The organism is Streptomyces sp. NPDC059743 (assembly GCF_042732975.1).
GTDB lineage: Bacteria > Actinomycetota > Actinomycetes > Streptomycetales > Streptomycetaceae > Streptomyces.
Genome location: NZ_JBHWGS010000006.1, coordinates 1 through 230,686, shown reverse-complemented (window position 1 = coordinate 230,686; position 230,686 = coordinate 1). Strand labels below are relative to the sequence as shown.

The 230,686-nt window shown below is 69.8% G+C and carries 198 protein-coding genes, 1 tRNA gene, 3 pseudogenes and 2 riboswitches (1 of these 204 cut by a window edge); of the genes and pseudogenes, 82 read left to right on the top strand and 120 right to left on the bottom strand.

Features of this window, described 5'->3' with window-relative positions; translation table 11 throughout:
* Window positions 1–768: the 5' end (the start) of a DNA polymerase I gene (gene polA / locus ACFV6H_RS13595; protein WP_385541310.1), read on the bottom strand. The gene continues 1,941 nt to the left of window position 1, outside the view; the window shows 768 of its 2,709 coding nt (coding positions 1–768); it begins with the start codon at window positions 766–768; its stop codon lies off the left edge, out of view.
* Window positions 769–980: 212 nt separating this feature from the next.
* Here polA and ACFV6H_RS13590 point away from each other — a divergent pair, with 212 nt between their 5' ends.
* The 7 genes from ACFV6H_RS13590 (at window position 981) to ACFV6H_RS13560 (ending at window position 10,546) form a co-directional block, all read left to right on the top strand.
* On the top strand, window positions 981–3,260 hold the full coding sequence (locus ACFV6H_RS13590) for an FdhF/YdeP family oxidoreductase (protein WP_385541308.1): 2,280 nt from the start codon (window positions 981–983) through the stop codon (window positions 3,258–3,260).
* Between the two features lie 254 nt (window positions 3,261–3,514).
* Entirely contained in the window at window positions 3,515–3,979 is a 465-nt protein-coding gene (locus tag ACFV6H_RS13585) for a hotdog fold thioesterase (protein WP_384979685.1), read from the top strand.
* A 784-nt stretch (window positions 3,980–4,763) separates the two neighbouring features.
* A complete protein-coding gene (locus tag ACFV6H_RS13580) occupies window positions 4,764–5,993 on the top strand; it encodes a branched-chain amino acid ABC transporter substrate-binding protein (RefSeq protein WP_385541306.1) in 1,230 nt (409 codons plus the stop codon).
* A gap of 94 nt (window positions 5,994–6,087) precedes the next feature.
* Window positions 6,088–7,017, top strand: coding sequence for a branched-chain amino acid ABC transporter permease (locus ACFV6H_RS13575; RefSeq protein WP_385541304.1), 930 nt, complete (start codon window positions 6,088–6,090; stop codon window positions 7,015–7,017).
* Between the two features lie 5 nt (window positions 7,018–7,022).
* Window positions 7,023–8,867 (top strand): branched-chain amino acid ABC transporter permease, encoded by a 1,845-nt coding sequence (locus ACFV6H_RS13570; RefSeq protein ID WP_385541302.1) that lies wholly within the window; start codon window positions 7,023–7,025, stop codon window positions 8,865–8,867.
* A gap of 3 nt (window positions 8,868–8,870) precedes the next feature.
* Window positions 8,871–9,833, top strand: a complete 963-nt coding sequence (locus ACFV6H_RS13565) for an ABC transporter ATP-binding protein (RefSeq protein ID WP_384979695.1) — start codon at window positions 8,871–8,873, stop codon at window positions 9,831–9,833.
* On the top strand, window positions 9,830–10,546 hold the full coding sequence (locus tag ACFV6H_RS13560; protein WP_384786149.1) for an ABC transporter ATP-binding protein: 717 nt from the start codon (window positions 9,830–9,832) through the stop codon (window positions 10,544–10,546). Before ACFV6H_RS13565 ends, ACFV6H_RS13560 begins: the two co-directional genes overlap by 4 nt.
* A gap of 112 nt (window positions 10,547–10,658) precedes the next feature.
* Here ACFV6H_RS13560 and ACFV6H_RS13555 read toward each other — a convergent pair whose 3' ends face one another.
* Window positions 10,659–11,312, bottom strand: a complete 654-nt coding sequence (locus tag ACFV6H_RS13555; protein WP_066954595.1) for an ANTAR domain-containing response regulator — start codon at window positions 11,310–11,312, stop codon at window positions 10,659–10,661.
* A gap of 97 nt (window positions 11,313–11,409) precedes the next feature.
* Here ACFV6H_RS13555 and ACFV6H_RS13550 point away from each other — a divergent pair.
* Together ACFV6H_RS13550 and ACFV6H_RS13545 are read left to right on the top strand one after the other, a co-directional pair.
* Window positions 11,410–11,485 (top strand) — tRNA-Leu (locus tag ACFV6H_RS13550).
* Window positions 11,486–11,590: 105 nt separating this feature from the next.
* Window positions 11,591–12,361, top strand: a complete 771-nt coding sequence (locus tag ACFV6H_RS13545) for a hypothetical protein (protein WP_385541299.1) — start codon at window positions 11,591–11,593, stop codon at window positions 12,359–12,361.
* On the opposite strand, the gene pyk is transcribed toward ACFV6H_RS13545, so the two are convergent.
* On the bottom strand, window positions 12,362–13,795 hold the full coding sequence (gene pyk, locus ACFV6H_RS13540; protein ID WP_385541297.1) for a pyruvate kinase: 1,434 nt from the start codon (window positions 13,793–13,795) through the stop codon (window positions 12,362–12,364).
* 174 nt (window positions 13,796–13,969) lie between these two features.
* Entirely contained in the window at window positions 13,970–14,686 is a 717-nt protein-coding gene (locus ACFV6H_RS13535) for an SIMPL domain-containing protein (RefSeq protein ID WP_384786140.1), read from the bottom strand.
* Between the two features lie 259 nt (window positions 14,687–14,945).
* On the opposite strand from ACFV6H_RS13535, the gene ACFV6H_RS13530 reads away from it, so the two are divergent.
* The gene (locus ACFV6H_RS13530) at window positions 14,946–16,739 is read left to right on the top strand and encodes a bifunctional metallophosphatase/5'-nucleotidase (RefSeq protein WP_385541294.1); all 1,794 of its coding nucleotides are present in this window, start codon (window positions 14,946–14,948) and stop codon (window positions 16,737–16,739) included.
* Window positions 16,740–16,818: 79 nt separating this feature from the next.
* Here the strand turns inward: ACFV6H_RS13530 and ACFV6H_RS13525 are convergent, their stop codons facing one another.
* From ACFV6H_RS13525 to ACFV6H_RS13500, 6 genes are all read right to left on the bottom strand, one after another.
* Window positions 16,819–18,228 (bottom strand): lysine N(6)-hydroxylase/L-ornithine N(5)-oxygenase family protein, encoded by a 1,410-nt coding sequence (locus tag ACFV6H_RS13525; protein ID WP_385541292.1) that lies wholly within the window; start codon window positions 18,226–18,228, stop codon window positions 16,819–16,821.
* Window positions 18,229–18,370: 142 nt separating this feature from the next.
* The gene (locus tag ACFV6H_RS13520; protein ID WP_385541290.1) at window positions 18,371–20,569 is read right to left on the bottom strand and encodes a hypothetical protein; all 2,199 of its coding nucleotides are present in this window, start codon (window positions 20,567–20,569) and stop codon (window positions 18,371–18,373) included.
* A 177-nt stretch (window positions 20,570–20,746) separates the two neighbouring features.
* Window positions 20,747–21,433 (bottom strand): DUF3800 domain-containing protein, encoded by a 687-nt coding sequence (locus tag ACFV6H_RS13515; protein ID WP_385541289.1) that lies wholly within the window; start codon window positions 21,431–21,433, stop codon window positions 20,747–20,749.
* Between the two features lie 350 nt (window positions 21,434–21,783).
* A complete protein-coding gene (gene pepN, locus ACFV6H_RS13510) occupies window positions 21,784–24,342 on the bottom strand; it encodes an aminopeptidase N (RefSeq protein ID WP_385541287.1) in 2,559 nt (852 codons plus the stop codon).
* 182 nt (window positions 24,343–24,524) lie between these two features.
* The gene (locus ACFV6H_RS13505; protein WP_385541285.1) at window positions 24,525–24,872 is read right to left on the bottom strand and encodes a chorismate mutase; all 348 of its coding nucleotides are present in this window, start codon (window positions 24,870–24,872) and stop codon (window positions 24,525–24,527) included.
* A gap of 166 nt (window positions 24,873–25,038) precedes the next feature.
* Window positions 25,039–25,854, bottom strand: a complete 816-nt coding sequence (locus ACFV6H_RS13500) for a S1 family peptidase (RefSeq protein WP_385541283.1) — start codon at window positions 25,852–25,854, stop codon at window positions 25,039–25,041.
* Window positions 25,855–26,346: 492 nt separating this feature from the next.
* On the opposite strand from ACFV6H_RS13500, the gene ACFV6H_RS13495 reads away from it, so the two are divergent.
* The gene (locus ACFV6H_RS13495; protein WP_384979719.1) at window positions 26,347–27,339 is read left to right on the top strand and encodes a hypothetical protein; all 993 of its coding nucleotides are present in this window, start codon (window positions 26,347–26,349) and stop codon (window positions 27,337–27,339) included.
* A gap of 26 nt (window positions 27,340–27,365) precedes the next feature.
* Window positions 27,366–28,865 carry an ankyrin repeat domain-containing protein gene (locus ACFV6H_RS13490; RefSeq protein WP_385541281.1) on the top strand — a complete coding sequence of 500 codons (1,500 nt, stop codon included), beginning with the start codon at window positions 27,366–27,368 and terminating at the stop codon, window positions 28,863–28,865.
* 109 nt (window positions 28,866–28,974) lie between these two features.
* Here the strand turns inward: ACFV6H_RS13490 and ACFV6H_RS13485 are convergent, their stop codons facing one another.
* From ACFV6H_RS13485 to ACFV6H_RS13445, 9 genes are all read right to left on the bottom strand, one after another.
* Window positions 28,975–29,361 carry a barstar family protein gene (locus ACFV6H_RS13485; protein WP_093598395.1) on the bottom strand — a complete coding sequence of 129 codons (387 nt, stop codon included), beginning with the start codon at window positions 29,359–29,361 and terminating at the stop codon, window positions 28,975–28,977.
* Between the two features lie 30 nt (window positions 29,362–29,391).
* Window positions 29,392–29,781, bottom strand: a complete 390-nt coding sequence (locus ACFV6H_RS13480) for a ribonuclease domain-containing protein (RefSeq protein WP_384979725.1) — start codon at window positions 29,779–29,781, stop codon at window positions 29,392–29,394.
* 278 nt (window positions 29,782–30,059) lie between these two features.
* Window positions 30,060–31,577, bottom strand: coding sequence for a DEAD/DEAH box helicase (locus ACFV6H_RS13475; protein ID WP_384979728.1), 1,518 nt, complete (start codon window positions 31,575–31,577; stop codon window positions 30,060–30,062).
* 91 nt (window positions 31,578–31,668) lie between these two features.
* Window positions 31,669–31,872, bottom strand: a complete 204-nt coding sequence (locus tag ACFV6H_RS13470) for a cold-shock protein (RefSeq protein ID WP_015607926.1) — start codon at window positions 31,870–31,872, stop codon at window positions 31,669–31,671.
* Between the two features lie 195 nt (window positions 31,873–32,067).
* Window positions 32,068–32,571: a pyridoxamine 5'-phosphate oxidase family protein gene (locus ACFV6H_RS13465; protein WP_385541278.1), complete on the bottom strand. Its 504-nt coding sequence runs from the start codon at window positions 32,569–32,571 to the stop codon at window positions 32,068–32,070.
* Between the two features lie 64 nt (window positions 32,572–32,635).
* On the bottom strand, window positions 32,636–33,361 hold the full coding sequence (locus ACFV6H_RS13460) for a vWA domain-containing protein (RefSeq protein ID WP_385541276.1): 726 nt from the start codon (window positions 33,359–33,361) through the stop codon (window positions 32,636–32,638).
* 287 nt (window positions 33,362–33,648) lie between these two features.
* On the bottom strand, window positions 33,649–35,109 hold the full coding sequence (locus ACFV6H_RS13455; RefSeq protein WP_385541274.1) for a glutamate synthase subunit beta: 1,461 nt from the start codon (window positions 35,107–35,109) through the stop codon (window positions 33,649–33,651).
* The gene (gene gltB / locus ACFV6H_RS13450; protein WP_385541272.1) at window positions 35,102–39,661 is read right to left on the bottom strand and encodes a glutamate synthase large subunit; all 4,560 of its coding nucleotides are present in this window, start codon (window positions 39,659–39,661) and stop codon (window positions 35,102–35,104) included. Before gltB ends, ACFV6H_RS13455 begins: the two co-directional genes overlap by 8 nt.
* Window positions 39,662–40,225: 564 nt before the next feature.
* Window positions 40,226–40,954: a VIT1/CCC1 transporter family protein gene (locus ACFV6H_RS13445; RefSeq protein ID WP_093599199.1), complete on the bottom strand. Its 729-nt coding sequence runs from the start codon at window positions 40,952–40,954 to the stop codon at window positions 40,226–40,228.
* Between the two features lie 267 nt (window positions 40,955–41,221).
* Between ACFV6H_RS13445 and ACFV6H_RS13440 the strand changes: the two genes are divergently transcribed.
* The 7 genes from ACFV6H_RS13440 to ACFV6H_RS13410 are packed head-to-tail and all read left to right on the top strand — an operon-like array spanning window position 41,222 to window position 49,360.
* Window positions 41,222–42,331 (top strand): ADP-ribosylglycohydrolase family protein, encoded by a 1,110-nt coding sequence (locus ACFV6H_RS13440; protein WP_385541612.1) that lies wholly within the window; start codon window positions 41,222–41,224, stop codon window positions 42,329–42,331.
* The gene (locus tag ACFV6H_RS13435; protein ID WP_385541270.1) at window positions 42,328–43,692 is read left to right on the top strand and encodes an ADP-ribosylglycohydrolase family protein; all 1,365 of its coding nucleotides are present in this window, start codon (window positions 42,328–42,330) and stop codon (window positions 43,690–43,692) included. The genes ACFV6H_RS13440 and ACFV6H_RS13435 overlap by 4 nt, the downstream gene beginning before the upstream one ends.
* The gene (locus ACFV6H_RS13430; protein WP_385541610.1) at window positions 43,658–44,884 is read left to right on the top strand and encodes an ADP-ribosylglycohydrolase family protein; all 1,227 of its coding nucleotides are present in this window, start codon (window positions 43,658–43,660) and stop codon (window positions 44,882–44,884) included. Before ACFV6H_RS13435 ends, ACFV6H_RS13430 begins: the two co-directional genes overlap by 35 nt.
* Window positions 44,881–46,455: an ADP-ribosylglycohydrolase family protein gene (locus ACFV6H_RS13425; RefSeq protein ID WP_385541268.1), complete on the top strand. Its 1,575-nt coding sequence runs from the start codon at window positions 44,881–44,883 to the stop codon at window positions 46,453–46,455. The genes ACFV6H_RS13430 and ACFV6H_RS13425 overlap by 4 nt, the downstream gene beginning before the upstream one ends.
* On the top strand, window positions 46,452–47,333 hold the full coding sequence (rbsK, locus tag ACFV6H_RS13420) for a ribokinase (protein ID WP_385541266.1): 882 nt from the start codon (window positions 46,452–46,454) through the stop codon (window positions 47,331–47,333). Before ACFV6H_RS13425 ends, rbsK begins: the two co-directional genes overlap by 4 nt.
* The gene (locus ACFV6H_RS13415; protein ID WP_385541264.1) at window positions 47,334–48,566 is read left to right on the top strand and encodes a CaiB/BaiF CoA transferase family protein; all 1,233 of its coding nucleotides are present in this window, start codon (window positions 47,334–47,336) and stop codon (window positions 48,564–48,566) included.
* A complete protein-coding gene (locus ACFV6H_RS13410; RefSeq protein WP_385541262.1) occupies window positions 48,563–49,360 on the top strand; it encodes an HpcH/HpaI aldolase/citrate lyase family protein in 798 nt (265 codons plus the stop codon). Before ACFV6H_RS13415 ends, ACFV6H_RS13410 begins: the two co-directional genes overlap by 4 nt.
* Before the next feature lie 506 nt (window positions 49,361–49,866).
* On the opposite strand, the gene lgt is transcribed toward ACFV6H_RS13410, so the two are convergent.
* The 11 genes and pseudogenes from lgt to hisI form a co-directional block, all read right to left on the bottom strand.
* Window positions 49,867–50,775 (bottom strand): prolipoprotein diacylglyceryl transferase, encoded by a 909-nt coding sequence (gene lgt, locus ACFV6H_RS13405; RefSeq protein ID WP_385541260.1) that lies wholly within the window; start codon window positions 50,773–50,775, stop codon window positions 49,867–49,869.
* Window positions 50,776–51,066: 291 nt separating this feature from the next.
* Window positions 51,067–51,891, bottom strand: a pseudogene (locus ACFV6H_RS13400) (thioredoxin domain-containing protein); the annotation flags it as partial.
* Window positions 51,892–51,966: 75 nt separating this feature from the next.
* Window positions 51,967–52,815 carry a tryptophan synthase subunit alpha gene (gene trpA, locus ACFV6H_RS13395; protein WP_385541258.1) on the bottom strand — a complete coding sequence of 283 codons (849 nt, stop codon included), beginning with the start codon at window positions 52,813–52,815 and terminating at the stop codon, window positions 51,967–51,969.
* Window positions 52,812–54,050: a tryptophan synthase subunit beta gene (gene trpB, locus ACFV6H_RS13390; RefSeq protein ID WP_384786079.1), complete on the bottom strand. Its 1,239-nt coding sequence runs from the start codon at window positions 54,048–54,050 to the stop codon at window positions 52,812–52,814. The genes trpA and trpB overlap by 4 nt, the downstream gene beginning before the upstream one ends.
* Window positions 54,051–54,181: 131 nt before the next feature.
* A complete protein-coding gene (gene trpM / locus ACFV6H_RS13385) occupies window positions 54,182–54,358 on the bottom strand; it encodes a tryptophan biosynthesis modulator TrpM (protein WP_385541256.1) in 177 nt (58 codons plus the stop codon).
* Window positions 54,359–54,364: 6 nt separating this feature from the next.
* Window positions 54,365–55,174, bottom strand: coding sequence for an indole-3-glycerol phosphate synthase TrpC (gene trpC, locus ACFV6H_RS13380; RefSeq protein ID WP_093603684.1), 810 nt, complete (start codon window positions 55,172–55,174; stop codon window positions 54,365–54,367).
* A 147-nt stretch (window positions 55,175–55,321) separates the two neighbouring features.
* Window positions 55,322–55,837, bottom strand: a complete 516-nt coding sequence (locus tag ACFV6H_RS13375) for a DUF2752 domain-containing protein (protein WP_385541254.1) — start codon at window positions 55,835–55,837, stop codon at window positions 55,322–55,324.
* A gap of 154 nt (window positions 55,838–55,991) precedes the next feature.
* A pseudogene (locus ACFV6H_RS13370) lies at window positions 55,992–56,240 on the bottom strand (HGxxPAAW family protein); the annotation flags it as partial.
* A 144-nt stretch (window positions 56,241–56,384) separates the two neighbouring features.
* Entirely contained in the window at window positions 56,385–57,092 is a 708-nt protein-coding gene (locus ACFV6H_RS13365) for a TIGR02234 family membrane protein (RefSeq protein ID WP_385541252.1), read from the bottom strand.
* Window positions 57,093–57,106: 14 nt separating this feature from the next.
* Complete coding sequence (locus ACFV6H_RS13360) at window positions 57,107–58,609, bottom strand: anthranilate synthase component I (RefSeq protein WP_384786067.1); 1,503 nt, start codon at window positions 58,607–58,609, stop codon at window positions 57,107–57,109.
* A 37-nt stretch (window positions 58,610–58,646) separates the two neighbouring features.
* A complete protein-coding gene (hisI, locus tag ACFV6H_RS13355) occupies window positions 58,647–59,099 on the bottom strand; it encodes a phosphoribosyl-AMP cyclohydrolase (RefSeq protein WP_385541249.1) in 453 nt (150 codons plus the stop codon).
* An 85-nt stretch (window positions 59,100–59,184) separates the two neighbouring features.
* On the opposite strand from hisI, the gene ACFV6H_RS13350 reads away from it, so the two are divergent.
* A complete protein-coding gene (locus ACFV6H_RS13350; RefSeq protein WP_384979777.1) occupies window positions 59,185–59,817 on the top strand; it encodes a TIGR03085 family metal-binding protein in 633 nt (210 codons plus the stop codon).
* Between the two features lie 33 nt (window positions 59,818–59,850).
* Here the strand turns inward: ACFV6H_RS13350 and ACFV6H_RS13345 are convergent, their stop codons facing one another.
* The 9 genes from ACFV6H_RS13345 to hisD form a co-directional block, all read right to left on the bottom strand.
* On the bottom strand, window positions 59,851–60,840 hold the full coding sequence (locus tag ACFV6H_RS13345) for an alpha/beta hydrolase (protein WP_385541247.1): 990 nt from the start codon (window positions 60,838–60,840) through the stop codon (window positions 59,851–59,853).
* Window positions 60,841–61,080: 240 nt separating this feature from the next.
* Window positions 61,081–61,836 carry an imidazole glycerol phosphate synthase subunit HisF gene (hisF, locus tag ACFV6H_RS13340; RefSeq protein WP_093599985.1) on the bottom strand — a complete coding sequence of 252 codons (756 nt, stop codon included), beginning with the start codon at window positions 61,834–61,836 and terminating at the stop codon, window positions 61,081–61,083.
* Window positions 61,833–62,237, bottom strand: a complete 405-nt coding sequence (locus ACFV6H_RS13335) for a RidA family protein (RefSeq protein ID WP_093599988.1) — start codon at window positions 62,235–62,237, stop codon at window positions 61,833–61,835. Before ACFV6H_RS13335 ends, hisF begins: the two co-directional genes overlap by 4 nt.
* Window positions 62,234–62,959 carry a bifunctional 1-(5-phosphoribosyl)-5-((5-phosphoribosylamino)methylideneamino)imidazole-4-carboxamide isomerase/phosphoribosylanthranilate isomerase PriA gene (gene priA / locus ACFV6H_RS13330; RefSeq protein ID WP_093600018.1) on the bottom strand — a complete coding sequence of 242 codons (726 nt, stop codon included), beginning with the start codon at window positions 62,957–62,959 and terminating at the stop codon, window positions 62,234–62,236. Before priA ends, ACFV6H_RS13335 begins: the two co-directional genes overlap by 4 nt.
* A gap of 18 nt (window positions 62,960–62,977) precedes the next feature.
* Window positions 62,978–63,622, bottom strand: coding sequence for an imidazole glycerol phosphate synthase subunit HisH (gene hisH / locus ACFV6H_RS13325; protein ID WP_384786046.1), 645 nt, complete (start codon window positions 63,620–63,622; stop codon window positions 62,978–62,980).
* The gene (locus tag ACFV6H_RS13320) at window positions 63,619–63,786 is read right to left on the bottom strand and encodes a hypothetical protein (RefSeq protein ID WP_169922667.1); all 168 of its coding nucleotides are present in this window, start codon (window positions 63,784–63,786) and stop codon (window positions 63,619–63,621) included. Before ACFV6H_RS13320 ends, hisH begins: the two co-directional genes overlap by 4 nt.
* Entirely contained in the window at window positions 63,783–64,376 is a 594-nt protein-coding gene (gene hisB, locus ACFV6H_RS13315; RefSeq protein WP_385541244.1) for an imidazoleglycerol-phosphate dehydratase HisB, read from the bottom strand. Before hisB ends, ACFV6H_RS13320 begins: the two co-directional genes overlap by 4 nt.
* Complete coding sequence (locus ACFV6H_RS13310; RefSeq protein ID WP_385541242.1) at window positions 64,373–65,503, bottom strand: histidinol-phosphate transaminase; 1,131 nt, start codon at window positions 65,501–65,503, stop codon at window positions 64,373–64,375. The genes hisB and ACFV6H_RS13310 overlap by 4 nt, the downstream gene beginning before the upstream one ends.
* The gene (gene hisD / locus ACFV6H_RS13305; RefSeq protein ID WP_385541240.1) at window positions 65,482–66,804 is read right to left on the bottom strand and encodes a histidinol dehydrogenase; all 1,323 of its coding nucleotides are present in this window, start codon (window positions 66,802–66,804) and stop codon (window positions 65,482–65,484) included. Before hisD ends, ACFV6H_RS13310 begins: the two co-directional genes overlap by 22 nt.
* Window positions 66,805–66,988: 184 nt before the next feature.
* On the opposite strand from hisD, the gene ACFV6H_RS13300 reads away from it, so the two are divergent.
* The 4 genes from ACFV6H_RS13300 to ybaK all read left to right on the top strand — a co-directional run bounded on the left by ACFV6H_RS13300 (window position 66,989) and on the right by ybaK (window position 71,674).
* Window positions 66,989–68,590 (top strand): oxidoreductase, encoded by a 1,602-nt coding sequence (locus ACFV6H_RS13300; protein ID WP_385541238.1) that lies wholly within the window; start codon window positions 66,989–66,991, stop codon window positions 68,588–68,590.
* Window positions 68,591–69,378: 788 nt separating this feature from the next.
* Window positions 69,379–70,407, top strand: a complete 1,029-nt coding sequence (locus ACFV6H_RS13295) for a hypothetical protein (RefSeq protein ID WP_385541236.1) — start codon at window positions 69,379–69,381, stop codon at window positions 70,405–70,407.
* Between the two features lie 5 nt (window positions 70,408–70,412).
* Entirely contained in the window at window positions 70,413–71,153 is a 741-nt protein-coding gene (locus tag ACFV6H_RS13290) for an LON peptidase substrate-binding domain-containing protein (RefSeq protein ID WP_384786032.1), read from the top strand.
* Between the two features lie 17 nt (window positions 71,154–71,170).
* On the top strand, window positions 71,171–71,674 hold the full coding sequence (ybaK, locus tag ACFV6H_RS13285; protein ID WP_385541233.1) for a Cys-tRNA(Pro) deacylase: 504 nt from the start codon (window positions 71,171–71,173) through the stop codon (window positions 71,672–71,674).
* Window positions 71,675–72,155: 481 nt separating this feature from the next.
* Here ybaK and ACFV6H_RS13280 read toward each other — a convergent pair whose 3' ends face one another.
* From ACFV6H_RS13280 to ACFV6H_RS13265, 4 genes are all read right to left on the bottom strand, one after another.
* Entirely contained in the window at window positions 72,156–72,785 is a 630-nt protein-coding gene (locus ACFV6H_RS13280) for a DUF2567 domain-containing protein (RefSeq protein ID WP_385541231.1), read from the bottom strand.
* 34 nt (window positions 72,786–72,819) lie between these two features.
* Complete coding sequence (locus ACFV6H_RS13275; RefSeq protein ID WP_385541608.1) at window positions 72,820–73,644, bottom strand: ABC transporter permease; 825 nt, start codon at window positions 73,642–73,644, stop codon at window positions 72,820–72,822.
* Between the two features lie 41 nt (window positions 73,645–73,685).
* Complete coding sequence (locus ACFV6H_RS13270) at window positions 73,686–74,657, bottom strand: ABC transporter ATP-binding protein (RefSeq protein WP_384980199.1); 972 nt, start codon at window positions 74,655–74,657, stop codon at window positions 73,686–73,688.
* A gap of 338 nt (window positions 74,658–74,995) precedes the next feature.
* The gene (locus ACFV6H_RS13265) at window positions 74,996–76,297 is read right to left on the bottom strand and encodes an NYN domain-containing protein (protein ID WP_385541229.1); all 1,302 of its coding nucleotides are present in this window, start codon (window positions 76,295–76,297) and stop codon (window positions 74,996–74,998) included.
* A gap of 236 nt (window positions 76,298–76,533) precedes the next feature.
* Between ACFV6H_RS13265 and ACFV6H_RS13260 the strand changes: the two genes are divergently transcribed.
* On the top strand, window positions 76,534–76,722 hold the full coding sequence (locus ACFV6H_RS13260; protein ID WP_093589642.1) for a hypothetical protein: 189 nt from the start codon (window positions 76,534–76,536) through the stop codon (window positions 76,720–76,722).
* A gap of 156 nt (window positions 76,723–76,878) precedes the next feature.
* Here ACFV6H_RS13260 and dnaE read toward each other — a convergent pair whose 3' ends face one another.
* Window positions 76,879–80,418 carry a DNA polymerase III subunit alpha gene (dnaE, locus tag ACFV6H_RS13255; RefSeq protein ID WP_384786020.1) on the bottom strand — a complete coding sequence of 1,180 codons (3,540 nt, stop codon included), beginning with the start codon at window positions 80,416–80,418 and terminating at the stop codon, window positions 76,879–76,881.
* Window positions 80,419–80,677: 259 nt separating this feature from the next.
* Here dnaE and ACFV6H_RS13250 point away from each other — a divergent pair, with 259 nt between their 5' ends.
* The 4 genes from ACFV6H_RS13250 (at window position 80,678) to ACFV6H_RS13235 (ending at window position 85,506) form a co-directional block, all read left to right on the top strand.
* Window positions 80,678–82,018, top strand: a complete 1,341-nt coding sequence (locus ACFV6H_RS13250) for a DUF2252 domain-containing protein (protein ID WP_093589636.1) — start codon at window positions 80,678–80,680, stop codon at window positions 82,016–82,018.
* 93 nt (window positions 82,019–82,111) lie between these two features.
* Window positions 82,112–82,795 (top strand): hypothetical protein, encoded by a 684-nt coding sequence (locus ACFV6H_RS13245; RefSeq protein WP_385541226.1) that lies wholly within the window; start codon window positions 82,112–82,114, stop codon window positions 82,793–82,795.
* A gap of 76 nt (window positions 82,796–82,871) precedes the next feature.
* Complete coding sequence (locus ACFV6H_RS13240) at window positions 82,872–83,687, top strand: DsbA family protein (RefSeq protein ID WP_384979802.1); 816 nt, start codon at window positions 82,872–82,874, stop codon at window positions 83,685–83,687.
* Between the two features lie 169 nt (window positions 83,688–83,856).
* Window positions 83,857–85,506 carry an alkaline phosphatase D family protein gene (locus ACFV6H_RS13235; RefSeq protein ID WP_385541224.1) on the top strand — a complete coding sequence of 550 codons (1,650 nt, stop codon included), beginning with the start codon at window positions 83,857–83,859 and terminating at the stop codon, window positions 85,504–85,506.
* A 46-nt stretch (window positions 85,507–85,552) separates the two neighbouring features.
* On the opposite strand, the gene ACFV6H_RS13230 is transcribed toward ACFV6H_RS13235, so the two are convergent.
* On the bottom strand, window positions 85,553–86,122 hold the full coding sequence (locus ACFV6H_RS13230; protein ID WP_384786287.1) for a dienelactone hydrolase family protein: 570 nt from the start codon (window positions 86,120–86,122) through the stop codon (window positions 85,553–85,555).
* A 43-nt stretch (window positions 86,123–86,165) separates the two neighbouring features.
* Here ACFV6H_RS13230 and ACFV6H_RS13225 point away from each other — a divergent pair, with 43 nt between their 5' ends.
* Window positions 86,166–87,326, top strand: coding sequence for a mechanosensitive ion channel family protein (locus ACFV6H_RS13225; RefSeq protein ID WP_385541605.1), 1,161 nt, complete (start codon window positions 86,166–86,168; stop codon window positions 87,324–87,326).
* Between the two features lie 63 nt (window positions 87,327–87,389).
* On the opposite strand, the gene ACFV6H_RS13220 is transcribed toward ACFV6H_RS13225, so the two are convergent.
* The 5 genes from ACFV6H_RS13220 to ACFV6H_RS13200 form a co-directional block, all read right to left on the bottom strand.
* Window positions 87,390–88,976 carry a Na+/H+ antiporter gene (locus ACFV6H_RS13220; RefSeq protein WP_384980208.1) on the bottom strand — a complete coding sequence of 529 codons (1,587 nt, stop codon included), beginning with the start codon at window positions 88,974–88,976 and terminating at the stop codon, window positions 87,390–87,392.
* A 98-nt stretch (window positions 88,977–89,074) separates the two neighbouring features.
* Window positions 89,075–89,590, bottom strand: a complete 516-nt coding sequence (locus tag ACFV6H_RS13215; RefSeq protein ID WP_385541222.1) for a GNAT family N-acetyltransferase — start codon at window positions 89,588–89,590, stop codon at window positions 89,075–89,077.
* Window positions 89,587–90,528, bottom strand: a complete 942-nt coding sequence (locus ACFV6H_RS13210) for an RluA family pseudouridine synthase (RefSeq protein ID WP_384979814.1) — start codon at window positions 90,526–90,528, stop codon at window positions 89,587–89,589. The genes ACFV6H_RS13215 and ACFV6H_RS13210 overlap by 4 nt, the downstream gene beginning before the upstream one ends.
* A gap of 118 nt (window positions 90,529–90,646) precedes the next feature.
* A complete protein-coding gene (gene lspA / locus ACFV6H_RS13205) occupies window positions 90,647–91,249 on the bottom strand; it encodes a signal peptidase II (RefSeq protein WP_385541219.1) in 603 nt (200 codons plus the stop codon).
* Between the two features lie 59 nt (window positions 91,250–91,308).
* Window positions 91,309–91,890: a TraR/DksA family transcriptional regulator gene (locus ACFV6H_RS13200; protein WP_384785993.1), complete on the bottom strand. Its 582-nt coding sequence runs from the start codon at window positions 91,888–91,890 to the stop codon at window positions 91,309–91,311.
* Between ACFV6H_RS13200 and ACFV6H_RS13195 the strand changes: the two genes are divergently transcribed.
* A complete protein-coding gene (locus tag ACFV6H_RS13195; protein WP_385541217.1) occupies window positions 91,883–92,377 on the top strand; it encodes a hypothetical protein in 495 nt (164 codons plus the stop codon). The genes ACFV6H_RS13200 and ACFV6H_RS13195 overlap by 8 nt on opposite strands.
* A gap of 419 nt (window positions 92,378–92,796) precedes the next feature.
* Window positions 92,797–95,946, top strand: coding sequence for an isoleucine--tRNA ligase (gene ileS, locus ACFV6H_RS13190; protein ID WP_385541603.1), 3,150 nt, complete (start codon window positions 92,797–92,799; stop codon window positions 95,944–95,946).
* A 626-nt stretch (window positions 95,947–96,572) separates the two neighbouring features.
* On the opposite strand, the gene ACFV6H_RS13185 is transcribed toward ileS, so the two are convergent.
* From ACFV6H_RS13185 to rsmH, 16 genes are all read right to left on the bottom strand, one after another.
* Entirely contained in the window at window positions 96,573–97,778 is a 1,206-nt protein-coding gene (locus ACFV6H_RS13185; RefSeq protein ID WP_093603185.1) for a DivIVA domain-containing protein, read from the bottom strand.
* A gap of 49 nt (window positions 97,779–97,827) precedes the next feature.
* Window positions 97,828–98,124: a YggT family protein gene (locus ACFV6H_RS13180; RefSeq protein ID WP_046507963.1), complete on the bottom strand. Its 297-nt coding sequence runs from the start codon at window positions 98,122–98,124 to the stop codon at window positions 97,828–97,830.
* Between the two features lie 92 nt (window positions 98,125–98,216).
* Window positions 98,217–98,852, bottom strand: a complete 636-nt coding sequence (locus ACFV6H_RS13175) for a cell division protein SepF (protein WP_066952252.1) — start codon at window positions 98,850–98,852, stop codon at window positions 98,217–98,219.
* 124 nt (window positions 98,853–98,976) lie between these two features.
* Window positions 98,977–99,696: a YggS family pyridoxal phosphate-dependent enzyme gene (locus tag ACFV6H_RS13170; RefSeq protein ID WP_385541214.1), complete on the bottom strand. Its 720-nt coding sequence runs from the start codon at window positions 99,694–99,696 to the stop codon at window positions 98,977–98,979.
* A 6-nt stretch (window positions 99,697–99,702) separates the two neighbouring features.
* Window positions 99,703–100,431 (bottom strand): peptidoglycan editing factor PgeF, encoded by a 729-nt coding sequence (gene pgeF, locus ACFV6H_RS13165; protein ID WP_385541212.1) that lies wholly within the window; start codon window positions 100,429–100,431, stop codon window positions 99,703–99,705.
* Window positions 100,428–101,639, bottom strand: coding sequence for a cell division protein FtsZ (gene ftsZ, locus ACFV6H_RS13160; RefSeq protein WP_384792630.1), 1,212 nt, complete (start codon window positions 101,637–101,639; stop codon window positions 100,428–100,430). Before ftsZ ends, pgeF begins: the two co-directional genes overlap by 4 nt.
* A gap of 276 nt (window positions 101,640–101,915) precedes the next feature.
* Window positions 101,916–102,707, bottom strand: a complete 792-nt coding sequence (locus ACFV6H_RS13155) for a cell division protein FtsQ/DivIB (RefSeq protein ID WP_385541209.1) — start codon at window positions 102,705–102,707, stop codon at window positions 101,916–101,918.
* Between the two features lie 14 nt (window positions 102,708–102,721).
* Window positions 102,722–103,816, bottom strand: a complete 1,095-nt coding sequence (gene murG, locus ACFV6H_RS13150; protein WP_384979829.1) for an undecaprenyldiphospho-muramoylpentapeptide beta-N-acetylglucosaminyltransferase — start codon at window positions 103,814–103,816, stop codon at window positions 102,722–102,724.
* 6 nt (window positions 103,817–103,822) lie between these two features.
* Window positions 103,823–105,448 carry a putative lipid II flippase FtsW gene (gene ftsW, locus ACFV6H_RS13145; RefSeq protein ID WP_385541208.1) on the bottom strand — a complete coding sequence of 542 codons (1,626 nt, stop codon included), beginning with the start codon at window positions 105,446–105,448 and terminating at the stop codon, window positions 103,823–103,825.
* 110 nt (window positions 105,449–105,558) lie between these two features.
* Entirely contained in the window at window positions 105,559–106,968 is a 1,410-nt protein-coding gene (gene murD / locus ACFV6H_RS13140; protein ID WP_385541206.1) for a UDP-N-acetylmuramoyl-L-alanine--D-glutamate ligase, read from the bottom strand.
* Entirely contained in the window at window positions 106,965–108,035 is a 1,071-nt protein-coding gene (mraY, locus tag ACFV6H_RS13135; protein ID WP_093602830.1) for a phospho-N-acetylmuramoyl-pentapeptide-transferase, read from the bottom strand. The genes murD and mraY overlap by 4 nt, the downstream gene beginning before the upstream one ends.
* Window positions 108,032–109,462 (bottom strand): UDP-N-acetylmuramoyl-tripeptide--D-alanyl-D-alanine ligase, encoded by a 1,431-nt coding sequence (gene murF / locus ACFV6H_RS13130; protein WP_384979837.1) that lies wholly within the window; start codon window positions 109,460–109,462, stop codon window positions 108,032–108,034. The genes mraY and murF overlap by 4 nt, the downstream gene beginning before the upstream one ends.
* 4 nt (window positions 109,463–109,466) lie before the next feature.
* A complete protein-coding gene (locus tag ACFV6H_RS13125; RefSeq protein WP_385541203.1) occupies window positions 109,467–111,353 on the bottom strand; it encodes a UDP-N-acetylmuramoyl-L-alanyl-D-glutamate--2,6-diaminopimelate ligase in 1,887 nt (628 codons plus the stop codon).
* A 17-nt stretch (window positions 111,354–111,370) separates the two neighbouring features.
* Complete coding sequence (locus ACFV6H_RS13120) at window positions 111,371–113,428, bottom strand: peptidoglycan D,D-transpeptidase FtsI family protein (protein ID WP_385541201.1); 2,058 nt, start codon at window positions 113,426–113,428, stop codon at window positions 111,371–111,373.
* 4 nt (window positions 113,429–113,432) lie between these two features.
* Window positions 113,433–114,101: a septum formation initiator family protein gene (locus tag ACFV6H_RS13115; protein WP_385541199.1), complete on the bottom strand. Its 669-nt coding sequence runs from the start codon at window positions 114,099–114,101 to the stop codon at window positions 113,433–113,435.
* Window positions 114,098–115,054, bottom strand: a complete 957-nt coding sequence (gene rsmH / locus ACFV6H_RS13110) for a 16S rRNA (cytosine(1402)-N(4))-methyltransferase RsmH (RefSeq protein ID WP_385541197.1) — start codon at window positions 115,052–115,054, stop codon at window positions 114,098–114,100. The genes ACFV6H_RS13115 and rsmH overlap by 4 nt, the downstream gene beginning before the upstream one ends.
* Before the next feature lie 519 nt (window positions 115,055–115,573).
* Between rsmH and ACFV6H_RS13105 the strand changes: the two genes are divergently transcribed.
* The 4 genes from ACFV6H_RS13105 to ACFV6H_RS13090 all read left to right on the top strand — a co-directional run bounded on the left by ACFV6H_RS13105 (window position 115,574) and on the right by ACFV6H_RS13090 (window position 121,237).
* A complete protein-coding gene (locus ACFV6H_RS13105; RefSeq protein WP_385541195.1) occupies window positions 115,574–116,137 on the top strand; it encodes a beta-class carbonic anhydrase in 564 nt (187 codons plus the stop codon).
* 251 nt (window positions 116,138–116,388) lie between these two features.
* Complete coding sequence (locus ACFV6H_RS13100; RefSeq protein ID WP_384792657.1) at window positions 116,389–117,462, top strand: AAA family ATPase; 1,074 nt, start codon at window positions 116,389–116,391, stop codon at window positions 117,460–117,462.
* Window positions 117,462–118,814, top strand: a complete 1,353-nt coding sequence (locus ACFV6H_RS13095) for a DUF58 domain-containing protein (RefSeq protein WP_385541192.1) — start codon at window positions 117,462–117,464, stop codon at window positions 118,812–118,814. Before ACFV6H_RS13100 ends, ACFV6H_RS13095 begins: the two co-directional genes overlap by 1 nt.
* Window positions 118,811–121,237 carry a DUF3488 and DUF4129 domain-containing transglutaminase family protein gene (locus tag ACFV6H_RS13090; RefSeq protein ID WP_385541190.1) on the top strand — a complete coding sequence of 809 codons (2,427 nt, stop codon included), beginning with the start codon at window positions 118,811–118,813 and terminating at the stop codon, window positions 121,235–121,237. The genes ACFV6H_RS13095 and ACFV6H_RS13090 overlap by 4 nt, the downstream gene beginning before the upstream one ends.
* Window positions 121,238–121,342: 105 nt before the next feature.
* Here ACFV6H_RS13090 and ACFV6H_RS13085 read toward each other — a convergent pair whose 3' ends face one another.
* From ACFV6H_RS13085 to ACFV6H_RS13075, 3 genes are all read right to left on the bottom strand, one after another.
* Window positions 121,343–121,738: a DUF3040 domain-containing protein gene (locus tag ACFV6H_RS13085; RefSeq protein WP_093592969.1), complete on the bottom strand. Its 396-nt coding sequence runs from the start codon at window positions 121,736–121,738 to the stop codon at window positions 121,343–121,345.
* Window positions 121,739–122,056: 318 nt separating this feature from the next.
* Complete coding sequence (locus tag ACFV6H_RS13080; RefSeq protein WP_384979865.1) at window positions 122,057–122,857, bottom strand: methyltransferase; 801 nt, start codon at window positions 122,855–122,857, stop codon at window positions 122,057–122,059.
* Window positions 122,858–122,951: 94 nt separating this feature from the next.
* Entirely contained in the window at window positions 122,952–123,491 is a 540-nt protein-coding gene (locus tag ACFV6H_RS13075) for an SAV_6107 family HEPN domain-containing protein (protein WP_385541187.1), read from the bottom strand.
* 459 nt (window positions 123,492–123,950) lie between these two features.
* Here ACFV6H_RS13075 and ACFV6H_RS13070 point away from each other — a divergent pair, with 459 nt between their 5' ends.
* Both ACFV6H_RS13070 and ACFV6H_RS13065 read left to right on the top strand, forming a co-directional pair.
* Entirely contained in the window at window positions 123,951–124,568 is a 618-nt protein-coding gene (locus ACFV6H_RS13070) for a DUF4126 domain-containing protein (RefSeq protein ID WP_384792672.1), read from the top strand.
* A 31-nt stretch (window positions 124,569–124,599) separates the two neighbouring features.
* Window positions 124,600–126,111: a phytoene desaturase family protein gene (locus tag ACFV6H_RS13065; protein ID WP_385541184.1), complete on the top strand. Its 1,512-nt coding sequence runs from the start codon at window positions 124,600–124,602 to the stop codon at window positions 126,109–126,111.
* 75 nt (window positions 126,112–126,186) lie between these two features.
* Here ACFV6H_RS13065 and ACFV6H_RS13060 read toward each other — a convergent pair whose 3' ends face one another.
* The 5 genes from ACFV6H_RS13060 to ACFV6H_RS13040 form a co-directional block, all read right to left on the bottom strand.
* A complete protein-coding gene (locus ACFV6H_RS13060; RefSeq protein ID WP_385541182.1) occupies window positions 126,187–127,221 on the bottom strand; it encodes a hypothetical protein in 1,035 nt (344 codons plus the stop codon).
* Between the two features lie 51 nt (window positions 127,222–127,272).
* A complete protein-coding gene (gene metF, locus ACFV6H_RS13055) occupies window positions 127,273–128,190 on the bottom strand; it encodes a methylenetetrahydrofolate reductase [NAD(P)H] (RefSeq protein ID WP_093605075.1) in 918 nt (305 codons plus the stop codon).
* A gap of 112 nt (window positions 128,191–128,302) precedes the next feature.
* Window positions 128,303–128,977, bottom strand: a complete 675-nt coding sequence (gene thiE / locus ACFV6H_RS13050; protein WP_385541601.1) for a thiamine phosphate synthase — start codon at window positions 128,975–128,977, stop codon at window positions 128,303–128,305.
* Window positions 128,978–129,107: 130 nt separating this feature from the next.
* Window positions 129,108–129,473, bottom strand: coding sequence for an Rv2175c family DNA-binding protein (locus ACFV6H_RS13045; protein ID WP_384979885.1), 366 nt, complete (start codon window positions 129,471–129,473; stop codon window positions 129,108–129,110).
* Window positions 129,474–129,615: 142 nt separating this feature from the next.
* On the bottom strand, window positions 129,616–130,779 hold the full coding sequence (locus ACFV6H_RS13040) for an NAD(P)/FAD-dependent oxidoreductase (RefSeq protein WP_385541599.1): 1,164 nt from the start codon (window positions 130,777–130,779) through the stop codon (window positions 129,616–129,618).
* 182 nt (window positions 130,780–130,961) lie between these two features.
* Window positions 130,962–131,075, top strand: a riboswitch (TPP riboswitch).
* Between ACFV6H_RS13040 and thiO the strand changes: the two genes are divergently transcribed.
* From thiO to ACFV6H_RS13015, 5 genes are all read left to right on the top strand, one after another.
* A complete protein-coding gene (gene thiO, locus ACFV6H_RS13035; protein ID WP_385541179.1) occupies window positions 131,073–132,266 on the top strand; it encodes a glycine oxidase ThiO in 1,194 nt (397 codons plus the stop codon). (Overlaps the previous riboswitch by 3 nt.)
* Complete coding sequence (gene thiS / locus ACFV6H_RS13030) at window positions 132,263–132,481, top strand: sulfur carrier protein ThiS (RefSeq protein ID WP_384792685.1); 219 nt, start codon at window positions 132,263–132,265, stop codon at window positions 132,479–132,481. The genes thiO and thiS overlap by 4 nt, the downstream gene beginning before the upstream one ends.
* Window positions 132,482–132,487: 6 nt before the next feature.
* The gene (locus ACFV6H_RS13025; RefSeq protein WP_385541177.1) at window positions 132,488–133,285 is read left to right on the top strand and encodes a thiazole synthase; all 798 of its coding nucleotides are present in this window, start codon (window positions 132,488–132,490) and stop codon (window positions 133,283–133,285) included.
* A 440-nt stretch (window positions 133,286–133,725) separates the two neighbouring features.
* The gene (gene pknB / locus ACFV6H_RS13020) at window positions 133,726–135,636 is read left to right on the top strand and encodes a Stk1 family PASTA domain-containing Ser/Thr kinase (protein WP_385541175.1); all 1,911 of its coding nucleotides are present in this window, start codon (window positions 133,726–133,728) and stop codon (window positions 135,634–135,636) included.
* A gap of 12 nt (window positions 135,637–135,648) precedes the next feature.
* The gene (locus tag ACFV6H_RS13015) at window positions 135,649–136,533 is read left to right on the top strand and encodes a deoxyribonuclease IV (RefSeq protein WP_385541173.1); all 885 of its coding nucleotides are present in this window, start codon (window positions 135,649–135,651) and stop codon (window positions 136,531–136,533) included.
* Window positions 136,534–136,594: 61 nt separating this feature from the next.
* On the opposite strand, the gene ACFV6H_RS13010 is transcribed toward ACFV6H_RS13015, so the two are convergent.
* Entirely contained in the window at window positions 136,595–137,227 is a 633-nt protein-coding gene (locus tag ACFV6H_RS13010; protein ID WP_385541171.1) for a sulfite oxidase-like oxidoreductase, read from the bottom strand.
* A 155-nt stretch (window positions 137,228–137,382) separates the two neighbouring features.
* Here ACFV6H_RS13010 and bfr point away from each other — a divergent pair, with 155 nt between their 5' ends.
* Window positions 137,383–137,916, top strand: coding sequence for a bacterioferritin (gene bfr, locus ACFV6H_RS13005; RefSeq protein WP_093602315.1), 534 nt, complete (start codon window positions 137,383–137,385; stop codon window positions 137,914–137,916).
* A gap of 22 nt (window positions 137,917–137,938) precedes the next feature.
* On the opposite strand, the gene ACFV6H_RS13000 is transcribed toward bfr, so the two are convergent.
* Window positions 137,939–138,238 carry a bacterioferritin-associated ferredoxin gene (locus ACFV6H_RS13000; protein WP_384792701.1) on the bottom strand — a complete coding sequence of 100 codons (300 nt, stop codon included), beginning with the start codon at window positions 138,236–138,238 and terminating at the stop codon, window positions 137,939–137,941.
* 186 nt (window positions 138,239–138,424) lie between these two features.
* Window positions 138,425–139,777, bottom strand: a complete 1,353-nt coding sequence (locus tag ACFV6H_RS12995; RefSeq protein WP_384979908.1) for a class II 3-deoxy-7-phosphoheptulonate synthase — start codon at window positions 139,775–139,777, stop codon at window positions 138,425–138,427.
* Between the two features lie 88 nt (window positions 139,778–139,865).
* Between ACFV6H_RS12995 and ACFV6H_RS12990 the strand changes: the two genes are divergently transcribed.
* Window positions 139,866–139,964, top strand: coding sequence for a trp operon leader peptide (locus ACFV6H_RS12990; protein ID WP_107469211.1), 99 nt, complete (start codon window positions 139,866–139,868; stop codon window positions 139,962–139,964).
* Between the two features lie 117 nt (window positions 139,965–140,081).
* On the top strand, window positions 140,082–142,031 hold the full coding sequence (locus ACFV6H_RS12985; RefSeq protein ID WP_385541168.1) for an anthranilate synthase family protein: 1,950 nt from the start codon (window positions 140,082–140,084) through the stop codon (window positions 142,029–142,031).
* Window positions 142,032–142,633: 602 nt separating this feature from the next.
* Here ACFV6H_RS12985 and ACFV6H_RS12980 read toward each other — a convergent pair.
* From ACFV6H_RS12980 to ACFV6H_RS12965, 4 genes are all read right to left on the bottom strand, one after another.
* Window positions 142,634–143,662 (bottom strand): 6-phosphofructokinase, encoded by a 1,029-nt coding sequence (locus tag ACFV6H_RS12980; protein ID WP_385541166.1) that lies wholly within the window; start codon window positions 143,660–143,662, stop codon window positions 142,634–142,636.
* Window positions 143,663–143,807: 145 nt separating this feature from the next.
* Window positions 143,808–144,488 carry a response regulator gene (locus ACFV6H_RS12975; RefSeq protein WP_385541164.1) on the bottom strand — a complete coding sequence of 227 codons (681 nt, stop codon included), beginning with the start codon at window positions 144,486–144,488 and terminating at the stop codon, window positions 143,808–143,810.
* Window positions 144,485–145,639, bottom strand: a complete 1,155-nt coding sequence (gene macS, locus ACFV6H_RS12970; protein WP_385541162.1) for a MacS family sensor histidine kinase — start codon at window positions 145,637–145,639, stop codon at window positions 144,485–144,487. The genes ACFV6H_RS12975 and macS overlap by 4 nt, the downstream gene beginning before the upstream one ends.
* A gap of 112 nt (window positions 145,640–145,751) precedes the next feature.
* Window positions 145,752–146,465 (bottom strand): 1-acyl-sn-glycerol-3-phosphate acyltransferase, encoded by a 714-nt coding sequence (locus ACFV6H_RS12965; RefSeq protein WP_093593646.1) that lies wholly within the window; start codon window positions 146,463–146,465, stop codon window positions 145,752–145,754.
* 149 nt (window positions 146,466–146,614) lie between these two features.
* Between ACFV6H_RS12965 and ACFV6H_RS12960 the strand changes: the two genes are divergently transcribed.
* Together ACFV6H_RS12960 and ACFV6H_RS12955 are read left to right on the top strand one after the other, a co-directional pair.
* A complete protein-coding gene (locus ACFV6H_RS12960) occupies window positions 146,615–147,394 on the top strand; it encodes an alpha/beta hydrolase (protein WP_385541159.1) in 780 nt (259 codons plus the stop codon).
* Entirely contained in the window at window positions 147,387–147,995 is a 609-nt protein-coding gene (locus ACFV6H_RS12955) for a hypothetical protein (RefSeq protein ID WP_385541157.1), read from the top strand. Before ACFV6H_RS12960 ends, ACFV6H_RS12955 begins: the two co-directional genes overlap by 8 nt.
* 583 nt (window positions 147,996–148,578) lie before the next feature.
* On the opposite strand, the gene ACFV6H_RS12950 is transcribed toward ACFV6H_RS12955, so the two are convergent.
* The 6 genes from ACFV6H_RS12950 to ACFV6H_RS12925 all read right to left on the bottom strand — a co-directional run bounded on the left by ACFV6H_RS12950 (window position 148,579) and on the right by ACFV6H_RS12925 (window position 153,574).
* On the bottom strand, window positions 148,579–149,328 hold the full coding sequence (locus ACFV6H_RS12950) for an endonuclease/exonuclease/phosphatase family protein (RefSeq protein WP_385541155.1): 750 nt from the start codon (window positions 149,326–149,328) through the stop codon (window positions 148,579–148,581).
* 122 nt (window positions 149,329–149,450) lie between these two features.
* Window positions 149,451–150,392 (bottom strand): ROK family glucokinase, encoded by a 942-nt coding sequence (locus ACFV6H_RS12945; RefSeq protein ID WP_066953974.1) that lies wholly within the window; start codon window positions 150,390–150,392, stop codon window positions 149,451–149,453.
* Between the two features lie 65 nt (window positions 150,393–150,457).
* Complete coding sequence (locus tag ACFV6H_RS12940) at window positions 150,458–150,958, bottom strand: DUF5304 domain-containing protein (RefSeq protein ID WP_093602529.1); 501 nt, start codon at window positions 150,956–150,958, stop codon at window positions 150,458–150,460.
* 89 nt (window positions 150,959–151,047) lie between these two features.
* Window positions 151,048–152,295 carry an ArsA family ATPase gene (locus tag ACFV6H_RS12935; protein ID WP_385541152.1) on the bottom strand — a complete coding sequence of 416 codons (1,248 nt, stop codon included), beginning with the start codon at window positions 152,293–152,295 and terminating at the stop codon, window positions 151,048–151,050.
* 5 nt (window positions 152,296–152,300) lie between these two features.
* Window positions 152,301–152,750 carry an SRPBCC family protein gene (locus ACFV6H_RS12930; RefSeq protein WP_093602533.1) on the bottom strand — a complete coding sequence of 150 codons (450 nt, stop codon included), beginning with the start codon at window positions 152,748–152,750 and terminating at the stop codon, window positions 152,301–152,303.
* A gap of 56 nt (window positions 152,751–152,806) precedes the next feature.
* Entirely contained in the window at window positions 152,807–153,574 is a 768-nt protein-coding gene (locus tag ACFV6H_RS12925) for a metallophosphoesterase (protein WP_385541597.1), read from the bottom strand.
* Between the two features lie 291 nt (window positions 153,575–153,865).
* Between ACFV6H_RS12925 and ACFV6H_RS12920 the strand changes: the two genes are divergently transcribed.
* On the top strand, window positions 153,866–155,662 hold the full coding sequence (locus ACFV6H_RS12920) for an AMP-dependent synthetase/ligase (RefSeq protein ID WP_385541150.1): 1,797 nt from the start codon (window positions 153,866–153,868) through the stop codon (window positions 155,660–155,662).
* Between the two features lie 37 nt (window positions 155,663–155,699).
* On the opposite strand, the gene ACFV6H_RS12915 is transcribed toward ACFV6H_RS12920, so the two are convergent.
* On the bottom strand, window positions 155,700–156,854 hold the full coding sequence (locus ACFV6H_RS12915) for a glycosyltransferase family 4 protein (RefSeq protein ID WP_385541148.1): 1,155 nt from the start codon (window positions 156,852–156,854) through the stop codon (window positions 155,700–155,702).
* A gap of 155 nt (window positions 156,855–157,009) precedes the next feature.
* On the opposite strand from ACFV6H_RS12915, the gene ACFV6H_RS12910 reads away from it, so the two are divergent.
* Entirely contained in the window at window positions 157,010–158,269 is a 1,260-nt protein-coding gene (locus tag ACFV6H_RS12910; protein WP_385541146.1) for a glycosyltransferase 87 family protein, read from the top strand.
* Here the strand turns inward: ACFV6H_RS12910 and ACFV6H_RS12905 are convergent.
* The 5 genes from ACFV6H_RS12905 to ACFV6H_RS12885 all read right to left on the bottom strand — a co-directional run bounded on the left by ACFV6H_RS12905 (window position 158,226) and on the right by ACFV6H_RS12885 (window position 163,879).
* Window positions 158,226–159,506: a hypothetical protein gene (locus tag ACFV6H_RS12905; protein WP_385541144.1), complete on the bottom strand. Its 1,281-nt coding sequence runs from the start codon at window positions 159,504–159,506 to the stop codon at window positions 158,226–158,228. The genes ACFV6H_RS12910 and ACFV6H_RS12905 overlap by 44 nt on opposite strands.
* 72 nt (window positions 159,507–159,578) lie before the next feature.
* Window positions 159,579–160,616 (bottom strand): NlpC/P60 family protein, encoded by a 1,038-nt coding sequence (locus ACFV6H_RS12900; protein ID WP_385541142.1) that lies wholly within the window; start codon window positions 160,614–160,616, stop codon window positions 159,579–159,581.
* 278 nt (window positions 160,617–160,894) lie between these two features.
* Window positions 160,895–161,917 (bottom strand): NlpC/P60 family protein, encoded by a 1,023-nt coding sequence (locus ACFV6H_RS12895; RefSeq protein WP_384979943.1) that lies wholly within the window; start codon window positions 161,915–161,917, stop codon window positions 160,895–160,897.
* Window positions 161,918–162,238: 321 nt separating this feature from the next.
* Window positions 162,239–163,603, bottom strand: coding sequence for an NYN domain-containing protein (locus tag ACFV6H_RS12890; protein ID WP_385541595.1), 1,365 nt, complete (start codon window positions 163,601–163,603; stop codon window positions 162,239–162,241).
* Window positions 163,604–163,636: 33 nt separating this feature from the next.
* The gene (locus ACFV6H_RS12885; RefSeq protein ID WP_093594168.1) at window positions 163,637–163,879 is read right to left on the bottom strand and encodes a hypothetical protein; all 243 of its coding nucleotides are present in this window, start codon (window positions 163,877–163,879) and stop codon (window positions 163,637–163,639) included.
* Between the two features lie 161 nt (window positions 163,880–164,040).
* Between ACFV6H_RS12885 and ACFV6H_RS12880 the strand changes: the two genes are divergently transcribed.
* Complete coding sequence (locus tag ACFV6H_RS12880; RefSeq protein WP_385541140.1) at window positions 164,041–164,751, top strand: rhomboid family intramembrane serine protease; 711 nt, start codon at window positions 164,041–164,043, stop codon at window positions 164,749–164,751.
* A complete protein-coding gene (locus ACFV6H_RS12875) occupies window positions 164,748–165,029 on the top strand; it encodes an Lrp/AsnC family transcriptional regulator (RefSeq protein ID WP_093594162.1) in 282 nt (93 codons plus the stop codon). The genes ACFV6H_RS12880 and ACFV6H_RS12875 overlap by 4 nt, the downstream gene beginning before the upstream one ends.
* Before the next feature lie 21 nt (window positions 165,030–165,050).
* Here the strand turns inward: ACFV6H_RS12875 and ACFV6H_RS12870 are convergent, their stop codons facing one another.
* From ACFV6H_RS12870 to ACFV6H_RS12845, 6 genes are all read right to left on the bottom strand, one after another.
* Entirely contained in the window at window positions 165,051–166,421 is a 1,371-nt protein-coding gene (locus tag ACFV6H_RS12870) for an aminotransferase class V-fold PLP-dependent enzyme (protein ID WP_385541138.1), read from the bottom strand.
* 33 nt (window positions 166,422–166,454) lie between these two features.
* Window positions 166,455–166,572, bottom strand: a riboswitch (SAM riboswitch).
* A 433-nt stretch (window positions 166,573–167,005) separates the two neighbouring features.
* A complete protein-coding gene (trpD, locus tag ACFV6H_RS12865; RefSeq protein ID WP_385541136.1) occupies window positions 167,006–168,076 on the bottom strand; it encodes an anthranilate phosphoribosyltransferase in 1,071 nt (356 codons plus the stop codon).
* 204 nt (window positions 168,077–168,280) lie between these two features.
* Window positions 168,281–169,942, bottom strand: coding sequence for a cytochrome bc complex cytochrome b subunit (locus tag ACFV6H_RS12860; protein WP_385541134.1), 1,662 nt, complete (start codon window positions 169,940–169,942; stop codon window positions 168,281–168,283).
* Window positions 169,939–170,994, bottom strand: a complete 1,056-nt coding sequence (locus tag ACFV6H_RS12855) for a Rieske 2Fe-2S domain-containing protein (protein ID WP_384979960.1) — start codon at window positions 170,992–170,994, stop codon at window positions 169,939–169,941. The genes ACFV6H_RS12860 and ACFV6H_RS12855 overlap by 4 nt, the downstream gene beginning before the upstream one ends.
* Window positions 170,991–171,800, bottom strand: a complete 810-nt coding sequence (locus tag ACFV6H_RS12850) for a c-type cytochrome (RefSeq protein WP_384792157.1) — start codon at window positions 171,798–171,800, stop codon at window positions 170,991–170,993. Before ACFV6H_RS12850 ends, ACFV6H_RS12855 begins: the two co-directional genes overlap by 4 nt.
* A 70-nt stretch (window positions 171,801–171,870) precedes the next feature.
* A complete protein-coding gene (locus ACFV6H_RS12845) occupies window positions 171,871–172,491 on the bottom strand; it encodes a heme-copper oxidase subunit III (RefSeq protein ID WP_385541131.1) in 621 nt (206 codons plus the stop codon).
* 195 nt (window positions 172,492–172,686) lie between these two features.
* Here ACFV6H_RS12845 and ACFV6H_RS12840 point away from each other — a divergent pair, with 195 nt between their 5' ends.
* Complete coding sequence (locus ACFV6H_RS12840; protein ID WP_093603501.1) at window positions 172,687–173,088, top strand: hypothetical protein; 402 nt, start codon at window positions 172,687–172,689, stop codon at window positions 173,086–173,088.
* Between the two features lie 91 nt (window positions 173,089–173,179).
* Here ACFV6H_RS12840 and ACFV6H_RS12835 read toward each other — a convergent pair whose 3' ends face one another.
* The 4 genes from ACFV6H_RS12835 to coxB form a co-directional block, all read right to left on the bottom strand.
* Window positions 173,180–174,430 (bottom strand): Ig-like domain-containing protein, encoded by a 1,251-nt coding sequence (locus tag ACFV6H_RS12835; RefSeq protein WP_093603503.1) that lies wholly within the window; start codon window positions 174,428–174,430, stop codon window positions 173,180–173,182.
* A 109-nt stretch (window positions 174,431–174,539) separates the two neighbouring features.
* Window positions 174,540–174,938, bottom strand: coding sequence for a cytochrome c oxidase subunit 4 (locus tag ACFV6H_RS12830; protein WP_093603505.1), 399 nt, complete (start codon window positions 174,936–174,938; stop codon window positions 174,540–174,542).
* Entirely contained in the window at window positions 174,935–176,677 is a 1,743-nt protein-coding gene (gene ctaD, locus ACFV6H_RS12825) for a cytochrome c oxidase subunit I (protein ID WP_384979969.1), read from the bottom strand. Before ctaD ends, ACFV6H_RS12830 begins: the two co-directional genes overlap by 4 nt.
* A complete protein-coding gene (gene coxB, locus ACFV6H_RS12820) occupies window positions 176,674–177,636 on the bottom strand; it encodes a cytochrome c oxidase subunit II (RefSeq protein ID WP_093593008.1) in 963 nt (320 codons plus the stop codon). The genes ctaD and coxB overlap by 4 nt, the downstream gene beginning before the upstream one ends.
* Window positions 177,637–177,940: 304 nt before the next feature.
* Between coxB and ACFV6H_RS12815 the strand changes: the two genes are divergently transcribed.
* A complete protein-coding gene (locus tag ACFV6H_RS12815) occupies window positions 177,941–179,323 on the top strand; it encodes a cysteine desulfurase/sulfurtransferase TusA family protein (protein WP_385541127.1) in 1,383 nt (460 codons plus the stop codon).
* Between the two features lie 33 nt (window positions 179,324–179,356).
* Here the strand turns inward: ACFV6H_RS12815 and ACFV6H_RS12810 are convergent, their stop codons facing one another.
* On the bottom strand, window positions 179,357–180,361 hold the full coding sequence (locus ACFV6H_RS12810) for a carbohydrate kinase family protein (protein WP_384979975.1): 1,005 nt from the start codon (window positions 180,359–180,361) through the stop codon (window positions 179,357–179,359).
* Window positions 180,362–180,622: 261 nt separating this feature from the next.
* Here ACFV6H_RS12810 and ACFV6H_RS12805 point away from each other — a divergent pair, with 261 nt between their 5' ends.
* Window positions 180,623–182,059 (top strand): hypothetical protein, encoded by a 1,437-nt coding sequence (locus ACFV6H_RS12805; RefSeq protein WP_385541125.1) that lies wholly within the window; start codon window positions 180,623–180,625, stop codon window positions 182,057–182,059.
* 127 nt (window positions 182,060–182,186) lie between these two features.
* On the opposite strand, the gene ACFV6H_RS12800 is transcribed toward ACFV6H_RS12805, so the two are convergent.
* Entirely contained in the window at window positions 182,187–182,543 is a 357-nt protein-coding gene (locus tag ACFV6H_RS12800; protein ID WP_093593015.1) for an iron-sulfur cluster assembly accessory protein, read from the bottom strand.
* Window positions 182,544–182,837: 294 nt separating this feature from the next.
* On the opposite strand from ACFV6H_RS12800, the gene nadA reads away from it, so the two are divergent.
* Complete coding sequence (nadA, locus tag ACFV6H_RS12795; RefSeq protein WP_384979981.1) at window positions 182,838–184,025, top strand: quinolinate synthase NadA; 1,188 nt, start codon at window positions 182,838–182,840, stop codon at window positions 184,023–184,025.
* Window positions 184,026–184,113: 88 nt separating this feature from the next.
* Here the strand turns inward: nadA and ACFV6H_RS12790 are convergent, their stop codons facing one another.
* The gene (locus ACFV6H_RS12790) at window positions 184,114–184,368 is read right to left on the bottom strand and encodes a type II toxin-antitoxin system prevent-host-death family antitoxin (RefSeq protein WP_385541122.1); all 255 of its coding nucleotides are present in this window, start codon (window positions 184,366–184,368) and stop codon (window positions 184,114–184,116) included.
* A gap of 29 nt (window positions 184,369–184,397) precedes the next feature.
* Window positions 184,398–184,805, bottom strand: a complete 408-nt coding sequence (locus ACFV6H_RS12785; protein WP_385541120.1) for a hypothetical protein — start codon at window positions 184,803–184,805, stop codon at window positions 184,398–184,400.
* A gap of 222 nt (window positions 184,806–185,027) precedes the next feature.
* On the opposite strand from ACFV6H_RS12785, the gene ACFV6H_RS12780 reads away from it, so the two are divergent.
* The 3 genes from ACFV6H_RS12780 (at window position 185,028) to ACFV6H_RS12770 (ending at window position 186,377) form a co-directional block, all read left to right on the top strand.
* Window positions 185,028–185,873 (top strand): Scr1 family TA system antitoxin-like transcriptional regulator, encoded by an 846-nt coding sequence (locus tag ACFV6H_RS12780; RefSeq protein ID WP_385541593.1) that lies wholly within the window; start codon window positions 185,028–185,030, stop codon window positions 185,871–185,873.
* Window positions 185,852–186,055 (top strand): DUF397 domain-containing protein, encoded by a 204-nt coding sequence (locus tag ACFV6H_RS12775; protein ID WP_385541118.1) that lies wholly within the window; start codon window positions 185,852–185,854, stop codon window positions 186,053–186,055. The genes ACFV6H_RS12780 and ACFV6H_RS12775 overlap by 22 nt, the downstream gene beginning before the upstream one ends.
* 118 nt (window positions 186,056–186,173) lie before the next feature.
* Window positions 186,174–186,377, top strand: coding sequence for a DUF397 domain-containing protein (locus tag ACFV6H_RS12770; RefSeq protein ID WP_385541116.1), 204 nt, complete (start codon window positions 186,174–186,176; stop codon window positions 186,375–186,377).
* 2,040 nt (window positions 186,378–188,417) lie between these two features.
* Here the strand turns inward: ACFV6H_RS12770 and ACFV6H_RS12765 are convergent.
* Window positions 188,418–188,996, bottom strand: coding sequence for a TetR/AcrR family transcriptional regulator (locus ACFV6H_RS12765; RefSeq protein ID WP_093601078.1), 579 nt, complete (start codon window positions 188,994–188,996; stop codon window positions 188,418–188,420).
* A gap of 97 nt (window positions 188,997–189,093) precedes the next feature.
* Here ACFV6H_RS12765 and ACFV6H_RS12760 point away from each other — a divergent pair, with 97 nt between their 5' ends.
* Window positions 189,094–189,975, top strand: coding sequence for an SDR family oxidoreductase (locus ACFV6H_RS12760; RefSeq protein ID WP_385541114.1), 882 nt, complete (start codon window positions 189,094–189,096; stop codon window positions 189,973–189,975).
* Window positions 189,976–190,072: 97 nt separating this feature from the next.
* Here the strand turns inward: ACFV6H_RS12760 and ACFV6H_RS12755 are convergent, their stop codons facing one another.
* From ACFV6H_RS12755 to ACFV6H_RS12730, 6 genes are all read right to left on the bottom strand, one after another.
* A complete protein-coding gene (locus tag ACFV6H_RS12755) occupies window positions 190,073–191,152 on the bottom strand; it encodes a glycerophosphodiester phosphodiesterase family protein (protein WP_385541112.1) in 1,080 nt (359 codons plus the stop codon).
* A 208-nt stretch (window positions 191,153–191,360) separates the two neighbouring features.
* Complete coding sequence (locus tag ACFV6H_RS12750) at window positions 191,361–194,525, bottom strand: efflux RND transporter permease subunit (RefSeq protein ID WP_385541110.1); 3,165 nt, start codon at window positions 194,523–194,525, stop codon at window positions 191,361–191,363.
* A gap of 287 nt (window positions 194,526–194,812) precedes the next feature.
* Window positions 194,813–195,499, bottom strand: coding sequence for a response regulator (locus tag ACFV6H_RS12745; RefSeq protein WP_384980006.1), 687 nt, complete (start codon window positions 195,497–195,499; stop codon window positions 194,813–194,815).
* Window positions 195,496–196,752: a sensor histidine kinase gene (locus ACFV6H_RS12740; RefSeq protein ID WP_385541107.1), complete on the bottom strand. Its 1,257-nt coding sequence runs from the start codon at window positions 196,750–196,752 to the stop codon at window positions 195,496–195,498. The genes ACFV6H_RS12745 and ACFV6H_RS12740 overlap by 4 nt, the downstream gene beginning before the upstream one ends.
* A gap of 184 nt (window positions 196,753–196,936) precedes the next feature.
* The gene (locus tag ACFV6H_RS12735) at window positions 196,937–197,224 is read right to left on the bottom strand and encodes a hypothetical protein (protein ID WP_384980011.1); all 288 of its coding nucleotides are present in this window, start codon (window positions 197,222–197,224) and stop codon (window positions 196,937–196,939) included.
* Window positions 197,225–197,297: 73 nt separating this feature from the next.
* A complete protein-coding gene (locus tag ACFV6H_RS12730) occupies window positions 197,298–198,086 on the bottom strand; it encodes a PspA/IM30 family protein (protein ID WP_384792088.1) in 789 nt (262 codons plus the stop codon).
* 293 nt (window positions 198,087–198,379) lie between these two features.
* On the opposite strand from ACFV6H_RS12730, the gene ACFV6H_RS12725 reads away from it, so the two are divergent.
* The 4 genes from ACFV6H_RS12725 (at window position 198,380) to ACFV6H_RS12710 (ending at window position 203,038) form a co-directional block, all read left to right on the top strand.
* Window positions 198,380–198,976 carry a DUF3043 domain-containing protein gene (locus tag ACFV6H_RS12725; RefSeq protein WP_384792085.1) on the top strand — a complete coding sequence of 199 codons (597 nt, stop codon included), beginning with the start codon at window positions 198,380–198,382 and terminating at the stop codon, window positions 198,974–198,976.
* A 50-nt stretch (window positions 198,977–199,026) separates the two neighbouring features.
* Window positions 199,027–199,770, top strand: a complete 744-nt coding sequence (locus ACFV6H_RS12720; protein ID WP_385541591.1) for a class I SAM-dependent methyltransferase — start codon at window positions 199,027–199,029, stop codon at window positions 199,768–199,770.
* A 305-nt stretch (window positions 199,771–200,075) separates the two neighbouring features.
* Window positions 200,076–201,806, top strand: coding sequence for an ABC transporter ATP-binding protein (locus tag ACFV6H_RS12715; RefSeq protein WP_385541589.1), 1,731 nt, complete (start codon window positions 200,076–200,078; stop codon window positions 201,804–201,806).
* A 125-nt stretch (window positions 201,807–201,931) separates the two neighbouring features.
* Entirely contained in the window at window positions 201,932–203,038 is a 1,107-nt protein-coding gene (locus tag ACFV6H_RS12710; protein ID WP_385541104.1) for a S1C family serine protease, read from the top strand.
* Window positions 203,039–203,332: 294 nt separating this feature from the next.
* On the opposite strand, the gene ACFV6H_RS12705 is transcribed toward ACFV6H_RS12710, so the two are convergent.
* Entirely contained in the window at window positions 203,333–203,536 is a 204-nt protein-coding gene (locus ACFV6H_RS12705) for a hypothetical protein (RefSeq protein ID WP_093592692.1), read from the bottom strand.
* Window positions 203,537–203,629: 93 nt separating this feature from the next.
* On the opposite strand from ACFV6H_RS12705, the gene ACFV6H_RS12700 reads away from it, so the two are divergent.
* Both ACFV6H_RS12700 and cobT read left to right on the top strand, forming a co-directional pair.
* Window positions 203,630–204,844 (top strand): bifunctional adenosylcobinamide kinase/adenosylcobinamide-phosphate guanylyltransferase, encoded by a 1,215-nt coding sequence (locus ACFV6H_RS12700; protein WP_385541101.1) that lies wholly within the window; start codon window positions 203,630–203,632, stop codon window positions 204,842–204,844.
* 673 nt (window positions 204,845–205,517) lie between these two features.
* Complete coding sequence (cobT, locus tag ACFV6H_RS12695; protein WP_385541587.1) at window positions 205,518–206,573, top strand: nicotinate-nucleotide--dimethylbenzimidazole phosphoribosyltransferase; 1,056 nt, start codon at window positions 205,518–205,520, stop codon at window positions 206,571–206,573.
* 95 nt (window positions 206,574–206,668) lie between these two features.
* Here the strand turns inward: cobT and ACFV6H_RS12690 are convergent, their stop codons facing one another.
* On the bottom strand, window positions 206,669–206,941 hold the full coding sequence (locus tag ACFV6H_RS12690; RefSeq protein ID WP_385541099.1) for a hypothetical protein: 273 nt from the start codon (window positions 206,939–206,941) through the stop codon (window positions 206,669–206,671).
* A gap of 73 nt (window positions 206,942–207,014) precedes the next feature.
* Between ACFV6H_RS12690 and ACFV6H_RS12685 the strand changes: the two genes are divergently transcribed.
* Complete coding sequence (locus ACFV6H_RS12685) at window positions 207,015–207,596, top strand: hypothetical protein (RefSeq protein ID WP_385541097.1); 582 nt, start codon at window positions 207,015–207,017, stop codon at window positions 207,594–207,596.
* A 391-nt stretch (window positions 207,597–207,987) separates the two neighbouring features.
* On the opposite strand, the gene ACFV6H_RS12680 is transcribed toward ACFV6H_RS12685, so the two are convergent.
* Window positions 207,988–208,899, bottom strand: a complete 912-nt coding sequence (locus ACFV6H_RS12680; RefSeq protein ID WP_385541095.1) for a LysR family transcriptional regulator — start codon at window positions 208,897–208,899, stop codon at window positions 207,988–207,990.
* A gap of 269 nt (window positions 208,900–209,168) precedes the next feature.
* Here ACFV6H_RS12680 and ACFV6H_RS12675 point away from each other — a divergent pair, with 269 nt between their 5' ends.
* From ACFV6H_RS12675 to aceE, 10 genes are all read left to right on the top strand, one after another.
* The gene (locus ACFV6H_RS12675) at window positions 209,169–209,801 is read left to right on the top strand and encodes an NADPH-dependent F420 reductase (protein WP_385541093.1); all 633 of its coding nucleotides are present in this window, start codon (window positions 209,169–209,171) and stop codon (window positions 209,799–209,801) included.
* A 92-nt stretch (window positions 209,802–209,893) separates the two neighbouring features.
* Window positions 209,894–210,832, top strand: a complete 939-nt coding sequence (locus ACFV6H_RS12670; protein WP_385541091.1) for an SDR family oxidoreductase — start codon at window positions 209,894–209,896, stop codon at window positions 210,830–210,832.
* A 78-nt stretch (window positions 210,833–210,910) separates the two neighbouring features.
* Entirely contained in the window at window positions 210,911–211,570 is a 660-nt protein-coding gene (locus ACFV6H_RS12665) for an NADPH-dependent F420 reductase (RefSeq protein WP_385541585.1), read from the top strand.
* Window positions 211,571–212,038: 468 nt separating this feature from the next.
* Complete coding sequence (locus ACFV6H_RS12660) at window positions 212,039–213,814, top strand: phosphatidylglycerol lysyltransferase domain-containing protein (protein WP_384980032.1); 1,776 nt, start codon at window positions 212,039–212,041, stop codon at window positions 213,812–213,814.
* A 60-nt stretch (window positions 213,815–213,874) separates the two neighbouring features.
* Window positions 213,875–214,783 (top strand): adenosylcobinamide-GDP ribazoletransferase, encoded by a 909-nt coding sequence (locus ACFV6H_RS12655; RefSeq protein WP_385541088.1) that lies wholly within the window; start codon window positions 213,875–213,877, stop codon window positions 214,781–214,783.
* A gap of 158 nt (window positions 214,784–214,941) precedes the next feature.
* On the top strand, window positions 214,942–216,456 hold the full coding sequence (locus tag ACFV6H_RS12650; protein WP_385541086.1) for a leucyl aminopeptidase: 1,515 nt from the start codon (window positions 214,942–214,944) through the stop codon (window positions 216,454–216,456).
* Between the two features lie 445 nt (window positions 216,457–216,901).
* Complete coding sequence (lpdA, locus tag ACFV6H_RS12645) at window positions 216,902–218,290, top strand: dihydrolipoyl dehydrogenase (RefSeq protein ID WP_384980041.1); 1,389 nt, start codon at window positions 216,902–216,904, stop codon at window positions 218,288–218,290.
* Window positions 218,291–218,345: 55 nt separating this feature from the next.
* Window positions 218,346–220,244 carry a 2-oxoglutarate dehydrogenase, E2 component, dihydrolipoamide succinyltransferase gene (gene sucB, locus ACFV6H_RS12640; protein ID WP_385541084.1) on the top strand — a complete coding sequence of 633 codons (1,899 nt, stop codon included), beginning with the start codon at window positions 218,346–218,348 and terminating at the stop codon, window positions 220,242–220,244.
* 288 nt (window positions 220,245–220,532) lie between these two features.
* Window positions 220,533–221,156 carry a GntR family transcriptional regulator gene (locus tag ACFV6H_RS12635; RefSeq protein WP_093591889.1) on the top strand — a complete coding sequence of 208 codons (624 nt, stop codon included), beginning with the start codon at window positions 220,533–220,535 and terminating at the stop codon, window positions 221,154–221,156.
* Between the two features lie 234 nt (window positions 221,157–221,390).
* The gene (gene aceE / locus ACFV6H_RS12630; RefSeq protein WP_385541082.1) at window positions 221,391–224,069 is read left to right on the top strand and encodes a pyruvate dehydrogenase (acetyl-transferring), homodimeric type; all 2,679 of its coding nucleotides are present in this window, start codon (window positions 221,391–221,393) and stop codon (window positions 224,067–224,069) included.
* A gap of 88 nt (window positions 224,070–224,157) precedes the next feature.
* Here the strand turns inward: aceE and ACFV6H_RS12625 are convergent, their stop codons facing one another.
* Window positions 224,158–224,559 carry a DUF6221 family protein gene (locus tag ACFV6H_RS12625; RefSeq protein WP_384980049.1) on the bottom strand — a complete coding sequence of 134 codons (402 nt, stop codon included), beginning with the start codon at window positions 224,557–224,559 and terminating at the stop codon, window positions 224,158–224,160.
* 181 nt (window positions 224,560–224,740) lie between these two features.
* On the opposite strand from ACFV6H_RS12625, the gene ACFV6H_RS12620 reads away from it, so the two are divergent.
* Window positions 224,741–225,706: a helix-turn-helix transcriptional regulator gene (locus tag ACFV6H_RS12620; protein WP_385541080.1), complete on the top strand. Its 966-nt coding sequence runs from the start codon at window positions 224,741–224,743 to the stop codon at window positions 225,704–225,706.
* Between the two features lie 203 nt (window positions 225,707–225,909).
* Complete coding sequence (locus tag ACFV6H_RS12615) at window positions 225,910–226,851, top strand: winged helix-turn-helix domain-containing protein (RefSeq protein WP_385541078.1); 942 nt, start codon at window positions 225,910–225,912, stop codon at window positions 226,849–226,851.
* Between the two features lie 70 nt (window positions 226,852–226,921).
* On the opposite strand, the gene ACFV6H_RS12610 is transcribed toward ACFV6H_RS12615, so the two are convergent.
* Window positions 226,922–227,128, bottom strand: a complete 207-nt coding sequence (locus tag ACFV6H_RS12610) for a hypothetical protein (protein WP_093591904.1) — start codon at window positions 227,126–227,128, stop codon at window positions 226,922–226,924.
* Between the two features lie 264 nt (window positions 227,129–227,392).
* On the opposite strand from ACFV6H_RS12610, the gene ACFV6H_RS12605 reads away from it, so the two are divergent.
* A complete protein-coding gene (locus tag ACFV6H_RS12605) occupies window positions 227,393–228,274 on the top strand; it encodes a winged helix-turn-helix domain-containing protein (RefSeq protein WP_385541076.1) in 882 nt (293 codons plus the stop codon).
* 115 nt (window positions 228,275–228,389) lie between these two features.
* Window positions 228,390–228,908: pseudogene (locus ACFV6H_RS12600) on the top strand (DUF4240 domain-containing protein); the annotation flags it as partial.
* A 190-nt stretch (window positions 228,909–229,098) separates the two neighbouring features.
* Here the strand turns inward: ACFV6H_RS12600 and ACFV6H_RS12595 are convergent.
* Window positions 229,099–229,635, bottom strand: a complete 537-nt coding sequence (locus ACFV6H_RS12595; RefSeq protein ID WP_385541074.1) for a GNAT family N-acetyltransferase — start codon at window positions 229,633–229,635, stop codon at window positions 229,099–229,101.
* A 35-nt stretch (window positions 229,636–229,670) separates the two neighbouring features.
* On the opposite strand from ACFV6H_RS12595, the gene ACFV6H_RS12590 reads away from it, so the two are divergent.
* Window positions 229,671–230,564: a TIGR01777 family oxidoreductase gene (locus tag ACFV6H_RS12590; RefSeq protein WP_385541072.1), complete on the top strand. Its 894-nt coding sequence runs from the start codon at window positions 229,671–229,673 to the stop codon at window positions 230,562–230,564.
* Window positions 230,565–230,686: the final 122 nt, after the last annotated feature.

Here is a 230,686-nt window from a genome sequence, read left to right as displayed (position 1 = left end):
CGTGAGCCGGCGGTTGAGCTTGACCGACTCCAGATGGTCGCGGAAGTTCTGTCCGGCCTTGCCCTTGATCTCGTCGGCGCGCGTGGCCAGTTCATCGAAGGAGCCGAACTGGTTGATCCACTTCGCCGCGGTCTTCTCACCGACGCCCGGGATACCGGGCAGATTGTCGGACGGATCACCGCGCAGGGCCGCGAAGTCCGGATACTGCGCGGGTGTGAGCCCGTACTTCTCCTGGACCTTCTCCGGAGTGAAACGGGTCAGCTCGGAGACGCCCTTGGTCGGATACAGCACCGTCGTGTGCTCGCTGATGAGCTGGAACGAGTCCCGGTCACCGGTGACGATCAGCACCTCGAAGCCCGCGGCCTCGGCCTGCGTGGCGAGCGTGGCGATCACGTCGTCCGCCTCGAAGCCGTCGATCGCGAAGCGGTCCGCGCTCATCGCGTCCAGCAGCTCCCCGATCAGCTCGACCTGTCCCTTGAACTCGTCAGGCGTCTTCGAGCGGTTCGCCTTGTATTCAGGGAACTCCTCGGAGCGCCATGTCTTGCGCGAGACGTCGAAGGCGACGGCGAAATGCGTGGGCGACTCATCACGCAAGGTGTTGGCCAGCATGGACGCGAAGCCGTAGATGGCATTGGTCGGCTGACCGGTCGCGGTCGTGAAATTCTCCGCGGGCAGCGCGAAGAACGCCCGGTACGCCAGGGAGTGCCCGTCCATGAGGAGCAGGCGTGGACGGTTGTCTGCGGTCTTCTTCGATGCTGTCTCAGCCACAGACCCGATCCTGCCACGTCGCACTGACAACGCCGCGCCGTCGCAGCGACAACCCCGTACGGTCCCCGCACCGTCGGACCGCCGGCCCGCGCCGTCGCACCGGCAACCCCGCCCCGCAACGATCCCGACACCGGCCGGACGTAACGTTGCCACAGAGGCGTGGGAGAATTGAATACTGTAGACAGTCGACACTTAGGCTCAAGGAGAGCGTGATGGCCAGCAAGCCGCCAGCAGGTGATCCGGCACAGGACTCGCCGCGGGTAACGGCCCCCAAACATGCCGCGGCGGGAATCCCCGCCGTCGCGCATTCACTCCTCATCTCACACCAGCAGATGGGCGTGCGCAGGACCGCACGGACGCTTCTCAAGGTCAACCAGAAGAACGGCTTCGACTGCCCGGGCTGTGCCTGGCCCGAGGGCGACCACCGGCACACCGCGGAGTTCTGCGAGAACGGCGCCAAGGCGGTCGCGGAAGAGGCCACCGTACGCCGCGTCACCCCCGACTTCTTCTCCGCACACCCGCTGTCCGACCTCGCCGCCCGCAGCGGCTACTGGCTCGGACAGCAGGGCCGTATCACCCAGCCGATGCTGCTGGACACCGCCGAGGATCCCGAGCACTACAGACCGGTGAGCTGGGAACGGGCCTTCGCGATCATCGCCGAGGAGCTGACCGCGCTCGGCTCGCCCGACGAGGCACTCTTCTACACCTCGGGCCGCACCAGCAACGAGGCCGCGTTCCTGCTCCAGCTCTTCGCCCGCGAGTACGGTACGAACAATCTGCCGGACTGCTCCAACATGTGCCACGAGTCCTCCGGCTCGGCGCTCGTGGAGACCATCGGCATCGGAAAGGGCAGCGTCTCCCTGGAGGATCTGCACCAGGCGGATCTGATCATCGTGGCCGGCCAGAACCCGGGCACCAACCATCCGCGGATGCTCTCCGCGCTGGAGAAGGCCAAAGCGGCCGGCGCGAAGATCATCTCGGTCAATCCGCTGCCCGAGGCCGGTCTTGAGCGGTTCAAGAACCCGCAGACGCCGCTGGGCATGGTCAAGGGCGCCGCGCTCACCGATCTTTTCCTCAAGATCAGGATCGGCGGCGACCAGGCCCTCTTCCGGCTGCTGAACAAGCTGATCCTCCGGACGCCCGGCGCGGTCGACGAAGCCTTCATCCGTGAACACACCCACGGGTACGAGGAGTTCACGGCCGCCGCCGACGCCGCCGACTGGGACGAGACGCTGACCGCCACCGGTCTGGAGCGCGCCGAGATCGAGGAGGCGCTCGCCCTCGTCCTCGCCTCGCAGCGCACCATCGTCTGCTGGGCGATGGGCCTGACGCAGCACAAGCACTCCGTGCCGACCATCCGCGAAGTCGTCAACTTCCTGCTGCTGCGCGGCAACATCGGCCGTCCCGGCGCCGGCGTCTGCCCGGTGCGCGGCCACTCCAACGTCCAGGGCGACCGCACCATGGGCATCTTCGAGCGCCCGGACGACGCCTTCCTCGACGCCCTGGACCGCGAGTTCGCCATCACCTCGCCGCGCCACCACGGCTACGACGTCGTACGGTCCATCGAGGCGCTGCGCGACGGCAAGGCCAAGGTGTTCTTCGCGATGGGCGGCAACTTCGTCGCCGCGACTCCTGACACCGATGTCACCGAAGCCGCGATACGCCGCGCCCGGCTCACCGTCCATGTGTCGACCAAGCTCAACCGCTCGCACGTGGTCACCGGCGCCCGCGCGCTGATCCTGCCCACCCTGGGCCGTACCGACAAGGACATCCAGGCGGGCGTCCGGCAGACCGTGACCGTCGAGGACTCCATGGGCATGGTGCACGCTTCCCGTGGCAACCTCCCGCCCGCCAGCGCCCATCTGCTCTCCGAGCCCGCCATCGTCACACGGATGGCGCGCGCCACTCTCGGCCCGGCGTCCCTGACTCCGTGGGAGGACTTCGAGAAGGACTACGGGCACATCCGCGACCGGATCGCCCGTGTGATCCCCGGCTTCGAGGACTTCAACGCGCGCGTGGCCCTCCCCGGCGGCTTCGCCCTCCCGCACGCGCCGCGCGACGAGCGCCGCTTCCCCACCGCCACCGGCAAGGCGAACTTCACCGCGGCGCCCGTGGAGTACCCGAAGCTCCCCGAAGGCCGGCTGCTGCTCCAGACGCTGCGCTCGCACGACCAGTACAACACCACGATCTACGGGCTGGACGACCGCTACCGCGGCATCAAGGGAGGCCGCAGGATCGTCCTGGTCAATCCCGAGGACGCGGCGGCGCTCGGCCTCGCGGACGGCTCGTACACCGATCTGGTCAGCGAGTGGAAGGACGGCGTGGAGCGGCGCGCGCCCGGCTTCCGGATCGTCCACTACCCGACCGCGCGCGGCTGCGCCGCCGCCTACTACCCGGAGACCAATGTGCTGGTCCCGCTGGGCGCCACGGCCGATACGAGCAACACCCCGACGAGCAAGTCCGTGATCGTACGGTTCGAGCCGTCGAGCTGAGAGCACAAGCTGAGAGCGGCAGGGCGGCCGACGCCGACGACCTCGCGCCGGCCGCCCGTTCCGTACAGCCGCGCCGTACAGCCGTGCCGTACGCGCGTGCCGAGCCGTACGCCCCGCCCTGTCCCGTTTCCGTCTCCGCATGCCCGGTGCTGCTGTGATGCCCGCCCTAAGCGTTCGCTCAGTCATCTGATAAGCAGGACCGTGCACACAGCGCACGCCGAACGACCGCAGACGATCCGATCGGAGCCGGGCCCATGGGTGAGCAGTCCACCGCGAAGCTGCCGCAGGACATCATCGACGAGTACTCCGCGCTCGGCGTCGATCTGCCCGCGCTCTTCTCCGCCGGGCATCTCGGCACCCGGATGGGCGTGGAGATCGTCGAGGCGTCCGCCGAGCGCGTCGTCGGCACCATGCCCGTCGAGGGCAACACCCAGCCGTACGGACTGCTGCACGGCGGTGCGTCGGCCGTACTCGCCGAGACGCTCGGCTCCGTCGGCGCGATGCTGCACGGCCGCAGCTCCAAGATCGCCGTGGGCGTGGACCTCAACTGCACCCACCACCGCGGTGTCCGCAGCGGGACCGTCACCGGTGTCGCGACGCCCGTCCATCTCGGGCGCACCACCACGACGTACGAGATCGTCATCACGGACGAGCAGGGCAAGCGGGTCTGCACGGCCCGGCTGACCTGCCTCCTGCGCGACGCCGCCCCGAAGTCCTGACCACGGCGGACCCGGCCACCGAGCAGCGGCGCACCCGGAAGCGGGCAGCGCCGCTCCCCGAAGCGGGCACTGCGACCGCACACTCGGGCACCGCGGGCGCCCGATCCGGGCATCGGGCATCCCGTACCCGCCGCGAACCCCAGACCTCGTCACCTTCCGTAGCACCTCTCCCCAACGGTTCACGGCGACTCCGCGCCTCACGGACCGAGCCCCGCCGAAGCGGTCAGGAGCGATCGGGATCGGTCGGAAGCGATCGAGACCGGTTGGGAGCGGGCAACCGCACCACGGCATCCGGCCACCCTTCGCCGTAAGAGCCTGGCCCGCACAGAAAACGATTGTTACGGCACATATCCGGGATTGCGGAAAAGTCCCGCGGAATGCCGGATTCCCTTTCCTGGACGTAACACTCGGTAATAAACCCGCAATACAACAGCGGAGTCCCGCACTCGGCTCCGGCCGCCCTGACGATCCCGCCGCCGCCCTCCGGCGGACACGCGCCGGCCACAAGCCCTCGTCAGCGCCGCTCCGCGCCGTCCTGCTGGTTCTCACCATCCGGACTGCCGAACGGTGTTAAACCGCCCTTTCCACCCCGTGTTTCCGATCTTCGATTCTCTCCTGTCATAACAAGAGAGTCACAGCATGGCCTGGACCTCTGCACCATTCAGACCGGCGCGCTTAGAGTCACGGCCAGTCACCGCGCCACCGGATTACCTTCAGTTCGGTTCCCGCGCTCGACTCGGTACGTCCCAGGGGGGGCGGCCGTGCCAGGTGAAAGGACTGAATCGTGCGTCAACGTTCACTCATGGCCATGACGGCCGCGCTCACCGCGGGGACCCTCGCGCTGACCGCCTGTGGCTCGCGGGACGAGGGCAAGGGCGGTACCACCGACGGTGGCGACACGACCGTCGTCATCGGCATCGACGCCCCGCTGACCGGCGACCTCTCCGCGCTGGGCCTCGGCATCAAGAACTCCGTCGACCTGGCCGTCCGCCAGGCCAACGAGAAGAAGTACGTCCCGGGCGTCACCTTCAAGTTCGAAGCCCTCGACGACCAGGCGCAGCCGTCCTCCGGCCAGCAGAACGCCACCAAGTTCGTCTCCGACAAGGACGTCCTCGGCGTCGTCGGCCCGCTCAACTCGTCCGTCGCCGAGTCCATGCAGAAGGTCTTCGACGACGCCAAGCTGGTCGAGGTCTCGCCGGCCAACACCAACCCGGCCCTCACCCAGGGCCCGGAGTGGAACAGCGGCACCAAGACGCGCACCTACAAGTCGTACTTCCGTACGGCCACCACGGACGCTATCCAGGGCCCCTTCGCCGCCCAGTACATCTACAACAAGGCCAAGAAGACCAAGGCCTTCATCATCGACGACAAGAAGACCTACGGCGCCGGTCTCGCCGGCACCTTCACCGCCGAGTTCGAGAAGCTCGGCGGCAAGGTCGTCGGGACCGACCACGTCAACCCCGACACCAAGGACTTCAGCGCCGTCGTCACCAAGGTCAAGAACTCCGGCGCCGACATCGTCTACTACGGCGGCGAGTACCCCGCCGGCGGTCCGCTGAGCAAGCAGATCAAGGACTCCGGCGCCAAGATCCCCGTCGCCGGTGGTGACGCCCTCTACAGCGCCGAGTACATCAAGCTCGCCGGCGCCGCCTCCAACGGCGACATCGCCACCTCCGTCGGCGCGCCCATCGAGACGCTCGACTCCGCCAAGGAGTTCATCGCCAACTACGAGAAGGCCGGCTTCAAGGAGGCCTACGAGGCCTACGGCGGCTACTCCTACGACTCCGCCTGGGCGATCATCGAAGGCGTGAAGAAGGTCGTCGAGGACAACGGCGGCAAGCTCCCCGAGGACGCCCGCGCCAAGGTCGTCGACGCCGTGCAGACCGTCTCCTTCGACGGCGTCTCCGGGAAGGTCTCCTTCGACGAGTTCGGTGACACCACCAACAAGCAGCTCACGGTCTACTCCGTCGAGAACGGCGCCCACAAGCCCGTCGAATCCGGCACGTTCAGCTGATCCGCCGCTGACTCCGTAACTCCCACAGCCGCGCGGGGCGCCACACAATGCGCCCCGCGCGGTGCCACATCCGAAGAAAATCGGAGGACCCGCGGTGCACGAACTGCCGCAACAGCTGGTCAACGGCGTGCTATTGGGCTCCATGTACGGGCTCGTCGCCATCGGCTACACGATGGTCTATGGCATCGTCCAGCTCATCAACTTCGCCCACGGCGAGATCTTCATGACCGGCGGCTTCGGCGCCCTCACGGTCTGGCTCATACTGCCCACCGGCACCACCATGTGGCTGGCCCTGCCGCTCATGCTCGTCGGAGCCGTCGTCGTCGCCACCACCATCGCCATCGGCGCGGAACGCTTCGCCTACCGCCCCCTGCGCGGCGCCCCCAGACTCGCCCCGCTGATCACCGCGATCGGCCTCTCCCTGGCGCTCCAGCAGGCCGTCTGGGCCTGGTACCCCGAAGCGAAGTCCGCCCGCACCTTCCCGCAGATCCCCGGCGGCCCCTTCCACATCGGCTCCGTCACCATCCAGACCGGTGACATCTTCCTCATCGCCGCCGCCCCGCTCTGCATGGCGATCCTCGCGTTCTTCGTGATGCGCACCCGCACCGGACGAGGCATGCAGGCCACCGCGCAGGACCGCGACACCGCCAAGCTCATGGGCGTCAACACCGACCGCATCATCGTCGTCGCCTTCGCCCTCGGCGCGGCCTTCGCCGCCGTCGGCGCCGTCGCCTACGGCCTCAAGTACGGCGTCGTCGAATACAAGATGGGCTTCCTCCTCGGACTCAAGGCGTTCACCGCCGCGGTCCTCGGCGGCATCGGCAACATCTACGGCGCCATGCTCGGCGGACTCGTCCTCGGCATCGCGGAAACCATGGCCACCGCATACATCGCGGACATCCCCGGTATGCAACAGCTCGGCGGCCAGTCCTGGGCCGACGTCTGGGCTTTCGTACTCCTCATCGTCGTACTCCTCGTCAGGCCACAAGGCCTCCTCGGCGAGCGCGTCGCGGACAGGGCGTGAGAACCATGACCACACAGACCCCCCTCGCGGACTCCCCCGACACACCGGACACCCCGCTCGCCGCAGCCGAACCGCCACGCCGCGGACTCGTCCCGCTGCCCGCCACCACCGCACGGGCCCTCGCGGCCGGCGGCGGCGCCCTGACGGTCATCAGCGCCTTCCTGGCCTGGACCTGGACCCCCGCCTTCCCCGGAGACCTCACCGTCTACGGATACCCCGGCGGCCTCCAGTGGCAGGTCCTCATCGCCGGAGCGCTCACCGTCCTCTTCGCGCTGGCCTCCTACGGCGTCAAAGGCACCCGCTGGCTCGCACCCGCCGGCGCCGACGCGGCCGTCAAACTCGCCGCCCTCGCCGCCTTCGCCACCGCCTGGTACACGCTCATCGCCATCACCGTGAAACTCGGCGGGCTCGCCAACCTCGAACCCGGCGGATACGTCACCGCCCTGGCCACCCTCGCAGCCCTCCTCGGAGCCCTCGGACTTCCCTTCGAGCGCCCGGCGACCGACCCCGCCGACCCCGAAGACACCGGCTGGGACCAGTACAAGCACAACGCCGGCAACCGCTGGACCGTCTTCAAGGCCGCCTTCGCCACCGGGCCCGTCAGCGCCTCACGCGCCCTGCCGAGCTATGTCGAGATCCTGATCATCACAGCCATCCTCGCGCTCGGCCTCGGCATCTTCACCTACGGCATCGGCACCGAGTACGACGAACTGTTCATCGGCTTCATGCTCGTCGCAGGCCTCGGATTCGCCGCGCTCAACAAAGCCGGCCTCATCAGCCGCGCCTCCGAAATCACCGGCCGCCACCAGAACATCACCATCGCCGGCGCCTTCATCGCCGCCGCCCTGTTCCCCTTCACCCAGACCAACGACCAGTTCGCGACCATCGGCGTCTACATCCTGATCTTCGCGACCGTCGCCCTCGGCCTCAACATCGTCGTCGGCCTCGCCGGACTCCTCGACCTCGGATACGTCGCCTTCCTCGGCGTCGGCGCCTACGCCGCGGCCCTCGTCTCCGGCTCGCCCACCTCACCGCTCGGAGTGCACTTCCCCTTCTGGGCCGCCATCCTCGTCGGCGCCGGAGCATCCCTCGTCTTCGGCGTCCTCATCGGCGCACCCACACTCCGCCTCCGCGGCGACTACCTCGCCATCGTCACCCTCGGCTTCGGAGAAATCTTCCGCATCACCGTCAACAACACCGACGGCACCTCCGGACCCGACATCACCAACGGCTCCAACGGCATCGCCTCCATCCCGAACCTCAACATCCTCGGGTTCGACCTCGGAGCCGAACACGCCATCGCCGGCATCACCATCGGCCGGTTCGCCAACTACTTCTTCCTCATGCTGCTCATCACGGCCGTCGTCGTCCTCGTCTTCCGACGCAGCGGCGACTCCCGCATCGGCCGCGCCTGGGTCGCCATCCGCGAAGACGAAACCGCCGCACTCGCCATGGGCATCAACGGCTTCCGCGTCAAACTCATCGCCTTCGCCCTCGGAGCGTCCCTCGCCGGACTCGCCGGCACCGTACAAGCACACGTCACCTACACCGTGACACCCGAGCAGTACCTCTTCGCCTGGCCCGTCCCGCCCAACTCCGCGTTCCTCCTCGCGGCCGTCGTCCTCGGCGGAATGGGCACCATGAGCGGCCCCCTCGTCGGAGCCGCCCTGCTCTACCTCATCCCCAACAAACTCCAGTTCCTCGGCGACTACCAGCTCCTCGCCTTCGGACTCGCGCTCATCCTCCTGATGCGCTTCCGTCCCGAAGGACTCATCCCCAACCGCCGCCGCCAACTGGAATTCCACGAAACCGCGGAAGCGCCCACAGTCCTCAGCAAGACAGGGGCCTGACCCATGACCACCGACACCACCACCAAGGACACCGCCCCGGCCACCACGCCCGGCGAAACCGTCCTCGACGCCCGAGGCGTCACCATGCGCTTCGGCGGCCTCACCGCCGTACGCTCCGTCGACCTCACCGTCGGCAGCGGCGAAATCGTCGGACTCATCGGCCCCAACGGCGCCGGCAAAACCACCTTCTTCAACTGCCTCACCGGGCTCTACATCCCCACCGAAGGCGAAGTCCGCTACAAGGGCACCGTTCTGCCCGCCAAATCCTTCAAAGTCACCGCCGCCGGCATCGCCCGCACCTTCCAGAACATCCGCCTCTTCGGCAACATGACCGTTCTCGAAAACGTGCTCGTCGGCCGGCACACCCGCACCAAAGAAGGACTCTGGTCCGCCCTCGTCCGCGGCCCCGGATTCCACCGCGCAGAAGCCGCCTCCCGCGCCCGCGCCATGGAACTCCTCGAATTCATCGGCCTCGCCGACAAAGCCGAACACCTCTCCCGCAACCTGCCCTACGGCGAACAGCGCAAGCTCGAAATCGCCCGCGCCCTCGCCAGCGAACCGGGACTGCTGCTCCTCGACGAGCCCACCGCCGGCATGAACCCGCAGGAAACCCGGGCCACCGAAGAACTCGTCTTCGCCATCCGGGACATGGGCATCGCCATCCTCGTCATCGAGCACGACATGCGCTTCATCTTCAACCTCTGCGACCGCGTCGCCGTCCTCGTCCAGGGCGAGAAACTCGTCGAAGGCGACAGCCAGACCGTCCAGCAGGACGAACGCGTCATCGCCGCCTACCTCGGCGAACCCTTCGAAGGCGCGCCGGGCGCCGAAGAAGCGGCGGAAATCGGGGTCACAGGAGCGGCGGAAACCGGGGCCGGGGCCACGGGAGCGGCCGAAACCGGGTCCGCGGGAGCCACCGGGTCCGCCGAGGCCACCGGGTCCGCAGGCAAGGAGAACGACCGATGACCGCACTGCTCGACGTCGAGGACCTGCGCGTCGCCTACGGCAAGATCGAGGCCGTCAAAGGCATCTCGTTCAGCGTCCAGGCCGGCGAAATCGTCACCCTCATCGGCACCAACGGCGCCGGCAAAACCACCACCCTGCGCACCCTCTCCGGACTGATCAGACCGCTCGGCGGCCAGATCAAATTCAACGGCAAATCCCTCAAGAAAACCCAAGCACACGACATCGTCGCCCTCGGCCTCGCACACTCCCCCGAAGGCCGGCACATCTTCCCCCGCATGACCATCGAGGACAACCTGCTCCTCGGCGCGTTCCTGCGGAAGGACAACGACGGCATCGCCAGAGACGTCCAGCGCGCCTACGACCTCTTCCCCATCCTCGGAGAACGACGGAAACAGGCAGCAGGCACACTCTCCGGCGGCGAACAGCAAATGCTCGCCATGGGCCGCGCCCTGATGTCCCAGCCCAAACTGCTCATGCTCGACGAACCCTCCATGGGACTCTCGCCGATCATGATGCAGAAGATCATGGCCACCATCAGCGAACTGAAGTCCCAGGGCACCACCATCCTGCTGGTCGAACAGAACGCACAGGCGGCGCTCTCACTCGCCGACCATGGCCATGTCATGGAAGTCGGCAAGATCGTCCTCTCCGGCACCGGACAGAACCTCCTGCACGACGAATCCGTACGCAAGGCATACCTCGGCGAGGACTGACCCGAGCGGTACGACTCGTACATACGGCAGCACGGCAGGAGGCCCGCCCCAAAGCGATCGGGACGGGCCTCCTGCGTTGCCGCGAGACGCGATACGGGCTACTCGGTACGAGCTACTCCCCCTTGGACGCCTTCTTCTCCTTCGCATCCTCGATAACCGCCTCAGCCACCTGCTGCATCGACAACCGCCGGTCCATCGACGTCTTCTGAATCCACCGGAACGCCGCCGGCTCCGTCAGCCCGTACTGCGTCTGAAGAATCGACTTCGCCCGGTCCACCAGCTTCCGCGTCTCCAACCGCTGCGTCAGATCCGCGACCTCACGCTCCAGCGTCCGCAGCTCCGTGAACCGCGACACCGCCATCTCGATCGCCGGCACCACATCACTCTTGCTGAACGGCTTCACCAGATACGCCATCGCCCCGGCGTCCCGCGCCCGCTCCACCAGATCCCGCTGCGAGAACGCCGTCAGCATCAGAACCGGCGCGATGGACTCCTCCGCGATCTTCTCCGCCGCGGAGATCCCGTCCAGCACCGGCATCTTCACATCCAGAATCACCAGATCCGGCCGGTGCTCCCGAGCCAGCTCCACGGCCCGCTCACCGTCACCGGCCTCACCGACGACCGCGTAGCCCTCTTCCTCAAGCATCTCTTTCAGATCGAGACGGATCAGAGCCTCGTCCTCGGCGATGACGACACGCGTCGTCAGCGGCGGAACGTGCGACTTGTCGTCATCGTCGACGGGCTGGGGCGACTCGGGGGCGGTCACGGGGGCTCCTCGTTCAGACAGGATGCTGCTCCCTTGAGCCTACCGAGCTGCGGTAAAGTGGGCCCGAGCGGGGGACCCAGGTCCCTTGCATTCGGAGGCCCCAGTACTCCAACTTGGTCAGAGAGGCCGCTCTCAAACAGCGGACAGTGTGGGTTCGAATCCCACCTGGGGCACTTTCCTTGGATTGCAAGGTCACGCGGGGGCGCGTGGCACCCACGTTCAGGTGATGCTGAGGCGTTCTACGCCCATCGGCCGGTTCAGCGGCCAGGATCGGGCCCATGTACGACCTCAAAACACGCCGACGGGCGTTGGCCCTGGTTGACCAGGGCCGCAGTCTCAACTCCGTGAGCAAGCAGACCGGCATATCACGCGCCGCGATCCGTTCATGGCGGACCCGTATCGATCCGCTGCCCCGCGCGAGCGCACAGAGCCTCCCGTGCCCAAGGTGTCAGCCCGTGCCGGGCCCGCCGGCCGATCCCGCTGCGTACGCCTATCTCCTGGGCCTCTACCTCGGCGACGGTTGCATCAGTCCGCACCCGCGTACCGGCTACTACCTGCGCATCGCCTGCGCGGATGCCTGGCCCGGCCTGATCGCCCGGTGTCAGGCCGCCATCGCCGCTGTCCGGCCCGAGGACCGGATCTACATCCTCCAGAAACAGGGGTGCGTCGCGGTGACCTCCTACGGACAGCACTGGCCATGCATGTTCCCTCAGCACGGACCGGGCAAGAAACACCATCGCCGCATCATCCTCGAACCCTGGCAACAGCGGATCGTGGACGCGCATCCGTGGGAGCTGCTGCGCGGGCTCATCCATTCCGACGGATGCCGGGTCATCAACTGGACCACCCGGGTCGTGGCAGGCGAGAAGAAGCGGTACGAGTACGTCCGGTACTTCTTCACCAATCTGTCCGCCGACATTCTGCGCCTGTTCACGGACACCCTCGATGCCGTCGGCGTCGCATGGCGGCGGGCAAACGCAAAGAACATCTCCGTCGCCAAGCGCGCGTCCGTCGCTCTTATGGACGCGCACGTCGGGGCCAAGCACTGATTACCTCGGGCTGTCGTCCTCGCCGATGTGGTGCACGCGGACCAGGTTCGTGGAGCCGGAGATTCCCGGTGGGGAGCCCGCCGTGATCACTACGGTGTCGCCCTTCGCGCAGCGGCCGATCCTGAGGAGTTCCTCGTCCACCTGGGCGACCATCGCGTCCGTGGAGTCCACGTGCGGGCCGAGGAACGCTTCCACGCCCCAGGTGAGATTGAGCTGCGCGCGCGTCGCCGGGTCGGGTGTGAAGGCCAGCAGTGGGATCGGCGAGCGGTAGCGGGAGAGGCGGCGGACGGTGTCGCCGGACTGGGTGAAGGCGACGAGGAACTTCGCGCCGAGGAAGTCGCCGATTTCCGCCGCCGCGCGGGCGACCGCGCCGGCCTGGGTGCGGGGCTTGCTGCTTTCGGTGATCGCCGGGAGGCCCTTGGCAAGGATGTCTTCCTCGGCGGCTTCCACGATGCGGCTCATCGTCTTGACGGTCTCGACGGGATATTTGCCGACGCTGGTCTCGCCGGAGAGCATCACGGCGTCGGTGCCGTCGATGACGGCGTTGGCGACGTCGGAGGCTTCGGCGCGCGTGGGCCGGGAGTTCTCGATCATCGAGTCGAGCATCTGTGTGGCGACGATGACGGGCTTGGCGTTGCGCTTGGCCAGTTTGATGGCGCGCTTCTGCACGATCGGGACTTGTTCGAGAGGCATTTCGACGCCGAGGTCGCCGCGGGCGACCATGATGCCGTCGAACGCGGCGACGATGCCGTCGATGTTCTCGACGGCCTGCGGCTTTTCGATCTTGGCGATGACGGGGAGCCGGTGGCCTTCTTCGTCCATGACGCGGTGGACGTCGTTGATGTCGGCTCCGCTGCGTACGAAGGAGAGCGCGATGGCGTCGGCGCCGGTGCGCAGGGCCCAGCGGAGGTCGTCGACGTCTTTTTCGGAGAGTGCGGGTACGGAGACGGCGACGCCGGGGAGGTTGAGGCCTTTGTGGTCGGAGACCATGCCGCCCTCGATGACGAGGGTGTGGACGCGGGGTCCGTCGACGGAGGTGACTTCGAGGGTGACTTTGCCGTCGTCCACGAGGATGCGTTCGCCGGTGGTGACGTCGGTGGCGAGTCCTTCGTAGGTGGTGGCGCAGAGGTGCCGGTCGCCTTCGGCGGGTTCGACGGTGATGGTGAATTCGTCGCCGCGTTCAAGGAGTACGGGTCCTTCGCGGAAGCGGCCGAGGCGGATCTTCGGGCCTTGAAGGTCGGCGAGGATTCCGATGCTGCGGCCGGTCTCTTCGGCGGCTTTCCTTACGCGCTGGTAGCGCTCCTCGTGGTCGGCGTAGGTGCCGTGGCTGAGGTTGAGGCGGGCGACGTCCATTCCGGCTTCTACCAGTGCTTTGATCTGGTCGTATGAGTCGGTGGCGGGCCCCAGGGTGCAGACGATTTTCGCTCGGCGCATATATCGAGCGTAGGCCTTACCGGTGGGTAGCGAATTGGCCGCGCATGACCACTCAACAACCTTTGCGTTAAGGGCTGTTGACAAGTGTTGAATTGTGCAGAGGTCCGCTCCGATGAGCATGAACATGTATTCAGGCGCTGAGGTATTCAGACACACCGAGGTATACCGAGGTATTCAGGCGCTGAGGTCGGGCGGTGTCATCGTGAAGCGCGCGTTCACCTGTGCGTAGACCGTCTGGCGTTGTGGTTCGAGATCGAGCGCGGGCGCGGCGTCGGCCGCTTCGGTGGATCCGAAGGACCGGCTGCGCAGGGCGCCGGCGGGAGCCATCCCGTAGTCGACGGGAGTCTCGGCGCCGAGGTCGGCGAGCTCGACCAGCGCGGCGAGCCGGGCGCCGAGCGCTTCGGCGTATTCGCGGGCGCGCTGGACGGCTTCGCGTACGGCTTGGCGGCGGGCTTCGCCGTGGGCCGGGGAGTCTGGGCGCAGGGCCCACCAGGGGCCGCCGACCTGGGTGAGGTCGAGGTCGGCGAGGCGGGTGGTGAGTTCGCCGAGGGCGGTGAAGTCGGTGAGTTCGACGGTGAGATGGACCCGGCCGTGGTAGGCGCGGATGCGTTCGCCCCGGCCGTGTTTGGTGAGTTCGGGGCTGATGGAGAAGGCGCCGGTCTCGAGTTTTTCGACGGCGTCGCCGTAGGACTTGATGAGGGCGAGGGCTTCGGCGTTGCGCCGGGTGAGGTCGTCGAGCGCGGTGCGCCGGTCGGTGCCGCGGGCGCCGATGGTGACGCCGATCCTGGCGATCTCCGGGTCGACTTCGAGCCGTGCCTCGCCGCGGACGGCGACGCGTGGCGTGTCGGGCGTGCCGTAGGGCGGGGCGGGTGTCGGTGCGTCGGTGGTCATGTGCGGCTCGCTCCCTCGTGCGGCGATGTGCGGCGGGTACGGCAGGTACAGCGGGTACGGCGACGTGCGGTGGGTACGTCGGGCTGCTCACGGAACGGCGGGCCATCCCGTACGCACACCGTCCCGTACGCCCACTCTCGCACTCGGGTACGACAGTCGGCAGTCATCTGATCGAAACCTTGCGGGGGTGTTGCGGTCCGGTGTCCGTGGGCCAGAATCTACGCGCGTTGTTGACTGCTTCGAGGGAGAAGAGAACGAAATGCCGCTGAACCGTAGGACGTTCCTGGGCAGCACCGCTGCCGCCGGTGCGGGTGTGGCCCTGGCGGGAGGGGCGACGGTGCCGGCCGTGGCCGACAGCCGCGACCGGGATCCGGAGCGGTACTCGTTCACCGTGATGGGGACGACGGACCTGCACGGCAATGTCTTCAACTGGGACTACTTCACGGACAAGGAGTACGACGACTCCGCCCACAACGACATCGGTCTTGCGAAGATCTCCACGCTGGTCAACCAGATCCGTGAGGCGAAGGGCCGTCGGAACACGCTGCTGATCGACGCGGGTGACACCATTCAGGGCACCCAGCTCTCGTACTACTACGCGAAGGTCGACCCGATCACCGCCAAGCGCGGTCCGGTGCACCCGATGGCGCAGGCCATGAACGCGATGGAGTACGACGCGGCGGCGCTGGGCAACCACGAGTTCAACTACGGTATTCCGCTGCTGCGGAAGTTCGAGAAGCAGTGTGACTTCCCGCTGCTGGGTGCGAACGCGCTGGACGCGAAGACGCTCCAGCCGGCCTTCCCTCCGTATGTGATCAAGAAGATGCGTGTGACGCACGCCCAGGATGTGCGGGTGGCGATCCTCGGTCTGACGAACCCGGGTATCGCGATCTGGGACAAGGCGAATGTCCAGGGGCAGATGACGTTCCCGGGCCTGGAGGAGCAGGCGGCGAAGTGGGTGCCGAAGCTGCGTTCGATGGGCGCAGATGTGGTCATCGTGTCGGCGCACTCGGGTACGAGCGGTACGTCGTCGTACGGCGACCAGGTGCCGTATGTGGAGAACGCGGCGACGCTGGTGGCCCAGCAGGTGCCGGGTATCGACGCGATTCTGGTGGGCCACGCGCACTCGGAGATCGCGGAGCGCCGGGTGGTCAACAAGGAGACCGGCAAGGAGGTTGTGCTGTCGGAGCCGTCCCGCTGGGGTATGCGGCTGACGACGTTCGACTTCGACCTGGTGGAGGAGCGGGGCTCCTGGAGGGTCGAGAGGGTCTCCGCGAAGGTCCTGAACTCCAATCTTGTGGAGGAGGACCCGAAGATCGCCAACCTGCTCATCGATGAGCACCGCAAGGCCATTGAGTACGTCAATCAGGTCATCGGTACGTCGACGGCGACGATCACCACGGTCGACGCGCCGTGGAAGGACGAGCCGATCATCGATCTGATCAACCATGTCCAGTCGGAGACGGTGAAGGCGGCTCTGGCGGGCACCCAGTGGGCGGCGCTGCCGGTGCTGTCGCAGGCGTCGTGCTTCTCGCGTACGGCGGCGATCCCGGCGGGTCAGGTGACCATCAAGGACGCGGCGGGTCTGTACCCGTTCGAGAACACGATGGAGGCGCGGCTGCTGACGGGCGCGCAGATCAAGGAGTATCTGGAGTTCTCGGCGAGGTACTACGTGCAGACGCCGGCGGGCGGTCCTGTGGACACCTCGAGGCTGACGAACGCGCAGGGCACGCCGGACTACAACTATGACGTGGTATCGGGTCTGACGTACGACATCGACATCGCGAAGCCGGTGGGCTCGCGGATCGTCAATCTCCAGTTCGAGGGCGCTCCGCTGGACCCGGCGGCGAAGTTCGTGTTCGCGGTGAACAACTACCGGGCGAGCGGTGGCGGCAACTTCCCGCATGTGGCGACGGCTCAGCAGCTCTGGTCGAACTCGGACGAGATCCGTAACACGATCATCACCTGGGTGAAGGCGGCGGGCACGATCGACCCGGCGCAGTTCGCCTCGGTGGACTGGAAGCTGACGCGGGACGGCGTGCCGGTCTTCTGACCTGTATGAGCTGACCTGTACGAGCCGTACGGCCGGCACGGGCCGGCACAGGCCTCGCGCCCGACGCGGGCCCCGCGTGTCAGCGGACTTCGGTGAGCGGGACCAGATCCCTCGGTGCGGGCACCGGGCGGGTCCGGTCCCGTCCGTCGAGTCCGAAGCTGGTGAACGCGGTGCGCCTGGGCAGCGGATAGGGCTCGGTGCCGGTGAGGTGGTTGAGGATGGTGGCGCTGCGCCATGCGGCGAGCCCGAGGTCGGGCGCGCCGACTCCATGGGTGTGCCGTTCGGCGTTCTGTACGTAGACGGAGCCGGTGACGGCGGGCGCGAGCGCGATGCGGTGGTGCTCGTCGATCCGGAGGCGTTCCGAGTCGTCCCTGCGCAGATACGGGTCGAGTCCGGCGAGGAGCCCGTCGAGCGGGCGTTCGCGGTAGCCGGTGGCGAGGACGACGGCGTCGGTGGTGATACGGCTTCTGGTGCCCTGCTGGGCGTGTTCCAGATGGAGTTCGACCTTGGTGGTGGCGACGCGTCCGGCGGTGCGGACGGAGACTCCGGGTGTGAGGACGGCGTCGGGCCAGCCGCCGTGGAGGGTGCGCCGGTAGAGCTCGTCGTGGATGGCGGCGATGGTGTCGGTGTCGATGCCTTTGTGGAGCTGCCACTGCCGTGGGACGAGTTCGTCGCGTACGTGTTCGGGCAGGGCGTGGAAGTAGCGGGTGTAGTCGGGTGTGAAGTGTTCCAGGCCGAGCTTGGAGTACTCCATGGGCGCGAAGGCTTCCGTGCGGGCGAGCCAGTGGATCCGTTCCAGGCCGGTGGGGCGGGAGCGCAGCAGGTCGAGGAAGATCTCCGCGCCGGACTGTCCTGATCCGACGACGGTGATGTGTCCGGCGGAGAGCAGCCGGTCGCGGTGGCAGAGATAGTCGGCGGAGTGGATGACGGGGACCGTGGGTGCTTCGGCGAGCGGTCTGAGCGGTTCGGGGATGTACGGCTCGGTGCCGATGGCGACGGCGACATGGCGGGCGTGGGCGCGGCCGAGTGCCTGGGCTTCGCCGTCGTGGTCGAGCTGGGTGAAGTCGATCTCGAACAGGGCGCGTTCGGGGTTCCAGCGGACGGCGTCGACCTGGTGGCCGAAGTGGAGTCCGGGGAGCTGGCCGCTGACCCAGCGGCAGTACGCGTCGTATTCGGCGCGCAGGATGTGGAAGCGTTCGGCGAGGTAGAACGGGAAGAGCCGGTCGCGGGCCTTGAGGTAGCTGAGGAAGGTCCAGCGGCTGGCGGGATCGGCGAGGGTGACCAGGTCGGCGAGGAAGGGCACTTGCAGTGTGGCGTCCTCGATGAGCAGTCCGGGATGCCAGCGGAAGGCGGTGCTCTGGTCGTAGAAGGCGGTGTCGAGGCCTCCGTGCACACCGTCGGCGAGGGCGGCGAGGGAGAGGTTGAACGGCCCGATGCCGATGCCCACGAGGTCGTGGGGGTGGTCGAGGCGGGCGGGGTGCGCGGTCATCGGCGGGGCTGCCTTCCACGGTTCGGGCACCCGGGTGTCCGGGGCCGGTGGCGGTGTCCACGAAGCACAACGAGCCGGTCCCGCGCGGGGTATCGCCGTCGCCGAAGGACGGCTGGATAATGCCGGTGCCGCGCTGCTCCCGTCAGATGCCGAACTCGTCCTCCGTCTCTTCTTCCGGGGCCGGATCCGGAGCCCGCCGATGAACGATGATCTCTCCACCGAGCTCTTGTACGTTCTTGATGAGCTTGGCCAGTTCCTCGTTGGATCCGAAGGGGTGCAGTGTGGTGGCCCGTGCTTCCGGTGTGTCCGCGAGGCTGAGGAGGCGCTCCACTGCCTGTCTGGCCTCGTCCACAGCACGGCGCAGAGCGCGGCGTTCGTTGGCGAAGCGGTCGCCGAGTGACAGTACTTCTGTGCTCTGGCTGATCTGCTGGCTGTTCTTGAGATCGGCTTCACGTGCCCGATCGGGGTCGGATACCGCGACGGCCTGCCATGGATCGAGCGGTTCGACAGCGACGCCTCCGCCATCCCTGCGCACTTTGTCGGCCGCGGCGAGGTCGACGGCGGGGATCGTGTACATGCGCGAGGTGTTGCGCCCTGCCAACTGACCTTTGGTGGCGGAGTTCAGACATTCGCGTGTGGCATCGAAGGCCTGGGCGGCAAAGGCGAGAAGCCAGAGTCCTTCCTCTGATTCCGCCAGTCCCGCGATGACCTGGTTCACATTGGCACGGAACGGCACTGTCCTGCCTACGGCGGAACCGACATTGCGTGTCACCAGTTTGTCTGCGATGAGTGCTGTCCCGCCGGCGACCGCGAGGGTCTGGCGGGAGTCGTTGTTCCCGTTCAGAGCCGGTCCGACGAGCGATGTGAAGTCGGTGCAGGCGACTGGGCTCCAGTCGGCCATGACGCCTTTGGTGAGGACTCCACCGTTGATCCACGCGTTGCGGGCCTGCTTGAGTGACGCAGCTTTGGCACCTCGCCAGGGAAGGTCGATAATCGGCCCGAGAATCTCCGCGTAGCCGGCGGTCGTCATACGGCTGACGCCCTTGATGTCTTTGGCGTATCGCTTGACCTGCTCGAAGATATCTGAGCGAGTGAGGAAATGGATGAGATAAATGGCCCGCCACAGCGGAGTTCCAGGAATCCCGTCTCCAAAGATCTCCGGCACTTCTTCGGGCTTTCGGCGTCCGAGTGCGAGACCGATGATGCCTTCGAGGAGATTATTCTCGGGCAATCCGGGAAGTCGCACACGACTGATTGCGCGTGCACCGACTTCAACATTCTGTGCGGCTGGTTCCCAGGCACGAAATTCCACATGGACGGAGGCGAGGATGGAACGTACTGCGTCGTCGAACACCTCACGTGGGGAGAGCTCTGCAGAGTCGTGCCGATGAATTCCAACCGTGATCTGGGCGGGGACGATCAGGGTCTGTCCCAGGCGTACCGACCGATCGGCGGGCTGAGCCTCGGCCACACCTTTGAGGAATTCTTCGTGCAGCTGGGCAAGCACCTCCTGGCGGCCGATGGCCATGAGCTGACTGAGTGGCTTCTTGACGGAGCCGCGCCGCTGGACCTTCTCTGCGAGCAAGACCTCTACAGCTGTTTCGGCGATGTCTTCCGCGAACGGTGACTCTTGGTTGGTGAGTACTGCCCAGGCGCTGGTCAGCCGGGTGATGCCGTCACGCACGGCAAGTACATCGAGTGGTTCGGTGCCGTCCGAGAATTCGAGTCGGCAGGGGTGGGCGATAACGGCACGCGTGATGCGACGGGCGAGGATGGACCGGTCGTAGGGCTCCGGGTTGGCGCGCCGAGTGGCTTCGATTGTCTGCTTGAGGTAGTCACGGAGATGGGCGAAGTCCCGGTAGCGATAAACGACCCGGGCGTATGGCCTTCCCTGATCGTCGATATCTCCGTGGACTTCGGGATCCGTGACGGGAAGGGATTCCTGGCTGGTGCGTGGCTGGTGCCCGGGAAAGAGTTCACTGAGCCAGACACGTGCGTGGATCGAGCGGAGGGTCGCGCCCTCCACGTGTTCTTCGATGAGGGCAGGCGGCCGGCCTTTCTCCGAGCGAAGCTGGGCCGCTGCCGCCTCGGGCGCCACTATCGCCCGTGCCACCGCGTGCCATCCGTCCTCGTCCAATGAGGTGGCCTCAGATACGAGACCTGCCTTCACCAGATGGGCGCGTTCACTCACTGAGGAGAGACCTGGAAGCGTGCGTTCAAACCCCGAGACAGTGAATTCCTCGCCTGCGAGGTAGAAGGAGATGGTCTCAGGTCCGTTCTCCGTCGGCACCGTCTCTTCCTGAAGTGCGGTCGGCTCCCGAAATCCATGGGGAATGCTCATGCTCTCCCTTTCATTGAGCGATTGACTAAGTTTCCAACGTGGGCTTGCAACGCTGGCCTTATGCCTGACCTGTCGCTACACTGGGTCTCGTAGTCCGGGCCGCGCGGCTGCGCGTGCCAGGTCTGCTTTCACGAACCCCGGCCCCTGGCCGGGGTTTCGTCATGTGTACGCCGCTGGTCAGTAGCGTTCAGGGGCCCGGGCCTTCGGCAGATACCTGGTGTACCAGCCCCACATGAAGGCCCTCGATTCGAGCTGGGCAATGACCTGGCACGCGCTGTAGGCGACCAGGTCAGCCATCTGGAGCCACTCCGATGTGTGTGCGGGGACCTCAGCTGCCGGCGCCTTGATACGAGCGGGGCGGATCTGCCGGTGGACGTCCTCGTACAGTTCCTCGGAACCGTCTCCGTCGACGATGAGTGCGGCGTACTCACCCGCCTCGTCGAGCTGCCGGTCGAGCCGACGGATCAATCCCGTATAGGCGGCCCTCTTCGCTTCTCGCCAGTGTGCCGTGTGCACGGCATAGACGGTGGTGACGGTGAGGTCCGACTGGGCGCCGATCACTTCCAGGGCGTTCTGCGCCATACGGTAGCGCTCGATCTTGAGCGGGTTCCGGCCGCCAGGGCGGCCCCGGCCGGCCAGGAAGGCACTGGCATGCAGTTCGAAATCCGCAGGCACGGCGTGTGTGACGTACCAGCTGCGACGCAGCTCCCGCCAGGCACGCAGAACATCCCCGGCGTTCACGGCGGAAACGCCCAGAGCGCTGTACAGGGCGAGACCTGTCTTCGGAATCCCGGAGTCGTCGATGTAGTAAACACGATCGACGGGCGGATATGTGTCGATGGCTGGACCCACTTCTTCGCTCAAATCCGAACAGTCGTCAGAACGTCATGCGGCTGCACCGCTGCGAACTGACTGCTCAACACCGAAAGGCGTCCATGAGCACACGGATTCGTGCGATACGCGCTGCGTCAATCCGTGAAACGCTGACCGGGCTCTCACTCGTCCGACTCTCTGAAGTGGGATTCACTTCCGAGTCGCCAGTTCAAGGCTCCGGGTAGGGAATCCGGCCTGATGCTGGACTCCTGGTTGCGCTCCACCGAAGGGCTCGTAACGCTTCGAGGTTAGACCCATATCTTTTGGGCCGTCAACTTTGGTTTATCCAGGCCAGCTCTGCCCCACAGGGAACGTAAGCCCCATGGGGCGGTGGCTGCCGCTTACCTGCTGCGGACCTTCAGCGCGCGGTGCAGGTCGTCCAGTTGGTCGGCGAGTTTGCGGCGGAGGGCCGGGATCATGTCCGTGCTGTCCAGGCAGTCCTGGGCGAGGCGCAGTGATTCGTCGTCGACGGCGTGGACGGGGAAGGCGTAGCGGCCGGCGGCTTCGGCGATGGCGGGGCCGCGGCGGGCGGCGAGGGCGACGGCTTCGGGGTAGTAGCGGGGCACGTACTCCTGGACGAGTTCGGCCTGTTCGGGCTGCCAGAAGCCCTTGGCGGTGGCGGTGAACAGGTAGTTGGAGAGGTCGTCGGAGCCGAAGAGCCGCCTCCAGGCGTCGGCTTTGGAGGCAGGGTCGGGCAGTGCGGCGCGGCAGCGGGCGGCGCCTTCCTGGCCGGTGGCGCTGGGGTCGCGGGCGAGTTCGGCGTCGATGGCGGCGGTGTCGACGGCGCCGAGGACGGCGAGCCGGGTGAGGATGCGCCAGCGCAGTTCCGGGTCGAGTTCGGGTCCGCCGGGGACGCTGTCGGAGCCGAGCCAGTCCTGGATGGTGTCGGGCTGGGTGGCGGCGTCGATGCGGTGGCGTACGGCGATGAGGCGCAGCCCTGGGTGGTTGCCGTCCTCGGTGCGGCGGATGAGGTCGCGGCAGAGCGCGGTGAGGGTGGCGAGTGCGGCGGGCCGGTCGTCGGCGCCGAGGTAGCGGTCGGTGATCTGGTCGGCGGCGAAGGCGAGGACGCCTTCGACGAGGGCCAGGTCGGTCTCGTACGGGAGGTGGGCGCGGGCGGCGTCGAGGTAGGCGGCGGGCGCGAGTTCGCCGTCGCGGACCATGTCACGTGCGGCGTTCCAGATGACGGCGCGGGTGAGCGGGTCGGGGATGCCGGAGAGGGCGCGCAGCGCGGTGTCCCAGGACGCGGCGTCTAGGCGGACCTTGGCGTAGGTGAGGTCGCCGTCGTTGAGGACGACGAGGGCCGGGCGGCGGCCGGGACGGGCGGTGGGCGCCTCGGTCAGCGGCAGGTCGAGTTCGATGAGGTCGCGTACGACGAGCCGGTCCTGGTCGGCGACGTCGAGGTCGTAGGTGCCGACGGTGATGCGGTGCGGGCGGCTGCCGTCGCGTACGACATCGAGGGTCCAGCCGGTCTCGGTGCCGCCGACGACGGGTGTGAGGGTGTCGACGCCGGTGGTGCGCAGCCATTGGGCGGCCCAGGCGTGTACGTCGCGGTCGGTGGCCTGGGCGAGGGAGTCGATGAAGTCGGCGAGGGTGGCGTTGGCGAACTTGTGCCGGGCGAAGTGGATGTTGATGCCGGCTAGGAAGTCCTTCTCGCCGAGCCAGGCGACGAGCTGGCGCAGCGCGGAGGCGCCCTTGGCGTAGGAGATGCCGTCGAAGTTGAGCATCGCGGAGGCGGTGTCGGGGACGGCGGCCGGGTCGGGCGCGACGGGATGGGTGGAGGGCCGCTGGTCGGCGTCGTATCCCCAGGCCTTCCGGCCGATGCCGAAGTCGACCCAGGTGTCGGTGAAGCGGGTGGCTTCGGTGAGCGTCTGGTAGCCCATGTACTCGGCGAAGGACTCGTTGAGCCAGATGTCGTCCCACCAGGTGAGGGTGACGAGGTCGCCGAACCACATATGGGCCATCTCGTGGGAGATGACCATGGCGCGGGTCTGCCGCTCGGTGTCGGTGACGGCGGAGCGGTAGACGAATTCGTCGCGGAAGGTGACGAGGCCGGGGTTCTCCATGGCGCCCGAGTTGAACTCGGGGACGAAGGCCTGGTCGTAGGAGTCGAAGGGATACGGCTCCTGGAACTTCTCGTGGTAGCGGTCGTAGCAGGCGCGGGTGATGCCGAGGATCTCGTCGGCGTCGGCGTCGAGATACGGCGCGAGGGAGCGCCGGCAGTGGATGCCGAAGGGCAGTCCGGCGTGTTCGGTGCGTACGGAGTGCCAGGGGCCGGCGGCGACGGCGACGAGGTAGGTGGAGATGAGAGGCGTCGGCGCGATGGTCCAGTGCCGTCCGCGGCTCTTCCCGGATCCACCGGCCTGCTGAGGCTCGGCGGCCTGCTGAGGTTCGGCGGTGGGCCCGTCGGTCGGCCGGGCGATTCCGTTGCCGAGGACGGTCCAGCCGTCGGGCGCGGTGACGCTCAGCTCGAAGACGGCCTTCAGGTCGGGCTGGTCGAAGGCGGCGAAGACGCGCTGGACGTCTTCCAGGAAGAGCTGGGTGTAGACGTAGGTCTCGCCGTCGGTCGGGTCGGTGAAGCGGTGCATGCCCTCACCGGTACGGGAGTACCGCATGTCGGCCTCGATACGCAGCTCGTGCTCGCCCGCGTCGAGTGCGGTGAGCGCGAGCCGGTTGCCGCTGAGACCGGCCGGGTCGAGTGTCCGTCCGTCGAGGGTGACGGAGCGCAGCGCGGCGGGCTTGAGTTCGACGAAGGTGTCTCCGGCGGCCCGTGTGGTGAACTGGATGACGGTACGGGAGTCGAAGGTGTCCTCGCCGGTGGTCAGATCGAGGGCGATCGTGTACCGGTGGACATCGAGGAGCTGGGCTCGGATCTGCGCTTCGTCGCGCGTCAGTACGGACATGGGGGACATGCTGCCCGATGGCGCGCGGGCCGCACAGTAGGGATCTTTCCGCTCTCAGCGCACGCGCCGCGCGCCCCCTTGGTGACTGGTGCTCCGGAGCTCCGGAGCTCCGCGTGAGCCATGCGCGACCGGAGTTACGCGTGAGCTGTGCCCGAGTGAGCTGTGCCCGGGCTACGCGTGAGCTACGCGTGCTCGGTGGCCTCGGCGCCGCTGTCCCGTGTCTCGCCCGCGATCGTCTCGTGGTGGCGGATCACCTCGGCGATGATGAAGGTGAGGAGCTTCTCCGCGAAGGCCGGGTCCAGCCGGGCGCTCTCCGCGAGCTGGCGCAGCCGGGTGATCTGGCGGGCCTCACGGGCCGGGTCGGCCGGCGGGAGATGGTGCGCGGCCTTGAGGAGGCCGACCTGCTGGGTGCATTTGAAGCGCTCGGCGAGCATATGGACGACAGCGGCGTCGATGTTGTCGATGCTCTCGCGCAGGCGGTTCAGTTCGGCACGTACGAAGTCGTCGGTGCCGGGGTCGCTCGTGGTCATGGTCCGGCAGCTTAGACGGGCCGGGCCGTACGGGCCGGTCGGTGATCAGGATGCGGGATCCCACTGCTTCGCAAGGGCGGGTACGGGACGCTCTCGCATCCCGTACCCGCCCTCCTCAGAGCTCTACCTCAGTGCCCTACCGGTTCACGTCGAAGATCGTCGGAGATCAGAGAGTCGACGCGGCCGAGGCGATGGCGGAGGCGAAGGTCGAGACCTCGGTGTAGACACCGGGGTAGTTGGGCCGGGCGCAGCCGTTGCCCCAGCTCACGATGCCGACCTGGACCCAGGCGTTGGCGCTGTCCCGGCGGAACATCGGGCCGCCCGAGTCGCCCTGGCAGGTGTCCGTGCCGCCCTGCGCGTAGCCGGCGCAGATCTCCTCGTTGGCTATGATGTCGCCGCCGTACGAGGCGTTGCAGCTCGCGTCGGAGACGAACGGGACGGTCGCCTTGAGCAGGTAGCGCTGCTGGCCGCCGCCCTCGGTGGCCGCGCCCCAGCCGGCGACGGTGAAGGTGCCGGTGTTGTACTGCGTGGTGGTGGCGATCTTCAGCGTCGGCAGGTTGATGGGCTGCGCGAGCTTGATCAGCGCCCAGTCCTTGCCGTAACCGTTGTAGCCGGGGGCCTGGTACACCTTGGTGGACCGGACCTTGATGGCGCTGGTGCTGTTGAGGTCGACGACACCGGCGGTGGCGGTGATGCTGGTGTTGTTGCCGGATCCGCTCACACAGTGGGCGGCGGTCAGGACGACGGTGGGCGAGTACAGCGCGCCACCACAGCCCATCGAGAGCCGGACCATGAAGGGGAATTCGCCCTGCGCGGCGCGGGTGCCGCCGACGACGGGCGGCGCGACCGGCGCGGCGGCCTGGGTCTTGGCGACCGGCGCGGGCGTGGGCGCGGCGGACGCGGTGGACAGGTTGAGGCTGGCGGCGGCGAGGATGACCGCGCCGGCGGCGGCAGATCTCTTGAGGGCGCTCAGAAGCTTCATCGGGCTGCCTTTCGTGGGGGGCTGGTTGTGGGCGTGGTGCTCGATGGCTGTACGTGAGTCGGCTGTGCGTGAGGTCGGCTGTCACGCCGGTGCCGGATCAACGCGCGTTGCGTTGGCCTGACATGGGCCCGACAAGAAAGCGTGATCCGGATTATGGGGAGGAGTTCAGCCACGCCACAAGAACCTGTTTTCGGCCAGGACGGAGGCGCATATGCCGGTCGGCGTCCGGTCATCGGACATCGGCGGGAGATACGGCGGGCTTTGTGCCGGATCCTCCGCCCGCGTCGCGCCCACAATGCGGTCCGTGTGCCACCCGTACACCGCGCGTGTGGCCTCTGTGTGCACTCCGTGTACCACCCGCGAACGCCACTACCCGAGTCCGCCCGGGTCCGCTGCGAGTCCGCCCCGAGCCGCCTCCACGGATCGTCGCGACCGCCCCGTAGAGTGGATTCCGGTTGACCGGGTTGACCGTCCTCGCAGGGGGTTACGGACGTGACGAACGGCGGCGAGGTCGCGCACGGGTATCCGCATCTCGGCACGGTGCGGGCGGCGATCACCGCGCTCTACCGGCGGCTCTCGCCCGAGGGCATCCGCTCGTACGCGCCCAGTGTCGCTCCGGCCGATGTCGCCTTCTCCGATCTGGACGATCTCCATCTCGGCACCCAGCGCGTCGCGCACGCCCTGGTCCAGCAGCTCCGGCTGCCCGACGCGCGCATGATCGTGAGCTTCCGCGAGATGGACCAGGCGGCGAGCGTCGAGCTGGCCGCGGGCCCGGAGTACTTCATCGAGCTGAACAACCGCTTCCGGACCCACCGCCGTGACATCGGCGCCGCCCTCGCCCACGAGATCACCCATGTCCTGCTGCACCGGCTCGGGCTGGGCTTTCCCGGCACCCACGACAACGAGATCCTCACCGACACGGCGACCACCTATCTGGGCGCGGGCTGGCTGCTGCTCGACGCCTACCGCGAGGACCGCGACTCCAGCCAGAAGCTCGGCTATCTCACGCCGGAGGAGTTCGGCTATGTGCTCGCCAAGCGGGCGATGGTCTTCGACGAGGATCCCCGCATCTGGTTCACCAGTCCGCAGGGATACACCTCGTACACGAAGGGCAGGGCGCAGGCGCTGCGCGACGAGCAGCAGCCGCCGCTGACGACCGCCGGCTGGACGGGCCGCCACCGGTATGCGAAGGACCGCCGTTACGCACTCGATCACCTGGGCGGCGGGCAGACCGGCAGCGGGCACACAGGCGGCGGTCACACGGGCGGTCGTGCGGGCGGCGGGCACACCGCAGGCCATCCGGGCGGGCCGGCCGCGGATCCGCCGGGAGACCTCTCCGCGCCGTACGCCTTCGAACGGCAGCCGGACGGACCGCGCGTCTCGTTCCCGTGTCCCACCTGCCTTCAGCGCATCCGCGTCCCGGTCCGCGGCCGGGTGCGGGCGCGGTGCGGACTGTGCCGTACGGTCCTGGACTGCGACACCTGACCGAGGGCGGAACGTAGAGTCGAAGCATGACGAAAGAGCCGACGGCGGGCATCGCTGACCTGTTCGAGGCGGTGGGTGACGGTGCGGACGACACCGTCGTACGGCTGCTCAGAGCGGGCGTGCCCGCCGAGGCCGCCGACGAGGACGGCGAAACGATTCTCTACCGTGCGGCGGTCAGCGACCGGCCCGGCGCGGTGCGGCTGCTGCTCACGGCGGGCGCCGATCCGAACCGGCCGAGCGGACAGGAGGGCTGGGACCTGCCGCTGTGCGGAGCCGCGTGCGGCGGGCACACCGAGGTGGTACGGGCCCTGCTCACCGCCGGTGCCCGGCCCGACAGCCGGGAGGCGTTCGATCTCACGGCGGTCGTCTGGGCGGTCCGCCAGGGCTTCGCGGACACGGTGGAAGCCCTGCTGGAGTACGGCGCCGATCCCGATCTGCCGGGCCCGGGAGATGAATCGCCCTTGCTGCTGGCCGCCCGCCACGGCTCTCCGTCGACCGTACGGGTCCTGCTGCGGTACGGCGCGAGCGCGCACACGGAGGCGCTCGCCGAGGCACGGCGCTGGATGGCGCTCGATGTGGAGCAGGAGCTGCGGGACGGGCTGGCACGCGCATACGGCGACGGATACGAGACGGTGGTGCGCCGGATCGAGGAGGACGGCTCGGTGACCGTGGTCGTCGAACTGCTGAGGGACGGCGCGCCGGTGGCCGGGCAGGAGCAGCGGACCGGGCACGCGGCCGTCGCGACGATCCTCGAAGCGGAGCTGGGTCTGGTCACACCGTACGAGGAGCTGGCGGAGCGCGCCCTGAGCTGTGGTGATCCCGGCCGGGACGACTGGGTCGAGTCGGTGTCCGCGCTGTGGCTGCGCGGCGACGAGGAGACGTTCGAGGCGGCGGCGGCCTGGTGTGCGAGCGAGGAGCCGCTGCGGCAGGCCCTCGGCGCGGACGTACTGGCGCGGCTGGGCGCGGTGGACGGCGCGAGCCCGTTCACCGAGCGCGCGGTGCCGCTGCTGCGGGAGCTGTCCCGGCAGGCCGTGGAACCGGAGCTGGTGCGCGCGGTGGTGGTGGGGCTGGGCCAGCACGCCGATCCGGCGTCGCTGCCGGAGATCCTGCGGCACACCGGCCATCCGGACACGGGCGTCAGACGGCGGACCGCGCTGGCCCTGACCGGGCTGGTACCGGGCGATCACCGCGACGGCGTCTGGGCGCTGATCCTGCTGAGCCGGGACGCGGACGCGTCGGTCAGGGACCGCGCGGTGCTGGCCCTGGCGGATGTGGACGCGGACACGCGCGAGATCCGTGAGGCGCTGGCGGCGCGGCTGAACGACCCGGACGCCGAGACGGCCGCGAGGGCGGCCAGAGGTCTGGCGGTACGTCAGGATCCGCGCGCGGTCGACGCGCTGGCCCGTATCCTCACCGACGAGGACCCGGACGGCTATGCCCGGGAAACGGCGGTGGACGCGGTGCGGTACGTACGCGAGGGCCCGGAGCGCCGCCGTCTGGAACGTACGCTGCCTCGCCACCGCTGACGCTCCGCGGTCCCGTTCATGAGCGGACCGGCCGGGCGCGACGCCGCCAGGCCGGTCCTTGGTGCTCAGTCCTTGGTGCTCAGTCGGCCGGTGTCCGGTCGATCGGCGCTCAGTCGAGTCGCAGTACTCCGGGAGCCTCTTCCTCGATGAGCCGGACCAGCTCGTCGAAGACGGTGGTGCCCCGGCCGGCCAGGACGTCGTCCAACTCCGCCTGGATGGCGGCCTTGTTGTCCGGGTGCGCGCGCTCCAGCCGCCGCTGGAGCGTACGCGCGGTCTCTTCCTGGCCGAGTGCCCGGCGCGAGAGTTCGTGCCGGCGCCATTCGATGACGAAGTCGCCGTCGTCCGGCGTTCCGTACCCACCGCGCAGGCAGTCCGCGAGCGCGTCGAGATTGCGCCCGAAGTATCCGCCGGGCCCGTTCACCGCGGCCCCGATCACCTGCCAGAAGCGATCGAGGTCGGTGACCTCCGCCCCGTCGATCACATACGTCACCGTCATGGGACGGAGGTTACCTTCCGGTCCGCCGTCTCAGCAGCCGTAGTTGACGAGGGAGAACGACGCGTAGTGGTTGGAGGTGTAGTAGTCCTCGTTGTTCCTGTTGCCGGTCACGATGCGGCGAGCGCCGCGGTCCGAGGAGCCGGGCGTGACGACGGTGTACTCGTGGTAGTAGCCGTTCGACTGGCTCGGCAGGATGCCTTCCCGGTTCTGGAAGACGGCGCCGTCCTGCCGGTACGGGAAGGGCCCGCCGGCGTCGATGAGACGGAGGGTGGTGTGGGCCTGGGAGGGCAGCCGGGAGTAGCAGATGCTGCCGACGGCCGAGGGGGCGGCGGTGGCGGTGGCGGTGACTCCGCCGACGAGGAGCGCGGACGCGAGTGCGGCGACACCACCGAGGGTGGCCATACGTGGGGGAATTCGCATGGCTTCATGATGACGCGCGTAGACCTGTACACGTCAATCCCAAGGCCCGGGAATTTCCGGGAAGTTAACCCCTCGAACCGCCCCGGTAGCCCGCCGTACACCGCCCGGGCAAACACACCCACGCCACCGGGACCGGCCCCTCGGGAGGCCCCAACGCCGTTGCCCGGCGGCACATTTCGCACTGCCCGGCGCCGACCGACCGCAGGCCGGGCGCTGTCATGACCGTGCCCGGCAGCGGGAAGCGCTGCCGGGCATCGGGCGGATACGGGTGGTGCGGGTCAGGCTGCTGTGCGACGGCCGCCTTCGGCGCCACGGCCCGGGCGGCCCCGGCGGCCACGGCTGCCGCGCGCGGCACCGCCGATACGGGCCGTACCGCCACCGCTGCCCGCGCCCGGCCGCGACGTCCGCGTCTTCTGCTTCGCCTGGACGACCGGCTGCGGTACCTCGATGGTGACGGCGACCCCGGAAGGCTCCCGCGCACCCGTGAGCCGCGTCAGCTCCTCGTCCGTCGACTTGATCCGCGCCGACCTCGGCGCGATCCCGGCGTCGGACATCAGCCGCGTCATCTCCCGCCGCTGCTCGGGCAGCACCAGCGTCACCACACTGCCGGACTCCCCCGCCCTGGCGGTGCGCCCGCCGCGGTGGAGGTAGTCCTTGTGGTCGACGGGCGGATCTACGTTGACGACGAGGTCGAGATCGTCCACATGAATGCCGCGCGCCGCGACATTCGTCGCGACGAGACAGGTGACCAGGCCGTTCTTGAACTGTTCGAGCGTCCGGTTGCGCTGCGGCTGCGAACGGCCGCCGTGCAGCCCCGAGGCCCGTACACCGCTCGCCAGCAGCCGCTTGACCAGCCGGTCCACCGACCGCTTGGTGTCCAGGAAGAGCAGCACCCGCCCGTCACGCGCGGCGATCCGCGTCGTGATCTCCTTCTTGTCCGTCTCGTCCAGGACATAGAGCACATGGTGTTCCATCGTGGTGACCGCGCCCTGGGACGGGTCGACCGAGTGGACCACGGGATCGGTCAGATACTGCCGTACGAGCCGGTCGATGTTGCGGTCGAGCGTCGCCGAGAACAGCATCCGCTGCCCGTTCGGCTCGACCTGCTTGAGCAGCGCCGTGACCTGCGGCATAAAGCCCATGTCGGCCATCTGGTCGGCCTCGTCGAGCACGGTGATCGCGACCTGGTCCAGTCGGCAGTCGCCGCGCTCGATGAGGTCCTTGAGCCGTCCCGGCGTCGCGACCAGCACCTCCGCGCCGCGCCGCAGCGCGCCCGCCTGCTTGCCGATCGAGAGCCCGCCGACGACCGTGGTCAGCTTCAGATTGACGGCGGTGGCGTACGGGGTCAGCGCGTCGGTCACCTGCTGCGCCAGCTCACGCGTGGGTACGAGCACCAGCGCGAGAGGCGCGCGCGGCTCGGCGCGCCGGCCCGCCGTACGGGCGAGGAGCGCCAGCCCGAAGGCGAGAGTCTTGCCGGAGCCGGTGCGCCCCCGGCCGAGGATGTCGCGTCCCGCGAGGGAGTTCGGCAGCGTCGCACCCTGAATGGGGAACGGCTGGGTCACTCCCTGCGCGGTGAGAGTCTTGAGCAGGCCCGCGGGCATGTCCAGCTCGTCGAACGCCTCGACGGCGGGCAGCGCGGGGGTGATGGTTTCCGGCAGCGTGAATTCCTGCGGACGGGCGGCGGCGCGCCGGGCGGGTGCCTTGGCCGTGCCTTTCGCGGGTCCCTTGGCGCGGGAGTTCACCGGGCGCTTGCCGGCAGGGCGGGCAGCACGCTCGTGCCGCTCGGATCGAGTCATTCGGAAAAGCCTTCCTGGGCCTGAGGACAGCGCGAGCCGGGGCCCGCACCTGCGTGGTGCGGGCCCCGGCTGCGAGGTACGCGTCCGGGAATTAGGCCGGGACGATGTTCTCCGCCTGCGGGCCCTTCTGGCCCTGCGTGACGTCGAACGAGACCTTCTGGCCCTCCTGGAGCTCACGGAAGCCCTGGGTGGCGATGTTGGAGTAGTGGGCGAAGACGTCGGCGCCGCCGCCGTCCTGCTCGATGAAGCCGAAGCCCTTTTCCGAGTTGAACCACTTCACGGTGCCAGTAGCCATGTCATTCTCCTAAAACAGGTGCAGAGCCGGAAATCCGCACTTTACGAATTCCTCGTCGCCGCATTGAGCCCCATCCGGAGAAGCCGGCAAAAACAATAATGCGCCTGAGGAACATTCCCGTCAGGCGCACATAAAGTTCATGGGTACCAAAACTGCAACGCTGTAAGCCTAGCACGCCCCGGCACCGGACAGCGATCAGGTGTCCTCCTCCCTCGGCGGGCCTTCACCGGCTCCCCGCCGTACGGTGCGCAGCGGCTGCCCGGGGCGCCAGATCCGTACGACCATGTCCTCGCCGTCCATCCCGGTCCGTACGACCTCGGAGAGTTCCACCCGGAAGAGATGGAACGGGAGCGGCACCCCGACCTTGGCCGAGACCCGCGTGAGCAGGCTCTCGTCGGTGACGGCCAGGGCCCGGCCGCCGATCCTGACGTCCCCGTCGGCCAGCGCGTTGCCGGAGCCGGGATTCGCCTGCACATTGAGCCGGGGGTCGCGCAGCAGATCGAGCGCCTTGAGGGAATTCGGCATCATGCCGAGCCACAACTCCCCGAAGAGAAAGGGAACTTCGAGGCCCGACACACGCGGCGAGCCGTCCTTGCGGAGAGTCGCGAGGACATGGTGGGGATACATCTGGAATCGCTGCCGCACGGTGTCGGCGAAGTCCGGTTCCGCGGACCGGAAATCCGCCCAGGTGAATGTCATGGACCCAGCCAATCGTCCATACCCGACACCTTCTGTCAGGTTTCACCGCGGGTTTCCCGAATTTTCATCGGCGGACGATGCCCAGCTCGCGCGCCCGGCGCAGCCAGCCCGGGAACTCGCCGACCAGCCGGTCGTACAGCTCCGCGTCCGTAACCTTCCTCGGGTCCTCGCCCGCGTGGAAGAAACCGGCGTTGTCGACGGGCCGTTTCGCCGGGACGGCGAGTTCGTCCAGCTTGCGGAGGAAGTCGAACTGTCTGCTGCCCGGATCGCCGAAGCCGATGAACTGCCAGAACAGCGGCAGTCTCGCCGCCTTGCAGAGATACCGCTCCGCCGCGGGCTTGCTGATCGGGCCGCCGTCGGTCTGGAAAACCACCAGCGCGGGCGCCGTGGACCCGCTGTCCAAATAGTGGTCGATCACCGCGTCCATCGCCAGGTGATAGCTGGTCTTGCCCATATGTCCAAGTCCGGCGACGATCGCGTCGATCCGGCCCTGGTGTCCGGCCAGCGAGATGTCCGTCTCGGCGTCGATGTCCGTGGAGAAGATGACGACGGGGACGGTGCCGTCGTCGTCGAGATGGGCGGAGAGACCGAGGACCCGGTCGGCGAGCGCCTGGACGCTGCCGTCCTTGTAGTAGTCCCTCATCGAGCCCGAGTAGTCGAGGACGAGGTAGACGGCCGCCCGCTGTCCGTCCAGTCCGTTCTTCACCAGCGAGACGCCGGCGCTCTTGTAGAGGCTGACGAGCGCGGGCGCCGTCTCCTCGATCTTGCGCAGGCTGATGGCAGATCCCACGGCGTTCCCCCAGGTCACTCGGTACGCGGATCCGCCGAGCCTAGTCGAGCCTGCGCGAGGCGACCGGCCGTACCGGTACGTCGTGACCGGCCGTACCGACAGGTCCGCCATGGCACGGCGCCTGCCATCGGTCCGGTCGGGGACAGGGGGCAGGCGCCGCGTTTTGCGGGACGGCCCGGGAGACGCTCCCCGGGCCGGCACCGCCCGTACGCCGTTGTACGGGAGTCTTCTGGGAGGGACGGAACTGGCGGATCAGGTGGACCAAGGCCGAGTCGGCGGACGGAGTGTCAGGCCGTCAGTGCCCGGTCGGTCGGGCGGATCGGCGCCGGCAGATCGCTGGCACCGGTGAGATAGCGGTCCACACCGCGGGCCGCCGAGCGGCCCTCGGCGATCGCCCACACGATCAGCGACTGCCCGCGGCCCGCGTCACCGGCGACATACACGCCGGGAACATTGGTCGCGAAGTCCGCGTCCCGCGCGATGTTGCCGCGCTCGTCCAGCTCCAGACCGAACTGCTCGACCAGGCCGTTCGCCTGGTCCGTACCGGTGAAGCCCATCGCGAGCGTGACGAGCTGCGCCGGGATCCGCCGCTCGGTGCCGGGCCTCTGCGCCGGCTTGCCGTCCTTGAACTCCACCTCCACCAGGTGCAGGAACTGGACGTTGCCGTTCTCGTCACCCTCGAAGTGGGTGGTGGAGACGGAGTAAACGCGCTCGCCGCCCTCCTCGTGTGCGGAGGTGACCTTGTAAAGCATCGGGAACGTCGGCCACGGCTGGTGCGGCGCGCGCTCGTCACCGGGCCTCGGCATGATCTCCAGCTGGGTGACGGAGGCGGCGCCCTGGCGGTGGGCCGTACCGACACAGTCCGCGCCGGTGTCGCCGCCGCCGATGACCACGACGTGCTTGCCCTCGGCGGTGATCGGGGAGACCGTCAGATCGCCCTCCTGCACCTTGTTGGCGAGCGGCAGATACTCCATCGCGGCATGGATGCCCTTGAGCTCACGGCCCGGGACGGGCAGATCGCGCGAGACGGTGGCGCCCGCGGCGATGACCACGGCGTCGTACCGCTTGCGCAGCTTGGCCGCATCCAGGTCCCGGCCGATCTCGATCTCGGTGCGGAACTTGGTGCCCTCGGCGCGCATCTGCTCGATACGCCGGTTGATGTGCACCTTCTCCATCTTGAACGCGGGGATGCCGTACCGCAGGAGTCCGCCGATCCGGTCGGCGCGCTCGTACACGGCGACGGTGTGGCCCGCGCGGGTGAGCTGCTGGGCGGCGGCCAGTCCGGCCGGTCCTGAGCCGATGACGGCGACGGTCTTGCCGGAGAGGCGCTCGGGCGGCTGCGGAGTGACATCGCCGCTGTCCCACGCCTTGTCGATGATGGAGACCTCGACGTTCTTGATGGTCACGGCCGGCTGGTTGATGGCGAGCACGCACGCGGACTCACAGGGCGCGGGACAGAGCCGCCCGGTGAACTCCGGGAAGTTGTTGGTCGCGTGCAGGCGCTCGCTCGCCGCCGTCCAGTCCTCGCGGTAGGCGTAGTCGTTCCACTCGGGGATCAGATTTCCGAGCGGGCAGCCGTTGTGGCAGAACGGGATGCCGCAGTCCATGCAGCGGCCGGCCTGCTTGCTGATGATCGGGAGCAGCGAGCCGGGTACGTAGACCTCGTTCCAGTCCTTGACGCGCTCCTCGGCGGGACGGGTTTCGGCGACCTCGCGGCCGGTGGTGAGAAAGCCCTTCGGGTCAGCCATTGGTCGCCGCCTCCATCATCTTCTCGGTGGTCTCGGTCTCCGAGAGACCGGCCAGCTCGGCGGCGTCCTTGGCGGCGAGCACTGCCTTGTACGTGGTCGGGATGATCTTGCTGAAGCGGTCCACGGCGGTGTCCCACTCGGCCAGCAGCTTCTCGGCGACGGTGGAGCCCGTCTCCTCCTGGTGGCGGCGCACCACATCGTGCAGCCACTGCTTGTCGGTGTCGTCGAGCGGGCCCACGGCGGCGAGGTTCCCGGCGTTGACATGGTCCGGGTCCAGGTCGACGACGTAGGCGATACCGCCGGACATGCCGGCCGCGAAGTTGCGTCCGGTCTCGCCGAGGACGACGGCGTGGCCGCCGGTCATGTACTCGCAGCCGTGGTCCCCCACGCCCTCGGAGACGACCGTGGCGCCGGAGTTGCGGACGCAGAAGCGCTCGCCGGTGCGTCCGCGCAGGAACAGTTCGCCGCCGGTGGCGCCGTAGGCGATGGTGTTGCCCGCGATGGTGGAGTACTCGGCGAGATGGTCGGCGCCGCGGTCGGGCCGTACGACGATCCGGCCGCCGGACAGGCCCTTGCCGACATAGTCGTTGGCGTCGCCCTCCAGCCGCAGCGTGACACCGCGCGGCAGGAACGCGCCGAAGGACTGGCCCGCGGAGCCGGTGAAGGTGATGTCGATGGTGTCGTCCGGCAGGCCGGCGCCGCCGAACTTCTTGGTCACCTGGTGGCCCAGCATGGTGCCCACGGTGCGGTTGATGTTCCGGATGCCGATCTGGGCGCGTACGGGCTGGGCGGCCTCGGCGCTGTCGGCGTTCAGTGCGTCGGCGGCGAGCTTGATCAGCTCGTTGTCGAGGGCCTTCGCCAGTCCGTGGTCCTGCTCGACCGTGCGGTGGCGTACGGCGTTGCCGGGCAGCGCGGGCACATGGAAGAGCGGCTTGAGGTCGAGGCCCTGGGCCTTCCAGTGGGTCACGGCGCGCTCGGTGTCGAGCAGTTCGGCGTGGCCGACGGCCTCTTCAAGGGTACGGAAGCCCAGCTCGGCGAGGATCTCCCGGACCTCCCGCGCGATGAACTCGAAGAAGTTGACGATGTACTCGGCCTTGCCGGAGAACCGCTCGCGCAGCACCGGATTCTGGGTGGCGATGCCGACCGGGCAGGTGTCGAGATGGCAGACGCGCATCATGACGCAGCCGGAGACGACGAGCGGCGCGGTGGCGAAGCCGAACTCCTCGGCGCCGAGCAGCGCGGCGATAACGACATCGCGGCCGGTCTTGAGCTGTCCGTCGGTCTGTACGACGATCCGGTCGCGCAGACCGTTGAGCAGCAGCGTCTGCTGGGTCTCGGCGAGGCCCAGCTCCCAGGGGCCGCCCGCATGCTTGAGCGAGGTGAGCGGCGAGGCGCCCGTACCGCCGTCGTGGCCGGAGATCAGTACGACGTCGGCGTGGGCCTTGGAGACACCGGCGGCGACCGTGCCGACACCGACCTCGGAGACCAGCTTCACATGGATACGGGCCTGCGGGTTGGCGTTCTTGAGGTCGTGGATGAGCTGGGCGAGATCCTCGATGGAGTAGATGTCGTGGTGCGGCGGCGGCGAGATCAGCCCGACTCCGGGAGTGGAGTGCCGGGTCCTGGCGACCCATGGGTAGACCTTGTGGCCGGGAAGCTGGCCGCCCTCGCCGGGCTTGGCGCCCTGCGCCATCTTGATCTGGATGTCGTCGGCGTTGACCAGATACTCGCTGGTGACACCGAAGCGCCCGGAGGCGACCTGCTTGATGGAGGAGCGGCGCGCCGGGTCGTACAGCCGGTCCGCGTCCTCGCCGCCCTCGCCGGTGTTGGACTTGCCGCCGAGCTGGTTCATGGCGATGGCGAGCGTCTCGTGCGCCTCGCGGGAGATCGAGCCGTACGACATGGCGCCGGTGGAGAAGCGCTTGACGATCTCGGAGACCGGCTCGACCTCGTCGACGGAGACGGGCGCGCGGTCGGAGGCGAAGCCGAACAGACCGCGCAGTGTCATCAGCCGCTCGGACTGCTCGTTCACCCGATCGGTGTACTTCTTGAAGATGTCATAGCGGCGTGAGCGCGTGGCGTGCTGGAGGCGGAAGACGGTCTCCGGGTCGAAGAGATGCGGCTCGCCCTCGCGGCGCCACTGGTACTCGCCGCCGATCTCCAGCTTGCGGTGGCTGGCGGAGATCCCGGAGGCCGGATAGCCCCTGGCATGGCGGGCGGCGACCTCCTCGGCGACGACATCGAGACCGGCACCGCCGATCTTGGTGGCGGTGCCGTTGAAGTACTTGTCGACAAAGGCCTGGTCGAGACCGACGGCCTCGAAGACCTGCGCGCCTCGGTAGGAGGCGACCGTCGAGATGCCCATCTTGGACATCACCTTGAGGACGCCCTTGCCCAGGGCGTAGATCAGATTGCGGATGGCCCGCTCGGGCGCCAAGCCCTCGATGAACGTACCGGCGCGCACCAGGTCCTCGACGGACTCCATGGCGAGATACGGATTGACCGCGGCGGCTCCGTATCCGATGAGCAGCGCGACATGGTGCACCTCGCGGACATCGCCGGCCTCGACCAGCAGCCCGACCTGGGTGCGCCGCTTGGTGCGGATGAGGTGGTGGTGCACGGCGGCGGTGAGCAGCAGCGAAGGGATCGGGGCGTGCTCGGCGTCGGAGTGCCGGTCGGAGAGCACGATGATCCGGGCGCCGCTCTCCAGGGCGGCGTCGGTCTCGCCGCAGATCTCCTCGATACGCGCGGCGAGGGCCTCTCCGCCGCCGCTGACCCGGTAGAGACCGGAGAGCGTCGCGGCCTTCATGCCCGGCATGTCGCCGTCGGCGTTTATGTGGACGAGCTTGGCCAGCTCGTCGTTGTCGATCACCGGAAAGGGCAGGGTGACACTGCGGCAGGACGCGGCGGTCGGCTCCAGCAGATTGCCCTGCGGGCCGAGCGTGGAGCGCAGCGAGGTGACCAGCTCCTCGCGGATGGCGTCCAGCGGCGGGTTGGTGACCTGTGCGAAGAGCTGCGTGAAGTAGTCGAAGAGCAGCCGGGGCCGGGCGGAGAGCGCGGCGATCGGTGAGTCGGTGCCCATGGAGCCGATCGGCTCGGCGCCGGCCCGTGCCATCGGCGCGAGCAGGACGCGCAGCTCCTCCTCGGTGTAACCGAAGGTCTGCTGGCGGCGGGTGACCGAGGCATGGGTGTGCACGATGTGCTCGCGCTCGGGGAGGTCCGACAGCTCGATCTCGCCGGTCTCCAGCCAGTCCTGGTACGGCTTCTCGGCGGCGAGGTCCGCCTTGATCTCGTCGTCCTCGATGATGCGGTGCTCGGCGGTGTCGACCAGGAACATCCGGCCGGGCTGGAGCCGGCCCTTGCGGACGACCTTGGCCGGGTCGATGTCGAGGACGCCGACCTCGGAGGAGAGCACGACGAGGCCGTCGTCGGTCACCCAGTAGCGGCCGGGACGCAGTCCGTTGCGGTCGAGGACCGCGCCGACCTGGGTGCCGTCGGTGAAGGTGACACAGGCCGGGCCGTCCCAGGGCTCCATCATCGTGGCATGGAACTGGTAGAAGGCGCGCCGGGCGGGATCCATGGAGTCATGGTTCTCCCAGGCCTCGGGGACCATCATCAGCACGGAGTGCGGCAGTGACCGGCCGCCGAGGTGGAGCAGTTCGAGGACCTCGTCGAAGGTCGCGGAGTCGGAGGCGTCCGGCGTACAGACCGGGAAGATCCGCTCCAGCCCGCCGGGACCGAAGAGGCCGGAGCCGAGCTGGGACTCACGGGCGCGCATCCAGTTGCGATTGCCCTTGACGGTGTTGATCTCGCCGTTGTGCGCGACGAAGCGGTACGGGTGGGCCAGCGGCCAGCTCGGGAAGGTGTTGGTGGAGAACCGCGAGTGGACCAGCGAGATCGCGGTCGCGAGCCGGCGGTCGGAGAGGTCCGGGAAGAACGGTTCGAGCTGGCCGGTGGTGAGCATGCCCTTGTAGACGAGCGTGCGGGCGGAGAGGGAAGGGAAGTAGGTCCCGGCCTCGCGCTCGGCGCGCTTGCGCAGCAGGAACGCCTTGCGGTCGAGGGCGATGCCCGTGCTCGTACCGTCCGCGACGAAGAGCTGGCGGAAGGCCGGCATCGTGGCGCGCGCGGTGGCGCCGAGCAGCTCGGGCGCGACGGGTACGGCACGCCAGCCGAGGACGGTCAGGCCCTCCTCCGCGGCGATGGTCTCGATCCGTGAGACGGCCTCGGTGGAGTCGTCGGCGGGCAGGAAGGCGATGCCCACGGCGTACGCGCCGGCCTCGGGCAGCGGGAAACCGGCGACCTCGCGCAGAAAGACGTCCGGCACCTGGAGCAGGATTCCGGCGCCGTCGCCGGAGTCGGGCTCGGATCCGGTGGCGCCGCGGTGCTCAAGATTGCGCAGTACGGTCAGCGCCTGCTCCACCAGCGCGTGGCTGGCTACACCGGTGAGGGTGGCCACGAACCCGACACCACAGGCGTCGTGCTCGTTACGGGGGTCGTACATGCCCTGAGGGGCAGGGCGACCGTCCATGGGCGACCAGGCGTCGGAACGCATCGGCTCTCCCGTCGTCGTGTGTTCGGCGTGGCATTCGCGATTACCGAGGGACGACGCTGGCCCTCCAAGAAATTTCGTGCAGGTTACATGATGGGCAGCTTCTCGGGAAGCGGATAGCGCATTCCAACATGTGGACACCGCTCATGGCGGTGGATATGGGGATCGGACGGACAGATCGTCGCCCGCCCGGCGGGGCGGAGCAGGGCTTCATTGCCCGCGGCGCCTACGGCTCATGCCCGGCCATTAACGACCTGAAACCGCCGGGTAACGGCTCACTATGTGGCGCCTCGCATAGTGTCTCAGCCCCGTGCCGCGGACACCCGGGGACGTACGTCACAGGGTGGGGGTTTTGTGCCCGTACCGCAAGGCCGGAGGCAGGGCGTGCGGGCCGTCCGGGGACGCGTGCGAATTCCCGGTACTCACGGTGTTACGGAGACATGGCGTACGGGCGACAGGGCCGCCCATACGACAAGGGTCTCAGAGGTCGGACGGGTACCAGAGATCGGGCGGGTCTCGGAGGTCAGGCGATCCCAGAGGCCGGGCGGCGGAAAGGTCGGACCGAGGTCAGACCGCCGCGCCGAACAGAGCACCGAGGCCATAGGTGAGCGCCGCGGCCGTGCCGCCCAGGACGAGCTGCCGCAACCCGCTGTACCACCAGCTCCGCGCGGTCACCCGGGCCACCAGCGCGCCGCAGGCGAACAGCCCGCTCAGCGCCAGCGCCACCGCGGGCCACAGCGCCGTGGCACCGAGCAGATACGGCAGTACGGGCAGCAGCGCGCCCAGCGCGAACGAGCCGAACGACGACACCGCGGCGACCGTCGGCGAGGGCAGATCGTCCGGATCGATCCCCAGCTCCTCGCGCGCGTGTATCTCCAGCGCCTGTTCCGGATCCGTCGAGAGCTGACGGGCCACCTCGCGCGCGAGCGCGGGCTCCACGCCTCGCGACTCGTACAGCGCGGCCAGCTCCTCCATCTCGTCCGCGGGATGCCTGCGCAGCTCCCCGCGCTCCACGTCCAGCTCCGCCTGGACCAGCTCACGCTGGGAGGCCACCGAGGTGTACTCGCCCGCGGCCATGGAGAAGGCACCGGCCGCGAGGCCCGCGAGCCCGGTGATCACGATCGTCTGCTGGGAGACCGCGCCACCGGCGACACCGGTCATCAGCGCCAGGTTCGAGACCAGCCCGTCCATCGCGCCGAAGACCGCGGGACGCAGCCAGCCGCCGTTCACATCGCGGTGCGTGTGGTTGTCACGGTGCGCCTCGTGGAGCGTGGCCTCGGTCTCGATGATGGACATGGTTCTCCCCTTCCCGGAGGCGGATCCGGGCCCTCACGCGGACCGGTCCCGATCTCCCGACGCTTCGAAAGTACGCACGAAAAAGCGCTCCCGCCAGCAAGGAAGGCCGTACTTACCAGGCATGACAGGCCATCGGAACGGAAGAGCGCCGCCCGTGTCACCCGGGTGACAGCGGCGTTTGCCGGACTCCTCGGGCGCCCGGCGTGGCACAGATCCAGGAACACAGATCCAGGAACACCGCACAGGCTCGCGCGAAAGGGCCACATGATGGAGTCCACCGCGTGCGATCCCGCCGCCTCTGCCGCCGCTGTCCCTGACGCCGCCTCTTCCGTCGCATCCCCCGCCGCCGTTCCTGCCGCCTCTCCCGCCGCCGACGGGCGCGACGAGCTCGCCGTACTCCGCGACCGGGCCCGTGGCGCGCTGCTGGGACTCGCCGTCGGTGACGCGCTCGGCGCTCCGGCGGAGAACATGCGGCCCTCCGAGATCCGCCGCCGCTGGGGCCGTATCGAGGGCTTCGTGTCCGACAATCCGGCGGGTACGGACGACACGGAGTACGCCATCTTCTCCGGGCTGCTGCTGGCCAGACACGGCTCGGCGCTGACCGTCGCCCATGTCGAGAAGGCCTGGCACCACTGGCTCGCCGATCTGGACGAGGGCCCGTTCCGCGGTGCGGGCTTCAGTGAGCGCGGCACGCTGGAGAACCTGCGGCGCGGACTCGCGGCGCCGATCACGGCCCAGCACCGGCACGCCTGGAGCGACGGTCTCGCGATGCGCGCGGCGCCCTTCGGAGTCTTCGCGGCGGGCCGCCCGCGCGAGGCGGCGCGGCTGGTCGCCGTCGACGGCAGTGTCAGCCACGAAGGCGAGGGCATCTACGGCGGGCGTGCGGTGGCGGCCGGTGTCGCCGCCGCGATGACCGGCGCCGGACCGGACTCGGTGATCGCGGCGGCGCTCTCCGTCGTCCCCATGGACTCCTGGACGGCCCGTACTCTGCGCCGGGGAGTCGTCGCCGCGCGGCGCGCGTACCCGGACACGCTCGCGCTGGAGCGCGCGATCCGCTCCTCGGTGGTCATCGGCGGCTATCCCTGGACCGATCTGGCCCCGGAGGCGGTGGGCCTGGCCTTCGGCGCGTTCGCCGCGGCCCGCGGCGACTTCCGGCTGTCGGTGCTGACCGCCGTCAACATGGGCCGTGACGCGGACACCACGGCGGCGGTGGCGGGCGCCCTGGCCGGAGCGGTGTCGGGCGCCCGCGCGATTCCACCGGAATGGTCCTCGGTCATCGGGCCCGCGCGGGGGAGCTGTCTGCCCTCGATGCGCGGCTACCACGTCCTGGACATCGCGGACCTGCTGACGCCCGACGAGGACGAGGTGACTCCATGACCCGGGCGGCCGACGGCACCTCGCCGGTACGGGCCGGTACGGACGGGGCTGCTCTGCCCAGCGCAGACTGCGCCGAGCCGCGCGACCCGCTGCGGCGGATCGAAGGGCTGCTGCTCGGGCTGGCCGCCGGGGACGCCGCCGGGTGGCCCGCCGCCCGGCACCGGGCCGCCCGGATGCCCGAGTGGACGCGTCGCCTCACCCGTGAACTGGACACCTTCGCCGAGCAGAACGCGACCACCACCCTGCCCGTTCCCATCGCCCTCAACCAGCCTCCCGAGCCGCTCCGGCTCGGCCCTTCCGACGACGCCGAATGGGCCGCCTTCACCGCCGAGTCCGTACTCACCGCCGCCGGCGACCACTTCCACGGTCTCGGCGCCGGCCGCCGGATGCGCGCCGCGATCGCCCTCTCCTGGAACTCCCTCGCCAGTGAGATCGCCGCCGCCGCCAACCGCGCGCCCGAGGTCGAGTCCGCCGTACCGCCGCTACGGGCCCGGATCTCCGTACGCGCGGGCCTCGGCAATCTCGCCACCGGGCTGCGCCCGCCCGCCACCGGCCATGACAATCCGCACTTCTTCGACGACGCGGCCTGCGTAAGGGCCGCCGTACTCGCCGTCGTCCATCCCGGCGATCCGTCCGCCGCCGCCGAACTCGCCGAGTTCGACGCCCGGTACACCCAGGACGGGGACGGAGTGCACGGCGCCCGCGCCATGGCCGCCGCCGTCGCGGGCGCGCTCGGCGGCGCGGACGCCGAGACGGCCGTCGACGCCGCCCTCGCCCAGCTGCCCGGCACCACGGAGATCGGCCGGAACGCCCGTCATGCCCTCAAGCTGGCCCGGGACTTCACCGGCGAGCCGGCCGGTGCCTTCGCGCTCGTGCCGCTGCTGGAGCATCAGATCGTGGACCATGTCTACAGCTACGGCATCGCCGCCGCCGAGACCGTTCCCGTCGCCCTCGCCCTCACGCTCGCCGCCCGTGGCGAGGTCAGCGGCGCGGTGCCGGCCGCCGCCTGTCTCTCCCGGGTCGCCGACTCCGCTCCCGCGCTCGCCGGCGCGCTGACCGGCGCGCTCGGCGGCGGCGACTCCGTACCCGCCACCTGGCGGGACGCCTGCCGCACCCTCGCGGGCTGCGCCCTGCCCAGGCTCGCCAGAACCGATCTGGTGGAACTCGCCGGGCTGCTGACAGCCACGGAACTGACCGCTCCGGGTGGACAATTCCGGCATGACGACGCTGAGCACTCCCCCGAAACCGGCCCCGAAACCGGCCGCCACCGCAACCGGCACGCGCACGACGAGTACGCACACGGCGACACGCACCCTCGCCGACCGGATCACCGGCTGTCTGATCGGAGCGGCGGTCGGTGACGCGCTCGGCGGTCCGGTCGAGGGCTACTCCCCCGAACAGATCGTCGAACGCCACGGCGGCCGGGTCTCCGGCATCGTCGGTCCCTGGAACGAGAACTGGCGCACCGCCCGTCCCATCGCGCCGTACCACAAGGGCGACGGCCATGTCACCGACGACACCCTGATGACCCATGCGCTGATCCGCGTGTACGAGACCGTACGCGACCATCTCGACGCGTACGCGGTCGCCGACCATCTCGTTCCCGATCTGATGGCCACTCCTCGCTGGATCCCCGAGCTGGAGACCGAGGCGCCGCTCCTCCAGCGGATCTTCCTCGCCGAGAAGTGGATGGTCGCCCGGCTGCACTACGGGCATGTCGATCCGCGCGAGGCGGGCACCGGGAACATCGTCAACTGCGGCGCGGCGATGTACATGGCACCGGTGGGACTGGTCAACGCGGCGCATCCGGCCGCCGCGTACGCCGAGGCGATCGATGTCGCGGGCGCGCACCAGTCCTCGTACGGGCGGGAGGCGGCGGGCGTGTTCGCCGCCGCGGTCGCCGCCGCGTGTCTCCCGGACGCCACGCCCGCGACCGTCGTGGACACCTGTCTCGCACTCGCGAAGGACGGCACGCGCGCCGCGATCCGGGCGGTACGCGATGTCGCCTCGCGGCACCGCGACACGGAGTCCGCGCTGCGCGGACTGCGCGAGGCCGTCGCGCCCTTCGACACGGTCGGCCCGCACTACCGCAGCCCGGCGCTGGGCGCCCGCCGCCCGTCCCGGGTGCACTCCATCGAGGAACTTCCCATCGCGCTCGGGATGTTGCTGATCGGCGGCGGCGACTACCACCGTACGGTGCTGGGCTCGGTCAACTACGGACGGGACTGCGACTCGATCGCCACCATGAGCGGAGCGCTCGCCGGAGCGCTGGGCGGCGAGTCCGCCGTCCCTGCGGACTGGGCGAGGCGCGTGGCCGACGCGAGCCGGCTCGATCTGCACGCTCCGGCGCGGGTGCTGACGGAGGTGGCGTACGAGGTCTTCACGCGCGACACGGAACGGCGGCGCGCGCACGAGAGCGCGTTCGCGCGGATGACGGACGCCCGGCTGATCGACGCGCCGGCCGACGCGGCCGACGGCGGCCCGTACGAGGCGCCGCACGGCGCGCCGCGCGAGGCACTGCGTACGGAGACACGGCCGGCGGCGGCGCGATGACGGACCTCCGCGTCACCTGGGTGCAGCCCGAGGATCTGATCGGTCATGAGCTGCGCCAGGCCTCGGAGGACGGCCGCGACGCGACGGCCGTCGCCCACCGCTGGCACACGGCGGGCGGCGCCCCGGCCCCGCCTCGCGCGGGCGCCTCCCAGACTCCTCCGGACCCGCGTCTGCGCGCCCTGGCCGAGGAACTGTTGGACGAACTGGCACGGCTGCCGTCGACGCGGGAACGGTACGAGCCGACGGACCTCGCCGCGATCAGATCGGCGTGCCCCGACTGGCCGGCCGCCCGGGACGCGCGGGAGGCGCCCGACTCCCGTACAGCCGGTGCGCGGACGGCGGACACCATGCCTCGCCCTCAGTCCGGTGCCACCGCGTCCGTCCCGCCGGACCTGCCGACGTCAGGGCGGGCCCCCGTAAGCCTCACCGTCTCCCGGCTCCATGCCGCCTGGCTCGGCCGGGCGGCCGGCTGTCTGCTGGGCAAGCCCGTCGAGAAGCTGCCGCTCCGTGGCATCCGGGCCATCGCGCGCGCCACCGGAAACTGGCCGCTGCACACCTGGTTCACCGCCGAGGGACTGCCTCCGGATCTCGCCGACGCGTATCCCTGGAACCGCCGTTCCGCGCCGACCTCGCTCGCCGAGAACATCGACGGGATGCCCGAGGACGACGATCTCAACTACTCCGTGCTCAATCTGCTGCTGCTCCAGCGCCACGGCCGGGACTTCACCACCTCGGACGTCGCGCGGCTCTGGCTGGACGAGCTGCCGGCCGGATGTACGTTCACCGCCGAGCGCGTCGCGTACCGCAATCTGCTCTGCGGGATCGAGCCGCCGCACACCGCCCGGTACCGCAATCCGTTCCGGGAGTGGATCGGCGCGGCGATCCGGGCCGATCCGCACGGCTGGACACATCCGGGCGATCCCGGGGCCGCCGCCGCGCAGGCGCACCGGGAGGCGACGCTCACGCACACCGCGAACGGCGTCTACAGCGCGATGTTCGTCGCGGCCACCATCGCCGCCGCGGCCGGGCCCACGGACACGAGGACCAGCGCGGCCACTCCCGCGGACACCGGGACCGGGCCCACCGACACCGGGACCGGCGCGGCCGGTGCCCGTACCGCCGGGCCACCTGATGTGCACGCCTGCCTCCGGGCCGGACTGTCCGTCGTACCGCCCGGCTCCCGGCTCGCCGAGGCCGTACGCTTCGGGATCGAATCCGCCCGCGCCCAGGCCGACTTCGCGGCCGTCGTCGATCTGCTGCACACCGCCTACGGCCACTACCACTGGGTCCACGCCGTGCCCAACGCCGCCCTGCTCGCCGCGGCGCTCACCCATGCCGACGGCGACTTCGGCGGCTCCATCTGCCGTGCCGTGTCCGGCGGCTGGGACACCGACTCGAACGGCGCCACGGCCGGTTCCGTCGCCGGGCTGCTCGCCGGTCATCCGGCCGAGCTGCCCGAGCGGTGGACGGCCCCGCTCAAGAACCGGCTGACCACCTCTGTCGCCGGTCTCGACGGCATCGGCTTCGACACGCTCGCAGAACTCACCCACAGGGAGGCGCTCCGCCCATGACCGGCATCGTGGTCCTCGGCAGCACCAATATGGATCTGGTCGCGTTCGTCACGCGCGCACCGAAGCTCGGCGAGACCGTCACGGGACGTGAGTTCCGTACGATTCCCGGCGGCAAGGGCGCCAACCAGGCGATCGCCGCCGCCCGCGTGGGCGGCGAGGTGGCGATGATCGGCGCGGTCGGTGAGGACGAGTACGGCGAGCGGCTGCGGCACACGCTCGCCGCGTCCGCCGTCGACACGGACCTGCTGCGCACCGTGGAGGGCCCTTCCGGCACGGCCCATGTCGTCGTCGACGACGAGGGCGGCAACGCGATCGTGGTGATCCCCGGCGCGAACGGCACCGTCACCCATCTCGTTCCCGGCGACGAGACCGTCATCGCCGCCGCCGACTCGCTGCTCCTCCAGCTCGAACTGCCGCTCGCCGCCGTACTGGCCGGAGCCGAGGCGGCCCGCCGCCATGGCGTACGGACCGTCCTCACGCCGGCTCCCGCGCAGCCTCTGCCGCCCGGACTGCTCACGGCGGTCGATCTGCTGGTCCCGAACGAGCACGAAGCGGCCACGCTCACCGGGATCGCCGACGCCCACGCCGCGGCGGAGGCCCTGCTCCGGCAGGTCCCCGAGGTCGTGATCACTCTCGGTGCCGCGGGCAGTCTGTACGCGGCCCGGGGCGCCGGCACCGTCGCCGTGCCCGCGCCCAGGGTCGAGGCCGTGGACACCACCGGCGCCGGTGACACCTATGTGGGCGCGCTCACCGTCGCGCTCGGCGAGGGCCGTCCGATGCCCGAGGCGATGCACTGGGCCTCGGCCGCCGCCGCGCTCTGCGTCCAGCGCCACGGAGCGTCCACCTCCATGCCGTACCGCACCGAGATCGAGGCCTGAATGACCACGTCAGCCACCGCTCCGAACGCCCCGACCGACGCCCCCGCGCCCGCTCCTCTCTCCGGCCTTCGGGTGCTCGATCTCGCGACGCTCTTCGCCGGTCCGCTCGCCGCCACGCTGCTCGGCGACTTCGGCGCCGATGTCATCAAGGTCGAGCACCCGATCCGTCCCGATCCCTCGCGCGGCCACGGCCCGGCCAAGGACGGTGTGGGCCTGTGGTGGAAGCTGCTCGGCCGCAACAAGCGCGCCATCACGCTCGATCTCTCCACTCCGGGCGGACGTGACGTCCTGCTGCGGCTCGCCGCCGACGCGGATGTGGTCATCGAGAACTTCCGGCCCGGCACCCTGGAGAAATGGGGCCTCGGCTGGACCGAGCTCTCCCTGGCCAATCCACGGCTCGTACTGACCCGGGTGACGGGCTTCGGCCAGTTCGGCCCGTACGCCCGCCGCCCGGGATTCGGCACCCTCGCCGAGGCGATGAGCGGCTTCGCGGCCGTCACGGGCGAGCCCGACGGGCCGCCCACGCTGCCGCCCTTCGGTCTCGCCGACTCCATCGCCGCGCTGGCCACGGCGTACGCGGTGATGACCGCGCTCGGCGGCCGGGCGCTGACCGGCCGTGGCCAGGTGGTCGATCTGGCGATCATCGAGCCGATCCTGACCGTGCTGGGACCGCAGCCGCTCTGGTACGACCAGCTCGGCCTGGTCCAGCCCCGTACCGGCAACCGCTCCACCAACAACGCGCCGCGCAACACCTACCGCGCCGCCGACGGCTCCTGGCTGGCGGTCTCCACCTCGGCGCAGTCGGTCGCGGAACGCGTGATGCGGCTGGTGGGCAGGCCCGAGCTGATCGCCGAGCCGTGGTTCACCACCGGCAGCGGCCGGGCCCGGCACGCGGACGTCCTGGACGAGGCGGTCGGCGGCTGGATCGCCCGGCACACGCGCGCCGAGGCGATGGCCGCGTTCGAGGAGGCGGAGGCGGCGATCGCGCCCGTCTACGACATCCGGGATGTCATGGCCGATCCGCAGTACCGGGCGCTGGACAGCGTCACCGAGGTCCCCGATCCGGAGCTGGGCCCGCTGCGGATGCAGAACGTCCTCTTCCGGCTCTCCGAGACGCCGGGCGCCATCCGCTGGGCGGGCCGGCCTCATGGCGCGGACACCGACGCGGTCCTGGCCGAGCTGGGCCTCACCGCGTCCGAGATCGGCGCGCTCCGGGCGGACGGAGCGCTATGACCATCCCGCTCACCTGGCTGTATGTCCCCGGGGACCGACCGGAGGTGATGGCGAAGGCGCTGTCCTGCGGTGCGGATGTCGTGATCATGGACCTGGAGGACGCGGTGGCTCCCGACCGCAAGGAGTACGCGCGCGACGCCATCGCGGACCTGCTGTCCTCGCCGCATCCGGTCCCGGTCCATGTCCGGATCGCCGACGAGCACGACCTGCCGTCGCTGGTCGGTCTGCCGGGACTGTCCGGGCTCCGTCTCCCCAAGGTGACCCATGCCTCCGACATCCACCGCGTCGCGGCACGGGCTCCGGACATCGCGCTGTACGCCCTGCTCGAATCGGCGCTGGCCCTGGAGAACGCCTACGCCGTCGCGGGCGCGCATCCGGCGGTACGCGGCATCTCCCTTGGTGAGGCGGACCTCCGCGCCGATCTGGGGGTACGGGAGGACTCCGGCCTGGACTGGGCCCGCAGCCGGGCCGTGGTGGCGGCCCGCGCGGCGGGCCTGTCGCCACCGGTCCAGTCGGTGTTCCCGGACGTCCGTGACCTGGACGGGCTGGCGGCCTCCTGCCGCCATGGCCGGGCCCTGGGCCTGCTGGGCCGCGCGGCCATCCATCCGCGCCAGCTCCCGGTCATCGAACACGCCTATCTGCCCACGCCGCGAGAGGTCGCCGAGGCCGAGGAGATCATCGAGGCGGCGGCGACCGACGCGGGCGCGCACGCCCTCCCCGACGGCCGCTTTGTCGACGCGGCGATCGTGGCGGCGGCGAGGAGAACGCTGGCGCTGGGTGCGCGCTGCGGCTGACGCGCATACGCGCCTGGCGGCGAGGGGCCGGTGCGGTGGGTGGTGCGGGGGCCGGGGCCTCCGGAGGTACATGTCCGGACGGCATGCTGTGTTTTCCCGGGGGACACCCCCGGACCCCCGTACGCCGCGTGCGGACCGGCTGTCGGGCGCGGGCTTCGCGTGCGGCACAAATCACGCTTCAGTGTCCGGACACGCACCTCCTACGGCCCCGACCCCCTCCCGCCGCACGCCCCCTGCGGGCCGCGAAACCCAGCCCGTCCGGCGATTGAGGACGGAACGGCCAACCCCGGCGCCGGGTGCCCGCTCGGTAGAGGCCAGCCCTTCGCCGTACTCCGGCCGCGAAATCCAGCCCGTCCGGCGTTTGAGGACGGAACGGCCCGCCCCGGTGCCGGGTGCCCGCTCGGTAGGGGCCAGCTCCTCGCCGTACTTCGGCCGAAGGCCGGAAAATCAAGCCCGTCCGGCGATTGAGGGCGGAACCGCCGACCCCGGCACCGGGAGGCGGAGCGTCAGGTTTTGTCGGCCGGTTCAGCCGGCACGGCGGAATCGGCGGCGTCCGCGTCCGCGTCAGACGCGTCCGTGGGCTTCGGCGGCGTCGCCGCCTCGCGCTCCGGCTCCACGATCTCCTCGCGTCCGGGACGTACCCGCGCCGACACCAGGAAGTAGACGACCGCCAGGACGAAGACGACGGCCGCCGTCCAGACGTTCAGCCGGACGCCGAGGATATGGTGCGCCTCGTCCACCCGCATGTACTCGATCCAGGCGCGGCCCGCGCAGTACGCCGCGACATAGAGGGCGAACACCCGCCCGTGTCCCAGCTTGAAGCGGCGGTCGGCCCAGACGATCACCAGCGCGACGGCCAGGCACCACAGCGACTCGTACAGGAACGTCGGGTGGTAGAGACCGGCCTCGCGGTTCGTGCCCGAGGAGATCTCCAGCGCCCACGGCAGATCCGTCGGCTTTCCGTACAGCTCCTGGTTGAACCAGTTGCCCCAGCGCCCGATGGCCTGGGCGATGACGATGCCGGGCGCGATGGCGTCCGCGTACGCCGGCAGCGGGATCCCACGGCGGCGGCAGCCGATCCAGGCGCCGACCGCGCCCAGCGCGATCGCGCCCCAGATACCGAGCCCGCCCTCCCAGATCTTGAAGGCGTCGACCCAGTTCTCACCGTCGCTGAAGTACAGCTGATAGTCGGTGATCACATGGTAGAGCCGCCCGCCGACCAGGCCGAAGGGCACCGCCCAGACGGCGATGTCGGCCACGGTGCCGGGTTTGCCGCCCCGGGCGACCCAGCGTTTGCCGCCGTACCAGACGGCGACGAAGACACCGATGATGATGCAGAACGCATAGCCGCGCAGCGGAAGCGGTCCGAGATGGAGCACTCCGGTCGACGGGCTGGGAATGTAGGCAAGGTCCATGGCAGAACCGACCGTACAGTGCCGGGCGGGATCTGAGGCAACCCGCCCGGCAACTTCTGGATAACGAGGTCAGACGGCAGGGGACGGAGCGACGGCCGTGGCGGGATCCGAGCCGGAGGATACGGCGGGCCCCGAAGCGGGAGCCGAAACCGGACCGGAAGGCGGAGCCGAAGCGGGAGCCGGGCCGGCGCCCGGGACGTCGGCCCCTGAGCCCGCGCCGGACCCGGCGCCCGGTTCCGCGTCCGCGCCCGGTCCCGCAGCCGGTCCCGAGGCTCCTCCCGTATCCGAAGCCGACGCAGGCGCCGAAGGCGTCTGCATCCCCGGCTTCTTGCCCTTGTTCGCCGCCGCGACCCACTTCTTCAGATTGTCCGGAGTGAGGTTCTCGCTGCCCTTCTTCGGGAACACCGGCTCCCCGTTGAGCAGCACCGTCGGCGTCCCGGAGAAACCGCCCGTCCTGAACTTCTCCGCGGATTTCTTCACCCAGTCGTCGTGCTTGCCCCCGTCCACGCACTGGCGGAATCCCGGCGCCGACTTCAGCCCTTCGACCTTGCCCGCCAGATCCAGCAGATGGCTGTTCTTGGCGAAGGCGTCGTTCGTCTCCGGCGGCTGATGCTGATACAGCACGTCGTGGTACGGCGAGAACTTGCCGGCGTCCTGGGCGCACGCCGCGGCATTGGCCGCGTGCAGCGAGCCGCTGCCGCCCATGTTGCCGTCGATGATCGTGGCGAGGTGATACTCGACCTTGAGCTGCCCGGCTCTCTCCAGCTCATGGATCGTGTCCCGGAAGGCGTTCTCGAACTGGGCGCACGCCGGACAGCGGAAGTCCTCCCACACCGTGAGCGTGGACGGCGCGTCCGGTGCTCCGACCGGGATCGCCAGATCGTCCGTGCCCTTGACGCCGGACGGCGCGCTCACCGATCCCGCCGCGTTGTCGCTCTTGTCCTTGCCGACCTCGGAGGCGACCACACCGATCACCCCGACGGCGCCGAGCACGCCGACGACCGCCACGGACATGACCACGGTGCGCCTGCGCCTCTCCCGCACCTTGTCCGCTTCACGTGCCTGCTGGAGCCGCTCTCTCGCGGTCCGTTTTCCCTCACGGTTCTTCTCGCTCACGCCACAGCAACGAACCGGGAAGGTGCCTGCGCACCTCCCCGGTCCCAGGTCCACCCGTACGTGTGAGATGAACCGTCAGCGCTTGCGAACGCCCTCGGCCAGCTCGGCCGCCAGCTCCCGTACCGCCACCAGTCCGGCCGCCGCGTCGGGCGCGTCCAGCATCCGCTTCACGAAGGCCGAGCCCACGATGACACCGTCCGCGAAGCCGGCGACCTCGGCCGCCTGCTCCGCGTTGGACACGCCGAGCCCGACGCACACCGGCATCGCGGTGGTGGCCCGGGTGCGCAGCACCAGGTCCCGGGCCTCCAGGCCCACCGACTCACGCGTACCGGTGACTCCCATCAGCGAGGCCGCGTAGACGAAGCCGCTGCCCGCCGAGGTGATCCTGGCGAGCCGCTCGTCCTTGCTGCTCGGCGCCACCACGAAGACCGTCGCCAGCCCGTGCTTCCCGGCGTGCTCGCGCCACAGCGCCGACTCCTGCACCGGCAGATCCGGCAGGATGCATCCGGCGCCGCCCGCCTCGGCCAGCTCGGCGGTGAAGCGCTCGATTCCGTACCGGTCGATCGGATTCCAGTACGTCATCACGAGGACCGGCTTACCGGTCGCCTCGTACGCCTCACGGACCGTACGCATCACATCGGCGATCTTCACACCGCCGCGCAGCGCGATGTCGTCGGCGGTCTGGATGACCGGCCCGTCGAGCACCGGGTCGCTGTGCGGCAGTCCCACCTCGACCACGTCCGCACCGCCGTCGAGGACCGCCTTCACGGCCTCGATCCCGCCGTCCACGGTCGGGAATCCGGCGGGCAGATAGGCGATCAGCGCGGCCCGGTCCTCGGCCTTCGCCGTCGCGAGCGTCTCGCTCAGCAGCGCGATGTTTCCGGTGTGTCCGCTGTGTCCGCCGTTTCCGCTGTTCCCGCTCACTTGGCGCTCTCCCCGTCGTACAGCCCGAAGTAGCGGGCGGCCGTGTCCATGTCCTTGTCACCGCGCCCGGAGAGATTGACGACGATCAGCCCGTCCTTCCCGAGCTCCCGGCCCAGTTCCAGCGCGCCGGCGAGCGCGTGCGCGCTCTCGATCGCCGGGATGATGCCCTCGCTGCGCGACAGCAGCAGCAGCGCCCGCATCGCGTCGTCGTCGGTCACCGCGCGGTACTCCCCGCGCCCGCTGTCCTTGAGATACGCGTGCTCGGGGCCGATGCCCGGATAGTCGAGTCCGGCCGAGATCGAGTACGGCTCGGTGATCTGGCCCTCCTCGTCCTGGAGTACGTACGACCGCGAGCCGTGCAGGATGCCCGGCTCGCCCGCGGTCAGTGTCGCGGCGTGCTCGCCGCTCTCGATCCCGTGCCCGGCGGGCTCGCAGCCCACCAGCCGTACGCCCTCGTCGGGGATGAACGCGTGGAAGAGCCCGATCGCGTTGGAGCCGCCGCCCACACACGCGACGGCGGCGTCGGGCAGCCGTCCGGCGCGCTCCAGGATCTGCCGTCTGGCCTCCACTCCGATGATCCGGTGGAAGTCGCGCACCATCGCGGGGAAGGGATGCGGTCCGGCGACCGTGCCGAAGAGATAGTGCGTACGGTCCACATTGGCGACCCAGTCGCGGAACGCCTCGTTGATGGCGTCCTTGAGCGTCCTGCTCCCGGAGGAGACCGGTACGACCTCGGCGCCGAGCATCCGCATCCTGGCGACGTTCAGGGCCTGGCGCCGGGTGTCGATCTCGCCCATGTAGATGGTGCATTCGAGCCCGAACAGCGCGCACGCGGTGGCGGTGGCGACACCGTGCTGTCCGGCGCCGGTCTCGGCGATGACACGGGTCTTGCCCATGCGCCTGGTCAGCAGCGCCTGCCCGAGCACATTGTTGATCTTGTGGGATCCGGTGTGGTTGAGATCCTCGCGCTTGAGGAACATCCGGACACCGCCGGCATGCTCGGCGAAGCGCGGCACCTCGGTCAGGGCGCTGGGCCGGCCGGTGTAGTTGACCAGCAGTTCGTTCAGCTCGGCGGCGAAGGCGGGATCGCCCTTGGCCTTCTCGTACTCGACGGCGACCTCGTCGACGGCGGCGACGAGCGCCTCGGGGATGAACTTGCCGCCGAAGGCGCCGAAGTATCCCTCGGCGCTGGGGACATGACCGTCGGGGTCGGGAACAAAGAACTCGGATGACACGCGAGAACTCCTCAGAAGCTCAGAGGCAACGGAGACGGAAAGAGAGCACCGTTTCGCGCCGAGGCGAGGCAGCCCGCGGCACGGCACCGTACGTACCACGTACGGTCACCGCGCCCTTGGTCCGGCCACGTCTAGCGCGCGGCCTCGCGCCATCGCATGCCGTTGACCTGGCCGGGCTCGTCGCCGATCACATAGCGCACGCGCCGGCCGTGCACCCGTCGCGCCGGCGCGCGGCAGCCACGCGGGCGGCAGCCACGCGCCAGCGCCGCGTGCGGCGTGTGCGATACGGGAACGGCGACGGCGTTCACAGCGAGTCAGTCCCTCCCGTGCCGCAGCGCCGGGTGGGCGCCCGCGGCGACAAGGTCGGCGACCGCGGACTTCGGGTCACGCCCGGTCACCAGCGACTCACCGACCAGTACGGCGTCGGCGCCGGCATTGGCGTACGCGATCAGATCGTGCGGTCCGCGCACGCCGGATTCGGCGATCTTCACGATGCCGGCCGGAATCTCGGGAGCGACGCGCTCGAAGGTGCCGCGGTCGACCGCCAGTGTCTTCAGATCGCGCGCGTTGACACCGATGATCCGCGCGCCCGCGTCCACGGCCCGCTCGACCTCCTCCTCGTCATGCACCTCGACCAGCGGTGTGAGCCCGATCGACTCAGCCCGCTCGATCAGCGAGACCAGCGCCGGCTGGTCGAGTGCGGAGACGATCAGCAGCACCAGATCGGCGCCGTACGCACGCGCCTCCCAGAGCTGGTAGGAGGTGACGATGAAGTCCTTGCGCAGGACCGGGATGTCGACCTTGGCCCGTACGGCCTCCAGATCGGCCAGCGAGCCGCCGAAGCGCCGCTGCTCGGTCAGTACGGAGATGACGGCCGCGCCGCCCGCCTCGTAATCGGCGGCGAGCCCCGCCGGATCCGCGATCGCGGCCAGCGCGCCCTTGGACGGGCTGGAGCGCTTGACCTCGCAGATCACCTGGACGGATTCGCCGCGCAGCGCGGCCACTCCGTCCTTGGCCTCGGGTGCCCTGGCCGCGCGCTGTTTCAGCTCATCGAGGCCGACGCGCGCCTGCCGCTCTGCGAGGTCGGCGCGGACGCCTTCGATGATCTCGTCGAGCACACTCACGCGAGGGGCCCCCTTTCCTGGACGGGTCTGGATCGGTCTGGGCCGGTACTGGTCCGGTAATGGGATCAGGATCAGCCATATCGATGCTATCCGGAAGTGACCGAAGGCTTCGCATCCGGTTGGCCGAGCATGCCACTGCCTGGGCATTCATGGTGCGAGCGACGAGCCGAAGGGCAGATTTCTGATGACTGTGAAGACCAGGATCACCGCGCCAAGCGTCCACCACCAGACAGGCCCGAGAGTGATCCGTACCGGCATGCCTCTCCCGGCCCGTACCACCCAGACCGTCCACACGACGGCGAAAACCGCGTAGCCGAGGACCGCGAGGGCATTGGCGCCGAGGGCGGTGACGGGATCGCCGTGGGCGACGGCGTAGGCACTGCGCAGTCCGCCGCAGGCCGGGCAGTAGAGCCCGGTCAGCCAGTAGAGCGGGCAGACCGGGTAGTGGCCGGTTTCATTCGGGTCGACCAGACCGACATAGGTCCAGGCCGAGGCGATCCCGGCGAGGACGCCGAGCGGCGGAAGAACGCGCCGTACGAACGAGCGCCGTACGAACGGGCCCGGGGCCTGTCGCGGCGGGAAGGCGGGCACGCCGGAGGGCGCCCGGGACGGGTCGTGTGCGGAGGTCGGCATCGCGTCCACCCGGTGATTGTCGCCGCTCATACGGAAGGACGCAGCCCGGCCGTGCCGGACTGCGTCGGGGTGCGGAGCGCCGGCCCGGTCAGGCGGTCTGCGTCTGGGGCTCGCTCGTCGTCTCGGCCTTCGCCTCGGTCTTCACGGTCGCGCTCGCCACCTGGACCGGCGCCTGCGCCTGGACCTGCGGCTTTCCGGCGAGCTGCCGGGCCCGCACCAGCTCCTCGGACTCCTTGGGCGTGCCCAGGCCCGCGGCCTTCATCGCCAGACCGACGACACCGCCGAGCAGGATGAGACCCATACCGGCCCAGAAACCGGGCGAGTTCGCCGCCACCATGAAGACTCCGGCGACACAGAAGCCGACGAAGGAGATGATGGAACCGGTCCAGGCCGCCGGGGTGTGTCCGTGTCCGTGCTGGCTGCTGCCCGCCATAAGTTGCTCCTCGTTCCTGTTGCCCTGTCGCGCGCCGCGTGGGTCCGCGCCGACGGTGTGGGTCTGCGCTGGGTGAGCCGGACGCTCATCGGCCATTGTCCCGCATCGGATTCCCGTTCGGCCCCGGGGGTCGGGCGGTGTGGTTCAGCTCTCGCGCCCGGTGTCCTCGCGCGTCGGGTCCTCGCCGCGGTCCAGCGCCTTCCACAGGTCCTCGGGACGGTCCGGGTCCACGACGGGCGTACGCCGGGCACCGCGCCCGGAGGCCGCGCCCGCGCCGGAGCCACCTGAGCTCGTCGGGCCGGACCGTTCGTACCGTCCGGACATCGCGGGCCACTGGCTGCCGTACAGCACCGCGAGCGCTCCGGCGAGCAGGATCAGCACACCGCCGGCCGTGGTCACATAAGGCCAGGCGGTGTGGCTCAGCGCGTCCACCGTCGCGGCGGTGTCACCGGTGGTCCTGGCGGCCAGTTCGTCCAGTGCCGAGCTGTCCGACGCGCCGAGGAAGGCCGCGAGGGCCGCTCCGGCGCCGCTCAGCGCCAGCAGGGCGGAGACCAGCAGCCGTCCGGCCCTGCGGACGGCGAAGACGGCGACGAGCGCCGCGAGACCGACGACGGCGAGGGCGGCGGGCACGCCTGTCACATCACGGCCGTCGGCGTCGAGCGGTATGGAACCGCCGCCGACGGCCGCCGTGCCCTCGGCCCAGGTCTGGCCGGAGGCGATCAGCGCCACGGCGGCGCCCGCGGCGCCGAGGAACAGGGCCGCCGCGAGACCACGGCGACCGCCGCTCGACGCGGTGGCCGCCGGGCGGGCGGCATGGGGCTGGGGTACGGGTACGGCGCTCACGTACCCCACTATCCCCTACCGTGTCATCCGCCGTTCAGGCGGTTGGCGGTATGCACGGCGCGGAGCACGGCCGCCGCCTTGTTGCGGCACTCGATGTCCTCGGAGACCGGGTCGGAGTCGGCGACGACGCCCGCTCCCGCCTGGACGTACGCCGTGCCGTCGCGCAGCAGCGCGGTACGGATGGCGATGGCCGTGTCGGAGTCCCCGGCGAAGTCGAGATAGCCGACGCAGCCGCCGTACAGCCCGCGCCGGGTGGGCTCCAGCTCGTCGATGATCTGCATGGCGCGCGGCTTGGGCGCTCCGGAGAGCGTGCCCGCCGGAAAACAGGCGGTCAGCACGTCGAAGGCGGTCCGGCCCTCGGCGACGCGCCCGGTCACCGTGGACACGATGTGCATGACATGCGAGTAGCGCTCGACCGACATGAAGTCCACGACCTCCACGCTGCCCGGCGCGCAGACGCGGCCCAGATCGTTGCGGCCGAGGTCCACGAGCATGAGGTGCTCGGCGCGCTCCTTGGGATCGGCGAGCAGTTCCTCGGCGAGGGCCTGGTCCTCCCGCGGTGTGGCGCCGCGGTGCCTGGTCCCGGCGATCGGATGCACCATCGCGCGTCCGTCCTCGACCTTGACCAGGGCCTCGGGGCTGGAGCCCACGACGTCGAAGGCCTTGCCGTCCTGGTGCGGGAAGCGGAAGAGATACATGTACGGCGACGGATTGGTGGCCCGCAGCACCCGGTAGACATCGAGGGCGCTCGCGGTGACGGGCGTCTCGAAGCGCTGCGAGGGAACGACCTGGAAGGCCTCGCCCGCCCTGATCCGTTCCTTGATGTCCTCGACGGCGGCCCGGTAGTCCGGTCCGCCCCAGAGCGCGGTGTACTCGGGCAGCTCGGAGGCGGGCAGCGCGGCCGGCGCGGAGTGCAGCGGCTCGGCGAGATCGGCGGCCATGGCGTCGAGCCGGGCGACGGCGTCCGCGTACGCCTCGTCCACACCGGTGTCCAGGTCGTTGTGGTTGATCGCGTTGGCGATCAGCAGGACCGTGCCGTCCCAGTGGTCGAGTACGGCGAGGTCCGAGGTGAGCAGCATGGTCAGCTCGGGGATGCGCAGATCGTCGCGCGCGTGCTCGCCGATCCGCTCCAGCCTGCGGACGATGTCGTAGCCGAGATAGCCGACCATGCCGCCGGTGAAGGGCGGCATGCCGGAGGAGAGGTCGCGCGGGGTGTGCAGGGCCTCCACGGTGGCGCGCAGGGCGGCCAGCGGATCGCCGTCCACGGGGACTCCGACCGGCGGAGTGCCGAGCCAGTGGGTGCGGCCGTCGCGCTCGGTGAGCGTGGCGGCGGACCGTACGCCGATGAAGGAGTAGCGGGACCAGGAGCGGCCGTTCTCCGCGGACTCCAGCAGGAAGGTCCCGGGACGCTCGGCGGCGAGCTTGCGATACAGGCCGACCGGGGTGTCGCCGTCCGCGAGGAGGCGCCTGCTGACGGGGATGACACGGCGGTCCACCGCCAGCTTGCGGAAGGTCTCAAGGTCCATGGCGGCTGACCCTACTCGGTGGAACGGACCGGTCCGTTCACCGTCCGAGCGGCAGGACATCCGCGTCGAAGCAGGTGCGCGCGCCGGTGTGGCAGGCGGCCCCGACCTGGTCGACCTGGACCAGAACGGTGTCGGCGTCGCAGTCCAGGGCGACGGACTTGACGTGCTGGACATGGCCGGAGGTGTCGCCCTTGACCCAGTACTCGCGGCGGCTGCGGGACCAGTAGGTGCAGCGGCCTGTGGTCAGGGTGCGGTGCAGGGCCTCGTCGTCCATCCAGCCCAGCATCAGCACCTCGCCGGTGTCGTACTGCTGGGCGATGGCCGGGAGCAGTCCGTCGGGCGTGCGCTTGAGCCGGTCCGCGATGGCGGGATCGAGTCCGCGGCTCGGGCCGGGGGCTCCGGTGTCGCCGGGAGCGGCTGCGTCGCCGGGTGTGCCGGTGGTTCCGGTGGTGCCGGACGGCGTACTGGGCGTGCTGGACGTACTGCTCATGCGTCCCATTGTGCCGCGCCCGCGCCGTTGACCGGGCCCGCCGTCCACTGGGCGGACGGGGCCGGGCAGCCGTACGCTGGGAGCCATGTCAACCCATGCCAAGCGTGAACGGCTTCTGCTCGCCGACCTGTTGGAAGCCGCGGGCCCGGAGGCGCCGACGCTCTGCGACGGCTGGCTGACGCGGGATCTCGCGGCCCATGCCGTGGTGCGCGAGCGCCGCCCGGACGCGGCGGGCGGTGTGCTGGTGCCCGCGCTCAGGAACCGGCTGGAGCGGGTGCAGGCCGAGTATGCCGCGAAGCCGTACGAGGAGCTGATCCAGCTCATCCGTACGGGACCGCCGCGGCTGTCGCCGTACGGCATCAAGCAGATCGACGAGGCGGCGAACGCGATCGAGTTCTATGTGCACGCCGAGGATGTGCGGCGGGCGCAGCCCGACTGGACGCCGCGCGAGATCGACCGTGTCTTCGCGGACACGCTCTGGTCGCGGCTGGAGAAGGGCGGCCGGATGCTGGGCCGCAAGTCGCCGGTGGGTCTGGTGCTGCGCCGCCCGGACGGCCAGACGGCCGTGGCCCACCGCGGCACACCGGTGGTGACGGTCACCGGTGAGCCGGGTGAGCTGGTGCTCTTCGTGTTCGGACGGCAGAGCGTCACGGATGTGGAGCTGGAGGGCGACAAGGACGCGATCGCCCGGCTCCAGGAGGCGAAGCTCGGTATCTGAGCGGTCCCGTCGAAGGGCGTCAGGAGAAGGGCGTCAGGAGTGCGGGCAGTTCCCTCGGTACTCCGCGATCGTCGGGCCCGGCACCGGCAGCGGGCAGAGGAACTGCTCGTAGCGGGTGTCGTTGTCGATGAACCGCTTCAGCCAGGACACGCTGTACTTGGCGATCGTGGTGTTCGCCGTGATCGGTGTCCGGTGGACGGCGCCCTTCAGCTCCAGATACGCCTTGTCGAGCGTGCCGGGCAGTGACGCGTAGAACGGCTCGGAGTGCGTGGCGACCGGCGCGACCGTATCGCCGTCGGCGCCGACCACCAGGGTGGGCGTACGGACCTCGGGCCAGGTGGTGTCCAGGTTCCAGCCGGTCAGCGGGATGGCCGCCTTCAGGGACGTACGGCTCTTGGCGGCCTCCAGGGAGCCGCCGCCGCCCATCGAGTGGCCCATGACGCCGAGCCGCGTGCGGTCGATCCGGTCACTCACCGCCGAATCACCCGTCAGATAGTCCAGTGCGGCAAGGAGTTGACGGCCGCGCCCGGCGGGCTGGTCGAGCACGGTGATGGTGTCGATGGTGAAGACGACAAAGCCCTGCGAGGCGAGGCGCGGTCCGTACCAGGCGATGCTGGACTGGGTGCCGGTGAAGCCGGGCGAGATGGCCACCGCGCCGAAGGTGCCGTCCGCGGTGGAGGTCGGATAGTAGACCGTGCCGCCGCCGAAGCCGCTGACGCTCGACCGCGCGACGGTGAGCTGTGAGACGGCGTACGGGCCGAGAGGCGCCTCGATGGCGGCCACGGTCGGCGCGGGCCCGCGCTCGTACGGATTGGCTGCGGCCTCGGCGGACCGGGCGGCCGTGGCAGCCGGCGCGGCCGAAGCCGTGCCGGAGATCAGCGCGGCGAGGAGCCCGGCGGTCGCGGCAGCCGTGGCGGCCGGGCTCCAGATGGTTCGCGTACGTCGTGTACGTCGGGCACTTCGTGTCCTTCGTGCACTTCGGGTACGAGCGGGGGTACGCGGCTGGGCGTGCTGTGGCTGCACGGTGGGGGCCTCTCGGTCGTGACGGAGCCACACCGGAAGCCGTCGGACGCACCGGAGTGGAACCGCGATTGTCACTGGCGGTTCCACTCTCGCGGTGCATTCGCCCGGAAAGCACCGGCGAGTTCACCGGTCTTCACCAGTTCTCGTCAGTCTTCCCCGGATTTCACCGGATTCCACCATCTTCCATAAACGGACCTGCGTGCTCCGGGTGTTGGCCCGGCTCCGGGCCACCAGCCGTACTCAGCGCACCGGATGGCCCGCTTCCCGCAGCGCGTGCTTGACCTCCGAGATCCGCAGATCGCCGAAGTGGAAGACGGAGGCGGCCAGCACGGCGTCCGCGCCCGCGTCGATGGCGGGCGCGAAGTCCGCGAGCCGGCCCGCGCCGCCGGACGCGATCACCGGCACGGTCACATGCCGGCGCACGGCCGCGATCATCTCGGTGTCGTAGCCGTCCTTCGTGCCGTCCGCGTCCATCGAGTTCAGCAGGATCTCCCCGGCGCCCAACTCGGCCGCCCGGCGCGCCCATTCGACGGCGTCGATACCGGTGCCCTGCCGTCCGCCGTGCGTGGTGACCTCGAACGAGCCGGACGGAGTGCGCCGCGCGTCGACCGACAGCACCAGCACCTGCCGTCCGAAGCGCTCGGCGATCTCCCGGATCAGCTCGGGCCGCGCGATGGCCGCGGTGTTGACACCGACCTTGTCCGCGCCGGCCCGCAACAGCTTGTCGACATCCTCGGTGGTACGGACGCCGCCGCCGACGGTGAGCGGGATGAAGACCTGCTCGGCGGTGCGGCGCACCACGTCGTAGGTCGTCTCCCGGTCGCCGGACGACGCGGTGATGTCGAGGAACGTCAACTCGTCGGCGCCCTCCGCGTCATACAGCTTGGCCATCTCCACGGGATCGCCGGCGTCGCGCAGATTCTGGAAGTTGACGCCCTTCACGACGCGTCCGTTGTCCACGTCCAGACAGGGAATGACCCGTACGGCGAGGCTCATCCGGCACCTCCTCGGTAGGCCTCGACCTCGACCTCGACAAAGAGACTCGGATCGATCAGCCCGGCGACGACGATCATCGAGGCGGCCGGGCGCACGGTGTCGAAGAGCTCCTTGTGGGCACGGCCGACCTCCTCGGCGTCCCGGACATGGGTGAGGTACATCCGTGTACGGACCACATGCCCGGCGCCGAGGCCCAGTTCCGCCAGCGCCTTGACGGCGACACCGAAGGCGGTCTTGGTCTGCTCGTACGGACCGCCCTCCGCGATCCTGCCGTCGACCACCGAGGTGCAGCCGGACACCAGCACCAGGCCGTTGGGCAGTTCGACCGCGCGGGAGTAGCCGAAGGACTCCTCCCAGGGCCCGCCCGAGGAGATCCTCCGCACGCCCGCGGTGTCGGTCATCCGCGCACCGCCGTCAGCGCCTCTTCCAGCGTGAACGCCTTGGCGTAGAGCGCCTTGCCGACGATCGCGCCCTCGACTCCCACGGGCACGAGCGAGGCGATGGCGCGCAGATCGTCCAGCGAGGAGACACCGCCGGAGGCGACGACCGGCTTGTCGGTGGCGGCGCAGACATTCTTCAGCAGCTCCAGATTGGGGCCCTGGAGAGTGCCGTCCTTGGCGATGTCGGTGACGACGTAGCGGGCGCAGCCCTCGGAGTCCAGCCGGGCCAGCGTCTCGTAGAGGTCGCCGCCGTCGCGGGTCCACCCACGGCCGCGCAGTGTGGTGCCGCGTACATCGAGGCCGACCGCGATCCGCTCGCCGTGCTCGGCGATGATCCGGGCGACCCACTCGGGGCTCTCCAGCGCGGCCGTACCGAGGTTGACCCGGGTGCAGCCGGTGGCGAGGGCCGCGGCGAGCGAGGCGTCGTCGCGGATACCGCCGGAGAGTTCGACCTTGATGTCCATGGCCGCGGTGACCTCGGCGATCAGCTCACGGTTGTCGCCGGTGCCGAACGCGGCGTCGAGGTCGACAAGATGCAGCCACTCGGCGCCGGAGCGCTGCCAGGCGAGGGCGGCTTCGAGAGGAGAGCCGTAGGACGTCTCCGTACCGGACTCGCCGTGGACGAGCCGTACGGCCTGGCCGTCACGGACGTCGACGGCGGGAAGGAGTTCGAGCTTCGGCACAAGAGCCTCGGGTGACATTCAGAGGGTTCCGATCCAGTTGGTCAGCAGCGTGGCGCCGGCGTCGCCGGACTTCTCGGGGTGGAACTGGGTCGCCCACAGTGCCCCGTTCTCCACGGCGGCCACGAACGGCTCGCCGTGCGTGGACCAGGTGACCTTGGGGGCCCGGATCTTGGGGTTGGTGACTTCCAGATTCCAGTCGTGGACCGCGTACGAGTGGACGAAGTAGAACCGGGCATCGGCGTCGAGACCGGCGAACAGCTCACTGTCCTGCGGCGCCTGGACCGTGTTCCATCCCATGTGGGGCACGATCGGCGCGGTCAGCGGCGCGACCGTACCGGGCCACTCGTCAAGTCCCTCGGTCTCCACACCGTGCTCGATGCCTCGCTCGAAGAGGATCTGCATACCGACGCAGATGCCCATGACGGGACGGCCGCCGGCGAGTCTGCGTCCGATGATCCAGTCGCCGCGCGCGGCGGTGAGTCCTTGCATACAGGCGGAGAAGGCACCGACACCGGGCACGAGCAGTCCGTCGGCGTTCATCGCGCGGTCGAAGTCACGGGTGATCTCGACCTCGGCGCCGGCGCGGGCGAGGGCCCGTTCCGCGGAACGGACATTGCCGAATCCGTAGTCGAAGACCACCACGCTCTTACCGCTCCTGGTCATTCCCAGATCCCTTGGATACGCAGTACACCGGCGATCAGACAGAGCGCGGAGCAGAGCGCGAGCAGCACGATCACGCCCTTGGGCAGCTTCTGCTTGGCGAAGGAGTAGACGCCTCCGGCCAGAAAGAGCCCCACGACGATCAGAATGGTCGACAGGCCGGTCATAGCGCGCCCTTGGTCGAAGGAAGGATGCCGACCGCGCGCGGATCGCGCTCGGAGGCGTACCGCAGGGCGCGCGCGAGGGCCTTGAACTGGCACTCCACGATGTGGTGGGCGTTGCGCCCGTACGGGACATGGACATGCAGCGCGATCTGGGCCTGGGCCACGAAGGACTCCAGGATGTGCCGCGTCATGGTCGTGTCGTACTCACCGATCATCGGCGCCATGTTCTCGGGCTCGGCGTGCACCAGATACGGACGGCCCGAGAGGTCCACCGTCACCTGGGCGAGCGCCTCGTCCAGCGGGACCGTGCAGTTGCCGAAGCGGTAGATGCCGACCTTGTCGCCGAGGGCCTGCTTGAAGGCGGCGCCGAGGGCGAGCGAGGTGTCCTCGATGGTGTGGTGCGAGTCGATGTGCAGATCGCCCTCGGTCTTCACCGTGAGATCGAACAGACCGTGCCGGCCGAGCTGGTCGAGCATATGGTCGTAGAAACCGACGCCCGTCGAGACATCGACCTCGCCTCTGCCGTCGAGATCGATCTCTACGACCACGGAGGTTTCCTTCGTACTGCGTTCCACACGGCCGATGCGGCTCATGCGCTCTGCTCCTTCTTCAGATCACGTACCGCGTCGAGGAACGCGTCGTTCTCGGCGGGAGTGCCCGCGGTGACCCGCAGCCGGCCCGGTACGCCGTTGTCACGGATCAGGACACCGCGGTCGAGAATCCGCTGCCACGCCGTGTGGGAGTCCTCGAAACGGCCGAACTGGACGAAGTTCGCGTCCGACTCGGTGACCTCGTAACCGATCGCCCGCAACTCCCCGACCAGCCGGTCCCGCTCGGCCTTCAGCGTCTCGACGTACCCGAGCAGCGTATCGGTGTGCTCCAGCGCCGCGAGCGCGGTGGCCTGGGTGACGGCGGAGAGGTGGTACGGCAGCCGTACCAACTGGACGGCGTCGACCACGGCGGGATGCGCCGCGAGATAGCCGAGGCGCAGTCCGGCCGCGCCGAAGGCCTTGGACATCGTGCGGCACACGACGAGATACGGCCGGTCCGCCAGCAGCGGCAGCAGGGAGGCCCGGTGGCTGAACTCGACATAGGCCTCGTCCACCACGACGAGCGACTTCCACGCCGACTGGGCGGCCTCGTACAGCGCGAGAACCGTCTCGGCGCCGACGGCCGTGCCCGTGGGGTTGTTGGGCGAGGTGATGAAAACGACATCGGGCCGGTGCCCGGCGAGCGCCTCGCGCGCCGCGTCCACATCGATGGTGAAGTCCTCGTTGCGCGGTCCGGAGATCCAGCCGGTGCCGGTGCCGCGCGCGATGAGCGCGTGCATCGAGTACGAGGGCTCGAAGCCGATCGCGGTGCGGCCCGGGCCGCCGAAAGTCTGGAGCAGCTGCTGGATGACCTCGTTGGAGCCGTTGGCGGCCCAGACGTTCGCGGCCGTCAGCGGGTGCTTGCCGGTACGGGTGAGATACGCGGCCAGCTCGGTGCGCAGCTCGACCGCGTCCCGGTCGGGATACCGGTTGAGCCCGCGCGCGGCCTCACGGACGCGCTCGGCGATCCGCTCGACCAGCGGCTCGGGCAACGGGTAGGGGTTCTCATTGGTGTTGAGCTGTACGGGGACATCGAGCTGAGGCGCGCCGTACGGGAACTTCCCGCGCAGCTCGTCCCGTACGGGCAGATCATCGATACCGAAGTCGCTCACTGACCGGGCACCTGCCATCCGAACCGTGCCTGCACGGCGGCGCCGTGCGCGGGCAGGTCCTCCGCCTCCGCGAGCGTCACCACATGGTGCGCGACCTCGGCGAGCGCGTGCTCGCTGTAGTCCACGATGTGGATACCGCGCAGGAACGACTGGACGGAGAGCCCGGAGGAGTGACAGGCGCAACCGCCGGTCGGCAGAACGTGGTTGGAGCCCGCGCAGTAGTCGCCGAGCGAGACCGGGGAGTAGGGACCGACGAAGATCGCACCGGCGTTGCGGACCCGTCCGGCCACCTCGGCGGCGGCGGCGGTCTGGATCTCCAGGTGCTCGGCACCGTACGCGTCCACGACCCGCAGACCGTCCTCGACGGAGTCGACCAGCACGACCGCCGACTGCCGGCCGGAGAGCGCGGGCACCACCCGGTCCTCGATGTGTCTGGTGGCCGCGACCTGTGGCGCCAGCTCCTTGTCCACCGCGTCGGCCAGCTCCACCGAGTCGGTGACGAGGACGGCGGCGGCGAGCGGATCGTGCTCGGCCTGGCTGATCAGATCGGCGGCGACATGGACGGGATCGGCGGTCGCGTCGGCGAGGATCGCGATCTCGGTGGGACCGGCCTCGGCGTCGATACCGATCCGGCCGGTGAAGTAGCGCTTGGCGGCGGCGACCCAGATATTGCCGGGGCCGGTGACCATGTTCACGGGAGCGCACTCGTCGGTCCCGTACGCGAACATCGCGACGGCCGTGGCGCCGCCCGCCGCGTACACCTCGTCGATCCCGAGCAGCGCGCAGGCGGCCAGGATGGTCGGGTGCGGCAGACCGCCGAACTCCCGCTGGGCGGGCGAGGCCAGTGCGATGGACTCGACGCCCGCCACCTGCGCGGGCACCACATTCATGACCACGGAGGACGGATAGACGGACCGGCCGCCCGGTGCGTAGAGGCCCACGCGCCCGACGGGCACCCACTTCTCGGTGACCGTGCCACCGGGGACGACCTGGGTGGTGTGCGAGCCGCGCCGCTGGGCACGGTGGACCAGCTCGGCGCGCCGGATCGACTCCTCCAGAGCGGCCCGTACGGCAGGATCGAGCGCCTCCAGAGCGGCGCCGAGAGCGGCCACCGGCACCCGGATCCGCTCCAGCGTCACACCGTCGAATCTCTCGGCGTACTCGATCAGCGCCGCGGTGCCCCGATGATGCACGTCCTCGCAGATGGGCCGCACCTTCTCCAGGGCGGCTTCCACATCGAACTCGGCTCGGGGCAGCAGGTCACGCAGGGCTCCACCCTCGGGGAGGGCGTCGCCACGCAGATCGATTCGTGAGATCACGGGGTCAATTCTCGCAGACCGGATCAGGCCGTCGGACGCGCGTATCACTGGCTGATACATGTCCCGGAAGGCGTGCCTCACCACTAGCGTTCAGCAGGTCACTCAGCGGGCACAACCGTTGTACGGACCAGCCAAGTACACCGTCCGTGACCATCCGTACACATCAGGGGAAGCGGAGGCGGCAGTGACCGAGCCGCAGGACGACGAATCTCCCGACTGGCTCAGCGCGGCGGAACTGGGCATGTGGCAGTCGTTCCGCAACGGCAGTACCTACGATCTGAGCACCTCGGACCCGCTGCTGAACGATCCCTTCTCACCGCTTCCCTGGGGCACCGAGCGCAGTGTGCGCGCCCGTGTCATCGCCCTGCTGCTGCTCAGCGGGCCGGCGGCACTGCCGGGCCGGGTCGCGTCGCTGAAGCTGCGCGGAGTCCAGATCACCGGGACGCTCAATCTCGCGGGCGGCACGATCGCGCCGTACGTCGAGCTGAACCACTGCCGCTTCGAGAACGAGGTGGTGCTGCCCGAGTCGCACTTCACCACTTTGCGGATGGTGGGCTGTGCGATTCCACGCCTGGAGGCGGCCCGGCTGCACACGGAGGGCGATCTGCATCTGCCGCGCTGCCGGGTCGACCGCGGCATCCGGCTGACCGACGCGCAGATCGGTACGGATCTGCTGATCAGCCAGATCGATGTACGGCCCGACCGGCTGGGCCGGGCGATCACCGCCGACGGGATGTCCGTCGCCCAGGACTTCCAGGCCGATCAGATCGAGACATACGGCGAGGTCAGTCTGCGGGGCGCGAAGATCGGTGTGTCACTGAGCCTGCGAGGCAGCCGGCTGCGCGCGGCGGCGGAGCGGCGCGCGCTCAACGCGCCGCAGCTCACGGTGGAGCGGTCGCTCTATATGACGGGCGCATGGGTGAGCGAGGAGACCGGCGCGCCCGGCACCACTCCGCCGCACGGCATCGGACGCGTCTCCACACCGCTGCACGGCACCCGGTTGCAGCCCTTCGAATGCCGAGGCGGAGTACGGCTGGACGACGGCCGGTTCGGCGACGCGGTCGATGTGGACCAGGCGCGCTTCTTCCTGGCGGCCACGGACGAGTTCTCGCTGCGCAGGATCGTCACTCCCGAGCTGCGCTTCAAGTGCGAGCGCCCGGAGGAGGGCCGCGTCGTCCTGAGCGGCGCGAAGATCGTCACACTGGTCGACATGTCGACGAGCTGGCCGGGGCCCGGCGGTCTGGCGATGGGCGGCTTCGTCTACGAGAACCTCGTCCCGTTCGGCCACTTCCCGCTGCCGCGCCGGCTGGAGTGGGTCGCGGCGGCGACGCCCGAGTACTCCCCGGAGCCGTACGAACGGCTGGCCCAGGTCCTGCGCAACAGCGGCGAGGACGCGGACGCGCGCGAGGTGCTGCTCGCCAAACAGCGCCGCCGCCGCGAGACGCTGCCGCTCGCCGCGAAGCTCTGGGGCTACCTCCAGGACTGGACGGTCGCCTACGGCTACCGCCCGGGCCGCGCGGCCCTCTGGATGGCGGTGCTGTGGGGCGCGGGCACGCTCGGCTTCGCACACCACGCACCACCGTCGATCAAGGCCACGGAACACCCGGAGTGGAACCCGGCGCTCTACGCACTGGACCTGCTGGTCCCGGTGATCAACCTGGGCCAGGACGGCTACTGGCTGCTGACGGGCGGCTGGCAATGGGCGGCGGCGACGCTGGTAATACTGGGCTGGATCCTGGCCACAACGGTGGCAACGGGCGCGTCGCGCCTACTCCGGCGGGGTTAGTTTTGAGGGCTCGGTTCGCCTCCGGGGCGCTCTTTTTAGAGGCTCGGTTCGCCTCCGGGCGCTTGCTGTATCCATCAGCGGCCTCCGGCCGCGGGCACTGTCGACGGTCGACCGTGCTCGGGTCCCTCCGCCCGCGCGGCGGAGCCGCATATCGAGCACAGCCTCCCTTTCGACAGCGGCGCCCCCTTCGGCTCACTCGCCGGCGGCCGTGCGCAACCAGAACGTCTCCGCAACCCGGACCCGTCCGGGCTGGCCGGTTCGTCCTCAATCGCCGGACGGGCTGGATTTCCCGGCCTACGGCCGGAGCACGGCGAGGGGCTGGCCCCTGCCGAGTGTGAACCCGGCACCGGGGTCGGCCGTTCCGTCCTCAAACGCCGGACGGGCTGGATATGCGGCCCGCAGCCGGGGTTCGGGCGGGAGGGGGGCGGGGTCGGAGGAGGTGCGTGTCCGGACACTAAAGCGTGATTTGTGCCGCACGCCGGCCCGCACCCAACAACGCGACCCGCACGCGGCGTACGGGGGTCCGGGGGTGTCCCCCGGGAAAACACAGCATGCCGTCCGGACATGTACCTCCGGAGGCCCCGACACCCGGCACCACCCACCGCACCGGCCCCCGCCGGGAGGCGGCACCGCGCCGGGAGGCGGCACCGCGCCGCCAGGCGCGCACCGTCCCACCGGGACGCCGTCCCCGTTTCTTTACCGTCCCTTGACCGCCCGCAGGACAACCTTCCACCCGCCACCAAAGCTTCACAGCCGCCCCCTGGCGCCGCCGCCACCTGCGGTTTTCAATGGTCCGCACCATGTCATTGCTTCGCGCCCTGATCAGCACCGCGCGTATGGTCCGGCACACCCCGCAGCTCAGCGCCGGGCTGCCGCCGGACGACGCGGTGCTGCTCGACGCGCCGGACGACCGCCTCGGCCCCGCGCTCGTGGCCGCCGCGCTCGGCGAGTACGAGCCGGCCGCGAAGCTGCTGGCGACCACCCGGGAGTCCGCCGAGTGGGAGAACCGCGACCGCTATGTGATGCGGCTGGCGGCCTTCGCCCACGGCCGCGACGCCTGGCTCACCACCTGGCTGCGCGCCGCGCCGCGCGATCCCGACGCCCTGCTCGTCAAGGCCGAACTCGCCATCCGCAGAGCGTGGGAGTCACCGGCCCGCGCCGAACGGCTACGTGAGACGGGCCCGCTGATCGACGCCGCGGCCGACGGTGATCCGCGCGATCCGGTGCCCTGGCGCGTCGCGCTGGACCACGCCCGCGGCACCCACGCCACGCACTCGGCCTTCGAGGCGCTGTGGGAACAGGCCGTACGCCGCTCCTCGCACCACTACGGCTGCCATGTCGCGGCGCTCCAGTACCTCTCGGCCCAGTGGTACGGCTCGCACCGCGAGTGCTTCGACTTCGCCGAGCAGGCGGCGTACGACGCGCTGCCGGGCTCACTGGTGCGCGCGCTGCCGGTACGGGCCGCCTTCACGCAACTGCTCGGCGGGCGGCTCACCTCCGTACAGACGGACCGTATCGACGCCGCCGCCGATCTCGCGATCACGGTCTCCGCCGAGTACGCGGCATGCGATCCCTGGCCGGCCGAGGTACGCAATCTGCTGGTGTACGTGCTGGTGGAGCGCGGACGCTGGGACGCGGCGCTGGAGCAGTTCCGGCTGATCGGACCGTACGCGACGTCCTTCCCGTGGACCTGTTTCACCGACGATCCGCTGGGCCAGTTCCTGGAAACACGTGACCGCGCGCGGATCCAGGTGGCCTCGGCGACGCCTTTGCGGAACAGAGCAGAACGGAGACCGCCCCGCGGCCATTACGCTTGACCGTTGTGACCACCGCACGCCTCCCTCTCTTCCCGCTGAACGCGGTGCTGTTCCCGGGCCTCGTCCTGCCTTTGAACGTCTTCGAGGAGCGCTATCGCGCGATGATGCGTGAGCTGCTCAAGACGGACGAGTCCGAGCCGCGCCGCTTCGCCGTGGTCGCCATCCGCGACGGGCACCAGGTCGCGCCGACCGCGCCGGGCATGCCGGACGCGACGTCCGTGCCTCAGCTCGGCCCGGCCGCCGACTTCGGCCCCGAACCTCTCGACGCCTTCCACCCGGTGGGATGCGTCGCGGACGCGGCAACGATCCGTGAACGCCCTGACGGCAGCTTCGAGGTGGTGGCCACCGGCACCACCCGGGTCCGGCTGCTCTCGGTCGACGCGAGCGGCCCGTTCCTGACGGCCGAACTGGAGGAGCTCACCGAAGAGGCGGGCGACGGCGCACGCGCGCTCGCCGAAGGTGTGCTGCGGGCGTTCCGCGGCTACCAGAAGCGGCTGGCGGGCGCGCGCGAACGTTCACTCTCCACGAGCGACGAACTCCCGGACGAACCCTCGGTGGTGTCCTATCTGGTCGCCGCGGCGGCCGTACTCGACACCCCGGCGAAGCAGCGGCTGCTGGAGGCACCGGACATCGCGGCACGGCTGCGCGATGAGCTGAAACTGCTGCGGTCCGAGACGGCGGTGATCCGCCATCTGCCCTCCCTGCCCGCGGTGACGCTGACGCACACTCCGCCCAGCCCCAACTGACCTGAGGAATGGACGCCTTGGCGAAGAAGTCCAAGAAGCAGCAGTCCGGCGGCACTCCGGCGACGGTCGCCCTGACCACGGCGGGCACGGCGTACACCTTGCACGCGTACGAGCACGACCCGGCGTCCGCGTCCTACGGCGAGGAGGCGGCCGAGGCGCTGGGCGTCTCTCCGGACCGCGTCTTCAAGACCCTGGTCGCGGACGTCGACGGCGAACTGACCGTGGCCGTCGTCCCGGTCGCCGGTTCACTGGACCTCAAGGCCCTCGCGGCGGCGGTAGGCGGCAAACGCGCGGCGATGGCGGACCCGGCGGCGGCGGAACGTACGACGGGCTACGTACGCGGCGGCATCTCCCCACTGGGCCAGCGCAAACGCCTCCGCACGGTCCTGGACGCCTCGGCCGAGTCCCACCCCACCATCTGCGTCTCGGCGGGCCGCCGCGGCCTGGAGGTAGAACTGTCCCCGAAGGACCTGGCCACACTCACCACAGCCACGCTCGCCCCCATCGGACGTGTTTTTTAGAGGCGGCGGCCGGGCGCAACCAGAACGTCTCCGGGACCCGGACCCGTCCGGGCGGCCGGTTCGTCCTCAATCGCCGGACGGGCTGGTTTTTCCGGCCTGCGGCCGGGGGCGGCATGGGGCGGGCCCCTACCGTCCGGGAGCCCGGTGCCGGGGTTGGCCGTTCCGTCCTCAAACGCCGGACGGGCTGGGTGGGTGCCCGGCATCGGGCGGAAACCCGGCGTGCGGCGGGAGGGTGGCGGGGTCGGAGGAGGTGCGTGTCCGGACACTAAAGCGTGATTTGTGCCGCACACGAAACCCGCACCCAACAACCCGCCCGCACGCGGCGTAAATCATGCCGTCCGGACATGTACCTCCGGAGTGCCCCGGCACCCGCACCACCCACAACCGCACCCCGCGCCGCAGGCGCATCCTGAACGGCAGCGACCGACACCCCGCACCCGAAAACCGGCCCCCGCCGAAACGGACCCCGCACCACGGCCCCCTAGCCGGGAGGCCCCCAGTCCCACTCCGGTTCCGGATCGCGCGGCCCGAACAGGGCCGTCAGTGCCAGATGCACCACCATCGCCGCCACCGGCCACGCCAGCAACGCGCCCTTCGCGTTCAGTTCGAGCGGCGCGTCGAACGTGACGCCCGTACCGGCCGCCTTCGCGTGCGCCACCACGTCCGACGTGGGGCCGAGCGAGGTGCCGAGCTGCCAGGCCAGCACCGCGCCCAGCAGTCCGCCCAGCGCAAGGCCCACCACCAGCGGGATACCGCCGCGCCTGCGGAAGAGGAACACCAGCGCCGCGCTGAGGGCGCCGAAGCCGAGGGCGAGCAGCAGGAACGTACCGTCCGCGGCGATCGCCTCCTCGCCCTCGGTGTCCTTGAGGAAGACCGCCGTGGCGTCCGAGATCAGCGGAACGCGCGGGGCCAGCCACAGCCACAGCAGCCCGAGCGCCAGCCCCGAGACCGCGACCGCCATCAGTACCACGGCGGCCTGGCGGACCTCGGTCTTCATCTCGGAGGCCTCCTTCTCCGCGTCGTCCCCGAGGAAGGGCGAGGCCCCGGCGGGCGGTGACTGCCAGGGATCGTCGTGCGGCGGCTGGTGAGGCGGCGTCAGAGGTGCGGTCACTGTGCCATCGTGCCAGGCCCGGCCCCGTGATGCCTCATCGGACCGCCGCGCGCCGGTACGCCCAGGTCGCCACGGCCAGCGAGACGACACCGACGGCCGCGCACACCGCGAGATCGAGACCGACGGCCGCCCAGTCGGGATGCGCGTCGAACGTACGGGCGAGCGCCTCGACGCCATAGGTGGAAGGCAGCAGGTCACGGGCGTAGACGACCGGCCCGGGCAGCCGGTCCGCGGGCAGTACGCCCAGCAGCAGCGCCGCGGACATACCGAGCTGGCCCAGCAGAGTGGCCAGCTCCTGGCGCGGCGCGAGCAGCCCGAGAGCCGCGCCGAGCCCGGCGAGGGCCGCGCCGGAGAGCGGAATCACCGCCACCAGCACCCAGAGATGGGTGAGCGGCAGATCGAAGAGAACGCTGCCGGTGACGGCCGTGACCGCCGTGCCGGGCACCGTGAACGAGGCGTACGCGCCCGCCGCGCCCAGCACCACCGCCGCCGGCGGCACCGGCAGCGTGGCGTAGTGGTCCAGACCGCCGCTCGCCCGGAGCTGGCCGAAGTACTGGGCGAGCAGATTCAGCGCCACGAACGCCACGACCAGCACACTCGACCCGGCGACGACCGCCCGTGCCTCGTCGCCGCCGTCGACGACACCGCGCATCAGGACCATGATCCCGACGGACTGGAATGTCGCCACGAAGAGCAGCGGAATCCGCGCGACCCGGGCCCGGGAGAGCTGGGCGCGATAGACGGCGGCGAGCGAGGGCAGCAGCCGCGCCCGGGGCGCGAGCGGCGCGGGGCCGCCGTCCACCGGCTCCACGGTGTCCGCCGGTCTCCCGGACACGGCCTCCACGGGCACGATGCTCACCTGGCGCTGCTCCTGTTCGCTCCGTACGTACGGGCGGGCGCTCATGCCTTCACCAGCCCCTTGGTGCTCCCGCCGAGCGCCAGATAGACATCCTCCAGGCTCGGCGTGGCGAGCGTGAAGTCGTCCAGCGCGGCGAAGGCCGCGCCACCGGTCACGGCGGCGACGGCCGCGCGCGCCTCGTCCGGGGCGAGCCGTAGCACCCACCGACGGCCGGACTCCTGTGCGGAACCGCGCAGCGCGGCGACCTCGGGAACATCCAACGGCGCGCGCTCGCGCCACACCAGCTCCACCCGTACCTCGCCCGCGACCTGTTCCTTCAGCCCCGAGGGAGTGTCACAGGCGATGACCTTGCCTCGCTCCAGCACCGCGACGCGGTCGAGCACGGTCTCGGCCTCGATCACATTGTGGGTGACGAGCAGTACGGTCGCGCCGTGCTCGGCCCGCCGCCGGTCCACCGCGGCCCACACCGCGCGCCGCGCGACGGGATCCATCCCGGTGGTGGGCTCGTCCAGTACGAGTACGGGCCGCTCCCCCACCAGCGTGGCGGCGAAACAGGCGAGCCTGCGCTGCCCGCCGGAGAGCTTCTTCAGCGGGCGTCCCGCGATCCCGGTGAGCCCCAGCTCCTCCAGCACCAGATCCCGCTCGACCCGCGCCGCCCGCAGCGCGAGCCCGCGCAGCCGGCCGGTGGTCTCGGCGGCGAGCGCGACGGTCAGCTCGTCGAGCGCGGTTGATTCCTGCCCGAGATAACCGATGAGCCGCGAGGCCCGCTCGGGATGACGCACCAGATCGTGCCCGAGAACCTCGACCTCGCCGGAATCGGGCCGCATCAGCCCGGTGAGCTGCCGTACGAGCGTGGACTTGCCGGCTCCGTTGGGCCCGAGCAGACCGAAGATCTCACCGCGCCGCACATCGAGCGAGATCCCATCGGTGGCACGCACCGCCGGTGTCCCAGGAGCCCCACGCCTACCGCGCGCGGCGGGGTACGTCTTGACCAGATCGCGCACCACGCACACCGTACTCACGAGCAACGACCATACGGGGTCCCGCCACCCATCCACCTCTTGGGTCACAATTCCACCGCCCCGCGGCAGCCGGAACTCCGGCGGGAGGGGTCGGGGTCGTAGGAGGTGCGTGTCCGGACACTAAAGCGTGATTTGTGCCGCACACGAAACCCGCACCCAACAACCCACCCGCACGCGGCGTAAATCATGCCGTCCGGACATGCACCTCCGGAGGCCCCGGCACCCGCACCACCCACCAGCCCGCGCCGCAAGGCGCGTATGAAGGGCAGCGGGCGACAACCCGCACACACCCACCGGCCCGAGCCGAAACGAACCCAGAACCACGACCCCTAGCCGGGAGGCGCTTCCGCCGCACGCACATCGATCTCCCGCCAGAACCCCGCCCTGATCGCATACCGGTCGTGCTCGTCGATCTGGTCGTCCTTGTGCGCCAGCAGCCCGAACCGCGCCGCGTACCGCAGCAGCTCCCCGTCGATCCGGTGCGGCACCCGCGGATACATCACCGACAGCTTCTGGACATGGCTCGCGTCCGGCAGCCGTTCCATCCAGCGGCGCGCGAAGACCTGTCCCACCTCGAACGGATCCCCGCCCACCGTGGTGATGTCCTCCTCACGGTCCGCCCAGCGCTGCTCCGCGCTGGTGAGCTGCGCCAGCGTCGGCAGCGACGCCGTCTCCGGCGGCTCGCCCGCCGTACCGCCGCCCGGCCGCTCCACCCATCCCTTGTCGGAGGACCACCGGAGCGTCGCACTCGTCGCGGGCGGCTGCGCCGACTGCCCACCAGGACCACCCGCACCGCCCGGACCGCCCGGACCACCAGGGCCGCCCGGCCCGCGCAGGCTCGCCAGGTCCTTGGGCGTGGGGACGCTCTTCGCGCCGGCGGCCGGCGGATGCGTCTCGGCGGTGCCGTGCTCCACGGCGGGCGGCGCGGAGCCGTTCCGCCGCGCCGCCGTCGCGTCCTCCGCCTCCGCCGCGCGCTCGGCCGACGCGGCGAGCGCCGACTCCGGCAGCGGCGCGGAGAGGATCGCCGCGATCTCGGGCCGCGGAGCGGGCGGCGGCGCGCAGATGCCGCCCAGATCCTTGGCGCGTACGGCCTTGGTGATCCAGGACCGGTCGAGCACCCGCCGCTCGTCGGCCTCGGCGACCAGATCCTCGGACTGGTTGTAGTCGCCGTCGGCGGCCTGCACCGCCCAGAGATGTACGGCGACGCCGTGCTCCTTGGCCGACATCAGTCCCGGTAGCAGATCTCCGTCCCCGGTCACGAGCACAACGTCCGAGCAGGCGCGATTTCTGGCCAGCTCGGTCAGCTCCGCGTGCATCGCGGCGTCGACGCCCTTCTGTGCCCAGCGCCCGTCACTGCGGGTCAGCGCGCCCAGCCGTACGGTGACACGGGACATGACCCGTAGCCGTCGGTGCTCGGGCTGCGGGACCCGGTCGGGCGCGCCGTCGAACCAGTAGATACGGAGCAGCGGCTGTTCCGTATCGGCCTCGGCGCGTTCGCGCAGGCCCTGGATGAGGGCGGCATGGTCGACGGTGATACGGGAACGTGCCGGTTCTCCGGCGAGAAGACTCGCGGCGGCGCCCAGCAGATAGCCGGCGTCCACCAGGACGACGCAGCGGTCCACGTGTTCCACCCTCTTTCGGGAACCTCGGGATCGGGAGATCGGGAGTTACTGCGGGTTTGCTTCGAGTCTGCCCGACGGCAAGAGGGTTAACGTCCGGAACTCGATCATCGGCGTGGCGGATCACCGGTCACGCCCGTGACAAGGCACCACTACATACGGCAATGATCCAGAATGCGGCCGTTCGTGGCCTATGTGACGCTGAATGCGGCCCTGGACCCGACTCATCCCCCGCAGGAGGCAGCACCATGGCCAAGAACAAGAACCGCGACCGTCGGGACCGAAGTACCAAGCAGCCGCACCGCACCGAGCCCCAGCGTGGCAACGAGGAGACGGGATCCTCGTCCATGGAGGACCGGTCCGGGGAGAGGCTGTCGAACATCTCGCCGACGGATGTCGCGCACAAGGGCCGGCAGAAGCGCTTCGGCCACAACTGACACTCCGCGGCCCGGCGCCGGACAGGCCCGGGATGACGCACAAGGGGCACGCCCGCCACCGGGCGTGCCCCTTCTCTGTGCATGGGCTCTGTACGGGTAACCAGGGCTTACCCGTACAGAACTACCTGTGCGGAACGAAAACCGACCGGACAGGACCTAGCCCGCCAGGCAGGCCGGGCCCAGCAGCACCTTCAGATCGCCGAAGAGCGCCGGATCGGGCTGCACCCGGTGCCGGTCGAGCCGGAGCACCGTCGTCTTACGGGCGCCCTGGAGCTTGATCCTCACCTCCGAGTTCCCACGGTGGTGGCTGAGGATCTCGCCGAGCCTGCTGATCATCGGCGGAGTGACCTTGACCGTGGGAATGGTGATGGTGACCGGCGCATTGGTCCCCGCGGACGACAGATCCGGGACGGACAGCTCCATCGCGACCAGCCGTGGGATGTCCTCGCGCTTGTCGAGACGGCCCTTGACGAAGACCACGGTGTCCTCGACCAACTGGGTTGAGACCAGCTGGTAGGTGGCCGGGAAGAACATGCACTCGATGGAGCCGGCCAGATCCTCGACCGTGGCGATCGCCCAGGCGTTGCCCTGCTTGGTCATCTTGCGCTGGAGGCCGGAGATGATGCCGCCGACGGTCACGACCGCGCCGTCCGCGTGCTCACCGCCGGTGAGCTGGGCGATCGCCGCGTCGGCCTTGTCGGACAGCACATGCTCCAGGCCGAAGAGCGGATGGTCGGAGACATACAGCCCGAGCATCTCGCGCTCCTGCGCGAGCAGATACGACTTGTCCCACTCGACATCGGAGAACTCGACGTCGAGACCGAAGCCCGGCTCCTCGTTCTGCTCGTCGCCCATGCCGCCGAAGAGGTCGAACTGCCCTTCGGCCTCCTTGCGCTTGACCTGCACCACATTGTCGATCATCGGCTCGTGGTGGGCGACCAGGCCCTTACGGGTGTGGCCCATCTCGTCGAAGGCACCGGCCTTGATCAGCGATTCGACCGTGCGCTTGTTGCAGACCACCGCCTCGACCTTGTCGAGGAAGTCCGGGAAGCTGCTGTACTTTCCCTTCGACTTGCGGCACCGGATGATCGAGTCCACCACGTTCTGACCGACGTTCCGCACCGCCGTCAGACCGAACAGGATCACATCGTCACCCTGCGCGGCGAAGTTCGACTGCGACTCGTTGACATTGGGCGGCAGCACCTTGATGCCCATACGACGGCACTCGTTCAGATAGACCGCCGACTTGTCCTTGTCGTCCTTGACCGAGGTCAGCAGCGCCGCCATGTACTCGGCCGGGTGGTTGGCCTTGAGATACGCGGTCCAGTAGGTGACCAGTCCGTACGCGGAGGAGTGGGCCTTGTTGAACGCGTATCCGGCGAACGGGACCAGTACGTCCCACAGGGCCTGGATCGCCTCGTCCGAGTAGCCGTTCTTCTTGGCGCCGGCCTGGAAGAGGACAAAGTTCTTCGCGAGCTCGTCGGCCTTCTTCTTGCCCATCACGCGGCGCAGGATGTCGGCCTCGCCCAGGGAGTATCCGGCGATGATCTGGGCGGCCTTCTGCACCTGCTCCTGGTACACGATCAGACCGTGGGTGAGGCCGAGGACCTCCTTGAGAGGCTCCTCCAGCTCCGGGTGGATCGGGGTGATCTCCTGCTGGCCGTTCTTGCGCAGCGCGTAGTTCGTATGCGAGTTCATGCCCATCGGGCCCGGCCGGTACAGGGCCGAGACGGCGGAAATGTCCTCGAAGTTGTCGGGCTTCATCAGCCGCAGCAGCGAACGCATCGGGCCGCCGTCGAACTGGAAGACTCCGAGCGTGTCACCGCGCCCGAGCAGTTCGAAGGTCTTCGGGTCGTCCAGCGGCAGGGCGAGCAGATCGAGGTCGATGCCCTTGTTCGCCTTCACCATCTTGACGGCGTCGTCCATGATGGTCAGGTTCCGCAGGCCCAGGAAGTCCATCTTCAGCAGGCCGAGCGACTCACAGCTCGGATAGTCCCACTGTGTGATGGTCACTCCGTCGGTGTGCCGCACCCAGACCGGCACATGGTCGGTGATCGTCTCGCTGGACATGATCACACCGGCCGCGTGCACACCCATCTGCCGGACCAGGCCCTCCACACCCTTCGCGGTGTCGATGACCTTCTTCACATCCGGCTCGTTCTCGTACATCCCGCGGATCTCGCCCGCCTCGCTGTAGCGCGGGTGCTTGGGATCGGTGATGCCGTTGAGATCGATGCCCTTGCCGAGCACATCGGCGGGCATGGCCTTGGTGAGCCGGTCGCCCATCGCATACGGGTAACCCAGCACCCGCGCCGAGTCCTTGATGGCGTTCTTCGCCTTGATCTTGCCGTAGGTGCCGATCATGGCGACCTTGTCGGCGCCGTACTTCTCCGTCACATACCGGATGACCTCACCGCGCCGGCGCTCGTCGAAGTCGATGTCGACATCGGGCATCGAGATGCGCTCGGGATTGAGGAACCGCTCGAAGATCAGACCGTGTTCGATCGGGTCGAGGTCGGTGATGCCCATCGCGTACGCCACGATCGAACCGGCGGCCGAACCACGCCCGGGGCCGACCGCGATGCCGTTGTTCTTGGCCCACATGATGAAGTCGGCCACCACGAGGAAGTATCCCGGGAAGCCCATCTCGATGATGATGCCCATCTCGTACTCGACCTGCTTGAGCCGGTCGTCCGGGATGCCGTTCGGATAGCGGCGGGCCATGCCGCGCATGGTCTCCTCACGGAACCAGGTGACCTCCGTGAAGCCTTCCGGCACATCGAACTTGGGCATCAGGTTCCGCTCCTGGAACCAGCCCTCCGTATCGATCTGCTGCGCCACCAGGAGCGTGTTGGCGCAGCCTTCCTGCCAGGCGTCGGAGGAGTCCACCGCGTACATCTCGTCGGTCGACTTGAGGTAGTAGCCGGTGCCGTCGAAGCGGAAACGGTCCGGATCGGAGAGGTTCTTGCCGGTCTGGATGCACAGCAGCGCGTCATGCGCGGTGGCCTCGCCGGCATAGGTGTAGTGCGAGTCGTTGGTGACGATCGGCGGGATGCCGAGCTTCTTCCCGATCTCCAGCAGCCCGTCACGCACCCGGTGCTCGATCTCGATGCCGTGGTCCATCAGCTCCAGGAAATACCGGTCCTTGCCGAAGATGTCCTGGTACTCGGAGGCCGCCTTCAGCGCCTCGTCGAACTGCCCGAGCCGCAGCCGCGTCTGGAGCTCACCCGACGGACATCCGGTGGACGCGATCAGCCCTTCCGACCACTGGGCGATCGTCTCCTTGTCCATCCGCGGCCACTTCTGGAGCCAGCCCTCCGCATACGCGTCGGACGACAGCCGGAAGAGATTGTGCAGCCCTGTCCTGTTCGCCGCCCAGATCGTCTTGTGCGTATAACCACCCGAACCGGAGACGTCGTCACGCTTCTGGTGCGGCTGGCCCCACTGGATCTTCCGCTTGTTGCGCCGTGACTCCGGCGCCACATACGCCTCGATCCCGATGATCGGTGTCACACCCGCCTTCTTCGCCTGATGGAAGAAGTCATAGGCCCCATGGAGATTGCCATGGTCCGTCATCGCGATATGGGACATGCCCATCTCGTTGCACGCCTTGAACATGTCTCCCAGCCGCGCGGCACCATCCAACAGCGAGTACTGGGTGTGGACATGCAGGTGCGTGAACGGCGGCTTGGTCACGGTGAAGGCCTCCAGCGAACGTACGACACTGTGTGTTTTCCCGGACGCAATCCCCGGGCCCCCGGCTGTGGACAGTCTCGGGGGGACAGCGTCGAAGTCTACGTCCCGGGACTGACAGAGGACGGGCACTCGCGAGTAACGTCATGCGTTGCCCGGGAGAGGGCTCCGACTCCGTCGGAGCCCTGCACCACGCCCCGCACCACCTCATCACCTCATGCACCCACACCCTCGATTGTCCTGCGCCAGGAGGCACACAGCGATGTCGGTCCCGCGACCTGTTGAGGCAGCTGACGAACAGCGCGGCGAGGAGATCCTCGCCGTCTTCGACACCGCGTTCGGTGCGCTGCTCGCGGCCGATCCTGCGGCCTTCCGGGTGAAGTTCCGGAAGATGGCCGCCTCCGCCTTCGCCTTCTACCGGGGCACGGCGAGCCTGTTCTACAGCGATCTGGAGCGGGAGCGCTCCGGCGGGACCACAGGTCCGTTCCTCGACGAGCGCACCGGCCGGGTCTGGATCCACGGCGATCTGCACGCCGAGAACTTCGGCACGTACATGGACGCCAACGGCCGGCTGATCTTCAACGTCAATGACTTCGACGAGGCGTACATCGGCCCCTTCACCTGGGATCTGAAGCGCTTCGCGGCCTCCCTCGCGCTGATCGGCTACACCAAGGCGCTCAGCGACGCGCAGATCACCGAGCTGGTGGAGATCTACGCGGGTGCCTACCGCGAGCGGATCCACGCGCTGGCCACCGGCGCCAAGAACGACGAGGTGCCGCCCTTCACCCTGGACACCGCCCAGGGCCCGCTGCTCGGCGCGTTGCGTTCGGCCCGTTCGCTGACGCGCTTCGGACTGCTCGACTCGATGACCGAGATCCGGGAGTACGAGCGGCGCTTCGCACCGGGCGGCGGCTCCATCGAGCTGGACGCGGCCACCCGTTACAAGATCCTCGCCGCGTTCGACGGCTATCTGGAGACGCTCCCCGAGTCCAGCCTCACGCGGCCCGACTCGTACCGCGTGAAGGATGTCGTCGGGCGCCGGGGCGTGGGCATCGGCTCCGCGGGCCTGCCCTCGTACAACATCCTGCTGGAGGGCAACAGCGACGCCCTGGAGAACGACGTCGTGATCTATATGAAGCAGGCGCAGACTCCGGCGGTCTCGCGGCACATCACCGACAGGACCGTCCGGGAGTACTTCCAGCACGAGGGCCACCGCACGGTGATCTCGCAGCGGGCGCTCCAGGCCCATGCCGATCCGTGGCTGGGCTGGACCGAGCTGGACGGCGCCGGCCAGCTCGTGGCGGAGGTCTCGCCGTACGCCGTGGATCTCGACTGGTCGGATCTGGACGATCTGGAGGAGATCGCGGCGGTCGTCGCCGATCTGGGCAGGGCCACGGCCACGATGCACTCGGCGGCGGACGACGAGAGCGGCCATTCACTGGTGCCGTTCTCCACGGAGCGTGCCATCGACGCGGCGATCGCGGCCGACGAGGACGGCTTCGGCCGGCTGCTGGTGGACTTCGCGCACAGCTACGGGGCACGGGCCAGGGCGGACCACCAGATCTTCGTGGATCTGTTCCGCAACGGCCGACTGGCGCCGTAAGGCCCGCAGTGGCCCTGAGGCCCCACAGCCCCGCAGTACTCATAGCCGGGCTTTAAGGGCCGCTTACAGGGACGCATGGCACACTCGGCGGCGATGGACATATCCGGGACGCGGCTCAGGGCCACGCGGGCAGCACTGTTCACGGCACTGGTCGTGACGCTGTCCGCGGGCTCGCATGTGCTGCTCTCCCGGGCCCCGGTACCGCTCTCCCTGGTCGTCGCGCTCAGCGCCGTGGTCTTTCTGCTCGCCTACGCGGCGGCGGGCCGCGAGCGTGGCTACTGGCGGATAGCCGCCCTGCTCGTCCCGCTCGAACTGGCCGCGGACACCGTCTTCACCAGCGGCCAGCATGTCTGTTACGGACCGGCGGGCGGCCCGGTGGCCGGGTCGCTCCGCTCGGTCGGCTTCGACGTCCTGTGCGGCGGCGCCTTCGGTGCGCCGCTGCCGGCCGTGGTCTCGCCGGACTCCACCGCGGCCTCTCTGCTGAACTCTCCGGACCCGGCCCTGCCCTGGCTGCTGCTGGCCGCCCATGTCTCGATCGGGCTGCTCGCCGCGTACTGGCTGCGGCACGGCGAGTCCGCGCTGTCGGGTCTGGTACGGGCCGTGGCCGCGTTCGCGTTCCGGCCGCTGCTGATCGCGGTCACCGTGGTGGGCACGGCCGTCGGTGCCGTACGCCGGAGGATCCGCCCGGCGGACCGCCCGCGCTCCGCCCGTACCCGGCTCCTTGTGCACTCCGTAGGACGGCGAGGGCCGCCGCTTCTCGCGCTCAGCTCTGTCTGAGCGTCCGAGCAGGCTGCCCTTCTCCCTTCCCCGCTCCGCTTCGGCGGAAGCATGTCATCACACGGAGTCATTCATCATGAGCGCACGGAACAGCAAGACGAACAAGGCGGCGGCCCGCGAGCGGCTGCGCGAGGAGCGCGAGCGCCAGGCGCGGAAGGACAAGGTCCGCCGCCAGTTCATCGTCGCGGGATCGGCCGTCGTGGTCCTCGCGATAGCCGGCGGCGTGGGCTTCGCCGTCGTCCAGGCGAACAAGCCCTCGCACTGGGAGGCGATGAAGGACGAGACGAGCGTCGTCGCACCCAAGAACACCGAGGGCACGGACGGTACAACCGTCGTCATCGGCAAGGCCGACGCCAAGAAGACGCTCGAACTGTACGAGGACTCCCGCTGCCCGGTCTGCGCGAGCTTCGAGCAGACGGTCGGCGAGACGGTCCAGAACGATGTCGACGCCGGCAAGTTCAAGGTCAAGTACATCGGCGCGACCTTCATCGACAACTCCGACAACGGCACGGGCTCGAAGAACGCCCTCTCCGCGCTGGGCGCGGCGCTCAATGTGAGCCCCGAGGCCTTCATGCAGTACAAGGCCGCGCTCTACTCGGCGAAGTACCACCCCGAGGAGACCCAGGACAAGTTCGCCAAGGACAGCTATCTGATCGAGGTGGCCGACTCGGTGAACGCGCTCAAGGGCAACAAGGCGTTCCAGCAGGACGTCAAGGACGGGACGTACGACGCCTGGGCGATGAAGATGTCCGCCGTCTTCGACAAGAGCGGTGTGGGCGGCACCCCGACACTCAAGATGGACGGCAAGAAGCTCACCGCGGAGGGCAGCGAGAACGCGCCCATGACGGTGGCGGAATTCAACACGGCGATCACCAAGGCGCTCGCCGCGTAAGGGCCTCGCCTCGTAAAGGCGTTGAGGCGCTCACGGACGGCGACGGTCGGCGGAGTCGGGCGGTGCAAGCCCCCAGCCGGTGACCGTCGCGCGGCCGACGTCCGACGGGCAGGCGAACATTCCCGATTCGTCTGCCCTGCCGTCCTACTGGTCAGTAATCTGCTCGTCCGTGACCAGTCTTCCGCCTTCTTCGCCGCGTCGCCGCACGGTCGTCAAGGCCGCTGCCGCCACTGCCGCCGCCACCGCTGTCGCCGCTCCGGTCGTCCTCGGCGGCTCCGCCTCCGCCGCCGAGGCTCCCGCCTTCCTCCACGGTGTCGCCTCCGGGGATCCGCTCCCGGACGGCGTGCTGCTCTGGACCCGGGTCACTCCTTCCTCCGACGCCGTGCCGGGCTCCGGCAAGGGAGCCGAGACCGAGGTGGGCTGGGAGGTCGCCGAGGACAGGGAGTTCGCGTCCGTCGTCACCCGGGGCACCACCACCGCACGGGCCGCCTCGGACCATACGGTCAAGGCCGATGTAAGGGGCCTGCGCCAGGCGACCGCCTATTACTTCCGGTTCACCGCGGGCGGGACCGTCTCGCCCGTCGGCCGTACGCGCACCGCCCCGGCATCCGACGCCGCAGCCCCGGGTGTGCGCTTCGGAGTGGTCTCCTGCTCCAACTGGGAGGCCGGCTACTTCTCCGCGTACCGCCATCTCGCCGCCCGCGCCGACCTGGACGCAGTCCTCCATCTTGGCGACTACATCTACGAGTACGCGACCGGTGACTTCCCGGCTGCGGAGTACGCCGTACGGCAGCACGAGCCGACGCACGAGATCATCAGCCTCGCCGACTACCGCACCCGCCACGGCCGTTACAAATCAGACGCTGATCTGCGGGCCCTGCACGCGGCCCATCCCGTGATCGCCATCTGGGACGACCACGAGTTCGCGAACGACGCCTGGTCGGGCGGCGCGGAGAACCATACGCCCGGCACGGAAGGCGCCTGGGCCGACCGGGCCGCGGCGGCCCGGCAGGCGTACTTCGAGTGGATGCCCGTCCGCGCCTCCACCGAGGGCACGGTCTACCGCCGACTGCGCTTCGGCTCGCTCGCCGATCTCCATCTGCTGGATCTGCGTACCTTCCGCTCGCAGCAGACGACCGCCGGCAACAGCGCGGTGGACGACCCGGAGCGTACGATCACCGGCCGCGCCCAGCTCGACTGGCTCAAGGCGGGTCTGGCGGGCTCGGACGCCGTCTGGAAGCTGGTCGGCACCTCGGTGATGATCTCACCGGTCGCCTTCGGCTCCCTTCCCGTCCATCTGCTGGGCCCGATAGCCGAGTTGCTGGGCCTGCCCAAGGAAGGGTTCGCGGTCAATGTCGACCAGTGGGACGGCTATACGGACGACCGCAAGGAACTGCTCGGGCATCTCACCCAGCGAGGCATCAAGAACACCGTCTTCCTGACCGGTGACATCCATATGGCCTGGGCCAACGACGTACCGGTCACCGCCGCCACCTATCCGCTCTCCCGCTCCGCCGCCACGGAGTTCGTGGTCACCTCGGTCACCTCCGACAATCTGGACGACATCCTCCATGTACCGGCGGGCACGCTCTCCGTGGTCGCGACGGCGGCGGTGCAGCTCGCCAACCGCCATGTGAAGTGGGTGGACATGGACCACCACGGCTACGGCGTGCTCGATGTCACCGCCGAGCGGACGCAGATGGACTACTACACGATCTCCGACCGGACCGATCCCGGAGCGACCGCCTCCTGGGCCCGCTCCTACCGCACCGCGTCCGGCTCACAGCGGATCGAGAGGGCGGACCGGCCCGTACGCTGACCTACGACGACCGCGAGAGCTGTGCTGGGCCCGCCGGGCCAGACGCTCAGAGCGACGCGATGAACGCCCGAGCGATCCGCCAGGTCTCCTCGGCGGCCGGCTCGTCGTAGTCCGGCAGACCGGGATCCGTGTAGAGATGCCCTGCCCCTGGGTAGCGGTAGATCTCCACATCGGCCCCGGTCTGCCGCATCCGCAGATACCAGGCGGTCAGCCAGTCGTGCGACTCGAAAGGGTCCGGGTCCGCGACATGGAGCTGTACGGGCAGCTCGTCCACGGACGCGTTCTCCGCGATGTCGGACGTGCCGTGCAGCAGCAGCAAGCCGCGCGCCTTGGTGTCGCCCAGCGCCAGAGTCTGGGCGATCGAGCCGCCCAGCGAGAATCCCGCGTACAGCAGACCGCGCTCGGAGTACGGCGCGGCGGCCAGGACCGCACGCCTCAGCAGCTCTTCCTTGCCGATCTTGTCCTTGAGGGCCCTGCCCTCCTCCACGGTCTCCGCGGTCTGTCCGTCGAAGAGATCGGGCACGTGCACCTGGTGCCCGTCCGCCCGCAGCCGGTCGGCCGCATCATGTACGGCGGGGCGCAGACCGTGGACGGAATGGAAGAGCATGATGTCCATCCGGCCATCCTGCCAGCCCGTGCCGTCAACCAGCGAGGGAGCCATGGAGAACGTACTGCGCCCACTGACCGTGCTCGGGGGCTCGGTCCTGCTCACCCTGGCCGTCGGCTGGGCGGCCGACCTGCTGCTGCGCCGCGCGGATCTGCGCCATCCCGAGATCCCGCTCTGGGGACTGCTGCGCCGCTGCCGGCTGCCGTTGCAGGTGGTCCTGCTCACCACCATGCTGCGCGGCTCGTTCCGGGAGACGGGCTGGCGGATCTTCGAGACGTACCACACGACGATCGGCCGGGCCCTGTCGCTGGTGCTGACCGGCGCGGGCGCCTGGCTGGTCGTACGGATCGTGTCCGCCGTGGTGGAGTCGGCGTACGCGCGCTATGCCACCTCCACGCGCGATCCGGCCCGGGTCCGCCGGGTCCGTACGCAGGTGACGCTGATCATGCGGATCGTGACCGCGGTCGTCGTGGTGGTGGCCGTGGCGGCGATCCTGCTCACCTTCCCGGACATGCGGGCCGTCGGCACCTCCATGCTGGCCTCGGCGGGCATCATCGGCATCGTCGCCGGTGTCGCCGCGCAGTCCACGCTCGGCAATCTCTTCGCGGGCTTCCAGATCGCGTTCGGCGACATGGTGCGGATCGGCGACACGGTGGTGGTGGACGGCGAGTGGGGCGTGGTCGAGGAGGTCACGCTCACCTTCCTCACGGTACGGACCTGGGACGAGCGGCGGATCACGATGCCCGTCTCGTACTTCACCAGCAAGCCCTTCGAGAACTGGTCGCGCGGCGGGATCCAGATGACCGGCACGGTCTTCTTTCAGCTCGACCACTCCGCGCCGGTGCCGCTGATGCGTGAGAAGCTGCACGCGATCCTGCTGGAGTGCCCGGCCTGGGACGGCCGCGACTGGAATCTGGCGGTCACCGACACCACGCCGAGCACGATGGAGGTGCGCGCGGTGGTGACGGCCAAGGACGCGAACGACATCTGGACGGTGCGGTGCGCCGTACGGGAGGCGATGCTGGCCTGGCTGGCCGAGCACCACGCCTACGCCCTGCCGAGGATCGGTGCGGCGCCCGCGGCGATCCTGCCGGCGCAGAGCCGCGGAGAGCCGGAGCCGGAGTCCGCACCGGAGCCGGAGCGCTCCGACAGACATCCCTCCGGCGCGGGCACTCGCGAGGACACCGGTCGGCCGGGCATCGACCGGGACTGACGGCCCAGGCGCGGGCGGCTCGTAACGCCTCAACAGGAGACGCGTCCGGTCGTCGGCTCGCGGTCAGCGCATGCTGCGGACGTCGAGATGACGCAGGACGCGGTCCACCACCTCGGGATCGGTGCCCGGTTCGCTGCGGGCCGCGAGGACCTCGTGCCGGGCCGCCGACATCATCTCGCGCTGGATGCGCTGCATGGTCCTGAGCCGGGCCACCCGGCCCGCGACCCATTCGCGCCGCTCGTCGTCGACGATGTCGGGACTGATCCGTACGCCGACGTCGAACGCCGCCCGCAGGAGCCGCTCGCTGATGTCCTCGGGCAGCTCCTCGACCTCCTCGATCTCCTTGAGCCTGCGCCTGGCCGCCTTGGCCGCGCGGACGGCGAGCGAGTGCTCCAGCTCCCGCTCGGCGTCCGTGTCGGCCCGTACGCCGAGCTTCCTGACCAGCCAGGGCAGTGTGAGCCCCTGGAAGACCAGGGTGGTCACGATGACCGCGAAGGCGATGAAGATGATCTCGTTCCGGCCGGGGAACGGCTGCCCGTCGTCGGTCTTCAGCGGGATCGCCAGCGCCAGGGCCACCGAGGCCACTCCGCGCATCCCGGCCCACCACATCACCACGGTCTCGCGCCAGCCGACCGGGATGTCCTCGTCGTAGTCGCGGAGCTTGTGCATCCGCTTGGCCAGCCAGGTCGCGGGAAGCAGCCAGAGCAGCCGTACGACCACGACGACTCCGACGATCGCCGCGCCCCAGCCGAGCATCCGGCCCTCCCGGCCGCCGGCCGCGCCGAAGGCGTTGTGGAGCTCCAGTCCGATGAGACCGAAGGCGACACCGGTCACCAGGACATCGACGACCTGCCAGAAGGAGTTCCCGGCGAGCCGTCCCATCACATCGTCGGCGTCCGCGGTGTGCTCGGCGAGGAAGAGGGCGGTGGTGAGAACGGCGAGGACGCCGGAGCCGTACAGCTCCTCGGCGAGTACGTAGCTGACGAACGGCACCAGGAGCGTCAGCCCGATCTGCAGCGTCGCGTCCCCGAGCAGCGACATCAGCTTGTTGGAGATCCAGCCGAGCGCGAGTCCCACCAGCACGGCCACCACGGCGGAGAGCACGAACGATCCGACCGCGCCCGGCCAGGAGAACGTTCCGCTGACGGCCGCGGCGATCGCCACGTGGTAGAGCACGATCGCGGTGACATCGTTGAAGAGTCCCTCGCCCTCCAGGATCGAGACCAGCCGCCGCGGCAGTCCGAGCGAGCCCGCGACGGCGGTCGCGGCGACCGGGTCGGGCGGCGCCACGAGCGCGCCCAGCGCGACCGCGGCGGCGACCGGAAGGCCGGGCACGACGGAGTTGGCGACGACCGCCACCGCCGCGGTCGTCACAAAGACCAGCGCGACCGCGAGCAGGAAGATGGGACGCTTGTTGGCGGCGAACTGCCGCCAGGAGGTGCGCTGTACGGCGGCGTAGAGCAGAGGCGGCAGCAGCAGCGGCAGGATGAAGTCCGGCGGCACCTGGACGTTCGGTACGAACGGCAGCAGCGCCAGGGCGATCCCGACGAGCGTCATCAGCACCGGCGCGGGCAGCCTGAGCCGTTCACCGAGCGGCACCGTGACCACCGCGCCGAGCAACAGCACGAGCAGCAGCGCCAGTTGGTCCACAGTGCGCCCTCCGATGGTCGCGAGCCCGATGGCGGCCATCGGTGATCAGGGACCTCAAGCCTGCCACGCGCCGCCGTACGGTCGCGGCGCCGCTGCGGTCAGGCCGTCGCGGCGCCTCTGCGGATCGTACGGCGCATCGACCGGTGCGGAATGTCCGCGTCCAGGAACTCGGGCCCGTACGCCTCGTATCCGAGCCGCTCGTAGAAGCCCAGAGCGTGCGACTGCGCGTGCAGATCCACCACCGTGAGACCACGCTCACGCGCCGCGTCCTCGATGGCCCGTACCAGCGCGGCGCCGATGCCCCGGCCACGGGCCGCCGCGGTGACCGCCAGCCGTCCCAGCGAGCCCACGGCCGGGTCTCCACCGGTCCGGTCGGCGGCGCCGGGCCCGTACAGCAGCCGTCCGGTGCCCAGCGGCACTCCGTCGTCGCGGATGGCGAGCACCTGGAGCGCCTGATCGTCACGGCCGTCGTACTCGATGTCCTCGGCGACGCGCTGCTCGACCACGAAGACCTCCTTGCGGACCGCGAAGCACGCCTCGACGTCCGCGGGATCCGTCGCGAGCCGGATCACAAAGCCGGTGTCTCCGCCGGCCCCGGCCTCGGCCCCGCTCATATGTTGCTCTCCGCCCTGACCCGGTCCAGTGCCTGCTGAAGATCCTCCGGGTAGGTGCTGGAGAACTCCACCCACTGCCCGTCCGACGGATGCTCGAAGCCCAGCCGCACCGCGTGCAGCCACTGCCGGGTCAGCCCGAGCCGCTTGGCCAGCGTCGGATCGGCGCCATAGGTCAGATCGCCCACACAGGGATGGCGGTGGGCCGCCATATGCACCCGGATCTGGTGCGTACGGCCCGTCTCCAGCTTGATGTCCAGCAGGGACGCCGACCGGAAGGCCTCGATCAGGTCGTAGTGCGTGACCGACGGCTTGCCCTCCGCGGTCACCGCCCACTTGTAGTCGTGCTGCGGATGGCGCCCGATCGGAGCGTCGATGGTCCCGCTCATCGGGTCCGGGTGCCCTTGCACCAGCGCGTGGTAACGCTTGTCCACGATCCGGTCCCGGAACTGCGCCTTGAGCAGGGTGTACGCCCGCTCCGACTTGGCCACGACCATCAGTCCCGAGGTCCCGACATCGAGCCGGTGCACGATGCCCTGCCGCTCGGCGGCGCCCGAGGTCGAGATCCGGTAGCCGGCCGCGGCGAGACCGCCGATGACCGTCGTACCGGTCCAGCCCGGGCTCGGATGCGCGGCCACGCCGACGGGCTTGACGATCACGACGATGTCGTCGTCGTCATGCACGATCTCCATGCCCTCGACGGGCTCCGCCACGATCTCCACGGGCGCCGCCGCCGGAGGCATCTCCACTTCGAGCCAGGCGCCGCCGTTGACCCGCTCGGACTTCCCGACGACGGAGCCGTCGACCTGGACCTTCCCGGAGGCGGCCAGCTCCGCCGCCTTCGTACGGGAGAACCCGAACATACGGGCTATGGCGGCGTCGACTCGCTCGCCCTCCAGGCCATCGGGTACGGGCAGCGTTCTGATCTCGGGAAAGCTCACGCGTCGAGTATGCCTTGTCGGGCCTGACAGCTGGTCCGCCTGTGGATAACCCTGACCGCTTGTGGATAAGTCCCTGGGCAAGTCCCGGACGGCCTTGGTAGGCCCTGGTAGGCCCTGGTCAGTCCTTGTGGACAGTCCCGTCCGGGTCGAGGCCCCGGAACGACAGCAGCACGATCAGGATTCCACCGCAGACGATCGCCGAGTCGGCGAGATTGAAGACCGCGAAGTGCGCCGGAGCGATGAAGTCCACCACGGCGCCCCGGAAGACGCCCGGCGAGCGGAAGATCCGGTCGGTGAGATTGCCGAGCGCGCCGCCGAGCAGCAGTCCGAGCGCGATCGCCCAGGGCAGGCTGTAGAGCTTGCGCGCCAGCCGGGCGATCACCACGATCACGGTCGCCGCGATGATCGTGAAGATCACCGTGAACGCCTCGCCGACGCCGAACGCGGCGCCGGGATTCCTGATCGCCTCGAACTTCAGCAGATCACCGATGACCTCGATCGACTCGTGGTGCTCCAGCTTGGCCACCACGAGCATCTTGGAACCGAGGTCGAGCAGGTAGGCCAGGACGGCGACGATGAAGAGCGCGGCGATCTTGCGCTTCCCTTTGGACTGCTCGGGGGCCTGCTCGGGCTTCCCCTTGGACTGCTCGGCGGAAGCCGCAGTCTCGTCGTCAACATCCGGAACATCCGGCGTACCGATAACGCGCTCCGCCTCTGCCACGTGAGTCCCTCAACCTAGACGCCTGACTGAGGACGAGCGTACGGCACACCTGTACGCGTTCAGCCTCGACGTTCCTGCTTTTGCTTGTCCTCCACGCACAGCGTGGCCCGCGGGAACGCCTGCATCCGGGCCTTGCCGATCGGCCTGCCGCAGATCTCGCAGAGACCGTAGGTGCCGGAGTCCAGCCGCTGGAGCGCGCGCTCGGTCTGCTCCAGCATCTCGCGGGCGTTGGCGGCGAGCGCCATCTCGTGCTCGCGCGTGATGTTCTTGGTGCCGGTGTCCGCGTCGTCGTCACCGGCGCCGTCACCGGAGTCCCGCATCAGCCCGACAAGGGCGGTCTCGGACGAGGTGATCTCGGCGGTCAGCCGCGCGATCTCGCCCTCCAGCTCGTCCCGGGCCGCGGCGACCTCCTCCTCGGTCCAGGGATCCTCGCCGGGCCGTACGGCCAGCTCCTCAGGAGGTGTCGCGGCGGCGCTCGCCGTGGAGACCGCTGTCGCGACCACCGAGGCGGGCTCGCCGGCCGCCGTGCTCCTGCCACCCGCAGTCTTCTTGGCTCCCACCGTTTTGGCTCCCGTCTGTTCCGCGGCCTTGGCCGCCCCCTTGGCCGCGGACGCGGCCTTCTTCGCAGGTGCCTTGGTCACCGGCGCCTTTTTCGCTGCCTTCTTCGTGGCCGTCTTCCGCGCGGCCGTCTTCTCCGCGACCGGCTTCTCCGCCTTCTCCGCGGCCGACTTCTTCGCGACGGCCTTCTGGGCCGGTGCCTTCCGGGCCGGTGCCTTCTTCGCCGGGGCCTTCTTCGCCGCCGGCTTCTTCGTTGCGGTCTTCCTCATGGAGGTCTTCTTCGCGGTGGTCTTCTCGGCTGTGCTGTTCGGGGTGGTCTTCGCGATGGTGGACTTCTTCGCCGGCGCCTTTTTCGCCGGCGCCCGCTTGGCCGTGGCCGACTTCTTCGCGGCGGTCTTCTTCGCCACCATGGCCGCGGCCCCTTCACATATTGTGATCTTGCTCGCGAATCGTGCTGGGACGATAAATCGACACCAGCCCCGCGGCAACGGGGCACGCCGCCGGTCCGGCCCTCCCCATGGCGTGACAAGACGAGCCTCCATCCGTTGTGCCCAGCTCGCCGCCCGGTAATCCGCCGCCGGCCGGCCACAAAGTCCGAAAGGGCCGGTATAACCATTCGGGTCATACGTTCGGCCGTACGGCACCTCCGGCCAAAACCGGTCGGCCGCGCCATCCGCCGCCCCGTACACTTGGCTCCAGCGAAAGGCGTGGATGGGGACGAGTAGCGTCGTACGCGGCCATGAGCGACCCGGGGACGGTGCGAGCCCGGGGGCAGAGCGCGATGTGAAGCATCACCCCGGAGCCGCCGGAAGAAAGCCCTGGTCGGATCTTTGGATCCAGGGCGAGTAGAACCGGCAGCGCGACCCCAATGAGGGGGCCGCGGGCGGAGCGCGCCCGGGGCCAAGGAGGGTGGTACCGCGGGAGCGCAGGCTCTCGTCCCTCCGACGGAGATGTCGCAGTTCCGCCGGAGGAAGCGCCCCATGACACCAGTGACGCCACCGCAGTACCGCCAGGTCCCCGCCCAGGTCGACCTGCCCGCGCTGGAGCACGCCGTGCTCGATTTCTGGCGTGAGAGCAAGGTCTTCGACAAGAGCCTCGAACGCTCCGAGGGCCGTCCGGAGTGGGTCTTCTACGAGGGCCCGCCGACCGCCAACGGTATGCCGGGCGCGCACCACATCGAGGCCCGCGTCTTCAAGGACGTCTTCCCGCGCTTCCGCACCATGCGCGGCTACCACGTCGCCCGCAAGGCCGGCTGGGACTGCCACGGTCTGCCCGTGGAGCTTGCGGTGGAGAAGGAGCTGGGCTTCAACGGCAAGAAGGACATCGAGGCGTACGGCATCGCCGAGTTCAACGCCAGGTGCCGTGAGTCCGTGACCCGGCACACCGACGCCTTCACCGAGCTGACCACGCGCATGGGGTACTGGGTCGATCTGGACGACGCGTACCGCACCATGGACCCGGAGTACATCGACTCCGTCTGGTGGTCGCTGAAGGAGATCTTCGACAAGGGCCTGCTGGTCCAGGACTACCGGGTGGCGCCCTGGTGCCCGCGCGACCAGACCGGTCTCTCCGACCACGAGCTGGCGCAGGGATACGAGACGATCGTCGATCCCTCGGTCTTCGTCCGCTTCCCGCTCACCTCGGGACCGCTCGCGGGCGAGGCGTCACTGCTGGTCTGGACGACCACACCGTGGACCCTGGTCTCGAACACCGCCGTGGCCGCGCATCCCGAGGTCACCTATGTGGTCGCGACCGACGGCGAGGAGAAGCTCGTCGTGGCCCGGCCGCTGCTGGAGAAGGCGCTGGGCGAGGGCTGGGAGCCCACCGGTGAGTCCTTCACCGGCCGCGAGATGGAGCGCTGGACGTACGACCGTCCCTTCACGCTGATCGACTTCCCGGACGGGACCGAGGCGCACTACGTCGTCAACGCCGAGTACGTGACGACGGAGGACGGCACCGGTCTGGTCCACCAGTCCCCGGCCTTCGGTGAGGACGACCTGAAGGTCTGCCGCGCGTACGGCCTTCCCGTCGTCAACCCGGTGCGTCCCGACGGCACCTTCGAGGAGGACCTGCCGCTGGTCGGCGGTGTCTTCTTCAAGAAGGCCGACGAGGCGCTGACCGAGGATCTGCGCGAGCGCGGGCTGCTGTTCCGGCATGTGCCGTACGAGCACAGCTATCCGCACTGCTGGCGCTGCCACACCGCGCTCCTCTACTACGCGCAGCCGTCCTGGTACATCCGTACGACCGTGATCAAGGACCGGCTGCTCGACGAGAACGAGAAGACCAACTGGTTCCCGGACTCGGTCAAGCACGGCCGGTACGGCGACTGGCTGAACAACAATGTCGACTGGGCACTCTCCCGGAACCGCTACTGGGGCACGCCGCTGCCCATCTGGCGCTGCGCGGAGAACCACCTCACCTGTGTGGGTTCACGCACCGAGCTGACGGAACTGACGGGCAGCGACCAGTCGGGGCTGGATCCGCACCGTCCCTTCATCGACGCCGTCACCTTCACCTGTCCCGCCGAGGGCTGCGCGCTGGAGGCCGTCCGGGTCCCCGAGGTCATCGACGCCTGGTACGACTCGGGCTCGATGCCGTTCGCGCAGTGGGGCTACCCGTACAAGAACAAGGATCTCTTCGAGCAGCGCTATCCGGCGCAGTTCATCTCGGAGGCGATCGACCAGACGCGCGGCTGGTTCTACACGCTGATGGCCGTCGGCACGCTGGTGTTCGACAAGTCGTCGTACGAGAACGTCGTCTGCCTCGGCCATATCCTCGCCGAGGACGGCCGGAAGATGTCCAAGCACCTGGGCAACATCCTCCAGCCGATCCCGCTGATGGACCAGCACGGCGCGGACGCGGTCCGCTGGTTCATGGCGGCCGGCGGCTCGCCGTGGGCGGCACGGCGGGTCGGGCACGGCACGATCCAGGAGGTCGTGCGCAAGACGCTGCTGACGTACTGGAACACCGTGGCCTTCCAGGCCCTGTACGCCCGTACGTCGGGATGGGCGCCCAGCGAGGCCGACCCGGCGCCGGCCGACCGGCCGCTGCTGGACCGCTGGCTGCTGAGCGAGCTGCACGCGCTGGTCGACCAGACCACCCAGGCCATGGAGACATACGACACGCAACGCACCGGCAAGCTGCTCTCGGCGTTCGTGGACGATCTCTCCAACTGGTACGTCCGCCGCTCGCGCCGCCGCTTCTGGCAGGGCGACAAGGCGGCGCTGCGCACACTGCACGACGTGGTGGAGACGGTCACGCGGCTGATGGCGCCGCTGACGCCGTTCATCACCGAGCGGGTCTGGCAGGACATGGTCGTGCCGGTGACTCCGGACGCGGTGGAGTCGGTGCATCTCGCGAGCTGGCCGGAGCCCGATCTCGCGGCAATCGACCCGGCGCTCTCGCAGCAGATGGCGCTGGTGCGCAGGCTGGTGGAGCTGGGCCGGGCGACGCGGGCGGAGTCCGGCGTGAAAACACGCCAGCCGCTCTCGCGCGCGCTGATCGCGGCGGCGGGCTTCGAGACGCTCTCTCCCGAACTGCGGGCCCAGATCACGGAGGAGCTCAATGTCTCCTCCCTGGCGACGCTCTCCGAGGTGGGCGGCTCGCTGGTCGACACGACGGCGAAGGCCAACTTCCGTGCGCTGGGCAAGCGTTTCGGCAAGGGCGTCCAGGCGGTGGCGAAGGCGATCGCGGACACGGACGCGGCGGCGCTGTCGCTGGCCCTGCGCGAGGGCGACGCGGCGGTGACGGTCGACGGCGCCCCGGTCTCCCTCTCGCCGGAGGAGGTCATCATCACGGAGACTCCGCGCGAGGGCTGGTCGGTCGCCTCCGACTCGGGTGCGACGGTCGCGCTGGACCTGGAGATCACTCCGGAGCTACGGCTCGCGGGCCTGGCGCGTGACGCGATCCGACTGATCCAGGAGGCACGCAAGAACAGCGGCCTGGACGTCGCGGACCGCATCGCCGTCCGCTGGACGGCCACGTCCCCGTCCACAACGGAAGCCCTCACCGCCCACACTCCTCTGATCTCGGACGAGGTCCTGGCCACGTCCTTCACTCCCGGCACCCCGGACGCCTCCTACGGCCCTCCGTTCACGGACGAGTCCCTGGAACTCACCTTCCACCTCCGCAAGTCCTGACCGTCGGCGGGGTGCGGGCCCAAGTCCTCTCCCCCACCCCGCCCCTTCCCGAAACCAGGGGCAGGCCCCTGGACCCCGACCGCAACGGAGCGCCGTTCGCGGCCCGTAGGCGGCACACCGGATCGGTGGGCCCACCGATCAACGCCGCGAACCCAGCGCAACGGCTGGGAGACCAGCGCACGGCGGCCGCGAAGCCGACGCCAAGGGGTCCGGGCCCCACCCGCCCCACCCGCCGGCGCCGCGAAGCCGGCGCTCCGGGAGCGGAGCCTGCCCGCGCAGCGGCCGGCGGCCGCGAAGCCAGCGCCCAAAGGGGCCCGGGGGCCTGCCCCCGGGGCCCTAACCGCCCGCCCATCAGGCCGGCGCCGCGAAGCCAGCGCTCCGGGAGCGGAGCCTGTCCGCGCAGCGGTCGGCGCCGCGAAGCTGGCGCCCGGGGTCCCGGGGGCCCGCCCCCGAACACCCTGGGGGTCCGGGGGCTTGCCCCCGGTTTCGGGAAGGGGCGGGGAGGGGACAGCCCCGCGCAGCGGCCCCACACCGCGCCGCGTACGCACAAGGGCCGGGCCCGGGGAGATCCCCGGGCCCGGCCCTTGTGCCTGCCGACGGCTACGCGTTACCCGCGCGCACCCCCGTCAGTTGTCGTCCTCGTCGATCAGGAATCCCCGCATCGGCGACGGCGCCTGCTGCATCGGCTGCGGCGCCTGCGGCCGTACCGGTGCCATCGGCTGCGTCATCGCCGGGGACATCTGCTGCTGGCCGCCGTACGACGGGCCCGAGGGGCCGCCGTGGCCCATGGAGGGCCCGCCCATACCGCCATGTCCCATCGCACCCGCTCCGGCCGGAGCCATCGACGGGGACGGCGGCAGCGAAGCGGTCGCCGGAGTACGCGGCGGCGCCAGCGAGTCGTCCGCCTGGGTCTCCAACTGACGCAGCTGGCTCTCCAGATAGGACTTCAGACGCGTCCGGTACTCACGCTCGAAGCCACGCAGATCCTCGACCTTGCGCTCCAGCGTCGCGCGCGCGGACTCCAGCGAGCCCATCGCCACACGGTGCTTCTCCTGCGCGTCCCGCTCCAGCGCGTCCGCCTTGGCGCGCGCGTCGCGCTCCAGGCCCTCGGCGCGGCTGCGCGCCTCACCGACGATCTTGTTCGCCTCGGAGCGCGCCTCGGCGATCGCCTGGTCGGCGGTCTGCTGGGCGAGCGAGAGCACCCGCGCGGCGCTGTCGCCACCGGGACCCTGACCGGGCTGCTGCATCTGCGGGCCGTGGCCGCCCATGGGGCCGCCCATCGGTCCACCCATGGGACCGCCCTGCATCGGGCCGCCCTGCATGGGACCGCCCTGGCCCATCGGACCGCCCTGCTGCATGGGCCCGCCCTGCATGGGACCACCCTGCATCGGTCCGCCCTGACCCATCGGACCGCCCTGCATGGGGCCGCCCTGCATCGGTCCCGGGCCGTGCTGGCCACGCGGGTCATGACCCTGCGGACCGTGGCCACTCGGTCCCGCGGGGAGCTGCGGAGCGCCACCGGGCAGCTGGGGCGGGCCCATCTGCGGCGGCTGCTGCTGGACCGGCGGTCCGGATATGGCGGCGGGGACAGGCGCACCGGGACGGTCCTGCTGTTCCGGAGGCTTACGCATGCCCTGCTGCTGTTGGTTCTGCGCGGCGGCACGCGTCGCGGCGGCCAGCTTCGCGCGCAGATCCTCGTTCTCGCGGAGCAGGCGCGTCAGTTCGGCCTCGACCTCGTCGAGAAAGGCATCGACCTCGTCCTCGTCGTAGCCTTCTCGGAGGCGGACGGTCGTGAACTGCTTGTTCCGCACGTCCTCAGGGGTCAATGGCATCTCTTCTTCACCTCTACGTAGTCGTCGGCAGTCGGCAAGACCGTATCGTTCACATCCCCCTCGCAAGAGTGCTCACCAGCGAGATCAGGATGTAGACGATGATCATCAGAACGAAGAAGGACAGGTCGAGTGCCACGCCCCCGAGACGCAACGGCGGAATGAACCGCCGAAGAAGCTTGAGCGGTGGATCGGTGACAGTGTAGGTGGCCTCCAGAACGACCACCATCGCCTTGCCGGGCTGCCATGAGCGGGCGAACTGGAAGACGTAGTCCATGACCAACCGGAAAATAAGCACGATGAGGAAGCACATCAGCGCGATGTAGACCACCTGTAGTGCGACGCCCATCCCGCTGCTTCCCTCTCCCCTGGCTCACTCTGGTCCGGTCCCGCGCCGGGCCGTTCCCGCCGCGCGACCGGGTCGTTCCCGGTGCTGTGTTCCTAGCTCTGGTTGAAGAACCCGCCCTCTGCGATGCGGGCCTTGTCCTCCGCCGTGACATCGACGTTAGCAGGAGACAGCAGGAACACCTTCTGCGTCACCCGCTCAATGCTGCCATGGAGGCCGAAGACCAGTCCCGCGGCAAAGTCGACAAGTCGCTTCGCATCGGTGTCGTCCATCTCCGTGAGATTCATGATCACCGGAGTGCCCTCACGGAAGTGTTCCCCGATGGTACGGGCCTCGTTGTAGGTCCTCGGGTGCAATGTGGTGATGCGGTAGGGCTCCCGCTCGGACACAACCTTGGGCATGATCACCGGTGCGTTCTTCTCCAGACTCGGACGTTCAGGTGTGATGGATGCCACGGGGGCGATTCGTGCCGGACGCCCGATTTCCGCCCCCAGCGACACCGGTTCGCGCTCGCGTTCACGTTGGGCGGGAGGCTGAACCACCCGCATCGGCTCTTCCCGCTCCCGTTCCCGCTCACGCTCCTGCTGGTGCACGGGCTGGTGGCGCCGGTGCTCCCGCTCGGGTTCGGGCTCGGGTTCGAAATCGTCGTCGGGGTCGAAACCCCGGCCGTCGTACCCATCGTCCTCCACGAGGCCGAGGTAGACCGCCATCTTGCGCATCGCGCCGGCCATGCTCTGAGTCCTCCGCTCTGTGGTGGATCGGCCTCGTCACCAAGTGCCCGCGATCCACTAGGCCTGCCCGCCTTTCGGCGGAAATGACCATATTTTCTGCTGTGGTCCGACTTGCTTCGCGACGTTACCCGAGCCGGGGTCGGACTCCGAGTACCGCCGTACCGACGCGAACATGTGTCGCTCCGGCCGCTACGGCGTCCTCAAGGTCCGAGCTCATCCCTGCTGAGACCATGTTCGCAGCCGGATGGTCCGCGCGCAGGCGGGATGAGAATTCCAGCAGCCGCTCGAACGCCGCCTGTTGCCGGCCCGCGTACGGACCGGCGAGCGGCGCCACGGTCATCAGACCGCCGAGCCGCAGTCCCGGCGACTCGGCCACCGCCGTGGCCAACTCCTCGATCCCGTCGGGCGCCACACCGCCGCGCGCCCCGCGTGCGCCGGACTCCGCGTCGAGCGCGACCTGGATCAGACAGACCGGTTCGCGCCCCGCGCGGACGGCCGCCGCGGAGAGCGCCGAGACCAGCCTGATCCGGTCGATCGACTGCACGACATCGGCGTAAGTGACGACGGAGCGGACCTTGTTCGTCTGCAACTGGCCCACGAAATGCCACATAAGAGACAAATCCGTACAAGCGGCAGCTTTGGGGGCAGCGTCCTGATCACGGTTCTCGGCCACGTGCCGTACGCCGAGTTCATGGAGCAGCCGTACATCGCTCGCCGGGTAGGTCTTGGTGACCACGATCAGGGTCACCTCCTCCCGCTTGCGGCCCGCCGCCGCGCAGGCGGAGACGATACGTTCCTCCACCATGGCGAGATTCGCCGCGAGTTCGGTTCTGCGGTCGTTCATGCGCTATCAGTCCAGCCAGACATATCCGGCGAGCCGCCCGGTCGTGCGGTCGCGGCGGTACGAGTAGTGGTCGTCCGACTCCAGTGTGCAGACCTCGGTCTGCCGCCGGTCCGCGACCCCCAGGGCCGCGAGTTGCGCGTGGACTCCGGCGGTGACATCGACGGCCGGAGTGGACCAGCTTGTCTCGGACCAGGCTTCCGGTACCGCGGCGGCCACCTCGTCCCGCATCGCCGCCGGGACTTCGTAGCAGCGTCCGCAGACGGCGGGACCGGTACGGGCGGTGATCCTGGACGGTTCGGCGCCGAGCGCGATCATGGCCTCGACGGCGGCCGGTACAACTCCGGCGACCATGCCGGGACGACCCGCGTGGGCGGCGGCGACGATCCCGGCGGCCGGATCGGCCAGCAGTACGGGAACGCAGTCCGCGGTGAGTACGGCGAGTGCCAGCCCGCGCCGTACGGTGACGAGCGCGTCGACGGCGGGGATCTCCTCGCTCGTCCACGGTCCTTCGACGACGGCCACATCGCGGCCGTGCACCTGGTTCATCCAGACGACCCGCGCCGGGTCGAGCTCCAGCGACTTCGCGGCGAGTTCGCGGTTGGCCCGCACGGCCTCGGGATCGTCACCGACCGCGCCGCCGAGATTGAGCCGCTCATACGGAGCGGCGCTCACCCCGCCCCACCGGTCGGTGAAGGCGAAGTGCGCGCCGCTCAGTGTCTCGTGCTGTCGTATCACTTCAAGAAGTCCGGAACGTCCAGCTCCTCGGCCTGGCTGTCCTGCTGGTACGGACGGGCCGGGGGAACGTGCGGCGGGTGTACCGGCGAGAGGGACTTCTCGTTGGACACCGGGGAGGGATCGTGCTTGGACGGGCGGTCCTCGCGCGGCGGTACGGTGCCCAGTCCGCTCGTGGACCGGCCGCTGTCCGCGCGGGACGGGACCGGCTGGTCGTCGCGCTTGCCCGAAGCGCCGAGCACGGTCTCGCGCCGGGTCGGCGGCTGTCCGCCGTCGAAGCCGGCCGCGATGACGGTGACCCGTACCTCGTCACCGAGGGCGTCGTCGATGACGGCGCCGAAAATGATGTTGGCCTCGGGATGGGCCGCCTCGCTCACCAGCTGGGCCGCCTCGTTGATCTCGAAGAGACCGAGGTCGGAGCCGCCGGAGATGGAGAGCAGCACACCGCGCGCGCCGTCGATGGACGCTTCGAGGAGCGGCGAGGAGATCGCCATCTCGGCTGCGGCCACCGCGCGGTCGTCGCCGCGGGCCGAGCCGATGCCCATGAGAGCCGAGCCCGCCTCGGACATCACGGACTTGACATCGGCGAAGTCGAGGTTGATCAAACCGGGCGTGGTGATGAGGTCGGTGATGCCCTGGACACCGGAGAGCAGGACCTGGTCGGCCGACTTGAACGCGTCGAGCACACTGACCTGGCGGTCCGAGATGGAGAGCAGCCGGTCGTTGGGAATGACGATGAGGGTGTCGACCTCTTCGCGGAGTTCGGCGATGCCGTCCTCGGCCTGGTTCGCGCGGCGGCGGCCCTCGAAGGTGAACGGGCGGGTGACCACACCGATCGTGAGAGCCCCGAGCGAGCGGGCGATATTGGCCACGACGGGCGCGCCGCCGGTGCCGGTGCCGCCGCCCTCCCCGGCGGTGACGAAGACCATGTCGGCCCCCTTGAGGACCTCCTCGATCTCCTCACGGTGGTCCTCTGCCGCCTTGCGGCCGACGGCCGGGTTGGCTCCGGCCCCGAGGCCGCGGGTGAGTTCCCGGCCGACGTCGAGCTTGACGTCGGCGTCGCTCATCAACAGGGCTTGCGCGTCAGTGTTGATCGCGATGAACTCGACACCCTTGAGACCGACCTCGATCATTCGGTTGATGGCATTGACACCACCGCCGCCGACACCGATGACCTTGATGACTGCGAGGTAGTTCTGCGGTGCTGCCACGTCGAAGGCCTCTCGCCTCGAGTTACGTGTCGCCGCTCCGCCGATGTGGCGCCGCGACGACTGATGCCGATGGGACGGTCCGAAACGCCGACCCAAACCCTGACGTTGAAGTTCAGGGTTACCAGTGTGTCCGCTTCTTGGACTCTTCCGAACAGGACACTAAGTCGACAAGTGGCGCACGTTCAACGAACACGCCGAACCTCCCGTTTTTCTTTTCACCCTATGTGATCACCCATAGCGCTGACCAACCAGGGTGCTGGCCAGCGCATATGTCCGTCAACTCCCCGACGCGGCAGGCGCGGTGGGAGCACTCACATCGAAGTACGCGGCCTCGGGAGCCGCTTTCATCAGAGCGGTGAGCGCACGTGCCTTGGCCGTGCCGTCCTCGACGCTTCCCCACATCACCGTACGGCCGCCGGTCAGCTCCAGGGAGATCGAGTCGTACGAACGGACCCTGACCTTCCTGGTGTCCGCGGCCACTTTCCTGGGGAGTTCACTTCTGGCACGTACCGCTTCGAGGATCAGCCGGTCGGTTCCGAAGCGCCGCGGAACCGCTGACTGATCCACCGTCAATTCGAGGCCGGGGACGCCGGCCGGCGCCTTCTCGACCTCGGCGAAACGTACACCGTCCCCGTCCACTTCGATGAACTTTGCGCCCTTTTCGATAAGCAGGACGGGCTTTCGTTCGATCACTTTCAGACTGATTCCATGAGGCCAGGAACGAGCCACCTCGACCGAATCGATACGTGGCAGCTTCCGCCGGAGCCTGGCCTCAATCGCGTCCGTGTCCACGGAAATCAGCGGCGCCCCGACCGGTACGGCCGCGGCGGACTCCACCTCGGCGCGTGTGAGCACCTCCGTGCCCGAGGTGCTGACCCGTTCGACCCGCAGCCAGTTCGAGCCGTACAGCGCCCAGGTACCGCCCGCGAGCAGCACGCTCGCCGTGATCAGTACGATCATCAGCCGCCGGCCCGGCAGTCGGAACCGACGGGCCACGGGTTCCTCAGGAGAGCGGCCGGACTTCGAACGCGGTCGTGCGCCGCGCTCGGCGGTCGTCGGTCCGGCCACTCTCCCCTGCCTCCCTACGCCTGACGGCGTGCGGCGATCGCCTCGTACACCATGCCGACCAGCAGATCGTCGGCGTCCCTGCGGCCGAACTCGGCGGCGGCGCGGGACATCTCGTACAACCGGTGCGGATCGGAGAGCACCGGAAGGACCTGGCTCTGCACCCACTCGGGCGTGAGTTCGGCGTCGTCGACCAGCAGGCCGCCGCCGGCCTTCACCACCGGCTGGGCGTTGAGCCGCTGTTCGCCGTTGCCGATCGGCAACGGGACATAGGCGGCGGGCAGCCCGACGGCGGAGAGTTCGGCGACGGTCATCGCGCCCGCGCGGCAGAGCATCATGTCGGCCGCGGCGTACGCGAGATCCATCCGGTCCACATACGGTACCGGGACATAGGGTGGCATTCCGGGCATGTTGTCCACACGCGGCATTTCATTCTTGGGACCGACCGCGTGCAGGATCTGGATACCGGAGCGCTGGAGCACCGGAGCGATCTGCTGGATCACCTCGTTGAGCCGGCGCGCGCCCTGTGAGCCGCCGGAGACGAGCAGCGTCGGCAGGTTCGGGTCGAGCCCGAAGGCGGCACGCGCCTCGGGACGCACCCGCGCGCGGTCGAGGGTGGCGATCGTACGGCGCAGCGGGATGCCGATGTACCGGGCACCCCGGAGCTTGCTGTCCGGCGTGGAGACGGCCACTCCGGCCGCGTAGCGCGAACCGATCTTGTTGGCCAGTCCCGGCCTGGCGTTGGCCTCATGGACGATGATCGGCACTCCGAGCCGTTTCGCCGCGAGATAGCCGGGCAGGGCGACATAGCCGCCGAAGCCCACCACACAGTCGGCCTTGGTCCGCTCCAGGATCTGCTCGGCCGCCTTGATGGTGCCGCGCAGCCGCCCGGGGACGGTGATCAGCTCCGGTGTGGGCCTGCGCGGGAGCGGTACGGCCGGGATCAGTCCCAGCTCGTAGCCCCGCTCGGGAACGAGCCTGGTCTCCAGTCCGCGTTCCGTGCCGAGGGCCGTGATCCCCACGGTGGGGTCCTGCCTGCGCAGGGCGTCCGCGAGGGCGAGCGCGGGCTCGATGTGGCCGGCGGTCCCCCCACCGGCGAGTACGACATGCACCGAAATTCACCGCTCTCCGGACGGACGCTTCTTGACGCGCCGTCTCATCGTCTTCCATCTCACCCGGGGCCGCCGCATGGCCAGGGCCGCCTTCGCGGCGGGATCCTCTCGCGCGAACGCGATCAGCAGCCCGACGGCGAACATGGTCGGCAGCAGGGCCGATCCTCCGTAGGAGAACAGCGGGAGCGGGACTCCGGCGATCGGCAGCAGACCGAGCACCGCACCGATATTGACCACGGCCTGCGCCGCGATCCAGGTGGTCACACCTCCCGCGGCATACCTCACGAAGGGATCCTCCGTGCGTCCGGCCACGCGGATACCCGCATAGCCTAGAGCCGCGAAGAGGGCGAGTACCGACAGCGTCCCCGCCAGCCCCAGTTCCTCCCCAGTGATGGCGAAAATGAAGTCGGTGTGCGGTTCGGGCAGTTGGCCCCACTTTTCCACACTCGCGCCGAGGCCGGAACCGAACCATCCTCCGGAGGCGAGGGCGTAGATTCCGTGGACCGCCTGCCAGCACTCACCGTTCGGGCCGAGATCGGTCGCGCCGATGCACGCGAACCGGGAGAGCCGGTTCTCGCTGGTCTTGATCAGTACGAAGCCGACCAGGCCCGCGACGGCGAGCACTCCGGCGAAGAGCCTGGTGGGAGCGCCCGCGAGCCAGAGCAGACCGAAGAGGATGGCGGTCAGGATGATCGCCGTACCCATGTCGCCGCCGAGCATGATCAGCCCGAGCAGCATGAACGCGACGGGCACGAGCGGCACCAGCAGATGCTTCCACTGGGACAGCAGTCTCTTGTCCTGTTTGCGGGCGAGCAGATCGGCGCCCCACAGGATCAGCGCGAGCTTGGCGAACTCGCTGGGCTGGAGCTGGAACGGGCCGCCCAGATAGATCCAGTTCTGATTGCCCTTGACGGACCGCCCTATCCCGGGGACCTGCACGAGCACCATCAGGAAGACCGCGCCGACCAGCAGCGGATAGGACAGCGCCCGGTGGAGTTTGGTCGGCATCCTGGAGGCGAGCAGCAGCAGTCCGGTGCCGAGGATCACCGCGAGGAACTGTTTGCGGAAGAAATAGGTGGACGGCAGCGAGAGCTGGAGCGCGTAGATCATCGACGCGGAGTACACCATCACCAGACCGAGCACGGTGATCAGCAGTCCGCTGCCGAGGATCAGGTAGTACGCGGTCAGCGGCCGGTCCCAGGCCCTGCGTGCCCGCTCGTACAGCCGTCTGGGCCCGCCGCTCCTGGGCGGGCGTGGGGCGCCCGTCCTGCCGCCCGGGCGGCGCGCGGCGGGCGGACGGCGTACGGCGGCTCCCGCCGCTCTGCCGCGCAGTGCGAGGCCCTGTCCGAGCCCGGCCAGGGCCTCTGGGCGGGCCGCTGCCGGGCTCCGGGCGGTGCCGCCGACGGGCGGGCCCGCGAGCGCGGGCCCGCCCGTCAGACCCCAGCGGTGGAGCGCGGGACGCGGCCCGGGAGGCCGTCCCGACGGCCGTGGCGGATCGGACCTGGAGGTGCGGTGGCGCGCGTCATGGGACGGGACACCGTCCTCGAAGCCGCCGGGTCCCGTGCCCTCCCGGCGCGGGTCCGTGAAGATCCGCCGGACGGGCCTTCGGTCCGCGGTGTCGTCGGCCGGCATCGTCGCTGTCCCCTCCAGTCGTGCCTGGCGCGGCTGCCGGGGATCCGGGGCCCGCGGAACCACCACGGGTGTCGCGGCCCCGGGACGGCCCGGCACAAGGGCCGGGCCGGTCAGGCGTGCTCGGCGGCGAGTGCGTGTACCGCGTCCGCGAACGCCTCGCCTCGCTTGTTGTAGTTGGCGAACATGTCCATCGAGGCGCAGGCCGGGGCCATCAGTACCGTGTCCCCCGGCTGTGCGAGCCGTGCCGCTTCGCGGACCGCCGCCGACATCGCCCCAGTGTCGGTCCGGTCGAGGTCCACGACCGGGACTTCGGGCGCGTGTCGCGCGAGGGCTTCCCCGATCAGCGCGCGGTCGGCGCCGATCAGGACGACTCCGCGCAGCCGCTTCGCCGACGCCGTGACGAGTTCGTCGAAGGCCGCGCCCTTGGCGAGACCGCCCGCGATCCAGACGATCGGGTCGTATGCCGCCAGAGAGGCTTCGGCGGCATGGGTGTTGGTGGCCTTGGAGTCGTCGACGTAGGTGATTCCGGCGACTTCCGCGACCAGTTCGATGCGGTGCGGATCGGGACGGAAGGAGCGCAGTCCGTCACGTACGGCGGCCGGTCCGACACCGAAGGCGCGGGCCAGGGCCGCCGCGGCGAGGGCGTTGGCGATGTTGTGCGGTGCCGGCGGCTGGACGTCGGAGACCTGGGCCAGCTCCTGGGCGCGCTCCCGGCGGTTCTCGACAAAGGCGCGGTCGACCAGGATGCCGTCCACGACGCCGAGTTGGGAGGGCCCGGGAGTGCCGAGAGTGAAGCCGATCGCCCGGCAGCCCTCCTCGACATCGGCCGCCCGCACGAGCTCCTCGGTGGCCGGATCGGCCGCGTTGTAGACACAGGCGACGGTATTGCCCTCGTAGATACGGCCCTTGTCGGTGGCGTACGCCTCCATCGAGCCGTGCCAGTCGAGATGGTCGGGCGCGAGATTGAGCACGGCGGCGGAGTGGGCGCGCAGACTCGGCGCCCAGTGGAGCTGGTAGCTGGACAGTTCGACGGCGAGGACGTCGTACGTCTCCTCGCCGGTGACGGCGTCCAGCAGCGAGACTCCGATATTGCCGACGGCCGCCGTGCGCAGTCCCGCCGCCGTCAGGATCGAGGCGAGCATCCTGACGGTCGTGGTCTTGCCGTTGGTGCCGGTGACCGCGAGCCAGGGAGCCGCGTCCGGGCCGCGCAGCCGCCAGGCCAGCTCCACATCGCCCCAGATCTCCACACCGGCCGCGGCGGCGGCCGTGAAGAGAGGTTTGTCCGGCCGCCAGCCGGGCGCGGTGACGACCAGCTCGGTGGCCTCGGGCAGCGTCTCCCCGTCCCCGAGGCGCACCGTGATCCCGAGCTTCTCCAGCTCGGCCGCCTGAGCGCGGGCGCGCTCGTCGTCCCCGTCGTTGACGACGGTGACCTCGGCGCCGAGACCGCGCAGGACCCGGGCCGCCGGGACCCCGGAGACCCCGAGACCCGCGACGGTGACCCGCTTGCCGTGCCAGTTCACTTCTCGGCCGCCCAGCCCGCGTAGAAGAGCCCCAGACCCACGATCACACACATGCCCTGGATGATCCAGAACCGGACCACCACAAGGACTTCGGACCACCCCTTGAGTTCGAAGTGGTGCTGGAGCGGCGCCATCCGGAAGACCCGCTTGCCGGTCATCTTGAAGGAGCCGACCTGGATGACCACGGACATCGTGATCATCACGAACAGACCGCCGAGGATGGCCATCAGGAACTCCGTACGGGAGCAGATCGCGAGACCGGCGAGCGCGCCGCCGAGCGCGAGCGAGCCGGTGTCCCCCATGAAGATCTTGGCGGGCGAGGTGTTCCACCACAGGAAGCCGAAGCAGGAGCCCATCAGGGCCGAGGCGACGACGGCGAGGTCGAGTGGATCCCGTACCTCGAAACACGCGTTGGGATTGGTCAGTGTCACCGCGTTCGCACAGGACTCCTGGAACTGCCAGAGCCCGATGAAGGTGTACGCGCCGAAGACCATCACCGAGGCGCCGGTGGCCAGACCGTCCAGACCGTCGGTGAGATTCACGCCGTTGGACATCGCGAGAATCATGAAGAGCGCCCAGACCACGAACAGCACCGGGCCGATCGACCAGCCGAAGTCCATGATGAACGACAGCCTGGTGGAGGCAGGCGTGTTGCCGCGGTAGTCGGCGAACTGGAGCGACAGCACCGCGAAGGCGATACCGACGATGAGCTGGCCCGCCATCTTCGCCTTGGCCCGCAGACCCAGCGAACGCTGTTTCACGATCTTGATGTAGTCGTCCAGGAACCCGACGAGTCCCATGCCGGCCATCAGGAAGAGGACGAGCACACCCGAGAACCTCGGGTCCTCGCCGGTGATCACCTTCGCCAGGGCGTAGGCGATCAGTGTGGCGAGGATGAAGGAGATACCGCCCATGGTGGGCGTGCCCTTCTTGCTGCCATGCGTACGCGGGCCGTCGTCCCGGATGAACTGCCCGTATCCCTTGCGGGCCAGGAGCTTGATCAGCAGCGGTGTGCCGATCAGGGTCAGGAAGAGCCCGATGGCTCCCGCGAAGAGGATCTGCCTCATCGGTCGGCGACCTCGCCCTCGCTGGCGCTTTCGAGCAGTGCCAGGGCGACCCGTTCAAGACCGGCCGACCTGGAAGCCTTCACCAGCACGACGTCTCCCGGACGCAGCTCACTGCGCAACAGGTCGACCGCCGCCCGCGCGTCGGACACGTGCACCGACTCCTCACCCCACGAACCCTCGTTGTAAGCGCCCAATTGCAGCCAGGACGCTTCCCTGCCCCCGACTGCCACGAGCTTGCTGACGTTGAGCCGGACGGCGAGCCGTCCGACCGCGTCGTGCTCGGCGAGCGAGTCGTCCCCCAGCTCGGCCATCGGGCCGAGCACCGCCCACGTACGGCCCCCGGCGGCCCGTGAGGCACCGCCCATGGCGACCAGCGCGCGAAGCGCCGCTCTCATGGATTCGGGATTCGCGTTGTAGGCGTCGTTGACGATCGTCACGCCGTCCGCGCGCTCGGTGACCTCCATACGCCAGCGGGAGAGGGTTCCCGCCTCGGAGAGCGCCACGGCGATCTCGTCGACGGACATGCCCAACTCATGGGCGACGGCGGCCGCGGCGAGCGCGTTCGACACGTGGTGCTCACCGTACAGCCGCAGTGTCACGTCCCTGCACCCGGAGGGTGTTCGAAGCAGGAAAGAGGGCTGTCCGGTCTCGGTGAGACGGACGTTCTCTGCCCGTACGTCTGCTTCGCCCGCCTCTCCGAAGAGCAGGACGCGGGCCTTGGTGCGCGAGGTCATGGCGCGTACGAGCGGATCGTCGGCGTTGAGCACGGCCACTCCGCCCTCGGCCGCGGACGGCAGGGACTCCACCATCTCGCCCTTGGCCTCGGCGATCCGCTCACGGCCGCCGAACTCGCCGATGTGGGCGGTGCCGACGTTCAGTACGAGGCCGATCCTGGGCGGCACGAGCCCGGTGAGATAGCGGATGTCGCCGACGTACCGGGCGCCCATCTCCAGCACGAGATAGCGGGTGTCCTCGACGGCCCGCAGAGCCGTCACCGGGAGACCGATCTCGTTGTTGAGATTGCCCTCCGGCCAGACGGTCGGCCCGAGGCGGCGCAGAAGCTGTGCGATCAGATCCTTGGTGCTGGTCTTGCCGGCGGAGCCGGTGAGGGCGACGGTGGTGGCGCCGAGGCGTTCGACCACGGCGCGGGCGAGGGCGCCGAGCGCCTGGACGACATCGTCGACGACCAGGGCGGGCACACCGACGGGACGGGTGGCCAGGACGGCCACCGCGCCCGCGGCGACGGCGCGCTCCGCGTAGTCGTGACCGTCGACGCGCTCGCCGGCGAAGGCGGCGAAGAGGCTGCCGGGCTCCACCGCGCGGGAGTCGTACACGACGGATCCGGTGACCCGGACGGACTGATCCGGTATGTCGTGCGGCTGCCCGCCGACGATTGCGGCGATCTCGGCGAGGGAGAGGGCGATCACTGGGTCATCCCTGACTGTTGTTCTCGTGGCGGTGCTCGTGGCGCTGCTCATGACATGGCTCGGCGCGGTGCTCATGGCCGGGCTCGTGTCCTGTCCCGTGTGCCGTCTCGTATCCCGGCTCGTGTCCCGGCTCGTGCCGCAGCGAGCGCTCGATGGCCTCGCGCAGGACCTGGCGGTCGTCGAAGGCGCGTACCACTCCGGCGATGTCCTGGCCCTGCTCATGGCCCTTGCCCGCGACCAGTACGGTGTCGTCGGCGTGCGCGCGGGAGACGACGGCGGCGATCGCGGAGGCGCGGTCGGCGTCGACCAGCACATCGCCGCGCTCATGGACCGGCACCTCGGCGGCGCCGGCCAGCATCGCGGCGAGGATCGCGAGCGGATCCTCCGAGCGCGGATTGTCGGAGGTCAGTACGGCGGTGTCGGCGAGCCGGGCGGCGGCGGCGCCCATGGGTCCGCGTTTGGTCTCGTCGCGGTCGCCGCCGCAGCCGAGGACGATATGCACCTTGCCCTTGGTGACCTTGCGCAGGGAGCGCAGGACCGATTCGACGGCGTCCGTCTTGTGGGCGTAGTCGACCACGGCGAGATAGGGCTGGCCCGCGTCCACCCGCTCCAGCCGGCCCGGCACTCCGGGCACCGCGGCGATACCGTCCGCGGCGGTGTGCGGATCGATCCCGGCGACGGCCAGGGTGACGACCGCGGCCAGGGTGTTGGCGACGTTGAACGGGCCGGGCAGCGGCGCCTCGGCCCGTACGCGCTCGCCCTTGGGACCGACGGCGGTGAAGGTGGAGCCGTGCGAACCGACCTCGACGTCCTCGGCGCGCCAGTCGGCGTCCGGATGGCCCTCGGCGGAGAACGTGGTGACCGGGACGGTGGCCTCGACCGCGAGCCTGCGGCCGTAGGCGTCGTCGTAGTTCACGACACCGGCCCTGCTGCGCTCGGGCGTGAACAGCCGTGCCTTCGCCTGGAAGTAGTCCTCCATCCCGGAATGGAACTCCATGTGCTCCGGGCTGAGGTTGTTGAAGACGGCGACATCGAAGACACAGCCGTCGACCCGGCCGAGCACCAGGGCATGGCTGGAGACCTCCATGGCGACGGAGTCGACTCCGCGCTCCCGCATGACGGCGAAGAGCGCCTGGAGATCGGTGGCCTCCGGAGTGGTGCGCTCCGACTTGATGCGCTCGTCGCCGATCCGCATCTCGACGGTGCCGATCAGGCCCGTACGGTGGCCCGCGCCGCGCAGTCCGCCCTCGACCAGATACGCGGTGGTGGTCTTGCCCGAGGTGCCGGTGATACCGATCTGGAGCAGATCGGGGCCGGGATGGCCGTAGATCTCGGCGGCGAGTTCGCCCATGCTGCCGCGTGGATCCGGGACGACCAGGACGGGCAGTCCGGTGGCCCTGGCCCGCTCGGCGCCCGCCGGATCGGTGAGGATGACGGAGGCGCCGAGGTCGGCGGCCTGGGCGGCGAAGTCGGCGCCGTGGAAGCGGGCGCCGGGCAGGGCGGCGTAGACGTCTCCCGGGCGTACCGCCCGCGAGTCATGGGTGATGCCGGTCGCCTCGCCGCGGGCCGCGGGCCTCCCGGGGCCCTCTCCCGCAGCTGGGCCCGCCGCCGGTCCCGCCGCCGGTTCCGTGCCCTCCGGGCCTCCCTCCCCCGGGCCCGGTGCCTCGGCTCCCAGCCGGGCCGCCAGCTCCGCGAGGGAGGTCGGGCGGACGCGTTCCGGGCGGGGCGTCCCCGGCTGGTTCACAGGGGCGTCCTTCGGGGTGGTTCGGTACTGATCAGCTTGTGGCACGGCGGTGAGCGTACCGGGCTCCGCGGGCCGCGGGCCAAGTGAGGGCGGCTCCTGCGCGGCGCGTTCCGGGTGGTTCCCCGAATCGGGGGTGATCGTTGTCACTGGCGCTTTCCCTGGGGTCACTCGCCGGGTTTGAAGGTCACCGGCAGACTGGCGGGTTTACTGCCGGTCGGTTCGACCTGCAGGGTCTTGAGAGCGAACTCCATGACCTTCTTGTAGATGGGTCCGCAGATCTGGCCGCCGAAGTAGCTGCCCTTGGTCGGGTTCTGGATGGCGCAGTAGACCGTGATCTGCGGATCGTCGGCGGGCGCGAAGCCCGCGAAGGAGGCGGTGTAGCCCTTGTAGCGGCCGAGGTCCGGGTCGACCCGGTTGGCCGTACCGGTCTTGCCTGCGACGCGATAGCCGGGGATACGGGCCTTGGTGCCCGTGCCCTCCTCGTTGCCGACGACCGACTCCAGCATGGTGGCGACGGTCTTCGCGGTCCTCTCGCTGACCACCCGGGTCTTCTTGGGCGCGGGCGCGGGTGTGAAGCGTCCGTCGGGTCCTGTCGTACCGCGGATGAGTGTCGGTTCGATCCGTACGCCGCCGTTGGCGATGGTCGAGTAGACCGAGGCGGCCTGCATGGCGTTGAGCGAGAGGCCCTGGCCGAACGGGATCGTGTACTGCTGCGAGGTGGACCAGTCCTCGGGCTTGGCGAGGATGCCCTGGGTCTCGCCCGGGTAGTCCAGTCCGGTGGGCCGGCCGATGCCGAACTTGGTCAGATACGAGTGGAGGACCTTGTTGGCCTCGGGCTGGGTCCTGCCGAGCTGGCCGGTCGCCAGGATGGTGCCGATGTTGGAGGACTTGGCGAGGACGCCGTTGAGCGTCAGATACCAGGTCGGATGGTCGATGTCGTCCTTGAAGAGCCGGTCGCCGCGGTGCAGCCGGTTGGGGACGACGACATGGGTGTCGGGTGTGGCGGCCTTCTCCTCCAGTACGGCGGCCATGGACATGACCTTGCTGGTGGAGCCGGGCTCGTAGACGTCCTGGAGGGCCGCGTTGCCCATGGCGGCGGTGTCGGCCTGGGAGAGGTCGTTGGGATCGAAGCCGGGAGCGTTGGCCATGGCGAGGACCTCACCGGTCCTGGTGTTCTGGACCATCACATAGCCGCGGTCCGCCTTGGAGTCGCGCACCTGCTCCGAGATGGCCTGCTGGGCCGCCCACTGGATGTCGCGGTCGATGGTCAGCTCGATGTCGGAGCCGGGCACCGCGGGCTTCTCACGGGAGCTGGCGGTGGGCACGCGACGGCCGCCGGACTGGGCGTAGGTGACCTCGCCGTCCTCGCCGGCCAGCGCCTTGTCGAGCATGGACTCGACGCCGCCCGCGCCATGGCCCGCAGCGTTGACATATCCCAGTATCCCGGCGGCGAGATCACCGTTGGGGTACACGCGCTTGCTGCTGGTCTCCTGGAAGACACCGGCCAGCACACTGACGCCGGTGCCGCCGCTGCTTGTGGCGCCCGCGCCGCCCTTCGTGCTGTCCTTCTTGGCCGCCGTCTTCTCGCTGTCCTCCTGCTCCTTGCTCGCCTTCTGCGCGAGAACGCTCTTGAGGTCCTTGATCTGGTTCCAGACCTGGGGAGTCTGGCGGTGGGCCAGGACGGCGTAGCGGGACTTGGGAGTCCTGAGCTTCTTGACCAGAGTGCCGGTCTCGGCGCCGAGGATCGGCGCGAGCAGCGCCGCCGCCTTCTCGGGAGCGTCGGAGATCTTGCTGAACTCGCGGGTGAACATATACGGGTCGGCGGTGATGTCGTACGCGTCGACGCTGGTGGCGAGGGCGATCCCGGAGCGGTCGGTGATCTCGCCGCGCTCCGCGTCGATCGTATGGCTGAGATAGCGGCTCTTCTCCGCCTTGGCGGCGTACGCGCTCGCGTCGACGGCCTGTACCTGGAGCAGCCGGACGACGAACACCAGCATGACCAGCGTCAGGGCGAGACTGACCAGACGCAGCCGGGGACGTGGACTGCCCAGCCGGATCCGCTGCGGCGCGGCAGCTCCGGCGCGTGGTCTGCGGGCCGGAGGCCGGCCGGCCGGCCGGTTCCGGCCCGCGCCGCCCGAGCGCGCCGGACTGCCGGAGCGGGCGGAACTGCCCGAGCGCGCGGGACCGGGCACCCGGCGGCGCGGTGGTTCCTTGGAGGGCACTGGGTCACCTGCCGGAGGTTGTCGGGGCCGGAGTGCCTGGGGCCGGCGCGGGAGCCTGCCGTACACCCGTGGAGGCGTACGGAGAGACCTGAGGCACCGGCAGGGACGGCCCGGCCGCGGCCGGCGCCGTGGCCGAGGGCAGGACCGGTACGGGAGGTGCGGGGACCGGCTGGACGGCCGGTGCCGAGGTGGCCGAGGCCGCGGGGACGACGGGCGTCGGCACAGGAGCCGCCGGCGGTACCTGCTCCATGGCGGACGGCTGCACGGAGGGCTGTGTGAGCTGCGCGGAAGGCTCCGCCGAGCTCTTCGCGTCACTCCCGGCGACTCCCCGGACCGTACCGTCGGGATTGAGGAAGGCCGGGCTGCCGCCGGGCACCATGCCCAGCTCACGGGCCCGCCGCTCCAGGGCGTACGGCGCGGAGTAGGCGTCCACGTCCTTCTGGAGGGCCTGCTGTTCGTCGGTGAGGTCGGTGGTCCGCTTCTTGAGTTCGCTCAGCCGGAACGAGCCCTCGTTGAGGGAGGAGTTCAGCAGCAGCAGAGTGATCAGTCCGCCGCCGAGGAGCAGCACGACCAGCAGGACGAAGGGAGTGCGGGCCGCCGAGCTGGATCCGGCGGGCATGAGCTGGGCGAGCCGGGCCGCCCGCCCCTTCAGCTGCTTGGCCGGTCCGCTCACCGGACGTCCTCCCGGATCCGCTGCGCTCCTCGCAGCCGGGCCGGAGCCGCCCGGCGGTTCTCGGCGACCTCTTCCTCCGTAGGAAGTTCGGCGCCGCGCGTGAGCAGTTTCAGCCGGGGCTGGTAGCGCTCGGGTACGACGGGCAGTCCGGGCGGCGCGGTGGTGGCCGCGCCCGCCGCGAAGACCTGCTTGACGAGGCGGTCCTCCAGCGAGTGGTAGGAAAGGACGGCGATCCGGCCGCCGACGGCGAGGCTTCCCACTGCTGCCGGGATGGCTCGCTCCAGGACGGCCAGCTCTCCGTTGACCTCGATGCGCAGGGCCTGGAAGGTGCGTTTGGCCGGGTTGCCGCCGGTGCGCTTGGCAGCCTGCGGCAGGGCGTCACGGATCAGTTCGACCAGCCGGGCGCTGTGGGTGAAGGGCTCCTTCTCGCGCTCCCTGACGACCGCCGAGACGATCCGCTTGGCCTGCTTCTCCTCGCCGTACGCGCGCAGGATCCGCACCAGCTCGCCGGGCGGATAGGTGTTGAGGACCTCGGCCGCGCTGACTCCCGCCGTCTGGTCCATCCGCATGTCGAGCGGGGAGTCCTGGGCGTAGGCGAAGCCGCGCTCCGCCTCGTCGAGCTGCATGGAGGAGACACCGAGGTCGAAGAGGACACCCTGGACGCGGGAGATGCCCAGCTTGTCGAGCACCTCGGGCAGTTCGTCGTAGACGGCGTGTACGAGAGTGGCGCGGTCCGCGTACGGGGCGAGCCGCTCGCTGGAGAGCCGCAGCGCCTCCTGGTCGCGGTCGAGCGCGATCAGCCGTACGCCGGGGAAGGCGCTGAGCAGCGCCTCGCTGTGACCGCCGAGGCCGAGCGTGCAGTCCACGACGACCGCGCCGGGCCCGTCGAGCGCGGGTGCCAGCAGATCGAGGCACCGCCGGAGCATCACCGGGACATGCCGGACCTGGTTCATACCCGCTCCTCGCGGGGGCCGTCCTCGCGGGGGCCGACGGGTGTTCCCAATGCTCCCGGCCGGTGTTCCGCGGGCGCGCGGCCTTCCGTGACTCGCTCGCTGCGCTCGCTCATGCGCCCTCTCAGGTCCGGCGCGGCGGTACGTACTGCCTGGTCCCCGCCCGCTCAGAAAGGGAGGTGGTCCGCCGGCGCCGGAAAGGGCGTCGGCCGACCGTCGAGCGGGAGGAGGCCGAGCCGCACGTACGCCGCACTCGCGGGGAATTCGGAATGTGTCCGGGACGTGCCCGGGACTTCCGCCACTTTAGTCCACCGGTACTCGGGGTTTCCGGTCAAGCGGGCGGCCAGCGCGTCGCCGCGTCGGCTCTCCACAAGACCATAAACGCCACAATCCACCTGTTCGGATCCACCGCACTCACCCTTGTGGGGTAGGTCACACAGCGTCGAGTTGACGCTCTTTGTCCCTATCTCACCCTGGACCCACCTCGGGCCTTACCGGCGCCGGGCCATTACCGTCGTAGGTATGTCGACTTCCGCACATCTCCCCGCAGAGCCCGCCGCGGCTCCCGCCGGTGCGGCACGCACCGGAGGAACGGTCACCGACCGTCTCGTAGAGGCGAACCACCGCTACGCCGCCGGGTTCGACGACCCGGGGATGGACGCGCGGCCCGTACTCCGGGTCGCCGTGGTGGCGTGCATGGACGCCAGGCTCGATCTGCACGACGCCCTCGGACTCTCCCTGGGCGACTGCCACACCATCCGCAACGCGGGCGGCGTGGTCACCGACGACGTCATCCGCTCCCTCACCATCAGCCAGCGCGCGCTCGGCACCCGCAGCGTGGTACTGATCCACCACACCGGCTGCGGCCTGGAGAGCCTCACCGAGGACTTCCGGCACGAGCTGGAGATGGAGGTGGGCCAGCGGCCGTCCTGGGCCGTGGAGGCGTTCCGCGATGTCGACCAGGACGTACGGCAGTCGATGCGGCGCATCAGGACGTCGCCCTTCCTGCCGTACACCGACGACGTAAGGGGCTTTGTCTTCGACGTGAAGTCGGGCCTGCTGAGAGAGATCGATCCGGTGGTGTGAGCGTCGGCGGAACCGGCGCGTGAGCGCGCCGGTTCCGAACGAGCGCGTGCGTGCCGCCGAAACCAGATAGACGGCAAAGCTGACATATCCCACCCACTTATCCACAGGCGAGTGACACGAAGCGGTAACGGCAACAAGAATGCGTCTGTGACAACGTTCCGGAACTTTCCGGGGACGGTGTCCGTGTTTCGGGGTGGGCCGGGCCGTCCGATGAGCATCGGCCCGTTGTAAAAAGGGCCGAGGAGGGCCGGGTGACGACCTATGACGATCGAGCGAGCCTCACTGATCTGACCACCACAGCGGAGCGTGTCCGCACATCGGTGGAGGGTGTGATCGAGGGCAAGCCTGAGGTCGTACGGCTTTCGCTGACCGTGCTCCTCGCCGAGGGACATCTTCTGATCGAGGATGTCCCCGGCGTGGGCAAGACCATGCTGGCCAAAGCGCTCGCGCGCTCCATCGACTGTTCGGTGCGGCGTATTCAGTTCACTCCCGACCTGCTGCCGTCGGACATCACCGGGGTGTCCATATACGACCAGCAGCGGCGGGAGTTCGAGTTCAAACCGGGCGCGATCTTCGCCCAGATCGTGATCGGCGACGAGATCAACCGCGCCTCGCCCAAGACCCAGTCGGCGCTGCTGGAGTCGATGGAGGAGCGTCAGGTCACCATCGACGGGCAGAGTTATGAACTGCCCAGCCCCTTCATGGTGGTGGCCACGCAGAACCCGGTGGAGATGGAGGGCACCTATCCACTGCCCGAGGCGCAGCGCGACCGTTTCATGGCCCGGGTGTCGATCGGATATCCCAGCCCCGAGGCCGAGTTGCAGATGCTGGACGTGCACGGCGGGATCTCTCCGCTGGACGACCTCCAGCCGGTGGCCCACGCGCATGACATCGTGAAGCTGATCGACGCGGTGCGTACGGTCCATGTCGCCGAATCCGTACGGCGGTACGCCGTGGAGCTGGTCGGGGCGACACGTAACCACGCGGATCTCAGACTCGGCGCCTCACCGCGCGCCACGCTCCATCTTCTGCGTGCGGCCAAGGCGGCTGCCGCGCTGAGCGGGCGGGAGTACGCGCTGCCGGACGACGTCCAGGCGCTGGCGGTCGCGGTGCTCGCACACCGGCTGCTGCCCACGGCTCAGGCGCAGTTGAACCGCCGTACCGCCGAGCAGGTCGTGCTGGAGATCCTCCAGCGCATTCCCGTGCCCACCGCGGACGGCGGCCGTGCCCAGGGCCACCTGCCGGGCGGACCCGGTGGTCCCGGCGGACCTGGCGGACCGGCCGGGCCGCTCTACGGCCGGCAGGCCGGCGTACGGCGGCTGTGATGGCATCCGGGGGGCCGGCCGCGGTGGACGGCGAGGACAAGGGCGGGCTGCGGCCCGCGCTGTCCGGACTGACCACGCGTGGCCGGTCGTTCCTCGCCGCCGGTGTCGCGGCGGCCGTCTGCGCCTTCGTCCTGGGCCAGTCGAATCTGCTCCAGGTGGGATTCCTGCTGATCGCGCTGCCACTGGTCTGTGTGGCGGTCCTCTACCACACGCGTTACCGGGTGGCGGGCAGCCGGCGGCTCTCGCCGGCCCGGGTGCCCGCCGGTTCCGAGGCACGGGTGCATCTGCGGATGGACAATGTCACGCGGATGCCCACCGGACTGCTGATGCTCCAGGACCATGTGCCGTATGTACTGGGCCCGCGGCCCCGGTTCGTGCTCGACCGGGTCGAGCCGGGCGGCCGGCGCGAGGTGTCCTACCGGGTCCGTTCCGATCTGCGCGGACGGTATCCGCTCGGTCCTCTCCAGCTACGGCTGAGCGATCCCTTCGGCATGTGCGAACTGACACGCTCGTTCAGCGCGTTCGACACCCTGACCGTCGTCCCGCGCACCGAACCGCTGCCGCCGGTGCGGCTCGCGGGCGAGTCACCGGCGTACGGCGACGGACGGCAGCGCTCGCAGGCGCTGGCCGGCGAGGACGATGTGATTCCGCGCGGCTACCGGCACGGTGACGATCTGCGCCGGGTGCACTGGCGCTCCACCGCGCGGTACGGCGAGCTGATGGTGCGTCGCGAGGAGCAGCCGCAGCGGGCGAAATGCACGGTGCTGCTGGACACCAGACGGAGCGCCTATCACGGCGCGGGTCCCGACTCGGCCTTCGAGTGGGCGGTGTCGGGCGCGGCCTCCGCGCTGGTCCATATGCTGGAACGCGGCTTCGCGGTCAGGCTGTTGACGGACACGGGCAGCTCGGTGCCGGGCGAGGGCGCCGACGGCTATGCCGGGGCGACCCAGGGTCCGGCCGACTCGGCCGGACTGCTGATGGACACCCTCGCGGTCGTCGACCACTCCGACACCGACGAGCTCTCCGGCGCGTATGAAGTGCTGCGCGGCGGCGAAGGGCTGCTGGTGGCCTTCTTCGGTGATCTGGACGAGGAACAGACCGCGGTGGTGGCCCGGATGCGGCAGCGCAGCGGTGTCGCCGTCGCCTTCGTGCTCGACAGCACCGGCTGGGCCCAGGGCATGGGACCCGACAACCACATCGAGGAGCGGCTGCGCCAGCTCCGCGAGGCGGGCTGGACGGCCCTGGCGGTGCCTCCGGGCGCGGCACTGCCCGAGCTGTGGCGGCAGGCCGCGCGACAGCGCTCCGAATCGGCCGTCACGGGCGGTCCAGGCTCCACCGGAGGATGGTCATGAGCGGTAGTGCACGGCTGGCGCTCTGTTCGTTCGCCGCCACACTGATGGCGGCGGGCGCCCTGGTGCCGCTGGTCCGGCCGACCACCTGGCTGCTGCACACCGCGATCATGGTGGCGGTGCTGGGCGCGGTGGGCGCGCTGGCCCGGCGGGTGCCGCTGGCCCGGACGCTGACCGTGGCGCTCCAGGCCGTGGTCGCCCTGCTGATGCTCACGGTGGTCTTCGCCGGCGACCGGGCGCTGCTCGGTGTCCTGCCGACGCCCGGTGTCTTCCAGGAGTTCGGGCAGCTGCTGACGGTGGGCGGCGAGGATGTCGGACGGTATGCCATACCGGCGCCGGCCACCGAGGGCATCCGGCTGATGCTGGTGGGCGGTGTGCTGCTGATCGGGCTCGCGGTGGACGCCCTCGCGGTGACGTTCCGCAGCGCGGCCCCGGCCGGGCTGCCGCTGCTCGCGCTCTACTCGGTCGCCGCGGGGCTCTCCGGCGGTGACGGCGGCTCCTGGTGGTTCCTGCTCGCAGCGGCCGGTTATCTGCTGCTGCTTCTGGCCGAGGGCCGGGACCGGCTGTCGCAGTGGGGCCGGGTGTTCGGCGGTGCGTCACGCGCGCAGGGCCGGCTCACGGCCGGTCTGGAGGCGGCGGGCCGCGCGCCCGCCCCGGTCCGTACCGGCCGCAGGATCGGAGTGGTGGCGCTGGGCATAGCCCTGGCTGTCCCGGCTGCCCTGCCGACTCTGGACGGCGGACTGCTGGCGGGCGCGGGCCGGGGAAACGGCTCGGGACTGGGCGGCGGAGGCACCATCTCCGCGGTGAATCCGCTGGTCTCGCTCCAGGACAATCTGAACCAGCCCGAGGACCGCGAGGCGCTGCGCTACAAGACGAACGCGCCGAACACCCAGAGCATGTATCTGCGGATCATGGCGCTGGACAAGTTCGACGGGACGTCCTGGAGGTTCTCGCAGCGCAGGGTCGAGGACGTACCGGACCGGCTGCCCGGGCCTCAGGGCCTGAGCCCGGGCGTGAGCGCGACCGAGATCACGACCAGTATCACGACCGCCGGGTGGTACCGGCAGAACTATCTGCCGATGCCCTATCCCGCGACCAGGGTGAACATCGACGGCCGCTGGCGCTTCGAGCCCGAGGGCCGGACGCTGGTGGGCGACCGCGGGCAGTCGACCCGTGGCGCCCGGTACGAGGTGGGCAGCCTCCAGGTGAATCCGACCAGCGAGCAGCTCGCCGCCGCGCCTCCGGCGCCGGAGTCCCTGCGCCGTGAGTACACCCAGGTCCCGTCCGTCCTGCCGGATGTGGTCAAGAAGACCGCACTCGATGTCACCGAGGGCGCGGCGAACAACTACGAGAAGGCCGTCAGGCTTCAGGACTGGTTCGCGCTGGACGGCGGCTTCTCCTACGACACCCAGGTGGACTCCGGCACCGGTGCCACGGCGATCACGCGCTTCCTGAAGAACAAGGAAGGCTTCTGCGTCCACTTCTCGTTCACGATGGCCGCCATGGCCCGCACGCTGGGCATACCGGCGCGGGTGGCGGTGGGCTTCACACCGGGCTCTCCGCAGTCGGACGGCAGCATGTCGGTGGGACTGCGGGACGCGCACGCCTGGCCCGAGCTGTATTTCGAAGGTGTCGGATGGACCCGTTTCGAGCCGACTCCGAGCCGCGGCAGCGCTCCTGACTACACCCGCCCGGACACTCCGACCGGCAATGCGAGCGACCCGAGCGCGCCCGAAGCCAGCGCCTCGGCCGCGCCGCCCGTGGCGCCGTCTCCCTCGCGGAGCTGCCAGGACCCGGCGGCGCCGGCGTCCGACTGTGCCACGGTCGCGCCCAGTGCGGCCACGCCGACCGACGGTGGCGGATGGCCGGGAGGGTTCATCGCGCTGCTGATCGGTCTGGGCGTGCTGCTGGTGGTGGGAGTGCCGCTGCTGCCGATGCTCTGGCGGAGCGAGATCCGGTCCCGGCGGCTGGGCTCCCGTGGGCGCCGGGAGACCGACGCCGTGGCGCGGACACTCGCCGTCTGGCGGGAGATAACCGACACGGCCTGGGATCACGGCATCCCGCCGGACGAATCCCAGACACCGCGGAAGACAGCGGCCAGGCTGGTGCGGCTGGGCAAGCTGGAGGGCCCGGCGGCCGAGGCAGTGCACCGTGTGGCCGATTCGGTGGAGCAGGTGCTGTACGCGCCATGGCCACGGCCCGGTACAGGTCTCGCCGACGACGCCCGGCTGATCCACGCGGGACTGCGTGCTCCGGTGAGCCGCTGGACCCGGCTGCGGGCACTGCTGGCGCCGCGCTCGTCCGTACGAGTGGTCTGGGCCGCCTCGGCGGGCCTACGGGCGTTCACGGCCGGTCTGCGGACGCGCCGCACGGATACCGCCGGTACGGGCCCGGCCGGCTGGCGCCCTTCCCGTCAGCGCGGCTGACAGTACAGGCTACGGGCGAGACGGCTGCCTGGATACGGCTGAGGGGCGGACGCTTTCCGCGTCCGCCCCTCAGCCGTACCGTCAAGCCTGAGAACCTTCAGGGACTCACTGGCCCTGTTCGTCACGGCGGCGCTGCCACCGCTGCTCGATCCGGTTCATCATCGAGCGACGCTGTCTGGGTTGTTGTCGGGCGGCCGGGCCTGCGCCCGCCGCCGGTTGCTCACCTGGTTTGGGCGCCTTGCGCCACCCGGTGACCGCCAGGACCGCACAGCCCAGCATGACGAGGAATCCCACCACGCTGATCCAGATCTGCTGGGCGACCATTCCGGCCATGAGGAGCGCGATACCCACCAGGAAGCCGGCTACTGCCTGGTAGACCCGTCGCCGGGTGTATGTACGCAGCCCGCTTCCCTCAAGCGCTGTCGCGAACTTGGGATCTTCGGCGTACAGCGCTCGCTCCATTTGCTCGAGCATTCGCTGCTCGTGCTCCGAGAGCGGCACGGAGTCCTCCTAGTCGTCGGTCGCGGGGGGCGACCGGTATGCGGCTCCTTCAAGGATAGGCAGGGAATCGCCCCCGTGAAACCCGCCCTCAACGCCATTTCGCCATTCCGGGCCGCCATGTCGACTCGGCCGCTGAGGCGTTGATTCCCCAACCATCGATCCGTCATGCCGGATGGTGTACCCCGATCATACGGCGCCGGGCGGCCCATCGGGGGGCCTGTGGCGCACTCCATGTACGGCTGCGCGCCTGATCAGCCAGGCGATCAGCGTCCGGCCCGCTCTCCAGGGAGACTCAAGGAGACTTCCAGGGGTTTTGGGTCAGTCCCGCTTCTCTCCCGGAGCCTTCTCACCCAGGACATGGAGCTGGGTGGCCACGGAGTGGAACGCGGGCAGCTCGGCGGCGGCGGCCTCCAGCTTCAGCAGGGCCTCCAGGGCCCCGGGCTGGGTGTCCACCAGTCCGCCGGGAACCAGGTCCGCGAAGACCCGTACGCCATGGACGGCGCCGATCCGCAGACCGGCGGCCCCGACCAGCTCCGTGAGCTGCTCGGCGGTGAAGCGCCTGGGCACGGGATCGCCCTCGCCCCAGCGCCCGGCCGGGTCGGTGAGGGCCCGCCGGGCCTCGTTGAAGTGCCCGGCGAGCGCCCTGGCCAGCACGGCGCCGCCCAGGCCCGCGGCGAGCAGGCTGAGCGCACCGGCCGGGCGGAGGGCGTCGACCGCGTTCCGTACGCCCTCGGCCGGATCGTCCACGTACTCCAGGACGCCGTGGCACAGCACCGCGTCGAAGCCATCGCGTCCGACCACGTCGAAGAGCCCGTGGATATCGCCCTGCACACCGCGGACACGCTCGGCGACGCCCGCTTCGGCCGCCCGGCGCTCCAGAGCGAAGAGCGCGTTCGGACTCGGGTCGACCACCGTCACCCGATGCCCGAGACGGGCCACGGGCACCGCGAAGCTGCCCGTGCCGCCGCCGGTGTCGAGCACATCCAGGATGTCCGTCCCCGCCGCCTTGACCCGGCGGTCGAGAGCATCCCTGAGGACCTCCCAGACCACGGCGGTACGGAGGGAGCCCCGGGAGCGCGATGGCGTCTCCCCACCGGCGACAGGGGAACGGTCCGACACGGCAGTTGACTCCTCGGCGCGGTGCCGCCCCGGACGGCGGGGCGTGGAACAGTGCGGGCTCCGCCCACCCTATTGCCTCGGCCGTCCCGTCAGCTCACCCAGCGGCGCCGCCCTGCCGCGGCTGCTCGTCCCGAGGCTGGGGCAGCACCGGCTCCAGCACCAGCAACCGCTCCACCAGGCGCAGGAACATGGCCACGTCGCGCAGCAGATCGTCGGCGTCACGGCTGCTCGCCGCGCCTCGTATGCCCGCCTCGGCGCGCGCCCTGCGCTCGGCGCCCGAGGCGAAGAGGCTGCTCCATTCGGTCAGCTCGGGCGCGATCTCCGGGAGGACCTCCCAGGCGCTCCTGATCCGGCGGCGCTTACGCACGGTGGTCTCGGGGCGGCCCCGGGCCGCGAGGACCGCGGCGGCGGTGCGCAGGGCGGCGAGATGGGCGGTGGCATAGCGCTCGTTCGGAGTGTCCAGCTCGGCGGCCTCGTCAAGTCCCGTACGGGCCTGGGCGAGCAGATCCAGGGCCGCGGGCGGGGCCGTGGCCCTGCGCAGCACCGGGTGGACATCGGTCGGCGGTCCGGTCAGTGAGGGGGCAGGGCCGTCTGTGCGGCGCCGGCGTGCGGCACCGGCGTAGGAGCTGGCCATGACGAACCTCCTGTCGTCGTGTGACGGCGCTGTGGCCGTATGTGTCCATCCTGAAGGACACCACTGACAATCGGCTCTGACCTGCGGTTTTGCTTCGCTCACACGTTCGGAGTGCCCGCGCGGCACACGGCGCTCTCGCGGCTGCTGCACGGCCGGGTCGCCGGGCGCTGACATACGACCGGTCCGGCGCGGCTCGGTCCCCCTGAGCCGCACCGGACCGGTGCGTTCCCCGTGGTGTCGTACACCCCCGTTCCGTCAGGGGAGCCGCGCCGTTCCGCCGCCCCGTGCCGGCGGTGCCGGCGCCGCGCCCCTTCCGTGGTCCCCACTCTTCCGTCCGGGCAGGTGACGTCCCATCCGCGTGCCTACTCAACTCGCCTTCTGAGTACCTGTACTCAGAGCTCCGTACTCCGGCCCACTGTTCTCCTGCGCACCGCGCGGCGGCTGGATACGATCGCGTCCGTGTCCGTACTCCCTCTGATCTTCACCAGCGGCTGGGCCAGCGGCATCAACGCCTATGCGGTGGTCCTGCTGTTCGGAGTCTTCGGCGCGACCGGGCTGAGCGACGAGGTTCCCGAGTCGTTGCAGCGCACCGATGTCCTGATCGCCGCCGCCGTGCTCTTCCTCTGTGACACGGTCGCGGACAAGATCCCGTACATCGATACGGTCTGGGACGCCGTGCACACGGTCATCAGGCCGCTCTCCGGTGCGGTGGTCGGTGCGCTGCTGGCCGGGCAGAGCGGTTCGCTGCCGGAGATCGCGGCCGGTGCGGTCGGAGGATCGACGGCCCTGCTGAGCCATCTCGTCAAGGCCGGGACCAGGATGGCGGTCAACACCTCTCCCGAACCGTTCAGCAATATCGCCGTGAGCACGGCCGAGGATCTGGGCGTAGCCGGGATCATCACCTTCGCGGTCTTCCATCCGGTAGCCGCCGCCGTCGTCGCGGGCGCGCTGCTGGTGCTCGGTCTCGCGACGGTGGCCTTCCTCGCCACCAGAATCCGCCGCTTCCTGCGCCGCAGGGCTCAGCGCCGGGCGGAGAAACGCCTGGTCAGAGGCGGGATGGCGGCACCGCCGGGCTGAAGTGTCAGTGGGTCCCGTTACAGTCACTGGCATGGCACGGATTGTGGTGATCGGCGCCGGGATGGGCGCCATGGCGGCGGCTGCCCGGCTGGCCGTGGCGGGACACCGGGTGACGGTGTACGAACGCTCGGCGACGTACGGCGGTTCGCTGGGCCGGTTCGAGCGGGACGGTTTCACCTTCGACACCGGTCCCGGTCTGCTCCATCTTCCTGCCGTCTACCGCGATCTGTTCGTCAAGACCGGCAAGGAGCCGCTGGAGCGGTGCGTCCAGCTCGACCAGGTCGATCCGGCGAGCCGGCATGTCTTCGCCGACGGCACCGACGTACGGCTGCCGAACGCGTCACGCGCGGGTGCGGTCTCCGCTCTGGACGATGCGCTGGGCGCGGGCGCCGGGCAGCGGTGGGGAGAGTTTCTCGGGCGGGCCCGTGACGCCTGGGACCGCTCACGCCGACCACTGCTCGAAGAGCCGCTGTGGTCCGACTGGCAAGTGCTCGGACGCGATCCGTATCCGGCGGTGCGGCAGCGGCGGCTGCTGCTGCGCGGCGCGCGCCGGGCCGCCACGGTCGCGGAGATCGGCGCCTGGGAGCTGGCCGATCCCCGGCTGGTGGCTCTGCTGGACGGCTACGCCCTGTCGTACGGACTCGATCCGCGCCATGCTCCGGCGGGCGCCGCGCTGCTCCCTTATTTGGAGCAGACCTTCGGGAGCTGGTATGTGCGCGGCGGGATACGGGAGTTGGCCCGCGCGGTGTACGAACGGTGTCTGGCCCGCAAGGTGGAGTTCGTCTTCGGTGCCGAGGTGATCCGGATCGCCGAGAAGGACGGCGGAGCCACCGGGATCGAACTGGCGGACGGCACGGTCGTGGCGGCCGACCGGGTGGTGGCGGGCATCGCGCCGGAGCGGCTGGTGGAGCGGGAGCTATGGGCTGACGGCGAGATACGGCCATGGGAGGCGGGCGGCTCTCCAGTGCCCGGCCGGTTCACGGTGCTGCTGGCGCTGCGCGGCGCCCGGGACAAGGACGCCGTACACCGGACGGTGGTGCACTCCCCCGACGGAAGCGCCGAGGCGGCCGATGTGTTCGCGGGCCGTACGGCCCAGCGGCCCACGGTGACGGTGCTGCGGCCCGATGACGCGGCGACGCGGCCCGACGGTGACCATGAGGCGGTCACGGTCACCGCGACCGTCGCGCCGCAGGGCCCGGTGGACTGGACGGACGGAGCGCTGCGCGAGCGGTATGCCGATGTGCTGATGGCTGCGGCGGAAGCGGCCGTTCCGCAGATCACGGAGCGGCTGATCCGCCGCGAGATACGGACGCCCGCCGACACCGCGGCGCAGACGGGTGCGGCCGGTGGCTCGGTGCCGGCGCCCGCGCTGGCCGGAGCGGCCGGACGCCTGCTCCATCCAGCGAATACCACCGGGCTGTACGGGCTGTATCTCGCGGGCGGCTGGGCGCATCCGGGCGGCGGGCTCCCGCATGCCGGGATGTCGGGAGCGCTGGTGGCGGGACTGATCGTCGAGGGCGCCGGTTTCCGGGGCTCGCAGTGAGCGGCCTGGCCCCCCGATTGCCTGACGGGTCGTCGGATCTGACCGTCAGATCTGACCTTCAGATCCGATGGGCCCTCAGTAGCGGTACTGCTGCTCGTTGTAGTCGGGATCGTAGCCCTGCTGCTGAGGCTGCTGCTGCGGTATCGGCGGAGCCTGCTGCTCGCCCTCGCGCTGCTGCGGAACCCAGACACCGCCGGGCGGAGTCTCGGCGCCGTACTGCTGCTGGCCGCCGTACGGGTCGGCGTACTGCTGCTGGCCGCCGAAGCTGTCGTACGAGCCGTACTGCTGACCGCCGTTGGCCGGATCGGCGTACGGGTCGGAGTAGCCGGTGTACTGCTGCTGGCCGTTTCCGTAGTCGTACTGCTGCCCGTAGACGTCCTGGCCGACGTAGCTCTCCTGGCTCGCGTAGGTGTGTTCGCCCGAGTGGCCCGGGTGGTAGGCGTCCTGGCCGGTGTAGGCGTCCTGGTTCGCATAGGCGCCGTGGGCCGCGTAACCGCCCTGCCCCTGATAGCCGCCCTGGTCGGCCGTCGGCTGGTAGCCGGGATACGCCTCGTATCCGCCGCTGCCCCATCCGCTCGCGTCGGACTGCTGCGGATGGGCCTGCTGCTGTGCGTCATGGGCCGGCGCGTCGTAGTCGTTGTAGACGCCGTACTGCCCGGTGTCGTCGGGCATCGGCTCCGGTTCGTAGACCGGCTTGGGATCGTAGAGCGCGGTGGTCTCCGCGGGCCCGGCCACCGACTGGTACGCCAGATCCGGCACCTCCAGATCGGAAACTTCGAGATCCGAGACCTCCAGCGACGGTTCGCGCTCGGCGTCCGGGCCGCCGGTGTCCTTCCGGCGGCGGCTGGCCCCCGGACTGCCGCCTATCGCCCAGCCGGTGGAGAAGCCACGGCGGAAGGAGAGCGTCACATAGGTCTGACCGACCGCGAACGCGACCGCGCCCAGTGCGATGACCAGGACGGAGGGCAGCAGCACACCGAGAACCACACCCATGAACCCGCTGAAGGCGAGCAGTCGCCAGCGCAGTCGCGCCTTGTACTGGAGCAGCACCTCGCCCAGCAGCCACAACGCCACGATGCCGAATGCGATGTAGAGGACCGTCCAGCCCATGCCCGCCCCTCTCCTGCGGCCACCAGCCCGGGACAGGGCGGGTACGACCGGTCACGACTGCTCGTGCAGTCCGAGATTCTCGTAGATTTCGAGCGTTGCGGTGGAGTTGTTGAGGGTGATGAAGTGCAAGCCGGGAACACCCTCGGAGAGCAGCTCCGCGCAGAACTCCGTCGCGAACTCGATGCCAATGGAGCGTACAGCGGCGGGATCGTCCTTGACGGAGAGGATCCGCTCTTTCAGTTCGGCCGGGAAGACCGCGGTGCTGAGCTGCGGCAGCCGCTCCAGCATCCGGACGCTGGTGACCGGCATGATCTCGGGAATGATCGGTGTCGCGCAACCGGCTGCGCCGACCCGGTCGCGCAGCCGCAGATATCCGTCCGGTTCGAAGAACATCTGCGTGATCGCGTAGTCGGCGCCCGCGCGGCACTTGTCCACGAAGTGTCTGGTGTCGGTCTCCCAGTCGGACGAGCGCGGATGCATCTCCGGGAAGGCCGCCACTCCGACACAGAAGTCGCCGGACTCCTTGATGAGCCTGACCAGTTCGGCGGCGTAGCGGACACCGTCCGGGTGCTTGACCCACTCGCCCATGGGATCGCCGGGCGGATCGCCCCGTACGGCGAGGATGTTGCGGATCCCGGCGTCGGCGTACTGCCCGACCATATTGCGCAGTTCGGCGACGGACTGGCCGACGGCCGTGAGATGCGCGACCGGCGTGAGTGTGGTGTCGGAGGCGATGCGCTCCGTGGCCTTGACCGTGCCCGCCCGGGTGGAGCCGCCCGCGCCATAGGTCACGGAGACAAAGCTGGGCGCCACCGCTTCGACCCGGCGCAGCGCGTTCCAGAGATTGCGCTCGCCCTTCTCGGTCTTGGGCGCCCAGAACTCGAACGAGAACGATGTCTTGCCGGTCGCGAGCAGATCACGCACGGTCAGTGCGTGATCTGATCTGGTCGAAGCTGTGCCGGAGGCCATAGGGGCAGGTTATCGAGGGCGTGGCGGTCCCCCAACCGGACGGGGGTATTTGCCCGGATTTACGGTTGCGTCACACGGCCCGTCCGTCGCGTCACACGGCCCGTCGATCGCGTCACACGGCCCGTTCCCGTACGCGCTTGGCCAGGCCGGCCGTCGCCGCGGCCGGATCGTCGGCCTCGGTGATCGCCCGTACGACGACGATCCGGCGGGCACCGGCGTCCAGCACCTGGTCGAGATTGGCCGCGTCGATACCGCCGATCGCGAACCACGGCCGGTCCGTGCCCAGCGCGGCGGCATGGCGCACCAGAGCGAGCCCGGGCGCATGACGGCCCGGTTTGGTCGGAGTGGGCCAGCACGGGCCCGTACAGAAGTAGTCCACGCCCGGCTCGACGGCGGCGGCGTCCACCTCGGCCTCGGCATGGGTGGAACGGCCGATCAGCGGGATGTCCCCGAGGATCGCGCGGGCCGCGGGAACGGGCAGATCGCCCTGTCCCAGATGCAGTACGTCGGAGCCGACGGCATGCGCCACATCCGCGCGGTCGTTCACGGCGAGCAGCGCGCCATGACGGCGGCAGGCGTCCGCGAAGACCTGGAGGTGCTCCAGCTCCTCGGCCGCCTCCATGCCCTTGTCCCGCAGCTGCACGATGTCCACACCGGACGCGAGCACGGCGTCCAGGAACTCGGGAAGATCTCCCTGCCGCCTGCGTGCGTCCGTGCAGAGATAGAGCCGGGCGTCGGAGAGCGACGCACGGGCCCCGGGCACGGCAGACACACAGGCCCCTGGCATGGTCCCTGACATGGCATCGGGCATGGCCTCGGGCATGGGAAGTCCCCCCGTCGGGTCGGCGGTGTGCGGAGGTGCCGGGACCGCCACGCGGTCATGAAGGCACCGCCGCACACCGCGAATGGTGAGTGGATCAGACGGCGAGCGCCTGGGCCCGGCGCTTCACCTCCGTGCCGCGATTCTCGCTGAGCGCCTGTGCGGGCGTGCCCGGCAGGGTCGGGTCGGAAGTGAAGAGCCATTCGAGCATCTCTTCGTCGGTGAAGCCGTCGTCCCTCAGCAGCGTCAGGGTCCCGGCGAGGCCCTTGACGACCTTGCCGCCGTCGAGGAAGGCGGCGGGCACCTGGAGTGTCCTGTTCTCACCGCGGCGCACGGCGATGAGCTGCCCTTCCTTCACCAGCTGCCGCACGCGCGTCACCTCGACATCGAGGGCTTCCGCGATGTCGGGCAGGTGAAGCCAGGCGGGGACGAGAGCATCGATCTTTGCGTCAATCTCGGTCACACGACAAGCGTGCCATCCCGGACTGACAGACGCCACGAACCAAGTCCGCCCGGAGCAGCCCCGAGCAGCCACCACGCACGGCACGGAGCGCGTCACGGAGCACGGCACGGAGCGCGTCGCGATACCTCAGAGACACGAAACCTCAGAGAACGGCCTTGCGCAGCGGTACCGCGGGATCGGCGGCCCGCGCCCGGTCCAGCCGCGCGCCCGCCTCCATCAGCTTGCGGCCCTGCGCCAGATCGCGCGGCCTGCCGACGGCGAGCAGGGCCCTCAGCGCGCCGTCCCGCAGCCACACCACCGACCAGGCGGCGTCCGCCGGATCGCCGCGCCACACCAGGGTGTCCTCCGCCGTGTGATGGCCCGCGTACTGGACGAACCGGCCGAACTGCTCCGACCAGAAGTACGGCACGGGATCGTAGAGCTGCTCGCTCTCGCCGACGGCCTGGGCGGCGACCGTACGAGGGCCCTGGAGCGCGTTGTCCCAGTGGTGCACGAGCAGCCGCTCGCCGTAACGGGCGGACGGGAAGGACGCGCAGTCGCCGACCGCGTAGACATCGGGCAGGGACGTCGCCAGCCGCTCGTCCGCGACGATCGCGCCGTCCGGGCCCAGCGCGATACCGGAGCCGGTCAGCCAGTCCGTCGAGGGTCGCGCGCCTATGCCCACGACCACCGCGTCGGCGGACAGCCGCCGGCCGTCCGCGAGGAGCACCGCGCCCGGCTCGACACCGGCCACCCGTACACCGGTCAGCAGCGCGGCGCCGCTCTCCGCGTACCACCGCGCCATCGGTGCGGCGACCTCGGCCGGCAGGGCGCCCGGCAGCGGCCGGTCCGCCGCCTCCACGACCGTCACGGCACACCCGGCCTCGCGCGCGGCGGTGGTGAACTCCGCGCCGATCCATCCGGCGCCGACGACCACGATCCGGTCCCGCCGGCCGAGCACGGGCCGCAGCGCCTCGGCGTCGTCCAGGGTGCGCAGCAGATGGACGCCCGGCACGGCCACGGCGCCGGGCAGTCCGACCGGCTCCGCGCCGGTCGCGAGGACCAGTACGCCGTACGGGACGGGCCCGGCCGCGGTGTCGACCTCCCGCGCGTCCGGGCGCAGTCCGGTGACCTCGACGCCGAGTCTCAGCCGGACGGAGAGTGCCTCGAAGTCGATGTCGAAGGCCGAGCCGTCCGCCGTGCCCAGCAGGACCGCCTTGGAGAGCGGAGGCCGGTCGTACGGCGGATGAGGTTCCGCGCCGATCAGGGTGACCGGGCCCTCGTAGCCCTTCTCCCGCAGGGCCACGGCGGTCTGCACGCCCGCCATGCCCGCACCGACGATGACGACGCCCGGCCGTTCCCGCTGTCTCTGCGACTGCTCGTGTCTGCGCTGCTCGCTCACCCGATCACCTTAAGCAGCGGACGGACCGCAGGCGGAGGACCGTTCCGGCTCCCGCCCCGCCAGGACGGCCTTACCGCACGGCGGGCCGCGCGTTACGCTGGCCGTCGACACTACCTCGCGGGAGTCCGGACGCACCGGGCTGAGAGGGAGGCTGAAGCGGCCTCCGACCGTACGAACCTGATCCGGGTCATGCCGGCGAAGGGAGGGGCTGGACGCCCATGCAGTCGTCCCAGGAGAAGACCGCTTCCGATGTCCTGGTCATCGGCGGCGGAATCATCGGACTGGTCACGGCCTGGCGGGCCGCGCAGCACGGGCTGCGTACCGCCGTCGTCGATCCCGGTCCCGGCGGAGGCGCCGCGCGGGTCGCGGCGGGCATGCTCGCCGCCGTCACCGAACTCCACCACGGCGAACAGCTTCTGCTCGGGCTCAATCTCGCCTCGGCGGAGCGCTATCCGGAGTTCGTGGCCGAGCTGGAGGAGGCGAGCGGCCAGGAGACCGGCTACCGCGCCTGCGGCACGCTCGCCGTCGCCCTCGACACCGACGACCGCGCCGAGCTGCGCGAACTGCACGCCCTTCAGCAGCGCTCGGGCCTGACGTCCGAGTGGCTCACAGGACGCGAGTGCCGGCGTCTCGAACCGATGCTCGCGCCGGGCGTACGCGGCGGTCTGCGCGTGGACGGCGACCACCAGATCGATCCACGCCGGCTCGCCTCCGCCCTGCTCACCGCCTGTGAACGGGCCGGAGTGGTCTTCCACCGCGCCTGGGCCGAGCGGCTCTCCGTCGTACGGGACCGGGCCGCCGGTGCCGTACTGGACGACGGGCGCGCGCTCACCGCGGACCAGGTGGTACTGGCGGCCGGCAGTCTGAGCGGACGGCTGGCGGGCGTCCCTGACGAAGTCCTGCCGCCGGTACGGCCCGTCAAGGGCCAGGTCCTGCGGCTGACGGTGCCTCGTCCGTACGCGCCGTTCCTGTCCAGGACGGTACGGGCCGTGGTGCGCGGCAGCCAGGTGTATCTGGTGCCGCGCGAGAACGGCGAGCTGGTCGTCGGCGCCACCAGCGAGGAGCTGGGCTGGGACACCACGGTCACGGCGGGCGGAGTGTACGAGCTGCTGCGGGACGCGCACGAACTGGTTCCCGGCATCACCGAACTGCCGCTCACCGAGACCCGCGCGGGACTGCGTCCGGGCTCGCCTGACAACGCGCCGCTGCTGGGACCGACCGCGCTGCCGGGGCTGAGTCTCGCGACCGGGCACTACCGCAACGGCGTGCTGCTCACACCGGTCACCGGCGACGCGCTGGCCGCGGTGCTGACCACCGGCGAACTCCCGGACGTGGCGCGCCCGTTCACTCCGCGCCGCTTCACCTCCGTACCGCAGGACCTCACCTCCGTACCGCGGGAGCTGACCGTATGAGCACCTCTGTCCGTGTGACCGTCTCCGTGAACGGCGAGGCCCGCGATCTCGCCTCCGGCACCACCCTCGACATCCTGGTCGCCTCCCTCACTCCCGCGCCCTCGGGTGTCGCCGCCGCCGTCAACGAGACGGTGGTGCCGCGCGGCCACTGGTCCGGCACGGTGCTCGGCGACGGCGACCGGGTGGAAGTCCTCACCGCGGTCCAGGGAGGCTGAGCCGCCATGGCCGACGACCGGCTCACCATCGGCTCCACCGTCCTCAACTCACGGCTGATCATGGGCACGGGCGGAGCGCCCAGCCTGGACGTACTGGAACGCTGTCTGCGCGCCTCGGGCACGGAACTCACCACCGTCGCGATGCGTCGCCTCGATCCCACGGTCCAGGGCTCGGTCCTCTCCGTACTCGACTCCCTGGGCATCCGCGCCCTGCCCAACACGGCGGGCTGCTTCACGGCGGGCGAGGCGGTCCTGACCGCCAGGCTGGCGCGCGAGGCGCTCGGTACGGAGTGGATCAAGCTGGAGGTGGTCGCGGACGAGCGGACGCTGCTGCCCGACCCGATCGAACTGCTGGACGCGGCCGAGATCTTGGTCGACGACGGCTTCACGGTGCTGCCGTACACCAACGACGATCCCGTGCTCGCCAGAAAGCTGGAGGACGTGGGCTGCGCCGCGATCATGCCGCTGGGCTCGCCGATCGGCTCCGGCCTCGGGATCCGCAACCCGCACAACTTCGAGCTCATCGTGGAGCGGGCGGGCGTACCGGTGATCCTGGACGCGGGCGCGGGCACCGCGTCGGACGCGGCGCTGGCGATGGAGCTGGGGTGCGCGGCGGTGATGCTGGCGTCGGCGGTGACGCGGGCGCGGGAGCCGGTGCTGATGGCGGAGGCGATGCGGCACGCGGTGGAGGCGGGCCGGCTGGCGCGCCGGGCGGGCCGAATCCCTCGCCGCCACTTCGCGACGGCGTCGTCGCCAACGGACGGGTTGCCGTCCCTGGACCCGGAACGCCCGGCGTTCACGTAGCGGGCGCGCGCCGGGTCCGTCCGGCCGGCCGTTTCGTCCTCAATCGCCGGACGGGCTTGATTTTCCGGCCTGCGGCCGGGGCGCGATGGGGCGGGCCCCTACCGTCTGGGAACCCGGCACGGGGGTCGCCGGTTCCGTCCTCAAACGCCGGACGGGCTGGATATGCGGGCCCGGACAGAGTGGAAACCCGGCGTGCGGCGGGAGGGGGTCGGGGTCGCAGGAGGTGCGTGTCCGGACACTAAAGCGTGATTTGTGCCGCACACCGGCCCGCACGCGGCGTACGGGGGTCCGGGGGTGTCCCCCGGGAAAACACAGCATGCCGTCCGGACATGTACCTCCGGAGGCCCCGACACCCGCACCCACCACCCACCGCACCCCGCGCCGCAGGCGCGCAAGGCGCACACCGCGCCCGCCAGAACCCGCACCGTAGACTCAGGTTCGTGGATACGACCCTTCACGATCCCATCGTCGGGCAGGTGCTCGACGGGCGTTATCGCGTTGACGCGCGGATCGCCGTCGGTGGCATGGCCACGGTGTACCGGGCCGTCGACACCCGGCTGGACCGGGTTCTGGCGCTCAAGGTGATGCATCCGGCGCTCGCCGCCGACGTCGCCTTCGTGGAGCGGTTCATCCGTGAGGCCAAGTCGGTGGCCCGGCTGGCGCATCCCAATGTGGTCGCGGTCTTCGACCAGGGCGCGCAGGGCGCGTATGTCTATCTGGCGATGGAGTACGTCGCGGGCTGCACACTGCGCGATGTGCTGCGTGAGCGCGGCGCGCTTCAGCCGCGGGCCGCGCTGGACATCCTGGAGCCCGTGCTCGCCGCGCTCGGCGCGGCCCACCGGGCCGGGTTCGTCCACCGGGACATGAAGCCGGAGAACGTGCTGATCGGGGAGGACGGCCGGGTCAAGGTCGCGGACTTCGGGCTCGTACGGGCCGTAGGAGATGTCACCAATACGACCGGGACCGTGCTCGGCACCGTGTCGTATCTCGCGCCCGAACAGATCGAGTACGGCACGTCCGACACCCGGGTCGATGTGTACGCCTGCGGCGTCGTCCTCCACGAGATGCTGACCGGTGCCAAGCCGCACGGCGGGGTCACTCCCGCGCAGGTGCTCTACCGGCATCTGAACGAGGACGTGCCCGCGCCGTCGGCCGCCGTTCCCGGGCTCGCCGCCGAGCTGGACGAGCTGGTCGCGGCGGCCACCGCCCGGGATCCGGAGCGGCGGCCCGACGACGCGGTGGCGCTGCTCGCCAGGGCCCGTGTGGCGCGCGCCGCGCTCAGTGACGCGCAGCTCGACGCCGTACCACCCAGGGCCAGGGCCACCGCGGTGACGGGCGCCGAGAACCGTACGGCGGTGATTCCGCGCCGTGTCCTTCCCGCCGAGGAGCAGATCCATCACACCAGCCGGCTGGAGATGCCTCCCCCCGGCCCGCCGCCGACCGGCCCGCGCCGGCGCGTGGCCGTGCCGCGCAGAGGCATCGTGGCGGCGGTCGTCGCCGTACTGCTGGTGCTCGGTGTCGGCGCGGGTGTCTGGTACATCAATTCCGGTCAGTTCACCCGCGTTCCCTCGCTGCTCGGCCAGAGCGAGCAGGAGGCCAGGAAGCGGCTCGCCGACGCGGGACTCGACGCGAAGGTCACCAAGGACTTCAGCGAGACCGTCGAGCGCGGCACGGTCATCAGCAGCGATCCCGGGCCTCGTACGCGTATCCGCGGTGACGGCCCGGTGACGCTCGTCATCTCGCGCGGCCCGGAGATCGTGCAGGTTCCCGATGTGACGGGCGTGCCGTTGGCCGAGGCGAGGCGCGCGCTGAAGCAGGCCGGTCTGGCCGCCGGGATCGTCACCCGGGAGTTCGACGAGCAGACCGCCCAGGGCGCCGTGGTGAGTTCGTCGCCCGTGGCCGGGACCGATGTACGGCCCGATTCCGGCGTCGCGCTCGTCGTGAGCAAGGGCATTCCGGTCGATATGCCCGATGTGACCGGCGAGTCCGTGTCCGAGGCCACCACCGAGCTGGAGCAGGCGGGACTCAAGGTCAGGATCGCCGCCGTACAGGTGAACTCTCCCGAGGACGAGGGCACCGTCGCCCGGCAGTCCGCGGCGGAGGGCTCACAGCTCGCTCGTGGTGACACCGTCACACTGACGGTGTCCAAGGGCCCGCGGCTGGTCTCCGTACCGGATGTCGTCGGCGAGACGACGGACAGGGCCAGAAGCCTGCTGGAGGCGGCGGGATTCGTGGTCGAGATCGACCGCGGCTTCCCGTTCCTGGGCAACACCGTGGCCGAGCAGTCCGTCGACGGCGGCGACGAGGCTCCCGAGGGCAGCACCATCACCATCAAGACCGAAGGGCTCTAGCCCCTGTCCACCATGCGCCTGCCCACCCTGCGCCTGCCCACCCTGCGCAACCCTGTCGGCAGCCATGTCCCCGTGGCCGGCGGCCTCGCCGCGACCGGTCTGACGTACGCGCGTGAGCTGGACGCCGAGACCGTTCAGGTCTTTGTCGCCAATCCGCGCGGCTGGGCGACGCCCATCGGGAATCCGGCGCAGGACGAGCGGTTCCGCGCGGAGTGCGCGGCCGAGGGAATCACGGCGTATGTGCACGCTCCGTATCTGATCAACTTCGGCTCGCACACCGAGGCGACCGCCGAGCAGTCGGTGGCGTCCCTGCGGCACAGCCTGCGCAGAGGCCGGGAGATCGGCGCGCTGGGCGTCGTGGTGCATACGGGCTCGGCGACCGGCGGCCGTACCCGCGAGGTGGCGCTCGCGCAGGTACGGGAGCGGATGCTGCCGCTGCTGGACGAGCTGACCCATGACGACGATCCGTTCCTGCTGCTGGAGTCCACGGCCGGGCAGGGCTTCTCGATCTGTTCGCGGACCTGGGACTTCGGCCCGTACTTCGAGGCGCTCGACTCGCATCCCAAGCTGGGCATCTGTCTGGACACCTGCCATGTCTTCGCGGCCGGGCACGATCTCGCGGGACCGCACGGTATGCGGCAGACACTGGATCTGCTGGTGGACACGGTCGGCGAGGGCCGGCTCAAGCTGATCCACGCCAATGACTCCAAGGATGTCGTCGGCGCGCACAAGGACCGGCACGTCAATATCGGCGCAGGGCAGATCGGCGAGGAGCCGTTCGGTGAGCTGTTCTCGCATCCGGCGACCGAGAACGTACCGCTGGTGATCGAGACACCGGGCGGCAAGGAAGGGCAGGCGGCGGACATACGGCTGCTGAAGAAGCTGCGCGACCGCTGATCCGAAGCCGGACGGACCGGACCGGACGGGCCAGCCGGCCAGACCTGCCGACCCGGACCGGCTACAGCTCCGGACCGTCGCCCGGCAGCTCCTGGTAGGAGTAGCGCTGTTCGCCCCACGGATCGCCGACATTGTGATAGCCGCGCTCCTCCCAGAAGCCACGGCGGTCGGCGGTCATGTACTCCACGCCCCGGACCCACTTGGGTCCCTTCCAGGCGTACAGATGCGGAACGACGAGCCGGACCGGAAAACCGTGTTCGGCGGTGAGCAGCTCACCGTCCTTGTGGGTGGCGAAGATCGTACGGTCGGACACGAAGTCGGCGAGCCGCAGATTGGAGCTGTAGCCGTACTCCGCCCAGACCATCACATGGGTCACGGCCGACGCGGGCGGCGCCAGATCCAGGAGCGTACGGGCGGGCACACCGCCCCATTCGGCTCCCACCATGCTGAACTTCGTCACACAGTGCAGATCCGCGACGACGGTGGAGAACGGCAGCGCCGAGAACTCGTCGTGGTTCCAGCAGCGCTTGTCACCGTCCGCGGTGGCGCCGAAGACCCGGAATTCCCAGCGGTCCGGCTTGAACCGCGGTACGGGTCCGTAATGGGTCACCGGCCAGCCGCGCTGCAAGCGCTGCCCCGGTGGTAGCTCGGCCTGCTCCGGCTCTCGATACTCCCGGCTCTCCGGCTGACCCATGCCTTCCATGGTGACAGACGGGGAAGGGTGGTCATGACCAGGTCGGGACCGATTCGGGCAATTCCTGCTAAGCATGTACTTACTGGACGGATCCTGGCCTCGGTGTCAGGATGCGCGCATTCTGCCCCGTCACCCGCCAGGAAGGAGTCTCTGCGATGCAGGGCGATCCCGAGGTCATCGAGTTCCTCAATGAGCAGCTCACCGGCGAACTGACCGCGATCAACCAGTACTTTCTGCACGCGAAGATGCAGGAGAACTTCGGCTGGACGAAGCTCGCGAAGTACACCCGGGCCGAGTCGTTCGACGAGATGAGGCATGCCGAACTGCTCACCGACCGGATTCTCTTCCTGGAGGCCCTGCCCAACTACCAGCGGCTCTTCCATGTACGGGTGGGCCAGACCGTGACGGAGATGTTCCGGGCCGACCGCGAGGTCGAGGTGGAGGCGATCGACCGGCTCAAGCGCGGGATCGAGGTCATGCGGGCCAAGGGGGACCACACATCGAAGAGGATCTTCGAATCGATCCTGGCGGACGAGGAGCACCACATCGACTATCTCGACACCCAGCTCGATCTGGTCGAGAAGCTGGGCGAGGCGCTCTATATCGCGCAGGTGATCGAGCAGCCGGACGGCGACCAGGACAGCCGATGGGACCACACGGACAGCTCAGGCTCGGGCGATCGGCACTAGGCTCAGCCCTGAGCAGCCTTGCCTAGGCGGCCTTGCGCAAGGCCGCCGGGACCGGGACAGAGGCCATGGATACGGGCGTGGCCTCCAGGGCCTCCAGGGCCGCCGGTTCGGCGAGCGCGGGAGCACGTCCGTCGAGCAGTTCACGGCGCGGGCAGCCGCCGCGTCCGAGGATCGACTGGATACGGCGTACGCAGGAGCCGCAGTCGGTGCCCGCCTTGCTGGCCGACGCGATCTGGCGAGGAGTGCACGCACCGGCGTCCGCGTGTGCCTTCACCTCTGTCTCGGTGATGCCGAAGCAGGAGCAGACGTACACGCGGTTCACCTCCCGGGCGGGTTCATCGATCGGGCCACCCCGCCAGTCGGTGAGGTGAACCTAACCTTAGCTGTCGCCCTCGGCCCGCAAAAGCCCGAAAAGCACCGATGGGGCGCGGATCACATCGATCCACGCCCCACCGTGTCGTACGCCTCACTGAAAGTGCCCGGCCGGCCCTACTGGTCGCGGTCGGCCCTACTGGTCGCGGTACATCTCGGCGACGAGGAAGGCCAGGTCGAGGGACTGGCTGCGGTTGAGGCGCGGGTCGCAGGCCGTCTCGTAGCGCTGATGCAGATCGTCCACGAAGATCTCGTCGCCGCCGCCGACGCACTCGGTGACATCGTCACCGGTCAGCTCGACATGGATACCGCCCGGATGCGTGCCCAGGCCCTTGTGGACCTCGAAGAAGCCCTTCACCTCGTCCAGCACATCATCAAAACGCCGGGTCTTGTGTCCGGAGGCCGCCTCGAAGGTGTTGCCGTGCATCGGATCCGTCACCCACGCCACCACCGCACCCGACGCGGTCACCTTCTCCACCAGCTCGGGCAGCTTGTCCCTCACCTTGTCCGCACCCATCCGCACGATGAAGGTCAGCCGGCCCGGCTCACGCTCGGGATCCAGCCGGTCGACATAGGTGAGCGCCTCGTCCACCGTCGTCGTCGGACCGAGCTTGATCCCGATGGGATTGTTGATCCTCGACGCGAACTCGATATGCGCACCGTCCAGTTGACGCGTCCGCTCACCGATCCACACCATGTGCCCGGACACGTCGTACAGCCCGCCCGTACGCGAGTCGACCCGCGTCAGCGCCGACTCGTAGTCCAGCAGCAGCGCCTCGTGCGAGGAGTAGAACTCGACCGTACGGAACTCCGCCGGATCGGTGCCCGCCGCCTTCATGAAGTTCAGCGCGTTGTCGATCTCCCGCGCCAGCTGCTCGTAACGCTGCCCCGACGGCGACGACTTGACGAAGTCCTGATTCCAGGCATGCACCTGACGCAGATCCGCGTAACCGCCCGTGGTGAAGGCGCGTACGAGATTGAGCGTCGCCGCCGACGCGTGGTACATCCGCTTCAGCCGCTCCGGATCCGGGATCCGGGCCTTCTCGTCGAAGTCGAAGCCGTTCACCGAGTCACCACGGTACGTCGGCAGCGTCACACCGTCCCGCGTCTCGGTGCTCTTGGAACGCGGCTTCGAGTACTGCCCGGCGATCCGGCCGACCTTCACCACCGGCACCGAAGCGGCGTAGGTGAGGACGGCGCCCATCTGAAGCAGCGTCTTCAGCTTGTTACGGATCTGATCCGCCGAGACCGCGTCGAAGGCCTCCGCACAGTCACCGCCCTGAAGCAGAAACGCCTCGCCCTTGGCGACGGCGCCCAGCCGCGCACGCAACTGGTCGCACTCGCCCGCGAAGACCAGCGGCGGATAGCTCTCCAGCTCCGCCACGACCCCACGCAGGGCGTCCCGGTCCGGATACTCCGGCTGCTGCGCAGCGGGAAGGTCTCTCCAGGACGGCTCATAGGTCGCGGGATTCTCAGCGTTCACTGTCACGCGCCCAAGATTACGTGGTCGGGCGCTGTCGCACGGGCGGCTCTCAGAGTATGGAACATGAACCTTGCGCTCCCGGCGCCCGCGGCGGATGCGTCCCGGCGCTCTCGGCGGATGCGCTATGGTGCCGGTCATGTTCGCGCTTTCGAATCAGACCTGGTGGTGGACCGCTCGTCCGGCGGCCCACTGATTCAGCGCGCACCACGAATCGCGAAGGCCGCCCGAGGGGCGGCCTTCAGTCTTGTCCGGGCCGACGGCGGGCCCGGGAAGAAGCGGCCGTTCCTCCTCTCCGGAAGGAACACCGCAGATGCCCCGCACTCCGCTCGACCGTCCTCACCGTCCGCTCGACCGTCCCGGTCATCCACTTGACCGTCCCGGTCATCCGCTCGACCGGCTGTCGCACGACGACGGCCCGCCCTTCGCCCTGCTGCGCCGCCGCACTCCGGGCCGCGACCACGACACCGTGGAGCTGCTGATCGGATCCGTGCACGAGGCCGCCCGGCTCGCGGATCTCCCGGCCGGTGACGGGATCTCGCTGGCCCTGGTGCCGTTCCGGCAGATCAGGGAGCGCGGCTTCGACGTACGGGACGACGGGACGCCACTGTCCGTGCTGGTGGCGGACGAAACGTACGAACTGCCGCTCGCCGAGGTGCTCGACCGGCTGCCCGCCCATGAGGTACGCGTCGAGGACGGCGCGTTCGATCTTGACGACGAGCGGTACGCGGAGATCGTCCGGCAGGTGATCGAGGACGAGATCGGCCGTGGCGAGGGAGCGAACTCCGTCGTCCGGCGCACCTTCGAGGGCCGGATCCCGGGCTTCTCCAGGGCCGACGCGCTCGCCCTCTTCCGGCGGCTGCTCGCCGGTGAGCGAGGCGCGTACTGGACCTTTGCCGTCCACACCGGCGAGCGCACGCTCGTCGGGGCCAGTCCCGAGGTCCATGTCCGGATGAGCGGCGGGACGGTCGTGATGAATCCGATCAGCGGGACCTTCCGCTATCCGCCCGAGGGCCCGTCGCCGGAGGCACTGCTGGACTTCCTCGCCGACCGCAAGGAGACCGAGGAGCTCTCCATGGTCGTGGACGAGGAGCTGAAGATGATGTGCACCGTCGGCGACCGTGGCGGTGTCGTGATCGGTCCTCGGCTCAAGGAGATGGCGCATCTCGCGCACACCGAGTACGAACTGCGCGGGCGGTCCTCGCTCGATGTGCGCGAGGTGCTCAGGGAGACGATGTTCGCGGCGACGGTCACCGGCTCGCCGGTGCAGAACGCCTGCCGTGTCATCGAACGCCATGAGTCCGGCGGGCGCGGCTACTACGGCGGCGCGCTCGCGCTCATCGGGCGGGACGCGGGCGGCGCGCAGACTCTCGACTCGCCCATCGTGATCCGTACCGCCGACATCGACCGCGACGGCGGGCTGCGGGTGCCGGTCGGCGCGACGCTCGTACGGCACTCCCGTCCGGAGGGCGAGGTCGCCGAGACGCACGCCAAGGCGGCGGCTGTGCTGGCGGCCCTCGGCGTACGTCCGGGCCGGCCGCGCGCCGAGTCCGGGCGGCCACAGCTCGCCGACGACCCGCGAGTACGGGCGGCGCTGGACGCGCGGCGCGCGGATCTCGCGCCGTTCTGGCTGCGGATGCGGACCGGTCCGGCGACGCTCAGCGGGCACGCGCTGGTCGTGGACGGCGAGGACACATTCACGGCGATGCTCGCGTATCTGCTGCGGTCGGCGGGCCTGGAGGTGACGGTACGGCGCTACGACGAGCCGGACCTGCGGAAGGCCGCGCTCGCACACGGCGGCCCGGTCGTACTGGGCCCCGGCCCCGGCGACCCGTCGGACCTCGCCGACCCGAAGATGCGGCTGCTGCGCGGACTTGCGGCGCAACTCCTCCGCGAGCGGCGGCACGGGCTGCTCGGCGTCTGCCTCGGGCATGAGCTGATCGCGTCGGAACTGGGCCTGGAGACGGTACGCAAGCGCGTCCCGTACCAGGGCGCGCAGACCCGGATCGATCTCTTCGGGCGCCCGGAGACGGTCGGCTTCTACAACAGCTTCACGGCGCACTGCGACGACGAGACGGCGGAGGAACTGGGCGCCCACGGCGTGGAGGTGAGCCGCGACGCGAGCGGAGAGGTGCACGCGCTGAGAGGCGCCGGGTTCGCGTCGGTGCAGTTCCACCCGGAGTCGGTGCTGACGTTGAATGGGCGGGCGGTTGTGGGGGAGCTGCTGGGGCACGCGATGCGGGTGGGGGTGCGGGGGGTGTAAGCCTCCCGGCGGGGGGCCGGTGCCGTTGTCCTCAATCGCCGGACGGGCTTGTTTTTCCGGCCTGCGGCCGGTGGCGCGGCTGGGCCGGCCCTTGCCGGACGGGCATCCGATGACGGGGTTGGCGGTTCCGTCCTCAATCGCCGGACGGGCTGGGTTTTGCCGGCCGGGGTGCGGTGCGCGCCTGCGGCGCGGGGGCCGGTGCGGTGGTGGGTGCGGGTGTCGGGGCACTCCGGAGGTACATGTCCGGACGGCATGATTTACGCCGCGTGCGGACCGGCTGTCGGGTACAGGCTTCGTGTGCGGCACAAATCACGCTTTAGTGTCCGGACACGCACCTCCTCCGACCCCGCCCCCCTCCCGCCGCACGCCCTCCGCAGCTCGTGCCGGGCACCCACCCAGCCCGTCCGGCGATTGAGGACGGAACGGCCGGCCCCGGCTCCGGGTGCCCGCTCGGTAGGGTCCAGCTCCTTGCCGTACTCCGGCCGCAGGCCGCATATCCAGCCCGTCCGGCGATTGAGGACGGAACGGCCAGCCCCGGCTCCGGGCTCCCACTCGGTAGGGGCCCGCCCCATCGCGCCCCGGCCGCAGGCCGGAAAAATCAGCTAGCCGAAGAAGACCCCCGCCTCCGCGTACAACGCCGGCTCCACCGTTTTGAGTTGCGCCGTCGCCTCCGACATCGGGACCCGTATGATGTCCGTCCCCCGCAGCGCCACCATTCGGCCGAAGTCTCCGTCCCGCACCGCCTCGATCGCGTGCAGGCCGAAGCGCGTGGCCAGCCAGCGGTCGAAGGCGCTCGGGGTGCCGCCGCGCTGGACGTGGCCGAGGACCGTGGTTCGGGCCTCCTTGCCCGTGCGGCGTTCGATCTCCTTGGCCAGCCATTCGCCGACGCCCGACAGCCGGACATGGCCGAAGGAGTCCAGCGTGCCGTCCTTGAGGACGAGGTCGCCGTCCTTGGGCATCGCGCCCTCCGCGACCACCACGATCGGCGCGTACGAGGCCTTGAAGCGCGAGGTCACCCAGGCGCAGACCTGGTCGACGTCGAAGCGCTGCTCGGGGATCAGTATGACGTTCGCGCCGCCGGCGAGGCCCGAGTGCAGGGCTATCCAGCCCGCGTGACGGCCCATCACCTCGCAGACCAGGACGCGCATATGGGATTCGGCGGTGGTGTGCAGCCGGTCGATGGCCTCGGTGGCGATACCGACCGCGGTGTCGAAGCCGAAGGTGTAGTCGGTGGCGGAGAGGTCGTTGTCGATCGTCTTGGGCACTCCGACGCAGGAGACGCCGAACTCGTCGGAGAGCCGTGCCGCGACGCCGAGCGTGTCCTCGCCGCCGATCACGATGAGCGCGTCGACCTGGTGCGCGGCGAGGTTCTCCCTGATCCGGCGGACACCGTCCTCGGCCTTGAGCGGATTGGTGCGCGAGGAGCCGAGGATGGTGCCGCCGCGCGGCAGGATGCCGCGTACCGCGGGGATGTCGAGCCGTACGGTGTCGCCCTCGAGCGGCCCGCGCCAGCCGTCCCTGAATCCGGTGAACTCATAGCCGTACTCCTGAACGCCCTTGCGCACGATGGCGCGGATGACCGCGTTCAGCCCGGGGCAGTCGCCGCCCCCGGTCAGCACTCCGACTCGCATGGAAAACACTTCCCTTCGCCGTCGGTGGGGCACCCGGGCCACAGGCAGAGTGACTCAGGTCACTCCGGCATGGTGCGCAGGAGGGATTGGGTTCCACCAGAGGGCGGACGGAGATGGTTGTACGGATCTGTCCCGGACGGAGCGGTCAGGCGTCGTCGAGGCCGCGCTCGATCGCGTAACGGACCAGCTCGACGCGGTTGTGCAGCTGGAGCTTGCCGAGGGTGTTCTGCACATGGTTCTGGACGGTGCGGTGCGAGATGACGAGGCGTTCGGCGATCTGTTTGTACGAGAGTCCCTTGGCGACCAGCCGCAGTACCTCGGTCTCGCGCTCGGTCAGCCTGGGCGCTCCCTGCTCGTCCGAGGCGGCGGGCGCGGGCTCCGAGGCGAGTCTGCGGTATTCGCCCAGCACCAGGCCCGCGAGTCCGGGAGTGAAGACCGGATCGCCCGCGGCCGTGCGGCGTACGGCGCCGATCAGCTCTTCCGTACTGGCCGACTTGAGCAGATAGCCGGTGGCGCCGGACTTCACCGCCTCCAGGACATCGGCGTGCTCGCCGCTCGCGGAGAGCACCAGCACGCGGAGTCCGGGAAGGGAGCCGACCAGCTCCTTGCAGACCTGAACTCCCGGCATACCAGGGAGATTGAGGTCCAGGACGAGCACGCGCGGAGTGGTCGCCGTGGCGCGGCGTACCGCCTGCGGGCCGTCGCCGGCGGTCGCGACCACCTCGAAGCCGGCCGCCTCCAGATCGCGGGCGACGGCGTCCCGCCACATCGGATGGTCGTCGACGACCATCACCCTGACCGTCTCCGCCTCGTGCCGCTCGCTCATCGCTCCGCCTTCCCCCGTACCCGTGGAACTCTCAACTCGACTTCCGTGCCCTGTCCCGGCATCGAGACCAGCTCGGCGCTGCCGCCCAACTCCCGTAGCCGGCCGCGGATCGAGAGGGCCACACCGAGCCGTCCCTCGACCTCGGCCTGGGCGAGTCTGCCGTCCGGGATGCCCGGGCCGTCGTCCCTGACGGTCACGATCACCTCGTCCGGCCAGTCCTCGACCAGGATCCAGGCGCGGGCGTCCGGGCCCGCGTGCTCGCGGACATTGTCCAGGGCCGCGCCGACCGCCGCCGCCAGTTCGCCGGCCGCCGTGGGCTCCAGCAGGACGGGCGCGCCCGGCTCGGCGAAGGTGACCTTCGGGCCGGTGTACGGCGCGAGCAGCGAGCGCAGATCACAAGGGCCGGAATCGGCGGGCGCCGGCGTGGATTCCGTGGAGGTACGGACGGTGGGCACGAGTCCGCTGGAGACCAGCGTGCGCAGGGCGATCTCCTGCTCGCCCGCCAGCCGGCCCAGCTCCGCGGCCTCGCCGCCGATCGCCGTACCGCGCCGCTGCACCATCGCCAGCACCTGGAGCACGCTGTCATGGATGTCCCGGGCCAGCCGTTCGCGTTCACGGGTCGCGGCCTCGATCTCCAGGGCGCGGGCGAGAGTGCGTTCGGAGGCGCGGGCGACCTCCACGACATATCCGATGGCGATGGAGGCGACCCAGACGAGCAGCACATTGTGGAGGGTGTCCCGGCTGGGATGGGCGCGTTCCACGAGGTTGGCCGCGGCGACGAAGGAGGAGGCGACGGCGGCCCAGCGCCAGCCGCCCTTGATCGCGAAGGCGAGGACCGAGCCCGCGGTCCATATCGACGGCAGCGTAGGGCCGTCGACGCTCTGGGCGTGTACGTCGGCGAGCGGCGTGAGCAGGATGCCGGTGAGGGCGACGGTGAGATCGGCGACCAGGAAGCGCTTGGTGCAGTTCACCGCGTTCGCCACTCTGGGCAGCGTGACGATCGTCCAGACGGCCAGGAACGCGAGGAACGCCTCGGCCACCCAAGGGCGTTCGAACCGGTCGCGTTCGAAGAAGAAGATCAGTACCGCGTAGACCATGGTGAGCGGCCGGTAGGCGGTCAGCGCCCGCCAGAGCGGCTGCTCGACCGACATACGTCTGTCCTTCTGCGGTCCGCCGCGCCTCCAGGGCGCCGTGAACCCGTACCGACGGTCGATCGGTCCCTCCCCCATCGTGGATCCGGTCGTGGATCCCGCTCCTCGTGGATCACTCGCCGCCGGTTCCCGCCGCCTTTGCCTCTTCGGCGAGTTGGCGCTTGGCCGCCGTCGCGTAGATGTCGACATACTCCTGGCCGGACAGCTTCATGATCTCGTACATGACCTCGTCGGTCACCGAGCGCAGGATGAAGCGGTCGCCCTCCATGCCCTGGTAGCGGCTGAAGTCCAGCGGCTTGCCGATCCTTATGCCCGGGCGCATCAGCTTGGGCACCACCTTGCCGGGCGGCTGGATCTTCTCGGTGTCGATCATGGCGACCGGGATGACGGGCGCGCCGGACGCCAGTGCCACGCGCGCCAGACCACCGGGCTTGCCACGGTAGAGCCGGCCGTCGGGCGAGCGGGTGCCCTCCGGGTAGATACCGAAGAGTTCACCGCGCTCCAGGACCTTGATCCCGCTCTGGATCGCGGCCTCGCCCGCGCCGCGTCCGCCCGAGCGGTCCACCGGGAGCTGTCCGACGCCCTTGAAGAAGGCGGCGGTCAGCCTGCCCTTGAGACCGGGCGAGTTGAAGTACTCGGCCTTGGCGATAAAAGTCACCTTGCGGTCGAGCACGGCCGGCAGGAAGAACGAGTCGGAGAAGGAGAGATGGTTGCTGGCGAGGATCGCGGGGCCCTCGGCGGGAACGTTCTCAAGACCCTCCACCCAGGGCCTGAAGGCAAGCTTCAGGGAGCCTCCGATGGAGAACTTCATCGCACCGTAGATCAACTCGAATGCCTCCTGTGTGCTGTCGGACAGACCATAACGCGTGGGCGGCGCGTGCTCTCCTTCATGGAGGGCGGGCGGATCTGGTCGGTGTCGGTCCGGTCGCGTACGGTGAAGTACACCTTCCCGAGCCTCACGAACAGGAGACCCCGGTGCCGGTCCTTCCTGGAGCCGAGCCGTACCGCCATGAGGGCGGCGAGGTCGGCGTCCTTCTCTGTCACGGATTCACCGGTTCCCCGCAGTCGTTGCGTCCCTGGGCCGAGTATCTGGCCGAGCGCGGTCTCACCGTGTCCCTGCCGCTGCTCCCGGGACACGGCACCCGCTGGCAGGACATGCAGCTCACCGGCTGGCAGGACTGGTACGCGGAGGTGGACCGGGCGCTGGGCGAGCTGCTCCAGCGGTGCCGCCAGGTCTTCGTCCTCGGACTGTCGATGGGCGGGACGCTGGCGCTGCGGCTCGCGGCCAAGCACGGCCCGGCGGTCGACGGGATCGTCGTGGTCAACCCGGCGATCAAGATGCATGGAGCGGCTGCCCATGTCCTGCCGGTCGTCCGCCATCTCGTGCCGACGGCCAAGGGACTGACGAGCGATATCGCCAAGGAGGGTGTGAAGGAGCTGGGTTACGACCGGGTGCCGCTGCACGCCGCGTACTCGCTGCGGAAGTTCTTCGGTCTGGTGGACGGCGCGCTGCCTCAGGTGACGCAGCCGTTGCTGCTGCTGCACAGTCCGCAGGACCATGTCGTACCACCGGCCGACTCGGCCAGGATCCTCGGCCGGGTCTCTTCACGGGATGTCCGTGAGGTCCTGCTGGAACAGAGCTACCACGTGGCGACGTTGGACCATGACGCGGAGCGGATTTTCGAGGAGAGTCTCGCGTTCATCGGCCGCCTCGCTCCGATTGCCGGGCAGAAGGGGAGCACCAGCGGTGGCTGAGCATGACGCGGACCGGGAGCCGCAGCCGATCGACGAGGACGCGGCCTGGGCGGCGATCGTCGCCGGGTACGGGGAGGAGCCGGCGGATCCGCCGGGCGCCAAGCCGTTCAAGTCGGTGGACGATCTGGCGGTGCTGGAGGGCGAGAAGAACAGCCTCGGGCCGGGCGCGGGCGCGGGCCCAGGCTCGGGAGCCGAGCCGGAGGCGGTGCCTTCTCCGGCGCCGGAGAAGGACGGCGACGAGAGCAAGCCCACGCTGGGCGGCTCGGTCGTCTTCGCGCCCGGCGTCGGCGGTTCCGGACCGCGCGACTACGAGGTGCCGGAGGCCCGCGAGGAGGACTTCGACGACGGCGACGAGGGCCACTTCGTACCGCCGGAGCCACCACCGCTGCCCGAGGCCGACGTAACGGCCAAGTTCGCCTGGCTGGCGGTGATCGGCGGCCCGGTGCTGATGCTGGTCGCGGTCCTGCTCCAGTGGGACATGACCTGGTGGCTGACGACGCTCTGCATCGGCGGCTTCCTGGGCGGCTTCGCGACGCTGGTGGCACGGATGAAACACGACGACGAAGAAAACGACGACCCGGGCCGCGGAGCGGTGGTCTAACGTTCCGCCTCGCCGCCTCCCGGCGTGGGCGGTGCGCGCCTGTCGGCGCGGAAGCCCGGCGCCGGGCGGGCGGTTCCGTCCTCAAACGCCGGACGGGCTGGGTTTTCCGGCCTGCGGCCGACGCACGGCAAGGAGCCAGCCCCTACCGAGCGGGCACCCAGCACCGGGGCGGGCTGTTCCGTCCTCAAACGCCGGACGGGCTGGATTTTGGCCCCACCGTCTGGGAGCCCGGCACCGGGGCGGGCCGTTCCGTCCTCAAACGCCGGACGGGCTTGGTAGGTGCCCGGCACGAGCCGCAGCCGGGCAACCGGCGGGAGGGGGTCGGGGTCGGAGGAGGTGCGTGTCCGGACACTAAAGCGTGATTTGTGCCGCACACCGACCCGCACACAACAACACAACCCGCACGCGGCGTAAATCATGCCGTCCGGACATGTACCTCCGGAGGCCCCGACACCCGCACCACCCACCGCACCGGCCCCCGCGCCGGGAGGCGAACCGCGCCACAGGCGCGCATGAACGGCAGCGGGCACGACCCGCACACAACACGCGGCCCGAGCCGAAACGGCCCCCGCACCACGGCCCCCTAAGCCGGCAGGCGCACCGCGGCGAGGACCGGGAGGTGGTCCGTGGCCGTCCTCAGGTCCGTCTCGGTCACGCCCGGCAGGCCCCGTGGCACCCCGCACCCCAGAATCTCGACGCCCTCGGTCGCGAAGATCGCGTCGATGCGCTGATGCGGGCGCTCCGGAGTGGAGGTGTACTCGTCGCCCCATGGCTTCGCAGTCCAGCAGTCCTGGAGCTCCCCGGCCAGCAGCCGGAAACTCCGGCCGTCGGGCGGGTCGTTGAGGTCACCGGCGGCGATCACGTTCGGTACGTCCATGGTCTCGACGCGGTCGAGCAGCATCCGCGCCTGTGCGTACCGCTCGCCCGGCTCCAGGCTGAGGTGGCAGCTCAGCAGCCCGACTCGGGCGCGGCCGATCCGTACGACGGCCGTGGCGAAGCCGCGCCGGTGCAGGCCGGGAGTGAGCGGCAGCAGGATGTCCTCGGTCCGCTCGACCGTGGCGCGCAGCGAGCAGAGCAGTAGTGGCCCGGCCGCGGTGGCGCCGCCGCTCAGCACCACGAGACCGGTCCGCGCGGCCAGCCAGGCGGCGCGCTTGCGCCAGCGGAAGAATCTCGGCGCTTCCTGGATGAAGACCAGATCGGGCGCACAGGCCCGGATCACCCGGACCAGCGCCTCACGGTCGTCACGCATCGACCGGACGTTGTAACTGAGCACCCGGACCACGGCCGAACCGTCCGGCTCGGTAAGGGAGTCGGGCAACGGGGACATCGCCATGCCCACAAGATACGGGAGTCCGTCCGACGGCTCTTGGTCGGCACCGCGCCCGCCGTACCCACGTCGGGTGCGGCGGGCGCGTAGGTCCATGCGCGGAAGCGCGAAAGCGCGTAAGCCGCGCGTCAGCCCTGGCGGGCCAGGTCCGCGGCGCCCACCAGGCCCGCCTCGCCGCCCAGTTGGGCCGCGAGCACCTGGGCGTGCGGACGCCACTCGCCGCCGATCAGCCAGCGCCGGAAGGACTTCCGGATCGGGTCGAGGACCAGCTCGCCCTCGTCGGAGACACCGCCGCCGACGATGAACGCGGACGGATCGAAGAGCGAGGCCAGATCGGCGAGACCGGCGCCGGCCCAACGGGCCAGTTCACGGAAGGAGTCGATGGCCACCGGGTCGCCGGCGCGGGCCGCGGAGCTGATGTGCCGGCCTTCTATGCCGTCCGCGGTGCCGTCGCCGAGACCGAGCAGGATCTCCGCGTTCTCGGGCGTCGCGTTGGCGCGCTGGCGGGCGTACCGGACGAGGGCGCGCCCGGACGCGTACTGCTCCCAGCATCCCTGGCTGCCGCAGCCGCAGAGCAGACCGTCCGGCACCACCCGGATATGACCGAACTCGGCCGCCACACCGAAGCGGCCACGGCGCAGCTTGTTGCCGATGATGATGCCGCCGCCGAGCCCGGTGCCGAGCGTGATGCAGATGACGTCGTCATGGCCCTGTCCGGCGCCGAACTTGTACTCGCCCCACGCGGCGGCGTTGGCGTCGTTCTCCACGACGACCGGCAGGCCGACCCGCTGCTCGACCTTGTCCTTGAGCGGTTCATGGCGCCAGTTGATATTGGGCGCGAAGAGGACGGTGGCGCGCTTGTCGTCCACGTATCCGGCGGCACCGATACCGACCGCCTCGATCTGGTGTCCCTCGCCGGCGCCGGAGACCGCGGCGCAGATCGCGTCCACGATGCCCTCGGCGGTCGGCGGGGTGGGCACCTTGTGCGTCTCCAGGATGGTGCCCTCTTCGTCGACCACGCCCGCCGCGATCTTCGTGCCGCCGATGTCGACGCCGATGGTGAGTCCCATGTGTCCCTCAGTTTTCGGTCGAGCCCCGCTGTGGTCAACCGTACCCGAGGGCGGGCGCCCGAAGGTCAGTCCAGGTCGATATGACCGCTCGGACCAGGTCCTTCGTCCCTGGGGTCCGTGGGGTCGTCGGACTTCTTCGTGTCGTACGGGACGTCTGTGCCGAGCGACGACGGGTCCGGGGCGGACGGCGCGGAGGAGGAGTCCCGGGTCCAGCGGCCCTCCTGGCTCTCGACCGCCGAGCGGTACGCGGCGAGCAGTTCGTTGCCCGCCGCGGCGAGATGGTCGAAGACTCCGGGATTGCGCTCGATGACCGGCTCGACGACCGCCTTGGCCTGGTTGATGAACTGCTGTACGGCGCCCTGCGCGGCCATGCCGAACAGCGGTCCCGGCAGCGACGAGACCTTGTCCGCGACGGCGTCGACCAGCTTGCGCAGCTCTTCGGAGGCGGAGACGGGCGGCGGGCCGTAGGTCTCGCGGCGGCGGGCCTTCTCCGCCTCCAGATCCTCGGCGCAAGCCGCCGCCCAGGCGTCCGAGTCGGTGGCGGGGCGCTCGGTGGCATCGCTCATGGAGACTCCTGCGTCAGAGGCAGAGGCCTTCCGCCATGGACAGCGGAAGGAGTGCTTACCTTCGACGGTACCCGAACGGCCACGGGCCTTCAGTGCCCGCGCGGCCACAGCGCGGGGTCCGGCGTGAATCTCACCCGGAGCACACCGTCGGTGAGGGCCGCGCCGGTCACCGTGCAGCGGCGCAGCGCGGACGGCAGCGGCACGATACGGCGGAACGGGCCGACGGTGAGCAGAAGTTCGTCGTCCCTGCGGACCAGGGACACCTCGCTCTTGACCGCTCCGGGCAGCGGCACACACCAGACGAGCAGATTGTCCTCCGCGAGCCGGTCCTCGACCGGCCAGCGCTCGGCCACCGCCGCCGGGCCCGGCTCGTCCAGTCCGTCCGCGAGCCCGGTGGCCAGGCCCGCTCCCCCGGCCTCGCCCTCGTCGGAGCCCGGGCCCGAGCCCGCGCCCGCGCCCAGAAACGCCAGATCGTCCGGGCCCTGCGGATCCCGCCCGAGATGTCCCACCGGATACAGCGGCGCCTCGGGCGCCCACTCCTCGTACCACTCGTCCAGGCACTTGCGCTGCTGCGCCACGAGCGTCGCGAGCCAGGGTCCCGCCGCGTCGCCGGGCAGGATCCGGTTCGGTACGAGCGTGTCGACGCGCAGCCCGTACAGGGCCAGTCCGGTACGGGCGGTGCGCAGGGCCTCCGCCGCCGCGGGCCCCGGCTCCGCGACCAGCCGTACGGTCGTCCCCGGGTCCTGGACGACGGACTGGACGACGGCCAGCTCCGCGTCCCGCCGGTCGGCCATCTCGTACAGCCACTGCGCGGGCATCGGTACGCCGGCGAGCTGGGCCATCATCGGGCGCAGCGCGCGGGCGGCCTGGCGCTCGCGCGGCAGCAGCCGGCGCAGATAGCGGCGGAGCTGCTCGGGCAGGGCCAGTACGGCCAGTGCCTGCCGCAGCGGCGGCAGATCCACGACCAGGACGTCCCAGTCGCCCTCGGCGGCCCGGCGCACCGCGTGGAGCAGGGCGAACTGCTCGCTGCCGGGCAGCTCGGTGAGTTCCTCGCCGGCCAGTCTGCGGGCGCCGAGCAGATCGAGTGCGGTGGCGGCCCGCTCCTGGAGAGCGAGCAGTTCCGTACGGAAGTGTTCACCGGAGTCGATACGGGCGGCCCACAGACCGTCACCCGTCCCGGTGGGCGCGGCGCCCACCGGTATGCCGAGCAGATCATCGAGCGGATCGGCGGAGAGCAGCAGAACGCGTCCGCCGCGCCGGGCGGCGGCGCGCGCGGTGGCCGCGGCGATGGTGGTACGGCCCGCCCCGCCGGGGCCGGTGACCAGGACCGTACGCATCGGGGTCAGGCTCCGGGTGCGGATTCGACGCGCTTCTTCAGGCCGGCGAGCGCGCGGTCGATGATGACCTTCTCCGCCTTGCGCTTGATCATGCCGAGCATCGGGATCTTGACGTCGACGGTCAGCCGGTAGGTGACCTCGGTACGGTCGCCGCCGCCGAGAGGAACCAGCAGATACGAGCCGTCCAGGGCGCGCAGCATCTGGGACTTCACCAGCGTCCAGCTCACCTCGTTGCCACCGGTCCAGGTGTAGGCGAGCGTGTGGTCGTCCTTGATCGCTCCGGCGTCCAGCACCAGCCTGACCTGCTGGGCGCGCCCGCGGTCGTCGGTGGCCAGCACCTCGGCCTCCTTCACCTCACCGGTCCACTCCGGATAGCGGGCGAAGTCGGCGATCACGCCCATGACATCGGCCGGTGCCGCCTCGATCGTGATGCTCGAACTGGTGTGTTCCGCCATCGCCGTGCTCCTCCGGTACTGGGTACGCGGTGTGCAGGCTATCGCGAGTGCGCCGGTCACCATTCCAGGGCCCAGGGCCGTCCTGTCGCGGCGAAGTGACCGACATTCACACACTCCGTGGAGCCGATCCGCATCCGCCGGGCGAGCGGCTGATGGACATGGCCGAACAGGGCGTACCGGGGCTTCGTACGGCGGATGGCCTCCAGCAGGGCGCGGCTGCCGCGTTCGAACCGGCGCGGGACGGTGTCATAGGTCAACTCGGGCACATCGGGCGGGATGTGCGAGCACAGGACGTCCACCTCGCCGAGCGCCTCGACCTTGGCGGCGTACTCCTCGTCGGAGACCTCGTACGGAGTGCGCATGGGAGTACGCAGCCCGCCGCCGACGAAACCGAAGACCCGGCCGCCCAGTTCCACCCGCTCCCCGTCGAGAACGGTGGTGCCGGGACGCGCGTACTCGGGCCAGAGTGTCGGGATGTCGACATTGCCGTAAGTGGCGTACGTCGGCGTGGGCAGGGCGGCGAACATCTCGGCGTACTGACGGCGCACCGCTCCCTCGATGGCGGCGGCGGGATCGATGTCCAGCCGGGACCAGAGCTCCCGTCCCAGGTCACGGGCCTCGTCGAAGCGGCGGGCGGTACGCAGCGCCACGATCCGGTCGGCGTACTCGACACCGAAGAGATCGGGAAAGATACCGCGCGAGTGGTCCGCGTAGTCCAGGAAGAGCACGAGGTCACCGAGGCAGATCAGGGCATCGGCGCCGTCGCCGGCCGTCCGCAGGCCCTGGGTGTTCCCATGCACATCACTGATCACATTGACTCGCATACCTGCCATGCCGATCACCCTAGAACGGGCTTCTCCCACCCGATAGAGGGGGCCGGACCTGCGGTTCCTTCCGCCGTGTCAGAGGTGTGGACTACTGTGCGCGCAGTACCGTCCATCACGTGTGACGCAGGGAACATCTGGCCGGGACCCTCTATGCGTACGCCAGTACCGATGGGTAACGTCCGGGCAGTCCAGTCGTGCTCGCCCCACCGAGCATCTGCCCCGGTCTTGGACCGCGACCGGCGCGTCGCACGGAGCCGTGGCTTCGGCGCCCGATGAGGAGCAGCAGTCTTGCGCGAGTTCAGCCTTCCGGCCCTGTACGAGGTCCCCGCGGACGGCAATCTGACGGATCTCATCCGCCGCAATGCCGCACAGCATCCCGATGTCGCGGTCCTGGGCCGCAAGGTGGCGGGCGCCTGGACCGATGTCACCGCCACCCAGTTCCTGGCCGAGGTACGGGCCGCCGCCAAGGGCCTGATCGCCGCCGGCATCCGGCCGGGCGACCGCGTCGCGCTGATGTCCCGTACGCGCTTCGAGTGGGTGCAGCTCGACTTCGCGATCTGGACCGCCGGCGCGGTGACCGTACCGGTGTACGAGACCAGCTCGGCGGAGCAGGTCCAGTGGATCCTCGGCGACTCGGGCGCGGTCGCGGTGATCGTGGAGAGCGACGCGCACTACACGGCGGTGGAGTCGGTCCAGCACACGCTGCCGGACCTCCGGGCGATCTGGCAGATCGACCGCGGCGGCGTCGAAGAGCTGACCACAGCAGGCGCGGACGTCCCAGAGGCAGTGGTCGACGAACGCGCGTCGGCCGCGAAGGCCGACGATCCGGCCACCATCGTCTACACCTCGGGCACCACCGGCCGGCCCAAGGGCTGTGTCCTCACCCACCGCGCCTTCTTCGCGGAGTGCGGAAACGCGGTGGAGCGGCTCAGGCCTCTCTTCCGTACGGGCGAGTGCTCCGTCCTGCTCTTCCTCCCGGCCGCGCATGTCTTCGGACGGCTGGTCGAGGTGGCGGCCGTGATGGCGCCGATCAAACTCGGCTGCGTACCGGACATCAAGAATCTCACGGAGGAACTGGCCACCTTCCGGCCGACGCTGATCCTCGGCGTACCGCGAGTCTTCGAGAAGGTCTACAACTCGGCACGCGCCACGGCGCAGGCGGCGGGCAAGGGCGCGATCTTCGACCGGGCAGCGCACACGGCGATCGCCTACAGCCGAGCCCTGTCCACCCCGCGCGGCCCGTCCCTCGGCCTGCGGATCCGCCACAAGCTCTTCGACCGGCTCGTCTACCGCAAGCTACGCGCGGTGCTCGGCGGACGCGGCGAGTACGCCATCTCCGGCGGCGCACCTCTGGGCGAACGCCTGGGCCACTTCTACCGAGGCATCGGCTTCACCGTCCTGGAAGGCTACGGACTCACCGAATCCTGCGCGGCCACCGCCTTCAACCCGTGGGACCGCCAGAAGATCGGCACCGTAGGACAGCCTCTGCCCGGCTCGGTGATCCGTATCGCCGACGACGGCGAGGTCCTCCTCCACGGCGAACACCTCTTCACCGGCTACTGGAACAACCCACAGGCAACAGCCGAAGCGCTGGCCGACGGCTGGTTCCACACCGGTGACATCGGCACCCTGGACGAGGACGGCTACCTCACCATCACGGGCCGCAAGAAGGAAATCCTCATCACCGCAGGCGGCAAAAACGTCGCACCTGCGGTCATCGAGGACCGCATCCGCGCCCACGCGCTCATCTCCGAATGCATGGTCGTCGGCGACGGCCGCCCGTTCGTGGGCGCGCTGATCACCTTGGACGAGGAATTCCTGACCCGCTGGGCTGCAGAACACAACAAACCGTCCAACTCAACAGCGGCAACACTCCGCCTGGACCCAGAACTACTGGCCGAGGTACAGCGAGCGGTGGACGAGGGCAACGCGGCCGTCTCCAAGGCCGAATCGGTCCGCAAATTCCGCATCCTCACAACCCAGTTCACAGAAGAGGGCGGCCACATCACGCCGTCGCTCAAGCTCAAGCGGAATGTGGTGGCGAAGGACTTCGCGGACGACATCGAGGCGCTGTACCAGACCTGACACGGACTCAAAACCACGGCCCCCTGCCGGGGGGGCGTCAGAGCAACGCCCGCAGCTCAGACGCCAGTTCGTCCCATCGCCACCGCTCCTCCACCCACTCCCGTCCCCGCTCCCCCATCCGCCCCCGCAGCTCCGCGTCCAGCAGCAGCGCCACGATCCGCTCCGCCGACTCCTCCGCCGCCACCGCCGGCGGCCCGCCCCGGACCACCCAGCCCGTCTCGCCGTCCAGCACCGCGTCCGGCGCGCCTCCCGAGTCGCCCGCGACCACCGGGAGCCCCGTGGCCGAGGCCTCCAGATAGACGATGCCGAGGCCCTCGACGTCCAGACCGCCGCGCCGCGTACGGCAGGGCATCGCGAAGACATCGCCCGCGCCGAAGTGGGCGGGCAGTTCGGCCCAGGGAACGGCGCCTGTGAAGCGTACGGAACCGGCGACGCCGGTCCGGTCCGCCAGCTTGCGCAGCTCGCCCTCGTACGGTCCGCCGCCCACGATCAGCAGCACCGCGTCCGGCACCCGCGCCAGGATCGCGGGCAGCGCGAGGATCAGCGTGTCCTGGCCCTTGCGCGGCACCAGCCGCGAGACACAGACGACGACGGGCCGGTCCGTGAGCCCGAGCCGCTCGCGCACGGCCGCGCCGCCCGAGCCCGGGTGGAAGGTCTTCTCGTCCACGCCCGGCGGCAGCCGCACCATGCGCGCCGCGGCCTCGGGAGTGAGCGCGCCGGCGATACGCGAGCGCGTGTACTCACCGAGATAGGTGATCGTGTCCGTGGACTCGCCGATCCGCCGCAGAAGCCGCCGTGAGGCGGGAAGCTGCGCCCAGCCCGCCTCATGGCCGTGCGTCGTGGCCACCAGCCGCCGCGCACCGGCCTTCCGCAGCGCCGGAGCCATCAGCCCGAGCGGCGCCGCCGCGCCGAACCACACCGACTCACAGCCGTGTTCACGCAGCAGCCCGACCGCTCTGCGCGTGACGCGCGGTGTCGGCAGCAGCATCGTCGTACGGTCCCGTACGACGGTGAACGGCTGCTCGGCGTCGAAGGCGACGGTCGCCTCCGCGCCCTCCTTGCCGCGCTTCCAGGTCGAGGCGTAGACCACGAGCCGCTCGGGATCCAGCCGCAGCGCCATGTTGTGCAGAAACGCCTGGATACCGCCCGGCCTGGGCGGGAAGTCGTTGGTCACGATCAGTGTCTTGTGCATCGCCGCCGACAGTACCCAACGGCCCTGCCTGATGGCTCGGGCGCGGTCCCGCCCGGCATCATGACTCCCGCGATCAGGAACGAAGCGCACGAAGCATACGAAGCGCATGAAGAAGCGCATGAAGCGCCGAAGCACATGAAGCGGACGAGGTGGTCATGGCGGGCACGCACGGCACACGGCCCCCGGTCGCGGTGTGGATCCTCACCAGGGCTGTTCTGCTGCTCTGTGTCTTCAAGGTCGTCTCCGTGCCGGGGCCCGACGTCACCGGCGATGTCTCGGTGATCTACCAGGGCTGGTACGAGGTGCTGAGGACCGGCACCTATCCGCTGGACGATGTGACCTGGCAGTATCCGCCCGCCGCGGCCCTGCCGATCCTGGCGCCCGCCGTCCTGCCGTTCCTCGGCTATGCCGCCGCCTTCTTCGTGCTGGCGCTCCTCTGTGACGCGGTGGCCTTCGCGCTGCTGCTGCGGGCCGCCCGGGATACGGGCCGGTCGTACCGGGGCGCGTGGATCTGGGTCGCGGGAGTGCCGCTGCTGGGGCCGACCTCGTACGCGCGGTACGACCTGATGGTGACGGCGGTGGCGGTCGCCGCGCTGCTCGCGGGAGTGCGCAGACCTCGGTTGATGGGCGCGCTCGCCGGATTCGGCGCGCTGCTGAAGGTCTGGCCGGTGCTGCTGCTGGTGGGCACACCGCGCGGCCGGGCCACGCGCAGGACATGGACCGCCGCGGCCGTCACGGCGGTCGCGCTGACCGTGGTCTGCTGTGTCGCGATGCCCGGCGCGCTGGCCTTTCTCACCTTCCAGCGCGACCGCGGCACCGAGATCGAGTCGCTGGGCGCCCTGGTCTTCCAGGTGGCGCGGCACTTCGGCTGGAGCGGCGGAGCGCTGCTCAACTACGGCTCCGTGGAGTTCGTCGGACCGTATGTCCCGCTGGTCAGCACGGCCGCGCTGGGCCTGACCGCCCTGGCCGTCGGCTGGCTGCTCGTATGGCGGCTCAAGGCGCGCGAGTTCGGTGCGAGCACTCCGTACGACGCTGCCTTCGCGGCGGTGCTGCTGTTCACCACCACGAGCCGGGTGATCAGCCCGCAGTACATGCTCTGGCTGGTCGGTCTGGCCGCCGCCTGTCTGACGCTGCGGAGCAGCCGGATGGCGCTGCCCGCGTGGCTGGTGCTGGCCGCGACGGCGGTCACCCTGCTGGAGTTCCCGGTGCTGTTCTCGCATGTGGTGGGAGGCGATCCGCTCGGGGTCGCGCTGCTCTTCGTACGCAACGGTCTGCTGGTCGCCGCGACTCTCACCGCGTGCCACCGGCTCTGGCGGGCGACGGTCCCGCGCTCGCGCGAGCGGGCGGCGGAGCGCGCGGAGCCGGCCGCTGTCAGCCCAGCCGCTGCCGGGCGTACGCGCGCCAGCGGGCGGTGAAGTCCTCCGGCGTCGTGGCCAGGACGTCGTGCAGGGCCTTCTCGACCGCGCCCTCGCGCCCGGCGTGCGCGCCCACCGCGCGGTAGAAGTCGGTCAGCCGCCGCTCGCCCCAGCGCTCGGCGATCAGCTCACAGGCCAGCCAGCCGCTCTCGTACGCCCTGGCCAGCCGGTCGGCGCCGGCGCCGAAGGCGAAGTCCTCGTCGGCCGGGAGTGCGGCCGGAGCGTCGCCGGAGCGCACGGCGCCCTGGAGTTCGGGCGCGATCTGTCCGGGCGCCCGGTCCGTGCGCCGGTACGCGGCCCAGTCGGCGAAGCCCTCCGAGAGCCAGGTGGGAGTGGCGGCCGAGGTGGCCGTACGCGTCGCCACATGGGTGGTCTCGTGGGCGAGGACGATCTCCTGGCCGAAGCCGGAGAGATCGCCGTACGCCTCGGGATTCACGACGACACGGTCGGCCGGCACGGTGCCGGCGGCGGTATTTCCGGCGGTGTTCCCGGTGACGATGCCGGTGGTGACCGCCGCGATGCCCCGGTAACCGTCCGCGGAGGCCCCCAGGAGCCGCGCCATGGCCTCCAGTGAGCCCGGTACGAGCAGAACGGCCCGGCGGGCCCACGGGCGCGGCCAGGCGGCGTCGACGGCCGGGACGGCCCGGTCGGCCGTGGCGGCGACCGCCCGCAGCCGCGCGTCGTCCTGCCCGACGCCGAGGACCAGGCTGTGGGCGCCTCGTACGGTCCGTACCGCGCCCTGCTCCCAGAGCTGCTGCGCGCCGCCCTCGCCGGGCCGGTCGGCGCTCACGTACCAGCGCCCGGCGCGCTCCGTCAGCTCCAGCGTGCGCGGCGCGGACACCGGAGCGCGGTCATAGCCCGCGAGCCCGTAACGCAGCTCGGCGTGGACGGTGGCCCGGCCGCCGGAGCGCTCGACATCGGTGAGCCGGTACTCCCAGGAGCCGAGCGGCACCTCGGCGAGGTTACGGAACTCACGACGGCCGGTGGCGCGCAGCGCGGCCACCGAGGGATCGAGGACGGCGAGATACGCGCGCTCGTCGCGGTCCAGGACGGCGGCGGCCCTGCGGTCCAAGGTCCGCCCGATCTCCCTGGCTGCCTCCCTGGCGGCGCTGTCGGGCGCCTTCGCCGGCGCCGTACAGCCCCAGACCGGCACCAGCAGGAGCGCGGTCAGCCACAGCACGGCCGCGCGCCGACGCGTACCGTGCCGTCCCGCCGCCGTACGCGCCCGACCTGCCACGCCGCCGATCGTACGGCGTGCCCGCGAGCCGGACCGGGCGCGTGTGACCGGGCAGCCGTACAGCGCCCGGCGTCAGACGCGGGTGACCGAGGAGACCGGCATCATGCCGACCGGGTCGTAGCGCACCGAGGCGCCCGGATACGGAGCGTGGATCACCTGGCCGTTGCCCGCGTACATCGCGATATGGCTCGCGTCGTCGCGGTAGGCCACGAGATCTCCCGGCCGCGCCTCCGAGAGCGGGACCTGACGGCCCGCGTACCGCTGCGCCTGGGAGGTGCGCGGCAGCCCGACGCCCGCCTGCGCGTACGACCACTGTGTGAGTCCCGAACAGTCGAAGCCCGAGGGCCCGTTGGCGCCCCAGACATACGGCCGGCCCACCGCGCGCCGGGCGGCGAGCACCGCCTCGGAGGCCCGCGCGGAGGCCGGTCCGCTGCCGAAGAGCATGTCCGGTCCGCCGCGGCCGGAGCGGGAGGCCCGGCCGTAGGACTCCCGGTCGGCGGCGGGAAGGGAGTTCAGCAGCCGCCGTGCCTGCGCGAGTTTCCCTTCGACGGCGCGCTTGTGGCGGGCGACGACGGCCCGGCTGCGCTCCAGCTCGGTGAGATCGCGGGCGGCTTCCATACGCACCTGTCCCAGCCTCCGCTGGGCCTGCTTGAGTTCTCTCAGCGCACCGGACTGGCGTTCGCCGACCCGGTCCAGTACGGAGGCCTTGTCGAGATAGCTGTCGGGATCGGAGGAGAGCAGCAGGGCGAGGGCCGGATCGAGCCCGCCGGAGCGGTACTGGGCGCCGGCGACCGAACCGAGCGCTCCGCGCATCCGGTTGACGCTCTCCTGGCCGCGCGCCGCGCTGTCCTGCGCCTGGTCCACCAGCGCGCGGAGCCGGTCCACCCGCTCGGTCGCCTTGTTGTACTGCTCGGTCGCCTTCTCCGCCTGTTCGTAGAGGCGGTCGACCTCGGCCCGGGTCGCCTCGGGCGACCGCCGCGGGTCGGCGCCCGCCGGAGCCGCTCCGAGCGCCGCCGCGGCCGTGGCCGCCGCGGCGGACAGGGCCACTGCCGCGCTGCCGCGGGAACCGAGTCCGGAGCCGGAGTGTGAGGGACGGCGATGGGACACCACAGGAGGCCGCACTTCCTTCCGCTGAACGCACTGACGCGGCCCCCGGCCGCCCGACGGGCGGACCACTGGCCGGAGCCGCGGGAGCAGACAGTAGCCGGGCGACCACGGAGCGACCAACGACCGCGCCGCGCACACAAAGTGACGCCCCGCCGTAGACCACAGGTCATCGGCGGGGCACGGTGTCAGCTGGAGGTACGGGAATTCGCCCGAATGGGCGGGCATGGTGTCCCGGATCCGGAGCCTGGACTCGAAGTCTCAGAAGCCTCGGGCTCGAAGTCTCAGATACGTACGCCGAACTGGAACGGCATGTTGTTGATCGACTCGTAGCGCACGCTGGCACCGGGCTTGGGCGCGTGCAGCACCTGGCCGTTGCCCGCGTAGAAGCCGACATGGTGCTGGTCGCCGTAGAAGATGACCAGATCGCCCTGCTGGAGCTGGCTCATGCCCAGCCGCGTACCGGCGTTGGCCTGGGCCTGGGAGGTACGGGGTATGGAGACACCGGCCTGGGCGTACGCCCATGAGGTGAGCCCGGAGCAGTCGAAGGAGCTGGGGCCCGAGGCGCCGTAGACGTACGGCGTACCGATCTTGCTCTGCGCGGCGGCGAACGCGGCGGACGCGCGCTGCGAGGCGGGCACCGAAGTGCCGAGGTCCGCGCGGGAGCTGGCGCGGTTGGCGCGGGAGTCCTCGGCGGCGAGCGAGGCCTTCTCCTGCGCGGTGAGCGTGTTGAGAACCTTCTGCGTGGCGGCGAGCTTCTCCTGGACCTCGGCCTTCTTCGCGCCGAGTTCCTTGCGGGTCTCGGCCAGGTCCTGGACCTTGGCCTGGGCCTCCTTGCGCTGCTGCGCGAGGGACCGCTGCTTCTCCTGGATCTGCTGGAGCGACTCGGCCTGCTTGGCGCTGACCTGGTCGAGCGTGGACGCGCCCTCCAGGTAGCTGTCCGGGTCGGAGGAGAGGAAGAGCTGTACGGAAGGGTCGATGCCGCCGGTGCGGTACTGGGCACTGGCCATCGAACCGAGGCTGTCGCGCAGGTCGTTCAGCTCGTCCTGGCCGCGGGCGACCTTGTCCTGGAGGGCGTCGACCTCTTTTTCGAGCTTGCCCTGCGCTTCCTTGGCCGCCGTGTACTTCTCGGTAGCCTTCTCGGCGTCCTCGTAGAGCTTGTCGACCTTCTCCTTGACGTCGCTCTTGCTCGGCTGGGGAGCGGCCTGAGCGGCCTGGGAGGTCAGGGCGACAGCGGCGGCAGCGGTCGCGGTGAGCACGGTCACACGGGCGCGGCTCGGCTGCTTGGGACGACGGTGGGACGCCACGGAGGCGAGCTCCTTCTTCCTCAGCCGCCTACCGGGCCATGGGGGACACAGGGCCCCGGCTCCATACGTCCGACACCCCTGACAACTGGGCTGAACTGCATGAAATCGGCGGTTCCTTCGCTGTCACCCCGGGTGGGTGATCAACCGCGCGAAGGTTCGACGCCTGACCATAGTGACCTTCTTGTGATCAGTTCAAATCCTGACGAGGAAAAACTCTGTCACGACGCGCATTATTTACAGACGCTACACAGGCAGTGATGGACATTTGACGCTGCGCTCCACCAAGACACCATCAATTCGGGCATTAACCCCACCAGTTGACTAGATGCGCGAAAGCCGCTTCAGCAACAAGGCGGACGCGACGGGCCTGGCACCGGCCTGCGCCACTCCGTCCGCGACCTCACGGTCGGTGGAGACCACCACCAGCGGCCGGCCCGGCGGCTCCGCCCTGACGAGCTGACGGATCAACTCGTCCGCGGTCACGCCCGGTTTGGAGAACAGCACCCGCACGCCGCGCGGCGGCGCGAGCAGCACCGGCGCCGCCAGCTCGGCGCCGTCGAAGACACAGGTCGTCTCCGCGCCCGACTGCGCCGCGAGCATCGCGAGCCCGCCCAGCAGCCGCAGCCGCTGCTTCTCCAACGGCATCGTCGGATAGCCGGTCTTGGTGACGTTGTAGCCGTCCACGATCAGATGCGACTGCGGCAGCGCGAGCAATTGGTCGAGCAGCGCGGGATCGGTCTCGGAGAGCGCGCGGGCCGCCACATCCTTGGGCGACATCCGGCCGGGCTCGACCGCGTCGACCGTATCGCCGGGCCTGACCATGGCGGGCGGCAGCGCCAGTTCGCGCCGCAGCCCCTGGGCGGACTCCAGCAGGGTGTCCAGCAGCAGCCGCAGCCGCATGTCCTCCACCGAGCGGCCCTCACGGGCGGCCCTGCGGCTCGCCTCGACCGCCGACTCGGCCTCGCCGAGCCGTGCCTTGATCCGACGGGTCTCGCTCTCGGCGGCCGACACAGCAGCCGCGGCCTCGGCCCTGGCCGCCTCGGTCTCCGTGTGCACCCGACGCAGGGCGGCCTCGCCGCGCTTCACATCGCTCTGGGCACTGCGCAGTTTGCGGTGGAGCGACTCGGCCTCCTTGCGGGCCGTCTCCAGCTCCGTACGCAGCCGCTCGGTCTCGCTCTTCGTCAGCGCCCTGGCCACGGCCAGTTCCTCGCGCAGCCGCTCCAGCTCGCGCCGGGCCTCCTCGTCGGCGCGCTCGGCGTCCGCGCGCTGTGCCTCCTCGCCCGCGGCGGCCACCAGCTTCACCCATCCGGGCGGCCTGAGCACATACGCAGCGGCGGCCACATCGACGGGATCCGCTGCGGCGGGCGGCGATCCCGACTCCAGGGCTCCGGCCAGCTCCGGCTGGGAGTGGCTGATGCGCTCACCGATCCGCTGCCGGAACAGCGGATCGCTCTCCAGGGCCGCGGCCATCGCGTTACCGGCGAACTTGGCCCGTCTGTTGGGCGTGAACCGGGCGTACTGGCGTAGCTGCGCGGGGAGTTCGGTGATCGTCAGTCCGCCGAAGGCATCGGAGACCAGCGCGACGACTCTGCGCCGTACGCCGTCCGGGAGCGGGCGGTCGAGCGCCTCCGCGGCGTCACCGCCGGCCGCGCCGGCCGGCTCAGCACCGCTTGCGGCCTGCTCCACATCCGTCACCCCATACCCTTTCGGGCGATTCCCTCAGGAACCGGCGCCCGGCCTGTCCACCAGCTCGATCTGATCCACCGCGTTGCACCAACGGCAGCGCACCGACTCGATGGTCTCACTGACCACCTCGCGCTCCTCGACCCGCGGCTCCCCTGCCAGGTCCAGATGGACGTACTCGACGGCCTTCGACGATCGCGTCACATCGAAACGCGTGAGATTGCCGCACAGTGTGCAGCGCCACCGGGTGGCGGCCGTCGGCTGGGGAACCGTCGTCATCATGCGTCCTCTTTCGTCGTCCGTCGTCGTCCGTCCCGCTGCCGCCCGCGGTGCGCCGTCGAACAGCGGATGTACTCCTTGCAACCCTACGGCCTCCGGGCCACCCCAGGGAGCGGCGAGGCGCTCTGTACCCTTCAGTCCCGGTAAGCCATGCTCTGTCGGTGAATACGTCGCGGACGACGGCCGGCGGACCGGTGGTGACCCACACGCTGATCGGCCTCTGCTGTCTGGCCTTCCTGTTCAGTCCGGCCTCGGGTTTCAACCCGGCGTACGGGAGAGGTGAGGCGCTCCTCGACGCGCAGACCTTGTATTTCGAACGGTGGGGCGTCATCCCGGCCGAGCTGCTGAGCGGCTCCACCCGCGCCCTGTTCACCCCGCTGACCGCGCTCTTCGTCCATGGAAGCTGGCTGCATCTGCTGGGCAACATGCTGTTTCTGTTCGTCTTCGGCGCGATGGCGGAGGAGCGGCTGGGCCGGGCGCACTTCCTGTTCTTCTATCTCGGCGTCGGCTGTCTCGCGCTGCTGGCGTACGCCATGGTGAACGCGGCCTCGGACCAGACGCTGGTGGGGGCCTCGGGCGCGATCTCGGGCGTGCTCGGCGCCTTTCTCTATCTCTTCCCGAAGGCCCGGGTCACCAGTCTCTTCCCGTTCCTGTTCTTCCTGCCGCTGCGCTTCCCGGCCTGGATCGTGCTGATCTTCTGGTTCGCGCTCCAGTGGCTGGCGGCGCGCGGCGCGGGCTCGGGGCCCGGCGTGGCCTATCTCGCGCATCTCGTGGGCTTCGCCACCGGTTTTCTCTACGCCTGGGGGCGGTACTGGCGTACCGATAGAGTGGGAGACCACACCGCGGCCACCGAGGGAGAACGTCAACCGTGATCACCGCGATCGTGCTCATCAAGACCAGCGTGGACCGGATCCCCGAGATCGCGGAGTCGATCGCCGCGCTGGACAGCGTCAGCGAGGTCTTCTCGGTGACCGGTACGTACGACCTGATCGCCATGGTGCGGGTGGCCAAGCACGACGATCTGGCGGATGTGATCCCCGGCCGGATCAGCAAGATCGAGGGCGTCGAGGCCACGGACACGCATGTGGCGTTCCGTACGTACTCACAGCACGACCTCGAAGCGGCCTTCGCCATCGGACTCGACGCGTAAGGCCGCCTCGGGCTTCGTACGTCAGGCTGTGGCGCCGTCCCGGTCCGGGACGCAACGGCCGTCCTCCGTACGGTAGTTCCAGCGCGCTCCGTCACTCACCAGCTCCCGTACGGCACGGACGAAGCGGTCCACGTGCTCGTCCGGAGTGCCGGCGCCGAAGCTGACGCGGATCGCGTTCAGCGAGCGCTCGCCCGGCTCGGCCTCCGGAGCGCCGCACTCGCCCGGGTCCTGCGGGTCGGTGCCCAGCAGGGTACGCACCAGCGGATGCGCGCAGAAGAGACCGTCCCGTACGCCGATGCCGTACTCCGCGGAGAGCGCGGCGGCGAAGTGCGAGCTGTTCCATCCCTCGACCACGAACGACAGGACGCCGACGCGCGGCGCCTCGTCGCCGAACAGCGAGAGGACCTTGACCTCGGGCACCTCGGCGAGACCGGCGCGCACCCGGGCGACAAGCCTCTGCTCACGGTCGACAAGGGCGTCGAAGCCCGCTTCGGTGAGGGCCCGGCAGGCGGCGGCGATCGCGTACACGCCGATGACATTGGGCGAACCGGCCTCGTGGCGGGCGGCCGTGCTGTGCCACACGACATCGACGCCGCCGTCGCTCCGGCGGGCCACCGCACGGCTGGCGCCGCCGCCCGCGAGATAGGGCTCGGCGTCCTGGAGCCAGTCGGCGCGGCCCGCAAGCACTCCGGAGCCGAACGGCGCGTACAGCTTGTGCCCGGAGAAGGCGACCCAGTCGACATCCAGCGCGGCGATGTCCACCGGGTGATGCGGAGCGAGCTGCGCGGCGTCGAGCACGATCCGGGCGCCGTGCGCGTGCGCGGCGGCGGCCAGCTCCCGTACGGGCCACAGCTCACCGGTCACATTGGACGCCCCGGTCACACAGACCAGCGCCGGGCCCTCCGAATCGCGCTCCGCGAGCGCCCGCTCCAGGGTCGCGACGGCCTCGGCCGGAGTGCGCGGCGCGTTCAGATAGCTGACCCGGGCCTCGCGCCAGGGCAGCAGGGAGGCGTGGTGCTCGGTCTCGAAGACGAACACCTGGCAGTCGGCCGGAAGCACCGCGGCGAGCAGATTCAGCGAGTCGGTGGTCGAGCGGGTGAAGACGACCTGGTCGCCGGGGCGGCAGCCGAGAAACTCCGCGACCGTGCGGCGGCTGTTCTCGAAGAGATCGGTGGAGAGCTGCGAGAGATAACCGGCGCCGCGGTGGACACTGCCGTAGTACGGCGCGTACGCGGCGACGTCGTCCCACACCCGCTGAAGGGCGGGCGCGCTGGCCGCGTAGTCGAGCGCGGCGTAAGTGACCTCACCGCCGGTGACAAGCGGCACGGTGACATCCCGCCCGAGCACGGGCAGAGGCTCGGCGGTGATCGTGGTGACGGCGTTCGGGCTCACGAAACGGCTCCCTTGGGGACCAGGACCCCAAAGGGCCCGCGCTTGCCGCGGACCTCGCTGCCCACGGCCTGGTCTTCACCCGGGGCACCCCGCCACGGACGGAGGGTTGCCGGACAGCGAGCCGGGGCCGTAATCGCTGTCGCTCATGACCTGGTCAAAAAGTATGCCACAACGTCCGCGCGGGGGGGACCGGTTCCGTCCTCAATCGCCGGACGGGCTGGATTTTCCGGCCTGCGGCCGGAGTACGCCGAGGAGCTGACCCCTACCGAGCGGGCACCCGGCGCCGGGGTGAGCCGTTCCGTCCTCAAACGCCGGACGGGCTGGATGTGCGGGCCCGGACGGGCGGAAACCCGGCATGCGGCGGGAGGGGGGCGGGGTCGTAGGAGGTGCGTGTCCGGACACTAAAGCGTGATTTGTGCCGCACACGAAACCCGCACCCGACAACCCACCCGCACGCGGCGTAAATCATGCCGTCCGGACATGTACCTCCGGAGGCCCCGACACCCGCACCCACCACCGCACCGGCCCCCGCGCCGCAGGCGCGAAACGCCCCCGCCGCACGGCGGCCCACGCCGGGAGGCGAGCTACGCGTCGCGGTGGCTTGCCGTCACCCACCGTTCCAGCGTCCGCCTCGCCTCGCCCGAGTCCACCGCTTCCGCCGCCCTCGCCATCCCCGCACTCAGTTGCACCGCCAGCGCGTCGCCCGTCGGGTCCAGGGCCACCAGTGCCGCCGCCGCGTTGAGGAGGACCGCGTCGCGGACCGGGCCCGGTTCGCCCGCCAGCAGCCGGCGCGCCACATCCGCGTTGTACGACGCGTCCGCGCCGCGCAGCGCCTCGATCGGGACCAGTTCCAGGCCCACGTCGCGCGGATCGAAGGCCTCCTCCGTGACCTTGCCGTCCCGTACCACCCACACCCGCGACGTCGCCGTGGTGGTCAGTTCGTCCAGGCCGTCGTCGCCGCGGAAGACCAGGGAGGAGTTTCCGCGCTCGGCGAGCACGCCCGCGACGATCGGCGCCATCCGTACGTCCGCCACGCCCACCGCCTGGGCCCTGACCCGCGCCGGGTTGGTGAGCGGTCCGAGGACATTGAAGGTGGTCTGCGCGCCGAGTTCCTTGCGGGCCTTGGCCGCGTACCGCAGCGCCGGATGGAACTTCACCGCGAAGCAGAAGGTGATCCCGGCCTCCTCGGCGACCTCGGCCACCCGCTGCGGGCTCAGCTCCAGATTGACGCCGAGCTTCTCCAGTACGTCCGAGGCGCCGCTCGCCGAAGAGGCCGCGCGGTTGCCGTGCTTGACGACCTTCGCTCCGGTGCCCGCCACGACGATCGCCGCCATGGTGGAGATATTGACGGTCTTGGCAAGATCGCCGCCCGTGCCGACGATGTCGACCGTACGGCCCGCCACCTCGATGGTGTTGGCGTGCGCGTACATCGCGCGCACCAGGCCCGAGACCTCCTCGACCGTCTCGCCCTTCGCCCGCAGGGCGACCGCGAACCCGGCGATCTGCGCGTCGGTGGCCTCGCCGCTCATGATGCGGTCCATGGCCCACGCCGTGTCCTCCGTGCTCAGATTCTCGCCGCGCAGCAGCGGATTCAGCACGCCCGGCCAGCTGCGGTCCGCCACGGTGTCGCCTCCGACGGGGGTCACAGCGCTCATGCTCGCTCCTGGTGGGTCCTGGGACGGATGCGTGGACCGTACGAGGCGTACGAGGCCCACGCCGCAAGCCTATCGGCGTACGCCCGGCCGGCAGGACGGATGCCCGGAGTACGGACGGCCGCACACCGAGGGCCCCGGCCGGTGTCCCTCGCGGGGAGACCGGGCCGGGGCCCTCGGTGGTGGCGAACCGGGCGAACCGGTGGATCAGTGCTTGCCGCTGGTGATCTCCTCATGGCCGTGGCCGTGCGCGGCGGCGATCTCGTTGTACTCCTCGGCCGTCGGCTTGGGGATCTGGCTGCCCTCGCCGTAGTAGCCCTTGCTCAGCTTGACCCGGAGCTTCTCGGCCGGGCCGACCTTGCGCCGTACGCCGTTCTCGTCCACCGCCGGGCCGAGATCGGCCGGCTTGTGCTGCTCGTGGGCGGTCAGCTTGTGCAGATCGGCCTGCTCCAGCGGGGTGTGCACCTCGATGAACTCACCGTGCGGCAGCCGCTTGATGACACCGGACTCACGTCCGTGCAGCACCTTCTCGGCGTCGCGCCGCTGAAGGCCCAGACAGATCCGCTTGGTGACGACGAAGGCGATGACCGGTCCGACGAAGAAGAAGACCCGCACGAACCAGGTGATCGCGTTGATCGACAGATGGAAGTGCGTCGCCCACAGGTCGTTGCCGCCGCCGACGAGCAGGATGAAGTACCACGTCAGCCAGGCCACACCGAACGCCGTACGGGTCGGCGCGTTGCGCGGGCGGTCCAGGATGTGGTGCTCGCGGTTGTCGCGGGTGACCCAGCCCTCGATGAACGGATAGACCGCGATCGCGACCAGCACCAGCGGGAAGATCACCAGCGGGATGAAGACACCCAGTACCAGGGTGTGTCCCAGGAAGTTGATCTCCCAGCCGGGCATCACACGGATGAGGCCCTCGGAGAAGCCCATGTACCAGTCGGGCTGGGCTCCGGTGGACACCTGGTCCGGGCGGTAGGGCCCGAGCGCCCAGATCGGGTTGATCGTGGCGATGGCGGAGACGATCGTGATGAGCCCGAAGACCAGGAAGAAGAAGCCTCCGGCCTTGGCCATGTAGACCGGCAGCAGCGGCATGCCCACGACGTTCTTGTTCGTCCGGCCCGCGCCCGCGAACTGGGTGTGCTTGTGGTAGAAGACCAGGATCAGATGGGCCACGACCAGTCCCAGCATGATGCCGGGCAGCAGCAGGATATGGACCGAGTAGAACCGGGCCACGAAGTCGCCGCCGGGGAACTCGCCGCCGAACAGGAACATCGAGAGATACGTTCCGACGACCGGCACCGACAGGATCGCGCCCTGCATGAAGCGGACACCGGTACCGGAGAGCAGGTCGTCCGGGAGCGAGTAACCGGTGAAGCCGGTGAACATGCCCAGCACGAACAGCAGGAAGCCGAACAGCCAGTTGACCTCACGCGGCTTGCGGAACGCGCCCGTGAAGAAGACGCGCATCATGTGCACCAGCATGGCCGCGAGGAAGATCAGCGCGGCCCAGTGGTGGATCTGCCGGATCAGCAGACCGCCGCGGACGTCGAAGCTGATGTCCACCGTCGAGGCGTACGCCTCCGACATCCGTACGCCCTGGAGCGGGACGTAACTGCCGTGGTAGACCACCTCGTTCATCGACGGGTGGAAGAACAGCGTCAGATACACACCGGTGAGGATGATGATGATGAAGCTGTAGAGCGCGATCTCACCGAGCATGAAGGACCAGTGGTCCGGGAAGATCTTCCGCATATTGGCCTTGGCCAGGGAGTAGATCCCCAGCCGGCCGTCCGCCCAGTCGGCGACCCGCTCACCCGCGGGCACCCTGCGGTTCTTGTCGTCCGAAGCAGTGCTGGTACTCATCCGCGCTCCCAGAAGGCAGGACCGACGGGCTCGTCGAAGTCGCCGAGCGCCTCGAGGTTGCCCTCGCCGTTCACACCGATCCGCAGCTGCGGAAGGGGGTGACCGGCCGGGCCGAAGATGACGCGGGCGCCGTCGGAGAGGTCGAAGGTGGACTGGTGGCACGGGCAGAGCACATGGTGCGTCTGCTGCTCGTACAGGCTGATCGGGCAGCCGACATGGGTGCAGATCTTGGAGAACGCCACGATCCCCTGGTGGGACCAGTCGAGTTCACGCTTGTCCTTGATCTCGTCCGGCTGGATCCGGACGATCATCAGGGCCGCCTTGGCGATCTGCTTCTGGAAGTCCTCGCTGTGCTCCTCCAGGCCCTCCGGCATGGCGAAGGTGAGCGAGCCCACCACGACGTCCTCGGGACGCAGCGGCTGATTGGTGTTCATGTTGATGAGCTGCTTGCCCTTTGCCCACATCGTGGAGCGGAGCTTCTTCTCGGGCAGCGGACCGAGGTCGCGCAGCAGCACCACACCGGCGAGCGGCACCAGCGCCACCGCGCCGAACAGTGTGTTGCGGATCAGCTTGCGCCGGCCGAAGCCGGACTCCGCCGCACCGGCCGCGAAGTCCGCCAGGACCTTCGTCTTGACCTCGGGCGGTGCCTCGATCGGATGGCGGTCGTCCGCCGTCTCCACGTCCGACATCAGCGTCCGGGCCCAGTGGACCGCGCCCGCGCCGATGCAGAACAGGGCGATGCCGAGCGTCACACCCAGCGAGAAGTGCAGGATGCTGACATGGCCCAGCGGGAAGATATAGACGATCTTGCCGACCGGGAACGCCACGAACGAGGCGATGAACGCGACGGTCGCCAGCATCGACAGCAGGAACAGCATCGCCACCGTGCGCTCGGACCGCTTGGCCGCCCGCTCGTCGATGTCCTGTATACGCGGCCGGTGGGCCGGCAGTCCCGGATCGGCGAACGGATCGTCCGCGCGCTCCACCGCGCCGTGCGCGTCGCCCTGCTCGCTCGGCAGGTTCTTCTCTGGAAACTCTTCTTGGCTACTCATGACTTCTTGGCCTTAGCGGTGTGGGCCGCGACCCAGACGGCGGCTGCGATCAGAACACCCAGCCCGAAGATCCAGCCGAAGAGACCTTCACTGACAGGGCCGAGGCCGCCCAGCTTGAGACCGCCGGGGCTCGACGCCTTCTCTCCGTTCACCGCCTGGATGTACGCGATGATGTCCTTCTTCTGCTGCTCCGGCATCGTCGAGTCGGGGAACGAAGGCATGTTCTGCGGGCCGGTCTGCATGGCCTCGTAGATGTGCTTCGGGCTCACACCCTCAAGATTCGGCGCGCTCTTGCCACCGGTGAGCGCTCCGCCCTCGCCGGTGAAGTTGTGGCACTGGGTGCAGTTGGTACGGAACAGATCGCCGCCTCGGGCGATATCCGCGCCGGCGGGGTTGTACTGGTTCTCGGTCGGGATGATCGGACCGGCGCCGAGGGACGCGATGTACGCGGCGAGCTGGTCGATCTCGGCCTGCGAGTAGATGACCTTCTTCTTCGGCACCTGCACGCCGGGCTGCTGCGCGGGCATACGGCCGGTGCCGACCTGGAAGTCCACGGCGGCGGAGCCGACGCCGACCAGGGGCGGGCCGTCGCTGCTGCCCTGACCGCCGGTTCCGTGGCAGCTTGCGCAGCCGACGGAGTAGAGCTTCTTGCCCTCCTCGATGGCGAGGGACTGGGCGGTCTCGTCAGCCTGTGCCGTGCCCGCGGGCGCGAACGCGGCGTACAGCCCCCCGGTGGCCGCCAGCGCGAGGAGTAGGACGACGACCGCCGCCAGCGGATGGCGTCGTCGTGCGGAGAGCTTTTTCACGGATTACCCCGGTGTCAGGATCTTCTGCGTCGGTGTTTCTGGATTGTGTGCGCTTGGGCGCGGGACCCGGCTACTTGATCAAGTAGATCGTGGCGAAGAGGCCGATCCAGACGACATCGACGAAGTGCCAGTAATACGACACGACGATGGCCGCGGTCGCCTGCTCGTGGGTGAACCTCTTGGCCGCGTAGGTCCTGCTCAGAACCAGCAGGAACGCGATCAGACCTCCCGTCACGTGCAGCCCGTGGAAGCCGGTCGTCAGATAGAACACCGAGCCGTACGGATCCGAGGACAGCGAGAGGCCGTCCTGCTTCAGAAGCTCGGTGTACTCGAAGACCTGGCCGCCGATGAAGATCGCGCCCATCACGAACGTGACCACGAACCAGGAGCGGAGCTTCTTCACATCGCCCCGCTCCGCGGCGAAGACGCCGAGCTGGCAGGTGAGGGAGGAGAGCACCAGGATCGTGGTGTTCGTCGCCGAGAACGGGATGTTCAGGTGCGACGCCATCTCCTTCCAGTGCGCCGCGCCCATCACCGATCGCAGGGTGAAGTACATCGCGAAGAGGGCCGCGAAGAACATCAGCTCGGAACTCAGCCAAATAATGGTTCCGACGCTGGTGAGGTTCGGCCGGTTGACCGACGGGTGCGCGTGCCCGGTTTCTACTGTCGTTGCTGTCGCCACGACCGACATTATGTCGGTCGCTTATCCCGCCCTGACTCCGGGGGGTGCCGTTCGGTGTGTCCGTGGAGTGTGCCCAGCTCGAACGGGCCGGCGAACGGTGTCGGTACCCGTGCTGACTCGGTCTCCGACGGAGTAGCATCCGCGCATCGGTTCAGGGCGACGGAGCCCTGGAGCCCTCGCAGACACTGATGTCACGGAGGAACAATGCAGCCGACCGCCACGGTGCTGGTCTACAGCGACGACGCGAACACCCGCGAGCAGGTCCGGCTGGCAGCGGGACGCCGGCCGGCCGCCGACGTACCGCCCGTCGAGTTCCTGGAGTGCGCGACTCTGCCCGCCCTGCTGGAACAGCTCGACCGGGGCGGGATCGACGTCTGCGTACTGGACGGCGAGACGGTGCCCGCGGGCGGGATGGGCGTCTGCCGGCAGATCAAGGACGAGATCTTCAACTGCCCGCCCGTGCTGCTGCTCATGGGACGCCCGCAGGACGCCTGGCTGGCCACCTGGAGCCGTGCGGACGCGGCGGTGACACTGCCGGTCGAACCGGTCGGCTTCGCGGACGCCCTGGCCGCCCTGCTCCGCCACCGGCTCGCCATCAGCGCCTGAGCGGACAGACAGCTGACAGACACCTGAGCAGACCGGAAACGGGCCAGGTCCTGCCGCCCACGAGGGACGGCAGGACCTGGGTGTCCGGATTTCAGACCAGCGGGCGGAGGCGGGCCGGGTCGGCGGGGCTGGTGCCCTCCCTCGTCCCGGCGAGCAGAACGCTGCCCTCGCGCCAGTCCTCCCAGTCCACGTTCCAGTCGCCGAAGCCGTTGCCGAAGTCCTCCATGTAGTCGCCGGCGCTGTTGATCACCTGTACGAGATCGCCCTCCTGCACGTTCTCGAAGAACCAGGCCGCGTTCGCGGTGGACATACCGACACAGCCGTGGCTGACGTTCGCGGATCCCTGCGAGCCCACGGACCAGGGCGCGGCGTGTACGTACTCACCGCTCCAGGTGACCCGGGTCGCCCAGTACACGGGAAGGTCGTAGCCCTCACCGCCGCCGATACCGACGCTCGTACCGCGCATCCGTACGAAGTACTCCTTGCCCAGGATGACCTTGATGCCGTTACGGGTGGAGAAGCCGGGCTTGCCGGTGGTCACCGGGATGCTGGTGACCTCTTCGCCGTTGCGGAACAGCGTCATGTAGTGGGAGCTGGCGTCGACGATGGCCTCGACGCGGTCGCCGGTGGTCAGCTTGAGCGGTTTGACGGCACCGCCGTACAGCTTGTCGCTGATCTTCACGCCCTGGAGGGTGCTGTAGGCGGTGACCTTGCCGTTCGCGGGCCAGTACTCCTTGGGCCGGTAGTGCAGCTCCTCGTCGTCCACCCAGTGCCAGGCGCCCTCCTCCGCCGCGGGATAGGCACGGACCTTCAGCGACCGTTCGATGACATCCCTGGCCTTCTTGTCCGTGATCGGCTGGCTGAGCGTGGCGGTGATGGGCTGGCCCACGCCGTACTCGCCCGCGTCCGGCCCGAATTCGACCGTGAGCGTCCGCTTGGCGGGCATGGTCTCGAAGGTGACCGTCCGCGAGCCCGGCTTGCCCTTCTTGTCCTCGGTGGCGACCTTGACGGTGTAGCGGGAGCCGGCCGCCAGTGGTGCCGTGGAGTGCCAGCGCAGCCCGTCGGCGGTGAGTTCACCCGCCAGATAGTGGCCCGCCTTGTCGACGGCGTTGACGTCCGTGATCCGCTCGCCCTTGGCGGTCACTTCGAGCGGCTTGTTGGGATCGACCTTGGTGGCGCCCGCGGGCGTACTGAAGACGATCTTCCCCGGGGCGGCTTCACGCGGCTTCCCGGAGAGCGGGTGCGGCCCGTCGTCACTGCTGCACGCGCTGGCGCTCGCGCCAAGGGACACGACCAGCAGAGTGCAGGTGAGGACAGCGCGCAGACGTGGCGTGTGGTTCATGAGCACACGGTAGGAAGATCTTTCACTCAGCGCGCGACGAGAGGTACGAACGGGGGCCCGCCCTACTCCGTTCGAGTAAGACGGGCCCCAGGAGGCACTACAGCGCGTTCTACTGGTTCTGGCTCTCGCCCCGGTAGAACTCGAAGACCCAGCCCCACAGACCGACCAGGATCAGCGGCAGCGAGAAGTACAGCAGCCACCAGCCGATCGCGATCCCGAGGAAGGCCAGCGCGCCGCCGATGGCGAGCGAGAACGGCTGCCAGCTGTGCGGGGCGAAGAAGCCCACCTCACCGGCCTCGTCCGAGACATCGGCTTCCTTGTTGTCCTGGGCCATCGCGTCCACCCGGCGGGCGGTGAAGGCCAGATAAAAGCCGATCATGACGCTCAGCCCGAAGGCCAGGAACAGCGCGGTCGTACCGGCCGGCTCCTTCGACCACACGCCGTACAGCACGGCGGCGGCCAGGATGAAGACGCTCAGCCAGATGAACATCTTGCCTTGGATCTTCACTTCCCGGCCTCCTTGCCACCGGCGAGGGCGGGCTCGCCGCCGTGCCCGACGCTTTCGAGCTGTTCGAGCGCGGCGACCTCCGGGTGGTGGAGATCGAATGCCGGGGATTCCGAACGGATCCTCGGCAGAGTGAGGAAGTTATGCCGCGGCGGCGGGCAGGAAGTCGCCCATTCGAGCGAACGTCCATAGCCCCACGGGTCGTCGACCTCGACCTTCTTGCCGTACTTGGCGGTCTTCCAGACGTTGTACAGGAACGGCAGGATCGACAGTCCGAGGACGAACGAGCTGATCGTGGAAATGGTGTTCAGCGCGGTGAATCCGTCGGAGGCGAGATAGTCCGCGTAACGGCGTGGCATTCCTTCGGCGCCCAGCCAGTGCTGGACGAGGAAGGTGCCGTGGAAGCCGATGAAGAGCGTCCAGAAGGTGATCTTCCCGAGCCGCTCGTCCAGCATCTTGCCGGTGAACTTCGGCCACCAGAAGTGGAATCCGGCGAACATCGCGAACACCACGGTGCCGAAGACGACGTAGTGGAAGTGCGCGACCACGAAGTACGAGTCGGAGACATGGAAGTCCATCGGCGGCGACGCCAGGATCACACCGGTCAGACCACCGAAGGTGAAGGTGACCAGGAAGCCGATCGTCCAGAGCATCGGTGTCTCGAAGGACAGTGAGCCCTTCCACATGGTGCCGATCCAGTTGAAGAACTTCACACCGGTCGGTACCGCGATCAGGAAGGTCATGAACGAGAAGAACGGCAGCAGCACACCGCCGGTCACATACATGTGGTGCGCCCACACCGTCACGGAGAGACCCGCGATGGAGATGGTCGCGCCGATCAGACCGATGTAGCCGAACATCGGCTTGCGGCTGAAGACCGGGATCACTTCGGAGACGATGCCGAAGAACGGCAAGGCGATGATGTACACCTCTGGATGGCCGAAGAACCAGAAGAGGTGTTGCCAGAGCAGCGCTCCGCCGTTGGCCGAGTCGAAGACATGCGCGCCGAACTTACGGTCCGCCTCCAGCGCGAAGAGCGCGGCGGCCAGCACCGGGAAGGCCAGCAGGACCAGCACACCGGTCAGCAGCACGTTCCAGGTGAAGATCGGCATCCGGAACATCGTCATGCCGGGCGCGCGCATACAGATGATCGTGGTGATGAAGTTGACCGAGCCGAGGATCGTACCGAAGCCGGAGAAGGCCAGACCCATGATCCACAGATCGGCGCCGATGCCCGGTGAACGGACCGCGTCCGACAGCGGCGAGTAGGCGAACCAGCCGAAGTCGGCGGCGCCCTGCGGAGTGAGGAAGCCGCTCACGGCCATGATCGAGCCGAAGAGGTACAGCCAGTACGCGAACATGTTCAGCCGCGGGAACGCCACATCGGGCGCACCGATCTGGAGCGGCATGATCCAGTTGGCGAATCCGGCGAACAGCGGCGTCGCGAACATCAGCAGCATGATCGTGCCGTGCATCGTGAACGCCTGGTTGAACTGTTCGTTCGACATGATCTGCGTGCCGGGACGGGCCAGTTCGGCGCGCATGAAGAGCGCCATCACACCGCCGATGCAGAAGAACACGAACGACGTGATCAGATACATCGTGCCGATCGTCTTGTGATCGGTGGTGGTCAGCCACTTCACGACGACATTGCCCGGCTGCTTGCGCCGTACCGGCAGCTCGTTCTCGTACGAGTCCTTCGCTGCGGCGGCGGCACCCTGGGGTTCGTTGAGGATGCTCACAGTTTGTTCGTCTCCGCGTTCTTGGCCGGATCCGTCTGCGCGATGCCCGACGGGATATAGCCGTTCTGGCCCTTCTCGGCCAGCTCTTCCAGGTGCTTCTGGTAGCGCTCCGGAGAGACCACCTTGACGTTGAAGAGCATCCGCGAGTGGTCGACGCCGCACAGCTCGGCGCACTTGCCCAGGAAGGTGCCCTCCTGGTTCGGAGTCACCTCGAAGGAGTTGGTGTGCCCCGGGATGACGTCCTGCTTCATCAGGAACGGCACCACCCAGAAGGAGTGGATGACATCACGCGAGGTCAGGATGAACCTGACCTTCTCGCCCTTGGGCAGCCACAGGGTCGGGCCCGGGTTGCCGGTCTGGGGATTGCGCTGGCCCGGGACACCGGCGTCGTAGACGCCTTCGGCACCCTTGGGGAACTGCTTCGTGAACCGGTTGGGAATGGCGTCGAGCTGCTTGGGAATCGTGCTGCCCGTCGACGGGTTGCCGTCCACGTTCTCGATGTAGTTGAAGCCCCAGCTCCACTGGTAGCCGACCACGTTCACGGTGTGGGCCGGCTTCTCGGAGAGGGAGAGGAGCTTCGTCTCGTCACGTGCGGTGAAGTAGAAGAGCACCGAGACGATGATGAGCGGGACCACGGTGTACAGCGCCTCGATGGGCATGTTGTACCGGGTCTGCGGAGGGATCTCCACCTTCGTGCGGCTGCGCCGGTGGAAGATGACGCTCCACAGGATCAGACCCCATACCAGGATGCCCGTGACGAGCGCTGCCGCCCACGAGCCCTGCCAGAGGGAGAGGATCCTGGGAGCCTCTTCCGTGACCGGGGTGGGCATTCCGAGGCGGGGGAAGTCCTTGTATGTGCAACCGGTGGCGGTCGCGAGGATCAGGCCCGCAGTCAGCACCTGCGGCAGCTTCCGCCGCATCGGGCGCCGCGACGAGCGGTCGGAGCCGTTGGGACTCACGTAGCGCCTTCCCGAGAGTCTCGCCCGCGCGGCCGGCCGCGGCCGTCTCGCAGGTCGGTCGCCGGCCCTGACGCGGGCAGGGGTTTGGATGTTTATGCGGACCAAACCCTACTGGACTCGTTTTGGGGCCGTGCGGGGAGGGTGCCCAACGCGCCGCGCCGCACTCCGAGGGGGTGGAATGCCCACCTCCGGGCTGCTTCGAAGCCGCTTCAGGGCCGCTTCCGGGCTGCTTTGAGGCGCCTCCGGGGCCGCGACAACGGGGCCGGCCCGGCAAGATCCGTAAGAAAAGTTCTAGCGTGGTGGTGTGTCCTACTTCGACGTCGCGTCCTCCGCTCCGCTGCATCCCGTCGCCCGGCAGGCCCTCCAGGCCTCCCTCGACGAAGGATGGGCGGATCCCGCCCGGCTCTACCGCGAGGGACGGCGGGCCGTCCTGCTGCTGGACGCGGCGCGCGAGGCCGCCGCGGAGGCGGTCGGCTGCCGTCCCGACGAGCTGACTTTCACTCCTTCGGGAACATATGCGGTGCATTCCGGAATGTCCGGTGCGCTCTCGGGCCGACGGCGGGCCGGACGCCATCTCGTGGTCTCCGCGGTGGAGCACTCCTCCGTACTGCACGCCGCGTCGGCCCATGAGGCGGTGACGGGCGGCGAGGTGACCGAGGTGCCGGTGGACCGTTACGGAGCGGTGTCGCCGGAGGAGTACGCCAAGGCCCTGCGCGAGGACACCGCGCTGGCCTGTCTCCAGTCCGCCAACCACGAGGTGGGCACGGAGCAGCCGGTCGCAGAGGTGGCCGAGGCCTGCCGTAGCCGAGGAGTCCCGTTGCTGGTGGACGCGGCGCAGTCGCTGGGCTGGGGCCCGGTGGAGGGCGCCTGGTCGCTGCTGACGGCGAGCGCGCACAAGTGGGGCGGTCCGGCGGGCGTCGGGCTGCTCGCCGTACGCAAGGGAGTCCGGTTCGCTCCTCAAGGTCCCGCCGACGAACGGGAGTCGGGACGCGCGCCGGGCTTCCAGAACATCCCGGCGATCGTGGCGGCGGTGGCCTCACTGCGGGCGGTACGCGCCGAAGCGGCGGACGAGGCGGTACGGCTGCGGGCGCTGGTGGACCGGATCAGGGCGCGGGTGCCTGAACTGGTGCCGGATGTCGAGGTGGTGGGCGATCCGGAGCACCGGCTCCCGCATCTCGTCACCTTCTCCTGTCTCTATGTCGACGGAGAGGCGCTGCTGCACGAGCTGGACCGCGCGGACTTCTCCGTATCGTCCGGTTCGTCCTGCACGAGCAGCACGCTGACTCCGAGCCATGTGCTGCGGGCGATGGGAGTGCTGTCGGAGGGAAATGTCCGGGTCTCGCTGCCGCTCGGTACGCCGGAGGCGGAGGTGGACCGGTTCCTGGAGGTGCTGCCCGGGGCGGTGTCCGGAGTACGCGTACGGCTCGGCGCGCCGGTCTCCGCCGCCGGTCCGGGCGGGACGCCGGCGCTGGTCGTGGACGCGCTCGGCAGACGGTGCCCGATCCCGGTGATCGAGCTGGCCAAGATCTTCGGCGAGGTGCCGGTGGGCGGGACGGTGACGGTCCTGTCGGACGACGAGGCGGCGCGGCTGGACATTCCCGCGTGGTGCGAGATGCGCGGTCAGGAGTATCTGGGCGAGCGGCCGGCGGACCACGGTGTCGCTTATGTGGTCCGCCGGATCTCGTAGCCCGGTCCGGTCCGGGGTGAGCTGCGGCCCGGTCTAGGCGGGCGTCGCGTCGGGCGCGGCCGTCTCGGGCAGATGCGCCTGGACCTCGGCCGCCGCGTCATGCCCGTACGCCTTGGTGAAGCGCTCCATGAAGTGGTTCCTGCGCAGGGTGTACTCCTGCGTGCCCACGGTCTCGATGACCAGCGTCGCGAGCATGCAGCCGACCTGGGCCGCGCGCTCCAGTCCGACGCCCCAGGAGAGTCCGGAGAGGAAACCGGCGCGGAAGGCGTCGCCGACGCCCGTCGGGTCGGCCTTGGTCTCCTCCTCCGGGCAGCCGACCACGATCGGCTCCTCGCCGGCCCGGTCGATACGGACGCCGCGCTTGCCGAGAGTCGTCACCCGGTGGCCGACCTTGGAGAGGATCTCGGCGTCGCTCCAGCCGGTCTTGGACTCGATGAGTCCCTTCTCGTACTCGTTGGAGAAGAGATACGTCGCGCCGTCGAGCAGCGTACGGATCTCCTCGCCCTCCATACGCGCGATCTGCTGCGAGAAGTCGGCGGCGAACGGGATCGCGCGGGTACGGCACTCCTCGGTGTGCCGGAGCATGCCCTCGGGATCGTCCGCGCCGATCAGCACCAGGTCGAGTCCGCCGACACGGTCGGCGACCTTCTTCAGCTCGATCTGGCGGGCCTCGCTCATCGCGCCCGCGTAGAAGGAGCCGATCTGGTTGTGGTCGGCGTCCGTGGTGCAGACGAACCGGGCCGTGTGCAGGACCTCGGAGATCCGGACCGAGTCCGTGTCCACACCATGGCGGTCGAGCCACGCGCGGTACTCGTCGAAGTCCGCGCCGGCCGCGCCGACCAGGAGCGGACGGGTGCCGAGCTGGCCCATGCCGAAGCAGATGTTCGCCCCGACACCTCCCCTGCGCACCTCAAGGTTGTCGACAAGGAAGGAGAGGGAGACCGTGTGGAGCTGCTCGGCGACCAGCTGGTCGGCGAAGCGGCCGGGAAAGGTCATCAGATGGTCGGTGGCGATGGAGCCGGTGACTGCGATTCGCACGGCGTGAACGCTCCTGATGAAGGAGAACGGTTGACGGTTCACGCTACCGGTTCGGGCGGCGCCCTACCTAAGGTCTGATGAAGGTCCGAATCTACCCGATAGTAGGCCTTTCTTCATGAGCCGGACGGTGCGTACGGTGCCCATGGAGCGCGTCTCGACCGTGTCTGGACCGCATCGCACCGCTCCGCGCAGGGAACCGGGCGCTCCTCGCTTCCGTCCCACCGATGTCATCCGGGGGAACGCGGTCGAAGGAGTACAGCGGTGGCCAGCACGGAGCGCCCAGGGAACAGCACGGACCGCCCGCGTCGGCGGCGTTCTCCGCTCGTCGCCACGGTGGCGGCGGCGGTACTGATCGCCGGTGGCGGTGGCGCGTACTTCGCCACGAGTGCCTTCGGCGGCAGCGGCGCGGACGACACGGGCGGCGGGAGCGGTACGCCGGGAGGCGACCGCATCCCGCCGCCGCTCGATGTCACGCCGCCACCGCTCGGTATCGCGCCGGGCGAGCCCGACCCACGTGGATTCATCTACCGCGCCAAGGGCGAGCTGCCCGACGGTCCCGGTACGGCCCGTGTCCACCGGGTGAGCGGAGCGGTCACGGCGGACGAGGTGGCCCGGCTGGCCGAGGCGCTCGGAGTGGCGGGCGCGCCGCGTTCCGACGGTACGTTCTGGAAGGCCGGTACGGACAAGGACGGTTCGGGACCGCTGCTCCGTGTCACCAAGCAGGCGCCGGGAACGTGGACCTTCGACCGCTTCGGCCCTGCGACGGGCGGTGACAACTGTCTCAAGGGCAAGAGCTGCCCGAGCGTCGGCGGCGGCGGTACGGGCACGGGCGCCACCACGGGCGGTACGGGCGGTGCCGTGAGCGAGGCGGCGGCGAAGCGGGCGGCGGCTCCGGTGCTGAAGGCGCTGGGCCAGAGCGACGCGGAGCTCGACGCCACTCAACTGATGGGCGCGGTACGGGTGGTGAACGCGGATCCGGTGATCGGCGGGCTGCCCACCTATGGCTGGTCGACCGGCATCCAGATCGGCGCGGACGGCCAAGTGGTCCACGGCACCGGTCAGTTGACGGCGCCGGAGCCGGGCGAGGCGTATCCGGTGATCGGCGCGGACGAGGCGCTGAAGGAGCTGAACAAGGCGTCCGCCGATCTCCGTGGCCGTGGCCCGGCCGTCGACTGCGCCACCGCGATGCCGCTGGAGGACGGGACGGCGGCGGCCCGGTGCGAGCCGTCGGTGCCGGCCGGCGCGGAGCCGGTGGAGATCGACAGGGCGGTCCTCGGACTGGCGCTGCGGACGGTGGAGGGCCGCGGAGCGCTCGTACCGTCCTGGCTGTTCGAGGTGGTGCCCGGCGGCGGCGCTCCGTCGCGCACACTCGTCCAGCTCGCCGTGGCCCCGGAGTCCCTGGCGAAGAGCGCGCCGGAGCCGAAACCGAAGCTGAGCGACCCGGGCCTGATGTCGTACGGCGTGGACGGCCGGAGTCTGGCCCTGCGCTTCATGGGCGGCGTGTGCGGTACGTACACGGCCCACGCGGACGAGAGCGGTACGGCCGTCAAGGTGCGGATCTCCCACTCGGCGTCCGGCCCGGACCAGGTCTGTGTGGCGATGGCCAAGGCGCAGACCGTGACGGTGACGCTGGAGAGGCCGCTGGGCGAGCGCCGGGTGGTCGACGCGGTGACGGGCGAGCTCGTGCCGCACAGCTGAGGCGGCGGAGCCTGAAGACGTGCGTGCCCGGTCGGGTGCGCACTGGGAAGGCGGCGGGCCCGAGGGGGGACCGCCGCCTTTCTCTGTCTGCTGCGGAAGGGCTCAGCAGGCCTAGGCCGTGTCCGGCCTAGCTGAAGGAGTCGCCGCAGGCGCAGGAGCCCGACGCGTTCGGGTTGTCGATCGTGAAGCCCTGCTTCTCGATGGTGTCGACGAAGTCGATGGACGCGCCGCCGAGGTACGGAGCGCTCATCCGGTCGGTGACGACCTTGACCCCGCCGAACTCCTTGACGACGTCGCCGTCGAGCGAGCGCTCGTCGAAGAAGAGCTGGTAACGCAGGCCGGAGCAGCCGCCGGGCTGAACGGCGACCCGCAGTGCGAGGTCGTCCCGGCCTTCCTGGTCCAGCAGGGCCTTGACCTTGCCCGCGGCGGCGTCGGACAGGAGGATGCCGTCGCTCACGGTGGTGGTGTCGTCCGATACGGACATCTGCTTCTCTCCCGGGTTGTACGGACTGCTTGCCGACAGTTCAACCGGCTCGGCCGCGGATTCATTCCGGGCACTGGCGCGTGTCTTTTTGCCTCCTTCATGCTCGCACACCGGCTCCTGAATCGTCAGCGGGCGGCCCTGCCTGGAATGCGTCACATCGACGCTATCGGCATCGTCAAAGTGACGTGAATCAGGTTATGATAGATAACGTCAAATAGACGAAAAGGCTTCGCAGACTCGCTCAGACTCGTTCGCAGAGAAGACTCCGCTCGCAGAGAAGAAAGGGTGCGTGACGTGACCACCGCCCAGACCCGACAGGATCTCGCTGTCCAGCCGACACCGCTGGCCCTGCTGCTGCTCGGCCGCGAGGCCGACCCGCGCAGCGAACGGGGCGTGGAGTGTCCCGGCGATCTGCCCTCCCCGTCCGACCCGGACCTGGTGGAGCGTGCCCGCGTGGCCAAGGAGAAGCTCGGGAACAAGGTCTTCGTCCTCGGCCACCACTACCAGCGTGACGAGGTCATCCAGTTCGCGGATGTCACCGGGGACTCCTTCAAGCTCGCCAGGGACGCGGCGGCGCGGCCCGACGCCGAGTACATCGTCTTCTGCGGTGTGCACTTCATGGCCGAGTCGGCGGACATCCTCACCTCCGAGGACCAGAAGGTCGTCCTGCCGGATCTGGCCGCCGGCTGCTCCATGGCCGACATGGCCACGGCCGAGCAGGTCGCGGAGTGCTGGGACGTACTGACCGAGGCCGGGATAGCCGAGCGGGTCGTGCCCGTCTCGTACATGAACTCCTCGGCCGACATCAAGGCCTTCACCGGCAAGCACGGCGGCACGATCTGCACGTCCTCGAACGCCGAGCGCGCGCTGAACTGGGCCTTCGAGCAGGGCGACAAGGTGCTCTTCCTGCCCGACCAGCACCTCGGGCGCAATACCGCGGTACGGGAGCTCGGGCTGTCCCTGGAGGACTGCGTCCTCTACAACCCGCACAAGCCGAACGGCGGTCTCACGGCCCAGGAGCTGCGGGACGCGAAGATGATCCTGTGGCGCGGGCACTGCTCGGTCCACGGACGCTTCTCGCTGGACTCCGTCCAGGAGGTACGGGAGCGGGTCCCGGGAGTGAACGTCCTGGTGCATCCCGAGTGCAAGCACGAGGTCGTCGCGGCGGCGGACTATGTCGGCTCGACCGAATACATCATCAAGACACTGGAGGCGGCGCCCGCGGGCTCCAAGTGGGCGGTCGGCACCGAGCTGAACCTGGTCCAGCGCCTGGCGAACCGTTTCGCCGCGCAGGACAAGGAGATCGTCTTCCTCGACAGGACCGTCTGCTTCTGCTCGACCATGAACCGTATCGACCTGCCGCACCTGGTCTGGGCGCTGGAGTCACTGGCCGAGGGCAACGAGGTCAACCGCATCCAGGTGGACAAGGAGACGGCGGACTTCGCGCAGCTGGCACTGGAACGGATGCTGGCGCTGCCGTAAGGGTGAGCGGGCAGATGGGGCGCCCACCGGCGGGGCGCCCCCGCGCCCGCCGGTGTCGCCCGTCAGTGGCGACGGCCGGGCCGGCCGGTCAGGCCCGCGCTGCGAGTTCCGCGAGGAGCTGCTCCTGCGTCACCACCGGTTCGGGAAATCCCTGGGCCTCATTGAGACGGTTCCGCACGATGGCCAGGTCGTCCTCAAGATCGGCAAGTTCCTGAGGGCTGATGAGAACGGCCACCACTGTGCCGTTGTCGGTGACAGCAATGCGTTCACGACTGGCGGCCACCTGGCGGCACAGGTCCCCGAGGTCGGCGCGAGCTTGAGTAATTTCCACCAAGTCCGTCATAACGGCAACGTATCGCCCGGCCGTCGGCGTCACGGGTGGATCCGCCGTTCGCAGGCGCGGCACACCGTTTCGGCACCGCAGCATTCGGTCTTGCCGCGTTCGGCGGGCTCTTCCGTAGCGGCTACGGCCTCTTCCGTACCGGCTTGCGGCAGCCGCGCGCCTCGGCTGTCGGCGATCCGCAAGATGTTGCGCAGTGCGACCGCGAGGGACGTGGACAGCCGGATCAGCTCCTGCGTGTCCGCAGGCGGAGCGGTGAGCAGCGGCTCGACGTCGTCCAGCAGCCACTCGGCGGAGATGAGCAGCTCTTCCTCGACGTCGTCGGCCATCCGGGACATCCGGCTGCCGGGCCCTGCGGCACTGAGGTAACAGGGCGCTCCCGACGCCGTGGTCCACGGCAGCAACCGCATGGGCCTGCCCTGCGAGTCAGTCGGCATCATCGTGCGGCCACCTCCTCCCGGCAACGCGCCTGCGTCTTCGCGGACTTCGGTACGAACATGTCGGCCCTGCCTCCTCCGGTCTTTCTGGCGCCTCTGGCGCACAGGAACACGGACGATTACCGTGTGTGCTCCCATCGTCGCCCTGTGAGATGGGTCTCAACAGCGGCGTCCCGTCCCAGCGTTGAGAACGGAACGGGAACAGAACGACAGAAAGACGCAGCCATGAAGTTCAAGCCCCAGACCCTGACCCCGTATCTGTCAGCCCGCCACTACTTCGGCTCGGAGCAACGCCGTCACCGCGAACGCGCCAATCTGTCGCTCGTACAGCTCGCGGACATCCTCAACTCCAGCAAGAGCACGCTCGCCCGCATCGAGACGGCGGAACTGATGCCACCGCCCGACCTCCCGGCCCGCCTGGACGCGGCGTTCGGCACGGACGAGCACTTCCAGGACCTGTACCAACTGGCGAAGAGGGAGGCGCATCCGGACCAGTACCGGCGGTTCATGGACTTCGAGGCGAGTGCCGAGGTCATCGAGAACTACGAACCGCAGGTGGTTCCCGGCCCGCTTCAGACCGAGGACTACGCCCGCGCGCTGCTCAGTTGCCAAGAGCACTTGACCAAAGAGCACGTAGAGGCGCTGGTTGCGGCTCGGATGTCCCGACAGGAGCGACAGCACTCGGACTCGCCTCCCTTCCGATGGGCGATCATCGACGAGTCGGTGCTGCGGCGGCGCGTTGGAAGCGTGGAGTACATGCACAAACAACTGGCTTCATTGCTCGCTCAGGTGGATACTCCGGACAGTAAGGTTCAGGTGATGCCGTTCAGCGCGGGCCCGCACTCACTCATGAGTGGTGCACTCACCTTGCTGACGCTCCCTGACGACTCCGCAGTGGCCTACGAAGAGGGCATTCAGGCCGGTCATCTCTATGAGGACCGTGACGCGGTCAAAAAGTGGCGCCGACAGTACGAAGTACTGCGTGCCAACTCCCTCTCGCCGGCCGACTCCGCGGAGTTGATCCGAAAGGCGATGGAGGACTACAAGCCATGCGACACACCCCGGAGCTGAGCACCGCTGGCTGGCGCAAAAGCAGCTACAGCAACACCAACGGGGGCAACTGCGTCGAGATCACCGAGGACTTCCCCGGCATCGTCCCCGTACGCGACAGCAAGACCCCTCACGGCCCCGCACTCGTCATCCCCGCTGGTTCCTGGACCAGCTTCATCACGGCCCTCAAGGCTCAGGCCTAAGGCTTGACAACACCGGCAACGCCCGTCCCAAACAGCAACCCGGGACGGGCTTCGCCCTCTCCCTCTCCCTGTCCGAGTCGACGGAGTCGATCCACAAGACAATGGAGGACTACGGCCCATGCGAAAGGCTTCCGAGCTGAGCACCGCCCGCTGGCGCAAGAGCAGCTACAGCAATGTCAACGGGGGCGAATGCGTCGAGATCACGGAGGACTTCCCCGGTGTGGTCCCTGTACGCGACAGCAAGACCGCCCACGGTCCGGCACTCATGATCCCCGCTGGTTCCTGGACCACATTTGTCACGGCCCTCAAGGCTCAAGCCTGAGGCCCGACAACACCGGCAACGCCCGTCCCAAACAGCAACCCGGGACGGGCTTCGCCGTCCGTTAAGGGCGCAAGTTAGGGCAGAGGCAGCGGGCCGGTGGGTGGTCTGCGCGGCAGTGGAATGGGGCTTCTGGCCTCTGCTCAGCGTCAAACCGCCGTCTGTCGGTTGGGGTTCAAGACCGCTGCTGGGGTGGGATTGTCGACTGCGGGTCACGACCAAGAGGTAGCCGTGGTGAACCGGCAGGTCCCGTGCCACGTAGGGGCCGCCCCTCCTGTTCTGATTGTCGCGGGGCCGTGCCGGGCGTCAAGGGCGCTCCTTCGTCGCGTCGGCAAGCCGATGACCTCCGGTCACCCTTGACCCCCGTCCCGCCCCCGCTGAAGGAAGGTGGGAGGGGCGGCCCGGGGGAGGGGTCCCCGGGGGGCTCAGTGGGAGGTGCCGGTCCTTTCCCGGCCTGCGGACCGGTGGTGGGATTGCGCACCAGTGGAATGGGGCGGTGGCGGCACCGGCTCAGCGTCAGACCGTCCATTGCTTGCTGGGGTTCAGGACCGTGTCTGAGATTCGTGTCCGAGTGACACCCCGGGCATCAGCCCATCCCATCCGCCAGGCCAGAGGCCCGGTGGAGCGGCAGGTCCGTGTCCATCCGCTCCTCGCATCCATAGGACACAAAAGGCCACCGGGCAGCCCGCAAGTCTGAGCGAGGGGATGAGAGCCATCGCCGAATGCCCCATATGCGCCCATTTAGTCGGCCGTTGGGAGTCCTCCAAGGTCGGTCTTGTGTCCTGAGTAGCGATAGGCCGTCCTCAGGACGTATCGACGGCCCGCACAGGCCCACTGTCCTTCCGGACAACACCACCCACCCCACCACCCACACACCCCAACAGCGGTCTTGAACCCCAGCAAACGGACGGTGGTCAGACGCTGAGCCGACGCGCCACCACCCCACTCCACTGGTGCGCAATCCACCCACCGGGCCGCAGGCCGGAAAGAAACAGGGCCCACAAGTGAGCCCCCCGGGGACCCCTCCCCCGGGCCGCCCCTCCCATGCCTGCACTTGCGATGGAGGGACGGGAGTCAAGGGTGAAGCGCAGCGCAATCGGCGCAGCCGACGCGACGAAGGAGCGCCCTTGACGCCCGGCCCGCAATCGCGAAACTCAAACCTCAAGGGGCGGCCCCCACGCGGCACGAGACCTACCGGTCCACCCCGACTACCTCTTGGGTCTGACCCGCAGACAACAACCCCACCCTCACAGCGGTCCTGAACCCCAACCAACAACCGGTGATCAGACGCCAAACCGACGCGCCACCGCCCCATTCCACTCCCGCGCACACCACCCGCCGGGCCGCGGGCCGGGAAGAAACAGGCACCTCCCACTGAGCTCCCCGGGGACCCCTCCCCCGGGCCGCCCCTCCCACCTGTACTTCAGCGGGGGCGGGACGGGGGTCAAGGGTGGAGCGCAGCGGAATCGGCGCAGCCGACGCGACGAAGGAGCGCCCTTGACGCCCGGCACGACCCCGCCACAATCAAAAACAGAGGGGCGGCCCCCACGTGGCACAGGACCTGCCGGTCCACCCCGACTACCTCTTGGGTCTGACCCGCAGCCAACAACCCCACCCTCACAGCGGGACTGAACCCCAACCAACAGACAACGGCCAGACGCTAAACAGAGCCCAGAAGCCCCACTCCACTGCCGCGCACACCACCCACCAACCCGCAGGCCGGAAAGAAACAGGCACCTCCCACTGAGCCCCCCGGGGACCCCTCCCCCGGGCCGCCCCTCCCATGCCTGTACTTGCGATGGAGGGTTGGGTGTCAAGGGTGGAGCGCAGCGGAATCGGCGTAGCCGACGCGACGGAGGAGCGCCCTTGACGCCCGGCCCGGAGTCGCGAAACTCAAACCTCAAGGGGCGGCCCCCACGCCACACCAAACCAACCGGCCCACCACGACTACCCCTCGGCCCTGACCCGCACCCAACAACCCCACCTCAGCAGTGATTCTGAACCTCAGCCAACAGCCGGTGATCAGATGCCAAACCCACGCGGTCAGCCCAGCGATGCGCTCGCCGCGCGCAGTTCCTCCAGGGCCGCCAGGGCGTATCCGGCGAGTTCGTCGTTGGCGTCATGGTCGCCCTCGGACCATTCGGCGTAGCCCCGTTTGAAGGCTAGGACGCCCAACTCGCCCGCGAGAGCTGCGGTCGGATCGGGTACGCCGCGGGCGATCAGGGCGGTGGTCATCGCGGCCGCGAGGCTGACGCTTTTGAGGGCGTCGCGCTCTTGAAGTTCGGCGCTGGCGGCGACGGCTGCCTTCAGGCGAGGGGCGAACTCGCGGTTCATGGCGCCCATCGCGCTGGAGGCGCGCTCCAGACCGGCAGCGACCGCCTCAAGCGGGCCGGCGTCAGCGGGCGCCTCGGCGATCCCCTCGGCCAGCAGCCGGCTCAGCGTCTCCTGTCCGGCCACCAACAGCTCGCGCTTGTCGGGGAAGTGCCGGAAGAAGGTGCTTTTGGTGACTCCGGCGCGCTCGGCGATCTGCGCGACCGTCGTGGCGTCGTACCCCTGCTCGGTGAACAGATCGACGGCAGCCACGACGAGGCGCTCGCGCGCGCCTGGTTCCCATCGACCCATGGGTCCATCATATGCGACGGGACTCTTGTCCCATCACTCTGCTACGGTGATGGGACAAGAGTCCCATCACTTGCACCATCACTTCCAGGAGAGTTCCATGCGTGTCTTTGTCACCGGTGGCACCGGTCTGATCGGTTCCGCCGTCGTCGCCGAACTGCTCGGCAACGGCCACACCGTCCTCGCGCTCGCCCGCTCCGACGCGTCCGCGCTGGCCGCCGAGACGGCCGGCGCCGAGCCGCTCCGGGGAGGCCTCGCCGACCTGGACATCCTCCGCGCCGGTGTCGCTCAGGCCGACGGCGTGATCCACCTGGCATTCGCCAACGACTTCAGCAGCCCCGAGGCCCTCGCAAGGGCAGTCGCCGAGGAAAGTGCCGCCCTCGCGACCCTCGGCGAGGAACTCGTCGGCAGCGACCGCCCCTTCGTCACCGTCTCGGGTACGCCCTATGCGCCGGGCCGCGTCTCCACCGAGGCCGACCCGGTGCCGACCGACGGGCCGGTCGGTGGCCGCGGTCGCGCGGTCACGGAGGTCCTGGGCCTGGCCTCGCGCGGAGTCCGGAGCACGGCCGTACGCCTGCCGCGCACGGTCCACAACCAGGGCACGGGCGGGTTCGCCGGTCTGCTGACCGGCATCGCACGCCAGACCGGAGTGTCCGGCTACCCGGGCGACGGCGCACAGCGCTGGCCGGCCGTGCACGCGCTCGACGCGGCAGTCCTCCTCCGGCTCGCCCTGGAGCAGGCAGAAGCCGGTACCGCCTGGCACGCCGTGGCCGACGAGGGCGACAAGGTACGTGACATCGCCGCGGTCATCGGCCGACGGCTGGGCCTGCCGGTCGAATCGGTGCCGGCGGAGACCTACGGCCCTCTCGGCCCGATCTTCGCGGCCGACCAGCCCTCGTCCAGCACCCACACCCGGCAGGCCCTCGGCTGGGAACCGAAGCACCCCAGCCTTCTGGAGGACCTGGAGAACATCCAGCCCTGACCGGCGACCGGAACGATCGGGCAGACCCGCTGCCGGCGCTCACGCGCCTATCACTGGCACCCGCCCGCACCCCGCCCGCACCCGCCTGCACCCGCCCTCAGTGCCGCGGCGCCCGGTACGCCTTCGGCAGGCGCATGCCGCGCTCGGTCATGATGTCGCGCACGCGGTCGGGATAGTCGGTGATGATGCCGTCGATGCCCATGTCCATCAGCGCCTCGATCGTGGCGGGATCGTCGCACGTCCACGGGATGACCTTCAGACCGCGCTTGTGGGCGTCGGAGATCATCTTCTTGTCGGGATAGAAGCGGAAGTTCGGGTCCGCGATCGTGCCGTTCTGCGGGAAGCCGTAATTCGGCGAGAGCGCGGTGACACCGGGGACGGCGGAGGCGGCCTTGACGAAGTCGCCGTCGTAGTCGTCGGCGTCTATGCCGCCGAGCCACGGAGAGGCGCCCGGCTTGCCGACCTGGAGGAAGTCGTAGTTCGTCAGCGCCACCAGCGGGTACCTCGGCGCCAGCTTGTGCATCTCCTTCAGCGCGCCCCAGTCGAAGGACTGAATGGTGACCTGCTTCTCGATGCCCGAGCGGTGGATCTCCTCGTAGACACGGCGGACGAACAGTTCGCGCGGAGCGGTCTGCTCGGGCGCGCCCGCCTCCACCTTGGTCTCGATGTTCAGCTTGACCTGCTTGGCCTTGTAGCTCTTGACCAGGTTGAGGACATCCTTCAGCTCCACCATCCGGAAGCCCTTGATCTGCTCCTGCTCGGGATAGCCGGGCAGCTGCTGGTAGCCGCAGTCCATGGTCTTGATCTGGGCCAGCGTCAGGTCCTTGATGTACTTGCCGACGTACGGGTACATCGGGTCACCCGGCGCGACCGGCCCGGTGTCCTTGCACTTCTGGGCGCTGATCTGCCGGTCGTGGTTGACGACGACCTTCTGGTCCTTGGTGACATGGGTGTCCAGCTCCAGCGTGCTCACCCCGAGGCGCAGCGCCTTGCCGAAGCCCTCCAGGGACTCCTCGGTGGTCAGACCGAGGCCGCCGCGGTGGGCCTGGAGGTCGAAGTGGGTCTTCTGCGGCGGTACGTGATCGTGGTGGCCGTGGGCCGTGGTGGCCTCGGCGGTCGCCGGGAGGGCGAGCGCCGGCACGACGGCCAGGGCAGCGAATGCATGCCGGAGGGACATCTGAACCTCGTCTGCTTCGGGCGAATTGGACTTGTGCACGCTAAATCACAGGTCCAGCGCGTACGAAGCCCAAACATGAGGGGATCGTGAACGCCGGCGCAACGATCCTTACCCACAAAAAGCCGTCGCCCCGGAGCGGCCCGCATATCGCGGACGCTCCGAGGCGACGGTGTTCAGATGTCAGGCTTCAGATGTCAGACGTCAGTTGTCAGACGCCGGCCGGTTCCGGAGCCGGTTCGTTGGCCGGTGCGCCACCCGTACCGTCCGTACCGCCCGACCTCGTCTGCCGCTTCGCCGCCTTCTTCTTCGCGCGGCGCTCCTTGCGCAGCTCCACCATCGCGTACAGCGTCGGTACGAGCAGCAGCGTCAGCAGCGTCGAGGAGACCAGACCGCCGATCACCACGACCGCGAGCGGCTGGGCGATGAAGCCGCCCTCGCCCGTGATGCCCAGCGCCATCGGCAGCAGCGCGAAGATGGTCGCCAGGGCCGTCATCAGGATCGGGCGGAGCCGGTGACGACCGCCCTCGACAACCGCCTCGACCACGCTCAGGCCCTGCCTGCGGTACTGGTTGATCAGGTCGATCAGCACGATCGCGTTGGTCACCACGATGCCGATCAGCATCAGCATGCCGATCATCGCCGGGACGCCCATCGGCGTACCGGTCACGATCAGCAGCCCGAGCGCGCCCGTGGCCGCGAACGGGATCGAGACCAGCAGGATCAGCGGCTGGATCAGCGAGCGGAAGGTCGCGACCAGCAGCATGAAGACGATCGCGATGGCCGCCAGCATGGCCAGACCGAGCTGTACGAACGCGTCGCCCTGGTCCTGCGAGACTCCGCCGATGGACGCGGTCGCGCCCTCCGGCAGATCCAGCGCGTCGATCTTCGACTGGAGCGAGGCGCTGACCGCGCCGGTGTTGTCACCGGTGGGCCTGGCCGTGACCGTCGCGGCGCGCGAGCCGTCGATCCGCGTCATCGAGACCGGTCCGGGAACCAGCTTCACCTCGGCGATCTGACCGAGCTTGACCGGCCCGAGCGGCAGGTTCTTCAGCTCGGCGATCGTCTTGGCCGGCTTGGCGGAGGTGATGACGATGTCGCGCTCGGTGTCGTCCAGGATCGCCTTGCCGGAGGCCGTGCCGCGTACGGCCTGGCCGACGGCGACGCCCAGCGTGGCATCGCTGAATCCGGCGTCCGCGGCCTTGGAGTTGGCCGTGACCGAGATACGCGGAATGCTCTGCGAGAGATCGCTCTGGACATCGGTGACGTCCTTGAGGCCCGCGACGGCGTCCCGTACCTCGTCCGCCGCCGTGCGCAGCGTGGCCGCGTCGGCGGCCTTGACCACGACGCTCAGATCCTGGCTGCCGAAGCCGTCGCCCGCCGAGATCGTCGTCTCGCCGATGCCGTCGAGCCCGGCCAGCTCCTTCTCGATCCGGTCCTGCGTCTTGTCGAACGACGCGGTGTCGTCCAAGGTCACCTGGTACGACGCCTGGTTGGCGCCCGTACCGCCGCCGAAGGCCGCCATGAAGCCGGAGGAGCCGACGGTGACCTGGTAGTCCTTGATCTCGTCGATACCGGCGAGGACCGTCTCGACCTTCTTCGCGGAGGCGTCGGCCGCCTCCAGGCTGGTGCCCGGGGCCAGCTCCTGCTTGATGGAGAGGACCTCCTGCTCGCCCTGGTCGAAGAAGTTGGTCTTGAGCAGCGGAGCCATGCCGAAGGTGGCGAGCAGGACCACGGCCGCGATGCCGACGCTGGTCAGCCGGCGGCGGGTCGCGAAGCGCAGCACCGGTACGTAGATGCGCTGGAGCCGGCTGCGGGCCTCCTTCTCCTCGGCCTGGCGGCGCGCTTCCTCCGCGCCGACGCCCTCGGTCTCCTTGGGCGCGCGCAGGAACCAGTACGAGAGCACCGGCACCACGGTCAGCGAGACCAGCAGCGAGGCGAGCAGCGCCGCCGTCACCGTCAGCGAGAACGAGCCGAACAGCTCGCCGACCATGCCGCCCACCAGACCGATCGGCAGGAACACCGCGACGGTGGTGAGGGTGGACGAGGTGACCGCGCCCGCGACCTCCTTGACCGCGGTGAGGATGGCGCTCTCGCGCTCCTCTCCGTAGCCGAGGTGCCGCTTGATGTTCTCCAGGACGACGATCGAGTCGTCCACGACCCGGCCGATCGCGATGGTCAGCGCGCCGAGCGTGAGCATGTTGAGCGAGAGGTCACGCGTCCACAGCACGATCAGCGCCAGCACGACGGAGAGCGGGATGGAGACCGCGGTGACCAGCGTGGAGCGGATCGAGGCCAGGAAGACCAGGATCACGACCACGGCGAAGAGCAGACCGAGCGCGCCCTCGGTGGTCAGTCCGGAGATCGACTTGGAGACGGCCGGGCCCTGGTCGCTGACGACGGTGAGCGTGGCGCCGGAGCCGAGGTCCTTGCGGAGGTCGGGCAGCTTGTCCTTGACCGCGTTGGAGATGGCGACGGCGCTGCCGTCGTTGTCCATGGTGGCCATGACCGCAAGGCTGGGCTTGCCGTTCGTACGGGTCAGGGACGTGGCGGCGGACGGCGTCTGCTCGACGGTGGCGATGTCACCGAGGCGTACGGGCTTCGCGGGCGCGGCGCCCGGCTGGCCGCCGCTCTGAGGAATGATCCGCAGGTCCTGGATCTGCTCGATCGAGGTGAATCCGCCGCCGACCTGGACCGTACGGCTCTTGCCGTCCTCGGAGAACGAACCCGCGGGGATCGCGGCGCCGTTCGTCCTGAGCGCCTCGGAGAGGGCCATGGTGTTCAGACCGGCCGCGGCGAGCTTCTTGTCGTCGGGAGTGACGGAGACCTGGAGGTCGCGGACACCGTCGATGGTGACCTGTCCGACACCGCCGATGTCCTCCAGGGACGGTACGACGGTGCGCTCCAGCTGGTCGGCGAGCGCCTGCTGGTCCTTGTCGGAGGTGACGGCGAGGACGACGGTCGGGATGTCGTCGGTCGAGCCGGCCACGACCTGCGGGTCGACATCGCCCGGAAGCTGGGCGCGGGCGCGGTTCACGGCCTGCTGGACATCGGCGACGAGCTGCTTGGTGCCCTCGCTCCCGAAGTCGAAGCTGGCCATGATCAGGGCGTTGCCCTCGCTGGCCGTGGAGGTGATGCCGCTGATGCCGTCGACGGCCTTGAGCGAGTTCTCCAGAGGCTCGACGACCTGCTTCTCGACCACATCGGGTGAGGCGCCCTGGTACGGCGCGAGCACCGAGACCATCGGGAGTTCGATGGAGGGCAGGAGCTGCTGCTTGAGCTGCGGTATCGCGATCGCTCCGAAGACGATCGCGATGATCGACATCAGCCCTATCAGGGCCCGTTGCGCGAGGCTGAATCTGGACAGCCAGGACATTGGGGTCTCTCTTCTGTGGTGTACGCGGCAGGTCTGAGGTGGACGCGGCAGATGTGGCGCGGCGACCCGTCTCCGGGTGCCCGTCCCTGGGCTGTCCGGCTACGGAGCGCCCTGCGGGTCGCCCGTCGACGGAGGGATGCCGAAGGGATACGGAAAGGCCGCGGAGGGAAACGCCTGGGATTACGGCCCCTCTATACGATCTGCCATCCGAAGGGGTGGATGCGTAGGCCCCAGGTCCATTTCCTTATCCGCCGCATACCGCGCCTGGAGTACGCGAGGGTGGGTGTTCACTCCACCCTTGGACGTACCAGGCCCGATTCGTACGCGATTACCACCAATTGGGCACGGTCGCGGGCGCCGAGTTTCGCCATGGCGCGGTTCACATGGGTCTTGACGGTCAGCGGGCTGACCGCCAGACGCTCCGCGATCTCGTCGTTGGAGTGGCCGCCCGCGACCAGGACGAGGACCTCGCGCTCGCGTCCGGTGAGGGCCGTCAGCCGCTCGGCGTTGACGGCCGGGTCCCGGCCGTCGGACACCGTGCCGCTCTGCGCGAGGAAGGTGGCGATCAGGCCCTTGGTCGCGGCGGGCGACAGCAGGGCCTCGCCGGCCGCGGCGATCCGGATGGCGTTGAGCAGTTCCTCGGGCTCCGCGCCCTTGCCGAGAAAGCCGGAGGCCCCGGCGCGCAGCGACTGCACGACATACTCGTCCACCTCGAAGGTGGTCAGCATGACGACCCGTACTCCGGCGAGCTCCGGATCGGCGCTGATCGTACGGGTGGCGGCCAGACCGTCCGTACCGGGCATCCGGATGTCCATCAGTACGACATCGGGCCGGGCGGAGCGGGCGAGGGCCACGGCCTGGGCGCCGTCGGCGGCCTCTCCGACGACCTCCATGTCGGGCTCCGAGTCCACCAGCACCCGGAACGCGCTGCGCAGCAGTGTCTGGTCGTCGGCGAGCAGCACTCTGATCGTCATATGCCTGATATGCCTTCCCCGGAATGCGCCCTGTCCCCCGCCGGGGTCTTCACGGGCAGTATCGCCTGGGTGCGGAAGCCGCCGCCGTAGCGGGGTCCCGCGGTGAGCGTGCCGCCGAGCGCGGTGACGCGCTCGCGCATACCGAGCAGACCGTGGCCGCCGCCGTCGGCGGGCTCGCCGGTGCCTTCGCCGTCGTCCAGCACCGTGATCTCCACGGTGGCGCCCACCCGTACGACGCTGACCTCGGCCTTGGCGCCGGGACCCGCGTGCTTGCGCACATTGGTCAGGGCCTCCTGGATGATCCGGTACGCGGCGAGGTCGACGGCGGCGGGCAGCCGGGCGGGATGGTCCGTGCCGTTCGCGGCGAACCGTACGGGCAGTCCCGCGTTGCGGAAGGTGTCGAGGAGCCCGTCGAGATGCTGGAGGCCCGGGGCCGGTTCCGTGGGAGCCGCCGGATCACCGGACTGCCGGAGCAGCCCGACGGTGGCCCGCAGCTCGCTGAGCGCGGAGCGGCTGGCCTCCCGTACATGCGCGAGGGCCTCCTTGGCCTGGTCGGGACGCTTGTCCATGACATGCGAGGCGACACCGGCCTGCACATTGACCAGCGCGATGTGATGGGCGACGACATCGTGCAGATCGCGGGCGATCCGCAGCCGCTCCTCGGCGACCCGGCGGCGGGCCTCCTCCTCACGGGTGCGCTCGGCACGCTCGGCGCGCTCGCGTATGGCGTGGATGAAGGCGCGGCGGCTGCGTACGGCATCGCCCGCGGCGCCCGCCATCCCGGTCCAGGCGAAGATCACCAGATTCTCCTGGGCGTACCAGACACCGGCGCTGAAGACCATGGCGACGGCCGTGAGCACGGCCATGGTGGCGATCCCGACGCGCCAGGTGGTGGGCCGGTCGGTGTGCGCGGCGACGGTGTAGAGCGCGATGACGGTACTGAGGACGACGGGCGCGGGCGGCTGGACCACCATCAGTTCGAGGACGGTCGTGGCGCCGGTGCACAGCAGTACGGACATGGGCGCGCGGCGGCGGAAGACGAGCGCGCCCGCGGCGAGCACCATCAGGACGACGCTGAGGGCGCCGGGCGTACGGGTGCCGAAGTTCGGGCCGTTGTGGCCGCCGGGCGGTTCCGCGAACGATCCGACGACCATGCAGACGAGGACGGCGGCGGCGAGAGCTCCGTCGGACGCGCGCGTGTGCGCGCGTGTCCAGCATCGCGTCCGCGCGACCGCGGTTCCGAGGGATGTCACATCAGGCAACGGTACGGGGCGCCGTCAACGGTACGGCGTGCGGCGACGGCCGGAGGTGCCCAGGACGGCGAGTGCCCCGCGCCGTCGGTGGCGCGGGGCACAGGGAGTCGCTGGAGTGCGAGAAGTGCGGAACGTACGGAAGAGGCGCTCCGGACCGGGAGACCGGGCCGGACCGAGCGGCGGATCAGGGCCGGACCGAAGGGATCAGGCCCTCGTCGTCGAGCAGCGCGCGGACCTCCTCCAAGGTCGCGCCCGGCGCGGGCAGGATCAGCTCGGACGGCGCCAGGGCGTCGTCCGGCAGCGGCTCGCCGAGCTCGCGCACCGTGGCCAGGAGGGCGTGGAAGGTACGGCGGAAGCCGTCCTCGTCGCCGCCCCTGACCTCGGCGAGCAGTTCGTCGTCGAGCGTTTCCAGTTCGGCGAAGTGGCTGTCCGCCAGCTTCACCTGGCCCTCCCCCATGATCCGTACGATCATGACGAGTCCCTACTGCTCGGTCCCTACTGCCGGGACGCCGGATCACTGCTTGTCGAACCGGATCACTTCTGGATCACTGCTTGTCGAACTTGCCCAGATTCGGCGGGACGTCCTCGGGCTCGGCGGAACCGGACTCGATCGCCTGCTTCGGCGCCGAACCGCCCGCCAGCTCCGCCTTCATCCGCTGAAGCTCCAGCTCGACATCCGTACCGCCGGAGATCCGGTCCAGCTCGGCGGCGATGTCGTCCTTCGCCATCCCGGAGTGGTCGTCCAGCGCGCCGGAGGCCAGCAGCTCATCGATCGCGCCGGCCCGCGCCTGGAGCTGCGCGGTCTTGTCCTCGGCCCGCTGGATCGCCATACCGACGTCGCCCATCTCCTCGGAGATGCCCGAGAAGGCCTCTCCGATCCGGGTCTGGGCCTGCGCCGCGGTGTAGGTGGCCTTGATGGTCTCCTTCTTCGTACGGAAGGCATCGACCTTGGTCTGGAGGCGCTGCGCGGCGAGCGTCAGCTTCTCCTCCTCGCCCTGCAAGGTCTGGTGCTGTGTTTCCAGGTCGGTGACCTGCTGCTGGAGCGCCGCACGGCGGGAGAGCGCCTCGCGCGCCAGATCCTCCCGGCCGAGCGCCAGTGCCTTGCGGCCCTGGTCCTCCAGCTTGGTCGACTGGCCCTGCAACTGGTTGAGCTGCAATTCCAGCCGCTTGCGGGACGTCGCCACATCGGCGACCCCACGGCGTACCTTCTGGAGCAGCTCAAGCTGCTTCTGGTACGAGTAGTCAAGGGTCTCGCGCGGATCCTCGGCCCGGTCGAGGGCCTTGTTCGCCTTCGCGCGGAAGATCATCCCCATACGTTTCATGACACCGCTCATGGGCTTCGCGCGCCCCCTTCTGACGGACTCCGCTTCCAGCACTCCAACAGAACCCACAGTACGGGCCCTGCCTCTATTACCGCACTGTTCGAGTGCGGATGCGCTCCTCCCCAAGGACGACTGCTCCCGGCCCCTGCTCCGGCGCAGGGAGTAGATGACCATCAGGGAGAGCGCCGACCGCGTCCTCTCTGTCCCGGTACGGTCGCACTGTCCTACGTAAGGACGCGGGCCGTTGCGGGATCGTTCCCCGGCGGGGTGGGGTCCAACCACGACACCCCGTACCCTTGGGCTTTGTGTTCCGTAGCCGTTCCAAAGAAGAGAAGGCCCCCGCCACCCAGGTGACGCCGGACTCCTCCACGCAGCCCCGCGACCCGCAGGCCCCCAAGGGCCGCCCGACTCCCAAGCGGAGTGAGGCGCAGACGCAGCGGCGTCGTGCCTCCACGACGCCGACCGACCGCAAGACGGCCATGAAGCGCCAGCGCGAGGCGCGCCGCGTGGACCTGGCCCGCCAGCGCGAGGCGCTGGCCAGCGGTGACGAGCGCTTCCTGCCCGCCCGTGACAAGGGCCCGGTACGGCGCTTCGTGCGCGATTACGTGGACTCCCGGTTCTGCATGGCGGAGTTCTTCCTGCCGCTCGCCGTGGTGATCCTCGTACTGAGCATGGTCCGGGTCGGCCAGCTCCAGAACATCGCGCTGCTGCTGTGGCTGGTCGTGATCGTGCTGATCGTGGTGGACTCGGTCGGTATCTGGTTCCGGCTGCGCAAGCAGCTCGCCGAGCGCTTCCCGGACACGCCCAAGCGCGGTGCCGTGGCCTACGGCCTGATGCGTACGCTCCAGATGCGCCGACTCCGGCTGCCCAAGCCGCAGGTCAAGCGCGGAGAGCGGCCCTGAGCGCGGAGATTCCCGGTTTCGCCGGCGGTTCGGCGAACTGGCTCGCCGAGCTGGGCGGGCTGCGCAATGTCGTACGGCAGGAGCTGGTCGCGCGCCAGCTCGACGAGCAGATAGCCGGCCGCTTCCCGGTGGGACAGCGGCTGCGTGTACTGGATGTCGGGGCAGGGCAGGGCACCCAGTCCCTGCGGCTGGCACGCGCGGGACACACGGTGACCGGACTGGAGTCCGACGCCGGAATGCTCGCCAAGGCGCGGGAGACACTCGCCGGCGAGCCTGCGGGCATACAGGAGCGCGTCCGGCTGATCGAGGGCGACGGCCTGGAGACCGGCGTCCACTTTCTGCCCGGCAGCTTCGACGTGGTGCTCTGCCACGGTGTGCTGATGTATGTCGGCGAGCCGGACGCGATGCTCGCGGGCCTGGCCAGAATGCTGGCGCCGGGCGGTCTGCTCTCACTGCTCGTACGGAACGGCGACGCGCTGGCGCTGCGGCCGGGGCTGGCCGGGGACTGGCCGGGCGCGCTGGAGGCCTTCGAGGCGGACACGTACACCAACCGGCTGGGACTGCGGGTGCGCGCGGACCGGCTGGACCGGCTGACCGCGACGCTGGCGGGAATCGCGGCGCCGCTGCACGCCTGGTACGGCGTACGGGTCTTCACGGACGGAGCGCCCGACGGTACGGAGCCGCCGTCCGGCGAGGAACTGGACCGGCTGCTGGCGGCGGAGGACCGGGCGGGACGTACGGAACCGTACCGCCGGGTCGCCGCGCTGCTGCATCTGTGCGGGGTGCGCGGCTGATGTGTGAAGTACGCGGCTGAGTCAGGCGACGGGGCCTGTGCCGCGTCCTCACGAAGGTGACCAGTGTGGAGAACGGCGGCAGAGCCGATGACGCGCGCGAGAGCGTGCGGGAACGTGCGGAACATAAACGTACGGAACATGCGGAACATACGGGCGAGCGGGATTTACCAACGGCATCAGCGGTACCAACAGGCGCGATAGCCCCGGGCTCCCCAGGCGCTCCTGGGAGCCCGGCGGATACGAAGGAAGCCTCGGACGGGCCACCGGAGACGCCCAAGCTTTCCGCCGGCGAGACCTGGCGGGCCCTGTACCGGCACTTCCGGCCGCACCGCCGGATCGTCGCCCTCGGCGGCTTCCTCGCGCTGATCGGCGCCGCGACCGGACTGGCCCAGCCGCTCGCCGCCAAGGCCCTGGTGGACCGGCTCGGCGACGACGGCTCCATCACCGGGATCCTGCTGCTGCTCACGCTTCTGGTGGTGGCGGGCACGGCGATCGAGGCGGTCGCCTCGTATCTGCTGGAGCGGACGGCGGAGTCCGTCGTCCTCGCCGCCCGCCGCACGCTGATCGGACGGCTGTTGCGGCTGCGGCTGCCCGAGGTGGAGCGGACCCAGCCGGGCGATCTGATGTCCCGGGTCACCTCGGACACCACGCTGCTGCGCGCGGTGACGACGCGGTCGATCGTCTCGGCGGCCACCGGCGGCCTCACCTTCCTGGCGACGATCGCGCTGATGGGTGTGATGGACGCGGTGCTGCTCGGCGTCACGCTCGGCGTGATCGTGCTGATCGGCGGCGCCGTGGCCCTGGTGATGCCGAAGATCGCGCAGGCGACACGGCGTTCGCAGGAGGCGGTCGGCGAGATATCCACGGTGCTGGAGCGTGCCTTCGGCGCGTTCCGTACGCTCAAGGCCTCCGGCGCGGAGGACCGGGAGAGCGCCGTGGTGGCGGCGGCGGCCGAGCGGGCGTGGCAGCACGGCGTACGGTCCGCCAAGTGGCAGTCGGTCGCCGGATCCTCGGTCGGACTGGCCGTACAGGTGTCGTTCCTGGCGGTGCTGGGTATCGGCGGCGCGCGGGTGGCCTCGGGCGCCATCACCGTCTCGACGCTCGTCGCCTTTCTGCTGTATCTGTTCTTTCTGATCGATCCGGTGTCGAAGCTGGTCGAGGCGGTCACGCAGTACCAGGTGGGATCGGCGGCCGTCGCCCGGATCGAGGAGGCGGAGCGGCTGGAGACGGAGACGCTGGAGGCCGATGGGCCGCCGGAATCCGGAACGCCGTCGGGTGCCGGTCCGGACCACGGTCCCGCGACGGTGGTCTTCGAGGACGTCAGATTCCGCTACCGGGACGGTCTCCCGTATGTCCACCACGGTGTCTCCTTCGAGGTGCCCGGCCCGGGGATGACGGCCTTCGTCGGCCCGTCCGGCGCGGGAAAGACGACGGTCTTCGGACTGATCGAGCGGTTCTACGAGGCGAGCGGCGGCCGGGTCCTGGTCGACGGCAAGGACGTACGGGAGTGGCCGCTGACCGAACTGCGCGCCGCCATCGGCTATGTCGAGCAGGACGCGCCCGTACTGGCCGGGACGCTCCGCGAGAATCTGGTCTTCGCCGCGCCGGACGCCTCCGACGCGGAGATACACGAGGTGCTCGTACGGGCCAGGCTGGACGGGCTCGTGGAGCGGCTGCCGGACGGCCTTGAGACACTCGTCGGCCATCGTGGCTCCAAGCTGTCGGGCGGCGAGCGGCAGCGGGTGGCGATCGCACGGGCGCTGCTGCGCAGGCCCCGGCTGCTGCTCCTGGACGAGGCGACCTCGCAGCTCGACGCGGTCAACGAGATGGCGCTGCGGGACGCGGTGGCGGAGGCGGCCCGCAGTGTGACGGTGCTGGTGGTGGCGCACCGGCTGTCGACGGTGACGCTGGCGGACCGGATCGTGGTGATGGACGCGGGCCGGGTACGGGCGGTGGGCACGCACGACGAACTGGTGGCGAACGATCCGCTGTACGGAGAGCTCGCGGCGACGCAGTTCCTGGCGGCGGCGCGCTGAGCGGGCTGCGGGCCGCAGCTTGGGTGTGCGGAGGTGTGCGCCGATCAGGGAGTCCCGTCCGCTCCACCCCCTGATCGGCGGCGTATCACAGGCCGTCACAACAGGGCGAAAGGGATACTCCGGGCATGAATGCTTCCCTTCGCCCGGCCCGGACCGCCCGGATCCGCACCGCCCGGATCTGCGCGGTCGCACTCGTGGTCGCCCTGGTCGGCGGGTGCAGAGGCACCGCGCCAGGCGCGGACGGCGCACTGTCCGTTTCCACGACGTCCACGGCGTCCACGCCCAAGCCCGCCGCCGCGCAGCGCTCGGCCAACAGCCTCCAGAGCGACTACGAGACCGTGATCAAGAACGTACTGCCGTCGGTCGTCCAGATCGACACGGGAAACGGTCTGGGCTCGGGCATCGTCTACGACGACAAGGGCCATATCGTCACCAACGCCCATGTGGTCGGCAAACAGCGGACGTTCGGGGTGACGGTGGCCAACAGCGAGCAGCTGCTGGCGGCCCGGCTGGTCTCCAGCTTCCCGGAGCAGGATCTCGCCGTCGTCAAGCTCGACAAGATCCCGAGCGGACTGAAGGCCGCGGCGTTCGGTGACACCTCGAAGGTCGCGGTCGGCCAGATCGTGCTGGCCATGGGCTCACCGCTGGGGCTGTCGGGCAGTGTCACACAGGGCATCGTCTCGGCGGTCGGACGGACCGTCAGCGAGGGTGCGAGCGGCGGCGGTACGGGCGCCACGATCGCCAACATGGTGCAGACGTCGGCGGCGATCAATCCGGGCAACAGCGGTGGCGCGCTGGTCAATCTGGACAGCCAGGTGATCGGTATCCCGACGCTGGCCGCGACGGATCCGCAGCTCGGCAACTCGGCCGCGCCCGGCATCGGATTCGCGATCCCGGCGTCGATGGTGCGGACCGTCGCCGACCAGATCATCAAGAACGGCAAGGTCACGGACTCGGGCCGGGCGGCCCTCGGGATCACCGGCCGTACCGTACTCGGCGCGGACTTCCAGCCGGCGGGTGTCGCGGTGGTCTCGGCCACGAAGGGCGGCGCGGCCGAGAAGGCGGGCATTCGGGCCGGGGACATCATCGTCAAGGTCGGCGACACCCGGATCACGACGATCACCTCACTCGCGGAGGCGCTCGCGCCCGCCAAGCCGGGACAGAAGGTCAAGGTGACCTATGTCCGGGCGGGCGGCACGAAGACGACGGAGGTCACGCTCGGCGAGATGTAGGCGGTACGCCGTGCGGTGACGCCGTACGGGCATGAAGACGCCCGCGGCCGACCGGTCGGTCCGGGGGCCGCGGGCGTCCCGCGTGTGCGGTCGGCTCTCGCTCAGGCCCTAGGGCCTCTCGTCTGGATCTTGCCGGGCTCGCGTGCCCTGGCACCGCGCCTCGCCGCGTTGTCGTCAGTCGCCTACGCTCCGCGTGGGCTCCCTCCTCCGCCTTGCGATCCACGGCACCAACGCCGACATCAGCCGCTCCCGCGGCGGGCGCTCCCTGATCCGGCCAGATCCAGACGAAAGACCCTAGTCAGCGCGCAGGCTCATCGGGCCGTAGATCTTGCTGCCGTCCTCGAACAGCGACACCTGCTCGGCGCCGCCGCTCAGCAACTCCTTCCACGCCTCGCCGATCCACGACTCGGCGTCTCCCTGCGTGGTGAACTCCTCCGGCTCCACCGCAGGCGGGACCTCCGTACCGTCGGCCTTCTCGAACCGCCACGTCCACGCCATATGCGCCTCCCGGGTCCCGCGGAACTGATCGATTTCCTGCCCGCAGCGTAGCCGGGCGCGCACCCTCGGCGGTGACACGGGAGGATCATCCCCGTGGAACTGACTCTGCTCGGCACCGGAGCCCCCGCCGGGCTTCCTCGTCCTCACTGTCCCTGCGCCGCCTGCGCGACCGCCCGTGGCGAGCGGGCCCGTGCCGCGACCGCGCTGCTGGTGGACGGTGTGCTGCTGCTGGACCTGACGCCGGGCGCCGCGCTCGCCGCGGCCCGTGCCGGGCACTCGCTCGCGGGCGTACGGCAGGTCCTGCTCACCCATCCGCACGACGGTCCGGCGCTGGAGCTGCCCGCCGGGCTGCCCGCGGCGGGACGGGTGGCGGACGGGCGGGTGCTGACGTTGCTCAGCGGACACCGGGTACGGGCGGTGGCGATGGACGCGCCGGGCACCGGGTACGAGGTGACAGGGCCGGGAGGCGAGCGGCTGCTCTATCTCCCGCCGGGCGGTGCGCCCGCCGGAGTACCGGACAACGGCCGCGCGGCCACGGCTCCTTCTCCTTACGACCTGGTGGCCGCGGATGTCACCGGGCGGCCCGACGCGGTGGCACGGCTGCGGGCGGCCGGGACGGTCGGTCCCGCGACGGCGGTCGTCGCCGTCCATCTCGACCATGACGTACCGCCCGGCGACGAGCTGGACCGGCAGCTCGCGGCGGCGGGCGCGCGCGCCGTCCCGGACGGTACAACGCTGACGGTCGGCGCGTACCACCCGGGCCCGGAAGTGCCCCGGCGCACGCTGGTGACGGGCGGCGCGCGCTCCGGCAAGTCGTGGGAGGCGGAACGGCGGTTGGCGGCGTTCCCGGGCGTGCTGTACGTGGCGACGGGCGGTCGCCGCGAGGAAGACGCCGAGTGGACGGCCCGCGTCCGCGCCCACCGCGAACGACGGCCCGGCTCCTGGCGCACCGCCGAGACCTGCGACCTCGTACCGCTGCTCGCGGAGGAGGGACCGCCGCTGCTGATCGACTGCCTGTCGCTGTGGCTGACCGACGCGATGGACCGGGTGAACGCGTGGGACGACACGGCGTGGACGTCGGGCGGCGAGACGGCGCTGCGCCGCCAAACCGCGTCGCTGGCCACCGCGATCCGCGAGACCCGGCGCACGGTGGTCCTCGTGACGAACGAGGCGGGATCGGGCGTGGTCCCGGCGACGGCGTCGGGCCGCCGGTTCAGAGACGAACTGGGCCGGTTGAACGCGGCGGTGGCAGACGAGTGCGAGTCGGTTCTGCTGGTGGTAGCAGGCCAACCGCTCACGCTGCGCTGAGCAGCCGCGTGTCCGTCCGGTGACCGTTCCGTCCTCAATCGCCGGACAGGCTGGTTTTTCCGGCCTGCGGCCGGTGGCGCGGCTGGGCTGGCCCCTGCCGGACGGGCATCCGGCACCGGGGTTACCGGTTCCGTCCTCAAACGCCGGACGGGCTGGATATGCGGCCTCCGGCCGAAGTACGGCAAGGAGCTGGCCCCTCCGAGCAGGAACCCGGCGCCGGGGCCGGCCGTTCCGTCCTCAAACGCCGGACGGGCTGGGTAGGTGCCCGGCACCGGGCGGAAACCCGGCGTGCGGCGGGAGGGGGGCGGGGTCGGAGGAGGTGCGTGTCCGGACACTAAAGCGTGATTTGTGCCGCACACGAAACCTGTACCTGACAGCCGGTCCGCACGCGGCGTAAATCATGCCGTCCGGACATGTACCTCCGGAGGCCCCGACACCCGCACCCACCACCCACCGCACCCCGCGCCGCAGGCGCGCACCGCACCCCGGCCGGCAAAACCAAGCCCGTCCGGCGATTGAGGACGGAACCGCCAACCCCGTCACCGGATGCCCGTCCGGAAAGGGCCGGCCCAGCCGCGCCACCGGCCGCAGGCCGGAAAAACAAGCCCGTCCGGCAATTGAGGACACGGCACCGCAGCCCAGCCACAACACACCCCGGTAATCTTCAGAGGTGCTGAACCTCGATGACTTCTCCGATCTGATCGAGCGTCCCGACAGCGGGACGCGGCGGGACGCCGAAGCGCGGCGCGAGCGGCTGGTCGTGCCGCCCGGCGCGCTCGGGCGGCTCGACGAGCTGGGCGAGTGGCTCTCCGCCGCGCAGGGTTCCGTACCGGTCAAGGCCGTGCGCCAGCCCCGCGTCGTACTGTTCGCGGGCGATCACGGAGTCGCCGGTCTCGGGGTGTCGGGACGGCCGGCCGGTGGTGCGTACCGGCTGGTGCGGGACGTGCTGGAGGGCGCGAGTCCCGTCGCCGTGCTGGCCCGCCGGGCCGAGGTACCGGTGCGGATCGTGGACGCCGGGCTGGACTGCGATCCGGAGCTGCTGCCCGAGGAGGTCGTAAGGCACCGGGTGCGGCGTGGCAGCGGGCGGATCGACATCGAGGACGCGCTGACCATCGAGGAGGCCGAGCGGGCCGTACGGCTCGGGACGGCGATCGCCGACGAGGAGGCGGACTCGGGCACGGATCTGATCGTCCTCGGGGATCTGAGCGTCGGCGGCACCACACCCGCGTCCACGCTGATCGCCGCGCTGTGCGGCACGGACGCGTCCGTGGTCACCGGGCGCGGCGGCGCGGGCATCGACGACCTGGCGTGGATGCGCAAGTGCGCGGCGATCCGTGATGCGCTGCGGCGGGCCCGTCCCGTCCTCGGCGACCAGTTGGAGCTGCTGGCGAGGGTGGGCGGCGCGGATCTGGCCGCGATGACGGGCTTTCTGCTCCAGAGCGCGGTACGGCGGATGCCGGTGATCCTGGACGGTGTGGTCTCGGCGGCCTGCGCACTGGTCGGCCAGCGGGCCGCGTTCCGCGCGCCCGACTGGTGGCTCGCCGGGCAGATGAGCGGTGAGCCCGGCCAGGCGAAGGCGCTGGACCGGATGGCGCTCACGCCGTTGCTCGACCAGGGCATCACCGTCGGCGAGGGCGCAGGCGCGCTGCTCGCGCTGCCGCTCGTCCAGGCCGCCGCCGCCCTCGCCGCGGAGCTGCCGGAGCGGGAGTCTTCTGCGAACCGCGTCTGAGCATCGACTGACTCGTACCGTTCGCGGGCAGGCGGTCCAGTAAGACGAATCATTCATGCGCTCTTTGATGCACTCGCGCACAGCCCCAACATCGGTTATTTCGTAGAGTGATTGAGCTGCTGCATTCCGCTTGTGTTCACTGCGGACAGGTCAACCGCCGAGTCCTGCGGGTCGAGGTCACTGACACGCTGGCCGACTGGACGGTCCTTGCCGGGCCCACCTTGACGGTCGTCGAGGACGTGGACGGCTTCCTCCATCACCTGCGCTTCGGCCGGGCCCGCGCGGAATCGACCACGAAGACGTACGCAGGTCACCTCAAGCGCTTCCACGCCTGGTGCGGCGAGCACGAGCGACGCCGAGGTCATCACCCGCCAGCAGGATCACCTGCGGCGCGAATCCCCGCACTGGTTCCACGAAAACGGCCGGCCCCGCTCCACCCGCATGGTGCTGTTTCCCGCCCCTCGCCGCTCCCGTGCCAACGCGCTCGGCGAGCGGCCGTACGACAGCAGCACGATCGGCTACTGGCCGGAGACCTGGCTCGACCAGTTCGCCGTGGCCGACGAGCACGGCAAGCCCTTCGACCCGGCACGGGTGTTCCCCTACGCCTTCCGGCACACCTACGCCCAGCTCCGCGCCGACGTCGACGTCGACGTCGGCGTCGGCGTCGGCGTCGGCGTCCCGCTCGGCATCCTGCAAGTCCTCATGGCCCACCAGGACCCCTCCACCACGCAGGTCTACTACCGGCCCTCGCACCCCCCGGCGGGTGGAAGCGGTGCGCGCCATCGCCGCCAGGTACCAGTTCGACCTCACCGGCGGCCGGGTCCGCGCTCGCAACCCCGACGACGACCTTGCGCACGCTACGCGCCCACGAACTGGGCGCCCGCCTCCGCGATGGCCTGGGCGCCCGCTCGCTGCGCGACACGGAGATGGAGGAACTGCGCGAGCAACGAGACGCAGCACTCGCAGCCGGCCGCCAAGCAGAGACCGCCATGCAGGCACTCCGCAACGTCAACCAGCGGCTGATGGTCGAGAACAGCCGGCTGATCGCCGCAGATGCTCCGGAACCACCCCGGACAGCCCCAGCCACCCGCAAGCCGCCCGAACGGCGGACTGCAGGTCGTCGAGAGCTGGAACTCCGCCAACGACAAGATCTTCCACGGCCGCGAGAGCGTCCTCACCGGCGCCGACCGCGAGCACGCCGAGGTCTCCATGCTACGAACGGCGGACCGTCGGCGATCAGACGACTTGAGCCGCGTCCGCGGCGCGTACTTCCAGTCGGTCTCAGGTGCTTCCGGGCTCCCTCGGACAACTGCCGGCCGAAGAACGGAACCGTCTCAGAGTTCAGCCGCAACAGCGCCACTCCGTCAGGCCATTTCACTCTTCAGCGCATGATGAACGGGGTCAGTCGAACTGCTCAAGCGTGCCTTGTGACGGCATCGCCACCAAGCTGCCACATCTCGTAGTTCCCGCATTCTGCCGTGATCTCGGCCGTCGACTGAGCCGCAGTGACGAAGTCATCTACTACCGGTGAGGTGTGAGATGCCGCCACCGCGAGGCATACCTGGTCGGGCGCCAGATCCGGGATGGGCACAAAGACGACGTCCGGATGCGAGTAGAACACGGACGCCGAACGGGCCAGGAAGGAGATGCCCCGGCCGGCCGCGACATGCTCGAGCGTCTCGTCCACCCCGCGCACCGGGTACCCGGCATTGGGGAGCGGGCGCTTGGTGGGCTGCGTGCTCGGGTCACCGTGCCAGACCAGCGGTTCGCCGGCCAGGTCGGCCTCGGTGACCTCCTCCTTGCCGGCAAGCCGGTGTCCGGCGGGCAGTACCGCTAGCCGCGGCTCGGTGTACAGCGGGGTGATGCGCAGGCCGGCCTCGTCGATGGGCAGCCGCACGTAGCCGACGTCGATGCGGCCGTCGAGCAGCATCGCAGCCTGGTCGTCCCCTTCGATCCGCTGCACGTCCACGACCACGTCCGGATGCCGGTCCTCGAACGCACGGGCCGCCGGGGTGACGGCAACGCCGGCCCGGAAACCGACCATCAGCCGCCGCTTGCCGCCGGCGGCCGCGGACACCCGGCGGCGGACCGCGTGGGTTGAGGCGAGCAGCGGACCGGCGTCGGCCAGCAGTTGCCGGCCCGCATCTGTCAGCTCCACGCCGTGGCGATCCCTCGTGAACAGCGAGGCGCCGAGATCCTGCTCGAGCGCACGGATCTGCCGGCTGAGCACCGGCTGCGCGATGTGCAGCTCATCGGCGGCGCGGCCGAAGTGCAACTGGTCGGCCACAGCGACGAAATAACGCAGTTTGCGCAGGTCCAGATCCATGGCGCCTCCCAGTCGGTGATGCCTCCAGGGTATCACCACGGCTGAAAGAAGTATTGGACGCCCACTCAGGCCAATGGCAACCTGAATAGGTACCTAATAGTCCGAGCGAATTCGGCACAAGAATTCGACATCGGAATGCCCAGGCCCAGAATGAGCACATCAGGAATTGAATGCCCCCCATCGGGTCATTCGACGGCGTCGACGACACAACCGTTAACAACGACGGGGTGGGCATGGCGTCCTATCCAGTTCCAGAAAGCAGGAACTCCATGAGCGGCATCAGCATTATCGGCCTGGGGAACGTGGCCCGCGCACTGGCCGCCCGGGCGCTCGCCGGCGGCAACGCAGTCGAGATCATCGGCCGCGACCCGGCCAAGGCCAAGGAATTGGCCACTGCGCTCGCCGGCGCCACTGTCGGGACGGCCGGCACCGCCCCGGCCGGGGACATCGTTGTCCTCGCCGTGCCGTACGCCGGCGCTGCGGCGGTTGTGAGGGAGTACGGGGACGCACTGCGCGGCAAGATCATCGTTGACATCACCAACCCCGTAGCCCCCGACCTACAGGGCTTTGTCGTCCCCGACGACAGTTCCGGCGCACAGGAGATCGCCAAGGCGGCTCCCAACGACGCGCATGTCGTCAAGGCGTTCAACACTGTGTTCTCCCACGTTCTGGAGGCCGGCCCGGCCGAGGATCGCCCTCTGGACGTGTTCATCGCCGGCGACGACGCGCAGGCGAAGGCACGCGTGTCGGCGTTCGTCGAGAGCCTGGGGCTGCGCCCCTGGGACACGGGGGAACTGTTCATGGCGCGGGCACTGGAGAACGTCGGCCTGCTGGAACTGGGCCTCATGAACCACTCCGTCAAGCACACCAATTTCTCCCTCGGCATCACCCTTCTCGGCTGAGAACACCCCTTACCCCTACCTTTCGTGCCGCGTTACGCCAGTTCACTTGCGGCACGAAAAGACCCTGCACCTACCCTCACAAGGACAATCAGATGCGCGTATTCGTCGCCGGGGGGACCGGCCATTCCGGTTCGTACATCATCCCCGAGCTCATCGCCGCCGGGCACGAGGTCACCGGCCTGGCCCGGTCGGACGCTTCCGCGGCGGCCCTGTCCGCGCTCGGCGCGAAGGTGCGTCGCGGCGACCTTCAGGATCTCGACGGGCTCAAGGAGGCAGCCTCGGGTTCCGATGGCGTCATCCACGTGGCCCACAGGCAGGATCTGCTGCCCTCCGGTGGGATGGACGCCGTGGCCGCTGCGGAGCTCCCCATCATGCTCGCGTACGGCGAGGCGCTGGCGGGAACCGGAAAGCCGCTGGTCACGGCGGGGAGCATTGGCTCACCCGGGCAGCACCTGGGCCGGCCGGCCACCGAGGAGGACCCGGCCCTCCCCGCCGGCGAGGAGCACAAAGGCACCCTGCGGATCCGCAACGTCGTGGAAAGGGCCGTGGTCGACCTCGCCGAGCAGGGGGTGCGGTCTTCGGTCGTGCGGATCGCCAACATCGCACACAGCACGACCGATCGCGCCGGCTTCCTCCCCACGCTGATCGCGCTCGCGAAGGAAAAGGGGTTCGTCGGCTACCACGGCGACGGCGCGAACCTGTGGAACGCCGTGCACATCCGCGATACCGCCACCTTGTTCCGCCTGGCGCTGGAGAAGGGGCCGGCCGGCAGATACTGGCACGCGGTGGGGGACGGGGCCATCCCGTTCCGCGAGATCGCCGAGGCCATCGCCGGCCGCCTGGGCCTGCCCGCCGTGAGCGTTCCCAACGATGTCCTGATGACGCCGGGGTACTTCGGGTTCCTCACGAATATCGTCACGCAGAGCTACCCGGCGTCCAACCTCATCACCCGCCGGACCCTCGGCTGGGAACCCGCCCGGCCCGGCCTGCTCGCCGATCTGGACAACGGCCACTATTTCCCCGCCGGCTGACAGCGGGAACCGGGATCGAAACGAGCCCGGCAACCGGCAAGTTCGGCTCTTATGAAGGACGTTGAGATAATGACGACTGTGGGATTCATCGGAAGCGGAAGCATCGGCAGGACCCTCGCACGACTCGCCGTCGGGGCCGGGCACCATGTGGTGCTCAGCAACTCGCGCGGTCCCGAAACGCTCGTGGACACGGCCGCGGAACTGGGGCCGCGGGCGTCCGCGGCGACGAGCGAGGAGGCCGCGGCGGCCGGTGACATTGTCGTGGTCACGGTGCCGGTCAGCGCCTTCCCCCACGTGCCCGCCGCGCCACTGGCCGGGAAGACGGTCATCGACACCTGCAACTACGGCCCCGAGCGTGACGGGCACATCCCCGAGCTCGACAGCAAGTCCCTCACCTCAAGCGAGCTGCTTCTGCGATACGTCCCCGACGCCCTGCTCGTAAAGGCGTTCAACAACATCTTCTTCAAGCACCTGCTGTCACTCGCCCGCCCGGCAGGGGCGGCCGACCGCTCCTACCTGCCGATCGCCGGAGACTCCGCATCGGCGAAGGCGGCGGTGACCGAATTCATCGACTCCATCGGCTACAGCGTGGTGGACGCGGGAACGCTGGCCGACAGCTGGCGGCAGGGGACGGGCACGCCGGTATGGGGAACACCGTACGGGCCGTACTCGAACGAGAAGGGCCGGCCGGTCGGCGAGGACGCCATCCGCGCGGCACTGGCCACCGCAACGCGGTAACCGTCGTGCTGAACAGCCTCAGCGCTCTGCCGGACAGCTCAGACGAGACGATCGGGGCGGCAGCAGTCGATCGGCGGGGCCGTCGTCACGGATGACGCCATGCTCGCCGTCGCGCTCCACCTCTGCGACCAGGAACTGAGCCTGCGGGAGATCGCCGAGCGGCTCGTCAACTTTCCGCGTAATACGGCCTGCCGAGCGGCGAGTGGCCGACGCGGGTCAACCATGGACCGCCGACTCATGCCAACGTGCCAGTGAGTCAGCCCTTCCACCCACAGGTGAAGCATGCCGTGAACTGCTGCGACGAGCTATTCCGGTACGCAGAACCGGCCCAACGAGGAGACCGCCGAGGAGTCCGTCAAGGCCGAGGAAGGCACGGCCGGCTGAGGTGTCGGCAGATGCGCCGGGCCGTCGCCACTGACGGCGGTCTCAGCCGCCCCATGGAGCGAAATGCCCCATATGATCGTTTTCATGGGAGAAGTCCGTCTGGCTGTCGATCGATCGAGCCGAGGCACCGACCGTTCGCGGCGCGCCGCGGCGTTCGCCGTCTGGTATCTGCGCGCCGTCACCTTCGTCAACTTCCTCAGCGCTGTCTGGGTCTCCCTCGGCCAGGACCTGCGGCGCCACAACACCGACAACTACTTCACCCCGTATCTGCTCACCGCGGGCTTCGCCTCGGGCGTGTTCACGCTCTTCCTGGCGGTCACCATGCGCCGCCGCAAACGCGCGGCCTGGATCCTCAATCTCGTGCTCTCCGGGCTCTTCCTGCTGCTCTTCGCCTTTGTGATGGACTTTCCGGAGATCAGGCGCTATCCGCAGAACTGGATCTCGCTCGCCCTGTCCGCCGCCTTCGTCTGCGCCCTGCTGCTCGGCCGGCCCGAGTTCTACGCGAAGGGCGACCGGTCCAATCCGAAGCTGGCCGCGGCCGTGGCGGCCGGCGGACTGCTCGTCACCTCGCTGGTGGCCGCCCTGATCGTCACCGTCACCAACACCGCGCGCGGCGGTTCGACCTTTCCCGAGCGCTGGCGCTACGGAGCGACACGGCTGGTCTCGCTGACGGCGGACGAGGCGCGGTTCCCCGGGATCACCACTCCCGGCTGGGCCAATGTCGCCATCAACGTCCTCTCCACGCTGCTGCTGCTCGCCGTGGTGTACGCGGCCTTCCGCTCACGGCGCGCGGTCGATCCGCTCACGCCGGTGGACGAGGCGAAGCTGCGTCTGCTGCTCGACAGATACGGCGAGCGCGACTCCCTGGGCTACTTCGCGCTGCGCCGCGAGAAGAGCGTCGTATGGTCACCGACCGGCAAGGCGGCCATCACCTATCGCGTCGTCGGCGGTGTCTCCCTGGCCTCCGGCGATCCGATCGGCGATCCGGAGGCCTGGCCCGGCGCGATCGTGCCCTGGCTGGCCGAGGCCCGTGAGCACGGCTGGATCCCGGCCGTCATGGGAGCGGGCGAGGAGGCGGGCACGATCTATGCCCGGTACGGTCTCGACGCGCTGGAGCTGGGAGACGAGGCGATCGTCGAGACGGCCGAATTCGCTCTGGAGGGACGCGCGATGCGGACCGTGCGCCAGGCGTACAACCGGGTCGCGCGGGCCGGCTATCGGGTCCGTATCCGACGCCACGAGGACATCCCGGCCGATGAGATGGCGGAGCTGCTGCGCCGCGCCGACGACTGGCGCGACGGCGCCACCGAGCGCGGCTTCTCGATGGCGCTCGGCCGGCTCGGCGACCCGGGCGACGGCCGCTGTGTGATGCTCGAATGCTGGGACGGCGAACCGGGCGGAGAACAAGGGCGGTTGCGTGCCGTGCTGAGCTTCGTTCCCTGGGGCCCCAAGGGCCTCTCCCTGGATCTGATGCGCCGTGACCGCGACAGCGAGAACGGCCTCATGGAGTTCATGGTCATCGAACTCCTCCAGCGCGCCGCGGAGATCGGGATCGCCCAGCTCTCGCTCAACTTCGCCATGTTCCGATCGGTCTTCGAGCGTGGCGGAAAGCTGGGCGCGGGACCTGTGCTGCGGCTCTGGCGCGGGCTGCTCAGCTTCTTCTCGCGCTGGTGGCAAATCGAGTCGCTCTACCGCGCCAACGCCAAGTACCGGCCGATCTGGGAACCACGCTTCATGCTCTTCGAGAAGAGCGCCGATCTGCCGCGCATCGGCCTCGCGGCAGGCCGCGCGGAAGGCTTTCTGGAGACACCGGGACTCCCGCGCTGGCTGCGCCGCCGCCGGCTGGAGTCCGGACGGTGACGCGGTGACCGCCGCCGCTTCGGCCTCTCCGGCGTTCGCGGGCCGGGCTACGCTCGCGCGATGACCTCTCTGGACGACGGAGCTCCGGGCGACGGAGTCGGCATACCGGCCGACGGCGCGAACGGCGAGCAGGAGCAGCAGCACGAGCAGGAGCAGGAGCAGGAACGGGAACAGAAGAACGGACAGGACGCGCGGGCCTCGGTCGGTGACGGCCTGCGGTTCGCCTTCGGCACCCTGACCGTTCTCCCGGTCCATGTCACCCGCTGGGACCGCCCGGCCGCCCGCGCCGGAATGCTGTGCGCGCCGGCCGCCGGAGCGGTGGTGGGCCTGAGCGCGGCGGCCCTCGGCGGTCTGCTCCTGCTCGTGGGCGCCGCGCCGCTGCTCGCGGCCGTGGCCTCCGTCGCCGTACCCGCCGTCCTCACGCGCGGTCTGCATCTCGACGGTCTCGCCGACACCGCGGACGGACTCGGCAGCGGCCGGCCGGCCGAGGACGCGCTGCGGATCATGAAGCGCTCCGACATCGGCCCGTTCGGCGTGATCACCCTGCTGCTCACACTGCTGGCCCAGATCGCCGCGGTGTCCGAGCTGTACGGCGAGAGCTGGGCCCGAGGCGCGGTGGCGGTCGCCCTGGCGGGGATCACGGCACGGCTCGCGCTCACTCTCGCCTGCCGTACGGGCGTACCTCCGGCCCGTCCCGACGGGCTGGGCGCGGCGGTAGCGGGCACGGTGCCGGTACGGGCCGCCGCCGTCACGGCACTCCTCGTCACGGCTGCCTGCACAGCGGCGGGCGCGGTCTTCGGGATCTCCGGCGCCGTGCACCACGCACTGGCGGTCCTGGCCGCCCTGGGCGGCGCGTGGCTGCTGCTGCGTCACTGCGTACGGCGCTTCGGCGGAACCACCGGCGATGTCTTCGGCGCCCTCGCGGAGACGGCCACTACCGCGGCCCTCGTCGTACTGACGCTCGGTTAAGGACCGGCCACGCACAGGTGAACTACCGCCGCCGTAAGGGCTGTCCATCACTCAGCGTAGGCTCGTTCCTGCCCCCTTCGGGCCGAAATACGATACGGCGGGCTCGGTCGGCCCACCCTTCGACCGCCGGAACACAACGGAAGCGAGATTCCACCACCGTGACTGCTCTCACTCTCAGCACTGCCGGCGCGGCGACCCTGCGCGCCGACGCGATCGTCGTCGGCGTCGCGAAGGGCGCAAAGGGGCCGGTCGTGGCGCCGGGCGCCGAAGCCGTCGACAAGGCCTTCGACGGGAAGCTCGGCAGCGTCCTGGAGGCCCTCGGCGCCTCGGGCGCCGAGGGCGAGGTGACCAAACTGCCGGCGCCGTCCGGGCTGAAGGCCCCGGTCGTCCTCGTGGTCGGGCTCGGCCCGGCCCCGGGCAAGAACGGGACCTACGGCACCGAGCCGCTGCGCCGCGCCACCGGTGCCGCCGCACGCGCGCTCTCCGGCCGGAAGAAGGCCGCGTTCGCGCTGCCCGTCGAGACGGCCGACGACGTGGAGGCCGTCGCCGAGGGCGCGCTGCTCGGCGCGTACGCCTTCATCGCGTACCAGGGCGGCGAGAACAACGGCAAGAAGGGCGACAACGGCCCGAAGCTGCCGCTCGCCGAGGTCACGCTCGTCGGCGCCAAGCCGCGCGACAAGGCCCACAAGGCCGCCGCGGACCGCGCGATCGCGCTGGCCGAAGAGGTCAACCGCGCCCGTGATCTGGTCAACACACCGCCGAACGATCTGACTCCCGAGGCCTTCGCCGCCGTGGCCACCGCCGCGGGCAAGGAGAACGGCATCAAGGTCCAGGTCCTCGACGAGAAGGCGCTCGCCAAGGGCGGCTACGGCGGCATCCTCGGCGTCGGCCAGGGCTCGGTCAATCCGCCCAGGCTGGTACGGCTCGCGTACACGCACCCCAAGGCGGAGAAGACGCTCGCCCTCGTCGGCAAGGGCATCACCTACGACTCGGGCGGCATCTCGCTCAAGCCGGCGGGCCACAACGAGACCATGAAGTGCGACATGAGCGGCGCCGCCGCGGTGTTCGCCACCGTCATCGCCGCCGCCCGGCTCGGCCTCCCCGTCAATGTCACCGGCTGGCTGGCGCTCGCGGAGAACATGCCGTCCGGCTCGGCAACCCGTCCCGGCGATGTCCTGCGCATGTACAGCGGCAAAACCGTCGAGGTCCTCAACACCGACGCCGAGGGCAGGCTCGTCCTCGCCGACGCGCTCACCCGGGCCTCCGAGGAGAAGCCGGACGCGATCGTCGACGTGGCGACGCTGACCGGCGCGATGGTGCTGGCGCTGGGCAACCGTACGTTCGGGATCATGGCGAACGACGACGCGTTCCGCACCACCATCCACAAGCTGGCCGAGCAGGCCGGCGAGGCGTCCTGGCCGATGCCGCTCCCGGCCGATCTGCGCAAGGGCATGGACTCCCCAACCGCCGACATCGCGAACATTGGCGAGCGGATGGGCGGCGGGCTGGTCGCCGGGCTCTTCCTGAAGGAGTTCGTCGGCGAGGGCATCACCTGGGCCCACCTGGACATCGCGGGCCCGGCCTTCCACGAGGGCGCGCCGTACGGCTACACGCCGAAGGGTGGCACCGGCTCGGCAATCCGTACGCTCGTAAAGCTGGCTGAGTCTTTTTAAGGGCTCGGTTCGCCTCCGGGCGCTCGCTGTGTCCATCAGCGGCCTCCGGCCGCGGGCACTGCCGACGGTCGACCGTGCTCGGGTCCCTCCGCCCGCGCGGCGGAGCCGCATATCGAGCACAGCCTCTCTTTCGACAGCGGCGCGCCCTTCGGCTCACTCGCCGGCGGCCGTGCGCAGCCCGGGCGTCTTGTGGCCGCTGGAATACGTGTACCGGCCCTGGGTGTTTTCCACCCGGGGCCGGAAGGCGTACGTGGCGGTAACCGCTCAGTGATTCTCGTTACCCATCTCACACCACGGCCCGGCGTCCCGCCTTGCCCGAACAAGTGCGAAGATGGGTTCTCGGCAGGACAGGGCCCCCACCACAGGGCCGAAGAAAAGCGGCCGAACACCAGCCGCCGCCCGGTCATGGAGACCGCGCCCGGCGCACATGCATGGAGGACGTGACGTGGCGAACGACGCCAGCACCGTTTTCGACCTAGTGATCCTCGGCGGCGGTAGCGGCGGTTACGCCGCGGCGCTGCGCGGAGCGCAGCTCGGCCTGGACGTGGCCCTGATCGAGAAGAACAAGCTCGGTGGTACCTGCCTGCACAACGGCTGCATTCCCACCAAGGCCCTGCTGCACGCCGGCGAGATCGCCGACCAGGCGCGCGAGGCCGACCAGTTCGGTGTCAGGACCACCTTCGAGGGCATCGACATCGAGGGTGTGCACAAGTACAAGGACGAGGTCGTCTCGGGCCTCTACAAGGGCCTTCAGGGTCTGGTCGCCTCCCGCAAGGTCACCTATGTCGAGGGTGAGGGCCGGCTCTCCTCGCCGACCTCCGTCGATGTCAACGGCCGGCGGGTCCAGGGCCGCCATGTGCTCCTCGCGACCGGCTCCGTGCCGAAGTCGCTGCCGGGCCTGGTGATCGACGGCGAGCGGATCATCTCCTCCGACCACGCGCTGAAGCTGAACCGCGTCCCGCAGTCCGCGATCATCCTCGGCGGCGGTGTGATCGGCGTGGAGTTCGCCTCGGCGTGGAAGTCCTTCGGCACCGACGTGACCGTGGTCGAGGGTCTGAAGCATCTCGTGCCGGTCGAGGACGAGAACAGCTCGAAGCTTCTGGAGCGCGCGTTCCGCAAGCGCGGTATCAAGTTCAACCTCGGCACGTTCTTCGAGAAGGCCGAGTACACGCAGGACGGCGTCCGCGTCACGCTGGCCGACGGCAAGGCCTTCGAGGCGGAGGTGCTGCTCGTCGCGATCGGCCGCGGTCCGGTCTCGCAGGGCCTCGGGTACGAGGAGCAGGGCGTCGCGATGGACCGCGGCTATGTCCTCGTCGACGAGTACATGCGGACGAACGTCGAGACGATCTCGGCCGTCGGTGACCTGGTCCCGACGCTCCAGCTCGCCCATGTCGGCTTCGCCGAGGGCATCCTGGTGGCCGAGCGGCTGGCCGGTCTCAAGACCGTGCCGATCGACTACGACGGTGTGCCCCGGGTGACGTACTGCCACCCCGAGGTCGCCTCCGTCGGTATCACCGAGGCCAGGGCCAAGGAGATCTACGGCGCGGACAAGGTCGTCGCTCTCAAGTACAACCTCGCGGGCAACGGTAAGAGCAAGATCCTCAAGACCGCGGGCGAGATCAAGCTCGTCCAGGTCAAGGACGGCTCCGTGGTCGGCGTCCACATGGTCGGTGACCGTATGGGCGAGCAGGTCGGCGAAGCTCAGCTCATCTACAACTGGGAGGCTCTGCCTGCCGAGGTCGCGCAGCTCATCCACGCGCACCCGACCCAGAACGAGGCGCTCGGCGAGGCCCATCTCGCCCTGGCCGGCAAGCCTCTCCACTCCCACGACTGATTCAGTCCGGGCGCTGACGACCACTACCGCACATTCGTTAGGAGCAACTGAAACCATGGCGGTTTCCGTAACCCTGCCGGCGCTCGGCGAGAGCGTCACCGAGGGCACTGTCACCCGCTGGCTGAAGGCCGAGGGCGAGCGCGTCGAGGCCGACGAGCCGCTGCTGGAGGTCTCCACCGACAAGGTCGACACCGAGATCCCGGCCCCGGCCGGCGGTGTGCTGGCGTCCATCAAGGTCGCCGAGGACGAGACCGTGGAGGTCGGTGCCGAGCTGGCCATCATCGACGACGGTACGGGCGCGCCGGCCGCCGCTCCGGCTCCCGCCGCCGAGCCGGTCGTCCAGCCCGCGCCCGCTCCGGCCCCGGTCCCCGCTCCGGTGGCCGCGGCTCCCGTGGCTCCGGCTCCGGCCGCCCAGCCCGCTCCCGTGCCCGCCGCCGCTCCGGCCGGTGGCGCCTCCGGCACCGATGTCGTGCTGCCCGCGCTCGGCGAGAGCGTCACCGAGGGCACCGTCACGCGCTGGCTGAAGGAGGTCGGCGAGCCGGTCGAGGCCGACGAGCCGCTGCTGGAGGTCTCCACGGACAAGGTGGACACCGAGATTCCCGCGCCGGCCTCCGGTGTGCTGCTGGAGATCGTGGTCGCCGAGGACGAGACCGCCGAGGTCGGCGCCAAGCTCGCCGTGATCGGTGCTCCGGGTGACGCTCCGGCCGCGCCCGCGGCTCCTGCCGCTCCGGCGCCCGCGCCTGCCGTCGCCGCGCCCGCGCCCGCTCCGGTCGCCGCACCGGCGCCGGCTCCGGCTCCCGTACCGGCCCCCGCGCCGGTCGCTCCCGCCGCACCGGCTGCTCCGGCACCGGCACCGGCACCGGCGCCCGTGCCGGTCCAGGCCGCTCCGGTCGCCGCTCCTCCGGCCCCGGCTCCGGCCCCGGTGGCTCCCGCGCCCGTGGCACCCGCTCCGGCCGCTCCCGTCGCTCCGGCCGCGCCCTCCGTGAGTCCCACGGCCGCCGAGGACGAGGGCGCGTATGTCACGCCGCTGGTCCGCAAGCTCGCCGCCGAGAACGGTGTCGACCTGGCCTCGGTCAAGGGCACCGGCGTCGGCGGCCGTATCCGTAAGCAGGATGTCGTCGCCGCCGCGGAGGCCGCCAAGGCCGCCGCGCGCGCCGCCGCCGAGGCCAAGGCCGTCCCGGCCGCGGCTCCCGCCGCCGCGCCCAGGGCGCCGAAGCTGGAGGCGTCGCCGCTGCGCGGCCAGACCGTCAAGATGACCCGGATGCGCAAGGTCATCGGCGACAACATGATGAAGGCGCTGCACACGCAGGCCCAGCTCACCTCCGTGGTCGAGGTGGACATCACCAAGCTGATGCGGCTGCGGGCCCAGGCGAAGGAGTCGTTCGCCGCCCGCGAGGGCGTCAAGCTCTCCCCGATGCCGTTCTTCGTCAAGGCGGCGGCCCAGGCGCTGAAGGCCCACCCGGTCATCAACGCCCGGATCAACGACGACGAGGGCACGATCACCTACTTCGACACCGAGAACATCGGTATCGCGGTGGACTCCGAGAAGGGCCTGATGACTCCGGTCATCAAGGGCGCGGGCGATCTGAACATCGCCGGTATCTCCAAGAAGACCGCGGAGCTGGCGGCGGCCGTCCGGGCCAGCAAGATCACTCCGGACGATCTGGCCGGCGGGACCTTCACCATCAGCAACACCGGTTCGCGCGGTGCGCTGTTCGACACGATCATCGTGCCGCCGAACCAGGCCGCCATCCTGGGCATCGGCGCCACCGTCCGGCGTCCCGTGGTCATCAACCACCCGGACCTCGGCGAGACGATCGCGGTGCGCGACATGACGTATGTCGCCCTCTCCTACGACCACCGTCTGGTGGACGGCGCCGACGCCGCCCGCTATCTGACGGCGGTCAAGGCGATCCTCGAAGCCGGCGAGTTCGAGGTCGAGCTCGGTCTGTAGGGCCCACGGACAGCCCGTACCCGGCGAGCCGAAGGGGCGCGCCGGTGCCGAAAGGGAGAGCGCGCGGAGGTTCGTGAGGTACGAACGAATCGAGCACGGTCGACCGTGGGCACCGGCATGAAGCGCCCCGGAGGCGAGCCGGGCCATCACATCGACATTCCCGCCCCCGCCCGGATTCGCTCCGGGCGGGGGCGTCGTCGTACGGGCCCTACCGGGGCCTTGCCGCCGCCGTAGGAGTCATGCCGCCGTATTGTCTACACATCGACCGCTGCCACCGAGGAGCGCTTCATGGCCCAGCCCGTCGTCCACTCGCTGCGGGAACAGATCCGCGAGCACATCGTGGACGGAATCGTCAGCGGTCGCTGGAAGCCGGGCGAGCGGATCGTGGAGCGGCGGATCGCGACGGAGTTGCAGGTCAGCCAGACACCGGTACGCGAGGCGCTGCGCGAGCTGGAGAGTCTGCGGCTGATCGAGTCGGCTCCCAACAAGGGCGTACGGGTACGGAATCTGACCGCGGCCGACCTTGAGGAGAGCTATCCGGTACGGGCGGGCCTGGAGCAGATCGCCGCAGAGCTCGCGGCCGGGCGACTCGCCGTGGACTGCTCCGCGCTGGAGCCGCATGTGACGGCGCTGTACGAGGCGGACCGCAACGCGGACGGTACGGCGCAGGTGCGGCACACCGTGGCCTTCCACCGGGAGCTGGTGCGGGCGGCCGGGAACAGCGTGCTGCTGCACACCTGGGAAGGGCTCGGTATCGAGGTGTTCACGGCCCTGTCGATCCGCTGGCTCGGGACCGTACAGCAGTCGTATGCCGAGGAGCACCAGGAACTCGTCGAGGCGTTCCGCCGACGTGATCCGCGGATCGGCACACTGGTGAAGGACCATGTGCTCGGATGTGCGCCGCGCGCCTGATTCACAGCTCGCGCCCGATTCACGGCTTCCGTCATGATTTGCCACCCGTCACTCGGTGCCCCCTCATACGGCACGGAATGCCAATTTCTTCCTGTCGAGAAGTTTTGCCCTTCAACCCTTTGATCGATCATCGATCAGCGACTTACAGTCAGAGCGGGCTGCACCCAGCCCGCTCGCCCTGTCCTGCCAGACAAGGCACTTCTCCACCCCCCTCCTGTCCGGAAGGCGGCGACCATGACCGACCCCGTAGGCAAACTCCCGAGCGAGCTGGACCAGCTCCCGGACCGTGATGCCGAGGAGACCGCCGAGTGGGCGGCCTCGCTCGACGCCGTGACCGAGCACGCCGGCCCGCACCGTGCCGCGTATCTGATGCGGCGTACTCTCCAGCACGCGGGAACGGCCGGGGTCCCTGTGCCGGCGCTGCTGGAGACCGACTATGTGAACACCATCCCGACCGCCGCCGAGCCCGCCTACGACGGCGACGAGGCGATGGAGGCCCGGATCACCGCCTGGAACCGCTGGAACGCGGCGGCGATGGTCACCCGTGGCGCCCGGCTCGGCGTCGGCGGCCATATCGCCACCTTCGCCTCGGCGGCCTGGCTCTACGAGACGGGCTTCAACCACTTCTTCCGCGGCAAGGAGTCCCAGGAGTCTCCCGGCTCGGGCGACCAGCTCTACATCCAGGGCCATGCCTCGCCCGGTATCTACGCCCGCGCCTTCCTCGACGGCCGGCTGACCGAGGCCGATCTGGACAACTTCCGCCAGGAGGCGGGCGGCAAGGGCCTGCCCTCGTATCCGCATCCGCGGCGGCTGCCCTGGCTCTGGGAGTTCCCCACCGTCTCCATGGGCCTCGGCCCGCTCTCGGCGATCTACCAGGCGCGCTTCAACCGCTATCTGGCCAACCGCGGGATCAAGGACACCTCCGCCTCGCACGTCTGGGCCTTCCTCGGCGACGGCGAGATGGACGAGCCCGAGTCGACGGCGGCACTCGCCCTCGCCTCCCGTGAGCAGCTCGACAATCTGACCTTCGTCATCAACTGCAATCTCCAGCGTCTCGACGGCCCGGTCCGCGCCAACTTCAAGATCGTGCAGGAGCTGGAGGCCCAGTTCCGCGGCGCCGGCTGGAATGTCATCAAGTCGCTGTGGGGCTCGGCCTGGGACGAGCTGTTCGCGCTGGACACCACGGGCGCGCTGGTACGCCGGCTGCGCCAGGTGCCGGACGCGCAGTTCCAGACGTACGCGACCCGCGATGTCGCCTATATCCGTGAGCACTTCTTCGGTGTCGACCCGGCCCTGATCGAGATGGCGCGGCTGCTGCCCGACGCCAAGATCGCCGAATGCTTCTTCACCTCGCGCGGCGGCCACGAGGCCCGCAAGGTGTACGCGGCCTACCGCGCGGCGGTGGCGCACAAGGGCGCTCCGACCGTGATCCTGGCGCAGACGGTGAAGGGCTACACGCTCGGCCCGGGCTTCGAGTCGCGCAACGCCAACCACCAGATGAAGAAGCTCTCCGGCGAGCAGTTCCGCGCCATGCGCGATCTGCTGGAGCTGCCGATCCCGGACGCGAAGCTGGCCGAGAGCCTGATGCCGTACGGCCACCCGGGCGCCGGTTCGCCCGAGGTGCGCTATCTCCAGGAGCGCCGCGCGGAGCTGGGCGGTCCCGCACCGGCCCGGCGCGTGCATCCTGTCGTCCTGCCGGAGCCGTCCGACAAGCCGTTCCAGACGGTCTACAAGGGCTCGGGCAAGCAGTCGGTGGCGACCACCATGGCGTTCGTCCGGCTGATGAAGGACCTGATGCGGGACAAGGAGACCGGCAAGCGCTGGGTTCCCATCGTCCCGGACGAGGCCCGTACGTTCGGTATGGAGGCGCTGTTCCCGTCGGCCGGCATCTACTCGCCGCTGGGCCAGACGTACGATCCGGTCGACCGTGACCAGATCATGTACTACAAGGAGGCCAAGGACGGCCAGATCCTCAACGAGGGGATCACCGAGGCCGGTTCGATGGCCGACTTCATCGCCGCGGCGACGTCGTACGCGACGCACGGCGAGCCGATGATCCCGTTCTACATCTTCTACTCGATGTTCGGCTGGCAGCGTACGGGCGACCAGATGTGGCAGCTCGCCGACCAGCTCGGCAAGGGCTTCATCGTCGGCGCCACGGCGGGCCGTACGACTCTGACGGGCGAGGGCCTCCAGCACGCGGACGGCCACTCGCATCTGATCGCGTCCACCAACCCGGCCTCGCTCAACTACGACCCGGCGTTCGCGTACGAGCTGGCCGTGATCGTCAAGGACGGTCTGCGGCGGATGTACGGTCCCGACGCCGAGAACGTCTTCTACTATCTGACGGTCTACAACGAGCCGATGCCGCAGCCCGCGATGCCGGAAGGCGTCGAGGAGGGCATCGTCAAGGGCCTGTACCGCTTCAGGGAGGGCGCTCCGGCGGCGGCCGACGCGCCGCGTACCCAGCTGCTGGCGTCCGGTACGGCGATCCACTGGGCCCTGGAGGCGCAGGAGCTGCTCGCCGCCGACTGGGGAGTCACGGCCGATGTCTGGTCCGCGACGTCCTGGGGCGAGCTGCGCAGGGACGCGATGGAGGCCGACGAGGCGCTGCTGCGCGGTGAGGAGCGGGTGCCGTATGTGACGCGCGCGCTCTCCGGCGCGCCGGGGCCCGTGCTGGCCGTCAGTGACTGGATGCGGCAGGTGCCCGACCAGATCAGCCAGTGGGTGGAGCAGGACTACACCTCGCTCGGTACGGACGGCTTCGGTCTCTCCGACACCCGTGAGGCGGCCCGTCGCCACTTCGGCGTCGACGCCCGGTCGATCGTGGTCGCGGCGCTGGCGCAGCTGGCCCGCCGTGGCGAGGTCAAGCCGGAGCGGGTGGTCGAGGCGCGCGAGCGCTACGGCCTCTGACCCGGAAGGCCATTCGGCCGACAACCCCGGACGCGACGCCCCTCCCGTTCACAGGATCCGGGAGGGGCGCCGTCCGTAAGGCCCGCACTCAGCGCGCGAACCGGGGCAGCCACTTGACCTGGTAGTCGGGATGCCCCGCGTGCTCCGCGGCCAACTGCCGTACGACAAAGCCCAGCCCGACGGCCCGCCCGGAGGCGAAGTCGTGCGCCGGACGGTCGATGTCGAGCGCCGCCACCTCCGTGTACTCGTCCAGCAGCACCCTGCTGGTCTCGACACGGCGGAGCGTGTACGCCGGGTCCTGGCGCGCGATGTGCTGGTCGTAACCGCGCGTCCGCACGGCGAAGGCGATCCCGCCGGTACGGTCGTGGACCTCGCCGGGCAGCTCCGGCGGACACCGCCAGCTCTCTCCGCCGGCCTCTCTCGCGATCCGCTCCTCCTCATGGAGGCGTGCCCGGACAAAGGCCACCAGGTCGGCGTTGTGGTCAGTCATCAGGTTCCGGTCCTTTGCCGTCTCGCTCTCGCACCCGGGCCGGAGCAGTTCACCGCCCGTGCGTGATCCATGGTGATCTATACGGGATCTGCTCCTGTTTGCGCCACTTATCATGGAATCAGGCCACGCCAATTGGCCAACCGCTTCCACGAGTGGCCGAACTGCCCGGCATCATGGAGTCATGCGCGCTGCCCGGCTGATCAAGATGGTGCTCCTCCTCCAGTCCAGACCGTCCATGACCGCTGCCGAGCTGGCCCGGGAGCTGGAGGTCTCCGAGCGGACCATCACGCGTGACGCCCAGGCGCTCTCCGAGGCGGGCGTGCCGGTCTACGCGGACCGTGGCAGGAGCGGCGGTTACCGGCTGATCGGCGGCTACCGTACCCGGCTGACCGGTCTCGCGCGCGGTGAGGCCGAGGCGCTGTTCCTCTCCGGAGTGCCGGGCGCGCTGCGGGAGATGGGACTGGACGACATCTCGTCGGCGGCCCGGCTGAAGGTGTCGGCGGCGCTGCTGCCCTCGCTGCGGGACGCCTCGGACTCGGCGGCGCAGCGCTTCCATCTCGACGCGCCCGGCTGGTACCACGAGCCTCAGACACCCGGACTGCTGCCCGCCATCGCCGAGGCGGTGTGGGACGACCGGCTGCTCGACGCCCGTTACCGGCGCCGGGACACCGAGGTGGAGCGGGAGCTGGCGCCGTACGGTCTCGTGCTCAAGGCCGGGATCTGGTATCTCTGCGCCGGTACGGAAGGGACGGTCCGGGTCTACAGGATCGACCGGTTCACCGCCGTGGAGCCCAGGAAGGAACGTTTCGTCAGGGATGAGTGCTTCGATCTGCCCACCTTCTGGGAGGAGCAGTCGGCGGAGTTCGCGCGCTCCCTGCTGGCCGCCCGGATCGTCGTACGGCTCTCGGCGGACGGCGCCCGCAGGCTGCCGTACATCGTGGACCGCGCCGCCGCCCATGAGGCGATCGCGGCCGCGGAACCGCCGGACGGCGACGGGCTGTTGACGCTCACGCTGCCGGTGGAGTCGGAGGAGGTCGCGTTCTCCCAGCTGCTGACGCTCGGCCCGGACGCGGAGATCCTGGAACCGGCCGCCCTGCGAAGCCGCTTCGCGGAGGCGGCGGAACGGATGCGCGCGCTGTACGGCTGAGAGCGACGGCCTCGCGTCGGTCCACGCCTCATGGGTCCATGCCTCATTGGTCCGCGCCTCATTGGTCCGCGTCGTGCGCGTACATGGCCGGCATTGGCCGGACACCATTGGCCGGGCATTGGCGGAGCCAAGGAGTCCGCGTCCGGCAACTCACCTCCATTGGCAGGCTGTTGTAGAGTTCGGCTGTGTCTGGAGACAGCGCCTTGACCGACGGACAACAGCGTCCACGGGATGTGGTCGCGGACGCGCTGCGCCATCACATCTCCGAGGGAGAGCTGCGCGTCGGCGAGCGGATCCCCACACAGGCCGAACTGAGCGAGCAGTACGGAGTCCCGCGCGGCGCCGTCCGCCGGGCCCTGGAGATCCTGGAACACGAAGGCCTGATCAAACGTGCCCAGCAGGGCACACCGGCGACGGTCGCCAGGACCACTCCCGTCGCCGCGCCCGCCGATCCCGCGCCCGGGTCCCGTCCGTCCGACGTGCAGCACGGGCCCGCCGGGAGCGACGTACCAGAGCCACGGCGCCATCCGCCGCGGCCGGCCGGAGTGTTCCTCGGTGAGCGCGTCGCCCAGTGCTTCCGGCGCCGCCAGGTGACCATCGACGCGTACTGCCTCAACGGCGAGACCTTGGCCTCCGCGCTCGCGGGCCCGCTCGTCACGCTCGGCACCGCGGGCGTACGGAACCCGGAGCGGATCACCGTACGGATCCTGCTGCCGAACGCCGACGATCCGCTGGCGCTCCCCCAGGTCGTCGGAGAGCCCGCGAACACCCGGCCGCGCGAGCGGCTCCGCGAGACCACCGGCCATATCTACGGCTCGCTGCGCCACTCGCTGCGGATGCTCAAGGTCCGCGGCCTGGTGCCCGAGGTCTCCGTCGAGGCGAGGAAGGTCTCGATCAGCCCGACGCAGAAGGTCTACATCCTCAACGGCGAGGAGGTGCTCGTCGGCCATTACCAGGTCCAGTCACGCCGGGTGGACCTCGACCGGGACGACCCGATCGAGATCTACGACATGCTCGGTGTGGAGGGCATGCTCTTCCGGCACACGGCGGTCGGCGACGACCATGTCACCGCGGCCTATGTGGACCAGACCCAGCAGTGGTTCGACTCGCTGTGGAACACGATCGCCGTGCCCTGGGACTCGTGACGGGACTCCTGACGGAGCTCCCGGCAAGGCTCCTGACGGACGGCGGCCGTCGCGCCTGTGCCGCGTGCGCTCAGCCTGAGGCGACGAGCAGCAGGATCAGCAGCACCGAGGCCGCGCAGAGCAGATTGACGGTCAGCGCCTCGTCGGCGCGGGCCGCCCGGATCAGCAGGGCGCAGACCAGCACTCCCAGCGTCCCCCGGTGTCCCAGGACCGCCGCCAACTGGGCTCCCGGGCCGAGCAGTTCCACCAGCCATTCCATACGTGTCAGTGCCCCCATGGCATCTCCTCCGATTCCGCTTCTGCGTGCGTGAACGGGACACCCTGCGGTTGGCACCCCGTTGGCAAAGAAATGCTGCGGAGAGAAGGCCAATGGTCGGGTATCGGTTCTCCTCCTCATACCCATCGGTAATGGCGGCCATTGACGGGCAGCACGGCCGGCCTGCCCGGCCGACCGGTCACTTCACAGGCCAGCGCAGTGAGTTGACCGGCAGTTGCAGGTATCTGTCGTCCGCTGAACGGGAGTTGTAGCCTCGGCCTTGTGATGCCCACCGAGCGGGGAGGAGGCGACGATCTCCCCCAGTACCGCTCCATCGCGGACGATCTGCGCAACCAGATCCTGGAGGGCCGGCTGCCCGCGGGCCAGACTCTGCCCAAGCAGCATCAGCTCCAGCGGCGCTACGGCGTGGGCCGCGGCACCATCCAGAGCGCCCAGCAGATGCTGCGCGACGAGGGACTCCTGGAGGAGGGCGCGCCCGGCCGGGCCGCCCGCGTTGCCAATCGGACGACCAACCTCCAGCCATTGGCCCACCACATCACCCGTGCCTTCGCCGCCCGGCATGTCACTCTCGATGTCTGGTCACTGACCACGGAGCAGCTCAGCAAGGCGGTGCAGAACGAGGTCGAGGCCATCAGGGAGGGCCGCCGACGCGCGCCGGAGTCGATCACCGTACGAGTACTCCTGCCGGACCTGGTGACCGATCATCCCTATCCGCGCCATGTCGACGATCCGGCCGACCGCAGGCCGCTGCTCCGGCTGCGGCATGTGATCCGTACCTACGCCGGCGCGCTGGAGCACTCGCTGACTCTGCTGGCGGAACGCGGGCTGGTCGAGCAGGTCTCGGTGGCCATCCGCGGGCTGCCGACGATCCCGGGCGAGAAGCGTTATCTGATCAACGGTACGGAGATGCTGACCGGCTACTACTCGCTGGAGCGCGGCCAGATGCAGAACAATCCGGACGGCGCCTCGCTCGACGTCCTGGAACTGCGCAGCGACGATCTGTTCGCGTCCTCGCTGACCGCGGAAGGGACGAGCGCGCTGGAGCGGGCCCGGTTCGAGCAGGTCGTGCGCTGGTTCGAGTCGCGCTGGGACCAGGTCGCGCGACCGCTGCCCCTGGCCGACGAGCCGGGCTCCTCGATCCGCTGATGAGCTGATGAGCTGCGTTCCCAGATCCGCCGATGAGCCGGGTTCTCAAGAAACGCCGGTGATTTGGGCGGCTCCGCGTGCGCGGCCCTCCGCCAAGCACGATGCTTGACCCGTGATGGACGAGACGGAGTTCTGGGAGATCATCGACAGCACCCGCGAGGCCGCCGAGGGAGACCCGGAGGACCACGCGGATCTGCTGGTCGAGCGGCTGCTGACGCTCGATCCCGACTCCGTGCTCGACTTCGCGCGCCACTTCGAGTCCCGCTACAACCGCGCCTACCACTGGGATCTGTGGGGCGCCGCCGCCGTGCTGCTGGACGGCGCCAGCGACGACGCCTTCGACTACTTCCGCTGCTGGCTCATCGGTCAGGGCCGCGAGATCTTCGAGGGCGCGGTGCACGAGCCCGACAGCCTCGCGGAGCTCCTGGACGAGTTCGACGAGGACCTCGACGGCGACGGCGAGGAGCTGGGCTACGCGGCGGACGAGGCGTACGAACAGCTCACCGGAGTGGTGGCGCCCGATCTGGGGATCCCGCCGCAGACCGCGGAGCCGCAGGGCACACCGCTGGACTTCGAGGACGACACGGCGCTGGCGGAGCGGTTCCCACGGCTCTGGGAGCGCTTCGGGGAGCGGCCGGGCCAGGAGCCGAGGGAGGCAGAAGCAGAAGACGTGGAGGAAGTAGAGGACGTGGAGGAAGTGGAAGAAGTGCAGGAGGAGCGGGAGGAGCAGGAAGGCCGGACCGGCCGGACGGGCCGGTAGACCGGCGGCGGTCCGCTCCGGTGACGGTCCGCTCTGTCAGGGCGTCCGTCTGCTCCATCGGCGGCTACTCCGTCTGCTCCGTCAGCAAGAGCGCCATGAACACATCGTCGATGTACTGCCCGTCCCGGTAGAACTCGCCCGGCAGTATTCCCTCGACGGCATAGCCCTCCGACTCGTACAGGCTCCGCGCCGCGGTGTTGTGTCCCAGTACCCGCAGCGTGAGCCGCCGTGCGCCCTGGTTGCGCGCGTGCAGCGCCGCCGCGCGCAGCAGGGCGCGCGCCACACCACGGCCGCGCGCCCACTCGTACACCGCGAGGCCCTGTATCTGCCGTACATGCACGTGAGTGGCGAGCTGCGTGGGCCGCGCCACCCGGATGTATCCGGCGATCCGGTCCTCCGCGCCCTCGATCCCGACCTCGGCGACGAGATAGTCCTCGGGCAGATGTCCGGAGTCGAAGAAAGGAGTGAAGGGAGGCCGCGGTTCCGGTGTCACGGCGTGCATCGGTGACCAGGTCACACGGGACAGTTCGGCCAGGGCCTCGTCGTCCTGGAGGGCGGCCGGACGGATCTGTGGTGCGGACACGGCGCGTCGTACGGACATGGCGCCAACTGTGCCATGGGGCCGCACGGGGCAGGATGGAGCCCATGAGGATCGCGGTCACCGGCTCCACCGGGCTCATCGGTACGGCACTTGTACGCTCCCTGCGCGCCGACGGCCATCAGGTCGTACGCCTGGTGCGCCGCCCGTCGCGGACGGGCGACGAGGTGGAGTGGGATCCGTTGCGGCAGTACGTCGACGTGCGCGGTCTGCACGGCTGCGAGGCCGTCGTCCATCTGGCGGGAGCCGGCATCGCCGACCGCCGCTGGACCGAGGCGTACCGCAAGGAGATCCGGGACAGCCGGGTCCTCGGCACGGCCGCCGTCGCGGAGGCCGTCGCCACGCTGGACGAGCGGCCACGGGTGCTGGTGTGCGGCTCCGCCATCGGCTTCTACGGCGACACCGGCGACCGCGCGGTCGCCGAGGACGCACCGCCGGGAGACGGTTTTCTGCCGTCGCTCTGTGTGGAGTGGGAGGAGGCCGCCCGGGCCGCCGAGGAGGCGGGCGTACGGACGGTGCTCGCCAGGACCGGACTGGTGGTCTCCCGCGCGGGCGGCGCCTGGGGACGGCTGTTCCCGATCTTCCGCGCGGGCCTGGGCGGGCGGCTCGGCGGCGGGAACCAGTACTGGAGTTTTATCGCCCTGCACGACGAGGTCGCGGCACTGCGCCATCTCATCGACACGGAGACGCTGGAGGGACCGGTGAATCTCACCGCGCCGCAGCCGGTCACCAACCGTGAGGTCACGGCGGCGATGGGACGCGTACTGCGCCGGCCGACGCCGTTCCCGGTCCCGTCAGTGGCGCTGCGGGCGGTGCTCGGCGAGCTGTCGCAGGATGTGCTGGGCAGCCAACGGGTGCTCCCGGCACGTCTGTTGGAGTCGGGCTTCACCTTCGCGTTCCCGACCATTGACGAGGCGATCCGCGCGGCGTAGGCGCACGGCCCGGACGAGCGGGTCCTCGGCCCTGTCCGGCCGATCTTCGTGGGCCCGGAACGCCCGGCACGGCACCTCGCCGCGTTGTCGGAGTTGCCCGAGTACATCCAGTACACGGGCAA

Bases quoted from the DNA above. Each gene is read 5' to 3' on its own strand.
- ACFV6H_RS13590 (WP_385541308.1), top strand. From the start codon at position 981: ATGGCCAGCAAGCCGCCAGCAGGTGATCCGGCACAGGACTCGCCGCGG.
- ACFV6H_RS13585 (WP_384979685.1), top strand. From the start codon at position 3,515: ATGGGTGAGCAGTCCACCGCGAAGCTGCCGCAGGACATCATCGACGAG.
- ACFV6H_RS13570 (WP_385541302.1), top strand. From the start codon at position 7,023: ATGACCACACAGACCCCCCTCGCGGACTCCCCCGACACACCGGACACC.
- ACFV6H_RS13565 (WP_384979695.1), top strand. From the start codon at position 8,871: ATGACCACCGACACCACCACCAAGGACACCGCCCCGGCCACCACGCCC.
- ACFV6H_RS13560 (WP_384786149.1), top strand. From the start codon at position 9,830: ATGACCGCACTGCTCGACGTCGAGGACCTGCGCGTCGCCTACGGCAAG.
- ACFV6H_RS13545 (WP_385541299.1), top strand. From the start codon at position 11,591: ATGTACGACCTCAAAACACGCCGACGGGCGTTGGCCCTGGTTGACCAG.
- pyk (WP_385541297.1), bottom strand. From the start codon at position 13,795: ATGCGCCGAGCGAAAATCGTCTGCACCCTGGGGCCCGCCACCGACTCA.
- ACFV6H_RS13535 (WP_384786140.1), bottom strand. From the start codon at position 14,686: ATGACCACCGACGCACCGACACCCGCCCCGCCCTACGGCACGCCCGAC.
- ACFV6H_RS13530 (WP_385541294.1), top strand. From the start codon at position 14,946: ATGCCGCTGAACCGTAGGACGTTCCTGGGCAGCACCGCTGCCGCCGGT.
- ACFV6H_RS13525 (WP_385541292.1), bottom strand. From the start codon at position 18,228: ATGACCGCGCACCCCGCCCGCCTCGACCACCCCCACGACCTCGTGGGC.
- ACFV6H_RS13520 (WP_385541290.1), bottom strand. From the start codon at position 20,569: ATGAGCATTCCCCATGGATTTCGGGAGCCGACCGCACTTCAGGAAGAG.
- pepN (WP_385541287.1), bottom strand. From the start codon at position 24,342: ATGTCCGTACTGACGCGCGACGAAGCGCAGATCCGAGCCCAGCTCCTC.
- ACFV6H_RS13505 (WP_385541285.1), bottom strand. From the start codon at position 24,872: ATGACCACGAGCGACCCCGGCACCGACGACTTCGTACGTGCCGAACTG.
- ACFV6H_RS13500 (WP_385541283.1), bottom strand. From the start codon at position 25,854: ATGAAGCTTCTGAGCGCCCTCAAGAGATCTGCCGCCGCCGGCGCGGTC.
- ACFV6H_RS13490 (WP_385541281.1), top strand. From the start codon at position 27,366: ATGACGAAAGAGCCGACGGCGGGCATCGCTGACCTGTTCGAGGCGGTG.
- ACFV6H_RS13485 (WP_093598395.1), bottom strand. From the start codon at position 29,361: ATGACGGTGACGTATGTGATCGACGGGGCGGAGGTCACCGACCTCGAT.
- ACFV6H_RS13480 (WP_384979725.1), bottom strand. From the start codon at position 29,781: ATGCGAATTCCCCCACGTATGGCCACCCTCGGTGGTGTCGCCGCACTC.
- ACFV6H_RS13475 (WP_384979728.1), bottom strand. From the start codon at position 31,577: ATGACTCGATCCGAGCGGCACGAGCGTGCTGCCCGCCCTGCCGGCAAG.
- ACFV6H_RS13470 (WP_015607926.1), bottom strand. From the start codon at position 31,872: ATGGCTACTGGCACCGTGAAGTGGTTCAACTCGGAAAAGGGCTTCGGC.
- ACFV6H_RS13465 (WP_385541278.1), bottom strand. From the start codon at position 32,571: ATGACATTCACCTGGGCGGATTTCCGGTCCGCGGAACCGGACTTCGCC.
- ACFV6H_RS13455 (WP_385541274.1), bottom strand. From the start codon at position 35,109: ATGGCTGACCCGAAGGGCTTTCTCACCACCGGCCGCGAGGTCGCCGAA.
- gltB (WP_385541272.1), bottom strand. From the start codon at position 39,661: ATGCGTTCCGACGCCTGGTCGCCCATGGACGGTCGCCCTGCCCCTCAG.
- ACFV6H_RS13445 (WP_093599199.1), bottom strand. From the start codon at position 40,954: ATGTCCATCATCGAGACCGAGGCCACGCTCCACGAGGCGCACCGTGAC.
- ACFV6H_RS13440 (WP_385541612.1), top strand. From the start codon at position 41,222: ATGGAGTCCACCGCGTGCGATCCCGCCGCCTCTGCCGCCGCTGTCCCT.
- ACFV6H_RS13435 (WP_385541270.1), top strand. From the start codon at position 42,328: ATGACCCGGGCGGCCGACGGCACCTCGCCGGTACGGGCCGGTACGGAC.
- ACFV6H_RS13425 (WP_385541268.1), top strand. From the start codon at position 44,881: ATGACGGACCTCCGCGTCACCTGGGTGCAGCCCGAGGATCTGATCGGT.
- rbsK (WP_385541266.1), top strand. From the start codon at position 46,452: ATGACCGGCATCGTGGTCCTCGGCAGCACCAATATGGATCTGGTCGCG.
- ACFV6H_RS13415 (WP_385541264.1), top strand. From the start codon at position 47,334: ATGACCACGTCAGCCACCGCTCCGAACGCCCCGACCGACGCCCCCGCG.
- ACFV6H_RS13410 (WP_385541262.1), top strand. From the start codon at position 48,563: ATGACCATCCCGCTCACCTGGCTGTATGTCCCCGGGGACCGACCGGAG.
- lgt (WP_385541260.1), bottom strand. From the start codon at position 50,775: ATGGACCTTGCCTACATTCCCAGCCCGTCGACCGGAGTGCTCCATCTC.
- ACFV6H_RS13375 (WP_385541254.1), bottom strand. From the start codon at position 55,837: ATGAGCGGCGACAATCACCGGGTGGACGCGATGCCGACCTCCGCACAC.
- ACFV6H_RS13360 (WP_384786067.1), bottom strand. From the start codon at position 58,609: ATGGACCTTGAGACCTTCCGCAAGCTGGCGGTGGACCGCCGTGTCATC.
- hisI (WP_385541249.1), bottom strand. From the start codon at position 59,099: ATGAGCAGTACGTCCAGCACGCCCAGTACGCCGTCCGGCACCACCGGA.
- ACFV6H_RS13350 (WP_384979777.1), top strand. From the start codon at position 59,185: ATGTCAACCCATGCCAAGCGTGAACGGCTTCTGCTCGCCGACCTGTTG.
- hisF (WP_093599985.1), bottom strand. From the start codon at position 61,836: ATGAGCCTCGCCGTACGGGTCATTCCCTGTCTGGACGTGGACAACGGA.
- ACFV6H_RS13335 (WP_093599988.1), bottom strand. From the start codon at position 62,237: ATGACCGACACCGCGGGCGTGCGGAGGATCTCCTCGGGCGGGCCCTGG.
- hisH (WP_384786046.1), bottom strand. From the start codon at position 63,622: ATGACCAGGAGCGGTAAGAGCGTGGTGGTCTTCGACTACGGATTCGGC.
- ACFV6H_RS13320 (WP_169922667.1), bottom strand. From the start codon at position 63,786: ATGACCGGCCTGTCGACCATTCTGATCGTCGTGGGGCTCTTTCTGGCC.
- hisB (WP_385541244.1), bottom strand. From the start codon at position 64,376: ATGAGCCGCATCGGCCGTGTGGAACGCAGTACGAAGGAAACCTCCGTG.
- ACFV6H_RS13310 (WP_385541242.1), bottom strand. From the start codon at position 65,503: ATGGCAGGTGCCCGGTCAGTGAGCGACTTCGGTATCGATGATCTGCCC.
- ACFV6H_RS13295 (WP_385541236.1), top strand. From the start codon at position 69,379: ATGGTCCGCACCATGTCATTGCTTCGCGCCCTGATCAGCACCGCGCGT.
- ACFV6H_RS13260 (WP_093589642.1), top strand. From the start codon at position 76,534: ATGGCCAAGAACAAGAACCGCGACCGTCGGGACCGAAGTACCAAGCAG.
- ACFV6H_RS13250 (WP_093589636.1), top strand. From the start codon at position 80,678: ATGTCGGTCCCGCGACCTGTTGAGGCAGCTGACGAACAGCGCGGCGAG.
- ACFV6H_RS13245 (WP_385541226.1), top strand. From the start codon at position 82,112: ATGGACATATCCGGGACGCGGCTCAGGGCCACGCGGGCAGCACTGTTC.
- ACFV6H_RS13240 (WP_384979802.1), top strand. From the start codon at position 82,872: ATGAGCGCACGGAACAGCAAGACGAACAAGGCGGCGGCCCGCGAGCGG.
- ACFV6H_RS13230 (WP_384786287.1), bottom strand. From the start codon at position 86,122: ATGGACATCATGCTCTTCCATTCCGTCCACGGTCTGCGCCCCGCCGTA.
- ACFV6H_RS13225 (WP_385541605.1), top strand. From the start codon at position 86,166: ATGGAGAACGTACTGCGCCCACTGACCGTGCTCGGGGGCTCGGTCCTG.
- ACFV6H_RS13215 (WP_385541222.1), bottom strand. From the start codon at position 89,590: ATGAGCGGGGCCGAGGCCGGGGCCGGCGGAGACACCGGCTTTGTGATC.
- ACFV6H_RS13185 (WP_093603185.1), bottom strand. From the start codon at position 97,778: ATGCCATTGACCCCTGAGGACGTGCGGAACAAGCAGTTCACGACCGTC.
- ACFV6H_RS13180 (WP_046507963.1), bottom strand. From the start codon at position 98,124: ATGGGCGTCGCACTACAGGTGGTCTACATCGCGCTGATGTGCTTCCTC.
- ACFV6H_RS13175 (WP_066952252.1), bottom strand. From the start codon at position 98,852: ATGGCCGGCGCGATGCGCAAGATGGCGGTCTACCTCGGCCTCGTGGAG.
- ACFV6H_RS13170 (WP_385541214.1), bottom strand. From the start codon at position 99,696: ATGAACGACCGCAGAACCGAACTCGCGGCGAATCTCGCCATGGTGGAG.
- ftsW (WP_385541208.1), bottom strand. From the start codon at position 105,448: ATGCCGGCCGACGACACCGCGGACCGAAGGCCCGTCCGGCGGATCTTC.
- mraY (WP_093602830.1), bottom strand. From the start codon at position 108,035: ATGAGGCAGATCCTCTTCGCGGGAGCCATCGGGCTCTTCCTGACCCTG.
- rsmH (WP_385541197.1), bottom strand. From the start codon at position 115,054: ATGAACCAGGTCCGGCATGTCCCGGTGATGCTCCGGCGGTGCCTCGAT.
- ACFV6H_RS13105 (WP_385541195.1), top strand. From the start codon at position 115,574: ATGTCGACTTCCGCACATCTCCCCGCAGAGCCCGCCGCGGCTCCCGCC.
- ACFV6H_RS13095 (WP_385541192.1), top strand. From the start codon at position 117,462: ATGGCATCCGGGGGGCCGGCCGCGGTGGACGGCGAGGACAAGGGCGGG.
- ACFV6H_RS13090 (WP_385541190.1), top strand. From the start codon at position 118,811: ATGAGCGGTAGTGCACGGCTGGCGCTCTGTTCGTTCGCCGCCACACTG.
- ACFV6H_RS13075 (WP_385541187.1), bottom strand. From the start codon at position 123,491: ATGGCCAGCTCCTACGCCGGTGCCGCACGCCGGCGCCGCACAGACGGC.
- ACFV6H_RS13065 (WP_385541184.1), top strand. From the start codon at position 124,600: ATGGCACGGATTGTGGTGATCGGCGCCGGGATGGGCGCCATGGCGGCG.
- ACFV6H_RS13060 (WP_385541182.1), bottom strand. From the start codon at position 127,221: ATGGGCTGGACGGTCCTCTACATCGCATTCGGCATCGTGGCGTTGTGG.
- metF (WP_093605075.1), bottom strand. From the start codon at position 128,190: ATGGCCTCCGGCACAGCTTCGACCAGATCAGATCACGCACTGACCGTG.
- thiE (WP_385541601.1), bottom strand. From the start codon at position 128,977: ATGCCAGGGGCCTGTGTGTCTGCCGTGCCCGGGGCCCGTGCGTCGCTC.
- ACFV6H_RS13040 (WP_385541599.1), bottom strand. From the start codon at position 130,779: ATGGCGGGCGTGCAGACCGCCGTGGCCCTGCGGGAGAAGGGCTACGAG.
- thiO (WP_385541179.1), top strand. From the start codon at position 131,073: ATGCAGTCGTCCCAGGAGAAGACCGCTTCCGATGTCCTGGTCATCGGC.
- thiS (WP_384792685.1), top strand. From the start codon at position 132,263: ATGAGCACCTCTGTCCGTGTGACCGTCTCCGTGAACGGCGAGGCCCGC.
- ACFV6H_RS13025 (WP_385541177.1), top strand. From the start codon at position 132,488: ATGGCCGACGACCGGCTCACCATCGGCTCCACCGTCCTCAACTCACGG.
- ACFV6H_RS13015 (WP_385541173.1), top strand. From the start codon at position 135,649: ATGCGCCTGCCCACCCTGCGCCTGCCCACCCTGCGCAACCCTGTCGGC.
- ACFV6H_RS13010 (WP_385541171.1), bottom strand. From the start codon at position 137,227: ATGGGTCAGCCGGAGAGCCGGGAGTATCGAGAGCCGGAGCAGGCCGAG.
- bfr (WP_093602315.1), top strand. From the start codon at position 137,383: ATGCAGGGCGATCCCGAGGTCATCGAGTTCCTCAATGAGCAGCTCACC.
- ACFV6H_RS12990 (WP_107469211.1), top strand. From the start codon at position 139,866: ATGCGTCCCGGCGCTCTCGGCGGATGCGCTATGGTGCCGGTCATGTTC.
- ACFV6H_RS12985 (WP_385541168.1), top strand. From the start codon at position 140,082: ATGCCCCGCACTCCGCTCGACCGTCCTCACCGTCCGCTCGACCGTCCC.
- ACFV6H_RS12980 (WP_385541166.1), bottom strand. From the start codon at position 143,662: ATGCGAGTCGGAGTGCTGACCGGGGGCGGCGACTGCCCCGGGCTGAAC.
- ACFV6H_RS12975 (WP_385541164.1), bottom strand. From the start codon at position 144,488: ATGAGCGAGCGGCACGAGGCGGAGACGGTCAGGGTGATGGTCGTCGAC.
- macS (WP_385541162.1), bottom strand. From the start codon at position 145,639: ATGTCGGTCGAGCAGCCGCTCTGGCGGGCGCTGACCGCCTACCGGCCG.
- ACFV6H_RS12950 (WP_385541155.1), bottom strand. From the start codon at position 149,328: ATGGCGATGTCCCCGTTGCCCGACTCCCTTACCGAGCCGGACGGTTCG.
- ACFV6H_RS12945 (WP_066953974.1), bottom strand. From the start codon at position 150,392: ATGGGACTCACCATCGGCGTCGACATCGGCGGCACGAAGATCGCGGCG.
- ACFV6H_RS12940 (WP_093602529.1), bottom strand. From the start codon at position 150,958: ATGAGCGATGCCACCGAGCGCCCCGCCACCGACTCGGACGCCTGGGCG.
- ACFV6H_RS12935 (WP_385541152.1), bottom strand. From the start codon at position 152,295: ATGCGTACGGTCCTGGTCACCGGCCCCGGCGGGGCGGGCCGTACCACC.
- ACFV6H_RS12930 (WP_093602533.1), bottom strand. From the start codon at position 152,750: ATGGCGGAACACACCAGTTCGAGCATCACGATCGAGGCGGCACCGGCC.
- ACFV6H_RS12925 (WP_385541597.1), bottom strand. From the start codon at position 153,574: ATGCGAGTCAATGTGATCAGTGATGTGCATGGGAACACCCAGGGCCTG.
- ACFV6H_RS12915 (WP_385541148.1), bottom strand. From the start codon at position 156,854: ATGCACAAGACACTGATCGTGACCAACGACTTCCCGCCCAGGCCGGGC.
- ACFV6H_RS12910 (WP_385541146.1), top strand. From the start codon at position 157,010: ATGGCGGGCACGCACGGCACACGGCCCCCGGTCGCGGTGTGGATCCTC.
- ACFV6H_RS12885 (WP_093594168.1), bottom strand. From the start codon at position 163,879: ATGACGACGGTTCCCCAGCCGACGGCCGCCACCCGGTGGCGCTGCACA.
- trpD (WP_385541136.1), bottom strand. From the start codon at position 168,076: ATGAGCGCTGTGACCCCCGTCGGAGGCGACACCGTGGCGGACCGCAGC.
- ACFV6H_RS12860 (WP_385541134.1), bottom strand. From the start codon at position 169,942: ATGAGTACCAGCACTGCTTCGGACGACAAGAACCGCAGGGTGCCCGCG.
- ACFV6H_RS12855 (WP_384979960.1), bottom strand. From the start codon at position 170,994: ATGAGTAGCCAAGAAGAGTTTCCAGAGAAGAACCTGCCGAGCGAGCAG.
- ACFV6H_RS12845 (WP_385541131.1), bottom strand. From the start codon at position 172,491: ATGTCGGTCGTGGCGACAGCAACGACAGTAGAAACCGGGCACGCGCAC.
- ACFV6H_RS12840 (WP_093603501.1), top strand. From the start codon at position 172,687: ATGCAGCCGACCGCCACGGTGCTGGTCTACAGCGACGACGCGAACACC.
- ACFV6H_RS12835 (WP_093603503.1), bottom strand. From the start codon at position 174,430: ATGAACCACACGCCACGTCTGCGCGCTGTCCTCACCTGCACTCTGCTG.
- ACFV6H_RS12800 (WP_093593015.1), bottom strand. From the start codon at position 182,543: ATGTCCGTATCGGACGACACCACCACCGTGAGCGACGGCATCCTCCTG.
- ACFV6H_RS12790 (WP_385541122.1), bottom strand. From the start codon at position 184,368: ATGACGGACTTGGTGGAAATTACTCAAGCTCGCGCCGACCTCGGGGAC.
- ACFV6H_RS12785 (WP_385541120.1), bottom strand. From the start codon at position 184,805: ATGATGCCGACTGACTCGCAGGGCAGGCCCATGCGGTTGCTGCCGTGG.
- ACFV6H_RS12780 (WP_385541593.1), top strand. From the start codon at position 185,028: ATGAAGTTCAAGCCCCAGACCCTGACCCCGTATCTGTCAGCCCGCCAC.
- ACFV6H_RS12775 (WP_385541118.1), top strand. From the start codon at position 185,852: ATGCGACACACCCCGGAGCTGAGCACCGCTGGCTGGCGCAAAAGCAGC.
- ACFV6H_RS12770 (WP_385541116.1), top strand. From the start codon at position 186,174: ATGCGAAAGGCTTCCGAGCTGAGCACCGCCCGCTGGCGCAAGAGCAGC.
- ACFV6H_RS12765 (WP_093601078.1), bottom strand. From the start codon at position 188,996: ATGGGTCGATGGGAACCAGGCGCGCGCGAGCGCCTCGTCGTGGCTGCC.
- ACFV6H_RS12760 (WP_385541114.1), top strand. From the start codon at position 189,094: ATGCGTGTCTTTGTCACCGGTGGCACCGGTCTGATCGGTTCCGCCGTC.
- ACFV6H_RS12755 (WP_385541112.1), bottom strand. From the start codon at position 191,152: ATGTCCCTCCGGCATGCATTCGCTGCCCTGGCCGTCGTGCCGGCGCTC.
- ACFV6H_RS12750 (WP_385541110.1), bottom strand. From the start codon at position 194,525: ATGTCCTGGCTGTCCAGATTCAGCCTCGCGCAACGGGCCCTGATAGGG.
- ACFV6H_RS12745 (WP_384980006.1), bottom strand. From the start codon at position 195,499: ATGACGATCAGAGTGCTGCTCGCCGACGACCAGACACTGCTGCGCAGC.
- ACFV6H_RS12735 (WP_384980011.1), bottom strand. From the start codon at position 197,224: ATGATCGTACGGATCATGGGGGAGGGCCAGGTGAAGCTGGCGGACAGC.
- ACFV6H_RS12730 (WP_384792088.1), bottom strand. From the start codon at position 198,086: ATGAGCGGTGTCATGAAACGTATGGGGATGATCTTCCGCGCGAAGGCG.
- ACFV6H_RS12710 (WP_385541104.1), top strand. From the start codon at position 201,932: ATGAATGCTTCCCTTCGCCCGGCCCGGACCGCCCGGATCCGCACCGCC.
- ACFV6H_RS12705 (WP_093592692.1), bottom strand. From the start codon at position 203,536: ATGGCGTGGACGTGGCGGTTCGAGAAGGCCGACGGTACGGAGGTCCCG.
- ACFV6H_RS12685 (WP_385541097.1), top strand. From the start codon at position 207,015: ATGGTGCTGTTTCCCGCCCCTCGCCGCTCCCGTGCCAACGCGCTCGGC.
- ACFV6H_RS12680 (WP_385541095.1), bottom strand. From the start codon at position 208,899: ATGGATCTGGACCTGCGCAAACTGCGTTATTTCGTCGCTGTGGCCGAC.
- ACFV6H_RS12675 (WP_385541093.1), top strand. From the start codon at position 209,169: ATGAGCGGCATCAGCATTATCGGCCTGGGGAACGTGGCCCGCGCACTG.
- ACFV6H_RS12670 (WP_385541091.1), top strand. From the start codon at position 209,894: ATGCGCGTATTCGTCGCCGGGGGGACCGGCCATTCCGGTTCGTACATC.
- ACFV6H_RS12660 (WP_384980032.1), top strand. From the start codon at position 212,039: ATGGGAGAAGTCCGTCTGGCTGTCGATCGATCGAGCCGAGGCACCGAC.
- ACFV6H_RS12655 (WP_385541088.1), top strand. From the start codon at position 213,875: ATGACCTCTCTGGACGACGGAGCTCCGGGCGACGGAGTCGGCATACCG.
- sucB (WP_385541084.1), top strand. From the start codon at position 218,346: ATGGCGGTTTCCGTAACCCTGCCGGCGCTCGGCGAGAGCGTCACCGAG.
- ACFV6H_RS12635 (WP_093591889.1), top strand. From the start codon at position 220,533: ATGGCCCAGCCCGTCGTCCACTCGCTGCGGGAACAGATCCGCGAGCAC.
- aceE (WP_385541082.1), top strand. From the start codon at position 221,391: ATGACCGACCCCGTAGGCAAACTCCCGAGCGAGCTGGACCAGCTCCCG.
- ACFV6H_RS12625 (WP_384980049.1), bottom strand. From the start codon at position 224,559: ATGACTGACCACAACGCCGACCTGGTGGCCTTTGTCCGGGCACGCCTC.
- ACFV6H_RS12620 (WP_385541080.1), top strand. From the start codon at position 224,741: ATGCGCGCTGCCCGGCTGATCAAGATGGTGCTCCTCCTCCAGTCCAGA.
- ACFV6H_RS12610 (WP_093591904.1), bottom strand. From the start codon at position 227,128: ATGGGGGCACTGACACGTATGGAATGGCTGGTGGAACTGCTCGGCCCG.
- ACFV6H_RS12605 (WP_385541076.1), top strand. From the start codon at position 227,393: ATGCCCACCGAGCGGGGAGGAGGCGACGATCTCCCCCAGTACCGCTCC.
- ACFV6H_RS12595 (WP_385541074.1), bottom strand. From the start codon at position 229,635: ATGTCCGTACGACGCGCCGTGTCCGCACCACAGATCCGTCCGGCCGCC.
- ACFV6H_RS12590 (WP_385541072.1), top strand. From the start codon at position 229,671: ATGGAGCCCATGAGGATCGCGGTCACCGGCTCCACCGGGCTCATCGGT.